Source organism: Nocardia higoensis, assembly GCF_015477835.1.
Lineage (GTDB): Bacteria > Actinomycetota > Actinomycetes > Mycobacteriales > Mycobacteriaceae > Nocardia > Nocardia higoensis_A.
Map to the genome: position 1 here is coordinate 57,672 of NZ_JADLQN010000001.1, position 230,686 is coordinate 288,357.

At 68.9% G+C, this 230,686-nt stretch carries 198 protein-coding genes and 4 pseudogenes (2 of these 202 only partly in view); 110 read left to right on the forward strand and 92 right to left on the reverse strand.

What is annotated here, in order from left to right; all coding sequences use genetic code 11:
* Together IU449_RS00250 and IU449_RS00255 are read left to right on the forward strand one after the other, a co-directional pair.
* Positions 1-6,491: the 3' portion of a type I polyketide synthase gene (locus IU449_RS00250; RefSeq protein WP_194999962.1), read on the forward strand. It extends 3,781 nt beyond the left edge of the window; 6,491 of the gene's 10,272 nt are visible here — the last part of the coding sequence; the start codon falls outside the window, past its left edge; the stop codon is at positions 6,489-6,491.
* Positions 6,492-6,614: 123 nt separating this feature from the next.
* Complete coding sequence (locus IU449_RS00255) at positions 6,615-8,957, forward strand: type I polyketide synthase (RefSeq protein ID WP_194999963.1); 2,343 nt, start codon at positions 6,615-6,617, stop codon at positions 8,955-8,957.
* Here the strand turns inward: IU449_RS00255 and IU449_RS00260 are convergent.
* From IU449_RS00260 to IU449_RS00280, 5 genes are read right to left on the reverse strand one after another with little or no spacing between them, the layout of a single operon-like run.
* A complete protein-coding gene (locus tag IU449_RS00260; protein WP_194999964.1) occupies positions 8,924-10,027 on the reverse strand; it encodes an HAD-IIIC family phosphatase in 1,104 nt (367 codons plus the stop codon). The genes IU449_RS00255 and IU449_RS00260 overlap by 34 nt on opposite strands.
* On the reverse strand, positions 10,024-11,160 hold the full coding sequence (locus IU449_RS00265; protein WP_194999965.1) for an acyl-CoA dehydrogenase family protein: 1,137 nt from the start codon (positions 11,158-11,160) through the stop codon (positions 10,024-10,026). Before IU449_RS00265 ends, IU449_RS00260 begins: the two co-directional genes overlap by 4 nt.
* Positions 11,153-11,449 (reverse strand): acyl carrier protein, encoded by a 297-nt coding sequence (locus IU449_RS00270; RefSeq protein ID WP_194999966.1) that lies wholly within the window; start codon positions 11,447-11,449, stop codon positions 11,153-11,155. Before IU449_RS00270 ends, IU449_RS00265 begins: the two co-directional genes overlap by 8 nt.
* On the reverse strand, positions 11,446-12,297 hold the full coding sequence (locus IU449_RS00275) for a 3-hydroxyacyl-CoA dehydrogenase family protein (protein ID WP_194999967.1): 852 nt from the start codon (positions 12,295-12,297) through the stop codon (positions 11,446-11,448). The genes IU449_RS00270 and IU449_RS00275 overlap by 4 nt, the downstream gene beginning before the upstream one ends.
* Positions 12,298-12,314: 17 nt before the next feature.
* Positions 12,315-13,001: an O-methyltransferase gene (locus IU449_RS00280; RefSeq protein WP_228803588.1), complete on the reverse strand. Its 687-nt coding sequence runs from the start codon at positions 12,999-13,001 to the stop codon at positions 12,315-12,317.
* Positions 13,002-13,194: 193 nt separating this feature from the next.
* Here IU449_RS00280 and IU449_RS28760 point away from each other — a divergent pair, with 193 nt between their 5' ends.
* Genes IU449_RS28760 through IU449_RS00330 form a run of 10 tightly spaced genes read left to right on the forward strand, consistent with a single transcriptional unit; the run spans position 13,195 to position 32,700 of the window.
* Positions 13,195-13,662 carry an acyl carrier protein gene (locus IU449_RS28760; protein ID WP_228803590.1) on the forward strand — a complete coding sequence of 156 codons (468 nt, stop codon included), beginning with the start codon at positions 13,195-13,197 and terminating at the stop codon, positions 13,660-13,662.
* A complete protein-coding gene (locus IU449_RS00290) occupies positions 13,649-14,629 on the forward strand; it encodes an acyl-CoA desaturase (protein WP_194999968.1) in 981 nt (326 codons plus the stop codon). Before IU449_RS28760 ends, IU449_RS00290 begins: the two co-directional genes overlap by 14 nt.
* Positions 14,619-16,292, forward strand: a complete 1,674-nt coding sequence (locus tag IU449_RS00295; RefSeq protein ID WP_194999969.1) for an AMP-binding protein — start codon at positions 14,619-14,621, stop codon at positions 16,290-16,292. Before IU449_RS00290 ends, IU449_RS00295 begins: the two co-directional genes overlap by 11 nt.
* 4 nt (positions 16,293-16,296) lie before the next feature.
* Complete coding sequence (locus IU449_RS00300; RefSeq protein WP_194999970.1) at positions 16,297-17,319, forward strand: SDR family oxidoreductase; 1,023 nt, start codon at positions 16,297-16,299, stop codon at positions 17,317-17,319.
* Positions 17,316-18,248 (forward strand): SDR family NAD(P)-dependent oxidoreductase, encoded by a 933-nt coding sequence (locus IU449_RS00305; protein WP_194999971.1) that lies wholly within the window; start codon positions 17,316-17,318, stop codon positions 18,246-18,248. The genes IU449_RS00300 and IU449_RS00305 overlap by 4 nt, the downstream gene beginning before the upstream one ends.
* Complete coding sequence (locus IU449_RS00310; protein ID WP_194999972.1) at positions 18,245-19,132, forward strand: class I SAM-dependent methyltransferase; 888 nt, start codon at positions 18,245-18,247, stop codon at positions 19,130-19,132. The genes IU449_RS00305 and IU449_RS00310 overlap by 4 nt, the downstream gene beginning before the upstream one ends.
* 9 nt (positions 19,133-19,141) lie before the next feature.
* Complete coding sequence (locus tag IU449_RS00315) at positions 19,142-20,530, forward strand: NAD(P)/FAD-dependent oxidoreductase (RefSeq protein WP_194999973.1); 1,389 nt, start codon at positions 19,142-19,144, stop codon at positions 20,528-20,530.
* Between the two features lie 16 nt (positions 20,531-20,546).
* Complete coding sequence (locus IU449_RS00320; protein WP_194999974.1) at positions 20,547-26,276, forward strand: type I polyketide synthase; 5,730 nt, start codon at positions 20,547-20,549, stop codon at positions 26,274-26,276.
* Positions 26,277-26,289: 13 nt separating this feature from the next.
* Positions 26,290-31,851 (forward strand): type I polyketide synthase, encoded by a 5,562-nt coding sequence (locus IU449_RS00325; protein ID WP_228803593.1) that lies wholly within the window; start codon positions 26,290-26,292, stop codon positions 31,849-31,851.
* A gap of 3 nt (positions 31,852-31,854) precedes the next feature.
* Positions 31,855-32,700 (forward strand): alpha/beta fold hydrolase, encoded by an 846-nt coding sequence (locus tag IU449_RS00330; protein ID WP_194999975.1) that lies wholly within the window; start codon positions 31,855-31,857, stop codon positions 32,698-32,700.
* Positions 32,701-32,706: 6 nt separating this feature from the next.
* Here IU449_RS00330 and IU449_RS00335 read toward each other — a convergent pair whose 3' ends face one another.
* On the reverse strand, positions 32,707-33,699 hold the full coding sequence (locus IU449_RS00335; protein WP_194999976.1) for a 3-oxoacyl-ACP synthase III family protein: 993 nt from the start codon (positions 33,697-33,699) through the stop codon (positions 32,707-32,709).
* 3 nt (positions 33,700-33,702) lie between these two features.
* Between IU449_RS00335 and IU449_RS00340 the strand changes: the two genes are divergently transcribed.
* Positions 33,703-34,287, forward strand: coding sequence for an SRPBCC family protein (locus IU449_RS00340; RefSeq protein ID WP_194999977.1), 585 nt, complete (start codon positions 33,703-33,705; stop codon positions 34,285-34,287).
* Here the strand turns inward: IU449_RS00340 and IU449_RS00345 are convergent.
* The 8 genes from IU449_RS00345 to IU449_RS00380 all read right to left on the reverse strand — a co-directional run bounded on the left by IU449_RS00345 (position 34,275) and on the right by IU449_RS00380 (position 42,415).
* Positions 34,275-35,552 (reverse strand): NAD(P)/FAD-dependent oxidoreductase, encoded by a 1,278-nt coding sequence (locus IU449_RS00345; protein ID WP_194999978.1) that lies wholly within the window; start codon positions 35,550-35,552, stop codon positions 34,275-34,277. The two genes, IU449_RS00340 and IU449_RS00345, sit on opposite strands and share 13 nt — an antisense overlap.
* Positions 35,553-35,662: 110 nt before the next feature.
* Positions 35,663-36,136: an SRPBCC family protein gene (locus tag IU449_RS00350; protein ID WP_194999979.1), complete on the reverse strand. Its 474-nt coding sequence runs from the start codon at positions 36,134-36,136 to the stop codon at positions 35,663-35,665.
* Positions 36,137-36,248: 112 nt separating this feature from the next.
* Complete coding sequence (locus tag IU449_RS00355; protein WP_194999980.1) at positions 36,249-37,184, reverse strand: UbiA family prenyltransferase; 936 nt, start codon at positions 37,182-37,184, stop codon at positions 36,249-36,251.
* 62 nt (positions 37,185-37,246) lie between these two features.
* Positions 37,247-38,056 carry a TauD/TfdA dioxygenase family protein gene (locus IU449_RS00360; protein WP_194999981.1) on the reverse strand — a complete coding sequence of 270 codons (810 nt, stop codon included), beginning with the start codon at positions 38,054-38,056 and terminating at the stop codon, positions 37,247-37,249.
* A complete protein-coding gene (locus tag IU449_RS00365) occupies positions 38,053-39,039 on the reverse strand; it encodes an L-tyrosine/L-tryptophan isonitrile synthase family protein (RefSeq protein WP_194999982.1) in 987 nt (328 codons plus the stop codon). Before IU449_RS00365 ends, IU449_RS00360 begins: the two co-directional genes overlap by 4 nt.
* A 48-nt stretch (positions 39,040-39,087) precedes the next feature.
* On the reverse strand, positions 39,088-39,753 hold the full coding sequence (locus IU449_RS00370) for a DJ-1/PfpI family protein (RefSeq protein ID WP_194999983.1): 666 nt from the start codon (positions 39,751-39,753) through the stop codon (positions 39,088-39,090).
* Positions 39,754-39,803: 50 nt separating this feature from the next.
* Positions 39,804-40,991, reverse strand: coding sequence for a cytochrome P450 family protein (locus tag IU449_RS00375; RefSeq protein WP_194999984.1), 1,188 nt, complete (start codon positions 40,989-40,991; stop codon positions 39,804-39,806).
* A gap of 497 nt (positions 40,992-41,488) precedes the next feature.
* On the reverse strand, positions 41,489-42,415 hold the full coding sequence (locus tag IU449_RS00380; protein ID WP_194999985.1) for a winged helix-turn-helix transcriptional regulator: 927 nt from the start codon (positions 42,413-42,415) through the stop codon (positions 41,489-41,491).
* Positions 42,416-42,700: 285 nt separating this feature from the next.
* Between IU449_RS00380 and IU449_RS00385 the strand changes: the two genes are divergently transcribed.
* Complete coding sequence (locus IU449_RS00385) at positions 42,701-44,533, forward strand: acyl-CoA dehydrogenase (protein WP_194999986.1); 1,833 nt, start codon at positions 42,701-42,703, stop codon at positions 44,531-44,533.
* Positions 44,534-44,567: 34 nt separating this feature from the next.
* Here the strand turns inward: IU449_RS00385 and IU449_RS00390 are convergent, their stop codons facing one another.
* Genes IU449_RS00390 through IU449_RS00405 form a run of 4 tightly spaced genes read right to left on the reverse strand, consistent with a single transcriptional unit; the run spans position 44,568 to position 47,502 of the window.
* Positions 44,568-45,461: a TetR family transcriptional regulator gene (locus tag IU449_RS00390; RefSeq protein WP_194999987.1), complete on the reverse strand. Its 894-nt coding sequence runs from the start codon at positions 45,459-45,461 to the stop codon at positions 44,568-44,570.
* A 48-nt stretch (positions 45,462-45,509) separates the two neighbouring features.
* Positions 45,510-46,547: a phosphotransferase family protein gene (locus IU449_RS00395; protein ID WP_324188023.1), complete on the reverse strand. Its 1,038-nt coding sequence runs from the start codon at positions 46,545-46,547 to the stop codon at positions 45,510-45,512.
* Positions 46,544-47,320: an SDR family oxidoreductase gene (locus IU449_RS00400; protein ID WP_194999988.1), complete on the reverse strand. Its 777-nt coding sequence runs from the start codon at positions 47,318-47,320 to the stop codon at positions 46,544-46,546. The genes IU449_RS00395 and IU449_RS00400 overlap by 4 nt, the downstream gene beginning before the upstream one ends.
* Positions 47,317-47,502, reverse strand: a complete 186-nt coding sequence (locus IU449_RS00405; RefSeq protein ID WP_194999989.1) for a hypothetical protein — start codon at positions 47,500-47,502, stop codon at positions 47,317-47,319. The genes IU449_RS00400 and IU449_RS00405 overlap by 4 nt, the downstream gene beginning before the upstream one ends.
* A gap of 371 nt (positions 47,503-47,873) precedes the next feature.
* Between IU449_RS00405 and IU449_RS00410 the strand changes: the two genes are divergently transcribed.
* Positions 47,874-49,418: a class I adenylate-forming enzyme family protein gene (locus tag IU449_RS00410; RefSeq protein ID WP_194999990.1), complete on the forward strand. Its 1,545-nt coding sequence runs from the start codon at positions 47,874-47,876 to the stop codon at positions 49,416-49,418.
* On the opposite strand, the gene IU449_RS00415 is transcribed toward IU449_RS00410, so the two are convergent.
* The gene (locus IU449_RS00415) at positions 49,415-50,365 is read right to left on the reverse strand and encodes a winged helix-turn-helix transcriptional regulator (RefSeq protein ID WP_194999991.1); all 951 of its coding nucleotides are present in this window, start codon (positions 50,363-50,365) and stop codon (positions 49,415-49,417) included. The two genes, IU449_RS00410 and IU449_RS00415, sit on opposite strands and share 4 nt — an antisense overlap.
* 221 nt (positions 50,366-50,586) lie before the next feature.
* Here IU449_RS00415 and IU449_RS00420 point away from each other — a divergent pair, with 221 nt between their 5' ends.
* The 3 genes and pseudogenes from IU449_RS00420 (at position 50,587) to IU449_RS29750 (ending at position 51,959) form a co-directional block, all read left to right on the forward strand.
* Positions 50,587-51,414 (forward strand): DUF1295 domain-containing protein, encoded by an 828-nt coding sequence (locus IU449_RS00420; RefSeq protein ID WP_194999992.1) that lies wholly within the window; start codon positions 50,587-50,589, stop codon positions 51,412-51,414.
* 111 nt (positions 51,415-51,525) lie between these two features.
* Positions 51,526-51,657, forward strand: a pseudogene (locus IU449_RS29745) (enoyl-CoA hydratase-related protein); the annotation flags it as partial.
* The gene (locus tag IU449_RS29750; RefSeq protein ID WP_416382145.1) at positions 51,624-51,959 is read left to right on the forward strand and encodes an enoyl-CoA hydratase-related protein; all 336 of its coding nucleotides are present in this window, start codon (positions 51,624-51,626) and stop codon (positions 51,957-51,959) included. The pseudogene IU449_RS29745 and the gene IU449_RS29750, both read left to right, overlap by 34 nt.
* A 131-nt stretch (positions 51,960-52,090) precedes the next feature.
* On the opposite strand, the gene IU449_RS00430 is transcribed toward IU449_RS29750, so the two are convergent.
* The gene (locus IU449_RS00430) at positions 52,091-53,083 is read right to left on the reverse strand and encodes a helix-turn-helix domain-containing protein (protein WP_324188024.1); all 993 of its coding nucleotides are present in this window, start codon (positions 53,081-53,083) and stop codon (positions 52,091-52,093) included.
* Positions 53,084-53,396: 313 nt separating this feature from the next.
* Here IU449_RS00430 and IU449_RS00435 point away from each other — a divergent pair, with 313 nt between their 5' ends.
* The 5 genes and pseudogenes from IU449_RS00435 (at position 53,397) to IU449_RS00455 (ending at position 58,160) form a co-directional block, all read left to right on the forward strand.
* Entirely contained in the window at positions 53,397-54,155 is a 759-nt protein-coding gene (locus tag IU449_RS00435) for an ABC transporter ATP-binding protein (protein ID WP_194999994.1), read from the forward strand.
* A gap of 65 nt (positions 54,156-54,220) precedes the next feature.
* Positions 54,221-54,865, forward strand: a pseudogene (locus IU449_RS00440) (ABC transporter ATP-binding protein); the annotation flags it as partial.
* 12 nt (positions 54,866-54,877) lie between these two features.
* On the forward strand, positions 54,878-55,777 hold the full coding sequence (locus IU449_RS00445) for a branched-chain amino acid ABC transporter permease (protein ID WP_194999996.1): 900 nt from the start codon (positions 54,878-54,880) through the stop codon (positions 55,775-55,777).
* Positions 55,774-56,862 carry a branched-chain amino acid ABC transporter permease gene (locus tag IU449_RS00450; RefSeq protein WP_194999997.1) on the forward strand — a complete coding sequence of 363 codons (1,089 nt, stop codon included), beginning with the start codon at positions 55,774-55,776 and terminating at the stop codon, positions 56,860-56,862. The genes IU449_RS00445 and IU449_RS00450 overlap by 4 nt, the downstream gene beginning before the upstream one ends.
* Before the next feature lie 26 nt (positions 56,863-56,888).
* Positions 56,889-58,160: an ABC transporter substrate-binding protein gene (locus tag IU449_RS00455; RefSeq protein ID WP_194999998.1), complete on the forward strand. Its 1,272-nt coding sequence runs from the start codon at positions 56,889-56,891 to the stop codon at positions 58,158-58,160.
* Positions 58,161-58,369: 209 nt separating this feature from the next.
* Here the strand turns inward: IU449_RS00455 and IU449_RS00460 are convergent, their stop codons facing one another.
* Entirely contained in the window at positions 58,370-59,590 is a 1,221-nt protein-coding gene (locus IU449_RS00460; RefSeq protein WP_195002213.1) for an acetyl-CoA acetyltransferase, read from the reverse strand.
* A gap of 232 nt (positions 59,591-59,822) precedes the next feature.
* Here IU449_RS00460 and IU449_RS00465 point away from each other — a divergent pair, with 232 nt between their 5' ends.
* From IU449_RS00465 to IU449_RS00495, 7 genes are all read left to right on the forward strand, one after another.
* Complete coding sequence (locus IU449_RS00465) at positions 59,823-61,340, forward strand: carotenoid oxygenase family protein (RefSeq protein ID WP_194999999.1); 1,518 nt, start codon at positions 59,823-59,825, stop codon at positions 61,338-61,340.
* Positions 61,341-61,682: 342 nt separating this feature from the next.
* The gene (locus tag IU449_RS00470; RefSeq protein WP_195000000.1) at positions 61,683-63,407 is read left to right on the forward strand and encodes a class I adenylate-forming enzyme family protein; all 1,725 of its coding nucleotides are present in this window, start codon (positions 61,683-61,685) and stop codon (positions 63,405-63,407) included.
* A 19-nt stretch (positions 63,408-63,426) separates the two neighbouring features.
* Entirely contained in the window at positions 63,427-64,491 is a 1,065-nt protein-coding gene (locus tag IU449_RS00475; RefSeq protein WP_195000001.1) for a hypothetical protein, read from the forward strand.
* Positions 64,492-64,560: 69 nt separating this feature from the next.
* Positions 64,561-65,757 carry a thiolase family protein gene (locus tag IU449_RS00480; protein ID WP_195000002.1) on the forward strand — a complete coding sequence of 399 codons (1,197 nt, stop codon included), beginning with the start codon at positions 64,561-64,563 and terminating at the stop codon, positions 65,755-65,757.
* 26 nt (positions 65,758-65,783) lie between these two features.
* Positions 65,784-66,695, forward strand: a complete 912-nt coding sequence (locus tag IU449_RS00485) for an acyl-CoA thioesterase (RefSeq protein WP_195000003.1) — start codon at positions 65,784-65,786, stop codon at positions 66,693-66,695.
* Positions 66,696-66,697: 2 nt separating this feature from the next.
* Positions 66,698-67,090, forward strand: coding sequence for a nuclear transport factor 2 family protein (locus IU449_RS00490; protein ID WP_195000004.1), 393 nt, complete (start codon positions 66,698-66,700; stop codon positions 67,088-67,090).
* A gap of 388 nt (positions 67,091-67,478) precedes the next feature.
* Positions 67,479-68,183, forward strand: coding sequence for a hypothetical protein (locus IU449_RS00495; RefSeq protein WP_195000005.1), 705 nt, complete (start codon positions 67,479-67,481; stop codon positions 68,181-68,183).
* Positions 68,184-68,332: 149 nt separating this feature from the next.
* On the opposite strand, the gene IU449_RS00500 is transcribed toward IU449_RS00495, so the two are convergent.
* From IU449_RS00500 to IU449_RS00510, 3 genes are all read right to left on the reverse strand, one after another.
* On the reverse strand, positions 68,333-68,536 hold the full coding sequence (locus tag IU449_RS00500) for a hypothetical protein (protein WP_195000006.1): 204 nt from the start codon (positions 68,534-68,536) through the stop codon (positions 68,333-68,335).
* Positions 68,537-68,575: 39 nt separating this feature from the next.
* A complete protein-coding gene (locus IU449_RS00505; protein WP_195000007.1) occupies positions 68,576-69,466 on the reverse strand; it encodes an SDR family NAD(P)-dependent oxidoreductase in 891 nt (296 codons plus the stop codon).
* Positions 69,467-69,715: 249 nt separating this feature from the next.
* Positions 69,716-70,210, reverse strand: coding sequence for an SRPBCC family protein (locus tag IU449_RS00510; protein WP_195000008.1), 495 nt, complete (start codon positions 70,208-70,210; stop codon positions 69,716-69,718).
* Positions 70,211-70,282: 72 nt separating this feature from the next.
* Here IU449_RS00510 and IU449_RS00515 point away from each other — a divergent pair, with 72 nt between their 5' ends.
* The 13 genes from IU449_RS00515 (at position 70,283) to IU449_RS00575 (ending at position 84,765) form a co-directional block, all read left to right on the forward strand.
* On the forward strand, positions 70,283-70,687 hold the full coding sequence (locus tag IU449_RS00515; RefSeq protein WP_195000009.1) for a MerR family transcriptional regulator: 405 nt from the start codon (positions 70,283-70,285) through the stop codon (positions 70,685-70,687).
* 6 nt (positions 70,688-70,693) lie between these two features.
* On the forward strand, positions 70,694-71,032 hold the full coding sequence (locus IU449_RS00520) for a hypothetical protein (protein WP_195002573.1): 339 nt from the start codon (positions 70,694-70,696) through the stop codon (positions 71,030-71,032).
* A gap of 165 nt (positions 71,033-71,197) precedes the next feature.
* Positions 71,198-71,866 carry a class I SAM-dependent methyltransferase gene (locus tag IU449_RS00525; protein WP_324188025.1) on the forward strand — a complete coding sequence of 223 codons (669 nt, stop codon included), beginning with the start codon at positions 71,198-71,200 and terminating at the stop codon, positions 71,864-71,866.
* A 425-nt stretch (positions 71,867-72,291) separates the two neighbouring features.
* Positions 72,292-74,016 (forward strand): peroxidase family protein, encoded by a 1,725-nt coding sequence (locus IU449_RS00530; protein ID WP_228803988.1) that lies wholly within the window; start codon positions 72,292-72,294, stop codon positions 74,014-74,016.
* Complete coding sequence (locus IU449_RS00535; RefSeq protein ID WP_195000011.1) at positions 74,013-75,134, forward strand: catalase family protein; 1,122 nt, start codon at positions 74,013-74,015, stop codon at positions 75,132-75,134. The genes IU449_RS00530 and IU449_RS00535 overlap by 4 nt, the downstream gene beginning before the upstream one ends.
* Before the next feature lie 68 nt (positions 75,135-75,202).
* Entirely contained in the window at positions 75,203-77,803 is a 2,601-nt protein-coding gene (locus IU449_RS00540; protein ID WP_195000012.1) for a helix-turn-helix transcriptional regulator, read from the forward strand.
* Between the two features lie 147 nt (positions 77,804-77,950).
* Complete coding sequence (locus tag IU449_RS00545; RefSeq protein WP_195000013.1) at positions 77,951-79,939, forward strand: S1 family peptidase; 1,989 nt, start codon at positions 77,951-77,953, stop codon at positions 79,937-79,939.
* Positions 79,940-80,079: 140 nt separating this feature from the next.
* Complete coding sequence (locus IU449_RS00550) at positions 80,080-81,012, forward strand: trypsin-like serine peptidase (protein WP_195000014.1); 933 nt, start codon at positions 80,080-80,082, stop codon at positions 81,010-81,012.
* A complete protein-coding gene (locus IU449_RS00555) occupies positions 81,009-81,263 on the forward strand; it encodes a carboxypeptidase-like regulatory domain-containing protein (protein WP_195000015.1) in 255 nt (84 codons plus the stop codon). Before IU449_RS00550 ends, IU449_RS00555 begins: the two co-directional genes overlap by 4 nt.
* A 51-nt stretch (positions 81,264-81,314) precedes the next feature.
* On the forward strand, positions 81,315-82,448 hold the full coding sequence (locus IU449_RS00560) for a S8 family peptidase (protein ID WP_195000016.1): 1,134 nt from the start codon (positions 81,315-81,317) through the stop codon (positions 82,446-82,448).
* 131 nt (positions 82,449-82,579) lie between these two features.
* Positions 82,580-82,720, forward strand: a complete 141-nt coding sequence (locus IU449_RS00565) for a hypothetical protein (protein ID WP_195000017.1) — start codon at positions 82,580-82,582, stop codon at positions 82,718-82,720.
* Between the two features lie 121 nt (positions 82,721-82,841).
* The gene (locus IU449_RS00570) at positions 82,842-83,816 is read left to right on the forward strand and encodes a GlxA family transcriptional regulator (protein WP_195000018.1); all 975 of its coding nucleotides are present in this window, start codon (positions 82,842-82,844) and stop codon (positions 83,814-83,816) included.
* Between the two features lie 124 nt (positions 83,817-83,940).
* Positions 83,941-84,765: a dienelactone hydrolase family protein gene (locus tag IU449_RS00575; protein WP_195000019.1), complete on the forward strand. Its 825-nt coding sequence runs from the start codon at positions 83,941-83,943 to the stop codon at positions 84,763-84,765.
* Positions 84,766-84,984: 219 nt separating this feature from the next.
* Here the strand turns inward: IU449_RS00575 and IU449_RS00580 are convergent, their stop codons facing one another.
* Positions 84,985-85,410 (reverse strand): DoxX family protein, encoded by a 426-nt coding sequence (locus IU449_RS00580; protein ID WP_195000020.1) that lies wholly within the window; start codon positions 85,408-85,410, stop codon positions 84,985-84,987.
* A 196-nt stretch (positions 85,411-85,606) separates the two neighbouring features.
* Here IU449_RS00580 and IU449_RS00585 point away from each other — a divergent pair, with 196 nt between their 5' ends.
* The 7 genes from IU449_RS00585 to efeB all read left to right on the forward strand — a co-directional run bounded on the left by IU449_RS00585 (position 85,607) and on the right by efeB (position 93,424).
* On the forward strand, positions 85,607-86,455 hold the full coding sequence (locus IU449_RS00585; RefSeq protein ID WP_228803599.1) for a hypothetical protein: 849 nt from the start codon (positions 85,607-85,609) through the stop codon (positions 86,453-86,455).
* A gap of 103 nt (positions 86,456-86,558) precedes the next feature.
* Positions 86,559-87,947 carry an MFS transporter gene (locus IU449_RS00590; protein WP_228803601.1) on the forward strand — a complete coding sequence of 463 codons (1,389 nt, stop codon included), beginning with the start codon at positions 86,559-86,561 and terminating at the stop codon, positions 87,945-87,947.
* A 70-nt stretch (positions 87,948-88,017) separates the two neighbouring features.
* The gene (locus tag IU449_RS00595) at positions 88,018-88,176 is read left to right on the forward strand and encodes a hypothetical protein (protein WP_195000021.1); all 159 of its coding nucleotides are present in this window, start codon (positions 88,018-88,020) and stop codon (positions 88,174-88,176) included.
* A 181-nt stretch (positions 88,177-88,357) separates the two neighbouring features.
* The gene (locus IU449_RS00600; RefSeq protein WP_195000022.1) at positions 88,358-89,722 is read left to right on the forward strand and encodes a DUF1254 domain-containing protein; all 1,365 of its coding nucleotides are present in this window, start codon (positions 88,358-88,360) and stop codon (positions 89,720-89,722) included.
* A 355-nt stretch (positions 89,723-90,077) separates the two neighbouring features.
* Positions 90,078-90,980, forward strand: a complete 903-nt coding sequence (gene efeU, locus IU449_RS00605; protein ID WP_195000023.1) for an iron uptake transporter permease EfeU — start codon at positions 90,078-90,080, stop codon at positions 90,978-90,980.
* Between the two features lie 52 nt (positions 90,981-91,032).
* Complete coding sequence (efeO, locus tag IU449_RS00610; protein WP_324188026.1) at positions 91,033-92,160, forward strand: iron uptake system protein EfeO; 1,128 nt, start codon at positions 91,033-91,035, stop codon at positions 92,158-92,160.
* Positions 92,141-93,424, forward strand: a complete 1,284-nt coding sequence (gene efeB / locus IU449_RS00615; RefSeq protein ID WP_195000024.1) for an iron uptake transporter deferrochelatase/peroxidase subunit — start codon at positions 92,141-92,143, stop codon at positions 93,422-93,424. Before efeO ends, efeB begins: the two co-directional genes overlap by 20 nt.
* Before the next feature lie 124 nt (positions 93,425-93,548).
* Here efeB and mftD read toward each other — a convergent pair whose 3' ends face one another.
* From mftD to IU449_RS00640, 5 genes are all read right to left on the reverse strand, one after another.
* Positions 93,549-94,784, reverse strand: a complete 1,236-nt coding sequence (mftD, locus tag IU449_RS00620) for a pre-mycofactocin synthase MftD (RefSeq protein ID WP_195000025.1) — start codon at positions 94,782-94,784, stop codon at positions 93,549-93,551.
* Complete coding sequence (gene mftC / locus IU449_RS00625) at positions 94,784-96,067, reverse strand: mycofactocin radical SAM maturase (protein ID WP_195000026.1); 1,284 nt, start codon at positions 96,065-96,067, stop codon at positions 94,784-94,786. Before mftC ends, mftD begins: the two co-directional genes overlap by 1 nt.
* Positions 96,064-96,348: a mycofactocin biosynthesis chaperone MftB gene (gene mftB / locus IU449_RS00630; RefSeq protein WP_195000027.1), complete on the reverse strand. Its 285-nt coding sequence runs from the start codon at positions 96,346-96,348 to the stop codon at positions 96,064-96,066. Before mftB ends, mftC begins: the two co-directional genes overlap by 4 nt.
* On the reverse strand, positions 96,348-96,437 hold the full coding sequence (mftA, locus tag IU449_RS00635; RefSeq protein ID WP_195000028.1) for a mycofactocin precursor MftA: 90 nt from the start codon (positions 96,435-96,437) through the stop codon (positions 96,348-96,350). Before mftA ends, mftB begins: the two co-directional genes overlap by 1 nt.
* 526 nt (positions 96,438-96,963) lie before the next feature.
* Complete coding sequence (locus IU449_RS00640) at positions 96,964-97,845, reverse strand: hypothetical protein (RefSeq protein ID WP_195000029.1); 882 nt, start codon at positions 97,843-97,845, stop codon at positions 96,964-96,966.
* 36 nt (positions 97,846-97,881) lie between these two features.
* On the opposite strand from IU449_RS00640, the gene IU449_RS00645 reads away from it, so the two are divergent.
* Positions 97,882-98,070 carry a hypothetical protein gene (locus tag IU449_RS00645; protein ID WP_195000030.1) on the forward strand — a complete coding sequence of 63 codons (189 nt, stop codon included), beginning with the start codon at positions 97,882-97,884 and terminating at the stop codon, positions 98,068-98,070.
* 523 nt (positions 98,071-98,593) lie between these two features.
* On the opposite strand, the gene IU449_RS00650 is transcribed toward IU449_RS00645, so the two are convergent.
* Positions 98,594-99,508: a D-alanyl-D-alanine carboxypeptidase family protein gene (locus tag IU449_RS00650; protein WP_195000031.1), complete on the reverse strand. Its 915-nt coding sequence runs from the start codon at positions 99,506-99,508 to the stop codon at positions 98,594-98,596.
* Between the two features lie 69 nt (positions 99,509-99,577).
* Between IU449_RS00650 and hrpB the strand changes: the two genes are divergently transcribed.
* Positions 99,578-102,028, forward strand: coding sequence for an ATP-dependent helicase HrpB (gene hrpB, locus IU449_RS00655; RefSeq protein ID WP_195000032.1), 2,451 nt, complete (start codon positions 99,578-99,580; stop codon positions 102,026-102,028).
* Between the two features lie 72 nt (positions 102,029-102,100).
* Here hrpB and IU449_RS00660 read toward each other — a convergent pair whose 3' ends face one another.
* Entirely contained in the window at positions 102,101-102,376 is a 276-nt protein-coding gene (locus IU449_RS00660) for a hypothetical protein (protein WP_195000033.1), read from the reverse strand.
* A 354-nt stretch (positions 102,377-102,730) separates the two neighbouring features.
* Here IU449_RS00660 and IU449_RS00665 point away from each other — a divergent pair, with 354 nt between their 5' ends.
* Together IU449_RS00665 and IU449_RS00670 are read left to right on the forward strand one after the other, a co-directional pair.
* Entirely contained in the window at positions 102,731-103,504 is a 774-nt protein-coding gene (locus IU449_RS00665; protein ID WP_324188027.1) for a hypothetical protein, read from the forward strand.
* A 36-nt stretch (positions 103,505-103,540) separates the two neighbouring features.
* Positions 103,541-103,969, forward strand: a complete 429-nt coding sequence (locus IU449_RS00670) for a hypothetical protein (protein ID WP_195000034.1) — start codon at positions 103,541-103,543, stop codon at positions 103,967-103,969.
* Between the two features lie 73 nt (positions 103,970-104,042).
* On the opposite strand, the gene IU449_RS00675 is transcribed toward IU449_RS00670, so the two are convergent.
* Positions 104,043-105,533, reverse strand: coding sequence for an MFS transporter (locus IU449_RS00675; protein WP_195000035.1), 1,491 nt, complete (start codon positions 105,531-105,533; stop codon positions 104,043-104,045).
* A gap of 390 nt (positions 105,534-105,923) precedes the next feature.
* Here IU449_RS00675 and IU449_RS00680 point away from each other — a divergent pair, with 390 nt between their 5' ends.
* A complete protein-coding gene (locus tag IU449_RS00680; protein ID WP_195000036.1) occupies positions 105,924-106,715 on the forward strand; it encodes an SDR family NAD(P)-dependent oxidoreductase in 792 nt (263 codons plus the stop codon).
* Positions 106,716-106,745: 30 nt separating this feature from the next.
* On the opposite strand, the gene IU449_RS00685 is transcribed toward IU449_RS00680, so the two are convergent.
* Complete coding sequence (locus IU449_RS00685; RefSeq protein WP_195000037.1) at positions 106,746-107,117, reverse strand: nuclear transport factor 2 family protein; 372 nt, start codon at positions 107,115-107,117, stop codon at positions 106,746-106,748.
* 138 nt (positions 107,118-107,255) lie between these two features.
* On the opposite strand from IU449_RS00685, the gene IU449_RS00690 reads away from it, so the two are divergent.
* The 6 genes from IU449_RS00690 to IU449_RS00715 all read left to right on the forward strand — a co-directional run bounded on the left by IU449_RS00690 (position 107,256) and on the right by IU449_RS00715 (position 113,722).
* The gene (locus IU449_RS00690) at positions 107,256-108,731 is read left to right on the forward strand and encodes an FAD-binding protein (protein ID WP_195000038.1); all 1,476 of its coding nucleotides are present in this window, start codon (positions 107,256-107,258) and stop codon (positions 108,729-108,731) included.
* 217 nt (positions 108,732-108,948) lie between these two features.
* A complete protein-coding gene (locus IU449_RS00695) occupies positions 108,949-109,896 on the forward strand; it encodes an SMP-30/gluconolactonase/LRE family protein (RefSeq protein ID WP_195000039.1) in 948 nt (315 codons plus the stop codon).
* Between the two features lie 35 nt (positions 109,897-109,931).
* Entirely contained in the window at positions 109,932-110,837 is a 906-nt protein-coding gene (locus IU449_RS00700; RefSeq protein ID WP_195000040.1) for an SDR family NAD(P)-dependent oxidoreductase, read from the forward strand.
* Positions 110,838-110,872: 35 nt separating this feature from the next.
* Complete coding sequence (locus tag IU449_RS00705; protein WP_195000041.1) at positions 110,873-112,102, forward strand: cytochrome P450; 1,230 nt, start codon at positions 110,873-110,875, stop codon at positions 112,100-112,102.
* 8 nt (positions 112,103-112,110) lie between these two features.
* Complete coding sequence (locus IU449_RS00710) at positions 112,111-112,431, forward strand: 2Fe-2S iron-sulfur cluster-binding protein (RefSeq protein ID WP_195000042.1); 321 nt, start codon at positions 112,111-112,113, stop codon at positions 112,429-112,431.
* Positions 112,432-112,435: 4 nt separating this feature from the next.
* Positions 112,436-113,722, forward strand: coding sequence for an NAD(P)/FAD-dependent oxidoreductase (locus IU449_RS00715; RefSeq protein ID WP_195000043.1), 1,287 nt, complete (start codon positions 112,436-112,438; stop codon positions 113,720-113,722).
* Positions 113,723-113,791: 69 nt separating this feature from the next.
* Here IU449_RS00715 and IU449_RS00720 read toward each other — a convergent pair whose 3' ends face one another.
* From IU449_RS00720 to IU449_RS00745, 6 genes are read right to left on the reverse strand one after another with little or no spacing between them, the layout of a single operon-like run.
* Positions 113,792-114,763, reverse strand: coding sequence for an alpha/beta hydrolase (locus tag IU449_RS00720; protein ID WP_195000044.1), 972 nt, complete (start codon positions 114,761-114,763; stop codon positions 113,792-113,794).
* Between the two features lie 4 nt (positions 114,764-114,767).
* A complete protein-coding gene (locus IU449_RS00725; protein WP_416382091.1) occupies positions 114,768-115,496 on the reverse strand; it encodes a GntR family transcriptional regulator in 729 nt (242 codons plus the stop codon).
* Positions 115,493-116,770 (reverse strand): CaiB/BaiF CoA transferase family protein, encoded by a 1,278-nt coding sequence (locus tag IU449_RS00730; RefSeq protein ID WP_195000045.1) that lies wholly within the window; start codon positions 116,768-116,770, stop codon positions 115,493-115,495. Before IU449_RS00730 ends, IU449_RS00725 begins: the two co-directional genes overlap by 4 nt.
* Positions 116,770-117,855 carry an acyl-CoA dehydrogenase family protein gene (locus IU449_RS00735; protein WP_195000046.1) on the reverse strand — a complete coding sequence of 362 codons (1,086 nt, stop codon included), beginning with the start codon at positions 117,853-117,855 and terminating at the stop codon, positions 116,770-116,772. Before IU449_RS00735 ends, IU449_RS00730 begins: the two co-directional genes overlap by 1 nt.
* Positions 117,852-119,021, reverse strand: a complete 1,170-nt coding sequence (locus IU449_RS00740) for an acyl-CoA dehydrogenase family protein (RefSeq protein ID WP_195002219.1) — start codon at positions 119,019-119,021, stop codon at positions 117,852-117,854. The genes IU449_RS00735 and IU449_RS00740 overlap by 4 nt, the downstream gene beginning before the upstream one ends.
* Positions 119,018-119,818, reverse strand: coding sequence for an enoyl-CoA hydratase-related protein (locus tag IU449_RS00745; RefSeq protein ID WP_195000047.1), 801 nt, complete (start codon positions 119,816-119,818; stop codon positions 119,018-119,020). The genes IU449_RS00740 and IU449_RS00745 overlap by 4 nt, the downstream gene beginning before the upstream one ends.
* Before the next feature lie 135 nt (positions 119,819-119,953).
* Between IU449_RS00745 and IU449_RS00750 the strand changes: the two genes are divergently transcribed.
* From IU449_RS00750 to IU449_RS00760, 3 genes are all read left to right on the forward strand, one after another.
* Positions 119,954-120,712 (forward strand): SDR family NAD(P)-dependent oxidoreductase, encoded by a 759-nt coding sequence (locus tag IU449_RS00750; RefSeq protein WP_195000048.1) that lies wholly within the window; start codon positions 119,954-119,956, stop codon positions 120,710-120,712.
* Positions 120,713-120,717: 5 nt separating this feature from the next.
* On the forward strand, positions 120,718-121,122 hold the full coding sequence (locus IU449_RS00755; RefSeq protein ID WP_228803603.1) for a VOC family protein: 405 nt from the start codon (positions 120,718-120,720) through the stop codon (positions 121,120-121,122).
* An 86-nt stretch (positions 121,123-121,208) separates the two neighbouring features.
* Positions 121,209-122,774: an FAD-dependent oxidoreductase gene (locus IU449_RS00760; protein WP_195000050.1), complete on the forward strand. Its 1,566-nt coding sequence runs from the start codon at positions 121,209-121,211 to the stop codon at positions 122,772-122,774.
* A 103-nt stretch (positions 122,775-122,877) separates the two neighbouring features.
* Here the strand turns inward: IU449_RS00760 and IU449_RS00765 are convergent, their stop codons facing one another.
* Positions 122,878-123,549: a hemerythrin domain-containing protein gene (locus tag IU449_RS00765; protein WP_195000051.1), complete on the reverse strand. Its 672-nt coding sequence runs from the start codon at positions 123,547-123,549 to the stop codon at positions 122,878-122,880.
* Between the two features lie 101 nt (positions 123,550-123,650).
* Here IU449_RS00765 and IU449_RS00770 point away from each other — a divergent pair, with 101 nt between their 5' ends.
* Together IU449_RS00770 and IU449_RS00775 are read left to right on the forward strand one after the other, a co-directional pair.
* On the forward strand, positions 123,651-126,938 hold the full coding sequence (locus IU449_RS00770) for a BTAD domain-containing putative transcriptional regulator (RefSeq protein WP_195000052.1): 3,288 nt from the start codon (positions 123,651-123,653) through the stop codon (positions 126,936-126,938).
* A 72-nt stretch (positions 126,939-127,010) separates the two neighbouring features.
* Positions 127,011-127,475 (forward strand): nitroreductase/quinone reductase family protein, encoded by a 465-nt coding sequence (locus IU449_RS00775; RefSeq protein ID WP_324188028.1) that lies wholly within the window; start codon positions 127,011-127,013, stop codon positions 127,473-127,475.
* Positions 127,476-127,529: 54 nt separating this feature from the next.
* Here the strand turns inward: IU449_RS00775 and IU449_RS00780 are convergent, their stop codons facing one another.
* Entirely contained in the window at positions 127,530-128,330 is an 801-nt protein-coding gene (locus IU449_RS00780) for an IclR family transcriptional regulator (RefSeq protein WP_067855992.1), read from the reverse strand.
* A gap of 245 nt (positions 128,331-128,575) precedes the next feature.
* Here IU449_RS00780 and IU449_RS00785 point away from each other — a divergent pair, with 245 nt between their 5' ends.
* The 13 genes from IU449_RS00785 (at position 128,576) to IU449_RS00845 (ending at position 142,600) form a co-directional block, all read left to right on the forward strand.
* Entirely contained in the window at positions 128,576-129,661 is a 1,086-nt protein-coding gene (locus IU449_RS00785; RefSeq protein ID WP_195000053.1) for a ferredoxin--NADP reductase, read from the forward strand.
* A gap of 118 nt (positions 129,662-129,779) precedes the next feature.
* Positions 129,780-130,979: a Rieske 2Fe-2S domain-containing protein gene (locus IU449_RS00790; protein WP_195000054.1), complete on the forward strand. Its 1,200-nt coding sequence runs from the start codon at positions 129,780-129,782 to the stop codon at positions 130,977-130,979.
* 43 nt (positions 130,980-131,022) lie between these two features.
* Positions 131,023-132,207 carry an acyl-CoA dehydrogenase family protein gene (locus tag IU449_RS00795; RefSeq protein WP_195000055.1) on the forward strand — a complete coding sequence of 395 codons (1,185 nt, stop codon included), beginning with the start codon at positions 131,023-131,025 and terminating at the stop codon, positions 132,205-132,207.
* Between the two features lie 26 nt (positions 132,208-132,233).
* Positions 132,234-133,169: a VOC family protein gene (locus IU449_RS00800; protein ID WP_195000056.1), complete on the forward strand. Its 936-nt coding sequence runs from the start codon at positions 132,234-132,236 to the stop codon at positions 133,167-133,169.
* Positions 133,169-134,824 carry a flavin-containing monooxygenase gene (locus tag IU449_RS00805; protein ID WP_195000057.1) on the forward strand — a complete coding sequence of 552 codons (1,656 nt, stop codon included), beginning with the start codon at positions 133,169-133,171 and terminating at the stop codon, positions 134,822-134,824. Before IU449_RS00800 ends, IU449_RS00805 begins: the two co-directional genes overlap by 1 nt.
* Before the next feature lie 32 nt (positions 134,825-134,856).
* Entirely contained in the window at positions 134,857-135,801 is a 945-nt protein-coding gene (locus IU449_RS00810; protein WP_195000058.1) for an alpha/beta hydrolase, read from the forward strand.
* On the forward strand, positions 135,798-136,685 hold the full coding sequence (locus tag IU449_RS00815) for an SDR family NAD(P)-dependent oxidoreductase (protein WP_195000059.1): 888 nt from the start codon (positions 135,798-135,800) through the stop codon (positions 136,683-136,685). Before IU449_RS00810 ends, IU449_RS00815 begins: the two co-directional genes overlap by 4 nt.
* The gene (locus IU449_RS00820) at positions 136,685-137,569 is read left to right on the forward strand and encodes an SDR family NAD(P)-dependent oxidoreductase (protein ID WP_195000060.1); all 885 of its coding nucleotides are present in this window, start codon (positions 136,685-136,687) and stop codon (positions 137,567-137,569) included. Before IU449_RS00815 ends, IU449_RS00820 begins: the two co-directional genes overlap by 1 nt.
* On the forward strand, positions 137,566-139,518 hold the full coding sequence (locus IU449_RS00825; protein WP_195000061.1) for a flavin-containing monooxygenase: 1,953 nt from the start codon (positions 137,566-137,568) through the stop codon (positions 139,516-139,518). The genes IU449_RS00820 and IU449_RS00825 overlap by 4 nt, the downstream gene beginning before the upstream one ends.
* Before the next feature lie 11 nt (positions 139,519-139,529).
* Positions 139,530-140,795: an NADH:flavin oxidoreductase gene (locus IU449_RS00830; protein ID WP_195000062.1), complete on the forward strand. Its 1,266-nt coding sequence runs from the start codon at positions 139,530-139,532 to the stop codon at positions 140,793-140,795.
* Positions 140,796-140,847: 52 nt separating this feature from the next.
* A complete protein-coding gene (locus tag IU449_RS00835) occupies positions 140,848-141,396 on the forward strand; it encodes a flavin reductase family protein (RefSeq protein ID WP_195000063.1) in 549 nt (182 codons plus the stop codon).
* The gene (locus IU449_RS00840) at positions 141,393-141,653 is read left to right on the forward strand and encodes a hypothetical protein (protein ID WP_195000064.1); all 261 of its coding nucleotides are present in this window, start codon (positions 141,393-141,395) and stop codon (positions 141,651-141,653) included. The genes IU449_RS00835 and IU449_RS00840 overlap by 4 nt, the downstream gene beginning before the upstream one ends.
* An 83-nt stretch (positions 141,654-141,736) precedes the next feature.
* Positions 141,737-142,600 carry an alpha/beta fold hydrolase gene (locus IU449_RS00845; protein WP_195000065.1) on the forward strand — a complete coding sequence of 288 codons (864 nt, stop codon included), beginning with the start codon at positions 141,737-141,739 and terminating at the stop codon, positions 142,598-142,600.
* Between the two features lie 141 nt (positions 142,601-142,741).
* Here IU449_RS00845 and IU449_RS00850 read toward each other — a convergent pair whose 3' ends face one another.
* Both IU449_RS00850 and IU449_RS00855 read right to left on the reverse strand, forming a co-directional pair.
* Complete coding sequence (locus IU449_RS00850; protein WP_195000066.1) at positions 142,742-143,509, reverse strand: Dabb family protein; 768 nt, start codon at positions 143,507-143,509, stop codon at positions 142,742-142,744.
* Positions 143,502-143,849 (reverse strand): hypothetical protein, encoded by a 348-nt coding sequence (locus IU449_RS00855; RefSeq protein ID WP_067856233.1) that lies wholly within the window; start codon positions 143,847-143,849, stop codon positions 143,502-143,504. Before IU449_RS00855 ends, IU449_RS00850 begins: the two co-directional genes overlap by 8 nt.
* Positions 143,850-144,014: 165 nt before the next feature.
* On the opposite strand from IU449_RS00855, the gene IU449_RS00860 reads away from it, so the two are divergent.
* On the forward strand, positions 144,015-144,608 hold the full coding sequence (locus IU449_RS00860; RefSeq protein ID WP_195002221.1) for a PadR family transcriptional regulator: 594 nt from the start codon (positions 144,015-144,017) through the stop codon (positions 144,606-144,608).
* 30 nt (positions 144,609-144,638) lie between these two features.
* Here IU449_RS00860 and IU449_RS00865 read toward each other — a convergent pair whose 3' ends face one another.
* From IU449_RS00865 to IU449_RS00875, 3 genes are all read right to left on the reverse strand, one after another.
* Positions 144,639-145,415 (reverse strand): IclR family transcriptional regulator, encoded by a 777-nt coding sequence (locus tag IU449_RS00865; RefSeq protein ID WP_195000067.1) that lies wholly within the window; start codon positions 145,413-145,415, stop codon positions 144,639-144,641.
* A gap of 183 nt (positions 145,416-145,598) precedes the next feature.
* Complete coding sequence (locus tag IU449_RS00870) at positions 145,599-146,033, reverse strand: hypothetical protein (protein ID WP_324188030.1); 435 nt, start codon at positions 146,031-146,033, stop codon at positions 145,599-145,601.
* A 106-nt stretch (positions 146,034-146,139) separates the two neighbouring features.
* Complete coding sequence (locus IU449_RS00875; protein WP_195000068.1) at positions 146,140-146,814, reverse strand: TetR/AcrR family transcriptional regulator; 675 nt, start codon at positions 146,812-146,814, stop codon at positions 146,140-146,142.
* 141 nt (positions 146,815-146,955) lie between these two features.
* Here IU449_RS00875 and IU449_RS00880 point away from each other — a divergent pair, with 141 nt between their 5' ends.
* From IU449_RS00880 to IU449_RS00895, 4 genes are all read left to right on the forward strand, one after another.
* A complete protein-coding gene (locus IU449_RS00880; protein WP_195000069.1) occupies positions 146,956-147,807 on the forward strand; it encodes an SDR family oxidoreductase in 852 nt (283 codons plus the stop codon).
* A 256-nt stretch (positions 147,808-148,063) separates the two neighbouring features.
* Positions 148,064-149,311 (forward strand): ABC transporter substrate-binding protein, encoded by a 1,248-nt coding sequence (locus IU449_RS00885; protein ID WP_195000070.1) that lies wholly within the window; start codon positions 148,064-148,066, stop codon positions 149,309-149,311.
* Positions 149,312-149,348: 37 nt separating this feature from the next.
* Complete coding sequence (locus IU449_RS00890) at positions 149,349-152,144, forward strand: branched-chain amino acid ABC transporter permease/ATP-binding protein (RefSeq protein ID WP_195000071.1); 2,796 nt, start codon at positions 149,349-149,351, stop codon at positions 152,142-152,144.
* Positions 152,141-152,872: an ABC transporter ATP-binding protein gene (locus IU449_RS00895; protein WP_195000072.1), complete on the forward strand. Its 732-nt coding sequence runs from the start codon at positions 152,141-152,143 to the stop codon at positions 152,870-152,872. Before IU449_RS00890 ends, IU449_RS00895 begins: the two co-directional genes overlap by 4 nt.
* 108 nt (positions 152,873-152,980) lie before the next feature.
* Here IU449_RS00895 and IU449_RS00900 read toward each other — a convergent pair whose 3' ends face one another.
* A complete protein-coding gene (locus IU449_RS00900) occupies positions 152,981-153,496 on the reverse strand; it encodes a nuclear transport factor 2 family protein (RefSeq protein WP_195000073.1) in 516 nt (171 codons plus the stop codon).
* Positions 153,497-153,649: 153 nt separating this feature from the next.
* Between IU449_RS00900 and IU449_RS00905 the strand changes: the two genes are divergently transcribed.
* Positions 153,650-155,347 carry a 3-ketosteroid-delta-1-dehydrogenase gene (locus tag IU449_RS00905; protein WP_195000074.1) on the forward strand — a complete coding sequence of 566 codons (1,698 nt, stop codon included), beginning with the start codon at positions 153,650-153,652 and terminating at the stop codon, positions 155,345-155,347.
* A gap of 76 nt (positions 155,348-155,423) precedes the next feature.
* Here the strand turns inward: IU449_RS00905 and IU449_RS00910 are convergent, their stop codons facing one another.
* Genes IU449_RS00910 through IU449_RS00930 form a run of 5 tightly spaced genes read right to left on the reverse strand, consistent with a single transcriptional unit; the run spans position 155,424 to position 161,463 of the window.
* Positions 155,424-156,224, reverse strand: coding sequence for an ESX secretion-associated protein EspG (locus tag IU449_RS00910; RefSeq protein ID WP_195000075.1), 801 nt, complete (start codon positions 156,222-156,224; stop codon positions 155,424-155,426).
* Positions 156,221-158,818, reverse strand: coding sequence for a homeobox domain-containing protein (locus IU449_RS00915; protein WP_195000076.1), 2,598 nt, complete (start codon positions 158,816-158,818; stop codon positions 156,221-156,223). Before IU449_RS00915 ends, IU449_RS00910 begins: the two co-directional genes overlap by 4 nt.
* A 46-nt stretch (positions 158,819-158,864) precedes the next feature.
* The gene (locus tag IU449_RS00920) at positions 158,865-159,356 is read right to left on the reverse strand and encodes a YbaB/EbfC family nucleoid-associated protein (protein WP_195000077.1); all 492 of its coding nucleotides are present in this window, start codon (positions 159,354-159,356) and stop codon (positions 158,865-158,867) included.
* The gene (locus IU449_RS00925; protein ID WP_195000078.1) at positions 159,353-159,697 is read right to left on the reverse strand and encodes a hypothetical protein; all 345 of its coding nucleotides are present in this window, start codon (positions 159,695-159,697) and stop codon (positions 159,353-159,355) included. Before IU449_RS00925 ends, IU449_RS00920 begins: the two co-directional genes overlap by 4 nt.
* Before the next feature lie 23 nt (positions 159,698-159,720).
* Positions 159,721-161,463 (reverse strand): hypothetical protein, encoded by a 1,743-nt coding sequence (locus tag IU449_RS00930; protein WP_195000079.1) that lies wholly within the window; start codon positions 161,461-161,463, stop codon positions 159,721-159,723.
* A 189-nt stretch (positions 161,464-161,652) separates the two neighbouring features.
* Between IU449_RS00930 and IU449_RS00935 the strand changes: the two genes are divergently transcribed.
* Positions 161,653-162,774 carry a hypothetical protein gene (locus IU449_RS00935; RefSeq protein ID WP_195000080.1) on the forward strand — a complete coding sequence of 374 codons (1,122 nt, stop codon included), beginning with the start codon at positions 161,653-161,655 and terminating at the stop codon, positions 162,772-162,774.
* A 65-nt stretch (positions 162,775-162,839) separates the two neighbouring features.
* Here IU449_RS00935 and IU449_RS00940 read toward each other — a convergent pair whose 3' ends face one another.
* The 3 genes from IU449_RS00940 to IU449_RS00950 all read right to left on the reverse strand — a co-directional run bounded on the left by IU449_RS00940 (position 162,840) and on the right by IU449_RS00950 (position 166,972).
* Positions 162,840-165,617, reverse strand: a complete 2,778-nt coding sequence (locus IU449_RS00940) for a cation-translocating P-type ATPase (RefSeq protein ID WP_195000081.1) — start codon at positions 165,615-165,617, stop codon at positions 162,840-162,842.
* Positions 165,618-165,625: 8 nt separating this feature from the next.
* Entirely contained in the window at positions 165,626-166,291 is a 666-nt protein-coding gene (locus IU449_RS00945) for a DUF2267 domain-containing protein (RefSeq protein WP_195000082.1), read from the reverse strand.
* Between the two features lie 135 nt (positions 166,292-166,426).
* Positions 166,427-166,972, reverse strand: a complete 546-nt coding sequence (locus tag IU449_RS00950) for a DUF6764 family protein (protein WP_195000083.1) — start codon at positions 166,970-166,972, stop codon at positions 166,427-166,429.
* A gap of 265 nt (positions 166,973-167,237) precedes the next feature.
* Between IU449_RS00950 and IU449_RS00955 the strand changes: the two genes are divergently transcribed.
* Positions 167,238-168,065 carry an RNA polymerase sigma factor SigF gene (locus tag IU449_RS00955; protein WP_195000084.1) on the forward strand — a complete coding sequence of 276 codons (828 nt, stop codon included), beginning with the start codon at positions 167,238-167,240 and terminating at the stop codon, positions 168,063-168,065.
* 19 nt (positions 168,066-168,084) lie between these two features.
* On the opposite strand, the gene IU449_RS00960 is transcribed toward IU449_RS00955, so the two are convergent.
* Both IU449_RS00960 and IU449_RS00965 read right to left on the reverse strand, forming a co-directional pair.
* The gene (locus tag IU449_RS00960) at positions 168,085-169,239 is read right to left on the reverse strand and encodes a site-2 protease family protein (protein WP_195000085.1); all 1,155 of its coding nucleotides are present in this window, start codon (positions 169,237-169,239) and stop codon (positions 168,085-168,087) included.
* 351 nt (positions 169,240-169,590) lie between these two features.
* The gene (locus IU449_RS00965; RefSeq protein WP_195000086.1) at positions 169,591-171,945 is read right to left on the reverse strand and encodes an arylsulfatase; all 2,355 of its coding nucleotides are present in this window, start codon (positions 171,943-171,945) and stop codon (positions 169,591-169,593) included.
* Between the two features lie 347 nt (positions 171,946-172,292).
* Here IU449_RS00965 and IU449_RS00970 point away from each other — a divergent pair, with 347 nt between their 5' ends.
* From IU449_RS00970 to IU449_RS00995, 6 genes are all read left to right on the forward strand, one after another.
* Entirely contained in the window at positions 172,293-173,231 is a 939-nt protein-coding gene (locus IU449_RS00970; RefSeq protein WP_195002222.1) for a formylglycine-generating enzyme family protein, read from the forward strand.
* A gap of 163 nt (positions 173,232-173,394) precedes the next feature.
* Positions 173,395-173,973 (forward strand): nucleotidyltransferase family protein, encoded by a 579-nt coding sequence (locus IU449_RS00975; RefSeq protein ID WP_324188031.1) that lies wholly within the window; start codon positions 173,395-173,397, stop codon positions 173,971-173,973.
* A 4-nt stretch (positions 173,974-173,977) separates the two neighbouring features.
* Entirely contained in the window at positions 173,978-174,265 is a 288-nt protein-coding gene (locus IU449_RS00980; RefSeq protein WP_324188032.1) for a BON domain-containing protein, read from the forward strand.
* Between the two features lie 5 nt (positions 174,266-174,270).
* Complete coding sequence (locus tag IU449_RS00985) at positions 174,271-174,993, forward strand: metallophosphoesterase family protein (protein ID WP_195002224.1); 723 nt, start codon at positions 174,271-174,273, stop codon at positions 174,991-174,993.
* 232 nt (positions 174,994-175,225) lie between these two features.
* On the forward strand, positions 175,226-176,287 hold the full coding sequence (locus IU449_RS00990; protein WP_195002225.1) for an ArsO family NAD(P)H-dependent flavin-containing monooxygenase: 1,062 nt from the start codon (positions 175,226-175,228) through the stop codon (positions 176,285-176,287).
* 55 nt (positions 176,288-176,342) lie between these two features.
* Positions 176,343-176,507: a hypothetical protein gene (locus tag IU449_RS00995; RefSeq protein ID WP_195000088.1), complete on the forward strand. Its 165-nt coding sequence runs from the start codon at positions 176,343-176,345 to the stop codon at positions 176,505-176,507.
* On the opposite strand, the gene IU449_RS01000 is transcribed toward IU449_RS00995, so the two are convergent.
* From IU449_RS01000 to IU449_RS01015, 4 genes are all read right to left on the reverse strand, one after another.
* Positions 176,477-177,016 carry a DUF488 family protein gene (locus tag IU449_RS01000; protein WP_195000089.1) on the reverse strand — a complete coding sequence of 180 codons (540 nt, stop codon included), beginning with the start codon at positions 177,014-177,016 and terminating at the stop codon, positions 176,477-176,479. The two genes, IU449_RS00995 and IU449_RS01000, sit on opposite strands and share 31 nt — an antisense overlap.
* A 91-nt stretch (positions 177,017-177,107) precedes the next feature.
* Complete coding sequence (locus IU449_RS01005) at positions 177,108-177,296, reverse strand: CsbD family protein (RefSeq protein WP_195000090.1); 189 nt, start codon at positions 177,294-177,296, stop codon at positions 177,108-177,110.
* Positions 177,297-177,350: 54 nt separating this feature from the next.
* Complete coding sequence (locus IU449_RS01010) at positions 177,351-177,506, reverse strand: DUF6131 family protein (protein ID WP_169811613.1); 156 nt, start codon at positions 177,504-177,506, stop codon at positions 177,351-177,353.
* A gap of 43 nt (positions 177,507-177,549) precedes the next feature.
* A complete protein-coding gene (locus tag IU449_RS01015; RefSeq protein ID WP_195000091.1) occupies positions 177,550-177,825 on the reverse strand; it encodes a hypothetical protein in 276 nt (91 codons plus the stop codon).
* A 15-nt stretch (positions 177,826-177,840) separates the two neighbouring features.
* Between IU449_RS01015 and IU449_RS01020 the strand changes: the two genes are divergently transcribed.
* Positions 177,841-177,981, forward strand: coding sequence for a hypothetical protein (locus tag IU449_RS01020; protein ID WP_195000092.1), 141 nt, complete (start codon positions 177,841-177,843; stop codon positions 177,979-177,981).
* A 124-nt stretch (positions 177,982-178,105) separates the two neighbouring features.
* Here the strand turns inward: IU449_RS01020 and IU449_RS01025 are convergent, their stop codons facing one another.
* Both IU449_RS01025 and IU449_RS01030 read right to left on the reverse strand, forming a co-directional pair.
* On the reverse strand, positions 178,106-179,116 hold the full coding sequence (locus tag IU449_RS01025; RefSeq protein WP_195002226.1) for a nitronate monooxygenase: 1,011 nt from the start codon (positions 179,114-179,116) through the stop codon (positions 178,106-178,108).
* A 30-nt stretch (positions 179,117-179,146) separates the two neighbouring features.
* Positions 179,147-179,509 (reverse strand): DUF1330 domain-containing protein, encoded by a 363-nt coding sequence (locus IU449_RS01030; protein WP_195000093.1) that lies wholly within the window; start codon positions 179,507-179,509, stop codon positions 179,147-179,149.
* 83 nt (positions 179,510-179,592) lie between these two features.
* Here IU449_RS01030 and IU449_RS01035 point away from each other — a divergent pair, with 83 nt between their 5' ends.
* Positions 179,593-181,434: a thiamine pyrophosphate-requiring protein gene (locus IU449_RS01035; RefSeq protein ID WP_195000094.1), complete on the forward strand. Its 1,842-nt coding sequence runs from the start codon at positions 179,593-179,595 to the stop codon at positions 181,432-181,434.
* Here the strand turns inward: IU449_RS01035 and IU449_RS01040 are convergent.
* Together IU449_RS01040 and IU449_RS01045 are read right to left on the reverse strand one after the other, a co-directional pair.
* Positions 181,406-181,693 carry a hypothetical protein gene (locus IU449_RS01040; RefSeq protein ID WP_195000095.1) on the reverse strand — a complete coding sequence of 96 codons (288 nt, stop codon included), beginning with the start codon at positions 181,691-181,693 and terminating at the stop codon, positions 181,406-181,408. The two genes, IU449_RS01035 and IU449_RS01040, sit on opposite strands and share 29 nt — an antisense overlap.
* 196 nt (positions 181,694-181,889) lie before the next feature.
* Positions 181,890-183,305 carry a DUF1254 domain-containing protein gene (locus tag IU449_RS01045; RefSeq protein ID WP_195000096.1) on the reverse strand — a complete coding sequence of 472 codons (1,416 nt, stop codon included), beginning with the start codon at positions 183,303-183,305 and terminating at the stop codon, positions 181,890-181,892.
* 474 nt (positions 183,306-183,779) lie between these two features.
* On the opposite strand from IU449_RS01045, the gene IU449_RS29600 reads away from it, so the two are divergent.
* Together IU449_RS29600 and IU449_RS01055 are read left to right on the forward strand one after the other, a co-directional pair.
* On the forward strand, positions 183,780-184,163 hold the full coding sequence (locus tag IU449_RS29600) for a hypothetical protein (RefSeq protein WP_324188226.1): 384 nt from the start codon (positions 183,780-183,782) through the stop codon (positions 184,161-184,163).
* Positions 184,078-184,515: a hypothetical protein gene (locus IU449_RS01055; protein ID WP_195002574.1), complete on the forward strand. Its 438-nt coding sequence runs from the start codon at positions 184,078-184,080 to the stop codon at positions 184,513-184,515. The genes IU449_RS29600 and IU449_RS01055 overlap by 86 nt, the downstream gene beginning before the upstream one ends.
* Positions 184,516-184,523: 8 nt before the next feature.
* Here the strand turns inward: IU449_RS01055 and IU449_RS01060 are convergent, their stop codons facing one another.
* The 8 genes from IU449_RS01060 to IU449_RS01095 all read right to left on the reverse strand — a co-directional run bounded on the left by IU449_RS01060 (position 184,524) and on the right by IU449_RS01095 (position 195,289).
* Positions 184,524-186,188: an alkaline phosphatase D family protein gene (locus tag IU449_RS01060; protein WP_195000098.1), complete on the reverse strand. Its 1,665-nt coding sequence runs from the start codon at positions 186,186-186,188 to the stop codon at positions 184,524-184,526.
* A gap of 142 nt (positions 186,189-186,330) precedes the next feature.
* Entirely contained in the window at positions 186,331-187,806 is a 1,476-nt protein-coding gene (locus tag IU449_RS01065; RefSeq protein WP_195000099.1) for a carotenoid oxygenase family protein, read from the reverse strand.
* Positions 187,807-187,841: 35 nt separating this feature from the next.
* Complete coding sequence (locus IU449_RS01070) at positions 187,842-188,300, reverse strand: PaaI family thioesterase (protein WP_324188033.1); 459 nt, start codon at positions 188,298-188,300, stop codon at positions 187,842-187,844.
* Complete coding sequence (locus IU449_RS01075) at positions 188,297-190,042, reverse strand: class I adenylate-forming enzyme family protein (protein WP_228803610.1); 1,746 nt, start codon at positions 190,040-190,042, stop codon at positions 188,297-188,299. The genes IU449_RS01070 and IU449_RS01075 overlap by 4 nt, the downstream gene beginning before the upstream one ends.
* A gap of 33 nt (positions 190,043-190,075) precedes the next feature.
* Positions 190,076-191,272: a thiolase family protein gene (locus IU449_RS01080; RefSeq protein WP_195000101.1), complete on the reverse strand. Its 1,197-nt coding sequence runs from the start codon at positions 191,270-191,272 to the stop codon at positions 190,076-190,078.
* Positions 191,269-192,978 (reverse strand): aldehyde dehydrogenase family protein, encoded by a 1,710-nt coding sequence (locus IU449_RS01085; RefSeq protein ID WP_195000102.1) that lies wholly within the window; start codon positions 192,976-192,978, stop codon positions 191,269-191,271. Before IU449_RS01085 ends, IU449_RS01080 begins: the two co-directional genes overlap by 4 nt.
* Positions 192,979-193,144: 166 nt before the next feature.
* Positions 193,145-194,059, reverse strand: coding sequence for a winged helix-turn-helix transcriptional regulator (locus IU449_RS01090; RefSeq protein ID WP_195002228.1), 915 nt, complete (start codon positions 194,057-194,059; stop codon positions 193,145-193,147).
* Positions 194,060-194,101: 42 nt separating this feature from the next.
* On the reverse strand, positions 194,102-195,289 hold the full coding sequence (locus IU449_RS01095) for a thiolase family protein (RefSeq protein WP_195000103.1): 1,188 nt from the start codon (positions 195,287-195,289) through the stop codon (positions 194,102-194,104).
* A gap of 100 nt (positions 195,290-195,389) precedes the next feature.
* Between IU449_RS01095 and IU449_RS01100 the strand changes: the two genes are divergently transcribed.
* Positions 195,390-197,006 (forward strand): class I adenylate-forming enzyme family protein, encoded by a 1,617-nt coding sequence (locus tag IU449_RS01100; protein ID WP_195000104.1) that lies wholly within the window; start codon positions 195,390-195,392, stop codon positions 197,004-197,006.
* 54 nt (positions 197,007-197,060) lie between these two features.
* A complete protein-coding gene (locus IU449_RS01105; RefSeq protein ID WP_195000105.1) occupies positions 197,061-198,014 on the forward strand; it encodes an NAD(P)H-dependent flavin oxidoreductase in 954 nt (317 codons plus the stop codon).
* 18 nt (positions 198,015-198,032) lie between these two features.
* On the opposite strand, the gene IU449_RS01110 is transcribed toward IU449_RS01105, so the two are convergent.
* From IU449_RS01110 to IU449_RS01120, 3 genes are all read right to left on the reverse strand, one after another.
* Complete coding sequence (locus tag IU449_RS01110; RefSeq protein WP_195000106.1) at positions 198,033-199,430, reverse strand: amidase; 1,398 nt, start codon at positions 199,428-199,430, stop codon at positions 198,033-198,035.
* Positions 199,431-199,574: 144 nt separating this feature from the next.
* Positions 199,575-200,450: an NmrA/HSCARG family protein gene (locus IU449_RS01115; RefSeq protein ID WP_195000107.1), complete on the reverse strand. Its 876-nt coding sequence runs from the start codon at positions 200,448-200,450 to the stop codon at positions 199,575-199,577.
* Positions 200,447-201,397 carry an EamA family transporter gene (locus IU449_RS01120; RefSeq protein ID WP_195000108.1) on the reverse strand — a complete coding sequence of 317 codons (951 nt, stop codon included), beginning with the start codon at positions 201,395-201,397 and terminating at the stop codon, positions 200,447-200,449. The genes IU449_RS01115 and IU449_RS01120 overlap by 4 nt, the downstream gene beginning before the upstream one ends.
* 79 nt (positions 201,398-201,476) lie before the next feature.
* Between IU449_RS01120 and IU449_RS01125 the strand changes: the two genes are divergently transcribed.
* On the forward strand, positions 201,477-202,361 hold the full coding sequence (locus IU449_RS01125) for a LysR family transcriptional regulator (RefSeq protein WP_195000109.1): 885 nt from the start codon (positions 201,477-201,479) through the stop codon (positions 202,359-202,361).
* Here the strand turns inward: IU449_RS01125 and IU449_RS01130 are convergent.
* Positions 202,292-202,867: an STAS domain-containing protein gene (locus IU449_RS01130; protein ID WP_195000110.1), complete on the reverse strand. Its 576-nt coding sequence runs from the start codon at positions 202,865-202,867 to the stop codon at positions 202,292-202,294. The genes IU449_RS01125 and IU449_RS01130 overlap by 70 nt on opposite strands.
* 239 nt (positions 202,868-203,106) lie before the next feature.
* Here IU449_RS01130 and IU449_RS01135 point away from each other — a divergent pair, with 239 nt between their 5' ends.
* A complete protein-coding gene (locus IU449_RS01135) occupies positions 203,107-203,340 on the forward strand; it encodes a hypothetical protein (RefSeq protein WP_195000111.1) in 234 nt (77 codons plus the stop codon).
* Between the two features lie 75 nt (positions 203,341-203,415).
* Here IU449_RS01135 and IU449_RS01140 read toward each other — a convergent pair whose 3' ends face one another.
* From IU449_RS01140 to IU449_RS01150, 3 genes are all read right to left on the reverse strand, one after another.
* On the reverse strand, positions 203,416-205,005 hold the full coding sequence (locus IU449_RS01140; RefSeq protein ID WP_195000112.1) for an acyl-CoA synthetase: 1,590 nt from the start codon (positions 205,003-205,005) through the stop codon (positions 203,416-203,418).
* Between the two features lie 177 nt (positions 205,006-205,182).
* A complete protein-coding gene (locus IU449_RS01145; RefSeq protein ID WP_195000113.1) occupies positions 205,183-206,025 on the reverse strand; it encodes an SDR family NAD(P)-dependent oxidoreductase in 843 nt (280 codons plus the stop codon).
* 180 nt (positions 206,026-206,205) lie between these two features.
* Complete coding sequence (locus IU449_RS01150; RefSeq protein ID WP_195000114.1) at positions 206,206-206,727, reverse strand: hypothetical protein; 522 nt, start codon at positions 206,725-206,727, stop codon at positions 206,206-206,208.
* A 202-nt stretch (positions 206,728-206,929) separates the two neighbouring features.
* On the opposite strand from IU449_RS01150, the gene IU449_RS01155 reads away from it, so the two are divergent.
* The 3 genes from IU449_RS01155 to IU449_RS01165 all read left to right on the forward strand — a co-directional run bounded on the left by IU449_RS01155 (position 206,930) and on the right by IU449_RS01165 (position 210,461).
* Positions 206,930-207,874, forward strand: a complete 945-nt coding sequence (locus IU449_RS01155; RefSeq protein ID WP_195000115.1) for a GlxA family transcriptional regulator — start codon at positions 206,930-206,932, stop codon at positions 207,872-207,874.
* Positions 207,875-208,071: 197 nt separating this feature from the next.
* Positions 208,072-208,677 (forward strand): TetR/AcrR family transcriptional regulator, encoded by a 606-nt coding sequence (locus IU449_RS01160; RefSeq protein ID WP_228803611.1) that lies wholly within the window; start codon positions 208,072-208,074, stop codon positions 208,675-208,677.
* Entirely contained in the window at positions 208,674-210,461 is a 1,788-nt protein-coding gene (locus tag IU449_RS01165; RefSeq protein ID WP_195000116.1) for an alpha/beta fold hydrolase, read from the forward strand. Before IU449_RS01160 ends, IU449_RS01165 begins: the two co-directional genes overlap by 4 nt.
* 72 nt (positions 210,462-210,533) lie before the next feature.
* On the opposite strand, the gene IU449_RS01170 is transcribed toward IU449_RS01165, so the two are convergent.
* Together IU449_RS01170 and IU449_RS01175 are read right to left on the reverse strand one after the other, a co-directional pair.
* Positions 210,534-211,340, reverse strand: a complete 807-nt coding sequence (locus IU449_RS01170) for an SDR family NAD(P)-dependent oxidoreductase (protein WP_195000117.1) — start codon at positions 211,338-211,340, stop codon at positions 210,534-210,536.
* Between the two features lie 105 nt (positions 211,341-211,445).
* A complete protein-coding gene (locus IU449_RS01175) occupies positions 211,446-212,696 on the reverse strand; it encodes an MFS transporter (protein WP_195000118.1) in 1,251 nt (416 codons plus the stop codon).
* 70 nt (positions 212,697-212,766) lie between these two features.
* Here IU449_RS01175 and IU449_RS01180 point away from each other — a divergent pair, with 70 nt between their 5' ends.
* From IU449_RS01180 to IU449_RS01190, 3 genes and pseudogenes are all read left to right on the forward strand, one after another.
* Positions 212,767-213,153, forward strand: a complete 387-nt coding sequence (locus IU449_RS01180) for a MerR family transcriptional regulator (protein ID WP_195000119.1) — start codon at positions 212,767-212,769, stop codon at positions 213,151-213,153.
* A 100-nt stretch (positions 213,154-213,253) separates the two neighbouring features.
* A pseudogene (locus IU449_RS01185) lies at positions 213,254-213,573 on the forward strand (thiolase C-terminal domain-containing protein); the annotation flags it as partial.
* Positions 213,574-213,610: 37 nt separating this feature from the next.
* Entirely contained in the window at positions 213,611-214,705 is a 1,095-nt protein-coding gene (locus IU449_RS01190; protein ID WP_228803612.1) for a winged helix-turn-helix transcriptional regulator, read from the forward strand.
* A 704-nt stretch (positions 214,706-215,409) separates the two neighbouring features.
* On the opposite strand, the gene IU449_RS01195 is transcribed toward IU449_RS01190, so the two are convergent.
* On the reverse strand, positions 215,410-215,562 hold the full coding sequence (locus IU449_RS01195) for a hypothetical protein (RefSeq protein ID WP_195000120.1): 153 nt from the start codon (positions 215,560-215,562) through the stop codon (positions 215,410-215,412).
* A gap of 152 nt (positions 215,563-215,714) precedes the next feature.
* Positions 215,715-216,680, reverse strand: a complete 966-nt coding sequence (locus IU449_RS01200; RefSeq protein ID WP_228803614.1) for a linear amide C-N hydrolase — start codon at positions 216,678-216,680, stop codon at positions 215,715-215,717.
* Between the two features lie 322 nt (positions 216,681-217,002).
* On the opposite strand from IU449_RS01200, the gene IU449_RS01205 reads away from it, so the two are divergent.
* Positions 217,003-218,826, forward strand: coding sequence for an alkyl/aryl-sulfatase (locus tag IU449_RS01205; RefSeq protein ID WP_195000121.1), 1,824 nt, complete (start codon positions 217,003-217,005; stop codon positions 218,824-218,826).
* A 130-nt stretch (positions 218,827-218,956) separates the two neighbouring features.
* Here IU449_RS01205 and IU449_RS01210 read toward each other — a convergent pair whose 3' ends face one another.
* The 6 genes from IU449_RS01210 to IU449_RS01235 form a co-directional block, all read right to left on the reverse strand.
* A complete protein-coding gene (locus IU449_RS01210) occupies positions 218,957-220,180 on the reverse strand; it encodes an allantoate amidohydrolase (protein WP_195000122.1) in 1,224 nt (407 codons plus the stop codon).
* A 70-nt stretch (positions 220,181-220,250) separates the two neighbouring features.
* The gene (locus IU449_RS01215) at positions 220,251-221,585 is read right to left on the reverse strand and encodes an FMN-binding glutamate synthase family protein (RefSeq protein WP_195000123.1); all 1,335 of its coding nucleotides are present in this window, start codon (positions 221,583-221,585) and stop codon (positions 220,251-220,253) included.
* A gap of 31 nt (positions 221,586-221,616) precedes the next feature.
* On the reverse strand, positions 221,617-222,336 hold the full coding sequence (locus tag IU449_RS01220) for a protein glxC (protein WP_195000124.1): 720 nt from the start codon (positions 222,334-222,336) through the stop codon (positions 221,617-221,619).
* A complete protein-coding gene (locus IU449_RS01225) occupies positions 222,321-223,220 on the reverse strand; it encodes a class II glutamine amidotransferase (protein WP_195000125.1) in 900 nt (299 codons plus the stop codon). Before IU449_RS01225 ends, IU449_RS01220 begins: the two co-directional genes overlap by 16 nt.
* Positions 223,221-223,288: 68 nt before the next feature.
* On the reverse strand, positions 223,289-224,641 hold the full coding sequence (glnT, locus tag IU449_RS01230; protein ID WP_195000126.1) for a type III glutamate--ammonia ligase: 1,353 nt from the start codon (positions 224,639-224,641) through the stop codon (positions 223,289-223,291).
* Positions 224,642-224,763: 122 nt separating this feature from the next.
* Positions 224,764-225,954: an NAD(P)/FAD-dependent oxidoreductase gene (locus IU449_RS01235; RefSeq protein ID WP_195000127.1), complete on the reverse strand. Its 1,191-nt coding sequence runs from the start codon at positions 225,952-225,954 to the stop codon at positions 224,764-224,766.
* Between the two features lie 327 nt (positions 225,955-226,281).
* Between IU449_RS01235 and IU449_RS01240 the strand changes: the two are divergent.
* Positions 226,282-227,631, forward strand: a pseudogene (locus IU449_RS01240) (ammonium transporter); the annotation flags it as partial.
* A 287-nt stretch (positions 227,632-227,918) separates the two neighbouring features.
* The gene (locus IU449_RS01245; RefSeq protein WP_195000129.1) at positions 227,919-230,231 is read left to right on the forward strand and encodes an esterase-like activity of phytase family protein; all 2,313 of its coding nucleotides are present in this window, start codon (positions 227,919-227,921) and stop codon (positions 230,229-230,231) included.
* Positions 230,232-230,366: 135 nt separating this feature from the next.
* On the opposite strand, the gene IU449_RS01250 is transcribed toward IU449_RS01245, so the two are convergent.
* A protein-coding gene (locus tag IU449_RS01250) for a helix-turn-helix domain-containing protein (protein ID WP_195000130.1) crosses the window boundary here: on the reverse strand, positions 230,367-230,686 show its final stretch. Its footprint extends 364 nt past the window's final position; only the last 320 of its 684 coding nucleotides appear in the window; the start codon falls outside the window, past its right edge; the stop codon is at positions 230,367-230,369.

Here is a 230,686-nt window from a genome sequence, read left to right on the forward strand (position 1 = left end):
AGCCGCCGGTCGTCCTCGCCGATCCGGGCGACATCGATCCGGGCCACGCCGATCCGTCCGGCGCCCAGGTGCGGTGGTACCCCGACATCGCGTCGGTGGCCCGTGCGGAGTGCCCGCCGGAGAGCGTGGTGGCCGTACTGAGGTCACCGGCCGGTGTCTCGGTGCCCGAAGGCGTGCGGATCACGGTCCGCCGGGCGCTGAGGCTGGTGCAGCAGTGGCTCGGTACACCGGAGCTGTCCGCATCCCGGCTGGTGGTGGCGACCCGCGGTGCGGTGGCCGTGGAGTCCGGCGCGGCGCAATCGCCCGCGCTGGCTCCGGTGTGGGGGCTGGTGCGCAGCGCGCAGGCCGAGAACCCGGGCCGCTTCGTGCTCGCCGACATCGACGTGGATCCCGTCGACGAGCCCGAGGCCTGGCTGCGGGCCGTCCGGATCGCCGTCGGAGCGGGCGAGGAGCAGGTCGCGGTGCGGGACGGCGGAATTCACGTGCCGAAACTGCGGGTGGCTCCCCCGGCCTCGCGGACCGAGGACATGTTCGACAGCTCGTCCACGGTCCTGATCACCGGCGGCACGAGCGGATTGGGCGCAGTGCTCGCCCGGCACCTGGTGGTGGAGCGCGGCGTGCGGCATCTGGTGCTGGCGAGCCGTCGCGGCCCGGACAGCGACGGCATCGGCGCGCTCACCGACGAACTGACCGCGCTCGGCGCGCGTGTGCGGGTCGCCGCCTGCGATGTCGCGGACCGCGCCGCGATCACCGAACTCATCGATTCGATCGATGAGCGGGCCCCGCTGCGGGTCGTCGTCCATACCGCCGGTGTGCTGGCGGACGCGACGGTCGGATCGCTGACCGACGCGCATCTGGATCGGGTCATGGCGCCGAAGGTGGACGCCGCGTGGAATCTGCACGAGGCCACCGAGGGGCGCGATCTTGCGGGCTTCCTGCTCTACTCCTCGGTCTCCGGTCTCCTCGGCGGCCCCGGACAGGCGAACTACGCGGCCGCGAACGCCTTCCTGGACGCGCTGGCACAATCCCGCCGTGCCGCCGGATCGGTGGGCACCTCGATCGCCTGGGGGCATTGGGCGCTCGATACGGGTATGACGCGGGATCTTCGGGAGGTGGACGTGGTGCGGCTGGCCGCGCTCGGCGTACTCCCGCTCCCGGTCGAGGCCGGGCTGGCACTGTTCGACGCGGCGGCAGATTCGCCCGCCGCGGTCGTGAGCCCGGTCCGCCTCGACGTCGGGGCCCTCCGTGCGATGGGGCGCGCCGGGACATTGCCCGCCGTCCTCGACACCCTGATACCGGTCGCCGCCGCGGGGCGGGACCGGGCCGAGCCGGGGGCGAAGCTGCGTGCTCGCTTGGCGGACATGCCTGCGGCTGAACGCGAGCAGTACCTACAACAGGTCGTCACCGACGATATCGCCGCCGTGCTGCACCACCGCGATGCCGGGGCGATCGACCCCGAGCGCGCACTCAAGGAACTCGGATTCGACTCGCTCGGCGCGGTCCAGCTGCGCAATCGGCTCGGCGCCACGACCGGCCTGACCTTGCCTCCGACGCTCGTCTTCGACTACCCGAATGCCCGCGCCGTCACCACCCGCCTACTGGAATTGCTCGAGCCCGCCCGCATCGAGCGGCCGCAGCCGCCCGCCGCCCCCGCAACGGCCGCCGACGAGCCGATCGCGGTGGTGGGGATCTCGTGCCGGTACCCCGGCGGCGTGAGCTCCGGGCAAGCGCTGTGGGATCTGGTCGCCAACGGCAGCGATGCGGTCACCGAGTTCCCCGACGACCGCGGCTGGGACGTCGAACACCTCTACGACCCGGATCCCGACCATCCGGGCACCACCTATTCCCGATCCGGTGGATTCGTCTCCGGCGTCGCGGACTTCGATGCCGCCTTCTTCGGCATCGGCCGCCGTGAGGCGTTGGCGATGGATCCGCAGCAGCGGCTGTTGCTCGAGGGCGTGTGGGAGGCGTTCGAGGATGCGGGGATCGATCCGGCGTCGGTGCGCGGCGACGCCATCGGCGTCTTCGCCGGGGTGATGCACCAGGACTACGAGCTGTTGGCACGTACCCGCCCGGATCTCGGCGGATATTGGGGCGTGGGCTCGGCGGGCAGTGTGGTGTCGGGCCGGGTCGCGTACAGCTTCGGTCTGGTGGGCCCCGCGGTGACGGTGGATACCGCGTGTTCGTCGTCGCTGGTGGCGACGCATCTGGCGATGCAGTCGCTGCGCCGGGGTGAATGCACCATGGCCATCGCCTCCGGCGTCACGGTGAACTCCACTCCGACCGTCTTCGTCGAGTTCTCGCGCCAGCGGGCGATGTCGGCCGACGGCCGGTGCAAGTCGTTCGCGGAAGGCGCCGACGGGGCGGGCTGGTCGGAGGGGATGGGGGTGCTGGTGTTGGAGCGGCTTTCCGACGCCCGCCGCAACGGGCACCCCGTCGTCGCGGTGCTGCGCGGTTCCGCGGTGAACCAGGACGGTGCGTCCAATGGTCTGACGGCCCCCAACGGCCCGTCCCAGGAACGGGTGATCCGTGCCGCGCTGGCTGACGCGGGATTGGCGCCCGGGGATGTCGACGTCGTGGAGGCGCACGGGACCGGCACGGGTCTGGGCGATCCGATCGAGGCACAGGCGCTGATGTCGACCTACGGCGAGGGCCGCGCCGGGGCACCGCTGTGGCTGGGGTCGATCAAGTCGAACATCGGTCACAGTCAGGCGGCGGCGGGCGCGGCGGGGATGATCAAGATGATCATGGCCATGCGGCACGGGGTGCTCCCCAAGACGCTGCATGTGGACACCCCGACGAGCCAGGTCGACTGGCGGGGCTCGGGTGTCGAACTGCTCACCGAGGCGCGGGCCTGGCCCGACACGGGGCGCCCGCGGCGCGCGGCTGTCTCCGCTTTCGGCGTCTCCGGCACGAACGCACATGTGATCATCGAGCAAGCACCCGCGCGAGGCGCCGAGACCGAGGTCGAGTCACCGGCCGGGCCCGTGACCTCGCCACCGCCGGTATCCGGTCCTGTCGTGTGGGTGCTGTCGGGACGATCGGCCAGGGCGCTGACCGGGCAGGCGCGTCGGCTGCGTGACAGGATTCTCGGCGATCCCGCGCTGGACCCGGTGGATGTGGGTTACTCGCTGCTGACGACGCGCGCGATCCACCCGCACCGTGCGGTCGTGATCGGCAACGATCGAGCGGACCTGCTGGCCGGTGTGGACGCGGTGATCGAGGGACGCGCGGTGGCCGAGAACAGGCCGGGCGCCCGTGTGGTGTCGGGCCGCGCGATGCGCGCCGGTCGGGTGGGATTCGTCTTCCCCGGTCAGGGGGCGCAGTGGCCGGGTATGGCGGTGGAATTGCTGGATTCCTCGCCTGTCTTCGCGGCGCGGATGGCCGAGTGTGCGCAGGCGCTGGCGCCGTATGTCGAGTGGTCGTTGTCGGCGGTGCTGCGTGGTGAGCTCGGTGCGCCGTCGCTGGATCGGGTGGATGTGGTTCAGCCGGTGTTGTTTTCGGTGATGGTGTCGTTGGCGGCGTTGTGGGAGGCGTTGGGTGTGCGTCCGGATGGGGTGGTGGGGCATTCGCAGGGTGAGGTTGCGGCGGCGTGTGTGGCGGGGCGGATTTCGTTGGCCGATGGTGCTCGTGTGGTGGCGGTGCGTAGTCGTTTGGTGCGGGATCTGGTTGTCGCGGTGGGGGGTGGTGGGCGGATGATGTCGGTGGCCGAGCCGGTGGAGCGGGTGCGGGAGCGGCTGCGGCGGTGGCCGACCGGCATATCGATCGCCGCGGTGAACGGCCCGGGGACGGTGACACTGGCCGGGGACGGCGATCTTCTGGGCGAGGTGTACGACAGCTGTGTGGCCGACGGGGTGTGGGTGCGCTGGGTGCCGGTCGATTACGCCTCGCATTCCCCGGAGGTCGACGCGGTGCGCGAACCACTGCTCGCGGCCCTGGCCGACGTGACGTCGATCCCGGAGGGCGGCGCGCGCCTGCATTCCACGGTGGTCGCCGACGGGGCCGAGAACCCGCTGGACGCGGAGTACTGGTTCCGGAACCTGCGGGACCCGGTGCTCTTCGGCACGGCGGTGCGGAATATGGCCGAATCGGGATATCGGACCTTCATCGAGGCGAGCCCGCATGCGGTGCTGACACTTCCGGTGGAGCAGTCGGTCGAGTCGGCGGGGCTCGAGCCGGGGGAGGCGCGGGTGCTCGGATCGCTGCGGCACGACGACGGAGGGCCGGATCGTTTCCTGCAGTCGGTGGCGGAGGCGTTCGTCGCGGGCGTGGAGGTGGATTGGCAAGCGCTGTACGCCGACCGGGGCGCCCGGCGGGTGGCGCTGCCGACCTATGCCTTCGATCGGGAACGGTTCTGGATCGATGCCACCGTCGACACCGGCTTCGCGGCAGACGGTCCGGAGCGCGCGTTCTGGGAATCGGTGGATCGCGGCGATGTCGCCGCCCTCGCCCGGGTCCTGGACGCCGACACCGACGAGCACTCCGCGGCGCTCGGCACCGCCATGTCGTTGCTGTCGGAATGGCGCAGCGGCCATCGCGCCGGCGGGACCGAATCCTGGCGGTACCGGGTCGATTGGACCCCCGCCACATTCACCGGCCCGGACCTGCCGACCGGCGAATGGCTCGTTCTCGCGCCGGGCGGGCCCGTGGACGAGCGGGCGCAGGCCTGCGTGCGTGCGTTCGAGGACAGCGGTGTGCCCACGACCGTGGTGGAGATCGACGCGGCCGGCCTGGAGCGCGGGACTCTCACACGCGCGCTCGAGGCCGCCGATACCGGCCATGTCGTCGGTGTGGTCTCCCTGCTCGGCCTCGATGCGCGGCCCCATGGTGCATACCCCTGGCTCCCGACCGGCCTCGTGGCCACTGTCCTGCTCACCCAGGCCTTCGGTGATGCCGGTCCGGACGCGCCACTGTGGCTGCTGACCCGTGGCGCGACGGTCGTCACCCCCGACGACCCACCGGCCGATCCGGCACAGGCGGCGCTGTGGGGTTTCGGCCGCATCGCCTGCCTGGAACTTCCCGACCGATGGGGCGGGCTGCTCGACCTGCCGGAGACCTCGGACGCCTCGAGCGCCCGGGCAGTACTTTCCGCGCTCGGCAACCGCGACGGCGAGGACCAGATCGCGATACGCCCGGACGGTCCGCACGTCCGTCGCCTGCGTCGTGACCGATCGCACGGCCCCGGCACCGCCGGGTGGAAACCCCGCGGAACCGCACTGGTCACCGGTGGTACCGGCGCGCTCGGCGGGCATGTGGCCCGCTGGCTCGCCGCCGAGGGCGCCGAGCATCTCGTCCTCGTCAGCCGTGGCGGCATGACGCCCCAGGACGCCGCGGCGCTGTCCGCCGAGCTCGCCGGTACCGGCGCCACCCTGGCGGTCGAGACATGCGATGTCGTCGACTTCGATGCGATGACAGACCTTTTCGACCGGATTCGCGCCGAGGGCCGGACGGTGCGCACCGTCGTCCACTGCGCCGGGATCGCCTCGCCGGTGGCCGTCGACGCCATGACCCCGGCGACCTTGGCCCGAGACATGGCAGCCAAGGCGGTCGGCGCGGACAACCTCGCCCGGCTGGTCGACCCGGAGCAGCTGGACGCCTTGGTGTTGTTCAGCTCCGGCGCCGGGGTGTGGGGCAGCGGAATGCTCGCCGGATACGGCGCGGCCAACGCCTACCTCGACGCCTTCGCCGGCCTGCTGCGAGCACGCGGAATCCCGGCGACCGCGGTCGCGTGGGGTGCGTGGGCCGGTGCGGGCATGGGCGCTGACGACGTGGGCCGGGAACTGCGTCGTCGCGGCGTCGTGGGAATGGCTCCGGAGCGGGCCGTGCGCGAGCTCCACCGCGCCGTGGGCAATGCCGAGACCGCGCCGGTGATCGCGCATATCGACTGGCCCGCATTCGGTGAGGCGTTCACGGCTCGGCGGGCCAGCCGATTCCTCGACGAGATGACCGCCGCCTCGGCCGCGACCTCAGGGGTGCAGCCCGACGTCGAAGTGCTCGCCGGCCTCGTCGACATGCCGGCGCGTCAACGGCGGAAAGTGCTGCGCCGTACCGTCCTTCAGCACGCGGCTACGGCGCTGGGTTACGACGACCCGACGAAGCTGTCCGCCGACGCCACCTTCCAGGAACTCGGTATGGATTCGATCGCGCTGGTGCAGACGGTGCGCAGGCTCTCGGAGGCCACCGGCGTACGCCTGCCGACAACGGCGATCTTCGATCACCCGACTCCCCAGCGGCTCGCCGACCACCTCGATACCGAGATCGGCGCCCGCCGGTCGGACGCGGGCGATGTGGACCGCCTCGGAGATCTCGAACAGTGGTTCCGCGGCCTGGACCCCGGCAGTGCCGAATACGCCGCGGCACTGGAACGTTTGACCGGCCTCGTCGGCGGCATCGCCGGGCCGACCGAGCAGAACCTCACCGCTACGGATTTCGCCGACCTCTCCGACGACGAACTCTTCGACTATGTCGACGACGAACTCGGCCTGTCCTGACGCCTCGGCCGACCCGTTGCGCCCACCGCGCGCGCTGCGGGCAGTCGAGGGGGCAGCACAGGAATCGGTCGGGAACACCGGCGAGGTCCGGGGAGGACACACCGGATGAGAGATGAGGCTCGAGTGGACGAGAACACGCAGAAACTCCGGGAATACCTCCGGAAGGTCACCGCCGAACTGCAATCCTGCCGCGCCCAGCTACGCGAGGCCAGGGACACGATGCGCGAGCCGATAGCGGTGGTGGGTATCGGGTGCCGCTATCCGGGCGGCATCGAATCGCCGGAGGACCTCTGGCGCGTGGTGTCCAGCGGTGCGGACGTCATCTCGGAGCCGCCGCCGGACCGCGGCTGGTTCCCGGAACCCGCGGCCGCTGAGTTGTTGCGGCAGGCCGCGGGCGGATTCCTCTACAACGCCGGAGATTTCGACGCCGAGTTCTTCGGGATGACGCAGGCGGAGGCGCGCGCGACCGATCCGCAGCAGCGCGTGCTGCTGGAGACGGCCTGGGAGGCGATCGAACGGGCGGGCATCGATCCGCGGTCGCTGCGCGGAAGCCGTACCGGTGTCTATATCGGCGCGTTCTATCGCCTGTACGCTGCCACCGCGTCGGTCTTCGACGACCCGGATGATCACCTGGTCACCGGCGTCGCGGGCAGTGTCATGTCGGGCCGTGTCGGCTACGCGCTGGGACTGGAGGGCCCGGCTGTCACCGTGGACACCGCGTGTTCGGCCTCGCTGGTGGCCGTCCACCTGGCCTGCCAGTCGCTGCGGCTGGGCGAGAGCGAGCTCGCGCTGGCCGGCGGTGTCGCGGTGAATGCGACACCGCACATGTACACCGAGTTCGCCCGGTCGATAGGGCAGGCGCCGGACGGCCGGTGCCGCTCCTTCGCGGCGGGCGCCGAAGGCACCGGGTGGAGCGAGGGCGCCGGATTGCTGCTGCTGGAACGTGTTTCGCGCGCACGTGCGCACGGACACCCGATTCTCGCAGTGATCCGCGGCTCGGCGGTCAACCGTGTCGGGGCTTCCAACGGGCTGGCGGCGCCGAACGGGCAGACTCAGCAGCGGGTGATCCGGCAGGCGCTCGCGGATGCCGGTGTGGCGCCGGACGAGGTCGACGTCGTGGATGCGCACGGTTCGGGGACGCGGCTGGGCGATTCGATCGAGGCACACGCCCTGTTGGCCACCTACGGCCGCGACCGCCCGGCCGAGCGCCCGCTGCTGCTCGGCTCGGTCAAATCCAATATCGGTCACGCGCAGTCCTCGAGCGGTATCGCGAGCATCGTCAAGCTCATCGAGGCGATGCGGCACGGGATCGTGCCGAAGACACTGCACGTCGACGAGCCGTCGCCGGACATCGACTGGTCCAGTGGCGCACTGGAACTGGTGACCGAGAACATGCCGTGGCCGGCGCACGACCGTCCACGCCGGGCGGCGGTGTCGTCCTTCGGGATCTCGGGCACCAACGCCCACATCGTTCTGGAGTCCGCACCCGAGGCAGCGGTCGAATCAGCCGCGCTCGATTCGGACCGCGCGACACCGGGCCTCGTTCCCTGGCCGATCTCCGCAGCGAGCCCGAAGGCCCTGGCCGCGCAGGCCCGACGGCTGCTGGCGCATCTGCGGGCACACCCCGACTCGAATGTGCTCGACATCGGGTATTCGCTCGCGACCACCCGCGCGCATCTGCCGTGGCGGGCGGTGATTCTCGCCGTCGACCTGTCGCGATCGATCACCGATCTGGCCACGCTGTCCGAAGGCGGGGAAGCGGGACCGATGCGCGGTACTTCGGGCACGAAACAGGGCATGGCATCGTGGTTTCCGGAGCGGGCCGAGCCGGATGGGACCCTGCGTGCCTTTCCCCGCTACGCTCGGACCTTCGACAAGATCCGAGAACAGATCACACGACTGGCCGACGGTGTGGACGCGGAATGCCTGACCTTCGCCCACGAAGTGGCGGTGTCCGCGCTCTTCGACTCCTGGAACCTGCGTCCCGAGGTCGTGACGGGCCGGGGTGTCGGGGAGATCGCGGCAGCCTACGTCGCGGGGATTCTGTCCCTTCCCGATGCCTGCCGTCTGGTTGTGGCGCGCTCGGCGGACAGCCAGGAATTCGATGCTCTGGCGCACGCGGTGGATTTCGCTGAGCCGCACCTGCCGATGGTGGCGAGTGCCGCGGCGGACCCGGCCGAACTGCGCACGCCGGGCTACTGGACCCGGCAGCTCACGGGGCCGGAGCCGGTACACACCGCATCCGTCGCCGAGGCCATGCGAGTGGAGGGCGGGATCCACCCGATCGAGATGAGCGTCTCGGACATCCAGGCCGCTCTGGAGGGGGCGGCCCGGATGTACTGCGCGGGAGCGGACATCGATTGGCCCGCGGTTTTCGACGGATTCGGCGCGCGCCGGGTGGCGTTGCCGACGTATCCGTTCCAGCGCGCGAGCTACTGGTGGACGGCGCCGGTGGCGGCGCGCTGAGCAGTACCGAGGTCGGGGGAGATGAGCCGCAGTGTGTCCGGCGGCTGGTGTACAGCCGGAACCAGGTGCAGGCGGCTGAGCTCCTCCGGCGCGGGCGCCAGCTCGTCTCGGCACGCGCAGGGGTCGTCGGTGTAGCCGGCGAAGCGGTAGGTGACGTCCATGATCCGATTGCGTGCTGTCGCCCGGAAGTCGGCGATCAGATGGACCCCGCCGAGCGCGGCCTCGGTGGACAGCCAGTTGAGAATCGCCGAACCGGCGCCGAGGGAGACCACCCGGCACGAGGTAGCCAGCAGTTCCAGATGCCACACGGAGTCGAACTTCTCGAACAGCACGATACCGATCGCGCCGTACGGTCCGAACCGATCCGACATCGTCGCCACCAGCAGTTCGTGGCGCGGATCGTCGACGAGGGCGCGCAATGTGTCCTCCGGGTAGTAGACGCCGGTGGTGTTCATCTGTGTCGTGCGCACCGTGAGTTCTTCTACCCGGACGAGATCGGCGTCGGTGGCCCGGTCGATCCGCAGTTCCAACCCGAGGGTCTGCAGAAAGGCGTGGTCGGGACCCTCGAAGCCCTCTCGCTCGGCATCGCGTCGGAAGCTCGCCTGATACATCGCGCGGCGGCGCCGTGAATCGACGGTGACCGTGGCCGGGGTGAATTCCGTCAGGGTGCTCAGAGTGACGAGTTGTTCGGCGGCATAGCAGCGGACCTCGGGCAGATGGAATGCCACCTCGGCCCGCTCGGTGGGCTGGTCGTCGATGAACGCGATGGCCGAGGGCGCGAAGTTCAACTCCTTCGCGATCTGCTCGACCGCGCGCGATTTCGGACCCCATCCGATCCTCGGCAGCACGAAATACTCCGCGATGCCGAGTTCTTCGAGGCGCTGCCAGGCCAGGTCGTGATCGTTCTTGCTCGCGATCGAATGCAGAATGCCGCGCTGATCGAGGGTTTCGAGGATGTCACGCACGCTGTCGAACAGCTCATCGGCGCCGCCCTCGAGCAGCGTGCCCCGCCACAGCGTGTTGTCGAGATCCCAGACCAGGCATTTGATGGGGGAGGTTTCCGCGGTCATGAGGCCAGCCCTTCGGCGGTGTCGCTTCCAGATGTCGAAATCGCGTGTTCGGCGAGCATCAACTGACAGATTTCGTTACTGCCCTCGATGATCTCCATGAGTTTGGCGTCGCGGAAGGCACGCGCCACCACGCCGTGGTCGTCCGCACCCGCCGAGGCGAGCACCTGCATGGCGTTCGCCGCACCCGCCGCCGCGTGCCGCGCGCTGGTGTATTTGGCCAATACGGTAGCCGCGACAACCTCGGGAGAGTTCGCGTCCCAGCAGCGGCTGGCATGCTCGCAGGCACGCGTGGCGGCACGCTCGGACACGTAGAGTTCGGCGAGGTGCCGGGCCACGAGTTGATGGCGGTCGATCGTGACGCCGAACTGCTCGCGGCTACCGGCGTGCCCGGTCGCCGCGGACAGGCAGGCGCGCAGTATGCCGACGCACCCCCATGCGACCGAGAACCGCCCGTAGGCGAGGGCCGCTGTCACCAGAAATGACAGTGGGGCGCCACCGCCGCCGAGCACGTTCGCCGCGGGTACGCGCACGCCGTCGAGATCGATGTGCGCGTGCCCCGCCGCCCGGCAACCCACCGGGGACTCGACCGGACGCAGCCGGACTCCCGGGGTGTCGGTGGGTACCAGCACGGCTGCGCCGCCGTCACCGTATCGGCCGAAGACCACCAGCACATCGGAGGTCGTCGCGGCGGTTGTCCACCGCTTGCTGCCGTCGATCACCACAGTGTCGCCGTCCGGTCGGATCTCGGTCCGCATCGCCGTCAGATCGCTGCCCGCCGCCGGCTCGGACATGGCCACGGCGGCCAGCCGGCCGGAGACCAGCTCGGTCAGATGCTCGCGGCGCTGCTCGCGGTCGCCGAGTCGTCGGATGGACCAGGCGGCCATTCCCTGCGAGGTCATCACGCTGCGGGTCGAGCTGCACAGCGCGCCGGTGAAGGCGGTGAGTTCGCCGTTGTCGATACTTGTCGCGCCCAGGCCGCCGTACGCCGAATCAACCTGTGCGCACAGCACGCCCGCCTTACCCAGTCCGCGTAGAACCTCGACGGGTATGGCGCCTTCGGCATCCCAGGTACCGGGGTGATCGGCCACTGTCGCGCGCACCAGGGCGCGTTGTTCGGCCAGCCGATCAGGCATCGAGACTCTGCTCCTCGTCGGCGCGCAGGCGCAGAACCAGTTCCGACATCCGGCCCACCGAGCGGAAGTTCTCCAGTTTGAGGTCGAGGCCGACGATGGCGACATCGAAGCGGCCTTCCAGGAACACCACCAGTTCCATCGCCAGCATCGAGGAGGACAGACCGCTGTCGACGAGGTCCTGATCGACGGTGACGACGGTCTTGGTCTTCGCCTGCAGATAGTCGATCAGGGCCCGCTGCACATCGCCGGCGGTCGGTGAGGTGGAGGCGGTCGGTACATCGCTGGTCATGGTGCAATCCCGTCGTAGGTGTAGTAGCCGGCACCGGTCTTCTGGCCGAGTTCGCCCGCGCGCACCTTCTCCAGCAGCGCCTCGCAGGGGCGCAGACTGTCGTCGCCGAGCCGATCGGCCAGTACGTTGAGCGAATCGGCGAGGTTGTCCAGCCCGATCAGGTCGGCGGTGCGCAGGGGACCGGTCCGGTGGCCGAGGCAGCCCTGCATGAGCGCGTCGATGTCCGCCGCGGCGGCCACCCCCTCGCCCACCAGCCGCGCGGCGGTGTTGATCATCGGATGCAACAGCCGGCTGGTGACGAAGCCAGGTGAGTCGCGCACCACCACACTCCTTCGGCCGAGGCGGGCCAGCAGTGCGGTCACCGCGGTCATCGCGGCCTCGCCGGTGCGAGGCCCGCGGATCACCTCGAAGGTCTCGATCAGGTAGGGCGGATTCATGAAATGAATGCCGACGAGCTGTTCGGGCCGGGCCACGGCGGTCGCCAGCTCGTCGATGGGGATGCTGGAGGTGTTGGAGATGAGCAGGGTGTCCGCGGCGCAGACAGCCGAGACCTCCGCCAGCAGTTTGCGTTTCAGATCGGCGTCCTCGGTGATCGCCTCGACGGCCGCTGCCGAGGCGATCTGTCCTCCGGTGGACAGGGCGGTCGTCAGAGCGCCGAATTCCGCGTCGGCCGGCAGCGCGCCGAGCAGTTGCGCGTGCCGCAATTGCCTGTCGACCATCGTCACGGCACGCTTCAATGCGGCAGCGTCGATGTCGACCAGATGCACCGGGATGCCGTGCCCGACGGCCAGGGTGGTGATGCCGGATCCCATCACGCCCGCGCCGAATACCGTAATTCCCTCGGTCATCGAATCTCCATCTTTCGCTATCGCTTGCGCGCCAATGTGATGCCGTCCGCCATGACCAGCAATGCGATATCGACGCGGCTGTCGTCGGAAATCCGTTCGTTGAGCGCGCGGATCGCGGCGGACTCCGGGTCCGAAGCTTCCGGGTCGATGACGCGTCCGCGCAACAACGTATTGTCGATGACGATGAGGCCGCCGGGTCGCAGCAGGGTGAGTGCGGACTCGTAATAGTCCGGATAGCCGATCTTGTCGGCGTCGATGAAGATCAGATCGAACGAGTCCGGCCCGAATTCAGCGGCTAGCTCGCCCAGAGTTTTCGCCCCGTCGCCGATCCGCGCCTCGATCCGGTCGGCGACACCCGCGCGCTGCCAATACTGCTCGGCGATTCCGAGCCAGCGGGCGGAGTTGTCGCAGGTGATCAGCCGGCCACCGGGGCCGAGTGCCCTGGCCATGGCCAGGGCGCTGTAGCCGGTGAATGTGCCGAGGTCGATCACCCTCTCCGCGGCGCACAACTTGACGAAGAGCGCGAGGAGCTGTCCTTCCTCCGGCATCAGTTGCATTGCCGTCCCCAAGGGCAGCCCCGCTGTCGTCTCCCTGAGTTCGCGCAGCACCGGATCCTCGCGCAGGGAAACGTCGCGGACGTAAGTCAGCAACGCATCGGACACTTCTACCTGATCAGCCATGGATCCCCTTGGACGGGTGAGCATCAGTGACTCGCCGTCGCAGCAGCGCACGGACCAGCCGTGATTCGACGGTAGGTGGTGTCGGCGGCGGCCTTCAAATCTCCCGACGCCGGGAGACACGCGCGGCCGGCGGCCGATTCGAGGCTGTGCTGGAAGCCGTCGCCGGAAGTTTACGGAGCAGCGGAGGCGACGGTAGATTGCTCCTGTCGGGACGTGGATGTACGGCGAATTCCGAACGAGCTCGTCTCCGTCGCCGAACTCTCCTCTGTCGCCGAACTCGCCTTTGTCAATCGGATTCCGCAGTTGTTCGAGCTATTCGGCGATGACGATTCGTATCGGCTGGATGATGGTGCGGATGAGTAACGAGTCCCGATCAGGCGACTCGATTCAGGAGGTAATTGCATTGATCACCATCGGCGAAGTCGAAGCGCTCATCCGTCGACAGATGCGCGGCAAGCAATCCAAGGACATCGTCCTCGACGAGAACACCGAGCTCCGCGACATGGGGCTGTCCAGCCTGCAGATCGCGGAGGTGGTGTTCAGCCTGGAGGAGGAACACGAGGTCGAGTTCGATCCGGCGCGTTCGGCCGACGCGAAGACCTTGGGAGATCTGATCCGGGTGGGGAACGAGGCCATAGCGGGCCGCGGGGCCGTGACGGAGGGACAGGCCGGTGGATGGGCGTGACCATTACGGGTTCATCCTGGCCTCTTCGATACTTCCGCTCGTCGGCGTGGTCGTCGCGATCGTGCTGCTGTGGAACAAGTATGTGGGCCCGGCGGACCTGATCGCCCTGGCGATCATGTATTCGATCGCCATCCTCGGCATATCGGCCGGTTACCATCGGCTGCTGACTCATCGATCGTTCAAGACCTCGCGGCCGATGAAGATCTTCCTCGCGGTGGCGGGCACGATCGCCGGACAGGGCCCGGCGCTGATCTGGTGTTCGCATCACCGGCGCCACCACCGTGTGGCCGACAAACCCGGCGATCCACACAGCCCGTATCTGGACCATGTACCGGGCATTCGGGGTGTGCTGCAGGGGCTGTGGCACTCACACCTGGGCTGGTTGTTCGACAAGAACCTGACTTCGGACCCGATCCGATACTGCCCGGATCTGGCCCGAGACAAGGACATTCGGTTCATCTCTCTACATTTCGTGGAGATAGTCATCGCGGGGATCGTGGCGCCCGGCCTGATCGTGTTCGCCCTGACGCAATCCTGGCAGGGCTTTCTGACGGGCATGTTGTGGGGCGGTCTGGTCCGCATCTTCCTGGCCAATCACGTGACCTACGCGGTGAATTCGATCGGGCACTACTACGGTAGAAGGCGGTTCGACACTCCCGACGAGTCCCGCAACGTCGCCTGGCTGTCGATCCCGTCCTTCGGCGAGGCGTGGCACAACAACCACCACGCCTTTCCCAAGGCAGCCTCGCACGGAATGCGCTGGTGGGAAATCGATCTCACGGCGATCTTCATCCGTGTCCTCGAGATCACCGGGCTGGCCTGGGATGTCGTGCGCATTCCGGAGGAGCGGATCCGGGCCCGCGCCGCTGGGCTGGCCCGCACGGGCGGAGGCAGGCTCGCGCCGGCGTCGCCGGCGAAGCCGTTGGCCGAGCGGCCCAACCGCGACGGAGCCGCCGATGTCGAGTGAACGACGGTCCGGGCCGGGTCTGTGGGACCGCCTGACCGGCGAGGGCCGGTCGTTCCGGAACTCGCTGCACTGCTGGGTCGGCGACCGCTACCGGGAATCGAGCTGGGACGAGGTGATCCGCGACGCCGAGGCGACCACCGCTGGTCTGCGCAAGGCCGGCGTGCGCCCCGGCGCCCGGGTGGCGGCCGTGTTCACCAACAACCCGCACGTGGTGCGCGGGCTCCTCGGCGTGTGGTTCGCAGGCGGCTCGGTGGCCTCGTTGCCCGTGCCGGCCCGCGGCATGACCTTCGAGGAGTACGCCCAACAGCTGACGGTCATCGGAGACCAGCTGGAACCTGTGATCTTCTTGATCGAGGCCGATCTGCTCGCGCTGCTACCGGATTCGCTGACCGGGCGATTCCGATTCCGGACCTGGGAGTCGTTCGCCGACACCGGACGGGTGGCGGCGTCCCCGCCGGGTGATGACGAGCTGGCGTTCATCCAGTACTCGTCGGGCAGCACGAGTAGCCCGAAAGGGTGCGCGCTGACGCCGCGTGCCATCGCGGCACAGCTGGATATCATCGCCGATCTCATCGACGCGAGGCCACACCGCGATGTCTTCGTCTCCTGGTTGCCGTTGTCCCACGACATGGGCCTGTTCGGTGGATTGCTCTCGTCGTGGGCGAACGACTTCTCGCTGTATCTGTCGACACCCGAACGATTCACCTTCTCGCCGGGCACCTGGTTCTCGGACATGGCGCAGTTCGGCGGCCGGTCCAGCGCGGGCACCAACACCGCCCTGTACCTGGCGGCGCGGTCGGCCAAGCGTGGCAGGAACATGCCGGGCGGCGGCTTGAGTACCGTAGAGAGCTGCATCATCGGTGCCGAACGGGTGGAATGGGAGACCCTCCGCTTCGCCGCGGAGTCCCTGGCACCGTTCGGTCTGCGACCCGAGGGAATAGTGCCCGCCTACGGGCTCGCCGAGGCCACCCTCGCCGTCACCTCCATGCCCAAGGGCGAACAGCCGTGGCGGAGGGTGGTGGTGGATGCCACCGCCCTGGCCGATTCGGAACTGATCGAGGTCGAACCCGACCACCCGCTCGGCGCGGCCGTGGTCAGCGCGGGCACGCCCTGCCGGGATGTCGAGCTGATCGATGCGGGGACAGGGCGTCTGGAGGAGATCGTCGTGCGCTCGCCGAGTCTGGCCACCGGGTACTGGGCCGACGCGACGCGCACCGCGGAGACCTTTCGCGACGGCGCGCTGCACACCTCCGATCTGGGCTTCGTCAAGGACGGTCACCTGTACCCGGTCGGGCGTACCGACGACCTCATCTCGATCGCCGGCCGCAAGGTGTACGCGCGCGAGGTGGAGAGTGTCGTGGACGGCATCGACGGGGTGCGCAGGGGGTGCTCGACCCTGGTCGCGCACCGGTCCGGCTCGGCGCAGCGGCTGACGTTGTTCATCGAGGTGAGCGGCAAGGACACCGACTACCGCGATGTGGCCGCAGCCGCCGCCTCGGCCGCGATGTCCAAAGCCGCTGTGTCGCTGGACGAATGCGTCTTCCTCGGCCGCGACAGTCTGCCCAAGACCCCGACCGGCAAGATCCAGCGCCATCGGTGCCGAAACATGTTCGACGCAGGACGTTTCGACCCCTTGGCCGTGGTCGATCTGACAAGGATGTGACGCTATGACGCGCACCGCATTGCTCACGGGCGTCTCCGGAGTGGTCGGCCGGGCGGTCGCCGCGGAACTGCGCGGCTTCCACGTCGTCGGGCTCGCGCATTCCGACACCGATGTACCCGAAGCCGACGAGGTGTTGTGGGCCGATCTCCGGCAGCCGCTGCTCGGGCTGCCGCAGGCACAGTGGCACGAACTGGTCGAACGCGTCGACGTCGTGGTCCACTCCGGCGCGCTGACGAACTGGGGGCAGGCCAGGGAGATCTACCAGGGCATCAATATCGACGGGACGGCACGGATCATCGAGTTCGCGCGGGCCGCCGACGCGCCGATCCACCTGATCAGCTCGTGCTTCGTCCACGCACTCGAGCGAGGCCGGATCGACGATCTGCGGCCCGGCAACGTCGTGACCCCCTACATCTGGTCCAAGCTGGAATCGGAGCGGCTCGTCGCACGCAGTGGCCTGCCCTATTCGATTCATCGGCCCACCAACGTCATCGGGGATTCGGTGACCGGCGCCAGCAGCCGGCCGCAGATCGTCCAGCAGGTATCGGAGTGGTTCTGCCGAGGCAAGGCGCCCTACTTTCCGCTGCACCCGGGCAATCTGATGGATTTCGTGCCGCTGGACGTCACGGCGCACGCCATCGCGCGAGCGGTCGAGGCGGACGCACTGGGCAGAGTGCTGTGGCAGACCTACGGCGGCGAAGCCATGACGGCCGACGAAGCGCAGGAGATCATGGTCGAACACGCGGCCTCGCGAGGCCGATCGATCACGCCGGTGCCGGTGGTGGATCCGACGCTGCCGCTGCCTGTCCCGCTGGAGCGGATCGCGCCGATGTCGCGGACGTTCCTCCAAGTGCTCATCGATACGAGCGAGGTGACCAACGCCTGCGGCGGCGTGCTGCCGAGCTCGTTGCCCGAACTGCGTGCGGAGTTCGACGTGCCGGTCGTCAGCGACCGGGACGCGTACCGGCGCACCCTCGAGTACTGGGCTCGCCCGGTACTCGGCTCCGATCGGAAGGAATCAGCGTGACCGATGTCGAAAATGGCTGGCAGCCACCAGTGTTGAGTTCGAAGGTCGCGGTCGTGACCGGCGCGAGCCGAGGCGTCGGCCGCGGCATAGCTCTCGCGCTCGGCGAAGCGGGCGCGAAAGTGTATGTGACCGGGCGCAGCGTGCGCGGTGAGCCGACGACCGAGGGCCTGCCCGGCACCATCGACGACACCGCCGACGAAGTGACCGCTCGCGGTGGGCTCGGGGTGGCGGTGCGCTGCGATCACACCGACGACGCCGACACCGAGAGGCTGTTCGCGCAGATCGCCGAAACCGACGGCAGGGTCGACATTTTGGTGAACAACGCGTGGTCGGGCTATGAGCGGTGGCCCGAGGCGAAGTTCGACGCGCCGTTCTGGAAGCAACCCGCCTGGCGCTGGGAACTGTTCGCGGGTTCGCTGCGCGGTCAGTTCGTCGCCTCCAGACTCGCCGCGCCGCTGATGATCGCGGGCGGGAGCGGGCTTATCGTCAACGTGTCGTTCACCGACGGTGAGGTCTACCTCGGCCAGACCGCATACGACGTGTGCAAGACGGCGTCGGATCGGATGGTCGTCGGTATGGGATACGAGCTGCGCAAACACGGGGTGGGCGCTGTCGCGGTGCATCCGGGGTTCGTGCGAACCGAGCGGGTCGAGGCGGCGTGGGATCTGCTGGGGGAGGGGCCGGCCCAGGTCGTGCATTCGCCCGAATATGTCGGACGCGCGATCGCTCACCTGGCCGCGGACCCCGATGTCATCGAGTACTCGGGCAAGCGGCTCGCGGTCGGCGATCTCGCTGTCCAGTACGGCTTCGCCGATACCGACGGCCGGCAGCCCCCGCCGTTCCGCCTGGAGGGGCGGATCACCCTGGCGGCCCGGATGGAGCGGTTGAACCGCGTCGTCGCCGCCGGTCGTGAGGCGGCCGCGAAATGACGGCGGAGACGGATTACCTGGGCGCGTCGGCGAACGCCATTCGGAGCCACTACGACATCGGCAACGAATTCTACGCGCTGTGGCTGGATTCCTCGCTGACCTACTCGTGCGGACTGTGGCTGGACCCGCACGGCAGCGCGGCCGAGGACACCCTGGAGGCGGCTCAGGACCGCAAACACGACCTGCTGATCCGGGAATCCCACGCCGTCGGAGCCCGGCGGGTGCTCGATGTCGGCAGCGGCTGGGGAGCGCTGCTGCGACGGCTGGTGCAGACCCACGAGGTCGAACAGGTCGTCGGCCTGACCCTGAGCCAGGCCCAGGCGGATTCGGTCGCGGGCTGGGCGGACGAGCGCTACGACGTGCGGGTGGAGAACTGGGCCGATCATCAGCCCGGCGAGCAGTACGACGCCGTCATCTCGATCGGCGCCTTCGAGCATTTCGCCGACATGGGCCTGCGGCGCCCGCAACGAGTGGCGGCCTACCGCGACTTCTTCCTGCGCTGCCGTGACTGGTTGCCGCCGGGCGGACGCCTCGCCCTGCAGACCATGATCAAGGGGAACAACACCCGGATGGATCGGCAGACCGTCCGAGACCTGTTGTTCATGATCGACACGATCTTCCCGGAATCCGAACTGCCGTGGCTGTCGGAGATCTTCGAGGCCGCCGAACGGCTGATGGATGTGGTCTGGGTGCGCAACGACGCCGACCATTACGCGCGCACCTGCCGGGAATGGAACCGCCGCATGCTCGCCAACCGCGCCCTCGCCGAACGGATGGTCGGCGAGGAAGTGGTCGACAACTACGAGAGATACCTGAACGCGGCCGCCGATGCCTTCCAGAAGAGGCATTTCGGGCTCGGCCGCTTGATTTTCGAGCGTGTGTGAGGAGCAGCGATGGTGGGTACGCAGTCGATCGGGGCCGCGGCGGGCAGCACGCGGGGTGACGAGCCGATACATGAGATCTACTGGCGGGAGACCGAACCGGTCGTGCCCGGACCGCCGCTGAGCGGAGACGTCGACTGCGATCTGGTGATCGTCGGCGGCGGATACACCGCGATGTGGACGGCCTTCTTCCTCAAGCAGGCTGATCCGTCGATGGATATCCACATCCTCGAGGCCGAGTACGCCGGCGCGGGCGCCTCCGGGCACAACGACGGCTTCGTCACTCCGACGATCGGGCACAGTCTCGGCGCGCTGGTGCACCGCTTCGGCGCGCAGCGAGCCAAGCTCGCCTACGCGGTGGTCGGCAAGTCGATGCTCGAACTCGAGCGGTTCTGCCGCAAGTACTCCGTGGACGCGGAGTACGAGCGCAACGGTTACTACCAGGTGGCCACCAATGACGCCCAACGCAAGTTGCTCGAGCGCGATATCGAACTGAGCGGGGAGTTCGGCGGGCAGTCGTCGATAGAACTGCTCGACACGGCCGCGGCGCGCGAGCGTATCGGTTCGCCCGCGATCACGGCCGCGTTCAAGGTCGGCGGAGCGCTGATCAACCCACACAAGCTTTCGCGTGGGCTGTATCGAGTGGTGACCGAGATGGGCGTCCACATCCACGAGTCGACCAGGGTGACCAGCGTGACGCGCACCGCCCGCGGACATGTCGCCTCCACCCCGCGAGGGCGGGTGACCGCGCCCAACGTGCTGTACGCCACCAACGCCTACCAGTTCCAGTTCCCCCAGTTCAAACGCAAGGTCGCGCCGGTATGGAGCTATGCCGCGGTGACCGAGCCCCTGACCGACCGGCAGTTGGAGCAGGTGCACTGGCCCGAGCGCGAAGGATTCGTCGAGGCGGGCAACTTCATCGTGTTCGGTCGGCTGACCGCGGGCAACCGGCTGCTGTTCGGCGGCGGCAAGGTCGACTACCACTTCGGCCGGGACATGGACGAGAGCAAGTACATGGACAACCCGACAGCGACCGCGGCGCTGCGCGGGGTGCTCACACGATACTTTCCGCAGTGGCGGGATGTGCGGTTCAGTCACACCTACGGCGGCGCGGTGGCCATGACCCGCGAGATCGTTCCGCACGTCGGCACGCTGGGCGACGGGGTCTTCTACGGCCACGGGTATTGCGGGAACGGCATCGCGGTCACGCATTCGACCGGCAAGGTGTTGCGCGATCTCATTCTTCGCCGTGACACCACCTACACCAACCTGCTGTTCGTGAACGGCAAGGAGAAGCCGTATCCGCCGGAGCCGTTCTGCTATCTCGGTTCGAAGGGCCTGACGGCGCTGCTCGCCGCCCAGGATCGCTACCCACGCCTCGTGCCCGCACAACTGGTCTGAGAGATCGAGGATCGACATGTCCGATCACGCCGTGCCGGCGTCGCTGTTGTCCCGGCGTCTGGCGGGCGTGCCCGCCGGCGAACGCTACGCCGTCGTGCTGGAGGTCGTCCGTGGGGAGACCGCGGACCTGATCGGCAAGGGGATCGAAGCCGTCGATCCGGAACGGGCGTATCAGGACTACGGATACAACTCGCTCGCGGCGGTCGAGCTCACCAGGATGCTCTCGGAGGCGAGCGGTTTCGAGCTGCCGCTGACTCTCCTGTTCGACTATCCGACCCCCGCGGCGGTGGCCGGGCACCTGCTCGCGAGGTTCGATCCGTCGAGTGTGGCCGACGCCGCGGACGCGCCGCCGCGAGCGCGGGCCGAGCACGACGATCCGATCGTGGTAGTCGGGATGGCCTGCCGGTATCCGGGCGGCGCGCATTCGGCCGAGCAGCTGTGGCAGGTGGTGCACGCGGGCGTGGACGCGGTCACGGAGTTCCCGGCGGACCGCGGCTGGGATGTCGAGGCGACCTACCACCCGGATCCGGACCATCCCGGCACCTCGTACGCGCGCTCGGGCGGGTTCCTCTCGGGCGCGGCGGAATTCGATGCCGGGTTCTTCGGCATCGGTCCGCGCGAAGCCCTCGCCATGGACCCGCAGCAGCGGCAGTTGCTGGAAGGTGTGTGGGAGGCGTTCGAGGACGCGGGCATCGACCCGGTGTCGCTGCGCGGCAGCGACACCGGCGTCTTCGTAGGCGCGTGTGACTCCGACTACCGTCACCTCGCACGGTCCAGCCGAGACGAGCTGGAGGGCTATTGGGCCGTCGGTTCGGCGGGCAGTGTGCTCTCGGGGCGGGTGGCGTACACCTTCGGTCTCGTCGGTCCGGCGGTCACGGTGGATACGGCGTGCTCGTCGTCGCTGGTGGCGACTCATCTGGCGATGCAGTCGCTGCGGCGCGGGGAATCCTCGCTCGCCCTGGCGGCCGGCGTCACGGTGTACGCGACGCCCGCGCTGTTCGTCGAGTTCTCGCGGCAGCGGGCCATGTCGCCGGACGGCCGGTGCAGATCGTTCGCCGAGGATGCCGACGGTGCGGGGTGGTCCGAAGGCGTCGGAGTGCTCGTGCTGGAACGGTTGTCGGACGCCCGGCGCAACCACCATCGCGTCCTCGCCGTGTTGCGTGGTTCGGCGGTGAATCAGGACGGCGCGTCGAACGGCTTGACAGCGCCGAACGGGCCGTCCCAGGAGCGGGTGATCCGGGCGGCACTGGCGGATGCGGGTCTGTCGGGGAACGACGTGGACGCGGTGGAAGCGCACGGCACCGGGACCACCTTGGGTGATCCGATCGAGGCGCAGGCGTTGATGGCGACCTACGGCCGCGGCCGCGACGCAACGCCGTTGTGGCTGGGGTCGATCAAGTCGAACATCGGTCACAGTCAGGCGGCCGCCGGGGCCGCGGGCCTGATCAAGATGATCATGTCGATCCGACACGCGATCCTGCCCAGGACGCTGCACGCGGAAGCCCCCACGTCCACAGTGGCCTGGGCGGAGTCCGGAGTGCGGCTGCTCACCGAGGCGAGGGCCTGGCCCGACCACGGCAGGCCCCGCCGAGCCGGGGTGTCGGCTTTCGGCATCGGCGGCACCAATGCGCATGTCATCGTCGAGCAGGCACCCATGGACGACGATGCCGCAGAATCGGTGCCGGATCCGGCCGCGCCGTCGCTGTTCGTGTCCGGGCCGGTGGTGTGGGTGCTGTCGGCGAAGTCGCGCCCGGCGCTGGCCGGGCAGGCGCGGCGGCTGCGCGCATGGATACTCGCCGATCCCGAGCTGGATCCGGTGGATATCGCGTACTCCCTAATCGCTACACGGGCGCGGTGGGAACATCGGGCCGTCGTCGTCGGTCGAACTCGTGAGTCGCTGCTCGCCGGACTCGACGCCGTCATCGACGGAAGTCACGAGGACAGGGCCGATCTGCCGATCGCCTCCGGCCGCGCCGGACGCATCGAACGCGTCGCCTACGCGTTCCCCGGTCAGGGGGCGCAGTGGCCGGGTATGGCGGTGGAATTGCTGGATTCCTCGCCTGTCTTCGCGGCGCGGATGGCCGAGTGTGAGCAGGCCTTGGCGCCACACCTGGACTGGTCGCTGACCGACGTGCTGCGCGACATCGAGGGTGCGCCGTCGCTGGATCGGGTGGATGTGGTTCAGCCGGTGTTGTTTTCGGTGATGGTGTCGTTGGCGGCGTTGTGGGAGGCGTTGGGTGTGCGTCCGGATGGGGTGGTGGGGCATTCGCAGGGTGAGGTTGCGGCGGCGTGTGTGGCGGGGCGGATTTCGTTGGCCGATGGTGCTCGTGTGGTGGCGGTGCGTAGTCGTTTGGTGCGGGATCTGGTTGTCGCGGTGGGGGGTGGTGGGCGGATGATGTCGGTGGCCGAGCCGGTGGAGCGGGTGCGGGAGCGCCTGCGGCGGTGGCCGGGGCGGGTCTGGGTCGCGGCGGTGAACGGGCCGGCCATGGTCACCCTGTCCGGTGCCGGGCAGACGCTGGGCGAGGTGTACGACAGCTGTGTGGCCGACGGGGTGTGGGTGCGCTGGGTGCCGGTCGACTACGCCTCGCATTCCCCGGAGGTCGACGCGGTGCGCGAACCACTGCTCGCGGCGCTCGGCGAACTGCGCATCGAGGACGGACCGGTGCGTTTCCACTCCACCGTGCCGGGCGCGCCCACCGAATCGACGAGCGACTACTGGTTCCGGAACATGCGGGAGCCGGTGCTGTTCGATCCCGCGGTACGCGCCATGCTCGCCGAGGGGTACCGGGCCTTCGTGGAGGTGAGTCCACACACGGCGCTGACGGTCCCGCTGGAACAGTCCGTCGTGGCGACCGGTGTGGACCCCCGGGAGGTGTGCGTGGTGGGTTCGCTGCGCCACGACGACGGAAGTCCGGAGCGTTTTCTGCTGTCGGTGGCCGAGGCGTTCGTCGCGGGTGTGGACGTGGACTGGCGGGCGCTGTTCGCCGGCCGTGACGCGCGGCCTGTCGCGCTGCCTTCCTATGCTTTCGAACACGAGCGCTTCTGGGCTGTCGCCGAACGGCACGTCCGGTCGGCCGGGCTGTCCTCGGCGGAGCACCCCCTGCTCTCCGGCGTGGTCCACATGGCCGACGGATCCGGCTGGCTGTTCACCGGTAGCTGGTCGGTCGAGCGGCATCCGTGGTTGCTCGACCACCTCGTCTTCGGCCGGGTGGTGGTATCGGGCACCACGCTGGTGGAGGCGGTCGCCGCGGCAGGGGCACGCGCGGGCTGTCCCGTCGTCGCCGAACTCGTGCTGGAATCGCCGCTGATCGTGCCGGACGGCGCGGAGGCGGCGATCCAGGTGCGGGTCGGTGAGCCCGACGACGAGGGCAGATCTCGTTGCACCGTGTACTCCGACACCGCCGTCGACGCGGGCGGTGCCTGGGTATGCCACGCCTCGGGCGCTCTGGTCACCGAGAGCGACACAGCGGCACCGTATCCGGTGATTTCCCCGCCGGCGGATGCCCACGAGGTGGAGGTCGCCAACGCCTATGCGGCGCTGGAGGAGCGCGGCTTCGGCTACGGCCCGGCCTTCCGGGGGATGCGCGCGGTCCAGCGGCGCGGCGAGGAGATCTACGCCGAGGTCAGGATCCCGGAGTCCGGTTCGGGCTTCCTGCTCCATCCCGGCGTACTCGACGCAGCCTTCCACGCGGCACTGCTCGGCGACGGGGCATCCGCACCCGACGGTGTCGTCCTCCCGTTCGTGTGGTCGGGAGTCCGGTTCCTGCGGCGTCCCGGCTCCGGCGCGCTGCGGGTGCGCCTGACCCCGACGGGGCCGGACGCGGTGGGCATAGTGGCGATCGACGAGGCCGGAGACGTTGTCGTCTCGGTGGACTCGGTGGTCTCCCGGCCCGTCTCCTCGGACCACCTGGGTCCGTCCCGCTCCCGGACCGATGCGCTGTTCACACTGGGCTGGCCGGAGATCGCCCCGTCGCCGATGGGCACGCCGAGACGCCTAGCGCTCCTGGGGCCGGAGATCGAAGCGGATCCGCGAGCCCGGGATGTTCGGCGTTTCCAGGACGTGCCGGATCTGCTCGCCGCGCTCGACGGTGGGGAGGTGGCCCCCGATGTGGCCCTGGTGCGGATCACGGCACCGGAGGACACGGATGTTCCCGAGGCCGCGCACGCCACGACTCGACGGGCACTGGAACTGGTACAGCGGTGGTTGTCGGCGCCGGGACCGGCCACGACCCGGCTCGTGGTGGTGACCGAACACGCGGTGGCGGTGGATGCCGATGCCACCGTCGCGCTGCCGGTTGCCCCGGTCTGGGGACTGCTGCGCAGCGCACAGACCGAGCACCCCGACCGGATCGTGATCGCCGACCTGGACACCGAGCCCCGGGCCGACCCCCGCCGCTGGTGGCATGAGCTGGATCTCGCGATCGGCGCGGGCGAGCCGCAGATCGCGGTGCGCGCCGGGCGACTGCGTGTCCCCCGGCTCGAGCCGGTCCCGAGCACCGGCCGCTCGGCCGGACTCGATCTCCGGGCGGACTGCTTCGATTCCGAGTCGACCGTGCTCGTCACCGGCGGCACGAGCGGTCTCGGCGCGTTGACCGCCCGCCACCTGGTGACCGAGCACGGTGTCCGGCACCTGGTCCTGGCGAGCCGGAGCGGTCCGGCGGCGGAGGGCATCGACGAATTGGTGCGGGAGCTGGCGGAATCCGGTGCCGAAGTTCGTGTCATCGCGTGCGATGTCAGCGACCCGGCCGCGGTCGCCACCCTGATCGCGGGCATCGGGCCCGAACATCCGTTGCGTGTGGTCGTGCACAGCGCCGGCGTGCTCGCCGACGGAGTGATCGAGGCCATGCTGCCGGAGCAGCTGGACCGGGTGCTGGCGGCGAAGGTGGACGCGGCATGGAATCTGCACCGGGCCACCCGCCATCTCGAGCTGTCCGGATTCGTCCTGTTCTCGTCGGCTTCGGGCGTTCTCGGTGGCGCGGGCCAGGCGAACTACGCTGCCGCGAACGTCTTCCTGGATGCTCTCGCGCAGTTCCGTCGCGCCGCCGGACTGCCGGGCACCTCCCTGGCCTGGGGGTATTGGGCCCCCACCACCTCACTCACCCGGGAACTGCGGGAACTGGACGTCGCCCGGCTGGGAGAGTCCGGGGTGGTCGCGATGTCGGCAGAGGAGGGCCTGGCACTGTTCGATGCCGCGCTCGCCGGCCGGGATCCGGTGGTGTTCCCGGTTCGCCTCGACAGGGCGGCACTGCGCAGCCAGGCGCGGGCGGGACGCCTCGACCCGGTCCTGGACGGTCTCGTCACCTCCGGCCGGGATGCCGCGACCGCAGACCCCGCGGCGGAACTACGGGAGACACTGGCCGCACTCGGGGCGCAGGAGCGCGAGCATCACCTGCTGCAGGTGGTCCGGGAAGCGGTCGCGACCGTGCTGCATCACCGTACTCCGCAGGCCGTGGCCCCCGAGCGGGCCTTCAAAGAACTCGGCTTCGATTCGCTGGCCGCAGTACAACTTCGGAACCGTCTGAGCCGCACCACCGGCCTGACCCTGGCGCCCACCATCGTCTTCGACCATCCCACGCCCCATGCGATCACCGCCTGCCTGCTCGACCGCTTGTTCCCCGCGCGGGCCGAGTCCGGGCCCGTCGCCGCACCCGTGATGTCCGCCGAGCACGCCGAGGAACTGGCGGGTATCGACGGCATGGATGCCGAAGCCCTTGTCCAGCTCGCCCTGCGCGGGGATCGGCAGTAGGAGGACCGGCCCGATGTCGATGTCGATGAACGAGGTCGTCGAGGCGCTGCGCGCGTCGATCAAAGACAACGCGCGATTGCGCAGAGACCATCAGCGACTGCTCGAGGCGGCGCACGAGCCGATCGCGGTGGTCGGCATGGCCTGCCGGTATCCCGGAGGCGTGGGCTCACCGGCGCAACTGTGGCAGCTGGTGTCCGACGGCGTCGACGCGGTCGCGGACTTTCCCGCCGACCGGGACTGGAATGTCACGGCCCTCTATGATCCCGATCCAGGGCATCCGGGAACCACCTACTGTCGTTCGGGTGGATTCCTGTCCGGTGCCGGTGATTTCGATGCCGCCTTCTTCGGCATCGGCCGCCGTGAGGCGTTGGCGATGGATCCGCAGCAGCGGTTGTTGCTGGAGGGCGTGTGGGAGGCGTTCGAGGATGCGGGGATCGATCCGACCTCGGTCCGGGGCAGCGATACCGGCGTCTTCGCCGGTGCCATGTATCGCGACTACGAGCTCATCACCCGGACAGTCGATGAACTGAGTGGCTATTGGGGCGTCGGTTCGGCGGGCAGTGTGGTGTCGGGCCGGGTCGCGTACAGCTTCGGTCTGGTGGGCCCCGCGGTGACGGTGGATACCGCGTGTTCGTCGTCGCTGGTGGCGACGCATCTGGCGATGCAGTCGCTGCGGCGCGGCGAGTGCGCCATGGCCATCGCCGCGGGCGTGACGGTTCTCGCGACACCGGGCCTGTTCGTGGAGTTCTCGCAACAGCGGGTCATGTCGCCGGACGGCCGGTGCCGCGCGTTCTCACAGAGCGCCGACGGGTCGGGTTGGTCGGAGGGAATGGGAGTGCTGCTGCTGGAACGACTTTCCGACGCCATACGCAACGATCGCGATATCGTCGCCGTACTGCGCGGTTCGGCGGTGAATCAGGACGGGGCCTCGAACGGTTTGACCGCTCCGAACGGCCCGTCGCAGGAAAGGGTGATCCGCGCGGCACTGGCCGACGCCCGCCTGAGGGCGGACGAGGTGGACGCGGTGGAGGCGCACGGCACCGGAACCCCGCTGGGTGACCCGATCGAGGCACAGGCGCTGATGTCGACCTACGGCGAGGATCGCGCCGGTGCACCGCTGTGGCTGGGTTCGATCAAGTCGAACATCGGTCACAGCCAGGCGGCCGCCGGTGTGGCGGGGGTGATCAAGATGATCATGGCCATGCGGCACGGGGTGCTCCCCGAGACGCTGCACGCGCAGACGCCGACGGACAAGGTCGATTGGTCCGGCGGGGTGTCGTTGCTGACAGCGGCACGGCCGTGGCCGGAGAACGGGCATCCGCGGCGGGCGGGCGTGTCCTCGTTCGGGGTGTCCGGTACCAACGCGCACGTGATCGTGGAGCAGCCACCCGAGCCGACCGCCTGCGCCGACCCGGCGCCGGGAGTGGCGGCGTTCCGCGCGGGGCCCATCGTCTGGGTGCTCTCCGCGAAGTCGGCCACGGCGCTGCCGGAGCAGGCCGGGCGACTGCGCGAACGGGTGCTCGCCGATCCCGGCCTGGACCCGGTCGATATCGGATATTCGCTGGTGGCGACCCGGGCGCGGTTGGAACATCGCGCGGTCGTGGTCGGGATCACCCGGGCGGAACTGTTGGAAGGACTCGAGGCTGTCATCGACGGACGCACGGCTCCCGGCGTCGTCGTCGGACGGGCGGATCGGTCCGGTCGGGTGGGCTTCGTCTTCCCCGGGCAGGGCGGGCAATGGGCTCAGATGGCAGTCGAACTCCTCGACACCGCGCCGGTATTCGCCGAGCGAATCGCCGAATGCGCGGCCGCGCTCGACCCCCATGTCGAGTGGTCGCTGATCGACGTGCTGCGCGGTCGTCCGGACGCGCCCGCCCTGGATCGGGTCGATGTCGTGCAGCCGGTGCTGTTCTCGGTCATGGTGTCGCTGGCGGCGCTGTGGGAATCCTTCGGGGTGCGGCCACACGCGGTGATCGGCCACTCCCAGGGGGAAATCGCCGCGGCGCAGGTGGCCGGTGCGCTCGAGCTCGCGGATGCGGTGCGGCTGGTCGCAGTGCGCAGCAGGCTGATCGGCGAACTCGGGACCACAGGGGGTGCGCTGCTGTCGATCGTGGACTCGGCGGACTCCGTCCGTGCGCTGCTGAGTGAATTCGACGATCTCACGATCTCCGCGGTCAACGGACCGCGAGCGGTCGTCGTCGCCGGGCCCCGCGAATCGCTGGCGCGATTGGAACGCGTGCTGGCGCGTGCCGGAACGATGCGCTGGCTGGTGGACGGCGTCGATTTCGTCGCGCATTCCGCGGCGATGGACGGATTGCGCGAGCCGTTGGCGCCCGCGCTCGCGGCGCTACACCCGGTCGCCGCCCGCGTGCCCTTCTACTCCACGGTGACCGGAAGAGTCCTCCCGACAACCGAACTCGACGGCTCCTACTGGTATCGCAACCTTCGCGAGCCGGTTCTCTTCGAGCCCGCACTGCGTGAACTGCTGGCGGCGGGCAACGACGTGGTGATCGAGGTGGGCCCGCATCCGCTGCTGACCCTCGGTTCCGAGGAGACGGTTTCCGACAGCGGAATTCGCGCCGCCGTCGTAGGCACGCTGCGGCGCGGTGACGGTGGGCCTCGGCGCATGCTGCACGCGCTGGCCGAGGCGTTCGTCGCCGGTGCCGACATCGACTGGCGGGCCGTGTTCGCCGGTCGCGACGCCCGTCGCGTCGCCCTGCCGACCTACGCCTTCGACCACGAGCGATTCTGGGCCGTCGCCGAAACCCTGGGCGACGCGGCGGAACTCGGTCTGGCCCCCAGCGTCCACCCGCTGCTCGCCGGCGCCGTCCGCCCGGGCGGGGGCCCGGGATGGCTGTGGACCGGTGGCTGGTCGTCGGCCCGCCATCCGTGGCTGGCCGACCACGCCGTCTTCGGTGAGGTGGTCGTCTCGGGTACCACGATGCTGGAATTGGCGGCGGCGGCCGGAACCCGGGCCGGGTGCCCGGTGGTCGCCGAGTTGATGCTCGAGGCCCCGCTGATCATTCCGGCGGACACCACCGTCGGCGTCCAGCTGACCGTGGGCGACCCGGACGAGCACGGCAGGCGCGAATTCGCCTTCCACACCACCCTCGACCACAGCGAATGGACCCGGCACGCCGCCGGCGTCCTGAGCCCGGAGGTCGCCTCACCACGGGACGAACACTGGGACACCTGGCCGCCGCCCGGCGCGACCACGATCCCCACCGAGCGATGGTATGAATCGCTCGCCTCCCGCGGCTTCGGTTACGGCCCGGCCTTCCGTGGCCTCCGGGCGGTGTGGCGGCACGGCCGCGACATCTACGCCGAAGTCGTCTCCCCGACGCCGGGCCGAGGCTATGCGATCCACCCGGCCCTGCTCGATGCGGCCTTCCACGCGGCCCTGTGTGTTTCCGAGCCCGACGGCACGGTCGGCGGTCCGGCGGCCGAGGACGGTGTCGTGCTGCCGTTCGTGTGGTCGCAGGTCTGGTTGCGGGCCGACTCCGGTGCCCCGCAGGCATTGCGGGTGCGGCTGCGTCCGACCGGGGTGGATTCGGTGTCGATGGTCGGTGTGGACAGCGCCGGTCGCGTGGTGGTTTCGGTGGGGGAGGTGGTCTCGCGGCCATTGTCGGTGGCGCAGCTGGCCGCGGGCCGGCGCTCGGCGCAGGGGGCGCTGTATGAGGTGCGGTGGGAGACCGCGACGGCGGCGGAGCGTACGGCTCCCGAGTTCGCGGTGGTGGAGACGGGATTCGACCCCGGCGGCCTGACCGGGCTGCCGCGGTATCCGGATCTGGCGGCGCTCGAGGCCGAGGCAGAAGCGGGTGCGCCGCTGCCGGAGGCGGTGGTGGTGGCGATTCCGCCGGTGCGGGGACCGGTGCCGGACGCGGCACGGCAGTCGGTCCTCGACACTCTCGCGATGGTCCACAGATGGCTGGCCTCGCCGTGGTTCTCGAAATCCAGGCTGGTCGTGGTCACCTCAGGTGCGATCGCCGTCGCGAAGGACGAAACGCCGGAACTGTCGACCGCGCCGGTATGGGGTCTGCTGCGCAGCGCCCGGGCCGAACACCCGAACCGTTTCGTACTCGTCGACACCGACACCGACACCGACACCGCCGACACCGACACCGGCACCCGTTCGAAGGGTGAGGTGGGATGGTCGGGCGTGGCGGCGGCGCTGGCGATCGGCGAGCCGCAGGTCGCGATCCGCTCGGGCCGCGTTCACGTTCCGCGGCTGACCAGATGCACCACACCGGCTCCCGCCACCACCGTCTTCGACGCCGAGTCGACGGTGTTGATCACCGGCGGTGCGAGCGGTTTGGCGGCGCTGCTGGCCCGCCACCTGGTGGTCGCGCACGGCGTGCGTTTTCTCGTGCTGGCGAGCCGCAGCGGCGCGGCGGGGGCGGGGGCCGACGTCCTGGCGGCGGAACTGACCGAGCTCGGCGCGCGGGTACGGATCGAGGCTTGTGACGTGGCCGATCCGGCCGCGGTGACGGATCTGATCGCCTCGATCGACCCGACCCATCCGTTGCGTGTCGTCGTTCACGCGGCGGGCGTACTGGCCGATGCCACAATCGAATCGATGACCCCCGACCATGTCGATCGGGTACTGGCGGCCAAGGTGTCCGGCGCGTGGAATCTGCACCGGGCCACCCGAGATCTCGACTTGTCCGGCTTCGTGCTGTTCTCCTCCGCCTCGGGCCTGCTGGGTGGCCCGGGCCAGGCGAACTACGCCGCCGCCAACGTGTTTCTCGACGCGCTGGCCCACTGGCGACGAGGCCGCGATCTACCTGCGGTCTCGATGGCCTGGGGCCTGTGGGCGCAATCGACGTCGATGACCGGCGAGCTCACCGATCTGGACGTCTCCCGGCTGGCCGGAACGGGTCTCGCCGCCATGCCTGCCGATGTGGGCACGGCATTGTTCGACGCGGCACTGTCGTCGCCGAACCCCGTCGTCTCGCCGATGCGGCTGGACATCGCCGCACTGCGGGCGCGCGGCCGGACCGCGGAGCTGCCCGCTCTGCTGCGCGGCCTGGTGCCCGCCACGGCCGGGAAGCCGGACACCGGGGCAGCGGAGGTCCTGCGGAACCGGCTGGCGTCGCTGACGCCCCAGGAACGCGAACGCCACCTGTTGCGGCTGGTGTCGACCGAGGCCGCGGAGGTTCTGCACGCCGATGTGGCGACGATCGACCCGGAAAAGGCCTTCAAGGATGTCGGATTCGACTCCTTGGCCGCCGTGGAACTGCGCAACCGCCTCGCCCACGCCACGGGGCTCACCCTGCAGGCCACCCTGGTCTTCGACCATCCGACTCCGAGCGCCGTGACCAGGCGCCTGCTCCAGCAGCTCACACCCGGCGCAGCGTCCGGATCGACCGCGCATCCCCTCGACCTCGCACTGGACCGGCTGGCGGAGCTGATCCGCTCGGCCACCACCGAGGATCGCGCGCGTGTGGCCGAACGCCTGCGCGCGACCCAGCGCATGCTCGAGGACGAGGCGCGCGAGGAGGGGACCGAGCGCATCAGGTCGGCAACGGCCTCGGAGATCTTCGATCTGATCGACAACGATCTGGGGGTGCGCTGAGCCATGTCCACCGACGCCTCGTCCGACCCGCTGCTCGCCGGAAGACCGGCGGGTGCGGCGAGTTTGACGGCCGTGCTGCGTCGGGCGCACGAGGCGGGCGCCCTAGCGGAGGCGATCCCGGTGCTGCGGGCGGCGGCGGCCACGCGCAGCACCTTCACCTCGGCGGCCGATCTCCCCCGCCCGTCGAAGCCTCTGCTGGTCAGCGAAGGCGCGCTTCCGGTCCTCGTCTGCGTGCCGTCGTTCCTCGCCGGGTCGGGCCCGCACCAGTTCGCGCGGCTGGCCGCCTCGTTCGAGCGGCGCTCGCGCGCGAAGGCGCTCGTCCTTCCCGGATTCGAGCGGGCCGGTGCGGTTCCCGCGGACTGGTTCGCGGCGATCGACGCCCTGACGAGTGCTGCCCGGTCCGCCGCGGACGGTGAACCCCCGGTTCTGGTCGGCTACTCGATCGGTGGAGTGGTCGCACACGCGATGGCGCAGCGCTTGGAAGAGATGGGACGGCCGGTGGCAGGCATCGTCATGATCGACACGGTCGATCCCGGAGCCGAGGCACGTGCGGCGACTTTCACCTGGGCGCTGGGCAGCGTCCTCGATCGGGATGCCGACGGCCGGTTGGTCACCGACGACAATCTCACCGCCATGGGCGCCTACCTCGGAATACTGCAGCAGTGGCACCCCGGTCCGGTCGCCACCCCTGTGCTGATGCTGCGCGCACAGCGCCGCCCCGGCGGTGCGGATCGGCCGATCTGGGACCTCGCGGCGACCACCGTCTCGGTACCCGCCGACCATTTCTCCATCATGGAAGAGGACGCCGTGCACACCGCGCGCGCCATCGAAGGATGGCTACATCGGTAGCGCACCTCAGTTGTGCCACCGCATCGCCGCCGCGGCGGCGAAATCACCGGCGTGCGCGAATCCCGCCATCACCACCAGCGAACCGTCGGCGATCCTGCCCTCTCGGATCGCGATGTCGAGCGTCACCGGAACCGCCGCGCCGTAGAGGTTTCCGCAGCGGTCGAAGGTGTCGAGATGCTGCTCGGGTTCCAGCCCCAATGCCCGGCGCCAATTGCGCAGGAACAGCCGATTGGGTTGATTCGTGACCAGATAGTCGACGGCGCCGAGATCGATGTCGATCTGTTTGCACAGCTCGCCGACCACCTCCGGGACCAGTCTGTTCCCCCGATCGATGATCTCCTTGGACTTCAGTTGATCGAACACGATCTCCAGCTCGCCGCTGCCCGCTGCCCAGTACTTGCGGCCGTCGCCCGTCGCGGGCGACATATCCGGGGCGAAGGCGGGCGTATTCCGGACGTGGACGCCCAGCACGGGGGAACGGCCGTGCGCGGTGACATAGGCGACGCCACAACCGTCTCCGGCTATGGCCGCGCTCTGCTTCCCACTCAGCTCCGGCTGGGCGAACAGCTGGCCCGCCGTGTTCTGAACATTCGCCAGCAGAACGGTTTTCGCCTCGCCACTGCTGATCATCGCGCGAGCGATCTTGAGCATGTACGGAAAGGCGCCGCACCCGCCGTTGTGCAGATCCAGCACCAGCGCCGGATCGCACCCCAGCCGGTAGGCGGCCTCCGCTCCGCATCCGGTGATGCATTCGTCGGGTAGCAGGGTGTTGGTGATCAGCAGGTCGACATTGCCCGCCGGCTCGAGGCCGAGACGTTCGAACATCGGCCGCGCAGCTTCGACGACCATGTCCGCCGCCCGCTGTGTGGGCGCGATCCGGTGCCGCTGGTCGGGCAGCCGGAACAGCGGGCTCTGGGCCATCGGATCGGCCGCCGCGACCGCCGGGTCGACTGTGAGCACCTCCGGCGGGAGGTAGCTGCCGAATGCCGCGATACTCATCGGATGCACGTGGACTTCCTCTCCTACCCGGATTCCCGTATTCGACTATCCCTCAATACCTTCGACTCGCACCAGTTTGCCTGTGTCGCGCGCGCGACCGTATCTTTCCGGAGTATGGATGTGGTCGTGCGACAGCTGATGAAATGTTCCCCCGACGAATATCTCGATTTCGTCATGGACGTCGAGCGCTATGCCGAGGTCGACGACAAGATCACGTCGATTTCCTGGATACGGCGCGAAGGCGATGTCGTTCGCTTCCGATTCCGGCCCGCGCTTCCCGGATTACCGCGGCCGATGCCGAGAATGGTGCTTCAGCTGACGCTGGTGGCCGGGGAGCGCATCGATCTCCGATTGGCGCCGTTACCGATGAACAAGTTCGGCAACCGTGTCATGACCTATACGGGCAGTTTCGTCTGCACGCCCGCCGACGGCGGCACCCTCGTCACGAGCTCGACGACGCTGGAGGTGATTCCCGTCCTGCGATGGCTGATCGAACCGATCCTGCGACGCACTCTGCCCGCGAACTTCCAGGCGGAAATCGAACACGCCAAGTCCTATATCGAAGCCCGTAGCGCCTACAACAGCTGAGCCGCGACGGGGGTCGCGCCACTCCCGCGAGAGGTCAGGCGCCTGCGCAGGGCGGCGAACAGTGCGCGGGCCACGAACACCGGATGCAGGGCGGTGAACATGGAGGCGTTGCGGGTCACCGCTTTGGTCACGCGTGCTCCCACCCACGAGTCCTGCACCGCGGCGGACAGCAGCACTCGCATCAGTATCGACAACTCGGGACGCTTGCTCAGATCGACGATCTGCAGCTGATGCGGCCACAACCGGAAGCGGTGTGTGCGTTGGTACTTCCGCGCCGCCGCGTCGATTCCGCCGACGGTGCCCTCGAGCAGTGGCCGCGTGACCGCGTCGCTGAGCCACTCGGCTGTCTGGAGCGCCCAGCCCAGACCGGCGCCCTCCGCCGGATCGGCCGACATCGCGGCATCGCCGATCAGCGCGACACCGGGCGCGGTGATCCGCGGGCGCGTGATACTCGGGTAGTCGCGGTATCCGATGACCTCGGAAACACGTTCGGCGTTGCTGAGATCCGGGGCATCGGGCAGTCCCGAGTACGCGGCCAGCAGCGCTGCCTCCTTGTCCGCCGCGGCGGCGTACTGCTTCTTGTCGAGCAGACCGGCGAGCACGACCTGCCCGTCGTCCATGGCGCCGATCGAGACGATCTCGGGCATCTTCAGCCAGATGCTCAGCGTCCGGTCCTCGGGGACCTCCACATTGCGGTAGTAGGCGAAGACACAGGAGCGGCAGTTCGCGGATCGATGAGCCCGCAGCCCGGCGAACTCGGCGACCTTCGAATGGCGCCCGTCCGCGCCGATCACCAGCCTCGCGCGCAGTCGCCGATCCGTGCCGTGCACGGACGCCTCGACACCGTCGACGCGTCCGCGTGCGTCCCTGGTCAGGTTGCGTACCCTGGCGCCCAGCAGCAGATCGACCTGCGGCACCTCGGCGGCGGCGTTGCGGGCCAGCGGATCCAGGGTCTCACGGCGGATGTTGTAGCCGTGTGGCGGACGGTCGTTCGTGCGGGGTGCGCGCAGCCAACCCCAGGGGGTCAGATAGGCGTCGTGAGAGGGGACTCCGCCGGCATCCTCGATGAGTTTGTCCAGTCCTGCGCGCCGCATGGTCGGCAACGCGCTCGATCGGATGGACGAGGTGCACAGCCGCTTGTAGGTTTCCGGATTCCGGTGCGCCTCCAGCAGCGCGATCCGCAAGCCCGCGCGGCCCAGCAGAATCGCCGCGGTACATCCTGCGAGACCGGCGCCCACGATTACCACGTCATAGTCGTCGTTCATAGGAACTCTCCCCGAGTGTGGTGGACGGAATGCCGTGTACGGCAGCTGATCCCATCCTCGCATCAGGGAGAGTTCGGCGACAAAGTTCACCGGCCGGGCGAGCAGGCGGATCAATTCCGGCTGCTGTGCCTTTCGATATATGCCTTGGCCTGCCGGATCTCGGTCTCGATATTGCCCGGGAGATTGCGGCGAAGGATGGGATCGATCAGCCAGCGGAGCGCCGGGGTGATTTCGGCCGCCATCGTCCTGGTGACCAGGGTGCCGTTCTCGCCGGGTTCGCAGACGAAACTCGCATTGAACTTCATCAGCCGATGCCACAGCTTGCTGTCCGGCAGCGGCGCGAGTCCGACATCGACTCGTTTGCCCGGTGTGAGGATTCCCTGCGCGATCATCTTCGGCGCCGGGCCGGGAAGTCCGGGCATCGCCGGGCGGAATTTGAATTCGACGCGATTCCCATCACGGCGAACCCAATCGAAGCGTCCGATCTTGTCGTCCACTTCGGCATATCGTTCGACATCCATCGCGAATTCGAGGAATTCTTCGGGAGAGCAAGCCATGGTCTGTTGTGCCCGTGCTTCCACCATGGTGGCGAGTCTAACGCGGATCTTTCCGCGGTCCTACTACTTCGACGGTGATTCACCGCCGGTTCCCGGTACCGAACCCGCGCGGGAACGGCCCGGCCCGTGGGTGGGCGAATCAGCCTGAGACCACCAGATTTCCGACGGCCATCACCGTCGCCCCCGCCCAGGCCAGACGGCGACCGAGCAATCGGCCCAGCAGGGGGTCGCGCTCGAGTGCGCCGAGACGGAACTGGGCCAGCCGGGCGGCGAACACCGGGCACAGTAGCGCTGCGAGCAGCGCCGGCAGCATCCCCGTCACCACGAGTACTCCCACCACGAGGATGTCCGCGACGGCGAGTGCGCCGAGCAGCCTGATGTAGGTGCGCTCCCCGGCGATGGTCGCGATGTTGAGCCTGCCCGCTCCGCGGTCGGTCTCCAGGTCACGCAGGTTGGAGTACATCGACACCATCATCAGCCAGAACGCGAACAGCGCGCCCTCGATCAGGATGCGCCCGGTGATCCCGCCGGTCAGCGCCCAGTACGGAATCAGTACCAGCTCCAGCGTCCACAGCAGGAGCACCATTTCCTGGAAGCCGATGTGGCTGAACTTGATTCCGTAGGAATACTGCAGCGAGACGCATACGCCGGCGACGGCGAGTGCGATCAGCGCGGGGGAGTGATGCGGTGTCATGAACAGACCTGTCAACAGCAGCAGCAGACCGACGGCCACGCACGTCCACGCGAACCGTACCGCCTGTCCGAGCCGAAGCTCCCCGGTGACCAGCGGTTTCCACTTGGCGCGCCGCAGCGCGCTGGGATTGTCCTGGTAGTTCTTCGCGTCGGTGCCGTCCCGGTAGCCGGTGATGTCGTCGAAGGCGATCACCGCGCTGTGCAGCAGGAAGTACCCGACGATGATCAGGGCAAGAGCCGCCCAGGTGCTCGCCTCGCGCGCGGCAGCCGCGGGCAGCAGCGTCGCCACCAACAGATAGCCCAGGTTGTAATCGAGAAAATAGACGTTGGCGAGGTGTCCGTAGGCGCGCACGGACCTCGTCGCCGGGGTCAGCAGATCCACCAAAGCAGCATTCCAATCGTGTCGCCCGTCATCCGCTGTCGCGGTGGGCACCGGCCGTCGGGTCAGATGATCTGGATGCGCTGCATGTGCCGCTCGGTGGAGCCGGTGAAGCGGTTGCGCCCGTGCAGCAGGGCATGGTTCTCCGCGACGACGATGTCACCGGTTCGCCAGGCGTGCTCATAGCAGTAGCGGGGGTCGTGCAGGCGCGAACCGAGCTCCCCCAGCAGGTGGCCCACCATCTCCGAGGAATGCCCTTCGACGCTGAGGAACAACGGGTTTCGGTACCGCGCCGGGTCCAGTGGCTCGGCGTACCGGATCGTTGTCTCGCCCGTCGTGGGATGGGTGGCCAGGACCGGATGGGTCATCGTGCCGCCGTAGTGCGCCAGCCGATCGGTGCGGTAGGTGACCGACGTGCGGGCCCACAGGTCGCGCAGCTCCTCGGGCGCGTCTCGGTACACCCTGGTCGCATCCGAGAACACTGTCTCGCCACCGGCGCCCGGCGCGCACCCACGCACGCACTGGAACAGGAAGTACCGGGGCGCCCGATCCTGCCACGCCCCGTCCCAGTGGAACGGCACGTCCCCGGAGTCGAACAGGTAGTTCTTCGGATCCTCCTGTACGACCAGGTCCAGAATCGTGCCGAACTCCCACTGCACGAGTTGGCCCGCGGCCCGGCAGTATTCCTCGAGCTCGGGCGCGTCGAGCAATTCGTAGCCCCGCAGGACCAGTACCTTGGCCGACAGAGTCGTGGCCAGCAGGCGATCGATGGGCACATCGGCGAGGGTCTGCCCGGCGGCGGGCGCAGTCACAAGCCGCCCGAACGGCGCCAGATCGGCGCCCTCGAGCAGGAGTGGCTGCCGTTGATCGGTCACGAGTGTCCTTTCGACGTGGCGGGCGCGGGGGCGATCGGACTCGACCCGATCGGCTCCGCGAGAACGAAATGGCTGGGCCGGTTGTTGCGCCACACCAGGCGGGCGCCGAGCTTCTCGGCCTGTGCGCGCTTGACCAGCACGTGGCGCAGTCCGTCGTCGAGCACCACGCCGTGCCACGGGGTGAGCCAGCTGTCGGTGGTGCCCAGCAGGTGAAATCCGATCTTGGTGTCGTGGTTGGCCTGGGGGTGGATGGACAGCCGCACCGCGTCGGGGAAGGCTCCCGCGACGACCCGGCTCCACGCCTGGCTGCGTTGGACCACGTAGTAGGCGGTCAGCTTCGCGTCGTTACGGATCTGGGTGGCACTGAGCTCGGGCATCAGCGCCGCATTGTCCTCGGTGACGAACCGGTGGATGCCGTTGAACATCCGACGGGCCGCAGGCGTGGAACGCACCGCGTCGCGGATCTTCTCGACCGGATCGGCGTGCTCGTCGAGCAGCCGGCCGCGACGCTGCTCCCAGCTCAGTCCGGGCATGACATCGGCCAGCGCGTACAGCCCGATCGCGCCGCCGCCGATCGAGCGGATGATCCTGTGCAGTTCGGCGCCGTAGTCGTCGACGTGCTCGTCGCGGATGCCCAGGACGTCACTGAACACGTGCCCGTCCGAGCAGACGGTGACTACCGCGCCCGGTGCGTACACCGCCGAGATCCGCTCGCAGAAGGCCTGGATCGACTCGAGGGCCAGCCGCTCACCCAGGTCCGGCAACCGCCCGAGGGTCTTACGCCGGTTACGCGACTTCGCCGGGAACGCCGGGATGACGAAGTGCACCGGCTCACCGGCCGCGACGTACCGGCAGACCCTGTCGAGGTGGGGAGCGAAGCACTCCGGACACGGCTCGGCCGAGCACGGATCCGACGGTTGGGTGGTGCGGCGACGCCGGAACACGATGCGCAGAATCGCCTCGGCCGGTCGGACATACTCCATAGCATCCTCGCATCGTGATTCGACGACTCGAGTCGCCGCTGGGACGACTCAGTTCCGGATTGCTCGTTGGATGTACTGCTTTTCGAATTCGCCCATCATCATCGAGACGAGCTCGACGATCGGCCGGGGCGCTGTGCTCGGAGTGCCCGACTCGAACGGTGGCCGGGGATCGTATTCGAGGGCGAGTTGAATGCATTGTGCGAGTTCGGGAGCCGCGACATCGGCCACCAGGGTCAGCGCCAGATCGATGCCCGCCGAGGAACCCGCGCCGGTGGCGATGCGGTCGCCCATGACGATGCGCTGGTCTGTGGGGTGCGCGCCGTACTCGGCGAGTTCGTCGTAGAAGTTCCAGTGCGTGGCGGCCGGCTGATCGTCCAGCACGCCCGCGGCGGCGAGGATGTGCGCTCCGGTGCACACCGAGGTGGTCCACCTGGTGTGTGGATGCGCCCCGCGCACCCAGTCGACGATCGGCCCGTTTTCCCTGGCGATGGTGAGCGAGCCCGCGCCGCCGGGGATCAGGAGGATGTCGGGGCGCGGGAGGTCTGCGAAAGTGGTGTCGATCGGCAGCTGCAGCAGACCATGATCGTCGGCGACCGTGCCCTTCTCCGCGGCGCACAGCACCACGTCGGCGTTCGGCACGGTCGTGAAGACCTGATACGGGCCGATGGCGTCCAATGCGGTGAAACCCGGATACAGACCGAGGGCGATGATCACGAAATCCTCCTGATGAGACGACCGCGACAGCGATGATGGATGCCGCGGCTTCAGCGGTGGAGCACGAGGGGAAGGGCGCTCGGCCCGCGAAGCACGAGTGACGGCTTGTAGTGGACCTCCTCGCGCGGCATGCCCAATGACAGCTGGGCGTAGCGCGACAGCAGATGTTCGAGCAGGATCCGGCTCTCCAGCCGGGCGAGCGCGGCGCCGAGACAGCGATGCAGTCCGTGCCCGAACGCCAAGTGCCGCTTGTCCGCCCGGCCGAGATCGAAGATGTCCGGATGCGGGTACTGCCGTTCGTCGCGATGGGCGGCACCGACCAGCAGCAGCACCGGCTCGTGCGCCGGGATCCCGGTGCCTGCGATGTTCAGATCCTCGGTCGCGAATCGCCACAGGGAACTGGGTTGGGGGCCGTCGTAGCGCAGTGTTTCCTCGATCGCGTCCGCCACGGTGAATCTGCCGTCGCGCACCCCGGTCAGCTGGTCGGGGTGGTCGAGCAGCGCGAGCAGCACGTCGCCGATCAGCCGGATGGAGCTCTCGTAGCCGGCCACCACCAGCCCCACGGCAGTGGCGGTGAGCTCGTCCGAACTGAGGACGCCGGAGTCGTCGCCTGCCGCGATCAACTCCGACAGCAGGTCGTCGCCGGGATGCGTGCGTTTGTGCGCCACGAGCTCCTCGGCGTACTTCATCAGGCCGGCGGTGGCCTCGGGGACCTGCGCCAGCTCCGCGGGATCCGCGGTGAACACCAGATCACCCCATCGTCGCAGGTCGGCCTCGTCGCCCGGCTCCGCGCCGATGACCGCGCAGATCGCCCGGACCGACAGCGGCGCCGCGATCCGCGCTATCACATCGACCGGTTCGCCCATCGGTAGCGGGTCGAGCAGGGCGTCGACCTTCTCGCGAATGGTTTGTTCCCACTGCGCGATTCGCTCTGCTGTGAAGGTGCCCGCAGCCAGGCGACGGATGCGCGTGTGGTCCGGTGGATCGAGGTTGACCATCGTGCGCTCGGCGACCGTGCCCGCCCCGAAGGCCAGGCCCGCCGCGTGGAAATCCGGTGACGCGGAACGGTAGTCGCTGCTCAGTCGCCGGTCGGCGAAGCCTTGCCGGACGTCGGCGAACCGGCTGACCAGCCACACCCTGATATCGACGAACGGGATGGTGACCGGATATACGGGCGCGTTGTCCCGTAGCCACGCGTAGAAAGGATAGGGATTCTGGAAGAACTCCGGTGTGAACATCGCCGGAACGGCTGGGTCGGGTATCGCCGGAACGGCTGGGTCGGGTACCGCCGGAACGGCTGGAGTCGGTGGGACGTCATCGGGCATCTGACGAACTCCCCTCGCTGAGTACGAAGCTGCGCAACGGTAACCAGGCCCGAAATCCACCGTCAAAGGACGTCTCGGCAGGCTTCGCCACGGCTACGCGGGGGGGGGCGTCCGAGCCGGAGCGTTCGCCCGGCACTCGGTCGGCCGGTCTGCGCAACGATCGTGATCGGGGATCTACCGGCGTCGGGAGATCCGCAGGTGCTCCACGACACGCGCAGCCCGCGGCGACATGCGCAGCCCGCGACTTGGAATCGCCGATATTCGAGCCGTCGGTTGATCCGATGCTCGGATCGACCGGTCGCCGGTATGTGCCGGTGGCCGGATCTCGGGGTCTATTCACGCCGGTGCGGTGTCGCCGGATGCCGCGCGCGCCCGGCGACACCGCACTTCGGGCTCACGGTCGATGGGGGCTACGGCGCCTCGTCGGCGAGTTCGAAGCAAATGTCTCTGCCTTCTATACCTTCGCCGCAGCCTCGGCAATACAGCCGTGGCGCGAACGGCTGTCCGCAGTGTCCGTGCACGATCGTGAGATCCGTTCCCGGGGGACCGGAATACCAGTGCTGGGCCCAGTCGACGAGAAAGGCGAAGGCGCCGAAGAATGCCTGGCCCTTGGGGGTGAGCGAGTAACCGCGCCGCGCGGTTCCCGGCACCGGAATCGGGGCGAGCACGTCGAGTTCGGTGAACCGTTGGAGCCGGTTCGACAGCAGTGAAGGCGAGATTCCCAGGGCCGATCGGAAATCGGCGAAGCGTTGGATGCCGAGGAAGGCTGCTGCGAGGACGACGGTGCTCCAGCGGTCGGCCAGGATCTCCATCGTCTCGGGGAAGTAGGAGGCTGGATCGGCGCGTGTGTTGGTGCGGACGGTTCGACGGTGCAGGCGGGGTGCGGTGACCTGCGCGAAGGTAGCGTCCCCGGAGCGAATGCGGGTTTCCCCGAAAGTGACCGGGTGTGCGCGGCATCGCGCGCATCCGAGATCCACCTCGGTATGTCGGCCGCAGACCTTGTGCACCAATTCCGGCAGGGGTGTGCGGTGGGCGACCCAGGTGCGTTCCCAGGACCAGATGGCGACCAGCATCGGCCAGAGTTCGACCGCGCGAGCGGTGGCCAGGTATTCGGTGCGGGTGCGACCGCCGTCGCGGTACGGGTGGGGACGCAGCAGATCGCCGGCGACCATCTCCTTGATCCGTTGTGTCAGAACGGATTCCGACACACCGATACCGTCGCGCCATTCCGCGAAACGTCGGATGCGTTTGAGCAGCGCGCGCTGGATTATCAGCAGAGTCCACTGGTCGCCGATCGCAAGCAGTCCCTGGCCCACCGCGCTGGGCTGATCATCCATCGCGGTGATACCTCCGTCGGCGGCTGCGAATGTCGGTGGCCCCGGCCAATGATAGGGGCCGGTGGCTCGGTCGCTCGTGCGGCCAGGGGGGACCCGCGGGCGATAAGGTGCGCCGTCGGGTGGGAGGGTCCTTCGCTCGCGTCCCCTTGTCCAGCTGACTCTTTCTATAGTAGTGTCTCCGCGGGCGGTCGGGCTGTGGCCGGGCCCGTTGTGTTCTTCACCCTCCTCCGTACTCGTACCCCACCGGGTCCGCGTGGGGATGCGAGCGGTCGACGAGGAGATGAGATGACGCACTACCGCGCCGATGTCCGTGACATCGAGTTCAATCTGTTCGAGGTACTGGGCCTGGACAAGTTGTTGGACAACGGGGCCTACGGTGACCTCGATGCCCAGACGGCCAAGACCATCCTGGCCGAGGTCGCGAGACTGGCCGAGGGGCCCGTGGCGGCGTCGTTCGTGGCCGCGGACCGCGATCCGGTTCGTTTCCTTCCTGACCAGCACACGATCGAGGTGCCGCAGGCGCTGCGTCGGACCGTCGAGGCCGTGCACGAAGCGGGCTGGTCGGCCTTGGGTGTTCCCTCGGATATCGGTGGCATCACCGCACCGGCGGCGTTGATGTGGGCGACCCAGGAGATGATCGCCACGGCGAATCCGGCGGCGATGTTCTTCCACATGGGTCCGCCGATGCACGCGGTGCTGTCCACCGAGGGGACACCGGAACAGAAGCGCTGGGCTGAATACGCCTTCGCGAACCGCTGGGGCGGGACGATGGTTCTCACCGAACCGGAGGCCGGGTCCGACGTGGGATCGGGCTCGACCAAGGCGATTCAGCAGCCGGACGGCACCTGGCACCTCGAAGGAGTCAAACGCTTCATCTCCGGTGGCGATGTGGGCGACACCGCCGAGAACATCCTGCACCTGGTGTTGGCCCGCCCTGAGGGCGCGGCGCCGGGAACGAAGGGATTGTCACTGTTCGTGGTTCCCCGGGTCCTGTTCGACAGTGATACCTTCGAACTCGGCGAACGCAACGGTGTGTATGTCACCGGTGTCGAGCACAAGATGGGACTGAAGTCGTCGCCGACCTGTGAGCTGTCCTTCGGTCTCGGGGATCGCCCGGCGGTCGGCTATCTGGTGGGTGGGGTCCACAACGGCATCGCTCAGATGTTCAAGATCATCGAGAACGCGCGCATGATGGTGGGCACCAAGTCCGCGGGTGCGCTGTCGGCCGGATACAAGGTCGCGCTCGACTATGCGAAGAACCGGGTCCAGGGCGCCGATATGACACGACTGGCCGACAAGAGCGCACCTCGCGTCACCATCATCCACCACCCCGATGTCCGACGTGGCCTGATGCGGCAGAAGGCGTACGCGGAAGGCATGCGGGCGCTGTATCTGTACGCAGCGGCTTTCCTCGACAGCGAGGTGGCCGCGCACTCGTTCGGAATCGACGCCGCTCTCGCCGCGCGCGTCAACGATCTGCTGCTGCCGATCGTGAAGGCGACCTGCTCCGAACGCGCTTACGAGGTGCTCACCGAATCGCTGCAGACTCTCGGTGGTTCCGGCTACCTCCAGGACTACCCGGTCGAGCAGTACATTCGTGATGTCAAGATCGACTCGCTCTACGAGGGCACGACCGCGATCCAGGCCCAGGATTTCCTGTTCCGCAAGATCATTCGTGACGGCGGTGTCGCCTTCGGCTATGTGACCGACCGGATTCGTGATTTTGTCGCCGCGAGCAGTGACACGCGACTGAGCGCTGAGTACCGCAGACTCGATCAGGCTCTCGCTGATGTCGACGCCATGTCGACGGCTCTGACCGCGCATGTCACCGCCGCGATGTCGGCTCCGGAGAGCATCTACACCGTGGGTCTCGGCTCGGTCCGATTCCTGCTCGCGGTCGGCGACCTCGTCATCGGCTGGCGGTTGCTCGAGAATGCGCAACTGGCTCTGCGTGCGCTGGATACCGGAGCCTCCGCCTCGGACGGTGACTTCTACGAAGGTAAGGTCGCCGCGGCGCGGTTCTTCGCCGCGAACGCGCTGCCGCTGCTGTCCGGGGTGCGCATCGTGCTGGACGGCCTGGACCCGGCGATCATGAGCCTGCCCGAAAGCGTGTTCTGAACCGCTCTAGATCCAGTGGGGCCCGCGCGCGTCGTCACGCGGGGCCCACCGGGACAGGGTGGCCGCGCACCATGTCGATCGCGAATTCGGCGTAACGTCGGGCAATCTCGTTCGGAGTGATCGGCCCGTCGGGTTGAAACCATTGTGGCAGTGACGTGCACATCGTGGCGATCGCGCGGGCGGCCTCCCGCGGATGGGGTGTCGCGAACTCCGCGGCGGCGATGCCCGCAGCGATGGCGTCGTCGAGGATGTGCTGAACCTCGTCGCGGCGCAGTGTGATTCGGGTCCGATCCGGTTCGTCGAGGCTGCGCATCTCGGTGGCGCCGATGAAGGCGAGGTCGGACCGGAAGGTGTGGAACAGGGCGAGCACTTCGACGACATTGGCGAACTTCTCGCTCGCGCGTACTCCGGCCGCTCGTGCCGCCGGGATACGCCACAGCAGCTCCGCCATGGCCAGGTCGAGGACGGCGACCAGGAGATGCTGCTTGCTGGGGTAGTAGTGGTAGATCCCGGCCACGCTCATGTCGGCCTTGGCTGCGATCATGCGCATGGTCGCGCCGTGGTATCCCATCGTGACGAAGGTGTCGATCGCGGCCTGCACCGGTGGATCGAGGACCAGTGGTTCGAACGCCCGCCAGCTTCCACCGCCGGGAGAATCGGCGATGGCGGCTCCGACGTTACCGGCGGCCTCGGCATGCGGTGTTCGCAAGATCTCGAGTGTCGTGGTGCCGAGTTCGGCGGCGATGCGGTCGAGCCGGTCCAGGGTGACCGGCGTCTTGCCGTTCTCGATGGCGCTGAGAGTGCCCGCGCTGACCCCGATGCGCCCGGCGAGGCCGCGCAGTGACATACCGGCTCTGAGACGGCTTAGGCGGACCAGCGCGCCCGCCCTACCGAGGCCGGGTGCGGTGGCCCCCGCCTGATCTGTCATGCGAATATCCTAGTCAGTCCGCCGGATGCCGGTCGGCGGGCGTCTCCGCTACAACCCGACCTCGTTCGCGGCGGCCGTGGCCGAGCTGAGCAGTGACAGGACATCGGCTTCTTCGGGCCGTCGCACGCTCGACCGGTTGCCGGGATTGTCCTTGGTGCGGCGCATGATCCCGGCGTAGATCGCCGCGATCTTCCACAGGCCGAGCACGTACCAGAACCACAGTGCGTCGCTGCCGCGACCACTGGCTTCGGCGTATGCCCGCCCCATCTCCTCGAGTCCGGGGATTCCTGCCAGGGCGGGCATGCCGTGGCCGAAGGCCGGTTCGCCCGGTTTCGGCCAGTAGGCCAGGGTCGAGCCCATGTCGGCCATTGGATCGCCGAGAGTGGACAATTCCCAGTCCAGAACGGCGGCGACAGCCCCGGTGGAGCGGGAGGTGATGACATTGCGCAGATGGAAATCGCCGTGGACCAAACGGATTTCCTGCCTGACGGGAATCGCGTCGGTCAGTCGTGCGGTGAGGGCGTCGAACTCGCGATTGTCGCCTTGCCAGCTCGCGTACCATTGCCGGGTCCAACGCTGGAGCTGCCGCTGCGCGTAGGGTGCGTGGCTGGCCAGCGTGTCCAGGCCCGTCCGCTCCAGGTCGACAGCATGGACACGAGCCAGCGTCTCCACCATCGACAACGCGGTCGCGCGGCGCTGGTGCGGGGTGAGCGAGGCGAGGGCCTCCGCGGTGTCGTTGACATGCCCGTCGACGAATTCCATGAGCACCGCGGGTGCGTCGCCGGCGACACCGGCCTCGGCGACGCCGAAGATCCGCGGCGTCGGTACATCTGTCGCGTCGAGCGCGCGCAGGATGCGTGCCTCGCGCACGACATCGTGGGCCGAGGCGAGGGTATGCCCGAGCGGCGGCCTGCGCAGAACCCAGCGGCGTCCGACCTGGTCGCGCACCCAGTAGGTGAGATTGGACTGACCGAGGCCGATGCGGCCGAATCGCAGCGCACCGGAATGGGAGACGCCGATCGAGTCGAACCACGCCCGCAGTCCGGCCGAGTCCACACCCGGTATCGTCGTGAGATCAGTGGTCACGAGCGCACCTCGGATCGGGGTTCGGCCGTGTAGGTGAGCAGCTGGCCGCCGTCGACGACCAGTGTTTCCCCGGTGATCCACGCCGCGGCATCGGAGACCAGAAAAGCGATCGCCTCGCCGATGTCCTCGGGTTCGCCGATACGTCCCAGCGGAGTGCCGACCGCGACGTGGGTTTCGTCGTCCTTCCACAGCGCCTCGGCCAGCTTGGTACGCACCACACCGGGGGCGACGGCATTGACGCGGATGCGAGGGGACAGTTCCATCGCCAGTTGCTTGGTGAGGTGGATCAGTGCCGCCTTGGACACGTTGTACAGGCCCAGGTCGGTACTGACCGACATTCCGTTGATGGAGGCGGTGTTGACGATGACACCGCCGTTGTCACCCATCCACGCCTCGGCGGCCAGCTTGGTCCACAGGATCGGCGCCCACAGATTGACGTCGAACAATTTCGCGAAGCGGTGGTGCTCCTGGGCGATGATCGGACCGAACGCCGGATTGGTTCCGGCGTTGTTGACCAGGATATCGAGGCGGCCGAAGCGCCGGACGACGGCATCGACACATGCACGCGCACTGGCTTCGTCGGCGGCGTGTGCCGCGAAACCGATAGCGGTGCCGCCGATCTCGTCGGCCGCGGCGTTCGCCGAAGCCGACGATCGGGCGGTGACCACGACGTCGGCCCCGTCGGCCGCCAGCGCCTTCGCCGCGGCCAGCCCGATGCCGCGCGAGGCGCCGGTGACGATCGCGACCCGGCCCGCGAACCGTTGCCGGCTCACCGCGAGGCCCCGGCCGGCGCGATGTCGGCGCCACGATCCGGCGTCGAGTAGTTGCGCTGGTGCGGATCACCGGACTCGGCGATCTGGCGTTCGTAGACCGGTTCGGCCGGATAGACGAACTCCTCCATGAACTCGAGCAGCTCCGCGCGGTACCGCTGAGAGCGCTCGGACATTGCGAACATGGTGTCTCCTGGAGTGGACGTCGCGAGGGCCGCGCGGTGTCGCGCGCTGCGGCGCTCCGACAGGCCGACGGAAGGTTGAGCCGACCGTTCGTTCGGTAGATTGTGTTCAGGGGCACGGTAGCAAAGCGGGTAATAGCTGTCCAGAGTGCCTATCATGCCGGTGATTCGCGCGCAGCTGTGAGTCGATTGTGTTCAGAATTGCTGAACATAATCGCTATGTCGTGGGCGGGCGCAGGTGTGGACCCATCGGAGCGGGCGTGTCTCGAATCTCGCGAATGGTCGCGCCTCGGGGGGTAGCGCGGGCGGCTCGACGTGAAGTAGGTTACTTCAACTATACGAGTGACTAGCTCCACTGATATAGGCAGGAACCGATGGAAACAACCACCTCGCGCCCCGCGCGCCATGTCGACGGCACCTGGGTGGAGAATCTGGCCGACATTCTGCGCAAACAGGCGATCGCCACACCCGATGGTGTCGCTGTCGTCGAGAACGGGAATTCCACTACCTACGCGGAGTTGAACGCGCGGGCCGACCGGCTGGCACAGGCGCTCGTCGCCGATGGCGTAGCTCCCGGTGACCGGGTGGGGCTGGTTGTTCCCAACTCGGTGCAGTACTTCGAGGTGCTGTTCGGAGTCGCCAAGGCCGGGGCGATCGCCGCCGTTGTCAGCGACCGCCTTTCGGCGCCGGAAGTCGCCGCGATCCTGGCCGATGTGTCACCCAGGGTGGTGATCGGGCGGCACGACGGTCTGCGCGAGCCGGTGAACGGGGCACGGCGTGTGCTCGCTTCGGACGAGGACTACCAGGCGTGGCTCGACGCCGCCGAACCCGGCGACCCGGCGATTCCGGTCGCCCCCTCGGCTCCGGTGGTCATGCAGTTCTCCTCGGGCACCACCGGCAAACCGAAGGGCATCCTGCTCACCGGTCGCGGACTCGGTTTCGCCCTCGCCGAACTCCAGAAGCTGCTCGACATCGATGCTACCTCGGTGGCTCTCGCGCCCGTCCCCTTCTCGCACGTGACGGGTCTGGGGTTGGCGCTCGTGTCGACACTCGGCGGGGCCACCTTGGTGCTGGACATCGCGACCGACCCCGCGGCCTTCGTAGCGCAACTGATCGGCGAACGCGTATCGCACGCGGTCATGGTTCCCACGCTGGTGCAGCGACTGGTGCAATCACCTCAGGTGGCATCCCTGGATTGGTCGGCGTTGCGCTACATCGTCTACGGTGGCGCGCCGATGCCGCTGGCCACGATCGAAAAGGCCACCCAGGTGCTGGGATGCAAGTTCATCCAGAGCTACGGATTGACCGAGTCGACCGGTGCGGTCACCGTCCTCGGTCCGGAGGATCACCTGTCGGCGGGGGCGGCCGAGCATCGGTTGCGCTCGGTTGGCAGGCCGAATTCCGCGTCCCCGATCCGCGTGGTCGATCCCGAAACCCTCGAAGACGTCGAGGTCGGCCGAGTGGGCGAGATTCTCATCGGTGGACCGCAGATCATGGCCGGCTACTACGGCGACGAAGCCGCCACCGCACAGGCTGTCGTCGACGGATGGTTGCGCACCGGTGACGGCGGCAGCTTCGACAGCGACGGCTATCTGTATCTGCATGACCGGCTCAAAGACATGATCATCAGCGGCGGCGAGAACGTCTATCCCGCCGAAGTGGAAAGTGTGCTCAGCGGTCTGGACGGTGTCGCCGAGGCGGCGGTGGTGGGGATCGCGTCGGAGAAGTGGGGTGAGTCGCCGTACGCGGTGGTCGTGCTGCTGCCCGGGGCAGCCCTCACCGAAGCGGATGTCATCGCCTATGCCCGTGCCCGATTGGCACACTACAAGTGCCCGGTGGGGGTGTCTTTCGTGGACAGCCTGCCGCGCAACGCCTCCGGCAAGCTGCTCAAGCGTGTGATCAGAGAGCAGGTGGGCTAGACCGCGGCATCGGCGGTCTCGATGAGCACCTGGTCGCCGTGTAGTTCGCGAGCGCAGTGCCCACATGCCAGGCGGGGGATCAGCGCCGCACCGCAGCTTCGATGGGTGAACACCATGGCCGGCCCCTCCGGTGCGCGAAACCAGTGCTGTCCCCAGAGGATCATGAGCGTGATCACCGGAAAGAAGGCCTCGCCCTTCGGGGTCAGGCTGTAGGTGACCCAATCCGGCCGCACCGGATTGGGTTCGGTGGTGACCACTTCCAGATCCTGGAATCGGCGCAGCCGATCGGCGACCATCGCCGGGGGTGCGCTGGTCATGTCGTGCAATGCGCCGAAGCGACGCGCCCCCATGAACAGTGCGCCGAGCATGGCGGCCGACCATCGGTTGCCGAGCAGTTCCATGGTGTGCGGCAAGATCTCGGAGGGGCGGTTCGCCGTTGTCGAGCGGCGTCGAGCGATCGAGGTGGGCACGCTTCGCGACCAGGCCCCGCTGGGACCGAGCGAGGCCGCCACGTCATGCCGGGTGGCGGCCTGGCCGCAGTGTGCGCAAGTCAGTGCGGGGGTGAAGGTGGCGCCGCAGAGGGTATGGCGCATCCGGGGCAGCGGCGTCGGCGACGCGGGAGCCCATTGCTGCTCCCAGGCCCACATCATCAGCAGGATCGGCCAGACGCCGCGGCCGCGTTCGGTGAGCGCGTATTCGTAGCGCACGGGCCGCTGCGAATACTGGATCCGGTCGAAGAGATTCAGTTCGGTGAGCTGGTTCAGTCGTGTGGCGAGGACGGAATTGGAGATCCGGCCGCGGGCGATCCAATCGCCGTAACGCCGGCAGCCTTGAATGGCGAAACGCAGGATCCAGAGGTTCCACTCGTCGCCGAGCGCTCCCAGGGTCACCGCGATCGCGTTGTCGCCGCCCGCGGGCAGTTCGGTGTGCGTATGCTGCGTTACCACACCTGTCAACTCTAGTGCCACCGTGCGGTGGTGCCGGGGACCGCGTTCGGTCTCACTGTGGTCGCCCGCGCCGCACGCCCGGCCATCACGCTGCGCGGGAACTGTTATGGTCGATCAGGCGCGGTTACTCTGATAGTTGTAGTAGCTTCGGTGTGAGTGGCAAGTATGCACCCCGGCTTTTTCGCCGTCGAGCCGAATCGGACGCGAGAATCAGGATTGACATGTTCGAATTCCCTTGGGGCGCTTTAGCGCTCAACTTCGTCGTGAGCACAGTCGCGGTCGTGGTGTTCATCGCGGCGATCATGATGACCGCCATCCGTATCCGCAATCAATCGATCATCGATATCTTCTGGGGTCCTGGATTCGTCGTGGTCGCCGTCGTCTCCTACCTGATGTCGGCCTCGAGTGAGGGCAACGACGTACGGCGGCTTGTCGTCCTCGCGCTGACCGCCCTCTGGGGCCTGCGTCTGGGCCTCTACATCGGCAACCGTAACCGCGGACACGGCGAGGATCCTCGCTATACCGCGCTGATGAAGCATCGGACCGGGTCTCTGGTCGGATTCCTCGTGCGCAAGATCTACGGGCTGCAGGGATTGCTCATCCTGGTCGTGTCGTTGCCGGTGCAGTTCGCTATGTACCAGAGCGCCTCGCTCGGAATTCTCGGTGCGCTCGGTGTGGCGGTCTGGGTGATCGGCTTCTTGTTCGAAGCCGTCGGTGACTGGCAGCTGTCGAGGTTCAAAGCGGATCCGGCCAATGCCGGACGGATCATGGATCGGGGTCTCTGGGCGTGGACACGCCATCCCAATTATTTCGGTGACGCCTGTGTCTGGGTGGGACTGTTCCTGCTGGCGCTGGGCAGCCCATTCGGTCTCATCGCCATCGTGTCGCCGGTGGTGATGACCCGGCTGCTGGTGAGCTACAGCGGCAAGGCGCTGCTGGAGAAGCGGATGCGCCGCAAGCGTGGCGAGGAGTTCGAGCGTTACGTGGCGCGCACGAGCGGATTCTTCCCGCGTCCTCCGCGCCGGGTGGACATCGACGGCGACAACTGATCGCGCCAGGTACGGACGCGCCCGGTCGTTTCGGGCGGCCGGGCACCCTCGAGCCGAAACGCCGCGGCGGCCTCCGCTGGTCGATCGCCCCGCCAAAACGCAACGCGTTCGATTACGCGATGTACGACGCGCTTCCGCGACGGGGTGGCGCGGGCCGACGCCGATCCGGCGGTGCGGGCGATCATTCTCACCGGCACGCCCGAACACTTCTGCGCGGGCACGGATCTGAGCGAACTGCGCGAGGTCGCACCGGGTACGCGTGCGCAGGACCGCCCCGGCCACACCGAGGCGGTCACTGGTTCCTATGGGAGGCTGTCAAGCCGGTCATCGCCGCGATCGACGGCCCCGCCGCCGGCCTCGGCGTCGAACTCGCCGCCCAGGCGGATCTGCGGATCGCTAGTTCACGGGCCCGCCTTTCCTGGATCTTCGTCCAGCGTGGTCTGATCTCCGACATCGGTGCGGGCACCTGGTTGCTGCCCGCCCAGGTGGGATCGCAGATGGCCGAACGTCTCGTACGCTGGCGATCGCCCATGCCAAGCAGTTGATCAACGGTGCGGGTTCGCGTGATCGCGACAGTCATCTCGAGGCGCGTATCGTCGCGCTCACCGAATGTCGGCTCTCGGCGGATCACCGAGAAGGGGGGTGGGGGCGTTCTTCGAGCGTCGCTCCCCGCGATTCACGGGGCATCGATCCTGCCCTGGAACCGGACTGTGTCGCGTTCGAGGACGGCATTGCAGGCGTTGCAGGTGAACTGTGGCTGCAGGTCCCGCCCGCACGGAATATGGATCAGATTCAGGCCGGAATGACCGTCCTCGGACAGCCATCGGCACGCCCATCCGTTGATCGTGGTCGTGACATCGAAGAAGTCCAGTGCCTTCGGCGTCAGCCGGTACTCTTGGCGTTTGCCGCCGCTGAGATTCTCCCGGGTCATCAGACCCGCCTCGACGAAGACATTCAGCCGCTGGGTGAGCGTGACGGGGGAGATATTGAGCCGGGCCTGGAAATCGTTGAAGCGGTGCGTCCCGGTGAACGCGTCCGAGAGCAGGAACAGCGACCATCGATCGCCGAGCAGTGCCGTGCCATCGGACGGGGCGGCCACGGCGGGGGACCGGCGGGATCTGCGATAGGCCGCGTCGTGCAGCAGGTCCTCGTCGATGCGGCCGCTGACATCGTGGATGGTGATACCGATCGCGCCGCAGCGACCGCATCCGAAGACCGGGCGCGCGTAGTGTCCGCACGTGAGATGGACCATGCGGGTGGTGGCGTCGCGGTGCTGATGGCCTGCCCAGCGCCGGTCCCACACCCAGAGGGCGGCGAGGACCTGCCAGAGGTCGAGCCCGGCCGGGGTCAGCAGGTACTCGTGACGCGGTGGATTCCGCTGATACTCGCGGGTGTAGAGAATTCCCTCGTCGACCAGTGAGGCCAGGCGCCGGGACAGTACGGGGTCGGAGATGCTCAGGCCCTCGCGAAGCTCCTGGAAGCGCTTCCTGCCGACGAAGATCAGCATCACGATCCGTAGCGTCCACATATCGCCCAGCAGGTTGAGCGCATGCCCGAGAGGTGAGGCGGCGTCACTTTTCGCAGATGTAGTTTCTTCGCTTGCGTTCCTCAGCTGCTCGACTGTCTCCGACAGTGCTTTCCTCGGACTCTGCGGACTCATGCTGCACATAGTAGTGGTTTCGCCGGGGTTGTCGGGGTGGTGCCGTTGCCGTGCTTCCACTGTCGTAAATGAAGTGTTGATCGGCCCCTGGGGACCGGCGGTGCGTGTGCGCGGTCGCCGGAGATGTCGGCCTCGCGTCCGTGCGCCCGCCCCTGATAGGCGTGAAGCATCAATTAAGAAAGTCACTCTTTTTGTTGATGAACTGTTGACGCTGGGCGTGACCTAGCTTATAAATAGCTGAATCTCCTGTTGGTGATCCGGATCACCACTCATGTCTGCCGAGTCGATCGCGCAATGACTTCTACATAAAAAGGCTCCAACCATGCTTCAGATCTCCGATGTCGTCGTGAAGTTCGGCGGCATCACCGCGCTCGATCATGTGGGGTTCACGGTGGGTTCCGGAGAAATCTGCGGACTCATCGGTCCCAACGGTGCGGGCAAGACCTCGCTGTTCAACTGCATCACCCGGGTGTACCGGCCCGATGGGGGGACCATCCGATACGGCGAGGTCGATGTGCTGGGCCTGCGCCGCTATCAGGTGGTGAAGGCCGGAATCGCCCGCACCTTCCAGAATCTGGCGTTGTGGCCGTCGTTGTCGGTCTTGCAGAACATCATGGTCGGCGCGCACGGACGGGCGACACCGCGACTGCTGCCGTCACTGTTCGGCTGGCCGGGCTCGCTCGAGGCCACCCGCGGGGTCGAGCGGGACGCCTGGGCGCTCATCGATCGCCTGGGCCTCGACGATGTCGCCCATCACCCCGCGGCGGGCCTGCCGTTCGGCACCCTCAAACGGGTCGAACTCGCCCGTGCGCTGATCAGCCGGCCGACGCTGCTGCTGCTCGACGAACCCGCCGGCGGCCTGACCCACTCCGAAGTCGATGAACTGGGTGGGCTGATCCGGGAGTTGCGTACCGAATACGGCTTCAGCGCACTGCTGGTCGAACACCACATGGGCCTGGTCATGAGTCTGAGCGACCACGTCGTCGCCATGAATTTCGGCCGCACCATCGCCGACGGGGCGCCCGAAGATGTCCAGCGCGATTCCGCCGTGGTCGCCGCCTACCTGGGCAGGGCCGCATGAGTACGTTGCTACGCGCGGACAATATCGACGCCGGCTACGGCAGCGCACCCGTACTGCACGGGGTGTCGATCACCGTCGATGCCGAGGAGATCGTGGTGGTGCTCGGCGCCAATGGCGCGGGCAAATCCACCCTGCTCAAAGTGCTTTCGGGTCAGCTCCCCTTCACCGGAGAGTTGAGCATCGACGGCAGACGGCTCACCAACCCACATCCGGCGGCGCTGCTGCACCGCGGAGTCAGCCTGGTGCCGCAGGGACGCGGCACCCTCACTGCGATGTCGGTGCTGGACAATCTGCGCGTCGGCGCGGTCACCCGCCGCGACAAACACGGGGTCGCCGAGGACATCGAACGCTGGCTGAGCGTCTTCCCGCGGCTGCGCGAGCGCTCGGATCAGATCGCGGGCACCCTGTCCGGCGGTGAGCAGCAGATGCTCGCCATCGCACGGGCGATGATGAGCCGCCCGGCGCTGTTGTTGTGCGACGAGATCAGTCTCGGTCTGGCGCCGAAGGTCGTGCAGGACCTGTTCGCGACGATGGCCGAGATCAATCGGGAATCCGGCACCGCGATGCTGTTCGTCGAACAGAACGCGCAGTTGGCCCTGGAGATCGCGGCGCGGGTCTACCTACTCGAGGTCGGCTCGGTGACCGCCACCGGAACCGCCGAGGAGTTCCGTGACGACAACAGCATTCGCGCCGCCTATCTCGGCTATTGATCCGGAGTCACCATGGACATACTCTTATCCCGCGTTTTCGCCGGCGGCACCGTCGGCGCCATCTATGTGCTCGTGGCGCTGTGCCTGGTCATCGTCTTCCGCAGCTCGTCCACGATCAATTTCGCGCAGGGTGAGTTCGCCCTGTTCACGACCTACATCAGCTGGTGGCTGGCCTCGCACGGCATCGATATCTACCTCGCGATCGTGCCGGCGATCCTCATCGGTTTCGTCATGGGAGCCCTGGCCGAGCGCTGGCTCATCCGTCCGGTGCGCCGCCGTGACGAGACCGCGGTGCTGATCGTCGCGCTGGCGTTGTTCACCGGGCTCAACGGTCTCAGTGGCTGGATATGGGGCTCCGACGACCGGGCCTATCCGCGTATGTTGCCGCACGGAGAAGGCAGCTACATCGGTCTGTTCGGCGCGCGTCTGCACTACGACACCCTCGTGATGCTGGCTCTCATGGCAGCGGTCGTCGTCGCGCTGACCTTGTTCTTCAATCGCACGAGCGTCGGTCTGCAAATGCGGGCGGTTGCGACCGATCCGGTGTCGGCCTCGCTGTGCGGTGTGCGCGTCGGGCGCGTACTGACACTGTCCTGGGGGATGGCCGGCGCCCTGGGCGCACTGGCCGGCGCACTGCTCATCCCCCTGGTTCCGCCCGGCCAGCTCGGCCTGTCGGGCATGTTCAACGTCCTGATCTTCGCGACGGCGGCCGCACTGCTCGGCGGATTGGACAGCGTCAAGGGCGCGGTCGTCGGTGGATTGGCACTGGGTATCGGCCTGGCCCTGGTCAACGGGTACGCCGGATTCCTCGGTGGATCGTTGTCACTGACCACGGCACTGGTCGTCATCGTCGCCGTCCTGTTGGTCCGTCCCACCGGCTTGTTCGGTGCCCGTCGTCTGGAGCGAGTATGAAGCGTCCACTGGTCGTCGAACGCGGCTCGGCGCGATACCGAGCCCTGATGGCGGGCGGTCTGTTCCTGCTCGTCGCCCTGATCCTGTGGGGGAGTGGGCTGGCGCCGTTCGAGCTGGGGCAGGTCACCCGGGTCATGATCTTCGCTATCGCCATCACAGGACTCAATCTCGCGACCGGATATGTCGGCATGCTCTCGGTGGGGCACTCGGCGTTCTTCGGTCTGGGCGCCTACACCACAGGCATCCTCGTGGTGTCCTACGACTGGCAGGCCTTCGCGGCGATTCCGGTGGCCTTCGTGGTGTGCCTGGTGGCTGGTCTGCTGGTCGGCCTGCCCGCCTTGCGGATTCGGGGCCTCTACCTCGCGATGGTGACCTTGGCCTTCGCTGTCGCCTTCCCGGAACTGGTCGCGCACTTCTCCGATCTGACCGGCGGCTCCAGCGGTCTGATGATTCGCCGCGCCGATCTCACGCCACCGGCGTGGTCCGGCTTCACACTCGGACAGAAGGACCTGTGGCTGTATTGGCTGACCGTCGCCCTACTGATCGCGACCGTCGCCCTCATCGCGGCGTTGGTGCGCAGCCGCTACGGGATGGCCTTGGCCGCGGTGCGCGAGAACGAGATCGCCGCCTCGGCCTCCGGGGTGAACATCGCGGTCGTCAAGACCACGATGTTCGGCCTGTCCGGTGCGGTCACCGGGGTGGCGGGTGCCCTGTTCGCCATGTATATGGGCAGCCTGTTCGCGGAGGGGTCGTTCACCCTGCTCGCCGGTATCACTCTGTTGATCGGCCTGGTCATCGGGGGTGAGCGCACGATCGCCGGCCCTGTGGTGGGTGCCGTCGTGGTCGTCTACGTCCCGTACCTCACCGCGGAGGTGGGAGCGGGGCAGGCCGCCTCGGTGCTGTTCGCGATCAGCTTGCTCGCGGTGATCTTCCTCGCCCCTTCCGGCGCCGTCGGCGGAATGACGACGCTGACCCGCAAATTCGTGGTGCTCGCCCCGCGCGGACGTCCGAAGCCGCCCGCGCCGCCCGCACCCGATGCTCTCCCCGCTCGGTCCGATGCCACAGACGCGGCCCTGAGCTCTTGATCCCCTGGAAAGAAGGACGAAATTCCATGACCAACACCGTGCATCGCGCCGGTCGGGCTGCCCTGCTCGCCGGACTCGCCGCCTGTCTCGCCCTGACGGCCTGCAATTCCACGGGCAACTCGGCGGACAACGCCGGATCCGGTGGATTCGTCGTCAACGCCGAGGACTGCCAGGATCCCGAAGCCGCCGCGGCGCCCATCGAAGGCGCGATCACCGTGGGGTTCAGCGCCCCGCTGTCGGGCCCGGTCGCCGGGCCCGCCGAGCTGGCCGGCGGCGGCTACAAGGCACGGATCGCCGCGCAGAACGCCCGCGGCGGCATCGATGGCCATCAGATCGAGGTCGTCTACCGTGACGATTCGTTCCAGCCGGACAAGGCCAAGGCCAACGCCACCGAGTTCCTGCAGCGCACCAAGGTAGACATTCTGAACACCTTCGGCGCGGGCGCGCTCGGCGCGATGGCCGATGATCAGAATGCCGCGTGCGTCCCGCTGCTGTACCCGAGCTCGAGCGCACCGCAGTTCCAGGACATGCAGACCTACCCGTGGACGGTGCAGTTCCTGCCGTCCGCGGCCAAGGAGACCAGGTTCCTGGTCCAGTACATCCAACAGAAGGTGCCGGGAGCGCGCGTCGGTATCGCCGAGAACTCCACGGCCAGCGGCGTTCAGCAGTCGGCGGCGTTCCAGGCCTCGGCGAAGGAGGCCGGCCTCGATATCGTGCTTGTCACGCCGGACACGGACCCGAACGCCGCGGCGACCGCGCTGAAGGAGGCGGGGGCCGATGTCGTCTACCACGCTGGCGTGGTCGGATCCTGCGGTGTGTTCGACACGGCCAGGGACCGGATCGGGTACAAGCCCGAACTGGTCGTCAAGGCCAGTAACTGTGTCAACACCCCCGAATACCTGACCGCGGGAGCTGCCGCCGATGGTGTCGTCATTCCGCGCTACCTCAAGGACCCGGGCGATCCGGCGATGGTCGCCGACCCTGGCGTGCAGACCTACCTCGCGGATATGACCGGTGTGGCGGACCCGAACAACGCCGTCACGATCAGTGGCTGGCTGCAAGCGGACCTGATGATCAACACCCTGCAACAGGCCGCGACATCGGAGCAGGGTCTGACTCGGATCAGCATCATCGAGGCCGCGCGGAACCAGACCTACTCCTCGCCGATGCTCACCGACGGCATCGAGTGGGTCAGCACCCCGGACCATCCGGCCGGTGTGAACGGATTCGAACCGATCGCGTGGAGCGCGGCCGAGCGGCGATTCCTGCCCGCCGGGCCGGTCGTCGCGATTCAGTGAGAGCGACCCGAGGCCGGTGAGGTCTGCGGGAACCATCCGGTTCCTCGGGTGACCCCGCCGGATGCCGTACCCACGGCGTCCGGCGGGTTTCTCGTATGCGAAGGGTGGCGGACACCGCACGGGCTCGGCGCCGAGCAGGCCGAAGGCGGCGGCAATGTCCTTGCCGCCGCCCAGGGGTGAATCCGGTCCGAGGGTCCGCTCGTGGCTGGTCAGCCCACGACGAAGCTGACAACGGTGGTGGTGCTGCCACCGAAGTTCAGCGTCGCCGCCCGGCGCGCGCCGGCCACTTGGTAGGCGCCGGCTGTTCCGGTGATCTGTTTGTGGCAGTCGAGCAGCATGCGGATACCGGTCGCCCCGACGGGATGGCCGCCACCGAGCAGGCCGCCACTGGGATTCATCGGCAGCCGCCCGCCGATCTCCAGATCTCCGGCTTCGACGGCGCGCCAGCTCTGACCAGGCTCGGTCAATCCGAAGTGATCGATGGCCATGTACTCGCTGGCGGTGAAGCAGTCGTGGGTCTCGATGAGATCGAGGTCGTCGACGGCTTCGATGCCCGCGCGGGCGAATCCGTCCTGGATCGCCGCCGCGACGTGCGGGAACATCAGGGGCTGGTCCGCGCTGCGGCGCAGCTTCTCTTCGATGAGCAGGCCGGCGGTGCGGTGCCCCCAGCCCAGGATTCGCGACAGGGATTCGGGCCGCAGCCGCGGGTGGGTGGCCAGGTAGCGATCCGACACCAGCACGACACCGGCGCCGCCGTCGGTCAGCGGGCCGCAGTCGACCTTGTGCAGCCGCCCTTCGACCACAGGGTTGGCTTCGGGGTCGTCGGTGAAAGAGGTGGGGCCGTACTCCCAGCCGCGGGTTTGCGCGTTGGGGTTGTTCCTGGCGTTGCGGGCGTTGAGTTCGGCGATGCGCCACAGATGGGCCGGCTCCAGACCGTAACGCTTGTCGTATTCCTCGGCGACGCGACTGAACATGTAGGGCCACATGTATTTGGCGTCTCGGCCTTCGCGGCCGATCCACGCCGCCCCCGCCATGTGCTGGGCGCCGATGTCGCCGGGGACGTTCTTCTCGAGTTCCACCCCGACCACCAGCGCGCAGTCGTAGCGGCCGGATTCGAGATCGGCCATCGCGGCCAGGATCGCCAGTGAGCCCGAGGCACACGCCCCCTCGTGACGGGTGGCGGGCACGCCCCAGAGCTCGGACTCGACCGACGCGGGCATCGCGCCGAGATGCCCCTGGCCGGTGTAGACCTGGCCGAACGCGTTGGCGACGTGGATGACCTCCACATCACCCACGGGGATGCCCGCGGTATCGAGTGTCCCGTTCACGATCTCCGCGGTCAGGTCGCTGAGGTCCAGACCTTCCTTGGTGAAATTCCGGGAGAAATCGGACTGATATCCGCCTGTGATCCATACGGATTCGGGGGCCATAGCGTCACCGCTTTCGAGGTTTTCGAGTTCTTTGTACTTCAACTATAAGAGTGTATGGCGCCGGAGGGAACCCTGGTGTGGCTGCCCGATCCGGCGCCGGAGAGCCCGCGATGACGGTACGGGCGTGGCTTGACAAGCGGGCTCTGGCTAGTCACTCTTTTAGTTGTAGAAGAAACCAGGTTCTCCGTCCCACTGCGCGGTGGCACCTGATACACGAAAGGTGAACGAGGTCATGGACGTTGACGTTGTGGGGCGACTGCTGTCGACCCTGCCCGAGGATGACGATCACCCTTACCGCACGGGCCCCTGGCGTCCGCAGACCACGGAGTGGAAGGCCGACGACCTGACTGTCGTCGAGGGGGTGATCCCGGCCGATCTGGACGGGGTCTATCTGCGCAACACCGAGAATCCGCTGCACCCCGCGACGCGTAACTACCACCCCTTCGACGGGGACGGCATGATCCACGCGGTCGGCTTCCGTGATGGAAAAGCCTTCTACCGCAACCGATTCGTGCGCACCGATGGGCTGCTCGCCGAGAACGAGGCGGGGCGCGCGCTGTGGGCGGGCGCCTCGGAAATGCCGGCGTGGGCCGAGCGCGAGGACGGCTGGGGTGCGCGGCGCCGGATGAAGGACGCCTCGAGCACCGACGTCGTGGTGCACCGGGGGAGGGCGCTGACCAGTTTCTGGCAGTGTGGTGATCTCTACCGGCTCGATCCCTACTCGGCGCGCACTCTCGGCAAAGAGGACTGGAACGGCAAGTTCCCCTACCATTGGGGTGTCTCCGCGCATCCGAAGGTCGACGACGCCACCGGTGAACTGCTGTTCTTCAACTACAGCAAGGAAGCGCCGTACATGAACTACGGCGTGGTGGACCAGAACAATGATCTGGTGCACTATGTGGACGTCCCGCTGCCGGGCCCGCGGCTGCCGCATGACATGGCGTTCACCGAGAACTACGCGATCCTCAACGACCTGCCGATGTTCTGGGATCTCGAGAAGCTCGAGCACGGCGTCCATCAGCCGCGCTTCCATCGTGACATGCCGTCGAGGTTCGCGGTGATCCCACGTCGTGGCCAGAGTTCGGACATCAAGTGGTTCGAGGCCGCGCCGACCTACGTCCTGCATTTCGCCAATGCCTACGAAGATGGCGACGAGATCGTCCTCGACGGCTTCTATCAGGGCCAACCGGAGCCGTCCACCGCGGGGATCGAGGGGAAGTGGCAGCGCGCCTTCCGCTTCCTCGCCCTGGACTACATGCAGACCCGGCTGCATCGCTGGCGTTTCAACCTCGTGACGGGGCAGGTCAAGGAGGAGCCGCTCAGTGAACAGATCACCGAATTCGGCATGATCAACGGCGCGCACGGCGGCCGCGAACACCGCTACGTCTATGCCGCCACCGGGAAGCCGGGGTGGTTCCTGTTCAACGGTCTGGTCAAGCATGATGTGAAAACCGGTGCGGAGGAGCGCATCTCCTTCGGGGAGGGGGTGTACGGCAGTGAGACCTCGATGGCTCCCCGGGTGGGCAGCACCTCCGAGGACGACGGCTACCTCGTCACACTGACGACGGATATGAACGCCGACGCCTCCTATTGTCTGGTGTTCGACGCGGCCCGGATCGGTGACGGACCCGTCTGCAAACTCGCCCTGCCTGAGCGGATCTCGAGCGGCACCCATTCGACCTGGGCGGCCGGTTCGGAGTTGCGCCGTTGGCGGACCACGGACTCGGCCGCGGAAGCGATCGGACTGTAGTTCGCAGCAGGGCCGCGGGGGTTCTCGTCGATGCGTACGCGCAACGGCGGGAACCCTTCGTCGTGTGCCGGAAAGGTGACTGTTCATCATGTATTGATCCGTATGCGTTCGATGTCTTTTAGGCATTGGTGCTCTATGTCCATAGGGCGGGCGATCTCGTTGTCGCTCCCGTGATACCGGATATCGCAGGCCGTTGTTACGAAGATGTGGCGAATTCGTTGTGCGACTCTCTCTAATGTAGTAGTGTGAGTCACACCGCTAATTGAAGCGATAACTGTCGGGTGTGGTGAGCCGAATCGTCGACCCCCGCCAGTGAGATCGTCATGTCAGGAAGGTGAACCCATGGTCCAGGCCAAGCGCGGACTGCATCCGAAAGCCCGCGTCGAGGACTTCCTCGCTCGTGGATGGTGGACGAACGAGACTCTGGATCACGCGTTCCGTGCCCAGGTCGATCTCCGCGGCGAGGCCACCGCGATGGTGGATCCCGCGAACCGGCGTGATCTGGTCGGCTCGGATCCGCGCCGCGTCACCTGGAACGAGCTCGAGTCCGAGGTCACCCACCTCGCTGCCCGTCTGATCGAACGCGGCATCGGCCGTGGTGATGTGATCGGCGTGCAGTTGCCCAACTCCATCGAACTGGCGGAGGTCTATCTGGCCGCGTGGACGATCGGTGCGGTGGTCTCGCCGCTGGCCATGCAGTATCGCGAACACGAGATCGTCACGATGGCCAATCGCGCTCGGTTCCTCACCCTGATCACCACCAGCCGGTTCGGTGATCGGAGCCCGGCGGCCGACGTGATCGCCGCCGCCGACCGGATCCCGTCGCTACGTTCGGTACTGACCATCGGCGCCGCCGACGAGGCCACCGACGCCTCGGACGCGCACCTCGTGCCAGGGCCGGCCTCGGCGCAGGACCGGGCACTGCTCGAGGCTCGGCGCGTCGAGGACCCGAACGAGCCCAACGACTGTGTGACCATCTGCTGGACCTCGGGCACCGAGGGAGAGCCCAAGGGCGTGCCCCGCACCCATTACGACTGGATCGCCTTCTCGGTAGCGACAATCGACGCACCCCGCGTGCAGGCCGAGGATGTGCTGCTCAACCCGTTCCCGATGATCAACATGGCCGGCATCAACGGGATGTTCCTGCCCTGGCTGTTCACCGGTGCCACGCTGGTACAGCATCATCCGTTCGACGCCCCCACCTTCTTCGCCCAGATCGCCGCCGAACGCGTCACCTATACCCTCGCACCGCCCGCCCTGCTGTGGATGCTGCTGCACAACGAGGCGTTGCTGTCGAAGATCGACCTGTCCAGCCTCACCCGGATCGGCTCCGGGTCCGCCCCGCTGCAGCCGCCGATGGTCCGTGGCTGGCAGGAGCGATTCGGCTTGAGTGTCATCAACTTCTTCGGCTCCAACGAGGGGGTGGCCCTGCTCTCGAGTGCCGAGGACTTCCCCGATCCCGACGACCGGGCTCGCTACTTCCCCCGCTACGGTGCCCCGGGAACGAACTGGTCCTCGCGCATCGCCGACCGGGTCAGCGTGAAGCTCGTCGACACCGAGACCGGTGAACTGATCACCGTGGCGGGCAGGCCGGGTGAGCTGCGGATCGCCGGGCCGACGATCTTCCCCGGTTACGTCGACGGCGAGACCCTGGCGAGTCCGTTCGACGAGGAGGGGTACCTCAGGACCGGTGACATCTTCGAGATCGCGGGTGAGAGCGATCAATACCTGCGCTATGTGGACCGGAGCAAGGACCTGATCATCCGCGGCGGCATGAACATCGCACCGGTCGAGCTCGAGGCGATGATCGCCGAGCATCCGGCGGTCGCCGAGGTCGCCGTTGTCGGTGATCCCGACGACGTTCTCGGCGAGCGGGTCGCCGCCGTGGTCGTGCTGCGTCCGGACGCCGAACTCACGCTCGAGGAGGTGGTCGAGTTCCTGCGCGAGCGCAAACTGGCTTCCTTCAAGCTGCCGGAACGCCTGGAGATCCGAGAGATCTTGCCGCGCAACGCTGTGGGCAAGCTGCTCAAGCGCGATCTGCGCAAGCAATCGCTGCTCGCGGACTGAACGATCAGAAAGGTCATCCATGGTTTACCGTGTCGTCCAGTGGGCCACCGGCGCGATGGGCACGGCGATACTGCGCGCGCTGATCGATCACCCCGCCACAGAATTGGCCGGTGTCTTCGTCTACGGCGCGGACAAGGAAGGACTCGATGCGGGCGTCATCGCCCGCCGCCCCGACACCGGCGTCCGGGCGACCCGGTCGGTCGAGGACATCCTGGCCCTGGACGCCGATGTGGTGATCCACGCGGCGCGGCTGGGTCCCTACGGCAGCCATGACGACGAAATCATCGCGCTGCTCGAATCCGGCAAGAACGTCATCACGATCAACGGGTACAGCCATCCCGAGTACTGGGCGGGGCCGCGCGCCGACGCGCTGGCCGCGGCCTGCGCGAAGGGCGGCTCCAGCCTGGTCTCGGCCGGGCTGAATCCGGGCTTCATCGGTGAACAACTGGCTGTGGTGGTCTCGGGTCTGACCCAGTCCCTGGACCGCCTCCTGATCGTGGAGAACGTCGACAGCAGTGCTGTGCGGCAACCGGAGTACCTGTTCGGCATGCTGGGCTTCGGCGCAGATCCGGCCACCATCGATCCCGATGATGTGAACTGGGGGCCGGTGTCCGCGCTGAACGGCATGTACGAGGAGTCGGTCGCCGCCGTCGCGTCGCGGCTCGGTCTGGTCTTGGAACGGGTGCAGACCGAGCACCAGGTGTACTCGGTCGACCACGACATCGAGATCCGCGCAGGCGTGGTGAAGGCAGGCACCGTCACCCACACCAACTGGCGGTGGCACGGGATCGTCGGCGGGAGGCCCACCATCACCATCTCGATCAACTGGTTCATCGACGCCACCCATCTCGAGCGCACGGATCCGCCGCTGTGGCAGGTCGAATTGACCGGCCATCCGGGCGCGACGATCACCATCGATCTGCACAAGCATCCCGACGACACCACCCGGATGACCGCCGAGCAGTACGCGGTGGCGGCCTCGGTGGTCAACACGGTCCCGTTCGTGTGCGACGCATCGCCCGGCCTGCTCACCCGGCCCAGTGTCACACCGTTCCGTGGTGACCTGCGCCCCGTCACCGTGTGAGCACGCGGCCACACGTCGTCCATGCCAGCCCGCCGATGCCGGACATCGGCGGCACCCGATTGGAAACCCATGTCTCAGTTCAGCTCCGATGTTTTCGTCTACGACGCGGTGCGCACGCCGAAGGGCCGTGTCAAGCGCAACGGCGGGACACTGGCCGAGGTACCGGCCTACGAGTTGCTCGCCACCGTGCTACGAGCTCTGCGCGCCCGTGGCCTGAATCCGGATCTCGTCGATGATGTCGTCATCGGTACCAGTACCGCGGCGGGGGAGCAGGGCGGTGATATCGCGCGGGCGGCCACCCTGTGGGCGGGCTGGCCCGACGGGGTGCCCGGCGGTGTGGTGTCCCGGCTGTGCTGCTCCGGCCTGGACGCGATCGCCACCGGTGCCGCCAAGATCGCCTCCGGACTCGACCGGATCGTGATCGCGGGCGGTGTCGAATCCATGTCGCGAGTGCCGATGCTGCTCGACAAGCCGGCCTTCGCGTTCGAAGGAGAACTTCAGGACCGCACCGGCTACGTCACCATCGGGGTCGCGGCGGATCTGACCGCCGCCGACTTCGGTTTCGGCAGAGCAGATCTCGACGCGTACGCGGTGCGTTCCCACCGGCGCTCGGCCGCCGCGCCGGTCTCGGATTCGATCGTTCCGGTCCTGTCGGGCGACACCGTGATCCTCGACCGCGACGAAGGCGCTCGACCGGATGCCGAGATCGCCGGCTTCGCCGGACTTCCCACGCTCTTCGGCGACGATCCCTCCTGGGAGCGGGTGGCCACGCAACTGCCTGATTCCATACGTCCGGTCGGTGGGCTGCACACCGTCGGCACGGCACCACAGCTGTCCGACGGCGCCTCGGCGATACTGCTCGGATCGGAGCAGGCGCAGTCGGCGATCGGTACCGCGCCGATCGCGCGGATCGCCGGTGTCGCCCAGCGCGCCGTGCGTTCCCCTCGGCTCACCGCCGGAGTCGAGGCCGCGCGCGAGGCCATGAAGCGCGCCGGCATCACCGCCGGGCAACTCGATGTGGTCGAGGCCAACGAATCCTTCTCGGTGTCGCCGCTGTTGATGATCCAGCAGCTCGGTTTGGATCCGGAGCGAGTGAATCCGCACGGCGGCGCGGTCGCCACCGGGCATCCGCTGGGAGCAAGTGGCGGCGTGCTGCTGGTGAACGCGCTCGACCAGCTCATCCGGACCGATGGCGAATTCGCGTTGCTGACCATCCCCGGTGGCCTGGGACTGGGTTCGGCCGTCGTCGTGCAGCGAATCAGGTGAACGATGTTCGAGAAGCAGGACCTCCCATGACCACGATCAACGGGTTCGTCTCCGAGACGACCGGCTCCGGCGCCGCGGCACGCGTGGTCGATCTGTCCGACGCTCTCGCCGCGCTGGACCTGACCCGGGTGGACGCCGACCGTTTCCGGGCTACCAGCCTGGATCTCGGATTTCCCCGCCTGTTCGGCGGCCAGCTGCTCGCGCAGGCGCTGGTCGCCGCGACGCATACGGTCGACAGCGACATGCGGCCGCATTCCCTGCACGCCTCGTTTCTTTCCGGGGGCGATGCCGACAAGCCCCTCGACCTCGTGGTGACACGGCTGCGCGACGGCAGACGGATGGCACGCAGGCAGGTGGTCGTCGAACAGGGTGGGCGCGGCCTGATGACCGCGATCGTCTCGGCCGCGACCGATGTCCCCGGACTGGAACACCAGGACCGCATGCCCGACGTGCCCGCGCCGCCGCAGTGCCCCACGATCGAGGAATGGACGGCGCCCTGGGGAGGTCTCACCGAGACCTGGGTGACGACCGGTCTGGTGGAGCTGCGCATCGTGCCCGAGCCCATCCCCGACCGGACGATGGTGTGGTTGCGCGCCGAGGCGGCGATGCCCGACGACCAGCTGCTGCATCAGGCGATGACACTGCTGATGTCCGACATCACGGCGTTGTCGGCCGGACTGGCCCCGCACGGTGTGCCCGTCGGTGGAGAACACCTGGGCGAGCAGCCGTGGGACGGCGTGTCGATCGACCACGCCATGTGGTTCCACCGGCCCGCCCGAGCTGATGGCTGGCTGCTGTACGTGCAACGTTCACCGTCGGCGTTCGCCGGTCGCGGGCTGATCGTCGGCGAGGTGTTCGACGAGAGTGGCCGGTGCGTCGGCTCATTCACCCAAGAAGGCTTGTACTTCCCCGATATTCCCGAACAACGATCGGAGTAGCGATGGACGCCGACGAGAAGCTGGCGCTCGCGCGGAAGATGTTCCACGCCTGGGACACCCTCGACTGGGACGGCGTGGTCGCGCTGTTCGCCGAGGACGGTGTGCTGCACAGCGTCATGCAGGAACCGGTGGTCGGCAGGACCGCCATCGCCGAACGCATCGGACTGCTCGGCAGCAAGACCGAGCGGTGCAAGTTGCACATCAAGGCGCTCGGCATCATCGACGGCCGGGTATTCGTGGAGCGGGTCGACGACTTCGTCTTCGACGGCAATCACGGTGAGGTGCCGGTGGTCGGAATCCTGCGAATGGCCGACGGCATGATCACCGAATGGCTCGAGTACTACGACCGGCCGACTCTGCTGGCCGGTCTGGGCTGGAGCTCCGAGCCGCACTGACGGGTCACCTTCCGGCGTCCCGCTTGCCCTGACGCCGATGCTGCGGCCGTCCGTCGGCCGCGCCGTCGTCAAGCGATCCGGCAGCGGTGCCCGCGCTCGATCCCACCGACGCCGAGGGCATCGCTCGCGGATTCTTCGCGGGTCGTCATCGGCAGTGACTGTGGCGCCGACCTTCGGCGTCGAGACCTGTGCGTCGGCGGTGGTCAGTGGATGACCGGGGTCGTCGAACAGATCGAGCTGACCCCGCACCGGCGGCCCTTGGTCGCCGCTCTTCTTTCGCACGGCCCGGCCCCCCGCACCCGGGCCGTGCGAATTCGCCGGGACGCACTCCCGCGTTTCGGCATCGGCGGTTCGCGCCGCCATCAGGTAAGTCGAAGGGAAACAGCAGATGAGGAAATTGGTAGCGATGGCTGCGGGTGTCGCCGCGGTGTGTGGAATCACCGCGGGTGCGGCCGGCGCCGCGCCGAGCGGGGACGGAATCGTCGACTTCACGGCCTACGCCACGGACTCCCAGAGCGTCATCAGCATCGATGAGGGCGCACTGGTCGTCGAGGAGTCCACCCTGAAGGTGAAGGCCGCCGACGGTCGCCTGCTCGCCGGAATGCCGCTGAACTTCCGGATCGATGACTTCGAGTTCCCGATCGCGGCCGAGATCTCCGGTCGCACCGCGACGCTCACGCCGCAGTTCGACCGGGAACACGCGGTGTTCAAGCCGGTGGCGCTGCCCTACGAGGACAAGGCGCCGTGGAAGAACGAGTACGACCGTGAGGTCTCCGCCTGGGCCCGCCTCACCAGCACCATCGCCATGGGCGCCGCCATCGGCACCACTGTCGGCGGTATCGGCGGCGCGGCCGTCGGTTGTGTGCTCGGTGGTATCGCGGGCGCGACGGTCGCCTCGGCCACCATCATCGGGCTGTTCGGTCCGTTCATCCCCGCGGCTGCCATCGGCTGCCTCGGCGGTGTGATCGCGATCGGCGCGCTCGGTACGGTCGCCGGTCAGCTGCTGATCACCGGTCCGGTGGCGATCGCGGCGGTGATCCAGTACTTCACCACGATCAACTCCCCGGCGCCCAACCCGGCTCCGGTGAAGTAGAACCGACAGAGCCGAACATCCTCGTTCGGACCGAAGTCTCCATCCGGATTCGTTGCCGGGTGGAGCCTTCGGTGTTCGACGGGTCAGAGTTCGATGTGGTGCGACCTCAGCGAGGCCGCGGTCATCGGCGGCGCCCACAGCAGCGTCGACTACGTCGGCAGCCAGCGGCGCGAGGGCAGTGGGGGAACGATCCAGAACACCTCCCCGGCGACCGAAGCCGGGGAGGGGAGTTCGATCCGATCTCCGGCGTCGAGCAGCTGACCACCGCGCGATTCGACATCCGTGCCGCCCACGACCGCGTCGGTCTCGGTGATGAACACCTGCCGCTCATCCGGGATTGCGATGTGTTGCATCAAAGTCCTGCTGTCGGAGCGGTGGCGTGCGGCCGCGGCTCAGGCGGTCGCCTCGGCGGCGAAATGCTGGAACGCCGCTTGGGCCTCGGGGAATGTATGCCGCGCGCCGTTGCGGCTGGTGGCGAGCAAGTCGGCGAGATCGCTGGGGTCGGCGGAGGCGGGCAATGTGACAGTCGCGCCTTCGACGGCGTCGGCCGTGCGCAGTGCGCCGGCGGCCGCCACGATCACCTCCCCGTTGATCGTCGATCGCGGATCGAGAAGGGCGCGCACGAGCGGGGCGACAGCCTCGGCCTGCATTTTCGCGGCATGGCGAGGATCGATGTTCGCTTCGGTCATCTGGGTGGTGGCGTAGGGCAGCACCGTGTTGGTGTAGACACCGCGACGCGCGCCCTCCACCGCCGCGGTGCGCCCGAAAGCGATCACCGCACCCTTGCTCGCGGCGTAGGCGGAGACTGTCGGCTCGCCGTGCAGACCCGCGGTCGAGGCGACGAGCACGATCCGTCCGTACCCGGCCTCGCGCATGACCCGCGAGGCTGCCGCGGCCGGCAGGATCGTCCCGGTCACGTTGACCGCCAGCACATCGGTGAGATTCTCCGCGGTGGTCTTGTGGATCATCTGCGGCCGGCTGATCGCGGCATTGGTGACCAGCGCGTCCAGCCGACCCCACCGATCGAGGGCCGTCTGCACCAGCCGTTCGGCTGTGCCGGGATCCTCGACGGCGCAATAGTCGGCGACAGCGTCTCCGCCCATCGCCAGTATCTCGCGCACGACGTGGTCGGCAGGTCCGAGCCCCCGGTCGTCGACGACTCGATTGCGATTGTTGACAACGACGCGTGCGCCGTGGGCGGCGAGGTCGAGTGCGAAGGCACGGCCGAGGCCCTTGCCCGCACCGGTGATGACGACGACGTGATCAGTCAGTGATGGTCGCATGCGCTGTCCTTTACTCGTGTGCGCTTCCTGGGGTGAGCTGCGGATCACCTTTGTTCGCGAATGAGGTCCAGCGCACTTCAGTGGGGAGTTCTACTCTGTTAGTTGTAGCTTGGCCTGGCGGCTTTGCCAACCCACCTTCTCCGAATTGCCCGCTTCGCCCTGTTCGGGGGGCGCGGCGAGTTCTACACGGCGATCGCATGCCACGATCGGGCCCGAGTTCTCGACGATCGGGATGACACGGGAAGCCGGCTACACCTTCGGCGCGCTCGGATTCATCGGTTCCGATATTCCGCTGCTGGTGTCGAGATGCCGTGCGAGGTTGCGCAGGCCGACTCGTGCGCGGCGACGCATGACGGCGGCGGCCAGGGGCAACAGAGTCCATCGCAGTACGCGGGCATCGGCGCGACTGTACATCCGCCACCGGATCGCGCAGTGTTCCGCATCGATGGCGTGGATGTCGATCTCCATGCGGGGGCGAAGTATCGGGAGGTTTCCTTCGGTGACCAGCCGCGCCGGTGGGCAGGCTTCGCGCACGTGCAACGAGATCGTCGCCGTACCTCGGAAGGGCACCGTGATGTTCTCGGCGTATCGCTTGCCCGGCGTCTCGGGCGCCAGGTCGTCGGCGGCGGTGACCGACTCGACGCCGGGGAACCAGTGGGGGAAATTCTCCAGGTCGGCGGTGAAGGCGAACGCATCCGCGTCGGAACAGGAGGCGGTGACTCGGGTGTCGGCCAGCAGGTACATCTCAACTCCTTCGGGTGGGTGATCGAGGCGAGGCTAAGGTGTGGACCGAGGTCTACAGTCAAGGAGAGAACCGTGCTGATCGGTGAGCTGGAAACACGCACGGGCGTCGGCAGGCATGCGTTGCGCTATTACGAGCGCCGCGGACTGCTCGGTGAGATCGGTCGCACCGCGGGCAATTACCGCGACTACCCCGAGGGGCTGGTCGAGCAGATCCGGCTGTTGCGCAGTATGCAGTCGCTGGGGTTCTCCCTGTCGGAGATCGGACAGGTTATGAACGGTGTGCGCGCTCGCGACATCGACTGCGCCGACGGCGCCGCCTTGCTCGCGGCCAAGCGCAGCCGCGTGGATGAACAGATCGTCGCCCTGCGAGCGCTCAGCGAACAACTCGCCCGCGAACAACGACACCTCGAGAAGAGAGCGCGTCGCCATGGCAAGGTGCCCGGCCGACCCCGCCCCCACTCGGGGAGGATGGGCTGAACCGGTGTGGACGACTCGCCGACCTCACCGCGCCGGTGCGCCGCGGGCCTGCCGCCTGTGACACCGGCTCGCGGCAGGCCGCTGTCGGCCGAGCCGGTATCCGCTACCGGACGCGGCGCGGGCTGTCGAACGAGCCGTCCTGTCCCGCCACGCGAGTCCGTCGGCAGCGGCGCTGCGCTCGAGGAACGACTTTCCGCCTCGCCGTTCTGGCGCGCCGAATGGTGGGCTTTCGGAGAGGGCCGGGGCGGGTTCCGCTACTGGCCGCTCTCCCACATCGGACAGTGGATCTTCACCCTTTCCGGCCCGGCCTACGTTTCGGGATTCCTCGCGGTCGTGCTCACTTGAAATTCGCCCTGTATGTGGGGTGACACGAGCAGGCGATCGTGCTGGGGCGGCGCGCAACTGCCGAGGGAGATGCTCGGCCGGTGGGCGATCAGCACAGTTGTCCGGCCGGTAGCCGGGGTCGATCGGGGATCGCGCGATGATGCTCGTAGGCGTACCGTCGAGAGGGTGAGCAGTGGCGCCGTTCCAGCGGTAACGGTCGAGGGCTCGAGCTTGTGGGCCCGGGTGTTCGCCGCGCTCTACGACCCCCTGCTGTGGATGGGGGAGCGGGCGGGGATGGGCGCTCGCCGACAGGATCTGCTCGGTCGTGCGCAGGGGCGGACGGTCGAACTCGGCAGCGGTACCGGTCTCAACCTGGGCTACTACCCCGACGGTCTCGACGAGCTGATCTTGACCGAACCGGAGGCCGCGATGCGTGTGCGGCTGGCGCGGAGGCTGGACCGCAATCGACGTCGGGCGCGTGTGCTCGACGCCTCGGCCGAACGGCTGCCGTTCGAGGACGCGACCGTCGATACGGTCGTGTCGACGCTCGTGCTGTGCACCGTCGACGACCCCGATCCGGTGTTGCGGGAGATCGAGCGCGTGTTGCGCCCCGGCGGTCGGCTGTTGTTCCTCGAGCACGTGCGTTCCCGGTCGCCGCGACTCGCTCATTGGCAGGATCGCCTCGCCGAGCCGTGGCGTCGGTTCGCGGAGGGCTGCCACTGCAATCGTGACACCCTCGCACTGATCCGGGCGTCCGGGCTGGAACTCACGGACGTGCGGGAAGCGACGTGGCGGGGCATGCTCCCGATCGTTCGTCCGCTGATCACGGGTGTGGCCACCAAGGGCGATCACTGACCGGAGCCGGCACCTCGGCTCCAGCCTCCATTTCGCTCAGCGGGGGTCGAGACTGCTACCCGAACAGGTGACGGTTGTGACCGCCCCATCCTCTCGGCCCCGTCCCGGGTGGCTGACCGGGCGCCGACCGATGTCCCGATGCCGCCGAGGACAGGGGCGACGAGGCACTGGGGTAGCCGACTACTCATGACAGCGGCTGCGCCCCGGTCGAAGACTGGAAGGCGATTCGATCTCGGCGCGAGCCGGAGTTCGCGCCGGCCACCTGGAGGTCCCTCATGGTCAGCACAGCATCGATCGATCACTCCGCGACATCGACCACGCGGAAATCCCGGCCCTCACCTCGCCCGGCGCTCGCCGTCCGGTTGTCGAGGGTGGCCGCCGAGGCGCTCGACCGCCGCGTCGGCTGGTTCCGGTTGCCCACGCCGATGGGATTGGCCGTCCTCGTCGGACTCCGGAGCCGGCTGCGCGCGGACAATCTCTTCGATACCGGCCCACACCCGGACGGCCCGCTACCCGCCGATGAGCGCCCCGCGGACGAGCAGCTGCGCGCCCGCACCATCGACGGGAGCTACAACGACCTCGCCGATCCGCGCGCGGGCTCGGTCGGCTGCCGGTTCGGACGCAACGTGCCGCTCGAGTCCACCCGTCCGGAAGGTCCCGAGCGGATCATGGAACCCAATCCCCGCGTCGTCAGCCGTGAGCTACTGACCCGCGAGCGGTTCCAGCCGGCGACCACCCTGAACTTGCTGGCGGCGGCCTGGATCCAGTTCGAGGTCCACGATTGGGTCAGCCACGCTGACACCGAGACCGAACACTGGACGGTGCCGCTGCCGGATCGTGACCCGTGGCCGGAGCCGTCGATGACGATCCGCCGGACCCCCACGGTTGCGGCCCCCGATCCCGGCGGACCCCCCACGTACACCACCCGGGAATCGCACTGGTGGGATGCCTCCCAGATCTACGGCAGCACAGTGAAGTTCGCGGAGGCGCTGCGCACGGGGGAGAAGGGGCGGCTCCGGATCGACGAGCTTGGGCTGCCGCCGCTGGACGTGGAGAATCTGCTGGACCTGTCCGGTCCGGCGGCCAACGCGTGGGTCGGCCTGGCGCTGCTGCACTCGTTGTTCATGCGCGAGCACAACGCGATCTGCGAGCGTCTGGCGCGGCGCTACCCCGAGATGAGCGACGAGCAGCTCTACGACACGGCCCGTCTGGTGAATGCGGCACTGCTCGCGAAGATCCACACCGTCGACTGGACACCGGCTGTCATCTCCCACCCCACCACCGTCGCCGCCATGCGCGCCAACTGGTTCGGCATCCTCGGGGAGCGGATCGCCCGCCGGTTCGGCCGGGTCAGCGGCAGCGAAGTGCTCAGCGGCATACCGGGATCGACCGTCGAGGATCACGGTGTCCCGTATTCGCTGACCGAGGAATTCGTCGCCATGTACCGGATGCATCCCCTCATCCCCGACGAGTTCACCGTCCGCAGCCTGACCGACGACCGGGTCCTCGCCGAGCACATCCTGCCCGATCTGGGTATCGACCACATTCGCGAACGCATGACCGAGCACCCGGTGGACACCCTGCTCTACTCGTTCGGCCGCGCCCATCCCGGCGCGTTGACCCTGCACAACTATCCGATCCACCTGCAGGAACTGCGGCGCCCGGGCCACCCGGTGATGGATCTGGCGACGGTGGACATCCTGCGGACGCGTGAGCGGGGAGTGCCGCGCTACAACGAGTTCCGCCGTCTGATGCGGCTGCGGCCCGCGTCCTCGTTCCAGGAACTGACCGACGATCCGGTGTGCGCGGCCGAACTCGAACGGATCTATGGCGACGTGGAGGACGTCGATCTGATGGTCGGGCTCTACGCCGAGCCGAAGCCGCCCGGCTTCGGGTTCAGCGACACCGCGTTCCGGGTGTTCGTGCTCATGGCCTCGCGGCGGCTGTCGGCCGACCGGTTCTTCACCACCGACTTCCGCTCGGAGGTCTACACCGAGGCGGGTATGGCCTGGGTGCGCGACAACACCATGCGCAGCGTGCTGCTGCGCCATTTCCCCACCCTGGCGCCCGCGCTGGCGGGCGTCGCCAATCCGTTCGCTCCGTGGCGCAGCGTCGATCCGCGCGAGCGGGAAAGGACCCGACCGCGATGACCGACCTGGGCGCACCGCACACCACCGGCACCTACCTGCGTTACCGCGACGACCTCGAACAACCGCGTCCCGATGAGGAACGCGACATCGACAGGATCATCACGGTGTTGCGTTCCAACCTCGAAAGGGCTTACCGCACATACAAACACGGTGTACGCGACGCACACGCCAAGAGTCACGGCATTCTGCGCGGCGAACTCACCGTCCACTCCGGTCTCCCCACCGAACTGGCCCAGGGCCTGTTCGCCACCCCGGCCACCTATCCGGTGATCGCCCGGCTCTCCAGCACCTCGGGGGTGATCCGCAGCGACCAGTTGCGCGGGGTGCGCGGGCTCGGCATCAAGGTCCTCGGTGTGACCGGGCCCCGCATCCTGCCCGGTGATCAGGCGGACACGCAGGACTTCATCATGGTCACCCACCGGGAATTCCTGTTCGCCGATGCCCACACCTACCTCACCCGCGGGATGCCCACGGCGTGGGTGCTGGCGCGGTTGCCCGACGCCGTCCTGAACACCGGCGCCACCCTGGCCTCCGCGTTCGACAGACAGGTGTTGCGGCGTCTCGGACGCCGGGTGCCGCCGAACACGGCCGTGTTCATCAGGCCCAACACCCACATCCTCGGCGAGACCTTCTACACCTCGGCACCCCTGCGCTACGGCGATCACATCGCCAAGATGCTCTACATCCCTGTCTCACCCGAGGTCCGCGCACTGCGCGAGCAGCCGGTGGACCGCAGAGCGGGAATCAATGCCCACCAGGACGCGGTCGTGGACTTCTTCGCCGACCACAGCGCCGACTACGAACTGCGCGTGCAGCTGTGCACCGACCCGGTGATCATGCCCATCGAGGACGCCACCGTCGCCTGGCCGGAGGAACGATCACCGCATCGGGCGGTCGCGACCATCCACTTCGACCGCCAGGACCCCTACACCCCGCAACGCCGGGCGTTCGGTGACGATGTGCTCTCCTTCAACTCCTGGCGCGGACTCGCCGCCCACCGTCCGCTCGGCTCGATCAACCGGCTCAAACGGCGCGTCTACGAGGCATCGAGCAACTACCGCCACCACGTCGACAACGCCCCACGGCTCGAACCCACCGCCGATCAGCTCCCACGATGACCACCCAGGGGCGCCTACCTGCGAGAATGCTTTTCCCCGCGGACCTGGGAGAACTAGAATGGTCTCTTGTGGGAGATCGTTGGCAGCTCCTCGATCGCCCCGCCGAGTACGAAGCCGTTCGCACGGCGTTGACGAGCGGCGACATCGGTGGTGTGGTGCTCGTGGGCGCCGCAGGGGTCGGTAAGACCACCCTCGCCCGGCTCGTCACCTCCGGGCTGGGCGTTCCCGTGCAATGGGCTGCCTGCACCGAGTCGTCGCAGGCTATTCCCCTCGGCGCCTTCGCCCCGTGGATCGACGCGACCTCGACCCGCGATCCCATCGCGCTGCTCGGCTCGGCGCGGGAGAACCTGCTCACCGAACACGCCACTGTGATCGGTGTCGACGACGCGTACCTGCTCGACAGACTCTCCGCGACCCTGCTGCATCAGATCGCCGTCGACCGCGCCGCTCCGATCGTGGCCACCGTCCGCAGCGGCGAAACGGCTCCCGACGCGGTCACCTCCTTGTGGAAGGACGGATACCTCGAACGGGTCGAACTGCCTCCGCTGACCGAACAGCAGTGCGTCGCCCTGGTCGAAAACGTCCTGGGCGGCACTCTGGAAGGTCTCAGCGCCGATGTCATGTGGGAGACCTCGGGGGGAAACCCGCTTTTCCTGCGCAATCTCGTCGAGGGCGCGCTCGAGGCGGGCACCCTGACCGAGGTCGACGGGGTCTGGCAACTGCGCGGTCCGACGGCGCTGCCCTCGGGCCTGGTGGCCCTGCTGGACCGCAGGCTCTCCCGGGTGGACGAGCCGGTCCTGGAGACCCTGAAGATGCTGTCCCTCTACGAACCGCTCGATATCGACGTCCTGGTAAATCTGGTCGGCGAGCACGCCGTCGACGCCGCCGAGGTATCGGGCCTGATCCGCACCAGCCGTGACGGCCGCGCGGTCGGCGTCCGCTTCAGCCACCCGCTGCTCGGTGAGGTGGTGCGCCGCCGGATCGGCACGGCCGCCGCGCGTGCCCGCCGGGGCCGCATCATCGACATGCTGCGTGATCAGGCTCCGAGCACCGCCGCCCACCGCATCAGACTGGCCCAGCTCTGTGTCGAGGATGCCAGGCCGATCGACAGCGGCCTGTTGATCACCGCGGCCAAAGACGCTGTCGCGCTGTCCAATCTGCCGTTGGGTGAACGCCTCGCGCGCGCCGCTTTCGAACGCGGCGGCGGGCTGCCCGCGGCCGAGGTACTCGGCCGCGCCATGCTGTGGCAGGGACGTCCGAAGGAAGCCGCCCATCTCCTCGCCGACTTCGAGCCCGATCAGCTCGACGAACTCCAGCTCGTCCAGTGGGGAATTCCGTATGCCGGGGTGCTGTTCTGGGCCATGGGCGAGGTCTCCCGAGGCCACGAGACCATGGATCTGCTGAGTGAGCGTGTCGATCATCCCGCGCTGCGCCTCGTCGTCGACGCCGCGAACGCGGCGATGGCGGTGCACGAGAACCGGATCGCGGTCGGCATCGATGCCGCCGAACGGGTCCTCGCCGACCCGAACTCTCCGAAACAAGCCGTCGACTGGGCGGCCTTCGCCCTCGGGCTCGCGATGCCGGTGGCCGGTCGGGGCGTCGATTTCGCGCCGATCGCCGCGCGCAGCCGGGCTCAGCAGAAGACCACCGACGGGATGATCCGGGTCATGGTGTGCTATGGCGACGTCCTCGCGCTGACCCTGCTCGGCGAACTCGACCTCGCCGAGCGGCGGGCCGCCGAGTATTGCCAATTCCATTCTTCCGCACAGTTCCTCGGCTGGGCGATCGCCAAGGTCGGCTGCGCCACGGTGTCCACTTACCGTGGCCGTTTCCGCGCCGCGATCACCCTGTACGAGCAGGCCCTGGCCGCACTGAACGCCGAGTCCCCGCTGCCGTGGAAACTGCCCGCACAACTGATCCTGGCCCGCGCCTACGCGGCTGTGGGCGATGCCAGACAGGCCGAACGGGTGCTGGCCGACGCCGAAGAACACACCGGCCCGCACATGGCACTGCACGAACCGCAACGCGTGATCGCCCGCGCATGGCTGGCGGCATGCGCGGGCAGCAGGCATTCCGCGGTCGAACTCGCTCGCAAGGCCGCCGACATCGCCCACAGCGCGGGCCAATACGCGTTGGAAGCGGAGGCACTGCACCATGCCACCCGCTTCGGGGACCGGACCCTGGCCCGACGTCTGGCCGCTCTCGTCGGCCGGGTGCAAGGGCGCGTCGTGGCGATCTACGCGCGTCACGCCGCCGCCTTCGAACGCTCCGACACGCGCGCGCTGGACGCGGTGAGCGTCGAGTTCGAACAGGCCGGTCTGCTGTTGTCGGCTGCCGACGCCGCGGCGCAGGCAGTGCCGCTGCACGACCACGCGGGCAACCGGCGACTCAGCGCGCAGGCCGCGGCGCGTGCCCTCGATCTGGCGGGGCGGTGCGACGGCGCGGTCACCCCGGCCCTGCTCGCCGCCGCCCATCCCCTGCCGATCACCGATCGCGAACGGGAGATCACGGCGCTCGTCGCGCGTGGGCTGTCGAACCGCCAGATCGCGGAACGACTGTGCGTCTCGGTGCGCACCGTCGAAGGGCACATCTACCGCGCCTGCATCAAACTCGACGTCGCCGACCGCGACCAGCTCGCCGCCTTGATCTGGGGCGACGGCACACGCTGAGGCACGCTCCCGCACGTACGGATTCGCCTTGTCCGGTCCATCGCCTCCGCCCGAAGGAATTCGAGTGGTTCGTTACTCGCGATCGGCTGCTCTGCCGCGGCCACGCTGGAGTACACCATCCACATTTCTTTCGGGCGAGGTGAACCCATGGACATCGAGAGCGGAATTCCGGCCACCGCACGGTGCGAACAGGTGGACGCCGCGGCGCGGCGTTTCGCCGACAGCGCCACCCGCCGTGCGGACGTGGTCCGTCGACGACAAGCCGCGGATTCGGCCGTCGTGGACACCGCCGAAGAGATCATCGCGCGTGCCGATCGCTTGCTCGGCAGCGGCGAGGTGCCCGCGCGGGCGGTGATCGAACTGGGCGGTCAGGACGCGGTGGGCACTATTCGCTCGCTGGAGCGCGTCATCGGTTTCGCCAACGAACTGCAGGCCGTCAATTTCCTGGCGCGCGGCACCCGCGCGGCGGCCGCGGTCGCGCGGATCTCCCGCTGCGACAGGGGACGCGAGATCCCGGTGGGCACCGGCTCGTTGGTGTCGCCGCAACTGTTGCTCACCAACAATCACGTGCTGCCGACGCCCGCGGCCGCCGCGTCGGTGGTGGTGGAGTTCCGCGCGGAATCGGGCATCGACAACGTGCCCGACCCGACCGCGCGCTACCGGCTCGTACCCGAGGATTTCTTCGTCACCGACGAACACCTCGACTACACGCTGGTGCGCGTGGCGCCGGGCCCCGACGGCGTGGCCGCGGGCGTGACGTTCGGCTGGAATCCGTTGATCGCCGAACCGGGCAAGATCGTGGTCGGTGAGGCGATGAACATCGTCGGCCATCCCATGGGACGGCTCAAGGAGATCTCGATCCGGAACAATCGGCTCGATCTGCAACTGGACGAATTCCTGCACTACAGCTCCGATACCGAGCCGGGGAATTCGGGCTCGCCGGTGTTCAACGATCAGTGGGAGATCGTCGCCCTGCACCACTCCGGCGTCCCGAAGAAGGACGACGGCGGCCGGATCCTGCGCAAGGACGGCACGCCGTGGCGCCCCGGTGACGGCGAGGACACCATCGACTGGATCGCCAACGAAGGGGTCCGGGTGAGCGTGCTGCTGCGACATCTGGGAGCCGGGCACTACGACGCGGCTCGCCGCGCACTGCTCGACGAACTCGGCCCCGCGGCGCACCTGCCGGGCGAGGCCGCCCTCGAGGAGGCGGCGACCGTCGCACCCGTCGCGCCGCGACTCGTGCCGACGGTCGAGGGAGTCGTGCGCGGGACCCGGGGCCGCTCCACCGCGTTCGGCGGGCGCCGCAGCCTGCTGTTCCTGCACGGCCGCGGGCAGCAGGGCCGTGACCCGGTCGATCTGCGTCGCACCTGGACGGCCGGACTGAACAAGGGGCTGACACTGGCCGACCGCCCGCCGATCGATCCCGCCGACGTGTATTTCCCCTTTTACGGCGACCAGTTGGTCGCGGGCCCGGCCGCGTCCGAATCGGCCGCGGAGACCGGTTCGGCGCTCTACGAACGCCTGGTCGCGGAGGCCGCCGACCGTGCCGGGTTGCCCAGCGCCGAGGACATTCCCGCGATGGCCGAGGAGGGGCTCGGCACGGTCGTGCTGAGCCGGGTACGTGACCGGCTCGCCTGGATCGCCGCGCGCAGCCAACTCGACTCGGCGCTGATCGGGGCGCTGTTCGGGGACGTCGCCGCCTACCTCGACGACGAACAGGTGCGCAAGAGCGTGCTGGCCACCGTCCTCGCCGACGTGCCCGCCGACGGGGAACTGATTCTGGTCAGCCACAGTCTCGGCACAGTCGTCGCGATGGATCTCCTCACCCAGTTGCCGCGCGAACTCGACGTCCGTCTGCTGGTCACCGCGGGCAGTCCGCTCGGTCTGGACGCGGTCCACCGCAAACTCCTCGCCGGTGGCCCCGCCTGGCCCGATCGCGTCGGGGAGTGGCTCAACACCTGGTATGCCGGTGACCCGATCGCCATCGGTTGCCCACTCCGACCGACCTGGGGCGCGGACCTGCGCGACCTGCCCGTCGAGAACCCGGCGGAGCGGGCGCACGATATCGCCGAATATCTCGCTCATCCCGAGGTGGCCACGGTCATCGGCGGCCGACTGGCCGATGTCGAGTAGTGCGTTACCCGCGATGCGGACGTGTGTCGGCGATGAGAGTGGACCGCGCACCGTCCGAGCGGGTGCAGACCGTCGCCGACAGTCGAGACCGGCCGAAATGCCGTCGGCCCGTTCGGTAATCGAAGGATCGGGAGAAGACCATGAACAACGACCTGAAACTCCAGGGCCACACCCCGTTGTCGAGTGCGGGGACCCTCGTGGAGAACGCCGAGCAGCCACCGGACACCGGCTCGGGCCCCGGAGCCGTCACGGCTGCGGGCGATATCGAAGACATCGGCGGCTACGTACTGTCCGGCACCGCGGCGGAGAGCGGGTTCGCCGACACCACAGAGCTTTCCGGGCTCCCCGATATCGCCTGGGCCTCCTACGGCGCACCGTCGGTGCCGGTGGACGAGCGCATCATCGGCGCCGACGATCGCGTCCAGGTGACCGACACCACGAGCTATCCGTGGCGGGCCCACGCCTCGCTGCTGATCACCGCGGCCGACGGTTCCCAGTGGGTCGGCACCGGATGGTTCCTCGGCCCGCACACTCTCGGCACCGCGGGGCACGTGGTCTTCATCAACAACAGCGGCGTTCCCGGTCGTGACGGGTGGGTGCAGTCGATCCGGGTGATCCCCGGTCGCAACGGCGCCCAGCAGCCCTTCGGCTCGGTCGTCGCCTCGGGGGGTGCGTTCCGTTCGGTGACCGGCTGGACGCTCAACGGCGATCAGAATTTCGACTACGGCGCCATCGTGCTCGCGACCGACCTCGGCAATCAGACAGGATGGCTCGGATTCGGTGTGTACAACGACGCGACCCTGCGGGCCGCGACGGCGAATGTCGCCGGATATCCGGCGGACAAACCCGCGGGTACCCAGTGGTATCACGCCTCCCGGGTCTCGGCGGTCAACGAACAGAAGGTGTTCTACGAGACGGACACGGTGGGTGGGCAGAGCGGCAGCGCGGTGTACCGGCTCGTCGACGGAGACCGGCAGGCCTTCGCCATCCACGCCTACGGCGGCTCCACGGCCAACTCGGGCACGCGGATCAACACCTCGGTGTTCAACAACCTGCTCGCCTGGCGGGCATGACCGGCCCGCTCATCCGGGGCAGCGTCGACTCACCGGAGGGGCCGGTCGCGTTCGCGGCGGTCTACCTCGAATCGGCGCCCGCGCCCACACCGGATGTGGCCGTGATGACCGGTGCGGACGGCGGTTTCGTCCTCGCCGGAGTCGGCCCGGGCCACTACCGCCTCGGCGTGCACGCCCCCGGTCACGACCCACGGCACGTCGATCTCGACGTCGGCGACGAGGACGTCGTCGTCCACGTCCGAATCCCGTGAAACCGAAACGATCTCGTACACAAACGATCTCGTACACAGAGGAATACGACGATGAACAACACCGGTGACACCGTCGCCGTCGATCGGGTGAGTCCGGTCGAGGCGCCGCTGCAACGAGAAACCAGCACTGCCGAACTGATCCAGGTCGACGCGCTCATCCGCGCGAGCGACGCCCGCCTCGCCTTCGGCGTCGACGGGCAGCGCACCACGGTCGCGGTGCTCGACACCGGACTGCGCACCACCCACCGCGACTTCGCGGGTCGGGTGCGCGCGAGCCGGAACTTCACCCGCGACAACGGTGGTGACCCTCGGGACGCCACCGACGGACAGGGCCACGGCACCAATGTGGCGGGCATCATCTGCGCGGGCGACCTGCACATCGGCATCGCCCCTCGTGCGGGAGTCGTCCCGGTCAAGGTGCTCGACAACACGGGCAACGGGTCCTTCCTCGCCATTCGCGACGCCCTGCGGTGGGTGTTCGCCCAGCGCGCCGCACTCGGCATCACCGCGGTGTGCATGTCGCTGGGCGCGTCCGACAACAGGACCACCGACAGTGATCTCGCGGCCGATGCGATCGGGCGGGCGATCGCCGACCTCACCGCGGCGGGCGTCGCCTGCTGCGTGGCCGCGGGCAACGACTTCTTCGCCCACGACAGCGCCCAGGGCATGAGCTACCCCGCGATCTTCCGGCAGACCATCAGTGTCGGCTCCGTGTACGACTCCGATGTCGGGCCGTTCAGCTACCTGTCCGGCGCACAGGTCACCCGGACCGGCCCCGACCGGATCACGCCGTTCTCACAGCGGCTGCACGAGAGTGTCGGGGGCGCGTGTGCGACCGACCTGTTCGCCCCGGGCGCGCCGACCACTTCGTCGGGGATCGCCGGGGACACAGGCGAATCCGTGCAGCACGGCACCAGTCAGGCCACACCGGTGGTCGCCGGCGTGGTGCTGCTGCTCCAGGATCTGTGCCTGAAGAGCACCGGAACGCTGCCGACCGTGGCGGATGTGCGCCGCTGGTTGCTCGAGGGCGCGGTGTCCATCAACGACGGTGACGACGAACGCGACAACGTCCGCAATACCGGCCTGGACTTCGCCCGCGTCAGCGCGCCGGGTGCGCTGCGGGCCTGCGCCCGTGACATCGGTGCCCAGGTCGGCGGCGCGGCGGTCACCGTCCCGACGAACTAGTGCGTTTCGAAGGGGGCGGGCTGGTAGCCCGCCCTCCGTTTCGTACACGGGCCGCCACCGTCCGTAGCGGTCGGCTGGTCGCGTTGAGGCCCGGCGATTGCACGGCGTCCGCGAGCGTCTCCGTTGCGGAGGTGGGCAGGCTTCTGCGGCGCGAGCACACGCTGCCCGCGGCAGCACTGGTGGACCTACGGCGGCCGATCCCGCTGATCCGCTGGGACTTCGAGGACCCGACGATCCGGATGAATCGCGTACCGAGTTCGCGGATCAGGTGAAACGAGGATCGGCTGGCTCGAGATCGAGCTGATCAACAGGCGCGGTGCGTTGCGCACGCTCGTCGCGGTCGAGTACGGGCTCCTGGGATGATGCGACTGGTATATCTCGGAAGTGGGTGCTGTGCGGATCGGAATCCTGGCGTACGAAGGCTGTTTCGCCTCCGAGGTGTTCGCTGTCTCCGATTTTCTCCGCATCGCCGATCATGTCGCCCGCGACAACGGCGCCCCCGGCGCCGAGGTGTTCCGGACCTCGGTGGTGGCCGCGTCGCTCGAGCCGGTGACGGCTGCGGGCGGGTTCACGATCGGGGCGCGTCGATGGCATCACGGCTTCGATCTGCTCGTCGTCCCGGGATTCGAACTCTCGCCCGCCACCGACCTGGATGTCCGGCTCGGCCACCACAGCCGCGAAATCGACTTCCTGAGCACTGCGGCCCGCCGGGGCATCCGGATCGCATCGGTGTGTGTCGGGGCCTTTCTCCTGGGTGAGGCAGGCCTGCTGAACGAACGACGGTGCACCACTTCGTGGCTGTTCGCATCAAGACTGGCCAGGCGGTATCCGCAGTCGACGGTGTGTGCGGAATCCCTGATCGTCACCGACGAGCAGATCATCACCACCGCGGCGTTCACCGCGTCCCTCGACCTCGCGACCGCCATCGTTCGAGACCACCTCGGCGCCGACGTCGCGCGGGCCACCGCACGTATCACCCTGGTATCGGAGAACCGGACCAGCCAGGCGCCGTATGTGGTCGAGTCCATGGTGGAGACGAGCACGGGGCCATTCGCGATCGCGGTCCAGCAGTGGCTGGTCGATCACCTGACCGAGCCCTACAGCCTCTCCCGGCTGGCGGACGCCTTTCATGTCAGCACCAGGACGATGCTGCGGCGCTATGCCGAGGAGGCAGGTTGCGCACCGCTGACCTTCCTGCAGGAGGCTCGGATCGGCGCCGCCAAACGATTCCTGACCGACACCGAGGTGCCGATCGGCGAGATCCCTCGACGCGTCGGGTATCAGGACCCGAGCACCTTGCGCCGACTCTTCCTCGATCGTGTCGGCATGGGACTCGGCGACTACCGCCGCCAGTTCCGCGCACGCTGAGGCCGGGTGGCGCGTGGCCGGATCCACACGAAAGGTGGCGATCGCGCCCCTCCCTCACGATGCGCCGGCCCACGAGGATCGAGCCTGTTCACCTCGAACCGCACGACGAACAGGGATACCCACGATGACAACTCGCGAGATGACCGAGGACGACCCACTCGACGATTTCGAGCGTCGCCACCTCACCTTCGACTCGGTGACGAAGGTCGTGCTCGTATCCGGCTCGGGTCCGGCCGTCGTCGTGATGCCGGAGATGCCCGGCATCAGCCCTCACCTCGCCCGTTTCGCGCGGTGGGTTCGCGACGCCGGGTTCACCGTGTACCTGCCGTCCCTGTTCGGTCGCGACGGTGCGGTACCCACCGCGGCCGACGGCGCCGCGGTGATGCGGCGAGCGTGCGTCAGCGCCGAGTTCCGGGCGTTCGGCGCCAACCGGACCAGCCCCGTCACGCGATGGCTGCGTGCTCTGGCCGCCGCCGCGCACGAGGAGTGCGGCGGCCCCGGGGTCGGGGCCGTCGGCATGTGCTTCACCGGCAACTTCGCTCTGACCATGACGCTCGAGGCGTCAGTTCTCGCGCCGGTGCTCTGCCAACCTTCCCTTCCGCTCGACGACCCCGCCGGGCTGGAAATCGCACCGGAGGACCTCGAGGCGGTGCGAGAGCGACTCGACCGCGACGACCTGACTGTGCTCTCGTTTCGGTTCGCCGGCGACAAGTGGTGTCGCGCGGAGCGTTTCGCCGCCTATGAGTCCGCACTCGGCGACCGATTCGTCGGCACGGTGCTCCCGGACAGCGCGGCCGACTCCACGCCCCCACCGTTTTTCGCGGATGTGGTGGCAAGTCCGCACAGTGTCGTGACGGCGCATTTGATCGACGCCGCGGGCGAGCCCACTCTCGCCGCCCGCGACGAAATTCTGACGTTCCTCGCCGCACGGCTGATCCCCGGACGCTGACCAGGGTGCTGCCCGGCAACATCCCGATCCGCCCAAGGATGGCACGCCTCCGTGAAGCGGTACATGTCCGAACATGGCGCGGGCCATCCGGCGCGGCGCCGGGCCGGGGCGTAACGGATGGCCACTGGATCGAGCACCGCCGACCCGACGGTCGATCGATCCGGAACGCACGATCGGCGATCGGTGGTGAGCCACCGATCGCCGATCGTCATGGAAGCGTCACCGCGAGAACGAATTACGCAGATCGGCGAGGGTGGCGCGGCGTTCGTAGGCGATCCAGGCGAAGATCGCGGCGAGCACCAGCGGGAAGATCGCCATCGCGGGCTTGCCGACGATGAAAGCCTGCGTCGCGGCGGCGAGCACGGTGAGAACGGACAGGCCCGCGGCGGCGAGAGCGCTGAGCCGGGGCACCATCAGCCCGATCCCACCCGCGACCTCGGCGACTCCGATGAAGATCAGCAGTCCGAGGGGGATGGTCAGATTCTCGGGGGCGTTCTCGGCCAGCGCGTTCGGCATGAGGAGCTTCGGCCCGCCGGAGGCGATGATGAAGAACAGGCCGAGCAGGATCTGCAGGGTCCACAGGACACGGTTGCGGATCGCGCCGGGACGGTGGGTGGCGGCGGTGGAGAAAGCGGCAGTGGTCATGTCCGGTCCTTCTGTGTCGGTCGCGCCGGGTCGGTAGCGCGTTCACCTGATACGACGGAGCGCCATCCGAGGAGTCATCGCTGTCGGGCGAGGAATTATTCGGAACCGCTGCTGTAGGGCTCGCCAGGTTGCGCATACCCCCGGGGGGTATTACATTCTCGGTATTCGCCACAACAGGATCGAAAGGGCAATGACGATGACCACTCGGATTCACAGCCATCACCATGGCGAGCAGCTCGCTCATGCCGGTCACACCCAGCACGGCCATCACGCCGGGCATGCGGCTCCGGCCGCCCCCACAGGGCACGGCGATCACGGCGGTGGAGCGCCGGGTGGGCTCCAGATCACCCAGGACGGGTACACCTTGGAGTTGGCCGACCCCATCGTCACCGAGCCGGGTGAGGTCGATTTCCGGTTCCGGATCCTGGGTTCGGACGGGAAGCCGGTCACCGAGTACACCGCCATCCACGACCGCCCCCTGCACCTCATCGTGGTGCGGCGCGAACTGACCGGGTTCTGGCACGTCCACCCGGAACTGGGCGCCGATGGCACCTGGGCGGTGCGGCTGAACCTTCCGGAAGCGGGCGCATACCGCGTATTCACCGACGTCGCCCCGCGCGCGCTCGGAAAGACCATCACCCTCGGCGCGGATCTCGCGGTGGCGGGTCCGTACCGGCCGCAACCCATTCCGGAGCCCGCACGCACCGCGGTCGTGGACGGATACGAGGTGAGCCTCGGCGGGGATCTCCTGCCCGGTGCGGGAGGCCTGATCACGCTGACCGTCCGCAAGGACGGCACACCGGTCACCGATCTGCAGCCCTACCTGGCTGCCTACGGGCATCTGGTGATCCTGCGGGCGGGTGATCTGGCGTACATCCACGTGCATCCGAACGGCGAACCCGGTGACGGTGTGACCGCGCCCGGCCCGGATGTCACCTTCCACACCGTCGTCCCCGGCCCCGGCACCTACCGCGTGTTCCTGGATTTCCAGCACGGCGAGGTCGTGCGCACCGCCGCCTTCACCCTGCCGGCCGCCCCCCGGTGATCACCGCTGCTCACCGCTACCGGCACAAGGAGCCCGACATGTGCGAGTGCTGTTGTCGAAGCACCCGTGACCCACCCCCGACTCGTCCGAGGAAGAATTCGCGATGCGCTCCACGCCCATGACCCGCTCACCGTTCCACAACCATGACTACCTGCGCCTGTTCGCAGCCCAGGTGACCGGCCTGTTCGGCACCGGACTGACCACCGTCGCTGTGGGATTGCTCGCCTACGACCTCGCCGGGGCCGCCGCGGGCGCGGTCCTCGGCACCGCCCTGACCATCAAGATGCTCGTCTACGTCACGGTCGCGCCGATCGCGGGCGCCTATGCCGATCGCTTCCCCCGCCGCCTGTTCCTGGTGTCCCTGCATCTGGTCCGCGCCGCCGTCGTGCTCGTATTGCCGTTCATCGACCAGATATGGCACGTCTACGTGGTGATCGCCGTACTGCAAACCGCTTCGGCTGCCTACACTCCGACCTATCAGGCCGTCATTCCCGACATCCTGCCCGATGAGCGCGAATATACCCGGGCCCTGTCGGCGGCCCAGCTGGCTGCCACCATGGAGACCCTGCTCAGCCCCGTGCTCGCCGCGGTCGCGCTGACCGTGATGAGCTTTCACTGGCTGTTCGTCGGCACCGCGATCGGATTCGCCATCTCGGCAGCGCTGGTGATCACCACCCGCATCCCGAACGTGACCGCCGCGGCCGAGGGTTCCTTCCGTGATCGGATCGCCGTCGGGCTGCGCATCTTCGCGGGCACACCGCGACTGCGTGGACTGCTCGGGTTGAATCTCGTCGTCGCCGCCGCCGGAGCGGTGGTGATGGTCAACACGGTCAACTACGTCCGCGACACCCTCGGCGGCACCCAGTCCGGCGTAGCGATGCTGTTGGCCGCCAACGGTTTCGGTACCATGCTGGTCGCCTTGTCCCTGCCCCGCGTCATCGATCGCCGCGGCGCCCGACCGGTCATGCTGACCGGCGCGGTCACCCTGCTCGCCGCACTCGGATCCGCCATCGCCCTGTCGTTCGCCGCTGCCGGTGATTGGCGCTGGGCCGCCGCGATCACGGTGTGGGTCACCGTCGGTGCGGGCACCGCGGCGATACTGACTCCCACGGGACAGGTGCTGCGCCGCTCATCCCGGCCCGCTGACCGTCCCGCGCTCTTCGCGGCCCAGTTCTCGCTGTCGCACCTGGCGTGGCTGCTCACCTACCCGATCGCCGGATGGCTGACCACCGCTGCGGGCTTCACCACGACCTGGATGGTGCTCGCCGTGCTCGCAGTCGCGGGAATCGCTGTGGCGCTGCGGATGTGGCCACGCCACGATCCGGAGGTCCTGACACATCTGCACGAGGTCGGCACCATCGACCCGGCTCGGCTGATCGACGCCGTACGCGTGGGCGACCGCTTCTACCTGCACACCCACGCCTTCGTCATCGACGCCGACCATCCACATCGGCCGACAACACGGCGGCGGCCGGTCGACACCGCAGCCTGAGCGACCCCCCCGAGCCACCGAGGCAGCCGCCGAGATCTGGTGAGGCGACGTCTTCTCGGATGGCGGACCGGTGACGGTGCAGTTCGCCGCGCCCGCCGCGCAGTCGACCGGCGGTGGCCTGATCGGACGACGAGAAGGTATCGACGCCGGGGGCGTGGTCATGCAGGGCTCGGCAAACGCCGACCGGCATGGCGCCGGGTTCCTGGTTGCCAGCTCTTGCCAGTGGTGATCTACTCGAAGAAGAGGTCCACCTGTATGGAGCAACCCGCTAGTTGTCCGATCAAACGTGGCGCATGGTCCCCTCATCGACCTGTGGGAGCCCGGGGACGCATCTCCGACGGTGTGCGCGGGTGCCACTGGTCCAGGCGTCGTCGAGAGGACGCGCTGCTCGACCCGAATGGAGCGCGGTGATGACCTTCGCAGGCACGAGTGGCAGCCGAACCCGACAGCGGCGCCAGGACTGGCGCCGCGAATACGCCTACACGCTGGGGGAGCAGGCCTACGTCTATGGCTTCCCCTACGTCTACAACGCCCAACTCCGCCATGGGTGGGTGTCCCGGGACGGCGACACGGAGATGGCGATGCACTCCGCCGTCGATCACTTCTGGCACGGCCGCACGCTCTTCGATGCCTCCGACCGGGAAGGCCTGGCCCCGAACAACGACACGCTCTACTCGGGAGCCTGGGTGGACCTGAGCGAGGGGCCCGTCATCCTCTCGCACCCGGAGATGGGCGATCGCTACTTCACCTTCGAACTGGTCGCCATCACCTCCGACAACTACGACTACGTCGGGCGGCGCGCCACCGGATCCCAGGCCGGCGACTTCGCTCTGGTCGGCCCGGGATGGGAGGGGGAACTCCCGGCGGGAGTACGCCGCACGGCGACCGCACCCAGCTCCTGGATCCTGGTCGCCGGTCGCACCCTCGTCGAGGGCGAGCACGACCTGCCCGCCGTGCACGCGCTGCAGGACCAGTACCGGCTGACTCCACTGCATCTGTTCGGTGTGGAGGGCGCCACCGTGCCGGAACGCCGCGACGTGCTCGAACCTGTCGATCCGGAGCAGGATCCGCTCGGATGGTGGAAGACGCTGAATGCGATGCTGGCCGAGAATCCACCGCCGAAGCACCACGAGATCCTGCTCCGGCAGTTCGCGGAGATCGGTGTGGGACCGGGCCTCGATGTCGAGACGCAACCCGAGTCGGTCAAGCAGGGCTTGATCGACGCATCCACCGCGGGCCTGCCCATGCTCGAACAGCAGCTGCTCAGCGGCGATTGGGCGACGATGATCAACGGCTGGCGCTACCCGCCCCCGCAGATGGGGCACTTCGGGGACGACTTCGTCAAACGAGCAGCTGAGCAGGCCTTGTTCGGTGTCTGCGCGAACGATCTCGAGGAGGCGATGTACCTGGTCGCCTTCCACGACGCCGAGGGCGAGAAACTGTCGACCGGCCGCTACGAGATCCGCTTCGACGCGGGGCAGCTTCCCCCTGTGCACGCGTTCTGGTCCCTCACCGCTTATGACGAGGACAGGAACCTGATCGCCAACCCGATCGACCGCTACTCGATCGGCGACCGCACCCGGGGACTGGTGACCGATCCCGACGGGGGGCTGACCCTCCACCTCCAGCCCGACTCGCCCGGGCCCGACCGGGAGAGCAACTGGCTGCCCACGCCGGGCCAGGGCATCTGGTTCGTCATTCTGCGCATGTACCAACCACTGCCCGAGGCCATGGACGCGCGCTGGCAGTGTCCGTCGATCGATCGCGTGCGCTGAGACACCCGGCGCGCCATCCGATACTTCGCGACAGCGCGCCGATACCGGCAAGTCCTACGCCAGAGACGACACGAACGACAAGGTGTTCCCCGCGGGCGCGCATGCGGCCGCGGGGCCTACTCATGGCTCCGGTCCGACGAGTACCGGCATGAGTGCGTCGTCGTGTCCGAGGTGGTGACCTTCGAGCGCGGCGGCGGGTTGCGTCGGCTGCCCTTGTACCGGAAAGCACATCGGCAGGGCATCCGAAAGAGGAAATCGGACGTTTTACCCGCGACCGAATCCGCGTGCGCGGTGTGCGACACTGGGACGGCTCCCTGGATTTTGGTGAGGCTAAGTTTACTCGGACGGAGGATCTGTGACTGTGCAGTTCGCCGCGTCCACCGCGCCGTCGATCGCCGCGCAGTTGACCGGCAGTGGCCTGATCGGACTGCGAGAAGGCCTCGAGGCCGGGATCGTCGTCATGATCCTGGTGGCCTTCCTGGTCAAGTCCGGCCGCCGGGACGCGCTCAGATGGGTCGGCGCCGGGGTCGGCGCCGCCGTCGCGATGGTGGTGGTCATCTTCGCCGCCATCCACTACGGCACCTCGACGGTGACCGGCCTGGCCGCGGAGTTGATCGCCGGCCTCGCCTCGCTGGCAGCGGTGGTGATCGTGACTTGGATGGTGTTGTGGATGCGCACCGCCGCCCGATCGATTTCCGGGGAGCTGCGCGCGAATATGGCACGCGCGTTGACCCTCGGCCCGACCGCGGTGCTGACCCTGTCGTTCCTGGCGGTGGGGCGCGAAGGTGTGGAAACCGCGCTGCTGATGGTCGGCTACGCCGAGAACACCTCCGGCAGTCAGTGGCCGCTGGTCGGGTTGCTGGCGGGGCTGGCCGTCGCGGTCGTGATGACGGTCGCGCTGTACTTCGGCGCGGTGCGGATCAACTTCTCCGCGTTCTTCCGATACACCGGAGTGCTGCTGATCGTCGTCGCGGCGGGAATTCTCGCCTACGGCATCCGGGCGCTGCAGACCGCCGGGTGGCTGCCCGGCCTGGATGCTCGCGCCTTCGACATCTCGTCGTGGTTCTCGATGTCGAGCTGGTACGGCACGGTGGCGCAAGGGGTGTTCAACTTCCGCGCAGATCCGACCGTGCTGCAGGTCGTGGCGTGGGTGGGCTACGTCATTGTCGTGCTGACACTGTTCCTTCGTCCCCAGCGACGCGGGGAAACCCCGAGTGGGGACCGGTCGCAGCCCGCCGAACCGGTGGTTGCGCAGTAGATCAGCTCACCCCGCGCGGTAGCTGTGTGTTCGAGTGAAAGGTCCTCATCCTGTGCGATCGAAGCAAGTGCTGTTCGCCCTCGCCCTGTCGGTACCCGTGGTGCTCTCGGGGTGCGCGAGCAAATCCGATGGCGCCGATGCCATCGCCGTCACCACCGACGACTCCTCATGCGTGGTGGCCGTGAACTCGGCATCCACCGGCACGGTGACCTTCGAGATCACCAACAACGGCACGAAGGCCAGTGAGTTCTACGTCTACGGCGCGGGCGACCGGGTGATCGGCGAGGTGGAGAACATCGGACCCGGCCTGACGCGTCAACTGATCGTGCCGCTCAACGAGCCGGGCACGTACCAGACCGCCTGCAAGCCGGGCATGGTCGGCGACGGCATCCGCAACGACTTCAGCGTCACCGGCGAAGCGAAGACCGGTGGCCAATCGGGCAAACTCGCCGAAGCCGCGGCGGGGTACAAGCGCTACATCAACAGTCAGGCCGCCGCTCTGCAGGAGACCACGAAGTCGTTCGTGGCGGCGATCGCGGCCGGCGACGTCGAATCGGCCAAGCGGCAGTATCCGGTCACCCGGACCTACTACGAGCGCATCGAGCCGGTCGCCGAGAGCTTCCCCAACGACCTGGATCCGCGCATCGACCTGCGCGAGGCCGATCTCGCCGACGGTGACCAGTGGACCGGATTCCACCGGCTGGAGAAGGACCTGTGGACGCAGGGCCTCCAGCCCGACACCCAGCGGATCGCCGATCAACTGCTGGCCGACATCAGCGAACTGGTCGCCGGTGTCAGTGCCGACAGCTACCAGGTCGATCCGCTGACCGTGGCCGGCGGCGCCCAGACCCTGCTCGACGAGATCGCCCGGACCAAGATCACCGGCGAGGAGGACATCTTCTCGCACACCGATCTGTACGACTTCCAGGCCAACGTCGACGGTTCCCAGGCCGCGGTGGCCAGCGTCCGGCCGATCCTCGACGAGAAGAACGCCGATCTCGGCGCCCAGATCGATCGCCGTTTCGCCGAACTGGATGCCGAGCTGGCCAAGTATCGGTCCGGCGACGGATTCATCAGCTATGACAAGGTGACCGAAGAGCAGCGGGTGGCGCTGGCGCGCCTCATCGATGCGCTCTCGGCTGTGGTGAGTCAGGTGCAGGGTGTCGTCGCGAATTCCTGAGAACGCCGGTCGCGCCGGGATCTCCCGCCGCGGCCTGCTCGGCACCGCCGGGATCGGTGTCGCGGCGGCAGGCGCCGGGGTCCTCACCGGCCGTCTGACAAGTGATTCCGCGAATGACGCCACCGGCTCGACCGTAGCCTTTCGCGGACCCCATCAGGCCGGCGTCGTCACACCGGCACAGGACCGACTGCACTTCGCGGCCTTCGATGTCCAGACCAGCTCCCGGGCCGAACTCGTGGAGCTGCTGAAGACCTGGACCGACATGGCCGAGCGGATGACCGCAGGCGAGGAGGCCGTCCCCGGCGGGGCCGTCGGTGGCGCCGCCTACAGTCCGCCGTCCGACACCGGCGAGGCACTGGATCTGCACGCCTCCCGGTTGACCCTGACGATCGGATTCGGCCCGTCACTGTTCACCACGGCCGACGGCGAGGATCGCTTCGGGCTGGCCGCGCGGAAACCGGCGGCACTGCAGAACCTGCCGAAATTCACCGGCGACGCGCTCGATCCGGCCCGCAGCGGCGGCGACATCGCCATTCAGGCCTGCGCCGACGATCCGCAGGTCGCGGTGCACGCCATCCGCAATCTGGCTCGCGTCGGGTTCGGCGTGGTCTCGGTGCGCTGGTCGCAGCTGGGGTTCGGCCGCACCTCGTCGACCTCGACGAGCCAGGCCACGCCGCGCAACCTCTTCGGCTTCAAGGACGGCACCCGCAACATCAAAGCCGAGGACACCGCCACGGTCGACGAATTCGTGTGGGTCGACCAGGCCGACGACCAGGCCTGGATGGCCGGCGGATCGTATCTGGTCACCCGCCGGATCAGGATGCTGATCGAACCGTGGGACCGGACCACGCTGCGCGAGCAGGAGCGGGTCTTCGGCCGGACGAAGGGCTCCGGCGCTCCGATGGGCGGCCGCGACGAGTTCGACGAGCTCGATTTGCAGTCGGCGGGGCCCGACGGTCCCTTGGTCGACCCGGCCGCGCACGTGCGGCTCGCCTCCGCCGAGGAACTCGGCGGAATCCAGATCCTGCGCCGTGGGTACAACTTCACCGACGGTTCGGATGGTTTCGGGCACCTCGACGCGGGACTGTTCTTCATCGCCTACTGCCGCAACCCGATGACCCAGTTCGTGCCGATGCAGGAGAACCTGGCTCGAAACGACGCGCTCAACGAATACATCCAGCATGTCGGTTCAGCGGTGTTCGCGGTGCCTCCCGGGGTGTCGGAAGGCCAGGAGTACTGGGGTTCGGGATTGTTCGAGGGCTGAGATCGCTGCGGCCGGAACGCCTCCCTCGACAGGTCGGGGGAGGCGTTCCGGTGGCGTTCGACGTGCTGGGAAGGCGCTCACCAGGGAGTCGCGCCGGAGGGCATCCGCTGATGCCCTCCCGCTGTTACGAGGTCGCCGTCACCACAGTGAGCGGCGGCACACCGAGTGCTCGGTCGAAGTCCGCCGGGATGATCATGTGGTCCGGATCCAGTTCGGTGACGGAGGCGACACCGAGTCCGCGCATGGCGGAGTCGATTCCGTTGGAGAAGATGTCGAGGACGTTCTCCACCCCGGCCTGACCGTTCGCCGCCAGGCCCCACAGGTAGGCGCGGCCGATCAGCACGGCCTTGGCACCGAGGGCGAGCGCCTTGACAACATCGGATCCGCGGCGGACGCCGCCGTCCATGACGACATCGACCTGGTGGCCGACACGCTCGGCGATGGGCCGCACCATGCGGATCGCGGCGGGCGTTCCGTCGATGTTGTTGCCGCCGTGGTTGGACACCGAGATGCCGTCCACACCGGCATCGACCGCGCGCAGCGCGTCGTCGACGCGACACACGCCCTTGAGGATGAACGGTGTGCCGCTGATCTGCTCCCACATTCCGCGCATCCACGCCACGTCCGTCCAACTGGGCGGGGGTGTGGTCATCCATTCGTAATAGGCGCCGAAGAATGTCGGCGCCTGCCCGCCAGGCGCTTTGAGGTTCGGCGCGGTCAGGTCCGGAATGGTGCCGGTCTTGCCGAACCGCCACAGCCAGCCCGGCTTGGTCACCACCGCGGGCGCCATCCGGACCATGGTCTTGACATCGACTTTCTCCGGGATCTCCGGGCTACCCCAATCCCGGCCCATCGAGAAGGACCAGTCCAGGGTGACGATGAGACCTTTCGAACCGGCGTCGTGGGCACGCCGCATCCGTTGGATCATGGTGTCGCGATCGCCGGTCCAATACATCTGGAAGAACGTCGTAGCGCCGGTCGCGACAACGTCTTCCACCGACTTGGACGCGAAATTCGACAGACCCATGATCGTGCCGCGGGCAGCGGCGGCACGCGCCACCGCCACCTCGCCGTCGGGGTGCACGGCTTGCACGCCGGTCGGGCTGATGATCACCGGCGAGGCGATCTCCTGACCGAAAACCGTGGTCGCCTGGCTGCGCTCGGCCTGCTGACCGACCACGTGCGGAGCGAAACCGATCTCGGCGAAAGCGGCCTGATTGTCGGTCATGCTCTGCCCCCGCTCGGATCCGGCGACCAGGGCGCCGTAGACCGGCTTCGGCAGTCGCTTGCGGGCACGCTCCTGGGCGACGGCGACGGATTCGAACCAGGGGTTCTGCTTCCAGGGGTTCTCGAGTTTCATCAGTGGCAAGCCTTTCCGGCGGCCTCGCCCGCGCACGAACACGCGGTGCCGCACGCCGAGGTGGGGGTGGAGTCGGGATCGAATCCGGCCAGTGGGTTCTCGGCGCAGGCCGAGACCGGCGGGCGGGTGCGCAACTGCAGCAGCAGCGGCTGGTTGCGGGTGGGAACGGTCTTGGAATGGTCCTGGCCGACGGCCGGGACGGTGCGCTCGGCGGCCAGCGCTTGCTCGCTGTGCCCCTGCACGCATTCGGGGTCGGGGCCGTCCAGCGGCAGACCGGTGAAGAATTTCGCCGCCATGCAGCCGCCTCGACAGGCATCGAAGAACGAGCACGAGGAACACGCGCCGCCGGTCTGCGGCGACCGCAGGTCCCGGAACAGGGCGGAGGTGCGCCAGACCGCGCCGAAGCCGCCGTCTGTCAGCAGATTCCCGGCCAGGAAGTTGTCGTGGATGGCGAACGGGCAGGCGTAGACGTCGCCGACCGGATCGATCAGACACACCACACGACCGGCGCCACACAGGTTCAGCCCCGGCAGCGACTCGCCGAACGCGGCGAGATGGAAGAACGAATCGCCGGTGAGCACGTTCTCCCCGTGCGCCATCAGCCAGTCGTACAACTGACGCTGCTGCTCGGGCAGCGGATGCAGTTCGTCCCACACGTCCGCACCGCGTCCGGAGGGGCGCAGCCGGGTCAGCCGCAACGTCGCGCCGAACCTGTCGGCCAGCGCCTTGAACTCGTCGAGCTGGCCGATGTTCTGCCGGGTGCAGACAACGCTGATCTTGGCGTCGGAGAAGCCGGCATCCTGCAAGTTCTGCAGGGCGCGCAGCGCGGTGTCGAAAGATCCCGGGCCGCGGACATAGTCGTTGACCTCGGCGGTCGCGCCGTCCAGCGAGATCTGGACGTCGACGTAGTCGGTCGAGGCGAGGAATCGCGCGCGCTCGGGGGTGATGCGTATTCCGTTGGTGGAGAACTTGACCCCGACATCATGGGCGACCGCGTACTCCAGCAACTCCCAGAAGTCCGGGCGGATGGTCGGCTCCCCGCCGCCGATGTTCACGTAGAAGACCTGCATGCGCTGCAGTTCGTCGATGACCGCCTTGCACTGCTCGGTGGTCAGCTCCCTCGGGTCGCGCCGCCCGCTCGAGGACAGGCAGTGCGCGCATTCGAGGTTGCACGCGTAGGTGAGTTCCCAGGTGAGACAGATCGGTGCGTCCAATCCGTACTCGAACTGCTGGACGAGGCTGCCGCCGACGGGCCGCCGGGATTCTTCGCTGATAACGGTCATTGCGCTGCCTGCTCTCGACGCGGACGGATCATGTCACCGGCAGCGAGGGTGCGAAGCGCTGCCGCGAACGCGGCGTGCTGGGAGGGCGGGACCCCCGCGTTGTCGAGGGCTGTCCGGACATCGGGGGCATCGCCGAGCCCTCGCACGACCGCCACCAGTTCCGGCCGCTTCAGAAAGGTCAGTTTCCGATTCCCGAAGTGATACAGCAGCGCCCCGAACGGCTCCGGCCGCAACGCCACCGACGGCGAGAGGGTCCACGGCTCTCCCAGCAAGGCGTCCATCAGTAGACGCCGCACATACCGTCGATCGAAACCTCCTCGATCAGGTTCTCCTCCACCAGGTCGTCATGGCCGGTCGCTTCGTGATTCATCTCTTTCCCTTCTGGACGCATCCCCGTGAGCCGGGGGAGGGCAACTGATCTCAGCGGCGTTCGACCGCGGAGCCGGCATCCGGGTCACGGAGCCGGCGCGTCCGCGGGTCGAGGTGAGCGTCCTCTCGGACGTCGAGCCGCTGAGGAAGCAGTGGTCGAGGCCGCTTCCGTCGACAAGCATGCCATAGGTCACAGGGTTCCGTCACTAGCTGACAAAAACATTCTTCCGGAGGTTCGTGCGACCGTTCGGCGTCGTGAGGGGCCTGCCCATCGGCTCGGAGCCGGTGTGCTGAACCCGGCGCCGGACGCGTCGATCGATGACAGAGTTCCGTGCGTACTCGCCCACCTGCCGCGACACCGACTTCCGCCGGCGCGGTGACACCACCATCAACGAGATCACCTGGCAGGACTCGACCCGGTCCGTCCTGCTGGAGTTTCGACAGCGGCCAGCGTCGGTTCGGCACAGGCGGTGGGGCGGGTGCGCGGGGACGGCTTGCACCCGGGGCAACTGTGGATGTGCTCGATCTCAGGGATTGCGGGCGATGTCGATGCGAATGGTGTCATCCTGCGAAACGACAACGACTCGATCGCGGCCGGCCTTCCACTGCTGGGGTAGGAGGTAGTAGTAGTCATCGGTGCGTGCGAGAAGCCACAATCCGCTGTAGGCGTACCGATACTTCTCGCCGAGAGCGGTGATCTCGCCCCTGGAGGTGCCGCTTCCTTCCACGGCGAGTCTGTCGACGCTGAACACGACGACGGCGGGTCTGTCCACGAAGGAAGCCCGCTCCTGGCGTATGGCTTCAGTGGTGCCTCGCCGTTCGGCGAAATCGGCGACAGCCCAGAGGTAGCCGATCGCGGTGATCGCGATGAGCGCCAGGACACGGATCTGCATCACCGTGCGGGGCGGGCGCTTGGTGCCGAGAATCGACGGGTAGCGCCAGCGCAGCCAGTGGGCACATCCCAAGGAGGCGGCTGCGGTCATCAACAGGAGTGGTGCGACCACGTCGAGCGTCGCGGCCAGTGTCGTCGGCACGTAGATCAGGACCGCGACGGTCGCGACCAGCAGGATGCCCGCGACGATGAGACACCCCACCCACCGACGCAGAATGGTGCGTGGCCGGCCACTGCTCATCGCATGCTGAGCCGGAATCCTGCGGACCGCCAGAACTGCCAGGATCGTGACGAGCGTCGCGATCAGCGGCTGGAACATCGCGTTCACGCTGAACAGGACGTAGTCGGCGGTGGCATACCCGAGTGCGTGGGCCTCGACCCCGAAATGTCCGTAGAAGGCACGGCTGTAGGCCCAACCGAAGTAGTAGAGCACAGCGGTGACGAACGCTGCCTGGGAAGCGAGCGCGCCGATGACCGGAAGCAAGGACAATCGCTGGGCCGGGCTCGCGGTGCTCATGGGTTCGGGTCGGCCGCAGGTTCGGAAGGTACCTCGGTGGGCGCGATCGTCGGCTCGTCCGTCGGAGCCACCGTCGTCATGCTCGGAGGGCCGACAGTACTCGATGTGGATGTCGAGCGGGAGATCGGTGAAGCGGTCGGCGGAAGGATGTTCGGGGCAACGGTGTCGGCTGGATTCATCGTGATCGGCGGTGCCTCGACCGTAATGGTGGCTATCGTGGCCTGACCGGGCTCGATGGTGGTGTCGCGCACGGTGTCGTCTTCGTCGGCGCACGCACCGGCGAAGAGAGCGAGCGCGGCAGTCATCGCGATGTGGCAACCGATGCGGATCGCTGCTGTGGGACGGGCTGGAACGAGATGACGCGCTCGGGTGTGGTGGGGAAGGGGTTGTGGTCTCGGGTTCATCGGTCGGCTTTCAACGGACGGCGTCTTCGTGTGGCGGGCGAGCCCTCTCGAAGCCGGCGGAGCGCTATCGGTCAGAAGGTTCTCGCCGCGCTCCACCATCGCGCACAGTTGCTGTCTCGTCGCGAGTAGCCGTCTACTCGTTACCGGGAGGGGATCTCCACCCGATGTCTGACTGTCGGCTGGGCCGAGGGCGCACTCGAGGTGACCCTTGCCCGCGGCGTCTGCGCCGGAGGATCTCGACCTCGCGCCGCGCATCCTGCACAGCTGAATGCACGGGATGTTTGCCTCCCACCCCACGATATGACGCCCCGGGACAGCCCGTTCACCGGACCCGGCCCGTCGGCTCAGCCGATCGGCAGGGTACTGAGGATCGGGATGAAACCCCAGTTCATGAGGCGTTCGGCATCGGCGGTCGCGGCGGCCATGTCGTGAGGTGAGCTGTTGAGGACCACCCCGATCAGCCGCTGCCCGCCCCGGGAGGCTTCGAACAGCAGGCAGGTTCCGGCGGCGTCGGTGTTGCCGGTCTTGATTCCGGCGATGCCCGGATACCTGCCGAGCAGGTCGTTGGTGTTCTCCCAGACGTGGGGGCCGTTCGCGGGGCCGGCGGGCTGATGGTGGACCGGTGATCCGACGATCTGGCGGAAGACGGGGTTCGACATGGCGTGGCGGCCGAGGCGCACCAGGTCCGCGGCGGTGGAGTAGGTGGAGTAGTCGTCGGGGACGGGCAGGCCGCTGGGGTCGGCGAAGTGGGTGTCGGTCATGCCGAGTCTTCGCGCGGTGGCGTTCATTTTCGTGAGGAAGGCATCCTGGCCGGGACCGTAGGCCTCGGCCAGCGCGTAGGCGGCATCGCAGCCGGAGGGCAGCAGCATCGCGTACAGCAGCTGGCGGGCGGTGAGGACTTCGCCGGGGGCGAGGTCCGCGGTGCTCCCGCCCTCGGCTTCGGCGTAGTCGAGAGCAGTCTGCGACACCGTGACCGGGCGGTCGAGATCGCCGGATTCGAGCACGACGATCGCCGTCATGACCTTGGTGATACTGGCGATCGGGACGCGGTCGTGGGGTTGGCGTGACCAGAGGAGCAGTCCGGTGTTGGCCTCGGCCAGTACCGCCGACGCGGCCTGCACACCGTCGGGTTGCATGGCCAGTGGGAAGGGATGTTGCGGTTGCGAACTGCCCGGGACCGGGGCTGCCGCGACGGTGGGGGCGAAGACGACGAGTATTCCGGCGAGCACCGCCGGCAGTACACGAGTGGGAGTTCGCATCGCCACATTCTGTCGCCCGCTCTGCCGGAACTGTGGCATTTGCGAGTCGAGGCTTCAGACTGGTCGGTTATGGACCTGCCCGAACTTCCCGATCTGCCGATCCGTGGCGTTCTCGACCGTGTGGTCGCGACCGTGGCCGAGCACGGGACGGCTGTGCTGGTCGCTCCGCCGGGAACCGGGAAGACGACCCTGGTGCCGTTGGCGCTGTCCGCGGCTGTCGCGGGGCGGGTGGTGGTGGCCGAGCCACGACGGTTGGCGGCCCGGGCGGCGGCCGGGCGGATGGCGGCGCTGCTGGGGGAGCAGGTGGGAGAAACCGTCGGCTATTCGGTGCGGGGGGATCGCCGGGTGGGGCGGGGAACTCGGATCGAGGTCGTGACCTCCGGGTTGCTGGTGCGACGGTTGCAGGATGACCCCGAACTGGCGGGGGTTGACGTCGTGCTGCTCGACGAATGCCATGAGCGGCATCTGGACGCGGATCTGCTGTTGGCATTGCTGTTGGATGCCAGGGCCGGCTTGCGTCCGGATCTGCGAGTGCTGGCCACCTCTGCAACCGTTGCGTCAGAACGTCTTTCGGTGTTGCTGGGCGGAGATCGTCCGGCGCCGGTGCTGCAGGCGCACGGTCGGACCCATCCCGTTCGGACGGCCTATGTCGCTCCGTTGCCACGGGAGCGGATCGAGGCGCAGGTCGCGCGCGTCACCCGGATCGCGCTCGCCGACGCCGAGGGCGACGTGCTGGTCTTCCTGCCCGGGGCAGCCGAGATCCGCCGCACCGAGGCACTGCTGGCCGACCTGCCCGGCGTGGATGTCGTTGCGCTGCACGGACGTTTGTCCGCGGTCGGGCAGGATGCGGCATTACGGCCGGGAAGTCGGCAGCGGGTGGTGTTGTCCACGGCGGTGGCGGAGTCGAGTCTGACGGTGCCGGGGGTGCGGGCGGTGGTGGATTCCGGGCTGGCCCGGGTGCCGCGAATCGATCGGGCCCGTGGACTGTCCGGCCTCGCGACGGTCCGGGTGTCGGCGGCGGTGGCCGAACAGCGGGCCGGGCGGGCCGGGCGAGAAGGGCCGGGCTGGGTGTGGCGGTGCTGGCCGGAGTACGAGCATGCGACGCTGCCCGCCTATCCGGAGCCGGAGATCCGGACGGCGGATCTCACCCGATTGACCTTGGAGCTGGCCTGTTGGGGCACCGTCGACGGCCACGGCCTGAGCTGGTGGGATGCGCCGCCGCCGGGCGGGCTGAACGCCGGGCGGGAGGTGTTGCGCGCTCTGGGCGCGGTCGACAGTGCCGGGGCGGTGACCGATCGAGGTCGGCGGATCGCGCGGATCGGGCTGCATCCTCGGTTGGCGCGCGCCCTGCTCGACGGGGCGGAGGTGGTGGGCGCGCGGGCGGCCGCGGAGGTGGTGACTGTTCTCGACGACGACAGCTATGTCTCCGGTGTCGATCTCGTTGCCGGGCTGCGGGTGTTGCGGCGGGAGCGTCCCGCGCGCTGGCGGCGTGAGGTCGATCGGCTGGGCCGGGTGGTCGAAGGACCGGACGGGAAAGACGATCCGGCGTATGTGGTCGCGCTGGCGTATCCGGAGCGGCTGGCACGGCGGCGGGCTCCGGGGTCTGCGAGCTATCTCATGGCGGGCGGCACCGCGGTGACCGTACCGCCCGGCGCCGGCGTCGGTGACGCGGAGTGGTTGGCCGTCGGTGTCGCGACCCGGGATCCGGGGCGGTCGGAGGGGGTGGTGCGGTTGGCCGCGGTGGCCGACGAGCCGCTGGCTCGGCGCGCGGCCTCGAGCCTGCTGAGCAGTGTCGAGGAAATCGATTGGGTCGACGGTGATGTGGTGGCCCGGCGGGTGGAACGACTGGGTGCGATTGTCCTGTCCCGGAAACCGCTGCCCGATCCGGATCGCCGGATGCTCGGCGTGGCGGTTCTGCGCGGGCTGCGTACTTCCGGTCTCGGCCTGCTGTCCTGGAGTCCGGGGGCCATCGCGCTACGGCAACGCCTCGATTTCCTGCATCGAACGCTCGGGGCCCCCTGGCCGCCCGTCGACGACGAGTCGTTGCTGGCTGTCGCCGAGGTCTGGCTCGGTCCGGAATTGGCCACCGCCCGTCGCCGCGCCGATCTCGAACGTATCGATGCCGGGCAGGCGCTGCGCCGTCTCCTGCCCTGGCCCGAGGCCGCCCGGCTGGACGAACTGGCGCCCGAACGTCTCGAGGTCCCCTCTGGCAGCCGCCCACTCCTGGACTATTCGGCCGATCCGCCGGTGCTGGCGGTGAAGGTGCAGGAGGTCTTCGGTTGGGCGGAGGCGCCGCGGCTGGGTGACGGCCGCGTCCCGGTCGTGCTGCATCTGCTCTCCCCGGCGCAGCGCCCGGTGGCGGTGACCGCGGATCTGGCATCGTTCTGGCGTTCGGGCTGGTCTCAGGTCCGCGCGGACCTGCGCGGGCGCTATCCCAAACACGCATGGCCGGAGGACCCGGCGACCGTACCCGCCCATCGAGGCACCGCGCGTCGTGCCGGCCGCGATCGGAGCGGCTGAGCAGTTGCCAGTTGCCGGACTGTGCGGCGATTACCGCGGCGCTCTCGAATGGTGACCGTTTTCCGTGCCGGGCTAGAAGCTGCCGAAGGAGCCGAACGGCAGCAGCTTCTTCCACTGCCCCGGAGGAATTCCCCAGCCTGGAGGGAAGAATGCCGAGCCCGGAGGGAAGAGTTTATCGATGCCCCAGTCGTTGTCGACGAGGGTGACGGTGTTGTCGACAGGAGTGGTGACGGTGTAGGTGTTGACCACATCGGCCTGGGCCGGCGGGGTCACAACAGTCACCGGAGCCACTGCGATTACGCCGGCAAGGACGGCCCGAGCCGCCGTTTGCCTGGTGATTGCGAACACTGCTGATCCTTCCGATGATCCTTTCCGTTGCGCTGCACCGGGAATATTCCGGATGCAATGCGCGTAAAATGCTACGCCGTCGAATACCGTAGAACCAGTAGCGAAATTCGGGCCGGTACATTCGCGACTCGGTGGACAACGCAAACCATGCCACAAATCGATATGTGCGAATTTCCGTGCCACAGAGATTCCCACGCTGGTTCGGCGACGAGTACATGGTGTGAGCAGAGTCGTTCTGCCACGGTATCGGCTTCGATGATCATTATTTCCCGATCAGCGAGATGCGGCCCGGGCCGACCGGTGATTCCTGCCTAGGGTTGCCCGCACGAATCCCGCTCTTCTGGAGGTTGCCGCGTGCGTCACCCGATGGTCTTCTTCTCTTTCGTCGCGCTGCCCGACGCCAAGCCGGAGGAGCACCGTGCCTACAACCTCTGGCATCAGCTCGATCACCGTCCGGAGAACCTGGCTCTGCCCGGCGTCGCGTGGGGTGACCGGTGGGCGCGCCCGCAGGATCTGCGTACCGGACCGGCATCCGAGGAGTACGCCGACACCGACTACGTGGCGATGTACTGGTTCACCGATCCCGTTGAGCAATCGGTGCGTCGATGGAACGAACTCGGCGCCGACTCCTACGAATGGGGTCGCGGTCCTCTCATCCCCGGTGTGCAACGCCGGCTTCTCGGTTTCTTCCGTCCGATCAAGGGCTACGCCGCCGTGTCCGCGCGGGTCTCGGCCGATGTGCTGCCCTACCGCCCGAACCGGGGTCTGCACTTGACGCTGACCCGCTACGCCGAGGCCCGTTCGGACGTTACCCATGCGCACCACGCCTGGGAGGACAGAGTCCTGATCCCGGATCTACTCGACCTCGACGGTGTCGCGGGTGCCTGGACCTTCTCCTTCAGCCACCACCAGTCGGTGACCATGCGGCCGAGGAATTCTCCGGACGACGCCCCTGGCGTGATGCGGATCAGGCTGCTCTATCTCGACGGCGACCTGCTTCCGACTGTCGAACGGATCGGTGAAATCGCGGCCGCGGCACACCAGCGACTGCCCGGCGCCTCGGCGGCGGGTGCGCGATGCCTGATGAGCACCACGCTGCGGACCATCGTGCCTTTCCAGGACTGGTGAGTGGAACATCGACGATTTTCGCGAAGGACTGCGCCCATGACCTCCGACCAGATCGGCGGCGGCATCGCAACGCTGCGTAGCTTCGGTTGGCCGATGGTGGATATCGACGGGCGGGAGGCGCTGCTGATGACTCAGGGTATCTGCGGTGTCAGCCTTCCCCAGCCGCTCGGTGAACGCGTTCGAGAGCGGCTGGCGACCGTCGACAGCTGCGGGCCGATCGTCGGCCACCATCGCCCACTGCCCCGCTACGTCGTCCTCGCCGAGTCCGACAGCTTCGTCGCCGCCGCCGAATTCGCTCGGCGGGGGGCCGTGCTGTTACCGACATCGACTCGAATCCCGCTGCCGCGCACGGACAATGGTGATCAGTCGCTCTACTGGGTCGTGGCCCCGAGCCCGACGAGACGGTGGCTGCCGAATCTGTCGACCGTGCTCTGGGCATTGCTGCACCAGCCGGTTCGCTGCTGACGTGCGGTTGAACGGGACGACGTCGGCGGGGGTGGAGACATGGAACTCTGCAACGCGTCGGCTGCGATACAGTTCACCGCTTGTCGACGGGGCGCAGCGGTGGTGTGCGGGCGGCCGACGCGACGCCGGTCGCTCGGCGGCCGCGCACGACGAGCGCCGATGCCAGGGCGGCGGCGGTCAGTGTGGTGCCCGCCGAGATCCAGAACATGGCGGTGAATGCCGTGAGCGCGGGATAGGTGTGGGCCTCGATGGTCACCGTCCAGGTCGTCGCGGTGGCTGCCATGGTCGCGCTGGCGGTGGAGGTTCCTACCGATTGCAGTAGCGCGCCGATGGTGGTCGCCGATGCCGACTCGGTGATCGGCACCATGGCCATGATCGACGTCGGTATCGCGGCGATGGTGAGGGAGAGACCGGCGCCGACAACGACGGCGCCGGCCAGCAGCTGCCAGGGTTCGCGGCTGAGCGGAACACGGATGGCGAACGCCAGTGCCAGTTCGGCGGCCGCTAGCAGTAGCACCCACTGAGCGCCGAAGCGCGCTATGGCGCGTCCGGCGATCGGCGCGACGAGGATGCCGACAAGGGCGATGGGCATCAGGCACCACCCGGCTCGAAACACGGTCATGCCCGCCCCGAAGCCGGTCGAGGTGGGCAGTTGCAGCATCTGGGTGGTGATCAGGATATTGCTGAACAGGGCGAACCCGATCAGCAGCGCGCACGCATCGACCAGCAGCACCGGCGGCCGCGCGTGGACCCGTAGGTTCACCAGTGGTGCGGCGCTGCGCAACTGCAGCGGAACCCACAGGGCGAGCAGGAGTATCCCCGTGCCGGCCGAGGACAGGGTCTCGGCGCTGGTCCACCCCCACTGGCTGCCCTTCGACATGGACAGCAGCAGCGCGGCGACAACGGCGGCGAGCATCAGGGCGCCCAGGTAGTCGAACCCACCCTTGGTGCCGGAAGCAGGCGCGGAGGCGGGAACGACTGTGGCGACCGCGATCGCCAGCACCGAACCGCTGAGCGCCACCACCCAGAAGATCCAGTGCCAGTCCAGGAACGTGACGATCACTCCGGACAGGGGCAACCCGGTGGCAGCGCCGATCGCCAGGGACGCGCTCATGGTCGCCACCGCGCCGGGAACGCGGTGCGCTGGCAGCACGTCACGCATGGTCGCCATCGCGACCGGGATCAGCGACAGCCCGCACCCTTGCAGCGCGCGGGCGAACACCAGCGGAATCAGCGACTCACCGACGGCACCCAGCAGCGACGCGGCCACCACGACCACCAGCGTCACCAGGATCAGGCGCTTCTTGCCGTACATGTCGGCCAGCCGCCCGATCAACGGGGTGACGACTGCGCCGGTGACAAGAGTGGCGGTCACCAGCCAGGACGCGGTGCCTGCCGAAGTGTTCAACAGGACGGGTAGAGCGGGCAGCAACGGCAGCATCATGGTCTGCTGCAACGCCATCAGAATCCCGCATGCGGCGAGTACGCAGACGATTCCGGCACCCGACCCGCCGCTGTACTGCCGCGCGTCGGTACGCAGGACCGGCGCCTCGGCGCCTAGCATCGTAGCGCGCTGAAGTAAGAGGTCCGACGATCGATCATGCGCACAGCATCTGGCCCGCACCGGCCGCGTGGCGATCCGGTTGCCACTCAGTGGACAGTCGCGGGATCGCGACGGTCACGCACCGGGTGCCGCGACCGCACACGGACCAGCCGCGCGGGCGAACGCGTGACCGGAGCCGGGGCGGGTCCCGCTCGATGGGAAGGGTGGCGTGCGCACCCGATGTGCGGATCTACCGTGTGCAGCGCGAACCCGGCTGGTGCGCCGTCGGTCGTGCCCGTCATGGGCGCAGCCGACGCAGGCAGGAAAGGCCATCGGCGACATCGATCCGGGCAGGGCACGCCCATGCGGCAACGAGCATCGAACAGCTCGATCGAGCGAAGGGACGAACAGATGCAACTGGAGGACAAGGTCGTCGCCGTGACCGGCGCCGGGAACGGCATCGGGCGGCAGACGGCGCTGCGCCTGCTCGATCGCGGGGCGCGGGTCGCGCTGATCGACCTGAAGGAGGACTGGCTCGAGGAGACCCGGGCGCTCGCCGGTACGCGGCAGGACCGGGTGTCGCTGCACGTCGCCGACGTGACGGAGGTGGCGACGGTCGCCGCGTTGCCCGCGGCGATCCTCGCCGAGCACGGGCAGATCGACGGGCTGATCAACGTCGCCGGGATCATCCACCGGTTCGCTCCCGTCGCTGAACTCGAACGCGACGAGATCGAGCGGGTCGTCCGGGTCAACTTCTGGGGCACCGTGAACATGTGCCTGGCCTTCCTGCCGGAACTGCGGCAGCGGCCCGAAGCGGGGCTGGTGAATGTCTCCAGCCTGTCCGGGCTGATCCCGTTCGCGGGGCAGACGATCTACAGCGCGACCAAGGGGGCGGTCAAGCAGTTCAGCGAGGGCCTGTATCAGGAACTGATGGACACGAACGTCGCTGTGACAACGGTCTTTCCGGGCAATATCAGCACGAACCTGAGCGGCAACTCCGGAGTGAGGATGATCGACGCCGGAGGCCGCAAGGTGCGGGCCACCACCCCCGAGCGCACCGCGGAACTCATCGTCGAGGGGGTGGAGAAGGGGAAGTTCCGGGTGCTCGTCGGGCAGGACGCCACCGCGCTCGACAAGCTCGTCCGGCTCGCCCCGCGCTGGGCGACACGCATGATCGCGAAACAGATGAAGAGCGTGCTCTGACCGGTGGCGTCGCGGTCACCCGGACGAGGGTCAGCCGGTGACCATGTCCGTCCTGTTCCAGATGGCGCGCATGCTGGTGATCCGTCCCTGCTCGTCGAAGGTCATGACGTCGATCGGCTCCACGGTGATCGGGCCGCTCGGCAACGTCGAGGTGACCCGGAAGTGGAAGGCCGCCGTGTCGCCGGAGACCCGCAGCGTCAGCAGTTCCATCGTGGTGTCCACGCCGTCGAGGCCGCTGTAGAAGGCAGCGATGGCGTCGCGGCCCACGCGTACCTCGGTGCCGACCGGGTCCTCGAGGGTGGCGTCCTCGGCGTAGAGCGCGGCGATCTCCGCGGCGGTGCCGGTGCTGACGCGGTGAGCGTATTCGGTGACAGTGGAGGTGATCTGCTCGACGGAGGGCATCGCAGTTCCTTTCTCGACGGCGCGCGTCGCCGTCGCACCAGCCTAGGGAAGCAGACGGCTACCCCGCAGAGCGCGCTTCGTTCCGTTGTGCGGGATGCGGCCTGGCCGCATCGGTGTGTGCCAGATCACCGTGTTCGCATGACAGCGGATATTCCTGATGTGGTGGCGGCCGATGCGGTGACCGACTGGTCGGACGAGGTCGACGTGGTCGTGATCGGCGCGGGCATCGCCGGGTGCTGCGCCGCGGCGGAGGCGGCGGCGCAGGGCGCGCGGGTGCTGGTCCTGGAGCGCGCGGCGGTGGCGGGCGGCACGTCGGCGATGGCGGGCGGGCACTTCTATCTCGGTGGCGGCACCCCGGTACAGACCGCCACCGGGCACACCGACTCGGCCGAAGAGATGGCGAAGTATCTGACCGCGGTGTCGCCGCACCCCGATGCGGAGAAGATCCGGGACTACTGCGCCGACAGCGTCGAGCACTTCCACTGGCTGGAAGGGCTGGGTTTCGAGTTCGAGCGCAGCTTCTATCCGGAGAAGGCGGTGATCCAGCCGGGCACCGAGGGCCTGATGTTCACCGGCAACGAGAACGTCTGGCCGTTCCGGGAGCTGGCGGTGCCCGCACCGCGCGGACACAAGGTCCCGGTCGCCGGTGACACCGGCGGTGCGGCGCTGGTCACGAACCTGCTCGTGCAGCGGCTCGACCGGCTCGGTGCCGAGATCCGGTATGAGACCGGCGCCACGCAGTTGGTGTGCGACGAGACCGGCGTTGTGGTGGGGGTCCGCTGGAAGCGGCCACCGGAGCAGGGCGCGATCCGCGCGGGCGCGGTCGTCGTCGCGGCGGGCGGTTTCGTGATGAATCCGGAGATGGTGCGGACGTTCGTGCCCGCGCTGGCCGAGAAGCCCTACACGCTGGGCTCGAGCTACGACGACGGGCTCGGCATCCGGCTCGGCATGTCGGCGGGCGGGGAGGTCGAGCACATGGATCAGTGCTTCGTCACCGCACCGATCTATCCGCCGTCGCGGCACCTGACCGGAATCGTGGTCAACGCGCTCGGGCGGCGGTTCGTCGCCGAGGATTCCTACCACGCTCGCACCGCGGGATTCGTGCTCGAGCAGCCCGGCGCGCGCGCCTACCTGATCCTGGACGAGGCACACCTGGAGAAGCGCGACTTCCAGCTGGTGCCGTTCATCGACGGCTGGGAGACCGTGACCGAGATGGAGGAAGCGCTGGCCATGCCGCCCGGCAGCCTGCAGGAGACGCTGGCACGGTACAACGCGCACGCGGCGGACAGGCTGGACCCGGACTTCCGCAAGCAGCCGCAGTATCTGGAGCCGCAGGACCGGGGGCCGTGGGCGGCGTTCGACCTCTCGCTGGGCGCGGCGTCCTATGCCGGGTTCACGCTGGGGGGACTGCGCACCACCGTCGACGGTCAGGTGATCCGCGCCGACGGGTCGGTCGTGGCCGGGCTCTACGCGGCCGGGGCGTGCGCACCGAGCCTGGCCCAGGACGGCAAGGGATACGCCAGCGGGACTCAACTCGGCTCCGGCTCCTACTTCGGCCGTCGGGCCGGGCGACACGCGGGCGTGCGAACCCGAACCTCTGCCGAGACACAGTGAAATGCGTTCCACCTGCCGGGCGGGCAACCGGCCCACCCCGGCGGGGGCTCCCGCTGAATGGGAGAGCACCGTCCGGCGAGTGAGCCGGGCCCTATCGTCCTCACATGCCAAGTCCCTGTGACCCAGTTCACGCGTGAGTATTCGCCCCACGCGAACCCGCCTCCGCGGCAAGCGGAGCCGGGCGACATCGGTCACCGTTTCCCGGAAGGTCCACACCATGACCAATCCCGTCGACACCGTCGCTGCCGCCGTCACCGCCGCCGGCGCCACGACTTTCGAGGCCCGCAAGGTCTCGAGCGGCTACTCCTGGCCGGAGTGCCCGCGGTGGCACGAGGGCGCCTTCTGGTTCTCGGACATGTACACCGGAACCCTGAAGAAGCTCGACGCGGACGGCAACGCCGCCGTCGTCGTCGACGCGACCGGCCGTGGCGCGGACACCGATGTCCCGATCGTGCTCGGTGGGTTCGGCTGGCTGCCCGACGGCCGCCTGATCGTGGTGTCCATGCACGAGAAGCTGGTCCTCGTGCACGGTGGCGGCGCGCCCGACGACCTGTCGGTGTACGCGGACATCTCGCAGTACTGTTCGGCCGCCGCCAACGACATGGTGGTCGACGCCGACGGCCGCGCCTACATCACCCAGCTCGGCTTCGACCTGTTCAAGGGCGAGGAGCCGATCCCGTCGCCGCTGATCGTGGTCGAGCCGGACGGCGCCGTCGGTACCCCGGAGAAGGTCGGTCCACTGATGTGCGCCAACGGGATCGCGATCAGCGCCGACGGGACCAAGGTCTACACCGCCGAGGTCATGGCCTTCAAGATCACCGTGATCGACCGCGCTCCCGACGGCACCCTGTCGAACCCCCGCGAATTCGCCACCTGCCCCTTCATGCCCGACGGCATCGGCCTCGACGCCGACGGCGGCGTCTGGGCGGCGATGCCCGGCGGCGGCTACGTCGCGCGCTTCACCGAACAGGGCATCACCGATGCCGTGGCGTTGCCGCTGGAGAACGGCATCGCCTCGGCCTGCATGCTCGGCGGCCCGGACCGCAGCACCCTCTACATGACCGTCGGGTTCGAGGTCTTCGACTTCGAGAAGTCGGCCCGCGAGGCGCTGGGCGGCATCTGGGTGGCCGACGTGGCGCACCGCGGCGGCGACACCCGCCCCTGACCGGTCCGAGACGACAGAAATTCGAGGAAAAGACGATGGCAACAATGGATTTCAGCGATCGCGTCGTGATCGTCACCGGCGCGGGCCGGGGCATCGGACGGGCGCACGCCCTGCTGCTGGCCTCGCGCGGCGCCTCCGTCGTGGTGGGCGATCTCGGATCGAGCATCGACGGCTCCGGCGTGGAGGGTGATGATCCGGCCGCCGACGTGGTCGCCGAGATCACCGCCGCGGGCGGAAAGGCTGTGGCCTGCGACGGCGATGTGTCGACCGAGGAGGGTGCCCGCGCCCTGGTCGACGCGGCCGTCTCCGCCTTCGGCGGACTCACCGGTGTGCTGAACAACGCGGGCATCGTCCGCGCGGCCCCGTTCGACCAAGTGCCCGACGAGGAGTATCAGCGTCATCTCGACGTCCACTACTTCGGCACGCTTCGGGTGTGCCGGGCGGCGTGGCCGCATCTGCTGAAGGCGCAGGCTCCGCGCGTCGTGAACACGATTTCCCAGGCGATGCTGGGTAATCCGGGGATGTCGCACTACGGCGGCTCCAAGGGCGCGGTGTTCGGCCTGACCCGCAACCTCGCCCTCGAGGGTCTGGCGGCAGGGGTCAAGGTGAACGCGATCGCGCCCGGCGCGGGCACCCGCATGGCCGAGGCCGCGGCCGACACGCTCTCGCCCGAGATCATGGAGTACATGCGCACGGCGCTGCTGCCCGAGCACGTCGCCCCGGTGGCGGCCTATCTGCTGCATCCTTCCTGCGAGGTCACCGGTGAGGTGTTCAACGTGGCGGGCGGCATCGTCAACCGGCTGGCGCTGGTCAACACCGTCGGCATCCACGATCCCGGCCTGACCGTCGAGACCGTCGCCGAACAGTTCGAGCAGATCATGGCGATCACCCCCGAGGCCCTCCCACAGCTGGTCGCTCCGGCCCAGATGCCGGTCTCCTGAATTCATTGTCGAACAGTCACGACTGGAGTCTGTCCATGAGCACAACCGAGACGGCCGTCCCCACCGACTACCCGTTCGCGCCGGTGCCCCCGGCCGACGCGGTGGCCCGCTACCGCGCGATCGCCGCCGAGCGGCCGATGACGAAGATGACGATGCCCTTCGGCGGGGACGTCTGGGTCATCCACCGCAACGCGGCGGCGCGAGAGATGCTGAGCGACGGCCGATTCGTCCGCGAGCCGTTCCGCACCGGCGAGCGGGTGGTCCCCTACTTCGTCGAGTTCCCGGACTTCCTGAAGAGCACGCTGCAGTTCGAGGATCCGCCGCATCACACGAAGTTGCGCAAGCTGGTGCAGCGCTCGATCTCGCCGAAGCGGGTCAAGGCGATGCGCGATTCGGCGGTGGAGTTCGCCAATCATCTGATCGACGAGATGATCGCCAAGGGTGCGCCGACGAACCTGGTGCACGACTACGCGGTCGCGCTGCCGATCCAGATGCTGGCCAACCTGCTCGGCGTGCCGCCGCAGGACCGGCCCAAGTTCCAGAAGTGGAGCTCTTCCACACTGGCGGTGGCCAACATGCCCGAGGAAGAAGTCGTCGCGAACATGACCGAGTTGGTCGTGTACATGATGGCCCTCATCGAGGAGCGGCGGAAGAACCCGCGCGAGGACCTGCTCAGCGACCTGGCCAATGCCCGCGACAAGGACGACAGCCTCACCGACGGCGAGATCCTCCCGATCGCGCTGGTGCTGATCATCGGCGGATTCGACAACACCGCGAACTTCCTCTGCGCCGGTGTGCTCTCGCTGCTGCGCAATCCCGATCAGCTCGAGCTCTTCCTGCAGGACCCGGACGCGCTGGCGCCGACCGCGGTGGAGGAGATTCTGCGGCACGGGCGAATGGCGTTGGGGGACAAGATCGCCGGCGGCGGCGGGCTCGTTCCCTTCGTGGCCACCGAGGACGTGGAACTGGACGGCCGGCTGGTCGCCCGCGGCGAGGCCGTGCTCGTCGACCCCGCCGCGGTCAACCACGACGGAGTGGCCGTGGAGCACGACGAGGTCTTCGACATCCGGCGCAGCAACAATCCGCACCTCACCTTGAGCTACGGCCTGCACCACTGCCTGGGCGCGCCGCTGGCCCGCATGGAGATGCAGGTGGGCCTGGCCGAGCTGTTCAAGCGGCTGCCGGGGCTGAAGCTCGACGGGGAAGCCGTCGTGGACATGGACAACCTCACCCAGCCGATCGTCGATCTGCCGGTCGGTTGGTAGGAGCAGCGATGCCGAAAGTGTTCTACACCCAGCCAGATGGTGTGGTGAAGGTCGTCGACGGCGCCGTCGGTGATTCGGTCATGTCGACCGCTGTGAAGAACGGCGTGAACGGCATCGTGGGCCAGTGCGGTGGCACGCTGTCGTGCGCGACCTGTCACGTCTACCTCGACCACAAAGAGCTGGCACTCTTCCCGGAGCCCAGCGAGGACGAGGACGACATGCTGGACTGCACCGCGTCGGACAGGGAGGACAACTCACGCCTGTCCTGCCAACTCACCCTGTCGGACGGGACCGACCTGCACGTCACCATCCCCGACGAGCAGGTCTGAGGCGATGGTGTTCTCGGAGAACAACTCCGGCGCCGAGGCGCCACCACCGCGCAGCATCGCGGTGGTCGGCGCCTCGCACGCCGCCGTGCATCTCGCCGACCGACTCCGGTCCGAGGGGTACCGGGGCGAGATCACGCTGATCTCGCAGGAACCGCACCTGCCGTATCAGCGGCCGCCGCTGTCGAAGGCCTGGTTGAAGGGCGCCGCGACCGAGGAATCGGTACTGCTGCGCGAGCCCGCCTACTATGCCGACCAGCGGATCGAACTGCTCACCGGAACCAGGGTCGAGCACGTCGAGCGCACCGACGACGGTGTCGTGGTGCGGTTCTCAGGCGAGGACGGTGCGTCGTCGCGGCGGTTCGACCGGCTGGTGCTGGCGACCGGAGCGCGGGCCCGCCGCCCGGCACTGCCCGGCTCCGAGCACCCCGACGTGCTCGTGCTGCGTGATCTCGACCATGCCCGGTCACTGGCCGAGCGGGTGCAGGCCGGGCCGATCGTGGTGATCGGCGGCGGCTTCATCGGTCTGGAGGTGGCTGCGACGGCCAGGGCGCTCGGTGCGCAGGTGACTGTCGTCGAGGCAGGCGAGCGGCTGCTCGGCCGCGCGGTCGGGGAGCCGACGGCGCACACCCTGCTCACCGCGCATCGGGCGATGGCTACCGACGTCGTGCTGGGCGCGATGCCCACCGAGATCGTGCACGACGAGACCGGCGTACGCGGGGTCCGGCTCGCCGACGGACGCGAAATCCCCGCCGCCACCGTCCTTTTGGGCGTCGGCGCCGAGCCGCGAACCGAACTGGCCGAGCAACTCGGCGTGGAGTGCGACGGCGGCGTCGTCGTCGACGAGCGCTGCCTGGCCTCCGACAGCTGGACCCTCGCCATCGGCGACTGCACGGTGCACGTCTCCTCCGCGGGCGGACGGTACCGGTTGGAGTCGGTGGACAATGCCGTCGAACAGGCGAATGCGGCGGCGGCTGTCCTGCTGGGCAAGCCTCTGCCGCAACGTCCCACCCCATGGTTCTGGTCGGATCAAGGCGACCAGAAGTTGCAGATCGTGGGATTGATGGGCGGGCACACCTCGGTGCTGCTGCGGATCGATCCGGACAAGCCGCGGCGGCGAGTGGCGTTGTACTTCGCCGACGATGTGCTGATCGCCGCCGAATGCCTCAACTCGCCGGCCGATTTCCTCGCTCTGCGTACGGCCTTCGGCCGGGGCAGGCGCCCGGGGCCCGACGAGCTGTCCGATGTCACGGTCCCGCTGAAGAAGCTGCTGCTGACATCGGTGGCGAGCTGACCCTCACAGCACGCGCCGCGGCCCCCGGAGCAGATGCTCCGGGGGCCGCACCGCGTTTCGGGCGGGGTATCAGGCGTGGAGCCGGAAGCGCGCCGCCACCAGGGCGCCGACCTCGGCCATCGCGGCACGGGCGCGGGCGAGCGCGGCGGTCTGCATGAGGAAGCCGTGGCCCACGCCCGGATAGCGCAGCTGCGCGGTGGGGACACCCGCGTCCCGGAGACGGTCGCCGTAGGCCTCGACGGCGTCGCGCAGCGGGTCGCCGTAGCCGACGGCGAGGATCGCCGGGGGCAGGTCCGCGAGCGAATCCGCACGTGCCGGAACGCCGTAGGCGTCGTCGGTGGTCGGGTCCTCACCGAGGTAGAGACTCTTCATCCAGTCGATGTCCGCGGCGGTGAGGAAGGGGGAGTCGCCGAACTCGCGCATGGAGGGTCGGTCGGTGCGCCGTTCGATGCCGGGGTAGAACAGCACCTGCTGGGCGATGGCGGGCCCGCCCAGATCGCGGCTGCGCAGGGCGGTCGCGGTCGCCAGGCCGCCGCCGGCGCTGTCGCCGCCGACGCCGATACGGGTAGTGCCGACGCCCCACTCGGCGGCGTTCTCATGCACCCAGCACAGTGCCGCGTACGCCTCGTCGTTGGCGACGGGATAGCGGTGCTCGGGGGCGAGCCGGTACTCGATGTTGAACACCACGGCCCCGGTGGCCTCGGCGATGTCGCGGGCGAGCCGGTCGAAGGAGGCCAGCGAGCCCATGATCATGCCCCCACCGTGGAACCACACCAGGGCGGGAGCGTCGGTCTCCGGAGCGGCGTGCGGGCGGTAGACGCGCAGCGGGATCGGGCCGTGCGGACCGTCGATCGTCGCGTCACGCACCGCCGCCATCGCCGGGCCAGGTGGGCGAACGACCGATTCGAGCGCGCGGCGGGCCGCCTCGACCCCGACGGTGCGGGCGGGGGCGGTCCCGTTGCTCTCGATCCGCGCGATGAGCGCGGTGACGTCGGGGTCCCAGGCGAAGCGGTACGGGGGATGCCTGGTCGGAACGGTCAATGGTCTACTCCTCGGGTACGGCGGGATCCCCCGGGCGGGCGGCGCCCGTGCGCGTGCCGCGCAGCATGATCCCGGTGCTTGTCTCCCCGCCTCGGCGGTGCTCGTCCATCAACGCGACGAGCCGCTCGTTGTCGTGACGGGCGAGCGCTTCGATCATCTGGTCGTGTTCGGACACCACGCGCTCGCGGGCGGCCGGGTCGTAGAGGTAGGCGGCGTGATACGGCATGGCCAGCGTCCACAGCCGCCTGACCTCGGCGACCACCAGGTTCAGCGGCGATCGCTCGAAGATCGCGAAATGGAAGGCGTTGTTGTGCAATCGCATGGCGAGCACGTCGCCCTCCTCGGCCGCGCGGGCCACCCGGTCGCCGAGGGCACTCACCTCGGCGAGAGCCGCCTCGGAGAACGTCGGCAGCGACCGGAGCAGCTCCGGTTCGAGCGCGGCGCGCATGAGGTAGATCTGGTCGAAATCGCTCTGCTGCAGGCGGGCCACGGTGTAGCCGACATTGTGCTCGTGCTGGACCAGGCCCTCGGCGGTGAGGTGGCGCAACGCTTCCCGGATCGGCAGCCGGCTGACGCCGAGCCGCTCGGCCATCAGCACCTGCCGGATCGGCTGGCCGGGCAGCAGCTCGCCGCTGACGATCAGCCGCTCGAGTTCCGCCACGACCCGGCCGGTGGCCCGGCCGACGTCGCGGGCACTGTCGGCGGGCACGGGGCTTCCGGTTCGTTCGCTCACGGATTTCCGAAGATACCAGCCGCGCGCAGGTCGGCGATCCGCTCGGCGCTGTATCCCATCGCGGTCAGCACGGCGGTGGTGTCGGCGCCGTGCGGCACCGCCGGGCGCGGCGTGCGGTGCGGCGAGCGGCTCAGCGCGATCGGGACGCCGACGCCGCGATAGGCCTCGGTCTCGAGGAACAGCCCGCGATGGCGCGTCTGCGCGGACTGCAGCGCCTCGTCGACGGTGTTCACCGGGCTGGCGGGCACTCCGGCGCGCTCGAGGCGCAGCGCCAGGTCCGCGCGGGACCAGCAGGCGATCCGCTCGCCCAGAATCGCGACGAGTTCCTCGCGGTGGGCGTGGCGATCTCCGTTGCTGCGGAAGCGGGGGTCGTCGGCGAGTTCGGGCACCCCGAGCGTCGTGGTCAGGGCCAGGAACTGCCGGTTGTTGGCCGCGCTGACGAAGAAGTCGCCGTCGGCGGCCCGGAAGACCTGGTACGGCACCACGGTCGGATGGAAGTCGCCGGTGCGGCGGGGAACCTCGCCACCGACGATCCAGTTGGCCGCGTGCGGATGCAGCAGCGAGATGACCGCGTCGAGCAGCGCCATGTCGACCAGTTGGCCCCGTCCACTGCGCTCACGGTCCAGCAGCGCCAGCAGGATGCCGTTGACCGCGAGATTCGCGGTGACGATGTCGACGATCGGCACCCCGACCCGCAGCGGATTGCCGTCGGGATAGCCGTTGACGCTCATCAGCCCGCCGAAGGATTGCAGGACCGCGTCGTAGCCGGGCAGCCCGCCCATCGGGCCGTCCACGCCGAACCCGGTGATCCGGCAGTAGATCAAGCGCGGATGCCGCTGCGAGAGCACGGTGTCGAAGTCGAAACCCCAGCGCGCCATCGTGCCCGCCTTGAAGTTCTCGATGACGACATCGGCTCCGGCGATCAGCTGCCCGAGGATCTCGCGGCCCTCGTCGGTGCGCAAGTCGAGGGCGATGTTGTCCTTGCTGTGGTTGAGACTGGCGTAATAGGCGCTGCTGGCGCCCTCGTCCACGAACGGCGGGCCCCAGCCACGGGTCTCGTCACCGCCGGGCCCTTCCACCTTGACGACCTCCGCGCCCTGGTCGGCCAGCATCTGGGCAGTATAGGGGCCGGCCAGTACGCGGCTGAGGTCCAGCACCCGCAGTCCGGTCAGCACGCCGTTGCCGGTCGCGGTGTCGGCGGCGCGCCAGGCGGCGCGGCCGTCGATCCCCGTCGCGTCGGCTGTCTCGGCGGCGGATGGTGTGGTGACGCTCATCAGGAATTCCCTTCTGCGGCAACGGGCGCATCGACTCCGGTGACGAGATCCCAGACGTCGGCGCCCTCATCCAGGATCTGCCCGGCCAGTGCCCGCGACCAGAACCGCTCCGAGCCCCAGCGGTCCCGCCAGCTCCACAGCGCCGCGGTGGAGCGCCCGAGGCTGTGCTCGGAGGTGAACCCGATCGCGCCGTGGATCTGGTGGCCCGCGGCGGCCACTTCACGCGCCGACGCGGAGGTCACCACCTTCGCGGCGGCGATCGCGGTGCGCCGGGCTCTCGACCGGTCGTCCGCGTCCTGGATCGCGGCTTCGGTGGCCGTCTCCATCACGGCGGTGCGGGCGGCGATCCCGGCGAGCCGCTGCTGAACGGCCTGGAACTTGGCGAGCGGACGCCCGAACTGGACCCGCTCGGCGGCGTAGCGCAGCGTCCGATCGCGGACCGCGCCCGCCGCGGCGGTCAGGGCCACGGCGTAGGCCAGCGCGCCGCGCTCCGCGAGTTCGGTTGTGGTGACAGGTGATTCGTATACCCGGACCGGGGTGGCGTCGAAATGGTAGTCGTCCAGCGCGGCGCCGAGCAGGTCGGCGCCGCGCTGCACGGTGATTCCGGGCGCGTCGGTCGCGACGATCCCGATCGAGGGCCGTTCGTCCGCTCCGGATACGGGCAGCACGACCACCAGAAATTCGGCGTCGGCCCCGTGCACGACGCCGGTGACTGTGCCGTCGACCACCGTGCCGTCACCGGTGTCGCGGACGGTGCACCCGGCACCGGCGACGACCAGGGTGGCGGGCCCGCTCGCCGGGCTGCCGGTGCACTCGGCAACGAGGCGGCCGGCCAGCACCGTGTGTTCGAGCAGCATCGTGACGGCGGCCTGCCCGGTGACGGCGTGCAGCACCGACAGCGCGTCGGCCGTGCTGCCGCCGCTGCCGCCATGCTCCTCCGGGATCCCGATCTCGGTGAAGCCGGCCTCGGTGAGCGCCGACCAGAGCGCGGCGTCGGGCCCGGCGGCGGGGGTGGTGGTGTCGATCCCGACGCGCTCGGCCATCGCGGCGACCGCGTCGAGCAGTTCGGTGTTCCAGTTCGTCATCGCAAACCCATTCCGCGCGCGACGATTCCGCGCAAGATCTCGTTCGTGCCGCCGCGCAGGGTGAACGCCGGGGTGTGCAGCACACCGGTCGCGAGCAGCCGGGCGAACGGGTCGCCGCCCGCGCGGCGCGGCTCGATCTCCGTGCAGGCGCGAATGGCCTCGACCACATCGCCCTCGAAGGTGGAGCCGAGGTCTTTCACCATTGCCGCGAGCACGTCGGGCTTGCGGCCCGCGGCGAGCTCGGTGGTGACCGCCAGCGACATCCGGCGCAGCGCCCACGCGTGCGCGGTCAGCGAGCCGAGGGTGGCTCGCTGTTCGGGGGTGGCGCCGGTGCGGCGAAGCTGCTCGGCCCAGGCGCGAAGCAGCGGCATGGTCGACAGGTAGCGCTCGGGGCCCGAGCGCTCGAAGGCCAGCTCGTTCATCACCTGAGCCCAGCCCTCGCCGCGCCGGCCGAGCAGGGCGTCGGCGCCGACGTGCGCGTCGTGGAAGACCACCTCGTTGAAGTGTGTACCGCCGTCGATGCTGCGCAGTGGGCGCACCTCGATATCCGGGTGGGACAGGTCGACCACGAACTGTGACAGCCCGGTGTGCCGGTCGCCAGGGCCGCCATCGGTGCGGGCCAGCAGGACCATGGCGTGCGCCACGTGCGCGCCGGTGGTCCACACCTTGGTGCCGGTGATCGTCCACGAACCGTCGTCGCGCGCCGCGGCTTTGGTGCGTACTGCGGCGAGGTCGGAGCCCGCGTCGGGTTCGCTCATCCCGATCGCGAAGAACAGCTCGCCCGCCGCGATGCCGGGCAGGTAGCGCTGCTTCTGCTCCTCGCTGCCGTTGGCGAGGATGCCCGGCGCCATCTGGCGGTCGGCCACCCAGTGCGCGGCCACCGGCGCGCCGTGGGCGAGCAGTTCCTCGGACACCACGAAGCGTTCGAGCAGGGAGCGCTCGTGCCCGCCGTAGCGTTTCGGCATCGTCATGCCGAGCCAGCCGCGTGCGCCCAGGCGCGCGCTGAACGCGGGGTCGAATCCGCTCATCCAGTTGTCCGGCGCGGGGGAGAAGGAACCGGCGTCGAGTTCGGAGCGCAGGAAGGCGCGCACCTCCTCGCGGAGCTGTCCGAGCCCGGCCTCATCTGTCACGGGAACGCTCCGGGGCACGGTGGTGCGGGCGGTCATCGCCCCGGCCCCCGCGACGACCACGAACCCTCGCCCTTGCGCGACATCGACCACATCTGCACCCCGCGTTCGATCTCCAGGGCCGAGGACCAGCTCACCGCGGGCGGGCCGAGTTCGAGCCGGGCACTGTTCATCAGCCGCCGGGTGAGTTCGGGATCGGCGGCCGCCGGTGCGGTGAGCTCGGCGATGCGCGCGTCGAGCTCGGGCTCGGCGACGGCGAGGTGCGCCAGACCCCGGGTGACGGCCTCGGCGCCGTTCAGCGACAGGCCGCAGGCGGCCAACGCGATGGTGTTCGACCAGCCGACCGCGCGGCCGAGCAGCGCCAGGTGACCGCCGCCGGGATGGATACCGCGCGCGAGGAATCCGCTCTCGAGCCGCGTCTCGGGGGTGACAACCATCAGGTCGGTGGCAAGGGCGAGGTTGAGCCCCGCGCCCACCGCGCCGCCGACCACCCGGGAGATGGTCGGGACCGGCAGCGTGCCCACCCGGACGAAAGCGCCGTAGACCGCGGAGGTGCGGCGCACCGCTTCGGGGGAGGCGGGGTCGGCCGAGGAACTCGCCAGGTCCCTGGTGTCGGCGCCGCTGCAGAAATACGAGCCGGCCGCGCGCACCACAACGGCGCCGATGCCGGGGTCGGTCTCCACCCACTCGCAGAAATCGCCGATGAGGGCGGCCATCTCCAGGGTGATCGCGTTCTTGCGGCGCGGATTGTTCAGTGTCAACTGCGCGACACCGTCGGTGAAGTCGGTCAGGACCGGCGTCTCGGACGGGGCGCCGACCGTGTTGTCAGGCGTCATGGCGCCACCGTAGCAGATTGGATCCAAAATAAAATCCAATGATGATTGACAATCCGACCCTGTACCTCGGAGAGTGTGCGGAGGCAGGACGCCACCCCTGCTCTTCGGTGGCGGAATCGACGAAAGGCGGAACTCGTGTTCGAGTTGGACGGACGGATCGCGCTGGTCACCGGTGCGGGCCAGAGCGTGGGGGAGGGCATCGCGACGGTGCTCGCGCGTCAGGGGGCGACGGTCGTGGTGAACGATCTGTTCGCCGACCGCGCGCAACGGGTGGCCGCCGACATCGTCGCCGAGGGCAACAAAGCCATCGCCCAGGCGTTCGACGTCACGGATTACCAGGCGACGGTCGCCGCGATCCGGTCCGCCGAGGCGGAACTGGGCGGCCACGTGGACATCCTGGTGAACAACGCGGGGGTCGCCGAGGACAGGGTCAGCAAGCCGTTCCGGGAACTGGAACCCGAGCAGTGGCCGCCGTCGATCGATCTCAACATCTACGGCGCGCTGAACTGCATCAAGGCCGTCATCGACGGCATGTGCGACAACGGTTGGGGCCGCGTCGTGCAGATCTCCTCGGGCTCCGCGCGCACCGGCCAGAACATCAATGTCTCGATGTACGCGACCGGCAAGAGCGGCGTCGAGGGATTCATCCGGCACCTCGCCGCGGAGACCGGGCAGTACGGCGTCACCGCGAACATCGTCGCGCTCGGCCTGCAGGCCAACCTGGTGCACAAGATGCCGCCGGAGCAGATCGAACGGCTCGTCGCGGGCATCCCGATCGGCCGGCTCGGCGATCCGATCGAGGTCGGCGCGTTCTGCGCGTACCTGGCCTCGAACGAGGCGGGCGGGATGACGGGGCAGACGCTCGACTTCAACGGCGGGTCCCAGACTCGATGAGCGGCATGCCGACGGCGCCGGTCACCCTCTCGCTCACCGCCATCCGGGTGACCGACCTGGCTCGGTCCGCCGAGTTCTACATCGCCGGATGTGGTTTCGCGAAGGAGCGGGAATTCTCCACCGACGCCTTCGACGCGGTGATCCTGCGGGCGGGGACCGCCGGGGTGGAGCTCATCGCCCCGCACGGCGACACCGCGCCGCCCGACCACGGGACCATGCTCGTGAAGCTGATCCTCAACACCGAGGACGTCGCCGGGCTGCTGGCCGACGCGTGCGCGCGCGGCGGCGTCGAGGAGATGCCCGCCACCGCGCTGCCCGCGTTCGGCCACCGCGTCATCGGCAAGGTTCGCGATCCCGACGGTTATCTGCTCGAGGTCGTCGGCCCCGTCCCGCCGGTCCGCGACCACTGAGCGGGACGGTCGGGGATGACGGCGTCCGATGGCGTTTACCGTGACGCCGTTCACACCCGGACCGGAGAGATGGAGTGCAGTCGACAATGAGCTGGGACAGTACCTGTGACGTTGTAGTGGTGGGCTCGGGCGGCGCCGCGCTGGCGGGAGCTCTCGCGGCGGTGCACCGCGGTCTGACGGTCTGCGTGCTCGAGAAGACCGACCGCTTCGGCGGCACATCGGCGTATTCCGGTGGCAGCGTGTGGCTTCCGGGCAATCACGTGCTGGCCAGGCAGGGCGTCGACGATTCCGTGGAGAAGGGACTCACCTACTTCTCCGCGCTCGTGGGCGAGCGCACCCGGTCCGAGGTGCAGCGCGCCTACCTGGAGACCGGCCCGGTCGTGGCCGATTTCCTGGAGAACGCGATCGGGATTCCGCTCGAGCACCGCCCGTTCCCGGACTACTTCGACGCGCCGGGCCGCAGCGCCGGCGGGCGCAGTATCTTCGCCCGTGCGATCTCGGCGGAGGAGGTCGGTGACCGACTGGGCGACATCCGGCCGATGGTGCCCGCCGACCAGTTCGGCGTGGAGATGGACCGGTCGGTGCTCGACGGCGGGCAGGCGTGGATCGCCCGGATGATCCTCGCCCTCGACGCCGCCGATCGCGCCGAGCTGAAGCTGTCCACGCCGGTCACCGGCCTGGTGCAGGACGAGCAGGGACAGGTTATCGGCGTCGTCGTCACCGAACCCGACGGCATCAGGACACGCATCCGGGCGCGCGCCGGAGTACTGCTGGCCGCGGGCGGCTTCGAGCGGTCGCCGGAGCTGCGCGCGAAGTGGCAGGACATGCCCAGCGCCGATTGGACCTCCTCACACCCCGACACCGGCTCCGGCGACGCGCTCGCACTGGCCGAATCCGTGGGCGCGGCAACGGATCTGCTTGATCAGTCGTGGTGGTGCCCGGCCACCCTGTTCCCCAACGGACACGCCGCGTTCACCCTCGGTGTGCGGGCCGGGATCATCGTCGACGGCACCGGGCAGCGCTTCGCCGACGAGATGCTGCCCTACGACCGGATGGGCCGGGCGATGCGCGAACGGATGCGGCTCGGCCACGGCGAGGCGTTCTGGTTCGTCTTCGACGACCGCTCCGGCGACGACATGCCCGCCATCTGCGTCCCGCCGCCCAGCCGGGCGGAGCTGTCGGCGGCCGGGCTGTGGCACACCGCGGACGACCTTGTCGATCTCGCCGCCGCGATCGGCGTGGATGCCGAGCAGCTCACCGCGACGGTGCACCGGTTCAACGGGTTCTCCGAGCAGGGCAGGGACGAGGATTTCCACCGGGGCGAGGATCCTTTCGGCCGCTTTTTCGTGGGTGCGGCCTCGGCGCAGCCGTGCTTGCTGCCGCTGAACGGAGCCCGCTTCCACGCGGTCCGCTTGGTCCTCGGCGACCTGGGCACCAAGGGCGGCGCGGTGATCGGCCGCGAGGGTGCGGTCGAGCGCGCCGATGGTTCGGTGATTCCCGGCCTCTACGCCGCGGGCAACGCCGCGGCCTCGGTGGCCGGTCCGGTGTATCCCGGCCCTGGTGTGCCGCTGGGCTCCGGCATGGTCATGGCCTACCGTGCAGTCGCCGACATGGCCGACCGGCTCGGCATCGCGGACGCCACCGCCTCCTGACGCCGATGTGGACCGGCGGGCTTCTCGCGCGTCGCGGACGACGGCGATCCGTTTGCCGGTGTCTGTTGCAGGTCGTTCCATGCCTACCCGGGATCCGTCCCGGCTACTCGGGGTCCGTGCCGTAGATCTCCCGGTACTCCTTGGCGAAGGCGCGACGGCCCAGCAGACGCCAGGCCAGGCGCGCCGGAAGCGGCATCTCGGCCAGGAACTTGCGGCGGTCGGCGTCGGACGCGCCCTGCAGGAGGAAGCCGAAGAAGACCAGCTGGCGGTCCTTGGGCATGTGCTCGCGGCCGCGTTCGCCGAGTGCCTGCCATTCCGGGACGGTCAGGACGTTCTCGACCACGGGCAGGACCTGCCGTTCCTCTTCGGTCATGTGCTCGTCGACAGCGGTGGCGAGCGCGCGCAGCGTGACGGCGAGCCGGTCGCGGACCGAAGAGTCAGCGGCCGATGCGAATTCGGCTGATTCGCGGCGGGCGCGCTCGGTCAGTTCGGCGATCCGCTCGTGCTGTTCCTCCATGCGCAGCACCAGGGCCGCGTCGGTGGAGGCGCGCTCGAGCAACAGCGGCCACAGGAGCTCGTCCTCGCCGGTGTGATGTTCGTGCAGGCCGGTGCCCAGCTCGTCCAGGAATGCGACGAGGCGCCGGGCTCGCTGGAGGTCACCGGCCGCGACGCCGGTGACGAGGTCGGGCAGCGCCCGGAAGTGCCTGCGGAAGGAGTTGTGCACGACGACCATGTCGTAGGTGTCGGGGCGGGCGGGTGCGGTGGTGGCGTTCATGCTGCTCCTGTCGGTGTTCGGATATGCGGTGAGCATGCGGCCGGGCGCTTGTAGCCCGCTCGAGACGCACTTGCGAGCTGCCCTCCTAGACTTGGCGGGTCATGGTTCGGATCCAGGTACTCGGTGCGCTGACCGCGGTGGATGAGCGCGGTGAACTCGACCTGGGCGGTCCGCGGCAACGCGGCGTGCTGGCACGGCTGCTGGTCGCGCGGGGCGAGGTGGTCTCGGTCGATCGGCTCATCGACGACCTGTGGCGGGGTGAGCCGCCGCCGCGGGCACTGGGCGCGCTGCAGGCCTACGTCTCCAATCTGCGGCGGCTGCTGGAGCCGCAGCGGCCGCCGCGCGCTCCCGCGACGGTGTTGATCAGCCGCGCTCCCGGGTACGCGGTGCGTCTGAGCGCCGAGGCGGTGGACGCGTGGGCGTTCGGCGCGGACGCGCATGCCGCGGCCGGGCAGCTCGATCCGCGCGAGCGACGGGGCGCCCTGGAGCGGGCGCTGAGCCGCTGGCAGGGACCGGCCTACGCCGCCTACGCGGAGGAGTCGTGGGCGAGCGTCGAGGCGGCGCGGCTCGAGGAGTTGCGGGTGAGCGCGCGGGAACAGCTCGCTGCCGCCCTGCTCGAGTTGGACGAGCCGGCGCAGGCCGCGGCCCAGGCAGAGGTGCTGAGCCGGGAGTATCCGCTGCGGGAGGAAGCGTGGCGGCTCCTGGCGCTGGCGCGGTACCAGGCGGGGCGGCAGGCGGAGGCACTCGCCGCGCTTCGGCAGGCGCGCGAGGTACTCGCCGAGCAACTCGGCATCGATCCCGGACCGGCGCTGGCCCGGTTGGAAGCCGGCATCCTCGCCCAGCGGATTCCGCTGCCCGAGAAGGCCGCCCTTGCCCCGCTGCCGGTGGGCGACCCGTCTCCGAGGGCGCTCCGCGTCGAGCCGGGCACCGAGTTGTTCGGCCGGGACGCGGAACTCACCGCGCTGCTCGGTGTGGCCCAGGGCGGCGGACCGCGGACCGCGACCCTGGTCGGTGAGGCGGGCAGCGGGAAATCGACTGTGCTGCAGTCTGTTCGCGACGCCTTGACGAGGTCCGGGTACCGCGTGGTGCTCGGCCGCTGTCCTGAGGACGACACCGCGCCCTCCGCGTGGCCCTGGGTCGAGATGGTGCGAGCCCTGGCCGGTGAGCACGAACCCGGTGGCTTCGCGACCGCGCTCGCCCCGCTGCTCGCCGACGGCGCGGACGTCCCGCAGGCCGACCGCGCGCACGGCCGTTTCCTGCTGCACCGAGCGGTGTGCGGCTATCTGACCGCGCTCGCCGCCGACCGCCCGCTGGCGATACTGCTCGACGACGCGCACCGCGGCGACGTCGAGACCGCGGCGCTGCTCGCCGCGGTCGCCACCAGCGTGCCCGCGCTGGTCGTGATCGGCTACCGCCCGGACGAGGTGCCGCCCGCGCTGGCCGATGCCCTCACGACCTTGGCGACCACCGTCCGCGCACGGGTTCGGCTGCAGGGGCTCGGCATCGAGGACAGCCGGCGTCTCATCACCGCGCTGACCGGGAGCACACCGGCGACCTCCGTGGTCGAGACGTTGCATGAGCGCACTGGCGGCAATCCCTTCTACCTCATCGAGATCGCGCGCCTGTTGCGAAGCGAGGGCGAGCTGGTCGCCGCCTCCGAAGTCCCGGAGGGTGTGCGGGACGTGCTGCGCCGCAGGCTGTCCCGGCTGCCGGAAACGGCGGTGGCGCTGCTTCGCCTTGCCGCGGTGATCGGCCGGGAGTTCGATCTCGGGGTGCTGGTGCGGGCCGCCGAGATGGGTGAGGACGACGTGCTGGACGCGGTGGAGGCGGGCGTCTTGGCCGGGTTGCTGGACGAGCCCGGCACCGGTCGTGGCCGTTTCACCCACATCCTCGTGCGCGACACACTGCTCGGGGACCTGTCACGGGTCCGCCGTGATCGATGGCATCGGCGCGTGGCCGCCGCGATCGAGGAGATCGATCCGGGCGATCTCGCAGCCCTCGCGCACCACTACGTCGAATCGATGACTCCCTCGACGGCGCGGCGTGCCGCCGAGTACGCGGTGGCCGCCGCCGAACGGGCCGAGCGGCGCTACGCCCACGACGTCGCCGCCCTCGGATACGAACGCGCGGCCGCCGCTTTCGAGCGAGTTCTCGGCGAGGACACCGTCGCGGAGCAGGTGGCGACGTTGTGCCGGGCCGGTCGCAGTCACCTCGCCGGCGGTGCCGGCCTCGCCGCGCGCGCCGCCCGCGATCGCGCCGCGGCACTGGCGGAGGAAGCCGGCCGGACCGACCTGCTGGTGCGAGCATTCACCGCCTGGGACACTCCGACACCGTGGTTGAACCGCTCCTACGGTGTGGTGGAGCACCAAGCGGTCGCTCGGCTGGAGGAGGCGCTGCGATTCCCCGCCCTCACCGCCGCGGACCGATGCCGGTTGCTGGTCACCCTGGTCGACGAGGTCGGCGGCGAGACCGGCGAGCGGGCCGGCCGCGCCGCCGCCGAGGCCGAGGCGATCGCCCGCGAACTCGGGGACGACACCCTGCTCGCTCCGGCGTTGCAGGCCCGGGCCTCGCTCTACGACACACCTGAGCGGAGCCCGCTCGGGGCGGAGCTGATCGAACTCGGGCGACGCAACGACCAGTGCGCCCATGTGCTTCTGGGCCATACCGTCTCGATCCAGGCCGCCGCCTTCGCGGCTGACCTCCCCGCGGCCCGCGAGCATCTCGAAGCGGCCACCGTGCTGGCCGACCGCTACCAGTGGCGGCAAGCGCAGGTGGCCAACGCCATGGCGCGCGGGCTGCTGGCGCTGGCGGCCGGGGATCCGGATGCGGCCGAGCAGCATTATCTCCGTGCTCACGAATCACTGAGGCTCGCAGGGATTTTCAACCCGGACGGCATCCTGGCCATCGCGTTGTTCACGGTGCGGCTGTATCAGGGCCGGGCCGGGGAGTTGGTCGAGATGATCGGTGGACTCGCCGAGAGCGCCACCCAGGCGACCGTGGACGCCGTCGTGGACTTCCAGGTGCTCGCCCTCCTCGCCGGCGGCGACCACGCGGCGGCCGCGCGGGTCCGGCGCCGCGCGCGACCCGTCCGCGACGATCTGTTCCGCTCGCTGTTCCTCACCTTGCGCGGCATGGTGGTCACGGCACTGGGCACACCGGAGGAGGCCGCCGCGCTCTACCAGGATCTGCTTCCCTACCGCGATCGGCTCGGCGGCGCCGACACCGGCTCCTACGCCGTGGGCCCGGTCGACACCGTGCTGGGTGACCTCGCGGCGTTGCGCGGGAAGCCGGACCTGGCCGGCGAGCACTATCAGGCCGCACTGCGCCTCGCGCACCGCTGCGGCAACCCGGTCTGGCTCGCCGCCGCAGGCGCACGGCTCGACCGCTGATCGGTCACTGGTCGCTCACAAGCCGGATCCGGACCGTTGTCCTCGACCGACTCGACCGACCGAGGAGCACCCGTGCCCGACATCCGCCGCACCGCTACCGACCTGTACCTGAAGACCGCGACCACCCTGCATCGCACGCTGCTCGACGTCACCGGCGGCCGGGTGGGCACTCGCTTCAAGCGCATGCCCACCCTGACCCTCACCACCACCGGCAGGCGCAGCGGGCTGCCGCGCACCGTCGTCCTGACCGTCCCGGTCGTGCAGGGCGACAGCTATCTGATCGTGGCGTCCAGGGGTGGGGACGACATCTCCCCCGATTGGTTCCGCAACCTGTGCGCCCATCCCGAGGTCGCGGTGTCGTTTCAGCACGGGCCGATCCAGCCGATGACGGCTCATGTCCTCAGCGCAGCCGAGCGCGAGCGGTGGTGGCCGGAGGTCGTCGCGGCGTACCCCGGCTACGAGACCTACCAGAAGCGAACGACTCGACGGATACCCCTCGTGGTGCTGACCCCGCTCGGCGGTGGTCGCCTCTGGTGAGCGACCGGCGACGGGGCCGCGCCCGCGACACTCGCCACACTGGGGTGCGGACTTTCAGTGGCCGGCCAGGTCGGCGGCCGTGCAGCGGTCCCAGATCTCGCGGGCGGCTATCCGGACCGGGCCGACCAGCTTGCGATAGTCCAGCGCGGTGACCGGCGCACAGACCGAGATGCCCGCCAGGTTGCCGTAGATGTGGTCGGGCGGGCCGATGGAGACGCCGACACAGCCGATACCGGAGAAGGCCTCGCCCCGATCGAAGGCGGCGCCCCGATCCCGGATCGTGGCCAACTCCTCTTCCAGCTGGGCGTCGGAACCGATGCTCTGCGCGGTGCGCCTGACCAGCTCCTTCTCGCCGGTGTGCTCGAGCTTGTCGACCACATGCGGATCTTTGGTCGACTCGGTGACGGCCAGCTGCGCCTTGCCCACGGCGGTCAGGTGGGCGGGCACCCGCTGTCCGACGGCGGTCGGCGTCGGACCGGACGCGCGGCCGTTGATCTTGGCCAGGTAGACGGTGTCGCCGCGGTCGACCACGGCGAGCTGGATGGTGAGTCCGGTCTGATGGGTGAACGCCTGCATGACCGGGCGCGCCCCTTGCAGCAACCGGTTCTGGTTGAGCGCGGCCTGGCCCATTTCGTAGGCCTTGACGCCGAGCTCGTAGGTTTGCTCGGGTGAACGCGCCAGCCAGCCGGCAGCGGCCAGCTGCTCCAGCAGGCGATGCACCGATGAGCGCGGAAGACCGGTTCGTGAGGTCACCTGAGCCAGGGTCAGCGGACCCACACCGTTGAAGGTTTCCAGCACCAGCGAAATCCGCTCGACGACCGAGACCGGCACGCCGGCTGGGCTTGATGTTCTCACTCGACCTCCCAACCGCCCATCACATCACTGTGACAGGAGTCACGGTACTACCAGGTGCAGGTGCCCTTCAAACGGCTCGCGCCCGGCGTGACCACGAGGATCACATGAGGCAGCGGTCACAGCCGAACGTGGTTCCCGATCAGCGAGACGTTTCGATCCACCGCCGGTGCGGCGGGCCTAGCCTTCCGGGGGCTCCTATCCGGCACGGACGGGGCGGGCACGATCGACCACGACCAGGAGGGCGGATGTCCACGGATACGAGTGCCGATCGAGTGGTCCTCGCGGACTCGGCGACGGCGACGGCGAACTCGCCCGGGCGCCGTGTCCGGGTGACCGAGGTGATCGAGGAAACGGCCGACGCGCGGTCCTTCGTCGTCGAACCGCTCGGCGACGAGTTCGGCGCGGGCTACCGGGCGGGGCAATTCCTCACCGTCCGGGTACCCGACATCGGCACCGGCGCCGCGCGCTGCTATTCACTGTCGAGTTCGCCACACGCCGATCCGTCGATGAAGTTCACTGTCAAGCGAGTGGCGGACGGCCGCGGGTCCAACTGGCTGTGCGACAGTGTCGCCGCGGGAGACGAGCTGGAGGTGCTGCCCCCAGCGGGCACCTTCACCCCCGCGTCGCTGGACGAGTCGGTGGTGCTGGTGGCGGGCGGCAGCGGCATCACCCCGGTCATCTCGATCGCGAAGTCCATCCTGTTCGCGGGCAGCGGCGACGTCGTGCTGATCTATGCCAACCGGGATCAGGACTCGGTGATTTTCGCCGAGGAGCTGCGCGCGCTGGAAAGCCGTTTCGCCGAGCGATTGTCGGTTCTCCACGTGCTGGAATCGGTGCAGGGCTATCCGACGCGGCGCACGCTGTCGCTGCTCGTTCGGCCCTTCCTGGACCGGACGGTGTACATCTGCGGCCCGACGCCGCTGATGGATCTGACCGCCGCGGTGTGCGAGGCCGAGGGCTTGCCGGCCTCGCGGGTGCACTCGGAGCGGTTCCTTTCCCTGCAACGCGACCCGTTCGCACCGGAGGCCACCGAGCCGAGCGCCGACGAGGCGGGCGAGATGGTGTGCCAGGTCGAGGTGAGCATCGACGGCGCCGAACACCAGGTGCCGTGGACAGCGGGGCGCACGCTGCTCGACGCGTTGCTCGCCGCCGGTGTGGAGGCGCCGTACTCCTGCCGGGAGGGCGCCTGCAGCGCCTGCGTCTGCGCACTGACCAAGGGACGAGTGCGCTTGGCGCGCAACGAGATTCTGACCGAGGACGACCTCGCCGACGGTTACATCCTGGCCTGTCAGGCCGAGCCGGTCAGCGACGAGATCGCGATCGAATACTGAGGCGCCGGATCGGTGTCCCACTCAGTAGGAGACGCGGGTCACACCGCCGATCGGGCTGCCAAGCTGATCACAGTGCGCCGAGATTCGCGGTCGCAGCCCATCTGACCAGGAGGTATTCGTGACTTCCACGCCTGAAACCGGAGACCGGGTCCGTGTCATCGACACCGGCCGACCGCCCGAGCGGTACGCCCGCGGGTGGCACTGCCTGGGTCTGGCCCGCGACTTCGCCGACGGGCAGCCGCACCAGGTCTCCGCGTTCGGCACCGAACTGGTCGTGTTCGCCGGGGAAGACGGAAAGCTGAACGTGCTCAACGCCTTCTGCCCCCATATGGGCGGAAATCTGGCGCACGGCACGGTGAAGGACAACACGATCGCTTGCCCGTTCCACGACTGGCGCTGGCGCGGCGACGGCAAGTGCGCCGGGATTCCCTATGCCCGTCGGGTGCCGCCGCTGGCGCGCACCAAGTCGTGGCCGACGATGGTGGTCAGCGGGCAGTTGTTCGTCTGGCACGACCCGCAGGGCCGCAAGCCTCCGGCCGAGCTGGCCATCCCGGAGATTCCCACTTACGGGGACCCGGGCTGGACGGACTGGGTGTGGAACTCGATCCTCGTGGAGGACTCACACTGCCGCGAGATCGTCGACAACATCGTGGACATGGCGCACTTCTTCTATGTGCACTACGGCATGCCGACCTTCTTTCGCAATATCTTCGAGGGCCACACCGCCACGCAGCTCATGCGTTCGCGACCCCGGCCGGACGCGGTGGGGGTCAGCCAGAACACCACCGATCTGAGCGTCGAGAGTCGTTCCGACGCCGCCTATTACGGCCCGTCCTACATGGTGGACAAGCTGTGGAGCGCCCAGTACTCCGACCGTGACGAGCCGAACATCTACCTGATCAACTGCCACTACCCGATCACCCCGACCTCGTTCCGGCTGCATTACGGCGTGATCGTGGAGAAGCCGGCGGGCATGGACGACGAGACCGCGAACGCGATGGCCGCCGCCGTGGGCCGGGGCATCGCGATCGGCTTCGAGCAGGATGTCGAGATCTGGAAGAACAAGGCGCGCATCGACAATCCGCTGCTGTGCGAGGAGGACGGCCCGGTCTACCAGCTGCGCCGCTGGTACGAGCAGTTCTATGTCGATGTCGAGGACATCGCGCCGGAGATGGTCAACCGATTCGAGTTCGAGATCGACACCGAGCGCGCCCTGCAGAACTGGCAGGCCGAGGTGGACGCCAACCTGGCCGCCGGGCGCAGCGCCATCGCCCCGAACCTCGCCGCCCGTCACCAGGCCGCCCCCGCCGGTTCCTGACGATCAGCCCTTCCCTTTCCCGCTTCACGGACCAGGAGTTCCGATGTCCCACACCGTCCTCGACAATATCGTCGCCCTCGCCGACGAGCTGCGTGCCGGCGCGGAGGAATCCGATGCGCTCGGCCGCCTGACCGACGGCATGGCCGGGCAGCTCAAGGAGGCCGGCATCATCCGGCTGCTGCAGCGCAAGAAGTACAACGGCTTCGAGGCACATCCGCGCGAGTTCGCCGAGACCGTCATGACGACCGCCAGTATCTACGGCTCCGCGGGCTGGATCGGCGGCATCGTCGGCGTGCACCCCTGGCAGCTCGCCTTCGCCGACCCGAAGGTGCAGGACGAGGTGCTCGGCACCGACAGCGACACCTGGCAGGCCTCGCCCTACATGCCGGGCGGGGTCGCGGTGCCCACCGACGGCGGCTACATCATGAACGGGCGCTGGCAGTTCTCCTCCGGCACCGATCACTGCGACTGGATCTTCCTCGGCGCCATGGTCGGCGGCCCGGACGGCAAGCCGCTGATGCCGCCGCATGGCCTGCACGTGATCCTGCCCCGCGCGGACTACGAGATCGTGGCGGACTCCTGGGACGTGGTCGGTCTGCGCGGCACAGGCAGCAAGGACATCGTCGTCAAGGACGCCTTCATCCCGAGTTACCGGGTGATGGATTCGGCGAAGGTGATGGACGGGCGCGCGGCGCAGGAGTACGGCGTCACCGAGACGCTGTACAAGATGCCGTGGTCCACCATGTTCCCGCTGGGCATCACCTCGGCGACCATCGGCATCTGTGAGGGCGTGCTCGCCGCCGGTATCGCCTACCAGCGCAACCGCGTCGGCGCCACCGGCGCCGTCGTCAAGGACGACCCGTATGTGCTGCACGCGCTGGGCGAGTCCGCCTCGGAGATCGACGCCGCCCGTCAGCAGTTGCTGGCCAACGTCGACCGTGTCTACGACATGGTCGACCGGGGCGAGACGATCGACTTCGAGACCAGGGCCCGGGTGCGCCGCGATCAGGCGCGGGTCGCTTGGCGCGCGGTCCGTGCCGCCGACGAAGTCTTCGACCGGGCGGGAGGCAACGCGTTGCGCATGGACAACCCGCTGCAGCGGTTCTGGCGCGATGCCCATGCCGGCCTGCACCACGCCATTCACGTCACGAGCACCACATATCACGCCGCCGCGCTGGCCTCGCTGGGCGTGGAGGTCCCGCCGGGACCGCTGCGCGTGATGATCTGACCGGTTCGAGAGGAACGTGAGCAACGATGACCGAAATCAAGGGGCTCGGCTACGTCCGTGTTCTCGCCACCGACATGGAGCGTTGGCGCACACTCGGTTTCGACGTCCTGGGATTCGCGCCGGGCGTCGGCGCGGAATCCGACGCACTGCACTTCCGGATGGACGAGCGACCGGCCCGCATCACCGTCGAGCACGGGGACGTCGACCGGGTGACCGCCGTCGGCTGGGAAGTCCGGGACGGACTCGCGCTGCGCCGGCTTGCCGAGCACCTGCGCAGTGCCGGATTCGAGATCACCCCGATGCCGCAAGAGCTGGCCGACCGCCGCAAGGTGGAGGCCGGGTTCAGCATGAAAGACCCCGGCGGCACTCCGCTCGAGTTCTTCCACGGCCCGGTGCTCGAGCACAGTCCGGTGGTGACCAAGTATGGTCAGCGTTTCGTCACGGGACAGCAGGGCATGGGCCACGTGGTCATGCCGACGACCAACTTCGACGAGTCCTTCGCCTTCTACAACGAGACGCTGGGCTTCTTGTCCCGCGGTGCCTTCCGGATGCCCGCTCCGCCGGGAACCCCGCCGAAGCGGATCCGGTTCCTGGGGGTCAACCAGCGCCACCACAGCCTGGCGATCATGCCGAGCCTGGAGGGCAGGGATCCGGGGCTGATCCATGTGATGGTCGAGGTCGACGAGCTCGACGCTGTCGGGCGGGCCTACGACCAGGTCATGGCACGCGACTTCCCGGTGTCCTCGACCTTGGGCAGGCACACCAACGACAAGATGATCTCCTTCTACGTCCGGGTGCCGGGCGGCTGGGACATCGAGTACGGCTACGGCGGCAAGCTCGTCGACGAAACCTACTACACCGCAGAAGAAATCACCGCGGACAGCTACTGGGGCCACGAGTGGATGTGGATGCGGGAGATGAGACAAGCCCAGCAGGCTCAGACGGCCCGGACCGCTCAGTGATGACGACCTCATCGAGGGAAGTGAATCTTGTGACAACTCAGGACAGCGATTTCGACGCCGTCGTCGTCGGAGCGGGAATCTCCGGCCTGTACGCGGTGTACAAACTGCGCGGCCGAGGAATGCGCGTGCACGGTTTCGAATCCGCCGAAGACGTGGGCGGCACGTGGTACCACAACCGGTATCCGGGCGCCCGCTGCGACGTCGAAAGCGTCGACTACTCCTACTCTTTCGACGAGGAGTTGCAGCAGGAGTGGACCTGGTCGGAGCGGTTCGCGACGCAGGAGGAGATCCTGCGCTACCTCGAGCACGTCGCCGATCGGCACGATCTGCGCTCGGCCTACGACTTCCTGACCCGGGTGAGCGCCGCTTCCTACGACGAGCGGACCCGGCTGTGGACGGTCTCCACCGATACCGGCAAGACCGTCACGGCGCGCTTCTGCATCCTGGCGACAGGCGTGCTGTCGGCGACCAACACCCCCGACATCCCGGGCCGCGACACCTTCGGCGGCGAGATCTACCACACCGGCGAATGGCCGCACGAGCCGATCGATTTCACCGGGAAGCGGATCGGCGTCATCGGCACCGGCTCCTCCGCCATCCAGGCCATCCCGGTGATCGCCGAGCAGGCCGAACACCTCTATGTCTTCCAGCGCACGCCGAACTACTCGATCCCGGCGGGCAACCGCCCGCTCGATCCCGGCTACCTGGCCGAAGTGAAAGCGAACTACGCCGAACGCCGCAGGTTGTCGCGGGTCAGTGGCGGCGGCACCCCGAACAGCCCGTACCCCAAGGGCGCGCTCGAGATCGATGCCGCCGAGCGGACCCGGATCTACGACGAGTGGTGGCAGCGTGGCGGTTACCTGTTCGCGAAGGCTTTCCCGGATCAGACGACCAACCTGGCCGCCAACGACACCGCGCGCGAGTACGTCGAGGCCAAGATCCGCGAGATGGTGCGCGACCAGGAGCTCGCCGACCAGCTGATCCCGAACGATCACCCGATCGGTACCAAGCGCATCGTCACCGACAGCGGCTACTTCCAGACCTACAACCGCGACAACGTCACCCTGGTGAACCTGCGCCGCACCCCGATCGAGCGGATCACCGAGACCGGCGTGCGGACCTCGGAGGCTTCCTACGACCTGGACGTGCTGATCTTCGCCACCGGCTTCGACGCCATGACGGGCTCGATGTCGAGGATCGACATCCGCGGCCGCGACGGACGGGAACTGCGCGAGGAGTGGGCGGCCGGCCCGCGGACCTACCTCGGCCTCGCGGTCGCGGGCTTCCCCAACATGTTCATCCTCACCGGGGCGGGCAGCCCCAGCGTGCTGGCCAACATGGTGCTGATGGCCGAGCAGCACGTGGACTGGATCGCGGGCTGCCTGGACCACCTCGACGAGCACGGGTTCACCACCGTCGAGGCGACCGAGGAAGCGGTCGACGAGTGGGTGACCGAGTGCAACGAGAAGGCGGCGGCCACCCTGTTCCCCTCCGCGAATTCCTGGTACATGGGCGCGAACATCCCCGGCAAGCCGCGCGTATTCATGCCCTATATCGGCGGATTCGGCAACTACAACGCGGTCTGTGCCGAGGTTGCCGCCGCTGGTTACAAGGGCTTCGAGCTGGGCGGCGCCCCGGCCCCGGCAGCGGGCTGACCGGTATCAACGACGAGAAGGACGTGGTCGAGATGGGCGGACAGCGACGGTCCGACCTGCATCCGGAGGTCGAGGCGATGCTCTCGGCGCTGGAATCGTTCCCCGACGTGACTCGGCACGAGGCGGCCGAGTTGCGGGAGATCATCGTGTCCCGGCGCGCGCCGCTGACCCGGCAGCCGCAGATGCGGCGGGCCGAGGACAAGGTCATCGAGGGGCCCGGCGGTGATCTGACGCTGCGGGTGTATGTGCCCGAGGTACAGCGAGACGCGCCGCTGCCGGTGGTGGTCTTCGCGCACGGCGGCGGATTCGTCTTCTGCGATCTGGACAGCCACGACGAGTTCTGCCGGTCGATGGCCGCTGCGGTCGGGGTCGTGGTGGTCTCGGTCGACTACCGGCGCGCTCCTGAACATCCTGGGCCCGCGGCGATGGAGGACGTGTACGCGGCCCTGGTGTGGGCGAACGCGCACGCCGCCGAGTTCGGCGGCGACCCGGAGCGGATCGCGGTGGCAGGCGACAGCGCGGGCGGCAATCTGGCGGCTACGGCGAGCCTGGCCGCCCGCGACCGCGGCGGCCCGCGCATCACCGCCCAGATCATGCTCTACCCGGTGATCGACGACGACTTCACCACCGAGTCCTACCGGCGCTACGGCGAGGGCTACTACAACACCACCACGGCCATGCGCTGGTACTGGCAGCAGTACGCTCCGCACGGCACCGACAGCCCGTATCTGGTTCCGAGCAAGGCCGATTCGCTGGCCGGTCTGCCGCCCGCGGTGGTGGCGACCGCGGAGCTCGACCCGCCGTGCTCGGCCGGGGAGGATTACGCCCGCAGGCTCGTCGAGGCCGGGGTGCCGGTCACCGCGCACCGCTTCGACGGGCTCTTCCACGGATTCCTGACCTTCCCGAGCCTCGCACTGACCGGCCCGGCGCGTGAACAGGTCTGGACGATGATGCGCGACGTGCTGGAGGCGTCATGACACAGCGACTCACCGGCAAGCGAGCCCTGGTCACCGGCAGCAGCCGGGGGATAGGGCGGGCCGTCGCGCAGCGGCTGGCCGCCGAAGGCGCGACCGTGGCCGTCACGGCCCGCTCGCAGGATCCGAGCCCGTCGATCCGGGACGGACAGACCCAGGTGCTCTCCGGCACCCTGGCCGAGACGGTGCGCCTGATCGAGGCCGCGGGCGGCCGGGCGATCGCGATCCCGGCCGACCTCGAGGACGCCGAGCAGCGCGCCGGCTTGGTCGACCGCGCCGCCGAGGAACTCGGCGGCCTCGACATCCTGGTCAACAACGCCGGATTCGCCGACTACAGCGCCATCGAGAAGATGAGCGACGCGACGTTCCACCGGACGGTCCAGCACTACCTCGAGGTGCCGTTCGTGCTCAGCCGCGCGGCGATCCCGCACCTGCGCGCGCAGGGCGCGGGCTGGATCGTCAACATCGGATCGTCGACCGGGCTCAGCCCCATCCGGCCGTTCCGCGAGTACAACAAGACCTCCGGCGACGTCGTCTACGCCTCGGTCAAGGCCGCGCTGCATCGCTTCACCCAGGGGCTGGCCGCCGAATTGCTGGACGAGAACATCGCGGTCAACGCGGTGGGGCCGTCGACGGCGATCATGACCCCCGGCGCGGCGGCGCTGCTGCCGCAGGGCTACGACACCGAGCCGGTCGAATACCTCGCGCAGACGGTGCTCGAGATGTGCACCGCACCGGCCGCCGATCGGACCGGGCTGGTCGCTTTCAGCCTGCATTACCCGTACGCGACGGGCACCCCGGTGCGCTCGCTGGACGGCCGCACCGAACTGCCGCGCCGGGAACCCCCGGCGTGGGCGAACCCGAATATCCTGCCGGAGGGCGTGTGATGGGCAGCTGTGCGCAGGAACGCTTCTCGCGCGGCACCGCCGTGGTCACCGGCGCTGCCGCCGGTATCGGCCGCGGCCTGGCCGACCATCTCGGCGCGCTGGGCATGACGGTGGTCGTCGCCGATATCGACGAGCGCCGCGCCGCGGAGGCCGCCGCCGAGATCGTCGCCCGCGGCGGCGCGGCCGAGGGGCACGGCGTCGACGTGGCTGACGAGCAGCAGGTCGAGGCCTTGGCGGCGGCGGTCTTCGCTCGACACGGCAGTGTCGAACTGCTGATCAACAACGCGGGCATCGAGTCGGCGGGGCTGCTGTGGGAGATCGATTCCACCCGGTGGCGCCGGCTGATGCAGATCAACGTCGACGGCGTCTTCTACTGCGTGAAATCGTTCGTGCCGCGCATGATCGCGGCGGGGACGTCGGCCTGCGTGGCCAACCTCTCCTCGGTCGGCGGCCTCAACACCGTCGCCGTCCAATCGCCTTACATCGTCAGCAAGTTCGCGGTGCAGGCGATGACCGAATGCCTGCATCAGGATCTGTCGATCATCGGCGCCCCGATCCAGGTCAGCGCCGTGGTGCCGCATTCGATCCGCAGCGAGATCTTCCTCGCCGCCCAGCGCGAAGCGCCCACCACGAACCCGACCGCCAATGCCGTGTTCGCCGCGATGCAGCGCGACAACGTCGAGAAGGGGCTCGACCCGCTCGACGCCGCCGAGCACATGATCGAGCAGATCGCGCGCGGCGACTTCTGGGTCTTCTCCGACGACGCGATGTGCGCTGCGTCGGCGACCCGGCGCGGCGAACAGTTGCGCACCCTCAGCCCACCCGCGAACCCACGAGACATGCTCGCCCGGATGGGCGTTCCACTTCCGGAAGGTAGCTCATGACCGACACCGTCGTCGCCGGCGTCTCCGCCGCGTCCGAAGCCGCACTGCACCAGGCCATCGCGGAATGTGAACCGGCCCCGCTGCTCATGTCGATGGTGCACGTGACCGGCGATCCAGGGCTGCTCGACGAGTTCGGCGCGGACCTGACCATCGAGGAACCCGGCAATCACTACCGCACCGGTGTCGCGCCGACCGTGCCGCCGGGCACCTACCCCGAGGCCGTCGCCGAGGCGATCCGCGCCCGAGCCCGCGAGGTGTTGACCCCGGACGCGGTCGCCACCCTCGATGTACCCGACGAGGAGCTGTTCCGGCGGATGGCCACCATCTGCACCTCCCAGCGTGTGGACGCCGAATTCGTCCCGCTGCTGCTCGAGCAGTCCGGTTTCCGGCAGGATCCGCGCCGTGTCCCGGTGACGGTGATCCCGCCCGCCGATTTCGACGTGATCGTGATCGGCGCGGGCATCGTCGGCATCAACGCCGGAATCAAGCTGGGTGAAGCGGGATTCGGCTACACCATCTTCGAGGAACGCGACGATATCGGCGGCACCTGGCACCGCAACACGTATCCCGGCGCGGCGGTGGACACCCCGAGCCACTACTACTCCTACTCGTTCGAACTGAACCCGAACTGGTCACGCTACTACCCGACCGGCCCCGAGTATCAGAACTACCTGCTCGATGTGGTGGCGAAGTACCGCCTGCGCGAGCACATCCGGTTCGGTACGCGGGTGCGTTCGGCGACCTGGCTCGAGGACGACAAGCGCTGGGAGGTCGTCACCGAGGACCGTGCGGGTGTGCGCACCCGGCACCGGGCCCGTGCGGTGGTCACCGCGCTCGGCATGCTCAACGAGCCCAACATCCCGGACGTGCCGGGGATGGACACCTTCGCGGGCACGATCGTGCACACCGCGAACTGGGACACGAGTCTGGATCTACGCGGTAAGCGGGTGGTGGTGCTCGGCACCGGTTGCACCTCGGTGCAGGTCGTGGCCGACATCGTCGACGAGGTGGAAACCCTGGATGTCGTCGTGCGCAGCCCGCACTGGCTGGTGCCGGAGAAGACCGTCGGCGGCGACGTGCCCGACGGCGAGAAGTGGGCGATGGCCCATCTGCCGTTCTACGACAAGTGGTTCCGGTTGCGCACGTACTGGTTCGCCTCCGACAACCTCTACCCGCTGCCGCGTATCGACAAGGAATGGGCGGCTACCCATCTGTCGGCCTCGCCCGCCAATGACATGGTGCTGCGCACGGCGCTGGGATACCTGCAGAAGAGCTTCCCGGACCGGCCCGACCTGATCGAGAAACTGACCCCCGACTTCCGGCCGTACGCCAAGCGGATCGTCAAGGATCCCGGATTCTTCGCGGCGCTGAAGCGCGAGCACGTGAGGTTGCACCGCGCCTCGTTCCGGGCGATCACCCCGGACGGTGTGCACACCACCGACGGCGAATTCGTCCCCGCCGATGTGATCATCCTGGCGACCGGATTCCAGCTGCAGTTCACCACCACCATCGACATCACCGGACGCGACGGCCGCACGCTGGCGCAGGAGTGGAAGGGCGGCGAGGACCCGCGCGCCTACCTCGGGGTCCAGGTGGCCGGATTCCCCAACCTCTTCGTCACCGCCGGCCCCAACTCCGCACCCAATCACGGTGCGGGACACAACATCACCGGCGAAGAGCAGGTCCACTACCTCATCGAGTGCCTGCAGTACCTGCTGGAGAACGACCTTGCCGCCATGGACGTCACCCAGGAGGCACTCGACGAGTACAACCGCCGCGTCGACGAAGCGCTCGACGAGACGGTGTGGGTGCACCCGGGTGCGGAGGTCAACGGCTACTACCGCAACAGCGCGGGCCGGGCGGTGGTGCCGTGCCCGTGGCGCCTCGTCGACTACTGGACGATGCTGCGCGGGCCGCATCCCGAGGACCTCACGTTCATCTCGCACTGAAAGGCACCGTCGTGACCACAGTCCCTGTCCCCGATGTGCTCGCCCCGGCTCGGCTCGGTCCGGTGAGCCTGCGCAATCGCATCATCAAATCCGCCACCTTCGAACACATGACGCCCGGCGCGCTGGTCAGCGACCAGCTCGTCGAATTCCACCGGCAGGTCGCCGCGGGTGGCGTCGGCATGACGACGGTGGCCTACTGCGCGGTGTCCCCGGAAGGCCGCACCGAGGCCGATCAGATCTGGATGCGGGAGGAGGCGGTGCCCGGCCTGCGCGAACTCACCGACGCGGTACACGCCGAAGGCGCGGCGATCTCGGCGCAGATCGGCCACGCAGGCCCGGTCGCGAGCGCCAAGTCCAACGGGCTGCCCGCCCTGTCCGCCTCCCGACGGATCAGCCCGATGGGCCCGCAGATCACCCATGCCGCCACCCTGGCCGACATCGCCCGCATCCGCACCGCACACGGCACCGCCACCCGGCTGGCCGTCGAGTCCGGATTCGACGCCGTCGAGATCCACTTCGGGCACAACTACTTCGCCAGCTCGTTCCTGAGCCCTGTTCTCAACAAGCGCAAGGACGCCTACGGCGGATCGCTGCGCAACCGGGCCCGGCTGCTGCGCGAGGTCGCCGCCGAGGTGCGTGAAGCCTCCGACGGCCGGATCGCGGTGCTGGCCAAGCTGAACATGGACGACGGTGTGCCCGGCGGCTTCTGGCTCGACGAAGCGGTGCAGGTGGCGCAGTGGCTCGAGGAGGACGGCAGCCTCGACGCCATCGAGCTGACCATCGGCAGTTCGCTGCTGAATCCGATGTACCTGTTCAAGGGTGACGCGCCGCTGACCGAATTCGCGGCCGTGATGTCGCCGCTGATGAAGTTCGGCGTCAAGCTGGCGGGCAAGTTCTTCCTGCACAACTACCCCTACCAGGACCTGTTCATGCTGGAGGCGGCCCGCCAGATCCGGGCGAATGTCTCGATACCGCTGGTGCTGCTGGGCGGAATCACCGACAAGGCGTCGATGGACGTCGCGATGGCCGAGGGCTTCGAGTTCGTGGCGATGGCGCGGGCGCTGCTGCGCGAGCCCGACCTGATCACCAAGATCCAGGCCGATCACGAGGCGAGGTCGCTGTGCATCCACTGCAACAAGTGCATGCCGACCATCTTCTACGGAACCCACTGTGTGCTGGCGACACCGCGCACCTCGGTGCCGCTGGGCGCACCCGCGATGCCCGCCGCCGGTACGGTGGCTGTCCCGGCCGACGGGAAAGACCCGGCCGGGGCGTGAGCGGGACCGATACCGTCACCGCGTGTGTTCGTCGATCCATGAGGAGCAGGGGATGACCTCCATCAGCAGCGAATTCGGCACCACCCCGACCGGGGCGGCCGGGGACCTCCCGGAACTGGATCCGGCTCTGATGCGCACCGTGCTGGGGCATTTCGCCACCGGCGTCGTCGCGATCACCGGCATCGATCCGCAGACCTCGGCCCCGACCGGCCTGGCCGCCAACTCGTTCACCTCGGTGTCGCTCGACCCGCCGCTGATCGCCTTCTGTGTGGCCGCGACCAGCACGTCCTGGCCCAGGGTCCGCGCGGCGGGCCACTACACGGTGAACATCCTGTCCGCGGCGCAGGAGCCGGTGTGCCGTCAGCTGGCGGCCAAAGGTGTCGAGAAGTTCCGCGGCATCGAATGGCAGCCCTCGCCGGCCGGGGCGCCGATCCTCACCGATTCCCTGGCCTGGATCGAGGCCGAGCTGGAGGCCGAGCATCCGGCGGGTGACCACACCATCGTGGTCTCCCGGGTGCGTCATCTGTACGCCACGGACCTGGCGCCGCTGATCTTCTTCCGCGGTCGCTACGGCGGCGTCGGTCCGGCGGAGTCGCGATGACCATGCGTCCGCTCGACTGCGAGCGCTGCGGTCAGCGCGTGCTGATCGAGAAGTTCAGTCCCGCGCACACTTCGGTCCAGTGGGTCGGCGACGCGAGCCGGTGCCCGGTCATCGCGGCCCAGAACCGTGGTGTCGGACACCAGGAACGCGGATGCGAGGCGTTGCATCGCACCATCGACCGCGCGGTGCGCGAGCACGCGCTGCCCGAGTCGCGTATCGAACTGCCGGTAGGCGACGCCATTCCGCGCCTGCACTGAGCCGCGCGGCGGGCGCCGGAACGGCGTGCCGCTCACCGGGAATTCGCTCGAGGAGGCGGCCGCCGAGGTGGCAGGCTCGGGGCATGAGTACAACGGTCGAATCCAGTGTCGTTCCCGAGCTGCGGGAGCTGTCCACCGAGCACGGCGTGCTGCGCTACCGCGAAACCGGCGACGGCCCGCCCCTGCTCCTGCTGCACGGCTCCGGCCCCGGCGTCACGGGGTGGCGCAACTTCGGCGCCAACGTCCCGGTCTTCGCCGAGCACTACCGCACCCTCGTCCTGGAATTCCCCGGCTTCGGGGTCAGCGACGACTTCGGCGCCCCGCACCCGATGATGTCGGCTCAGCGGGCCGTCGGTGCCTTCCTGGACGGGCTGGGGCTGGACCGGGTGCGGATCATCGGCAACTCCATGGGCGGCTTCGTCGCCACCGACTTCGCCCTGGCCGACCCGGAGCGGGTGGACCGGCTGGTCACCATCGGCGGGATCGGGACGCCGCTGTTCAGCTCCGCCCCCGGCGAGGGAATCATCCGGCTCGGCGAGTTCGTCGAGAACCCGACCCGCGAAGCCCTCATCGCCTGGCTGCACTCCATGGTCTACGACCCGGCCCTGGTCACCGAGGAACTGATCGAGCAGCGCTGGGAGCAGGCCACCGATCCGGCGACGCTGGAGAACTCCCGCCGCATGTACGGCCGGGCCGCGCTGGCGCGGATGGCAGAGGCGGCCCGCGCCGCCGAGACACCGGGCTGGGCGAAGCTGGGCCGGATCACCGTGCCGGTGCTGGTCACCTGGGGCCGCGACGACCGGGTGAGCCCGGTCGACATGGCGCTGCTGCCGATGCGCACCCTGCGCAACGGCGAGGTGCACATCTTCCCCAACTGCGGGCACTGGGTGATGATCGAGCAGAAGCAGGCGTGGGAAGCCGTCGTGCTGGCCTTTCTTGCTCGCTGACACGCAGCCCGCCGACGCCGGCCCCCGCCGATACTCGGTCGGTTGGCCGGCCGGCCAGCCGGCCAACCGGTCCGCTGCCGCTTTGCTCGCCCGCGCTCGGCCCGCCGAGGCTCTGCCGGCAGACATCGGCCCCTCGGTGCCTCAGCCTCTTCGGGCGGCGAGGGGAAACTCCGACGTCGCGCCGGCAACAGGCGTCGCGTCGGCAACTGAGGCCGCGTCGGCAACGGGCGCTGCGTCGACGACCGGAATTGCGTCGATAACAGGCGCAGGGATCGCGCAGAAGCTGTGGCAGACCCGGTCCTTGACGATCTGCTCGGGGCATTCCGGGTCGAACCATCGGTCCACGTGACCCCAGTGGATCGGGTGGTGCATATACGGCCCGAGCAGCTCGTCCACATCGGCGAACTCCTGCTCCCACACGTGCGTCCACCGCGCGGCGCCGGTGGCGTGCCGGACCGGGCTCAGCTGCCAGGCCAGGATGGCCGGGATGTGCTCGGGCATCTGCAGGGTGCCGTGCTCGAATCGGCGCACCTGGGCCGTGTCGGCCGCGTCGTCCACGCGCAGCAGCAGTGTCCGGTAGATCCGGGACGGGCCCGCGTCCTGGCGGCGCCCGGCGTGTGCGTCGCTCGCAGGCCCGCTCTCGTACTCCACCGCGTCGACGTGCCCGATCGCGGACCCGGAGGTCGCCTCGTCGATCGCGGCGCGGTGTCGCGCCCACTCCGCCGCGGAGCCGAACTGTAGGTGCGCCAGCACATCCCCGCCGTTGCGCACGCCGGGCAGGGTGCGCGCCACCAGCGTGTGTCGCGCGTCGGCGGACTTCGCCGCCGAGGTCAGGCGCTCGATGGTCGTCGCGACGGCCGTCTCGTCGCCGGGATCGGCCAGGTGCAGCAAGCGGGTCACCTTATACATCGCACAGTCCTTCCACGTCCTCGGCGCGGCTCGCCATCGAGCGGGAGCGCTCGACGATCATCGGAGCCATCGATTCCCACCACCGTGCGGGCGCGGTGTCGTGCCTGCCCGCGACCGCGGCGGCCCACCACGCCGCCGTGCCGGACACTGTCCAGGTGGCGGTGACGGTGTTCGTCTCGTCTTCGATCCAGGCAGGCGGGCTCACCAGGATGCGTTCCAGCTCCAGCCCCCTGTCCCTGGCGCCCGGCGCGTATTCGGTCAGGTAGGCGTCGATGAACGCCCGTGCCGTGCCGGGTCTGAGTACGACTCGGTCGATGATGTACAGGATGGGCTCGTCCATGGATCGAACGTAAGCGCCGGGCCGGGTGCCGGACTTCCGCTGTCCCGGTGGCCGGGAGTCGGTGGCTCCGAGTACCCTTGCCGCCCTTGTAGGCTGCCGAGCGTGACCGGCGAAGACGACGATTCCTACCCCGGACTACCCGCGACGAGCTGGGCGGTGCTGGGCATGCTGTCCTTCGGCGAGGAGCTGACCGGCAACGACCTGAAGAAATGGGCGGACTGGAGCATCGGCTTCTTCTACTGGAGCCCGTCGGTGAGCCAGGTCTACGCGGAGCTGAAGAAGCTCGAGGAGCTCGCCCTGGTGCGTTCCCACATGGTCGCCGACGAAGGGGTGCGCGGCCGGCGGCTGTACGGCATCACCGATGTCGGGTTGCGGGCGCTGCGGAACTGGTCGCGAGACGCCGAGGTGGACATGCCGGTGCTCAAACACGGTGTCATGCTGCGGCTGTGGATGGGGCATCTGCACGATCCGGACCATCTGAAGCGGATCGTGCACACGCACATCGACAATCTGCGCGAACAGGCGCGCCGGGCCGCGCGGCACGCCGATCGCTCCGAGCCGGAGCCGGGCTGGGCGTTCACCCAGATGAGCCTGCGGTGGTCGCAGCGCTACTTCGAGGCCGAGATCGCGCTGGCCGAGCAGTTGCTCGACGACATCGACGAGGCGGCCGCGCGCTACCGCGAGTCGGCGGTGCGCGACGACAACGATCTGCCGGTGCCCCGGCATCCGGGGATCTGGCGCACGGTAGGGGAGGACTGACCCCACAGCGGCGGCTCAGCCGGTGGCGGCTCAGCCCTCGGCGAGCACGCTCGGAGCGGTTGGCAGGGAACGCAGGATATTGCGACGTTGGAGGGTCGGGGTGACCCGCACGCCGGAGTTCATGCTGCGCCAGATGGCGTGCGCGGTCAGTTGCACCGGCGTGGTCATCCTGCTGTCGAAGGGCATCCGGCTCAGCGGGCCGCAGATCGACACCGCGCTGGTCGCCTCGCCGGCCGGGCCGATCGGGGCGGCGATACAGCCGAAGCCCTGCAGTGCGCCGTTGCGCTCGACGGCGTAGCCGAGGTCGCGGATCATCGCGTCGCCCGGCTCGTTGCGCCCGCTCGCGGCGAGCAGCGCCTTGCCCAGCGCCGACTTCGCGGCGGGCAGCCTGCCGCCGACCCGGGTCGGCACGTGCGCGGCGAGGCGGCCGCCGATCTTGTCCAGATAGACGACGTCCGTGCCGTCGAGAACCGCCAGGTGCACCACCATGCCGGTGGTGCGGTAGAGGTGCTGCAGGTGCTCGACGGAGGCAGCGTGCACCCGATCCTGGTGCACCGCCAGCGAGCCCAGCTCGACCAGCCGGATGCCGAGACTGTAGTTGCGGCCCTCCCGGCGCAGCCACCGGAGCTGGACCAGCCGGTCCAGCATCCGGTGGGCCGAGGAGCGCGGCAGGCCGGTCCGCGCCACGACTTCGGCCAATCCCAAACTCTCCCGCCCGTCGAAGGCGTCGAGGACGAGTGACAGCCGGTCGAGAAGGGCGCTGGGGGTGTTGGCCTCGTCGGGTCGCATGTCCTGCACGATCGTCATGCGCTGACTCCTTTGTCACACGTGCCACTGCTCGGACACTTCCTGCTCCGCCACGGCGCTGCTCGCGCAGGCACTGCTCTCACAATTCAACGCTCTCACACCCCAGTGCTCTCACGCTTCAATGCTCTGACATGGCTATTTCTATTAGGAATATGCCACATCTCCGGCGGTCTGTGAAGCAGGTCACGAGGAAACGGCGGTCAGCGGCAGATCTACCGCGGTCTTCGGCGCTCCCGGGCTCGCCAGCGGGCACCGGGTCCCGGTGAAGATGCTGGCCGCGCACAGGTTGCAGTGGATGCACAGCGATTCCTTCGCCGACTCCGCCTGGATGCGGTTGATCAGGTCCGGCTCGCGCAGCAGGGCGCGGGCCATCGCCACGAACTCGAATCCGTCCGCCATCGCGGCATTCATGCCCGCCAGGTCGGTGACCCCGCCGAGCAACACCAGCGGCATGGTCAGCGTGTCGCGGAACTGGCGGGCGTAGTCGCGGAAGTACAGCGGTTCGTAGCGGTATCGCTTGAACACGAAGCGGCCGAACATCTGCATGCCGAGCTTGACGATGCCGCGCTGGGTCTCGGCCATCTCGCGCACCGGCACGTCGCCGCGGAACAGGTACATCGGGTCCCTTCGAAGGTCGCCGACTTGATGATCCGGTTGCGCAATCGGATCGGGCCGAGGGTCGCGGGCGCGAGCGGGTCCGGGCGTTCGGATGTGGGGGAGGTGGTCATTGTGCATGTCCTTGTCCGGGAGGGGGAGTGGGGGGCTGGGAAGCTACGGCGGCATGGCGGTCGTGCAGGGTGGCGACGGGGGTGTGGATATCCATCCAGCGCAACATCTCGTCGACCGAGTCGGCGCACTCGCCGTGGGCGCCTGCCTCGGCCCACTCGACCAGCGCGGCGAAGGTCGCCGCCTGGTAGGCGGTCGCCAGCGCGCGGCAGATGGCCAGGGGCGCGTCGGGGAGCCGACGACAGATGTAGGTCGCGAGTGTGTCGATCCACGGGCGGTAGGCGAGTGGGGCGGTGGCGGCGAGTTCGGGCTCGGAGGAGATCAGGCGCAGCCAATCGGGGGCGGCGCGACGGATCTGCGGGTCGTGGGAGACCGACTCCACGATCGCCGAGCGGATGACCACCGAGGGGTCGCCGTCGTCGCCCGCGGCGTCGAGAGCGCGGCTGAGGCGCTCGGTGGCCGGTGCCACGCCGAGCCAGGCGACATCGGCTCGGGACGAGAAGTGGCGGAGCAGCGTCCTGGTGCTGATTCCCGTCGCCTCGGCCAGATCGCTCCAGCTCGTTGTCGTGAAGCCGCGCTCGGACCACAGGCGCAGAGCGCCTGCGGCGATGGCTTGGGAGTCGAGAACGGAAGGTCGCCCGCGTCGGCGAGGAACGGAATCGCTTCGGGTCACATGAAGAGCTGACCATTATTGGCGAAGTGTGTCAATATTGCGTTCGTATTCGCGGTGCACCGGTATCCGACGGGCGCCGGTATCCGAGACGCGCTGTATTCGACGGCGCAAAGCCGACGACCAGCAGAAAGCAGGTATTCGATGGGTGTCTATGTCGTGACCGGGGCTGCCTCCGGAATGGGGCGAGCGGTGGCGGACAAGCTGCGCGAGGCCGGGCACACGGTGATCGGCGTCGATCTGCGCGACGTGGAGATCGTCGCCGATCTGTCTACCCCACAGGGGCGGCGCGCGGCGATCGACGGCGTGCTCGCCGCCGTGGACGGGCGCCTCGACGGCGCCGTGCTCGCGGCTGGGGTCGGGCCCGCTCCCGGCGCGGAACGTCCGCGGATGATCTACGAGGTGAACTACCGGGGCGCGGTGGAGCTGCTCGAGGGCTGGCGCGTGGCGCTGGCCGAGACCACCGACGCGAAGGTCGTCGTCTTCGGCAGCAACGCCACGACCACCACTCCGGCCGTCCCGGGCCGGGCGGTCCGCGCGCTGCTGGCCGGCGACGTGGACAAGGCGCTACGGGCCGTGCGGATCTTCGGTCGCAACGCACCCGCCATGGCCTACGGCGCGTCCAAGATCGCGGTCACGCGCTGGGCCCGCAGGCACGCGGTGACCGACGCCTGGGCCGGAGCCGGGATCCGGCTCAATGTGCTGGCCCCCGGCGCGGTGTTGACTCCGCTGCTGGAGAAGCAGCTGGAGACCCCGGCCGAGGCCGCGGCGATCCGCCGTTTCCCGGTGCCGATCGGCGGCTTCGGCGATCCCGGCGACCTCGCGGACTGGGCGGTGTTCATGCTGTCCGATTCCGCTCGATTCCTGTGCGGCAGCGTGATTTTCGTCGACGGCGGCAGCGATGCCCACTTCCGGGCCGACGACTGGCCGCGCGCCGTCCCGCTGCGCAAGCTGCCCGGCTACCTGCGGCGTTTCCGCGCGTCCGGCAACCGCTGAGCCGAACCCCGCGCTGCTCCGGCCCGTCGTGAGTCTCCACGGTGGGCCGGAGTCGTCTTCTTTCGTCCGAACTTCGTCCGAACATCGGGCCGTGGTCGCGTTTGTCCCGGTGACCGGGAAGTGCGCTGCGGGACCGGCTCCGCGATGGACACATAATCCCTGCGCCGCATCGATCGGTGATGTGGATCACGCGAGGACTTTCGTTGTGTCGGGGACCACCCGGTGCGGCCTCGCCTTCGGAGAGGAGAACCAGATCATGAGACTTGGTGGTCTGAGTCGTCAGCGGCGCGCTGTCGCCGTGATCGGCGCCGCCGCACTGTGCACCGCGCTCGCGGCGACAGGGTGCGCGAGCGACGACGAGTCGAACAACAACAGCGCGGTAGCGGGCGCGGCCACCACCTCGCTCCCGGACGACCCGGCGACCGGCGCGCCCGTGCGCATCGGCTTCGTGTCGACCGAGGGCGGCGCGGTCATTTCGCTGCCGGAGATGCGCGAGGGCGCCGAGGCGGCCGCCGAGTACATCAACAAGAACGCGGGCGGCATCGCGGGCAGGCCGATCGAACTGGTGGTCTGCAAGCAGCAGGAGGAGCCGACCTCGGCGACCAAGTGCGCCAACGAGTTCGTCGAGCAGAAGGTGGCCGCGGTGCTCTCGCCCGGCACCTCCCAGGGCGGCACGATCATGCCGATCGTCGCGGGCGCGGGTATCCCCTACGTCACGCTCAACGGCGTCTCGGCGCAGGAACTGACCTCGCCCGACTCCGCGGCACTGTCGGCGGGTCTGCCCGGCACCATCACGGCGATGGCGACCGCGGCCAAGGACAAAGGCATGAAGACCTTCACCCTGTTCGCCAGTGACGGCGGCGGCATGGGCGCCATGGTGGACGCGATGGGCACGCCGATCTTCCAGGGTTCGGGCGTGGCGTTGAAGGTGGTGCCGATCCCGCTCGGCGTGCCGGATCCGACGCCGCTGGTGACCTCGGGCCTGTCCGGCAAGCCGGAGGGTGTCAGCGTGATCGCCGACGCCGCGACGTGCGCCTCTGTCTACAAGGCGATCCAGACCACCGACCCGGGTGTGCAGAAGGTCTTCATCCCGGTCTGCCTCGATCCGAACGTCACGGGCATCATCGGCATGGACTCGGTGACCGGCAGCACCGGCATCACCGCCACCGATTACCTGTCGGATCGTCCCGATTCGGTGCTCTACCGCTCGGTCCTGCAGGCCTACGCGCCCGGGGCGACGGTGACCGGGGCGGCCTCCTCCGGTTACCAGGTCGTCATGGCGCTGGCCCTGGCCACCGACGGCATCCAGGGCGAGGTGAACGCGGCGAGCATCCGCGAGGCGCTGCGGACCTCGAAGGGCGTCGAGATGCCCGCGGGCGGCGGCGTCACCTTCAGCTGCGACGGCACCGCCGTGCCGATGATGCCCTCCATCTGCTCGCGCCAGATGCTGATCGGCGAGATCAACGACCAGGGTGTGCCGGTGAACCTGAAGGTGACCGGATAGCCGACCCGGCAACCGTATTCGGCCAGGGAGATCTGCCATGACAGACCATCTTTCGTATCTCGTGCTCGGCCTCGGCAACGGGGCGGTGTACGCCGCGCTCGGGCTCGCGCTCGTGATGACCTTCAAGAGCTCCGGGGTGGTGAACTTCGCGACCGGCGCGGTCGCGCTCTACGCCGCCTACACCTACGCCCTGCTGCGCAAGGGTGAGCTGTTGGTCCCGATACCCGGGCTACCCGAGACGATCGATCTCGGCGGGCCGCTCGGGGTGGGTCCCGCCATGGCGATCTCCCTGGTCGCCGCCGCTGTGCTCGGACTGCTGTGTTACGCACTGGTCTTCCGTCCCATGCGCACGGCGTCGGTGATCGCCAAAGCTGTCGCCTCGATCGGTCTGATGATCGTGATCCAGGCAGTCATCGCGCAGCGCGCGGGAACCGGGCTGATCGCGGTGCAGCCGATCTTCGCGCTGGACACGTTTGCCTTGGGAGAGCGCACCGTGCCCGCCGACCGGGTCTGGCTGGCGGTGGCGGTGCTGGCGCTGGCCGCGGTGGCGGCGCTGGTCTTCCGTTTCACCCGCTTCGGCGTGGCGACCGAGGCAGCAGCGGAGTCGGAGAAGGGTGCCTATCTGACCGGCCTGTCGCCGGACCGGATCGCGTTCGCCAACTGGGCGTTGTCCTCGGTGGTCGCCGGTCTCGGTGGCATCCTCATCGCCCCGCTGGTGGCGCTGAACCCGGTGGCGTACTCGCTGTTCATCGTGCCCGCGCTGGCGGCCACCCTGGTCGGCAACTTCGGCTCCATCTGGCTCACCGTCGCCGCGGGCATCACCATCGGCGCGCTGCAGGCCGAGGCCACCAACCTGCAGGGGCTCTACGACTGGTGGCCGAGAGCCGGTACGGCCGAAGCGATCTCGCTGCTGTTGATCCTGGGCTTCCTGGTGGTGAAGGGGCGTCCGCTGCCCGACCGCGGCTCGGTGATCCGCCAGACCCTCGGCCGGGCCCCGCGACCGGATCACATCCTGGCCCCGATGCTGGTGGCGCTCGCCGTCGCGGTCGTCGCGCTGCTGGCCACATCGGGCAGCTATCGCGCCGCGATCGTCAGCAGCATCGTCTTCGCGGTTCTCGGACTCTCGCAGGTGATCGTCACCGGCTACGCCGGGCAGGTGTCGCTCGCCCAGCTCACCCTCGCAGGTGTCTCGGCCTACGCACTCAGCGTGCTCGAGCAGCACCTGGGCATCCCGTTCCCGTTCGCGCCCATCGTGGCCGCGTTGTTCGCCACCGTCGTCGGCGTCGTGGTCGGACTGCCCGCGCTGCGGGTGCGCGGCTTGCCGCTGACCGTGGTGACTCTCGCGCTGGCGGTGTTCGTGGAGGCCTTCTGGTTCCGCAACCCCTCGCTCAACGGCGGGGTGCAAGGTGCGCCCATCGACACTCCGCGGCTGTTCGGCATCGATCTCGGTATCGGCGCGGGCGAGGCATACCCGCGACTGGCCTTCGGCCTGCTGTGCCTGGCGGTGTTGACCGCGGTCGGGCTCGGGGTGGCGTGGCTGCGCCGCAGCAGCCTCGGTACCGACATGCTGGCGGTACGCGCCAACGAGCGCTCCGCGGCGGCGGCGGGCATCGACGTCTCCCGCACCAAGCTCGTCACCTTCGCCCTGGGCGCCTTCGTCGCCGGCCTCGGCGGTGCGCTGCTCGGATACCAGCAGACCCTGGCCACCCCCGAGCCGTTCACGGTGTTCCTCGGCATCTCGTTGTTCGCGGTGGTCTACGTCGCGGGCATCACCTCCATCACCGGCGGCATCCTGGCCGGCGTGATGGCGCCCGGCGGCATCGTCTATCTACTGGTCGACCGGTTCCTGCACGTCGGGGACTACTACGCGGTGATCAGCGGCATCCTGCTGGTCGTCACGGTCATGGCCAACCCGGACGGGATCGCGAGCAAGCTGCCGCGGATCCCGTGGCCGGTGATCCGGCGTCGCGCCCACGCCGACGACCTCGTCCCCGACTCTGCGGCAGCCGCCCGGGCGACGGCCGACCAGGTAGCGCCCGACCGGGGTGAGCCGATCCTCGCGGTGCGCGAGGTCAGTGTCACCTACGGTGCGGTCAAGGCGGCCACCGGCGTCACCTTCGATGTGCGTCCCGGTGAGATCGTCGGGCTCATCGGACCCAACGGCGCGGGCAAGACGACCGTCATCGACGCGGTCACCGGCTTCGCCGCCGCCACCGGCTCGGTGAGCCTGGCAGGCGAGGCGCTGGCCGGGCGGCCGCCGCACGCGCGCAGCCGGGCCGGTCTCGGTCGCAGCTTCCAGAATGTGGAGCTGTACGACGATCTGACGGTCGCCGAGAACGTTCGGGTAGGCGCGGCGCGTTCGCGGTCCGATCAGCCTGTGGCGGAGCGTGTTTCCCGCACACTGGCGGTGCTCGGGATCGGTGACCTCGCCGACCGCGAAGCGGGCCTGCTCTCCCAGGGACAGCGCCAGCTCGTGTCGATGGCACGGGTGCTCGCCGCCGAACCCGCGGTCGCGCTGCTGGACGAGCCTGCCGCCGGCCTCGACAGTGCCGAGAGCCGGTTGCTCGGCGAGAAGTTGCGCGCCGTCGCCGACGACGGCACCGCGATGCTGCTGGTCGACCACGACATGGAGTTGGTGCTCACGGTGTGCGACCGGGTCGTCGTGCTCGACCTGGGTACGGTCATCGCTTCCGGCACCCCCGAGGAGGTGCGCGCCCATCCCGACGTGCTCCGCGCCTACCTCGGCGTGCCCGCCGACACCGTCGACCTCGACGAGGAAGCCGTCCCGGAACTGCACACCCGCCCGCTCGCCACACAGGAGGCCCCGCTGTGACCACGCTGAAATGCCACGGTGTGACCGCCGGTTATCTGAAGGAGCGCCCGTGTGTGCGGGAGGTCGACCTGACCCTCGAGCAGGGTGAGATCACCTGTCTGCTCGGCCCGAACGGCGCGGGCAAGACCACCTTGCTGGACACTCTGGCCGGCCTGCTCCCGCGTACCGGCGGCGAGGTGCTGGTCGACGGCAAGGACGTACGCAGCGGCCGCCCGCGCGACGCCGTGCGCGCCGGGATGGTGCTCGTGCCCGACGACCGGGCCTTGTTCCGGCAGTTGAGTACCCGGCAGAATCTGATGCTCGCGATCACCGAGCGCTCGCGGCGGCGCACCGGATTGGGGCAGGTACTGGAGTACTTCCCCGCACTGGAGAAGCGGCTGTCGGTCGACGCGGGCCGTCTCTCCGGTGGCGAGCAGCAGATGCTGGCCATCGGACGGGCGATCCTGCAGCGGCCAACCGTGCTGCTCATCGACGAGCTGAGCATGGGCTTGGCGCCGGTCATCGTCACCGAGATCCTGGATGTGCTGAAGCGCCTCGCCGCTGCGGAGGGCACCAGCGTCCTGTTGGTGGAGCAGCACGTGCAGCTGGCGCTCGGCGTCGCCGACAAGGCCGCCGTGCTGGTGCACGGGCGGATCGCCGATCACGGCGCAGCGGCGGAACTGCGCGAGGATCCCGGCCGGATCGAGCGCGCCTACCTCGGCGTGGAGTCGGCCACGGCCGCGCACTGAATCAGCCGACAACGACAGCGAGACTCCGAGGTGGCTCGCTGTCGTTGCCTGCTGTGCGCCGGTGTGAGCTTCGGCCGCAGCGAAGGCCGCGTTGTGGCAGAACAGAATTCAGGAGGAAGCGGCCGCTGCGGCCTGCTGCTTGCACCACTCCAGTTCGTCCGTGCTCAGGGTGCCCAGCTCCATGGCGCGCTGGATCCACTTCGGGACCAGCGCGACGAACTCGGCCGGATCGTAGATGTCCTCCTCCTTGGAGAACTTGCCGTTGCCCGCGTAGGTGAGAATGCTGATGTTGTCCGCGCCCATGGCCGATCCGTCGCCGGGATCGCGCATCAGGTTGTTCAGCTTGACGACGATCACACCGTTGAGGTCGTCGATCAGGTGCCAGTAGTCGGGGAACGAGGTCATCGCCGCGCCGGGGAATCGCGCCAGCGTCGGTTCGACCCATGCCCAGATGGCGTCGTGTCCTTTCAGTACGCCGACCATCTGCTCGTGGTATTCGGCGTCGGGGGTGAACAGTTCGACGAATTCGCGCCAGCTGCCCTCCCCGGAGGCCGCGCGGGCGACCGTCGAATGCCACGACTGGTACGCCTCTTCCAGTTCTTGCCTGTTCCAGGTATTGCTCATGCCCGGACGGTAGCCACGCGGTGACCACCGGATCAGCCGTCGTTTCCGCTCAGTGGGACCTCCCGCTGAATGGAAGGTCGAGCCGATCGTCCGGCCGGTCGACCCTACGGTGGGATACCCCGGCCCGACCTTGTGAAAGTGGAGTTCCGAACCATGGCGAACAAGCCGATGCCCCCGCTGGCGACCGCCCGCGACACGACCGTCGATCTCCTCGTGGTGGGGTCGGGCACCGGCATGGCCGCCGCGCTCGCCGCGCACGAACTGGGGTTGTCCTGCCTGGTCGTGGAGAAGACCGCCTATGTCGGCGGCTCGACCGCACGCTCCGGCGGCGCGTTCTGGATTCCGGGCAGCTCCATCCTGCCCGACAGCGGCGCGACCGCGATCGCCGAAGCCCAGACCTATATCGCTGCGGTAGTGGAGGATTCGGCCCCGGCCGAGCGCGGGCGGGCATTCCTCGAGGCCGGCCCGGCCACCGTCGACATGCTGAAGAGGACTACGCCGATGCGGTTCTTCTGGGCGCGGGGCTACTCCGACTACCACCCGGAGGAGCCGGGCGGCCGAGCCGAGGGCCGCACCTGCGAGTGCCGCCCGTTCGACGCCTCGGTCCTCGGCGCCGAGCGGCCACGGTTGCGTCCCGGCGTGATGGAGGCCCCGGTCCCGATGCCGGTGACCGGCGCGGACTACAAATGGATGAACCTGATCGCGCGCAAGCCGGCCAAAGCGCTGTCGCGCATCCTGCGCCGGGCCGCGCTGGGCATCGGCGGAATGCTGATCGGACGCGAATACCTGGCGGGCGGACAGGCGCTGGCGGCAGGCTTGTTCGCCGGAGTGCTGCGCGCGGGTATCCCGGTGTGGACCCAGACCAGCCTGGTCCGTCTCGTCCAGGACGGCGACCGGGTCACCGGCGCGGTGCTGAGCCAGGCGGGCGAGGAGATCACCGTGACCGCGCGCCGGGGCGTGGTGCTCGCCGCGGGCGGTTTCGACCACGACATGACCACCCGGCACAAGTTCCAGTCGCCCTCGCTGCCCGAGGGCGCCAGCCTGGGCTCCGAGGCCAACACCGGCGACGCCATCGCCGCCGCTCAGGAACTCGGCGCGGGTGTCGCGCTGATGGATCAGGCGTGGTGGTTCCCCGCGTACGCGCCGCTGCCCGGCGCCGCGCCGCAGGTGATGCTCGCCGAACGCTCCCTGCCCGGCTCGTTCGTGGTCGACCAGACCGGTCGTCGCTTCATCAACGAGGCCACCGACTACATGTCCTTCGGTCAGGCGCTGCTCGAGCGGGAGCGCCGGGGCGACCCGGCCGAGCAGATGTGGCTGGTGTTCGACCAGCGCTACCGCGACAGCTACATCATGGCCGGGTCGGTGTTTCCCCGCCAGCGGCTGCCGCGCGCCTGGTTCGACGCCGGAATCGCCCACCGTGCCGACGATCCCGCCGCACTGGCCCGCGCGATGGGCGTGCCCGAGGACGCGCTGGCCGAGACCTTCCACGGCATCGCGCGGTATGCCGACAGCGGCGTCGACCCGGACTTCGCTCGCGGCGCGAGCGCCTACGACCGCTACTACGGCGATCCCACGGTGGCCCCGAATCCGAACCTGGCGTCGCTGTCCAAGGCGCCGTTCTACGCGGTGAAGATGATCCTCAGCGACCTGGGCACCTGCGGCGGGGTAGTCGCCGACCGGCAAGCGCGGGTGCTGCGCGAGGACGGCAGCGTGATCGCGGGCTTGTACGCCATCGGCAACACCGCCGCCAACGCCTTCGGCGCCACCTATCCCGGCGCGGGCGCCACCATCGGTCAGGGCCTCGTCTACGGCTACATCGCGGCCACACACGCGGCGGCCACCGGGGCCTGATCGGCGGTCGGCGTCGAGGCCCCGCGCCACGTGCCCGGGTTCCCGGTGATGCGCCAGATGGTTCCGGCCGCCGGTTTCAGTCTTCGGTCTCCCTGTGCGATTCCATCCGTGCCAGCGTGTGGTCGATCTGCTCACGCACCCATTCGGTGAGCCGGGCGCTGCTCATGGCGGTGGCGACCGGGGCCGGGTGGTCCAAGGGTATGACGTAGCGGCCGTCGTCGGGAAGGTCGCGCCAGAGCATGCCTGCTTCGACCCGCCCGCGCGGGCCGTACTTGGAGCGACCTTGCAGGACCTTGACGATGCCGGTGCTCACCGCGGGGGTCGCGAAGAAGGCGTCGCTGCCGAGCGTACCGTCGTCGGTGTCGTCGTTGTCGGCGATCCCGGACGAGGGGCCGGGGTCGACGGTCACGGGCCGCGAGGTCGGCAGCACAAGGGGGATGTCGCTCAGCCGACCGGCTCGGCAGGTGGGCAGCAGGGCGAGCACGGTGTCGGCCAGCGCGTGTGGATCACACTCGGCCACGTCGAAGCCGTCGGCGTGCATCAGGGTTTCGCCGGGGCGCTGGGTGATGACGTATCCGCGGGCACGGTGCCGCACGGCATGCACGCGAGTGCGCGCTTCCGGATTGTCGAAATCCTGGTCGTTCCAGGCGTGTGCCACGACGAAGACATCCGGCCGGGCGATGGCGGCGGCCATGGCGTCGAGTTCGTGATCGAACCGCGTGCGCAATTCCCGGTGGACTTCGAACTTCTCCCGCTCGTAGTCGTCCGCCAGCCGGGTTCGGCTGGTGAACACGAAGGGGGCGGGCAATTCGCCCTGCCGCACCTCCTCGCACAGGAGGTTGAATTCCAGGTCGGTGAACTCCCAGGTGCGGCTCACGAGTCGATCACCGGCTTCACCCGATCCGGGACCGCGCCGATGGCGTCGTCGAGGTGGGCCGTGGACTGCAGGTACCTGGCCGGCTTGTGCGAGGTGTTGCCCTGCGCCCCACCACCGCCTGCCCCGGCTCCGGCCGGGCCCATCATCGGGGGACCGCCCATCCCGTTCGCGCCTGGACCCGCGGCGGCCGCTGCCGGGTACATCGGCTGCTCCGCACCGGCCAGCGACGCGCGCGGGAACATCTGCGAGGTACGGGCCTGATGGGTCGGGTGCTCGGACAGGGTGCCCGCGCCGCCCACCTCGCCGCCTCCGGCTCCACCGACCGAACCGCCGCCACCCGCGCCTGCCGCAGGATCGACCGGCAGGTCACCGGCGGCGGCGCCGATGGCATCCGGATCGAACCTGCGCAGCATCTCGTGCAACTGATCAGCCCCGGCCGAGACGGCGCCGAGGTCGCCGAGCGACCCCATCCCCTGCGTGAGCGCCTTGCCGATCTGTCCCAGGAAGTCCTTACCTGCCTCGGCGAACGACGCCGGGCCGCCGTCGGTGCCCGCCGGCTGGCTTGGCAGCCCGGCACGTGAGGTCGAAGAATCGCCGGTGCCGGTCGCGGAGGCCAGGGCCTTCTCGTCCAACGCGTTGGGCAGGTTGTCGAGCACCGACCGCACCTGTGCCGGGTCGAGTCCGGTGAGCGTCGCCAGTTCGGCGATGTCGGCGACATCCGGGATGTTCTCCAGCACCGAGCGCACCTGTTCCGGCGAGAGGCCGCTGGTCCGGGACAGGGCATCCTCGTTCAGCAGTTCGGGTAGCGCGTCGAGCATCGACCGCACCTGGGCAGGGTCGGCGTCGAAAGCGGTGGCGAGCGCGTCTTCGAGCCCACCGGCACCGGATCCGCCCGGACCCGAACCCGACGATCTGCTTCCCGATCCACCGCCACCGAAGGATCCGCCTGTGGCGCCGTTGGGCAGCGGAGCCGATCCGAGCGACGAATAGCCGGGCACGTCGGCCTCACCGGACCCCGAGTCGGAACCGCTCGACTCGCCGGGAAGGCTGCTGCGCGGAAAGGGATTTCCCGACCCCGACTGCTGCGACCGAGTCGCCCCCTCGCCCGCGGAGCCACCGCCGGACGAGCCGACCGGCGTCGACGCACCGCCGGCTCGGGCCGCGGCGGACTCGGCGTCCTGGCGAGCGGCTTCGTAGCCGGGCGGAAGCTGACCCTGCGTCCCGGAACTCCCGCCGCCGCTCGCGCCGTTGGGAAGAGGCGTGCTTCCTCCTGCCCCGGAACCACCGGATCGATCGCCGCGTGCCCCGGAGCCGTCCGCGTCTCCATCGGATCGCGTTGTCCCGTCACCATATTCGAGCGATGGATCGGCCTGACCGTAGCCGCTCGGGTATCGAGGGTCCTGCTGCCGGCTGCCGTAGCCGTACGGGTCGTCCCAGTCCCGGCCGCCGCCGTTGCCGTACCGACCGTTGCCGTACTCACCGTTGCCGTACTGATTGTTGCCGTATTGGCCGTTGCCGTATCGGCCGTCGCCCGGAGGGTTGTTCCCGGGCTGGTTTCGGTTCGGATCCCCCTGCGGCGCCGGCTGGGCGATCGGGCCGTGCACCACCGGCATCACCGACACGGTGTTCTTCATGCCCTCGCCGTAGTGCTTCTGCCACTCTTCGCGGTACCGGCGGGTCACCTTGCCCGGGCAGCAGTCACCGGGATCGGGGCTCGAGGGCATGCTGAGCTTGGTCAAGTACAGCCACTGCGCGCTGTAGTCCAAGTTCTGGCTCATCGCGATCATGGAGGTGACCAGCGGCTGCACCCCCTCGGAGTAGTTCTCGACCGCCGCGGCCGCCGCCGTCGCACCCTGCCCCTCCCATGCCTCGGTGCCGGTGTCGATCGCGGTCACGAAGGTGTTCAGCTTGCCGAGCAGGTCGTTGGCCATGCTGTGCCAGGTGCCTGCCGCGGCCAGCACCGGCGCCGCATCGAGATCGCGCCCCAGTTCATACAATTCACGGAAGGCGAGACTGTCCTTGTTCTCGATGTTGGCGGTGACGCCCGGATCCTTCTCGCCCTGGTAGTCCTTCAGCGAGGAGGGGAAACTCTCCGCCTTCGCATCGTGGACGTGCAGCTTGCCGTCGTTGTCCTTCCAGCCGAATCCGCCCTGTGGTCTGCCGAATTCGGCATCCGGCCCGCCCGCCTTCCGTGCGCCGGGCGTGTACCCGCCTGCCTCGGTGGGCATCGCCAGTTTCTCGAGTGCCCGGAAGTCGTTCCCGGCATCACCCTCGGCGTTCGCGTAGGCCTTGCCCGCCGCGATGTAGGTCTCGCCCATGTCTTTGACGATGTCTGCGTGGTCCTTCAGGATGGTGCGCAGCCGACTTCCCTTGGCCGTGAACGCCGCCGCCAATTGCGCGCCGGAGGTGAGATTGCCGATCGGCGCGACATTGTCCAGGCGCAGATTCGTCACGGCGGCGGCCATGCCGAGCAGGTCGTCCACCAGGTCGGCGCAGGCGCGAGCGGCGGCCAGCGCGTCGGCCGTGTCGAACTTCAGATACCCGGCTTTCGCCTGGTTCTTCAGGTTCGACCAGGTGCCGGGTTCGAGAGCCATTCCCGTTCAGCCCTTCCTGTCGTGCGGGTGCATCGCGTGCGCCGCGTCAGTCGTCGTTGTCGGCTACCACGGACCGGCGTGCGTGGGCGTCGGGATCGTCGTTCCCGGGCCAGCGGTTCGGATCCGGCGGCGTCAGAGGCGGTGCTGGGGCGGTAGGCAGCAGTGACCCGAGATCCGGTGCCCCTTCGATGATGTCGGAAAGCTTCGGCAGGGCGTTCTTGCGCTCCAGCAGTGGCTGCATGAGTTCCCTGCTGCGCGCGGCCACCTTCGCGGCCGCGGCCTGCGCCGCCGCGGTGACACCCGCCGCGATCTCCTCGAGGGTCAGGTCCAGGACGTCGTCGGCGAGCTTGGTGGCGATCAGGATCCCGTCGGCGTTCACCGTGACCTCGATGCGTTGCTCGCACGCGGTCACCGTCTCGGTGAGCTGCGCGCGCCGCTGCTGCAGTTCGGCGATGCCGCGGAACTGTTCGCCGAGACCCTCCACCAGCGCCGCCATGTCGGCGCGCAGGCGCTCGTTGACAGTGGGCTGCCCGGTCACGGCTTCGGCTTCCCGAATCCGTCGGCGTTGCCGGAGTCGGCGCCGGACAAGATGTCGGCGGCGTCCCGCTGCCCGGTCGCCATATCGCCCAGCATGGTCGCGGCGCCGAGGGCGCCTTCGACCAGGTTGTCGCGCGCGGCCTTGTACCCCTTGTCGCCGTCGAAGAACTTGTGTCCGCGCTTGTCGTCACCCCACGGCATCACGGTGCTGTCGGACTCTACGCCGCTCAGGGCGCTGCGCAGCTTGTCGGCGACCCCCTTGGCGTCGTTGGACAACTCCCTGGTCAGGTCCGAGGCGTGACGCAGCTTCTGGGGATCGACATCCAATCGCTCCGCGGTCATGGCACTCCTTCCGTGTCGTCGAACTACAGGCTGAACGGGACGTCGACCTGCCGGCCGGGTTCGGCGGACACCACACCGGCCGCGGGGGCGGTGCCGGGCGGCACCAGCCACTGCTCACCGGAGGAACCGCTCGACGACGGCGGGCTGTAGGGGCCGGGCAGCGGTTCCACCCACGGCCACTGTTTCGGCCGTGGCTTGCCGCGCACGTCCTTGCCCTCGCCCAGGAACGGTTCATGGTGGTTGGCGATCGGGTTCCCGTTGGTGCCGGCGCTGCTTCCGCCGGAGCCGCCGCTGTGCCCGCTGCTCGACGAGGAGGGCGGTGGGATCGGGGGACCGCCGAGCGACGACCCCGGCCGGGACGGCGGTGGTGGAGTCCAACCGCCGTCGACCGAGGACGACCACGAGGTAGGTGGCTGATCGGTACGCGATTCGTAGAAGACCGTGCTGCCCGAGCCACTGCTCGAACCGCTGCGCATGCTCGAACCGCTCCCGCCGCTCTGAATCGAACTCACGGCGTCGTAGAAGACGGTGCTGCCCGAGTCGCTGTCGCTGCTGCGCCACGACCCAGACCGGCTCGATGAGCCCGCGACGGTGGAATGCACCGGCCGAACCGAAAGCGACCCAGGCGCATCCGAACCGATGATCGACCGATCGGACGATCGGGAGCTCGAGCCGCTACTCGACCCGTCGCTGCCCGGCGGCGGTGGGGCCGCATCGCCGGGTTTCGGTTTGGACATCCAAACGTAGGAGCGGATGTCGCCGTGTCCCGGTGGAATCGGCTTGCCGAGGGCGAATCCGCCGCGCGCGCCGCCCACCATCGCCCCCCGGCTGATGCCGCCGACCCAGCCCGCGCCCGAACTGAACGACGAGAAATCCCCGGTCGCCGCGCCCACGGCCAGGTTGCCGAAGGCGGTGCCGACCGCGCCTGACGCCCCACCGATCACGATGCCACGGCCGACCCGGCCCGCGACGTTGTCCAACTGCTTTCCGGCGACCTTGTCGATGCCCTTCCCGAGATAGCGCCCGAATTCGCGCCCGGGTATGACGCCCGCGACGCCGGCGAGGACGGAGAGCCCGAATTCCTTACCGTTGAAATGGCGTCGTTTACCCGCCGCGAGCTGGCCGACCTGCACCGAGCCGTTGATCGTTCCGACGATGGCGGTCGCCTCGACGGCACGCACACCGTAGACTCCCCAGCCCTTCGCGGTGGGGAAGACAGGCCGCAGCCGCGCGGCCTGGGTCCAGAAGTGACGCTTTGCGGTCGAAGCGCCCAGACGCGCCGCGAGATTGGTGATCGCCTTTTGCACGAAGTCCTCGAAGACCTTGAGGAACGAGCGCGTGGTGGTGATCGCGGCCGCCTCCACCGCAGGCGCGGTCGGCGGAAAGAGCCAGGCCCACAGGATTTCTATCGCGAGCCAGGCCAGCGTCACGATGACGGTGATCTTGGTGGCCTGGATCTCGGTGCCCATGTCGAAAGTGCTGTCGCCGACGGTGCCCATGAACTTCGCCAGTGCCTCGATGGACTGGTCACCGGAGCGCAGTGAGTCGTAGCGGGCGCCCATGGCTGCGCCGCCCTCTCCGTGCGGGTAGGCGTCGATGGTGGCTTGCTTCGCCGCGTCGATATCGGCGAGCAGTGCTTCGAGTTCCCTGCTCGCTGTCGTCCACGCCTCCGACACCGCCCACGTGAGGTCCTCGTCGCCCTCCGGCCAGGTGGTTCCGGCCACCCAGGCCAGCCATCGCAGACCCTCGGGCATGTCTATGGTCATCGCAGCACCGCGGCGGCCCCGCACCGGCCCGTCGGATCGATCACCGCAGCTCTCCTCTGCTCGGTCATGGTTCGTGGGATTAGAACGCAGCCAACTGAATTCGTGATGACGGGCAAACGAATTCGCCGGGCCCGCGCTGTTCGCTCCCGGGTGGTAGCGTGCGGGCCCGATCGAGGAGGTACCGGTTTCGTGACCGCAGAAGATTCGTTCCCCGTCGACTCCGTGCCGTCGCTCGCCGCCGCGTCGGACCCGGTGGGCCGCCGGATCGCCGAGGAACTGATCGCGCTCGCCCCGCCCGGCTGGTACGAAATGCAGGCGGTGTTCGCGTCGACCGCTGTATCGGAGTTGGCGTCGGTGTTCTTCGCCGACGAGCAGGGCCACCCGGTCCAGGTCTTGCCGTCCGAGGAGGTGCTCGCGCTGGTCCGGCGGCATCGCGAGGCGTCGGCCGCCCTGCCCGGTGGCCCTTGGTGGCGACTGCTGGTTTCGGCTTCGGCCTCCGGCGAGATCGTCGCCGAACCCGACTTCGGCGACGAGCCCTTCCCCGAGGACCATCTTTTCCCGCCGGAGGCGTATCGAGCCGACCTGGAGACGTTTCCGCGGACCCGGCTGCCGGTCTGGCTGGCCGCCTACGTCGGGCACGACGACCGGCAGTCCCGACCCCCCGAACAGGCAGCGGAACGGGCCCGAGCCGCCACACGCACTCCTGACATCGAGACGACCTTGCCCACGCTCCCATTGCTGGTCATGCGCTGGGCAGCGCTCGCCGCGGGGTTCGTGGCAGCCGGATCGCCGTGGGGTCCGCGGGTTCTGCCTGCGCTGAGCCTGTTCGAAGGCGCCGGACGCAGCGGTTCCTCGCTGTGGCTGGTCCCCGGGGATCGAGCAGTGCTCTCCGGCGGAGTATGGAACGACCCGGTGCTGGACGCCGTCTACAACACCGGCGCGCCCATGCCGGACCTCTATGCGGGCGCGCCGGAGTGGGTGTCGAACCAGTTGCTCAATCCGCGCGCCGGGTCCGGGCTGCTCTCCTTCTGCTACTGGTGGGAGGGCGGCCGCTGGTATCGCGGCGCCGCACCGCCCGCCGGTGAGGTCGCCGCCGCGATACCGGCGGTCTGGACCGGAGAGAGTGCCGCCGACATCGTCGCCTCACTGGCCGAGGAATCGGGAACCGGCGCGCGGGACGCGGCCATGGAACTGGTGCTGGCCGCCGAGCACGGCATGGCCGAACGCTCGATGCTCGTGCGGCTCTTCGGCGAACGGGGGGATGTGGACGCTGCCTTGCATCAGCTGCTGATGGCGGGGGCGGCGGGCTGAGCGGCCGCGAGCATAGGGGGCGGTGCGCGTCGTGATGTGCCGCGCATTCGGCTTGCGATCGAATCTCACAGTCCTGCGGTAGCTTTCGACGATTCGGCGCTGCGGTGGTCGCGCGGCGGGGACGAACGGCCGGATCGAGCTCGATCCGATGACCGCCGCCGCCGGCTACCGCGCCACGCTTTGTACGCCGTGTCGGCCATCAGCATGGCCGGGATGGCGGCGGCGGCCGCGGCCCAGCCCACCGAGTCGGGCGGGGTTCCGCCGAGCAGGCCGGGCAGTGGCGGCACCCAGAGGAAGACCACGAGCAGAGCGAGTTCGATCGCGATGGCGACCAGTAGCAGCGGGTTGCCGCGCCAGCCGGTCACGCCGAACCACCGGGTCTCGCTGCGGCACAGAAACGCGTTGGTCAACTGCCCCAGGACCACGGCCGTGAACAGCGTGCCCGAAGCGGTGGCCAGCAGCGCCGCGTCCGGGGTGGTGCCCAGCGTCCACCCGCCCGCCCCGAGGACGAGCAGGAAGGCGATCATGCCGACACCTGCTTCCACCGGACCGAGCACGCCGAACGCGCGCCGCAGCAACCGGCCGTCCACCAGCGAGCCGGTCCGCGCCGGTCCCGACATGGTGCGTGGATTCGGCGGCTCGGCGCCCAGGGCCAGCGCGGGCAACATGTCGGTGCCGATGTCGAGGGCCAGGACCTGCAGCACCGTGAAGCCGAGCGGGATCGAACCGCCGGAGGCCGCCCACACCGCGAACGGCGTGAGCTCGGCGACGTTGTCGGTCAAGTGGTAGGTCAGAAAGCGCCGGATATTGGCGAAGGTAGCCCGGCCGAGCTCGACGGCGGCGACGATGGTGCCGAAATGATCGTCGAGCAGGACTAGATCGGCGGCTTCTCTGGCGACATCGGTGCCGGACGCGCCCATGGCGACCCCGATGTCGGCGGTGCGCAGGGCCGGTCCGTCGTTCACGCCGTCACCGGTCATCGCCACCACATGTCCGCGCTTCTGCAGGGCGAGGGTTATACGCAGTTTCTCCTCGGGAGCCACCCTGGCCACGACCACGCCGTCGCGTTCGAGCAGGTCGGCCAGCGCGTCGTCATCGGCGGGAAGGTCCTTTCCCTCCACCACGATGCTGTGGTCGGGTCCGAAGAATCCGATGTCGGTGGCGATCGCGGTGGCGGTACCGGGATGATCTCCGGTGACCATGGCGATCTTGATGCCCGCTGTCCGGCATGCGGTGATCGCGGCGGCGACATCGGGGCGCGGCGGGTCCGCGAAGGCGAGCAGTGCGAGCACCCGCGGCGCAGCTGCCGGATCGGATGTATGAGCGACCGCGATGACCCGCAGTCCGCGCGCGGTCATCTCCTCGAGTTGCGTTGCGGCCGTGTCGATCTCGGCGTCCGCTGTATCGATGGCGGTGTCCGCCGTGTCGACGGCGGCGGTCGGTGTGGTGAGCCGAGCGGTCACCAGGTCGGTGTCGGTGCTGATCGTGCCGGTGCCGGTGTCGGCGTTCGCCGGGCGGTCGCGGCGGCAGGCGGCGAATACAGCCTCGGGAGCGCCGATGAGGTGGAGACCGTCGCGGTCGGTGACCGTCGCAAGGCGGATCCGATTGTCGAACGGCTCCCGGTGCAGCGGAGGAGGGGCGGCCTGGACGCCCAACTTCCCGGCGAGCACATGCACCGCCACCTCGAGCGGGTCGCCGACCGGCAGCCAGCGGCCGCGATCTTCGCGCACATGCGCGTCGGGAGAGCAACGGGCCGCGGAATCGGCGGCGGCACGGGTCGCCGCGACCGCGTCCGGGCCGCCGCGTGCCTCGCCCTCGGGGCGATAGCCCTCGCCTTCCACGATCACGGTGCCCGCCGCCGTCCACACCTCGACGACCTGCATCTCGTTACGGGTGAGCGTCCCGGTCTTGTCGGTGCACACGAACGTGGTGGCCCCGAGTGTCTCGACCGCCTCCAGCCTGCGGACCAGGGCGTTCGCGGCGGCCATCCGCTGGCCCGCCCGTGCCAGCGACAGCGTCACGGTCGGGAGCAGTCCCTCCGGCACCAATGCGACGGTGACGCCTATGGAGAACAGCACGCTCTGTGTGGTGTCGCGCCCGAGTACGGCGAACACGGCGAAGGACAGCACGCCGACCCCGATCGCGATGAGCGCCACCATTCGCACGACGCGGTGCAACTGGCGCGACAGGGGACTCCGAGGCCGGGTCGCGTGCTCGGTGACCGCCGCGAGCCCCGCGAGCCGAGTGCGCGGGCCGACGGCGGTGACCCGTGCTTCGCCCTGTCCGCTGACCACATACGTCCCGGCGAACAACCGCGCGCCGGGCTCGGTGTGCACCGCCCTGCTTTCCCCGGTGAGCATCGACTCGTCGACCTCGAGATGCTTCGCGTGGATATCGAGCACCTCGGCGTCGGCGCAGATCCGGTCACCTGCCCGCAGCACCACCAGATCGTCGAGCACCAGGGCGGTGGAATCGACCACCGTCAGCCGACCGCCACGGCGCACCCGCGCCCGGACCGGGAGCAGGTCACGCAGGCGTTCGGCGGCGCGGTCGGCCCGATACTCCTGGGCGAAGGCGAACGCGCCGTTGAGGACGACGACCACCGCGATGGCCACCGCCAGTGCGGGCATCCCCGCGATCAGCGCCAGCCCCGCGGCCACCCACAGCATCACCGCGAAGAAGTGCGTGAGCTGCGCGGCCAGCAGCGCCAGCGGGTTGGGGCGCTTCGGCGCGGGCAGCGCGTTCGGCCCGTCGCGCCGAAGTCGTTCGGCTGCTTCGGCGTCGGTCAGGCCACCGGCCGCCAACAGCTCGCGAGAGTCGGTGAGGTCGGGCGGCCCGGTCACGTGTGGTGTCAGCGCTTTCGGACGGTGGGGACGAAGCCCTCGGCCAACAGGATCCGATGCGCCTCCTGCGCCGCGGAGGACGTGCGGTCCTCGTCGGCACTGCTGATCGGGAGCTGCTCCAACCCGCGGGCGAGCGCGGCGACGGCATCACCGAGCGCGCGGACCTGCTCGCGCAGCGGCATCGGGTGATCGGCGGCCGATCGCCCGTGCCGGCGCTCGGACACGGCGGCCTGGGCCCCTTCTTCCTCGACCTCGATCCCGCAGAGCACGGTGTACAGGTGACCAGGCAACACCGCGAACACGCGATCGACCTGCCCGGGGGAGAACAGCTCGGACAACGCGGCGGTCACCGCCCCCGCCACCTCGCCGACCTCGTCGCGGCCGATGCCCGCGACCCTGGCGAATTGCTCGGTGAAGGCCGCCTGGCCGTGGTGCACCGGCACGTGCGCGGGCACCCAGCCCTCGTAGTAGATCCCGCGCAGCAGTTCGGGCAGCTGGGCGGTCAGATGCGCGGAGTTCGCCACGCCGATGCGATCGCGCACCGTGTGCATCCATGCCCGCAGGGCGCGATGGGCGAATATCAGATCGTCGGTGCCGAGAGCGTCGGCGACGGCACGCAACCAGTCGTGCGCCGTCTGCACAGCGGGCGCGAACGGATCATCGGAATGTGACACAGCAGCCTCCTCGGTGTTCACCCGGTGCGAATCGGGACGGCGCATCCTTCAGCCTTCAGCGTGCGCCGATAGGTCACCGATCCCAAGGGACCAAAGTTGCCGAACGGCGGGGGCGATGGTCCCGCGCTGCCCGGCTCACCGCAGGCGCCCCGAGGGGCTCTCACCCGACAACTTCCAGACCCCGAAAGGCGTCGCCAGGCACGCGGCCCCGCTGCGCTCGTCCCAGGCGACCGCGCCCGCCCCCAAGCACACCACTGAACCGCCGAATCCGCCGACGACCTCCGCGCGGGAGCCGGCGAAAGCGATCGCCACCGTCGTCGACGGCGCCTTGTCCGGTTCGCGGTCGGCGCCGATGTTCGACGCGAGGGCGTCCGGACCGAACCCCGCGGCCAGCGCCATGCCCTCGACACCGTCGCTTGCTCCCACGCCCCCGGCCACACCGACACCGATCGCTTGCGAGCCGAACGCCGCCCCCGCATAGCCGACGCCGTCGAGCCCGGCCGAATGCGCCCGGCCACCCACGGAACCCACTGCCCGGCAACCGGTTTCGCCATCGATGGCCATGGCGTCGATGCCGGAGTCGGCGGCACAGTGCACGGCCGACGCCGATGCCGCGGCCGGGAAGACACTCGCGGCTCCCACCGCCGCGGTAGCGCAGACGATCGCATCGACGAACTTCATGGGCAGGCTCCCTCTTTCGCGGCAGTCGGTCAGGATCGGCTGTTCGACTGTGGATCGTGTCCCTCGGCGAGCGCCTACCCGGATAACAATGCGGAAAACGGGGAGAACTCGGTCGGAAATGAGTCGCCGCCTGGGAAATCCGTCATCCTCGGAGGCTGAAGTGACGACCGCCACGAAAACAGCGGAGAAGAGCCTTGTTTGACTCTCGCTCCAGGAGGGTTACCTAGCCCCACCAACGTTCTACCCAGGATCGAGAGGCATTCGCATGAGCGCAACACCGAATACGAACTCGAGCTCGTCACGTCACGACGGTGACTCCTACGACAACCTCGAGCCGTGGTTCGACAAGCTCGCCGCCCTCGACCCCGCCGACCCTCAGCGCGCGGAGATGCGTGAGCAGATCATCACCCGGTGCCTGCCGTTGGCCGAGCACATCGCCGCGCGCTTCCGCGGCCGCGGCATCGAGCACGAGGATTTGCAGCAGGTCGCCTACGTCGGCATGCTCGGCGCGATCGACCGCTACGACCCGGCCCGCGGCTCCAGTTTCCTCGGCTTCGCCGTGCCGACGATCATGGGCGAGGTCCGCCGCCACTTCCGCGACCACGCCTGGAGCATGCGCGTCCCGCGCGGCACCAAGGAGTTGCAGGGAAAGATCGCGCCGGCGGTGGAGAAGTTGTCGCAGGAACTCGGTCGGTCGCCGCGCCCGAGCGAGATCGCCGCCGAACTCGGAGTCGAGCGCACCGAGATCACGCAGGCCATGATCGCCGCCAACTGCTACAACACCGACTCTCTCGACGCGACCCACCATGACGAGGACGGCGCGGGGACGACCATCGCCGCGCGCCTGGGTGCCGAGGAACCCTGCTACCGGCTGCTCGAAGACGCCATGGCGGTCCGGCCGTTGCTGGCCGCCCTGCCGCGGCGTGAGCGGGACGTGCTGGTGATGCGATTCTTCGACAACCTCACCCAAGCCGAGATCGCCGAGCGGATCGGGGTCTCCCAGATGCAGGTGTCCCGAATCCTGACCCGCACTCTCGCCCGGCTGCGCGATCAGGCACTGGCCGAACCATCGGCCCGATACGCCGCCGCCTGACCGGTCGACTGCCGGCGGGTCACCTCGGCTGTTCTCCTCGCCGGTCCTGGATCGGCAGCCCCAGCGCGCTGCGCTGGCACGCGGTGGTCAGGTCCGTCGCCGTCAGGATGCCGATCAGCCGGCCCCCGTCGTCCACCACGGTGACCGCGTCGAGATCCGGCCGGAGCAGCGTGCGGGTCGCGACAGCGGCGAGCGATTCGTCCGGATGGGCGCGGGCGGAGGCGGGAAGCGGCCTCGCGACGCTGCCCAGTCGGGACGTCGGGCGGTGTTGTGCGGGGATCGGCAACAGATCACGCAGGGACAGCACGCCCACGGGCACGCCGTCGGCACTCACCACCGGAAAGACCTGATGACCGCTGCGCGGCGCGTCCGAGCACAGCAGTTCGGTCACCGTCCAGGTCTGCGGTAGCGCGATCGGGCGTTCGGTCATCACCTGCCGGACCGTGGTATCCGCCAGTTGATGTCGCAGGCCCGCGGCGCTCAGTTCCACGCGTGCCGCTGTGGTCAGGAACCAGCCCAGCATCATCAACCACAAGCCGCTCAGGTCGCCGAGCAGCACGATCTCCAGCCCGCCGAGGCCGATCAGGACGAAGCCGATGACGCGGCCGGTCCGCGCGGCTGTGACCGCTGCCCGGAACTGGTCGCCGCCGCGCCGCCACAGCACCGCCCGCAGGACGCGTCCGCCGTCGAGCGGCGCGCCCGGCAGCAGGTTGAACGCCGCCAGCAGGAAATTCATCACCGCCAGCCACACCAGCACATCGAGCACAGGCGCGGCGACGAGGCCGTCGAGCAGCGAGCCGGTGAGCAGGAAACCCGCGCCGAGCGCGGCGCTGGTGAAGGGCCCGGCCAGCGCGATACGCAGGTCGGCGGTCGGGTCCGGCGGTTCTTCTCGCAGTTCCGAGAGCCCGCCGAGCAGCCACAGGACCACTCGCTCGACGTGCACACCGTGTCGCCGAGCGACGATCGTGTGCGCGAGTTCGTGCGCGAGCAGCGCCGCCGACAACCCCACCGCGCCCGCTGCCGCGCTGAGCCAGACTCCCGGCGAGCCACCGTGCACAGAGGCGAGCCACCGGCCCAGCACCACGGTGAAGAGAGCGACGGTGGCCAGCGCCGACCAGTGCACGTCGACTCGCACGCCGGTGATCCGTCCCAGCGGTACGCTGCCGCGCAGCACGTCAGCGCTCCCCTGCGACGGCTCCCGAGGCCGAGGCGCCGACTTGCCTCGGCACCGGAACCCGGTGGTGTGGCGGCAGGATGGATCGGTCGGGAGAAGGACCGATACCGGGGCGAGCGGTCATCGCGGGGGCACGATCATGACCGCGCACCTCGCCGCGCTGCGCCATTGTCACCGTTGTCGATCTTCACCGTTGTCGATCTTCTTCCTCTGGTGCGGAGAGCCCTGATTGTGAGTGTGCGAGCCGTCGCGGCACCAGGCGAGAGACGCACTGCCCTTTTCGCAGGGACCAAAGTGTGCTCCGGTCGCGGTCGGCGCGCAGGACGGCCCGCACCGGCGATCGATCGCCGATCAGTCGATCATGAACCAGCCCCGCACTTGCGCCTCGTGGTCGATGTATCGTTCACCGGACACATCGATGACGACCCTGTCGATTGTGCCGCCGGTGAAGGCGAATGGTGAGGTGTAGTCCGGTGTGACCGGTGACGCGCTGTCGCGTCCGACGCAGATGCCGTCGCCGACGAGGCAGAAGACGCCTGGTTGGGTGACGATCTCCCCGGCGGCCACTTTCCGGTCATCGACATAGAGAGTGGCGGTTCCCTTGAAGCCCGGCATGGCCGGATCGGTGTTCTTGCCCTGCAGCACGAATTCGGCGGTGCAGACATGCGGACCCGGGGTCATGTCGCGGTCGGCGACGATGTTCTGCATACGGGTTCCGATCCAGTTGAATGCGTAGCGCAAACGCCGGTCTTTGACGTACAGGCTGTGTCCGCCGGTGATACCACCGTGCGCGTAGAGAACTCCCTCGGCGTCGGCGGTGTCCACGCGGACCCCGGCCGCGATGGTGTACGAGCGACCGATGATCGAGACCCCAGCGGATTCGGGAACATCGGCGCAGTCCGGGAAGTACACGTATCGGTTTCGGTTCTTGCCGGGGTGCGGGCGCTCGGCGACGGTTTGCTCGACGACGGTGCGGTCGTCGAGGGGAAGTCCGTTGTAGAGGCCGGCGTAGTAGAACCACAGATCCTTCAGCGACGCCAGACGTTCGGGCTCCTCGTTCGCGAGGTTCACGGCCTGGGCTCGGTCCGATTCGAGGTGGTAGAGCTCCCACACATCCCGTTCGTAGTTGCCCCACCCGGACAGGGGTGGATGCACAGAACAGGCGAGCCATCCTCGGTGGTAGAGCGACCGTTGGCCGAGCATCGTGTAGAACTGCGTCTGCTTCCCCGGCGCCTCGGGGTCGGTCAGCGCGGCCGCGAAGCTCTCTCCCTCGATGGGGCTCTGCGGGTAGCCCTTCAGCATTTCCGGTGGCTCGATTCCCACCAGTTCGTAGATCGTCGGAACAACGTCGACGGCATGGATGTACTGATGCACAGGTTCGTTCCGGGGCTCGAGTTTCCCTGGCCAGGCGATCAGGCACATGTCGGCGATGCCACCCTCGTAGCCGGCCCACCGCTTCCAATACGGAAACGGCGTATCGAAGGCCCACGCCCATCCGGTGTTGTAGTGGTTGTACGACTTCGGACCGCCGAGCTCTTCGAGATGCGGAAGTGTCTCCTCGGTCGTATCGGCCACCCCGTTGAAGAAGCGCCACTCGTTGAACGAGCCGTTCGGACCGCCCTCGCCACTGGCGCCGTTGTCGGAGATCACGATGATGAGCGTGTTGTCGAGCTGTCCCGCGTCGGCCAGGAAGTCGATTACCCGCCCGAGCTGATCGTCGGCATAGGAGACGTAGCCGGCGAATACCTCGGCCATACGTGCGAAAAGGCGTTTCTCCTCGGCGGAGAGCGAATCCCATGGCCGGACGGTGTCGAGTTGTGGCCATGGTTGTCCGTCCGGTCCGGTGGTCGCCGGCTCCCCGTGCGGGTTGATGGGGGAGAGTTCGGTGTCCTCGGGCAGTATTCCGAGTTCCTTCTGCCGTCGGAGAATTCCGGCGCGGATGGCCTCGTAGCCCTCGTCGAATCTGCCCTTGTACCGGTCGGCCCACTCCGTGAAGACGTGGTGCGGTGCGTGCGCTGCCTGCGGCGCGAGATACATGAAGAACGGCTTGTCGGGGTCGACCGATTTCGCGTCTCGGATGAACTCGATCGACTTGTCGGCCAGATCCTTCGACAGGTGGTATCCGTCCTCGGGGACGCCGGGAGCGTCGATCGGATGATTGTCGTAGACCAGGTCGGGGTACCAGCTGTTCGTCTCGCCGCCGAGAAAGCCGTAGAAACGCTCGAACCCTCGTCCCAGCGGCCATCGGCTCTTGACCGCCGACATATCGGTTTCATCGCCCGGGGTCAGATGCCACTTTCCGACGCAGTAGGTATTCCAGCCCCGCTCGGCCAGGACCTCGGAGACGAACCCGTTCTCGAAGGGAATACGGGTCGAGATTCCAGGGAATCCGGAGCTCAATTCGGCGATGGTCGCCATGCCGTTGCTTGTGGCGTTGCGACCGGTCAACAGCGATGCCCGGGTCGGTGAACACAGTGCCGTGGTATGGAAGTTCGAACAGCGCATCCCCATGTCCGCGATGCGTCTCATGGTCGGGGTCTCGACAGGGCCGCCGAAGACGTCTGTGGTGCCGTACCCCACATCGTCCCATGCGATGAGCAGGATGTTCGGAGCGTCTTCGGGGGCCTGTGCGGGCAGATATGGTGTCCAGTCGGGGACCGAGTCACGAATGTCGACCGCGATCTTTCCCTGGTGCTTTCCGGCCATGGTGTCGCTCCATCCGATCCTGCCGGGCGATCGCCGTTCGGCCCGTGATCCCTCTGTGCGCCATGTCCAACGGGCTGCTGCGATCGTCGTGTGGTGTGTCCGGTTATTGCGCTTCCGGGCGGCTCATTGCGATATCGAAGAACATGGGGGCACCAAGAGCCTCACCCGACAATGGGGTGAGCAGAAACTCGCCGCGCGCCGATCTGGTGCGGGATCGTATTGTCACGCTCGTCCTCACCCCATGCTCCGCCCCCCGGCCTGCAGGTGTCAATGGTCCTGAAATCATTGTGACGGCTACGGCCCTGATAACCCTTGCGCCTGCGTACACCGGTGGCAGGCTGACGTCCATGACACGTACTACTCCGAAGAACATGGAGTGGATACCCGGCGGGACCTTCTGGATGGGATCTCGAGACTTCTATCCGGAAGAACGGCCCGTGCACCAAGTCTCCGTGGACGGCTTCTGGATGGATATCCATCCGGTGACGGTGGCCGAGTTCCTTCGATTCGTGAAAGACACCGGACACCGAACCACCGCCGAAACGCCCCCGGACCCGGCGCAGTACCCAGCAGCGGACCCGTCGTTGCTGGTCCCGGGTTCCCTGGTGTTCACCCCCACCCGCGGCCCGGTGCCGCTCGACGACTACCGGCGCTGGTGGTCTTTCGTGCCGGGTGCGGATTGGCGCCACCCACGCGGGCCTGGAAGCAATCTCGATGGACGGCAACGTCATCCGGTCACCCACGTCTCCTGGTTCGACGCCATGGCCTACGCGCAGTGGGCAGGGAAGGAGTTGCCGACCGAATCGGAGTGGGAATTCGCCGCGCGGGGTGGCCTGGATCGCCAGCCGTTCGTGTGGGGTGCCACGCACGAACCGCACGGCAGGCGTGCCGCCAACGTCTGGCAAGGCCGGTTTCCCTGGGAGAACCTGAACAATGACGGCGTAGCGGATACATCGCCGGTGGGCCGGTTCCCGCCGAACGGCTACCGGCTCAGCGACATGGCGGGCAATGTGTGGGAGTGGACGGCGGATCATTACACCGCCGATCACTCCGGGGCGGGCACGATGGCATCGTCGGGAAAATCCTGCTGCATTCCCGCCGATCCGCGCATCACTGTCGCACCCGCGTCCGAACCCGGCGAGCCCTACGCGCGCCGGGTGATCAAAGGCGGCTCGCACCTGTGTGCGCCGAACTACTGCCTGCGATACCGGCCCGCGGCACGGCAGGGTGAGACCGAGGATACCTCGACATGTCACATCGGCTTCCGATGCATTATCAGACCGTGACGGTCTGTCCGGACAGCAGCTCGGCGTCAGAGATTCGGCCGCGCCGAATCGGGTAGCCACAGAGGGCGTAGACCACGAGTGCCGAGTTCGCGGGCACGCGCAGATGGCAGGCTCATTCGAGCGAGGAGTGACATGGTCACGAGCTGGCGGGTAGGCGGTCCCCGTGTCTGTGGGCATCGATGAACTGCTGCATGCACTGACCCGAGCGGTGAACGCGCTCGCGGCAGCCGGAATCCCGTTCGCCGTCGGCGGCGGTTGCGCGGTGTACGCGCGCGGCGGGCCCGCGTCCCAGCACGATGTGGACATCCTGGTCAAACCGCGAGATTGCGACCGGGCGGTGCGGGCCCTCGCACGGGCCGGAATGCGGGTCTGTGATCCGCCGGAGGATTGGCTGCGCAAGGTGTACGCCGACGGGGTCCTGATCGATGTGATTCATCGCCCGAACGATCGCCCGGTCACCGACGAACTGCTGAATCGGGCCACGACCATGCGCATCGGACCGGCCAAGGCGCCCGTCGCCAGTTGCACCGACCTCATGGTGGACAAGATGTTGGTCTTCGACGCGCATCGACTCGACTTCGCGCCCCTGCTCCAGGTCGCGCGCGATCTGCGCGAACAAGTGGACTGGGCGGACGTCGACAGACAGACGCGCACGTCACCGTATGCGCGCGCGTTCTTCGGGTTGCTCGTCGATCTCGCGATCATCGCCCGGCCCGACCATGCCGGTTCGGAAAGGGGATGAAGCAGTGGGATCGCCGGAACCGCCGCAATACGCCGTCGCGCACCTGAGGAAGGCTTTGGCCGAGGACGAGCGCACCTGCGAGCTCGGAATCCACATCACCATCCGCGGGGAGACGATCGTGCTCGACGGCGAGGTCGAATCCGATGAACGCAGACAATTGATCGAGACCGTGGTGCGCGAGACGCTGCCCCAGCTCGCGGTGCACAACGATGTGCGCGTCGCACACATCACCGCACCGGATCAGCACGAAACGCTCAGCGTGACTCGTCGGTCGCGTCGCGAAAGGAGTTGAGAGAATTGCGCATCGCGGCGGTGGGGGACATCCATCTGGGCGAGGATTCCCGTGGTCGCTGGCGAGAAGCCCTCGCCGAGCTCTCCGCGCGAGCCGATGTGCTGCTGTTGGCCGGTGACCTCACGCGACACGGCACCATCGGCGAAGCCGCCGTGGTGGCCTCCGAGTTCGGCGACTGCGGCGTGCCGGTGGTGGCGGTGCTGGGAAATCACGACTATCACAACGACCTTCAGGCAGAGATCACCGACCTTCTGACCGCCGCGGGCATCATCGTCCTGGAAGGAACGTCGGTACAGCTGGACATCGGTGGTGCGACGCTGGGCATCGCGGGAACCAAAGGCTTCGGCGGCGGCTTCGCGGGCAAGTGCGCGAGCGCGTTCGGCGAGCCGCAGATGCGGATGTTCGCCCGCCACACCGAGGAACTCGCCGCCGCGCTCGGTCGAGCCATGGCAGCCCTGGACACGGACTTCACTGTGGTGCTGACGCACTACTCACCGGTCAGCGACACCTTGCACGGCGAACCCGACGAGATCTATCCGTTCCTCGGGTCCTATCTGCTGGGGGAAGCCATCGACACGCACGGCGCCGATCTCGCGGTGCACGGACACGCCCACGCCGGCACGGAGCACGGCACCACGCCCGGTGGCATCCGCGTGCGCAATGTCGCCCAGCCGGTTCTGCGTGCGGCATACGCGATCTACGACCTCACCTCGGCTGCCATCGTGTGACCGTGAGCCCACCGGCGGCTGCTACGGCCCGGGCGGGTGCGCCGGATAGACCAGCCGCTCCTCACGGATACGCGCGTGCGCGTTCAGGGCTGCGGGTCTGATCGAGTTGGGCGAGAGGATGATCGCCGCCTGACCGGTCGATCGCCCGCGGCTGCTGCGATCGTCGGAGGACGTCGCGGCGGCGGAGGCCGGTGCAGTCGATCGCCTAGGATCGGGTTGTGTGGCCACTTCGCTGAGTACGATCGACGTCGATGTGGTGGTGATCGGCGGCGGGCAGGCCGGGCTGGCAGCCGGGTACTACCTGCGCCGGGCCGGACACGACTTCGTCATCCTCGATGACCAGCCGGCTCCGGGCGGTGCGTGGCCCCACACCTGGCCGTCGCTGCGACTGTTCTCTCCGGCGGAGTACGCGTCCTTGCCGGGCCGTCCGATGCCACCGTGGAAGGACGGGTTTCCGCCCGCGCGGCACGTCATCGAGTACCTCTCCGATTACGAGCGGCGCTACGAGTTGCCGATCCGGCGACCGGTGCGCGTGCGGGCGGTGACCCGTGCCGACGACGGGCAGCGGCTGCGGGTCGACACCACTGCCGGAGTGTGGCGGGCCCGGCGGGTACTCAGCGCGACCGGCACCTGGCAGCAGCCGTTCTGGCCGATCTACCCCGGCGCCCGCACCTTCGCCGGCAGGCAACTGCACACCGTGCACTACCGCACGTCGGAGGAATTCGCCGGCCGGTCGGTCGTCGTGGTCGGCGGCGGCAATTCCGGTGCGCAACTGGTCGCCGAGATCTCCGGGATCACCGACACCGCATGGGTGACCACGCGGCCACCGCGGTTTCTGCCGGACGATGTGGACGGACGTGTGCTGTTCGAAATGGCCTCGCGGCGCGCCATGGCATTGGCGGCCGGACGCCCGGACCCAGGCGGCATCAGCAGCCTCGGGGACGTTGTGATGGTGCCGGAAGTCCGTGCCGCCAGGGATCGCGGCGCGCTGGAGACGCTGCCGATGTTCGACAGGATGACCAGCGAAGGCATCCACTGGGATGAGACCGGGCGGAGCTTGCGCGCCGAAGTCATCGTGTGGGCCACCGGGTTTCGCCCGGCTCTCGCGCATCTGCGGCCGTTGCGGTTGCGGGAGTCCGACGGCACGGTAGCGGTGTCGGGCACCCGTGCGGTGAAGGAATCGCGACTGCATCTGCTCGGGTACGGAGACTGGACCGGCCCGGGGTCGGCCACGCTGATCGGGGTGGGGCGCACCGCCAAAGCGGCCGTGGCGCAGCTCGAACTCGACGACTGATCCGCCCTGTCGCAGCGAGCCACTCCGGGGCCGAGATCGAGAAGGAGACAGTTTCATGAGTGAACTGTCGAAGAACAAATTCCGCACCGTCACCGAATCACTCACCGGGACAGACGCACTCGGTGCCGAAGCCAAGCTGGAGTTTCCCCGCGGCGCGGGACGGGGCGGAGGCGATCTCGCGGCCGATGCTCAGGTCTGCCTCGGCGGGGGCGCCGGATAGAGCAGCTGACCGTCACGAATCTGCGCGTGCGGATTCAGGACCGCGCGCTTGGCCGAGTTGGGTGAGAGGATGTCCACCACCTCTACGTTCCTGATGATCAGCGCGTCGGTGATCAGCCTGCGGTGACAACGCCACGGCACCGCCTCGCTGCACATGATCGCCGGACGGTTGTCCTCGGCGAGTCCGAGCAATTCACTCAATCCCTCGCCGAATTCGTCGGTGGCCATGTAATCGGCATAGGCGCGGAATGCCGCGACTCGCCAGGCATCGTTGACACTCGTGATGCCCTGCCGCGTGTGGCGACGACCGCCTAGTTTCTGAATCCAGCGGTAGCTGATGTCCGCGGGAAGCGCCTCGCGGATCGCCTCATGATTCCACTGCGGGAACTTTCTGGACGCGGGAAAGGCGCGCACGTCGACCAGGCAGGTGATGTCGTTGCTCCGCAGCATCCTGAGCACTTCGTCGAATTCCCGTGTCGAATGTCCGATCGTGCAGATCCGGTTCGTCATGCCCGGGCACCGCCTCGCCGCCGATTGACGAACCAGAGGGCCCCGCCCGGCTGAAGCCGGGTGGGGCCCTCTGCTGTGCCGAGCCGATCCGTCAACGCTTGAAGGCGTCTCGCACCTTGCTCGCGGCCTGTTTGATATTGCCGCGGAACTGATCTCGGCGACCTCGTGCTTCGAGCCGGGGATCATCGGTCGCCCTGCCCATGAACTTCTTCACGCTGCCGCGCGCGGCCTGCACTCGATGTTCGAGCCGGCTTTCACGGCGTGGTGGATTCCGGTCCATCGCGTACCTCCCGCGTCAGTAGTTCGGCCGATAGTTGTCGTCGGCCGACCGGTGTCAGTAGTAGTGCCTGCGGCCGCCGACCGGGCGGCCCACCGAGCCCGCGATCCACAGTGCAGCGCCGACCAGCAGCACCACGATGCCCGCGGTGACCAGCAGGTTGATGCCGAGCAACCAGCCGACGATCAGCAGAATCAATCCGAGTACGATCACGGTCTTTCCCTTTCCTCCACAGTCGTGTTCCGACTGAATGTGTTCACGCCTTGGCCGGTTCGGAGTTGTCGCCCGCTGGGCGTTTCAGAAACCGGTTCGCACTCCAGACGGGTCCGCTGCGGGGTGCCGCGGTGTCCTGAGTGGCCTGAGGTGCGGGAGTGGCGCGACGGGCTGCCGCGACCTCCCGGCGTGAACGTCGTAGCTCCCGGCGCGCTTCACTGCCGCGGCGGGCGGTACGCCACACACCGAACAGCAGGAGCAGCAGACCGAGCATGCCCACGGCACCGATACCGATGCCCGAGCTGAAAACCTCTCCCACGGATGGACTGAAAGAATGCCCGAATACTTCGAAATCGCCCGCGGCAACGCGCATCTGGTCGATGTCGGCCGCGACCACCGCGAACCCGACTGCAACCGCGGCGAGCAGAACCGCGAGCCCGATGACAATGAACATGAGTTTCCCGCTTCACGCTGAAATGTTGTGACACGACGGCTATTCCCGGTATCGGGGTGTCCAAACAGCGCGGGCGAAAATGGCAACACCCCTGAACGTGGGAGTGAGTGCAGGGGCTGGAGAGCACGTAGTGGTCAGTGCGTTGCTATGGGGTCGAATACTCCAGGATCGCCCTGGCAGGACCGGGCCGGACGGAGTGGAATTCCGTGCCTGCCCACAGACTGGTGCCGTGCGCGTCGCCCGCCCGGACCGCGGCCGCGCGCAACGGCCCGGTGATCTGGTTGACCTCCGGATAGCCCGACGGAGCGTGCGGGTCGTGGCGGCGCATGAAGTCGTTGACCAGACCTCGCGCATAGCGCCCGGAAAATGCCCTGGTCAGGTCGGTTCTGGTGAACTCGGCGGACCGCAGCGCGGCTCGATGCACGGCGTTCGTCCCCGCTTCCTCGGCGAGCAGCAGAGCGGTCCCGATCTGCGCCGCGACAGCCCCGAGCTGCTGGACTTCGGCGACGGTTTCGGGAGTGGACAACCCGCCTGCCGCGACCGTCGGAACCTCGCGCCCGACGTGGGCGAGCAGTTCGGCCAGGGACATGGTCCCTGGGGTAGCCGCGGGATCGAACGTCCCCCGGTGTCCGCCTGCTGCGGGGCCCTGCACAACGAGCGCCCCGGCGCCGTCGGCGACGGCCATGTCGGCTTCTGCGGGAGTGGTGACCGTGACGAGGGTCAAAATTCCGGCTCGCGCGAACGCGGCCATCCACTCACGGCCGGGAGAGCCGAAGGTGAACGACACCGCGGCAGGCCGGGATGCCTCGACGAGCTCGAGCTTGGCCTGCCAGCCGTCGTCGTCCGGATGTGGCAGTCCGGGCTCGGCGCCGTAACGCTCGGCCTCGGCGGCCAGCCTCGCGCGGTATCGGTCGAGCTCTTCCGCCCGCGCGACGCTGGGCTGTGGCACGAACAGGTTCACACCGAACGGCCGCGTGGTGAGCGCCCGGGTCTGCTCGATCTGCTCGGCTACCTGATCGGTGGTGCGGTAGCCGGCGGCGAGGAAACCGAGTCCGCCCGCCTCGCTCACAGCGGCGGCGAGCGCGGGCGTGGACGGGCCGCCTGCCATCGGGGCGCCGACGAGAGGCAACGTCAGGTCACGCAGATCGAGCACAATAATCCTTCCGTAGTGGTAGATCGTCGAGCTTCACCACGCCGACGTCGCCTGCAGGACGGCTTCCTCCAGCGCCTCGGTCCGCCACGCGGTCACCTTCTGATACTCGGGGTCGGAGACCATCTCGCAGAAGATCTGTCGCGACGGGTAGCGCACCAGGATCACCGCATCCCAGTCCTGGCCCTGCTCGGCCACCAGCGCCGTGGACCCGTCGCCGGCGTAGAGCACTTCGGCGCCGTAGCGCGGGGCGAACGTCTCCGTCACGGCGTCGGCGTAGCGGGCATACAGTTCGCGGCCCTCGGGGGCGAACCGCAGCAGGTTCAGCATCACCACCGGACCGCCGGGATCCTCGGCGAGGAACCGTTTCAGATCGATACCGCGTGGATCAACAGCCATAGCGGTCAGTATTCGCCCCGGGATTCGGGCGCGATCGTGCGGGTACGACCGCCGCAGAGACACTCGGCGGAGGAGAGACGGACATGGCTGATGAGGTCGGCGACTACGTGCTGCGGCGACTGCGCGAATGGGGGGTGCGACAGGTCTTCGGATATCCCGGCGACGGCATCAACGGATTGATCGCGGCTTTCGGGCGCGCCGGGAACAGTCCGGCATTCATCCAGTCCAGGCATGAGGAGATGTCGGCCTTCGAGGCGGTCGGCTATGCCAAGTTCAGCGGTGAGGTCGGTGTCTGCACGGCGACTTCGGGGCCCGGCGCGATCCACCTGCTCAACGGTCTCTACGACGCGAAACTCGACCACGTCCCCGTGGTCGCGATCGTCGGGCAGACCGCGCGCAGCGCGATGGGCGGGAGCTATCAGCAGGAAGTCGATCTGCAGAGCCTGTTCAAGGATGTCGCCTCGGACTACCTGGTCGAGGTCAATGTCGCCGAGCAATTGCCCAACGCGCTGGACCGAGCCTTCCGCACCGCCCGAAGCCGACGTGCGCCCACCGCCGTGATCATTCCGGCGGACCTGCAGGAAGAGCAGTATCAGCCACCTTCACACGCCTTCAAGGAAGTGCCCTCCAGCCCGCCGGATGTGCCCCGCACCACCACCACCGCCGACCGGGCCGACATCGTGCGCGCCGCCGACATCCTCAACGCCGGGTCGAGGGTGGCGATCCTGATCGGGCAGGGTGCCCGCGGCGCCGCCGAGCAGGTGAAGCAAGTCGCGGAGCTGACCGGCGCGGGCGTGGCCAAGGCGCTGCTCGGCAAGGATGTGCTGCCCGACGATCTGCTGTATGTCACCGGCTCGATCGGCCTGCTGGGCACCCGCCCCAGCTACGAGCTGATGCGGGACTGCGACACGCTGTTGATCGTCGGCTCGAACTTCCCCTACTCGCAGTTCCTGCCGGAGTTCGGCGCTGCCCGCGCGGTGCAGATAGACATCGACGGCACCATGATCGGGATGCGCTACCCGACCGAGGTCAATCTTGTCGGCGATGCGAAACAGACTCTGACCGACCTGATCGGACATCTCGAGCGCAAGTCCGACCGCGGCTGGCGCGAGAGCGTCGAAGCCGCTGTGTCGCGCTGGTGGGAGGCCCTCGAACGCCAATCGATGTTGGAAGCACGGCCGGTGAATCCGATGCGCGTGGTGTGGGAGTTGTCGCGACAGATCCCCGGCGATGCCATCGTCACTGCCGACTCGGGCTCATCCACCAACTGGTATGCCCGTTGCCTACGTTTGCGTGGGCAGATGCGCGGCTCGCTGTCGGGCACGCTGGCCACCATGGGCGCGGGCGTGCCGTACGCGATCGGCGCGAAGTTCGCCCACCCCGATCGGCCCGCGATCGCCCTCGTCGGCGACGGCGCCATGCAGATGAACGGTGCGGCCGAACTGCTGACCGTCCGGCGCTATTACGCCCAGTGGGATGATCCGCGCCTGGTGGTGTGCGTGTTCCACAACAACGACCTCAACCAGGTCACCTGGGAACTGCGCGCGATGGGGGGAGCGCCGAAATTCGAGGAGTCGCAACTGCTTCCGGACGTCAGTTACGCCGACCTCGCCCGCGCCTGCGGTCTGCACGCGATCGCCGTCGACGATCCCGACGACCTCGCGCCCGCATGGCGGGAAGCTCTCGCCGCCGACCTGCCCACGGTGCTCGACGTGCGCTCCGATCCCGAGGTGCCGCCCATCCCACCGCACGCCACCTGGGAGCAGATGAAGTCGACCGCCGAAGCGGTTCTGCACGGCGACCCCGAGGGCTGGCATCTGATGACCCAAGGCGTGAAATCCAAAGCGCAGGAGTTCATCGCCGGACATCGAGGGCGAGCATCCCGGCGCGCTCCGATCAGGGCACCGCGGTCAGCGTGGGAGTGACCGCGAAAATCGCGACCACGATCCGCCTGCCCGGAATCCCGAGTCCGACCGGGCCGGAACCCAATCGGTCGCCCGACGCGCGCATGCGCCGGAGGGCGAGTGCGTCGGCGTGGGTGCGTTCGAGCGCACTCATCACCCGTTTGCGGCGGGCGATGACACCCGAGGCGATCGGCGCGAACCCGAGGTCGGTCCGTGCGGTCAGGGCATGGATTCCCGGGAGACGGTGGCCGTGCGGCATCACCAGCGCTCGCAGGCGCACCGCATACACCCGCAATCGCGCTGCTGCGTCCTGAGGAGAGCCGACGGATGGTCGTGACGACGGAGCCGACGGAGGGGTCGCTGATGTCCACGAGTTCCGCGCGGGCAGCGAGGCGGTCGGCGTCGGCGCCATCGACACGCCGACCTGGCTGGGCTGCCGACGGCCTATGCGCCGAACAGGCCGTCGGCGGCGTGGCTCAGTCCGCCCGGGTGACCGCGGGCGGGTTCCAGGTGCTGTCGATGATGGCGTCATCGGGCCAGTACGCACGCAACAGCAGGTTGAACGGACCCGAGGCCGGGGCGGGCAGCCAGTTGGTCTCCCGCTCCATCCCGGGGCTCTCCCGCTGAATGTAGATGTCGATCGAGCCGTCCGGATTCTGGGTGAGTGTCTCCCCGCGCAGCGCGTAGCGGTCGACCGGGTTGGCGACGAGGAACCCGCGCTCGTCGTACATCGTCAACGACCAGAACGCCTCGACCGGGGGCGCTTGTCCCGCGGGGAAGCGCAGGACGTAATCGGTGTCGGACCGCAGTTGCACGCCTTCGACGTCGAGGCGGGTGGCCGGGTAGACCGCGTCCTCGGGCAGGTTCGCGCCGAGGCCGGCGTAGGCGACGACGGCGCGTGCGGCGTAGTCGTCGCCGTAGTCGCCGATACTGCCGCGGGCGGTCTGCCAGCCGTTGATCGGCTCCTCGCCCAGGTCGACTTCGATCTGCGACAGTGCCTTCGGCCACGCCTTCTCCCAGCGGGCGCGTTCTTCCTCGGGCAGGGCGGCGAGGTCGAGCGGACGGTCCGGTGACCAGCCGATCGCGGCGAGCTCGTCGAGCAGAGCCTCGTCCTCGGGTCGAATCTGGTCGTGCGAGAGGCTCGAGTAGTACAGATCCCAGTACTGTTGCGGAGTCAGATCGTGGATGTACTGCGCGACCTCCAGACCGCGAGGCCAGTCGGGATTCACCGCGGTGTTCTCCGGCGGGGTGTAGGGCTTCCCGTAGGCGCGCAGCGGCTTCGCGGTCATCTGGTTCTGGATGGCGACGACGTTCGCCACATCCTCGGCCCCGTTCACCTGGATGCGCCCGATCATCCAGCCGCCGTCGGTCGGCAGCCGATATTCGATCACCCCCTCGGGCAGTGTGCCCTGCCAGTCGGGGCCGACGATGGCGAACTCGTAGCCACCGCGGTCGCCGAGCGTGCGAGTGCCGGGTGAGGCGTCGACATTGGTCCACATGTCCAGCAGCGGGAACAGGTGGTAGCGGCCGCCCATGTCGGGCACGCTCACCACCAGCGGTTCCGCCGAGACGTCGAAGAACATCGAGACGTAGAGGGTGTCGATATTGGGGCGCACCACCCCGGTGAAGTCGGAGTTCGGCAGGAAGTTCAGCGGCGCGAGCTGATTCATCGGCGCCATGCCGATCGCCGGGTTCGCCGTGGGCAGATTCGTCGATTGCCGCCGCGTCACCTCCACCGCGACAAGCGGATAGGTGTAGGCGTATGCCTTCATGGCTGCTGCCTGCCGCTCCGCGTCGGTGGTCGGATCGGGCTCGGCGGAATCCGAGTCGCATGCCACCGCTGTCGCCGCGAACGCCATGGTGGCGGCCAGCGCCACCGCCGATCTGAGCATCGCTGTCGATCTGAGCCGTCGAGATGTGGAATTACCGTTCACCGGAACCTCCTGAGGGCGTGCACAACGCGCTGTGTGTTAGCTCTGAATTTGCCGACTTGCCGAGATTAGCCGATGCGGCGGCGCGGAGATCGGCAATCGACGGTGCGTCGGCTCGCATGCGTCCCGGCCGCTCGCCGAGGCCCCGAGCGGTTGCCGACTTCGGCCCGGGGACGTTGTGGTGCGTGCCGCGTACCCGGCGGCGCGGGCCGAGACCGCCGCGCCGGCATCGGAGGTCGCGCAGTACCGGGGATGACTGGAGCATGGCCTCCGCGTTGCGTCGCGTCGATCCGGACATGAGTGCGATTTGAGGGCGTGGGCAGGGCGTATCGTCGGCCGAAGCGGGGCATCGGGAGGAATGCGGTGGGGTCATTGCTGGTGCCGGGGCAGGCGTTCGCCGGATACAGGATCGAGCGTCTTCTCGGGGCGGGCGGGATGGGGGAGGTGTTCCTCGCCCGTGATCGCGGGCTGCCGCGCTGTGTCGCCCTGGAGGTGCTGCCGCGCGCGGTGGCCGGGGACGAGGACGTGCGGAGGCGTTTTCAGCGCGAGGCCGACATGGTCGCGCGGTTGTCGCATCCGAATATCGTCACGATCTACGCGCGCGGGGAAGAGGAGGGCAGGCTGTGGATCTCGATGGCCTATGTCGACGGGCCGAGGCGGTCGTCGCGGCCTCGAGCGGTCGCGGCATCGAGTCGGAGGATGATCCGGTCGCCGGATCACGGCGGCGGTCGTCGTGGGAGTCGTGCTGCTCGCGGTCATCGGACTGGCGATCCCGGTGCTGAGGTCCTTCGGCGGCGACGCACCGGCTGTCGCGGCTGATCAGCCGATCACGGGCGTGTGGCAAGGCATCGCGCAACAGGACGATCAAGGCGTCCTGTCGCAGTACCGGATGACCCTCACCCTGCGATCGGGTGCCGTCGGCACCGTCGTCGGCCACACGAACTACGAAGTGGCCGAGGGAACGTGCTCTGGCGAGCTGACCCTGCGGGAGCAGGAATCCGACGGCTCGTCCGCCGCGTTCTACGAGCGAATCCTCTCGGGGCCGTGCATTCCGAACGGCAATGTCACCGTCTCCGCCGGAGCCACCGGCCGGCTGGACTTCTTCGATACCGGCGTAGTACGCGAGGGATACCAGGAGACCGTGACGGCGACCCTCGACCGGGTCGGCTGAGCCGAGGGTCAGCGGTCCCCGTCCTCGGCCTGGGCGAGACCGTCGACTTCTCGGGCGGCCTCGACATCGGCCGCGGTGGGCCGGCCGGGCTGCCATGCCTCGAGAACTCCTGGCACACCGTCCTGCACGATGTAGGTGGCGTCGGTGCGCACGGACGCTCCTGGTCGCTGTACATAGGGCACCACGCGGAAGTCGTTGCGCCACAGCTGCCGATCGACCTCCACGCGGACGTATCCGCGTTGCGCGTTGTAGTACTTCAGATCGGGGTTGGCTGCCAGCAGGCGCCTGCCGTGTTCGTAGATGTCGACGCCGTCGCCGCCGCTGGTCACCGAGGTGCCGGTGAATTCGCTGCCGATGACGGGGGAGTCGGGGTCGGTGTAGTCGCGGCGCAGGTCCGCGGCGTAGTTCTCGTGCCGGTCGCCACTGATGACGACGAGGTTGCGGACCCCGCGATCGGTCGCGGCGGCGACGACGGTGTCGCGGTCGGCGACATAGCCGTCCCAGGCGTCGGTGGAGACTGCGGTGTCGGGGCCTGGATCGTGGTCGGTCTGTCCCATCACCACCTGGTTGCCGAGAATGTGCCAGCGCGCGTTCGACCGCGCGAAGCCCTCGACCAGCCAATCTCGTTGCTCGTCGCCGAGAATCGTGGCGGAACTGTCGGAACGTCCGGCGAGATGGGTGGTCATCTCGCCGTTGAGGACAGCGGGCTTGGTGCGGTACTGGCGGGTATCGAGCATGGTGATGTCGGCGAGGCCGCCGTAGTGGTAGCGGCGATGCAGGTGTGTCCGCGTCCCGGCGGGAAGCTGCGCGAGTCGTAGCGGCTGGTGCTCGTACATGGCCTGGAAGGCCGCGGCGCGACGTCGTCGGAACAGCGCCGGAATGTTGTCGATGTCGAGGTCGAGGCCCGATGATTCCGCGGCCCAGTTGTCGTCGATCTCGTGATCGTCCGTGGTCACCAGCCACGGGAAGTGAGAGTGCGCGCGCTGTAGCGGGCGCTCGACCTTCGAGAGCGCGTAGCGCAGGCGGTACCCCGCCAGATCCCGGGCTTCGGGCCGCATGTGGGACTCCACCGGCCTGCCCGTGCGGCGTCCGGTGAGCGCGTCTTCGTAGATGTAGTCGCCGAGGTGCACGACCAGGTCGAGATCCTCGTCGGCGATGTGGTCGTAGGCGGTGTAGTAGCCGTCGTTCCACGACTGACACGAGGCGAAGACGAACCGCAGCCGGGTGGGATGGCTGTCGGGGGCCGGTGCGGTGCGGGTCCGCCCGGATTGCGACACGGCCGAACCGGCCCGGAAACGGTAGTGGTACCAGCGATCCGGCGCGAGGCCGTGGATCTCGGGATGCACGCTGTGGGCCAGCTCCCTGCCGGCCACCGCCTCGCCGCGGCGTACCACCTCGGTGAACGCCTCGTCCTCGGCGACCTCGTACTCCACGGTCACCGGGCGCGGACCCATCCCACCGTGACCGTCCGGGGCGAACGCGTCCGGAGCGAGGCGAGTCCAGAGCACGAAGCCGTCCGGTGAGGGATCCCCTGAGGCGACTCCGAGGGTGAACGGATCCTCCGACCAGCGGGGCGCGCGAAAACGACCGCTGCTCACCATCGATGCCCCCGCCAGCAGCAGAGCGGACCCGGCGACGCCGTAGCGCAACAACTGCCGACGCGACACGCCCATGACAACGACGTTACCGTAAAGCGGAGGAACTATCTCCGAATGTGTGATGAACGCTCGGCTTCGGGTTTGTCACCACCGGGTGTCGGATCCGCCCGCGGCCCGCCGTGGACCGAGGGCTGGGGGCGGATCGACGCCGCGTGCCTCAGTCCGCGTCAGTCAGCTGGTCCCCGCGCACCCACGTGGCGTGGAAGCCGGACGGGACACGTTGCGGCAGTAGCACTCTCGCCAGCGGCCCAGCCGCGATATCGGCGGCATCGAAGATGTCGATCTCGCCCCGGTCCTCGGCCTCGTCGTTGACGAAGCAGACCAGGTAGCCGTCGGTCTCGCCGGTCGATCCGTCGCGGGGCGCGAAGGGGGCTTCCGATCCCCAGCGACCGGGGCCGAACTTGTGCTCCTCCTTGGCGCCGGTCGCGGAGTCGAAACGCACCAGGCCGTCGAACAGCAGGGTGGGCTCGTGGGCGAGGCTCATATTGTAGGAGTAGCGGTGCGGCCGGCCCATGATGCGCGAGTCGACGCTGGGGAACTCGATGTTGGCGTCGTCGAGGGCGTGCTCGCTGGTGGCGCCGGTGCGCAGGTCGAAGCGGTAGCGGTAGAGCTGGGCGTCCAGACGCATGTAGGCGAGCATGCTGGCCAGCGGGTGGTCGAAGGTGCTCTGGTGCTGCGGGTTCTTGACCCGGCACACGTCCATGACGATCTCCTCGCCCTCCTCCCAGGAGTTGACGACGTGGTAGATGTAGCAGGGCTTGGCCTCGAACCAGCGCACCTGGTCGCCGCTGCCGTGGCGCGGAACGACGGCGAATCGGGACACGAGTTCACGGTCGTAGTAGATGCGGTACTTGCCCGCCTTGCGTGCCTCGTGGTCCTGCACGAGCGGCAGATCCATGAGGATCGAGTAGTTGGGTGTGATCGCCATGTCGTGCGGCAGGCGCGGACCGGGCAGATCGATGTGGGCGAGATGGGTCTGGGTGCCGTCGGCGCCGATGATGCCGTAGCGCAGGTAGTCCATGTCCGGGCCGTAGTCGAACCAGAGCAGTTCGCCGGTGGCCTCGTCGACCTTGGGGTGGGCCATCATGTCCCCGGCGAAGGTGCCCAGGAAGTCCTGCGCGCCGATGGTTTCCAGCGAGAGCGGGTCGACGCCGTAGGGGGTGCCGCACAGATACCAGGTGGCCAGCACCTGGCCGCGGTGGTAGATGACGTCGGTGTTGGCGGCGTCTTTGATGCCGAGGCCGTGGCCGTTGCCCCACGGGTTGTCCTTCGGGTTCTCCATGAGGCCGGTCCACAGCGCGCGGCCCGCCTCGGACTCCTGGGTGAAGGCGCGGGTGCGGACGTAGCGGTTGCGGTACCTGACCTTGCCGTTCTCGAAGTGCGCGGCATGGATCATGCCGTCGCCGTCGAACATGTGGTACCGGCCCGGGGCGTCGAACTGACGGTTCGGGCCGTTGCGCAGGTAGACGCCGTTGAGGTCGGCCGGGATCTCGCCGATCACCGGCAGGTCGTCGAGGGTCAACTCCTCGCGGACGGGTGCGAACACGCCGAGCAGATAGGGGTTCTCCACGGCCGGGTCGGCGGTGCGGGCGACGGCGATCGGGTTGCCGCCCGGGAGGTTCGGTGTGGTCATGTGTAATCCTTTTCGATTCGTGTGCGTGGCGCGCGCTACGGCTGGAACACCAGTTGGGTGCAGCGGAACACCGCGATCGGTCGGTCGCGGTCGTCGCTGACGGTGGCGTCCCATACCTGGGTGCGTCTGCCGGTGTGGACGGGGGTGACGGTGGCGGTGACCACGCCCGCGCGAGCGGTGCCGAGATAGTTGGTCTTGAGTTCGACCGTGGTGAAGGCCGCGTCGTCGGGAATCGACAGCCGGGTGCCGATGCCGCACATGGTGTCGGCCAGGGCGACGACAGCCGCGGCGTGCAGGTAGCCGTTGGGTGCGAGAAGTCCCTCGTGCACGGTGAATTCGCCGACGACCCGGTCGGGTTGTGCGGAGATCACCCGCATGCCGAGGTTGCCGGGCAGGCGGTCGTCGAGCATGCGGGTCAGGGCCTGCGCCAGTTCCGGGCCGGAGCCCTTCGGCGTCGGCCGCGGCGCGGGGTGGGGGAGCGGTCCGCCGCTCACGACTGTTCGTCGCCTGCGACGAGGCCGCGCAGTTCACGGCGCTGGAGTTTGCCGATGGGGTTGCGCGGCAGCGTCTCGACGGTCAGCAGCTTCTCGGGAAGCTTGAACGAGGCGACGTCCTTCTCGCGCAGGAAGGACACCAGGGTGTCGAGGGTGAGTTCCTGACCGGGTGCGGGAACGGCGACGGCGCAGCACTTCTCGCCGAGCACCGCGTCGGGGTAGCCGACGACGGCGACATCGGCGACCGCGGGATGGGCGATCAGCAGACCCTCGATCTCGGCGGGCGCGATGTTCATCCCGCCGCGAATGATGATCTCCTTGCTGCGATCGACGAACTTCAGGTATTCGCCGTGCTCGCCGCACAATTCGAAGACATCACCGGTGCGCAGGTAGCCCTCGTCGTCGAACGGGCTGCTCTCGGCGGTGCCGGGCAGATATCCGGCGAAGACGGTGGGGCCCTTCAGCCGCAGCTCCCCCCGGCCGCCGGGCGTGGTGATCTCCGTCCCGCGGTCGAGGTCGACCAGCCGCACCGAGGTGCGTTCGGCCACGGATGTCGACCACTTCTTGGCCGGGGAGCTGTAGTTCGGCAGGTACTCGGCGCGGATCATCGGGTCGGGTGTGTCGGCGGGCACCCCGAGCAGGCAGATGCCCTCGTTCGAGCCGAAGAAATTGAGCACGTCGATGCCGAGGTCGACCTGCCAGTCGCGCACCACGCTGGGCGGCAGCGGGGCGCCGCCGGAGCCGACCGTGCGCAGCGAGGACAGATCGAACTGCGCCCGCAGGGCGGCGTTCTGCAACAACAGGGCGAGGATGGCCGGCGGCATGCTGGTGTGGGTCGCCCGGTGGGTCTGGATCTGGGACAGGTAGACGCCGAGATCGAGGGGATGGTGCTGCACCAGATGGCTGCCGCCGAAGAGCCAGGGCAGCAGGGAGGTCGCGAAGCCGGCCATGTTCACCATCGGGAAGGGGCCCACGATCACCGAATCCGCCGCCGCCAGCAGGCCGTCCTGGGCCGCCTGACCGATGGCGAGCCAGTCGGCGTGGCAGCGGGGAATGCCCTTGGGGGCGGCTTCGGTGCCGCTGGTCCAGCAGATGGTGAGGCAGTCGTTGACCGTGCGGGGGAGTTGGGCGATGTAGTGCCGGACCTCGCGGACCGTCGCCTCCGACGGAGATGCGTCGTCGAGCGCCGTGGACGGTGTGCCGCTCGCCGGACCGAAGGTGAAAACAGTCCGCAGGGAGGAGGTTTCGCCGACCAGCGACAGCGCCTCCTCGTGCGGGGTGCGATCGCCGAGCGCGGTGACCGTGATGACCGCGACGGCCGCGCAGGAGGCGACGATCCGGCTCAGTTCGTGGCGGCGGTAGGAGGCGGGCATGGGTGCGGCGATCGCGCCGAGCCGCCACAGCGCGAAGTAGGTGGCGGTGAGCGCGACGGAGTTGGGCATCAACACCGCCACCACATCGCCCGCGCGGATACCGGCGGCGTGCAGGCGGGCGGCGAGTTCGTCGATCTCGGTGTCGAGTTCGCGCCAGGTCAGCGATCGCGGCGCGAGGCCGCACAGTTCGGTGAGATTGGGGGCGTCGGTGATCGCGGCCTGGTCCCCGCGCGCGGCGACGTGACCGTCGAACAGGTCGAGCAGGGTCTCGGGCCGCCACCAGCCGCGATCGAGGAAGTCCCGCACGCGGTCTTCGGAGTGGCAGGCGCGAAGGCGCTGAGCGGGAGAGTGTTCCGCCGTGGAGGTCATGAGGGCCATCTCCTTCGATGGGTGGGGCGGGGGTCAGCGCAGGCGTCGAACGACGAGCGCGGCGCCGAGGCCGAGGGCAGCGGGGATGGTGATCAGGGCGTGCTCGCCGTCGATGCGGCGCAACTGGTCGAGGGCGTCGACCAACAGCACGCCGCCCGCCGCGCCGAGCGGGTGTCCGGTGGCCATGGACCCGCCGTTCGGATTGACCTTCGCCGGGTCGAGTTCGAGTTCGCGGATCACGGCCAGCGTCGACGCGGCGAAGGACTCGTTCGCCTCGACGACGTCGAGCCGGCCGGGCGAGATGCCCGCGCTGTCGAGTGCCTTCCTCGCCGCCACGACCGACGCGGTGAGCAGCGGGGAGCGGACCGCCGCGTGCGCGATGCCGACGATCTCCGCGAGCGGCGGTCGATCGAACAGCGCAGCGGCGGAACGCTTGCCGAGCACCGCCACGGCGGCGGCGTCGGCGGGCTGGGGCGCCGTCGCCGCGGTGTGCAGGCCGGTGGCCGGACGGGTGACGCCGGGCAGTCGCGCCTCGACGCGCTCCCAGGACGGGTCCGCACCGAACAGCGGCCGCAAGCCGGCCAGGCCCTCGAGCGTGGTGTCGGGCCGCGGGCCCTCGTCGACGCTCAGCAGAGGGCCGTCGGATCCCCACACGGGCACGATCGAGTCCGAGGCAGTCGCGGCCGCGGCGCGGCGGTGCGAGACGACCGCGCTCGCGTCGAGATCTTCCCGGCTGAAGCCGTACTGCATCGCGGTGAGGTCGGCCGAGACGCCGATGGTGACGTATCCGGTCCGGTCGCCCAGCGCGGTGCTGGTGACGAAGGCGGGGTCGTCGGACATCATCGGCACCCGGGACATGGATTCCACGCCGCCCACGACCGCCAGATCCGCGCTGCGCGCGGCGATCTTCGCGGCGCCGGTCTCGACGGCGTCCAGTCCCGAACAGCACAACCGAGACACCACGCCCGCGGGGATCTCGTCGGGCCAGCCCGCCCACAGCAGGGCCGCGCGGGCGACATCTCCACCCTGATCACCGAACGCGGTGCTGGTGCCGATCACCATGTCGTCGATGCGATCGGCCGGGGTGCCGCGCCGGGTCAGCTCGCGCAGCACCTGGGCCAGCAGCTCGTAGGCGGGCACCTCGGCGAAGGTTCCGCCGTCGCGGCGGACACGGGCTTTCGGGGTGCGGATCGCGTCGTAGACGAAGACGCCGGGTTCGAACTGCGTCATCGGCCCGCCACCTGGCTGTGTGATCGGCCTGCCACTTGGCTGTGTGATCGATCCGCCACCTGGCGGCGGTCTTGCACGAGCCGGAACCGTCCGGCCACGAAGGACTCGTCGGTCAGGGTGGCGTTGCCCGCCGGATTCAAGCCGGTGACGTGGTAGTCGCTGTAGGCGGCCGCGTACTGCATCGGCATGGAGGACACCAGGTTCACCGACAGCGAGGCACCCGCGTCGGCGTAGGCATCGGCGATCTCGTCGACGGTCTCGTCGTCGGTGCAGTACAGGTAGGAGCTGATCGCGCCGTGCGCGCGGACACTGTCGGTGGCGTGGGCGACCGCGGCCGCGGTGTCGGCGCAGTCGACGAGGAAGGCCACCGGGCCGAACTGTTCACCCGCGGGCAGGGTGTCGCCTCGGCGGGGGTCGAGGCGGATGAGCATCGGCGTCGTGACCCGCGCGCCCGGGTGGTCCGGGTGATCGTAGGCGGTGGGTGGGCGGACGAGGGTTCCGTCGCGTTCGGCCTCCTCGGCGAGGCCGCGCAGCGAACGCAGCGTGGAGTCCGACTGCAGCGCCCCGCACACAGCAGCGGCCCGCCGCGGCGCCGCGGCGAGTTCGTCCAGTGCGTCGCGGAGTGCCTCGACGACCTCCGCGCGTGCCACCGTGCCCGCATCGGTGCGCACCCCCGCGTCGGGGATGTAGATGTTCTGCGGCGTCGTGCACATCTGGCCGCTGAACAGCGAAAGACCGCTCGCCAGTGTACGAATCGTGGCGGGCAGGTCGTGGACGGAATCGAGCACGACCGTGTTCACGCCCGCCGTCTCGGTGAAGACGAGCGCGTGGCGGCAGTTCTGCTCGAGCCAGTTCCCGAAGGCCGGGCTGCCCGTGAAATCGATGATGCGGGTGGCCGGGTCGGTGGCCAGACGCCCGGCGATCGGCTCGTCGACGGTGTCGACCACCAATTGCACGGCATCGGCGGGTAGACCGGCCTCGCGCAGGACGTCGCGGAGTACCTCCACGGCCAGGGCGGTGGCCAGGACCGAACGCGGATGAGGTTTGACCAGGACCGGATTGCCGGTGGCGAGGTTGACCAGGATGGCGGGGTAGGCGTTCCACGCGGGGAACGACGCGCACGCGACGACCAGCGCGGTGCCGAGCGGGCGGGGACGGAAACGCTTGCGCAGCGTCACCGGGGTCTTGCCGAACGTCGCCTGCCAGGTGACCGACTCGGGAATCCGCTGCAGGGCGGCCCAGGCCATGGCGAGGCCTTCCAGCCCGCGGTCCAGCGCGTTGGTGCCGCTGCCGCTGCACGCCATGCCCAGGCTCTGCCCGGTGGTGTGCGCGGTGGCCGCGGCGAATTCCGCGCCGCGCGCGTGGATGCGCGACAGCGCTTCCAGGCACACGCCGACCCGCTGCTCGGCGGAGGCCTCGCGCAGCGCGGACGCGGCCGTGGCCGCCGCTTGCAGGGCTTCTTCCGGCGAGGGCGCACTGTAGGAGACGTTCAGCGCCTTGCCGGTGTAGGGGGAGATCTCCTCGGCGGTGAGAGTCCTGGCGGTCCGCGTCGACACCTCGAGCGTGCGGCCGTCGTAGGCACCGACGAGGTCGGCGGCCTCGGCCGACTCGGGCGGGGTGATCGGCGCGAAGCCGGTCCACGCGGTGCGGGTCCGATTGGCCTCCACGGCTGCGGCGAGCAGGTCGGAGTGCTTTTCGAAGAACATGAACAGTGGGTTCCTGTCGAAGACTGGTGCGAGGTGAGCATCGGTGCCGGGACTCGGGGAACGGAGAGGCCCGCGATGCCCGGAAATTTACTACGATTACTGAAGTGAAACAAGCCACAGCATGGTTTGTCAACGTGTCATCGAGAGCCGTGGCGCCGATGCGCGATCAGGAGTGGAAGAGCACCGATGTGCGGGTGAGCACGGCCTCGCATCCGCGGCAGCGCAGCCCGGGATCGAACCACTTTCCGCACGCGTCGTGATGCAGGCGCGGGCCCAGCTGCTCGACCGGGACATCGGGGTGCGCCCGCTGTGCCCAGGCCACCTGGAAAGCGAAGATGGGGAACAGCGCCCGGCCGCGGGGTGTCATCAGGTACTCACGGCCACCGTCGTCGCGCGTGATCATCTGCGCTTCCGACAGTCGCGTCAGCCGCTCGGTCAGCGTGGACGGGGAGATCTTCAGGATCGATTGGAACTCGCCGAATCGGCGCACGCCCGACAGCGCCAGTCCCGTCACCAAGGCGCTCCAGCGATCGCCGATCGCCTCCATGACCTCGGTGAACTGCAGATCGACGCGGCTGAGCGCAGGTGTGCTGCGGGTGGATCTGCGCCAGCCCTTGCCCGCCAGCACCAGCGAGTCGGGGTCCATCTCCACATGGACGTCGCGCGCCTTCACGAGCCCTCCGCAGTGCCGGCAGATCAGTTCCGGTGGGCCACGATGTCCGCACGGCACATGCACCAGTTCCGGCTGCAGCAGTCCGTCGGCCGACCACTCCCGTTGCCAGGACCAGATGGCGACCAGCAGCTCCCACGTCGCCAGCCCCAGGTCGGTGAGCAGATAGTCGTGCCGGTCGTAGCCGCCGGACTGCGGGGTCCGGCACATCAGCCCGGCCTCGACCAGGGCGTTGAGACGGGAGGTCAGGATCGCCGGCGGCGCGCCGGTCCGGTCGAGCCACTCGCCGAAACGCCGGACGTGATCGACGAAGGCGTCACGCAGGATCGCCACCGTCACCCGATCGCCGAGCAGGTCGATGGTCTGGGCGACCGGACTGGCGGTCGCGGTGGGACCGGGGTTCTCGGCCATTGCCACCCTGCCTCCCCGTACCTGCAGTCTCGACGCTCTCGCTCAGGCCTCCAACACAATAGCGATGCCCTGCCCGACGCCGATGCATGCCGCCGCGACGCCGATTCCGCCGCCGAGGCGTCGGAGGTGACGCAGGCAGTCGATGACGATCCGGGCCGCCGACGCGCCGAGCGGGTGACCCATCGCGATCGCGCCGCCGAACGGGTTCACCCGCTCGGCGGAGATCTCCGGCAGTTCCCGCAGACATGCCAGCACCACCGCGGCGAACGCCTCGTTCAGTTCCAGCACGCGCACGTCGGCCGGAGTGCGCCCGGCGCGCTCGAGCGCCTTGGTGATCGCCGGGACCGGAGCCACGGCGAACTGGTCCGGTTCCACGCCGACGACAGCCGAGGACAGCACCCTGCCCAGCGGTCGCGCGCCGAGCTCGGACACCACGGCACCACCGGCCACCAGCGCCGCCACGGCGCCGTCGTTCATCGGCGAGGAGTTGCCCGCGGTGACGGTGCCCTCCGGGGAGAACGCGGGCCGCAACCCGGCCAGCGTCGCGGCGCTGGTGTCACGGATGGACTCGTCGCGCGCGAGATCGTCCCGTGGCAGGACGAATTCCGCGTGCATGCCGTCCGACCAGGCTTTTCTCGCGAGCTCATGGGAGCGCAGCGCCCACTCGTCCTGTTCGAGCCGCCCGATGCCCCTGTGCTCGGCCACCAGTTCCGCCGACCGGCCGAGCGACTCGACCCAGGCGGCGGGGAAGCGGGGATTGACCATGCGCCAGCCGACCGTCGTCGGGGTCAGTTCCAGCTGCCGGGGAAAGGCGGAATCGATCGGCGGCAGCACATAGGGCGCCCGGCTCATGCTCTCCGAGCCGCCGGTCAGCACCACGTCGGCGTCACCCGCGGCGATCCGGCGCGTCGCCGAGAGCAACGCCTCCGCGCCGGATCCGCACAGCCGGTTGACGGTGACGCCCGGAATCGTGTGCGGGAGTCCCGCCAGCAGCAGGGCCATCCGCGCGACATTGCGGTTGTCCTCGCCCGCGCCGTTGGCGTTGCCCCACACCACGTCGTCGATGCGCGCCGGATCGAGGTTCGGATGCCGCGCCAGCAGATCGGCGATCGGCAGGGCGGCGAGGTCGTCGGCGCGGATGTGGGACAGCGCGCCCCTGGCGGCGCCGAACGGCGTGCGGACCGCGTCGACGATCCAGGGGGTGCGTGGGTCGGTGTTCGGGCGGGTCATCGGTGTCGGCTCCTCTGCCTCGGGGCCGGAGTGGTTGCGCGATCCGGCACGGCCGTAGTTTACTTCAATAACTGTAGTGAAGTGGAGAGGCCGAGTATCCATGTCGATCGCGAATATCGTCCGCACCGCCGCCGAGACGTACGGCACGGACATCGCGGTAGCGGATCGCGCGCGGAGCCTGAGCTTCGCCGAACTGTCCGATCGGGTGCACCGTCTGGCCGCGGGATTCGCGGCGCGGGGGGTCGAAGCGGGCGGTGCGGTGCTGGTATTGCTGCCGAACTCGGTGGCCGCGATCGAGGTCGATCTGGCGCTCACAATCGGCGGGTACGTGCGCGTCGCGCTCAATCCGCGGGTGGGTCCGCGAGATTGGGCTCGCGTCATGGACGACTGCCGACCGTGCGCGCTCGTCTACGATCCAGGCGTCGACGGAGCGCGGGAATTCGCCGCCGCGGCCCCGGTACCGGTCCTGGTCGCCGCGGTGGACGACGCCGCCACCACCGAGACCCTCGACGGTCTCGCCGCCGCGGCGCCTGCTCGTCCGCGCTTACCCGAACTCGCGCCGGATTCGCTGTGCGCCCTGCACTATTCCTCGGGCACCACCGGTGTACCCAAGGGTGCCCGGCGCACCCACGCCAACCGGCTCGCGTCGCTGCGCGCGATGCGCGACCACGTCCTCGCCGCAACCCTGGACGGACCGGAGCCGCCGGTCTTCGTGCATGCCGGGCCCGTCATCCACACCAGCGGGCTGTTCGTCCTGCCCTTCCTCGCCGTGGGAGGGAGACAGGTGCTGCTCGACCACGCGCGGCCGGCCGATCTCCTCGCCGCGGTCGCCGCCGAAGGCGGCACCCACACCGCGCTCGTCCCCACCGTGATCGCCAGGCTGCTGGAATTGGACGATGCCGCACTCGCCCCGCTGCGCCGCCTGCGCATGCTGGCCTACGCGGGCGCGCCTATGCCCGTCGAGCACATCCGGCAGGCTTACCACCGCATCACGCCGAATCTCGTGCAGTACTACGGCATGGTCGAGGCCGTCCCGCCGCTGACGGTGCTCGGCATCGCCGATCATCGCCGGGGGATGGAGGAGGACGGCGAGATCCTCGCCTCGGTCGGTAAGCCGTGCGCCGACGTGGACATCGACTTCCGTGACGGCGATATCGCGGTATCCGAGGGGCAGGTAGGTGAACTGGTGGTCGCCGGACCCGCCGTGAGCCCTGGCTACCACAATGCCGATACCAGGACCGATCTCGGCAAGAGTCATCGCGACGGCCGTCTGTACTCCGGTGACCTGGGCTTCCGGGCCGCCGAGGGGTACGTGCATCTCACCGGCCGTGGCAAGGACATGATCATCACCGGCGGGTACAACGTGTATCCGCGCGAGGTGGAGCAGGCGCTGCTGACCGTCGCCGGGGTGACCGACGCGGTGGTGGTGGGGCTGGCCGATCCCGTGTGGGGCCAGCGCATCGTGGCGGCCTACACCGCCGGTCCCCGGACCGGCCGCACCGACACCGACACCGACCGCGGCGGTAGCCACCTCGCCGACACCGAACTCGCCGACACCGAACTCACCGACGCGGAGGTCCTGCGCCGGTGTCGCGAGGTGCTGCCCGACTACAAGCGCCCCAAGTCCGTCCACCGCCTGCCTGCCCTTCCGCTGACCGCACTGGGCAAGGTCGATCGCGCCGCGGTCGCCCGCTTGCTCGCCCCGCTGACCAGTTGACCCGTCGTCGACGCGCGATCCCGCGTGTGACGATCCCGTCCCGAGGAAGAATTCATGACCGCCGCCCTGCTCTCCGCCCTCCGCCTGCCCGTCGTCGCCGCGCCGATGTTCCTCGTCTCCGGACCGGATCTGGTGATCGCCGCCTGCCGCTCGGGCATCATCGGCTCCTTTCCCACCCAGAACTGCCGCACCGTCGAGGAACTCGACACCTGGATGGGCACCATCACCGATCAGGCCCGCTCCGGCGACGGCACGGCCGCGCCGTGGGCGGCCAACCTCATCACCCACAGCACCAACGCCCGGCTCGCCGACGACCTGCGTCTGATCGCCGAGTACCGGCCCCCGGTGGTCATCACCGCGCTCGGCTCGCCACGTCCGGTGATGGACGTCGTCAAGGGATACGGCGGCCTGGTCATCGCCGACGTGGTGAACATGCGGCTCGCGCGCAAGGCCGCCGAAGCCGGTGTCGACGGCATGGCCTGCGTCTCCGCCGGGGCGGGCGGGCACACCGGCCACCTCTCGCCGTTCGCCTTCACCTCGGCGATCCGCGACTTCTTCGAGGGCCTGGTCATCATCGGCGGCGGCATCAGCGACGGTCACGGCGTCGCCGGAGCCGTCACCGCCGGAGCCGATCTGGTCTACATGGGCACCCGCTTCCTCGCCAGCCGGGAGAGCCTGGCCGAGACCGCCTACAAGCAGATGGTCGTCGCCGCCGGGCCCGACGACCTGATCGTCAGCGACGCCATCACCGGCACCCCGGCCTCCTGGCTCAAGGACAGCATCCGCGCCCAGGGGCTGGACCCCGACAATCTCGCGCCCGCCACCGGCGCGAAGAACTACACCGCGGGCGGCACCTCGATCAAACGCTGGAAGGACGTCTGGGCCGCGGGTCAGGGCTTGCAGAACATCCGCGCGATCGAGCCGGTAGCGGAGATCGTCGACCGGATCGGCGAAGAATACGCCGCCGCGCTGCGCCGGGTGACCGAGCGGTCCGCCCCCGCGCTGTGAACCGCGTGGGCACGAACCTCACTCGGTGATACGCGGGAAAGGCGCGACGGCCTCGAGTTCGTAGGCGAGCTGGAGAAGAGTTCGCTCGCCGCCGTGGGGCGCGAAGATCTGGACCGAGCCGGGCAGGCCGTGGGTGTGGCGGCCGTGCGGCAGGGAGATGGCCGGGCCGCCGCCGACATTGGCCAGCGGGGTGAAACCGACGTAGTCGATGAGCTTGGCGAACAACTCGTCGGCGGGCTGGCCGGGGTGGTGCTCGCCGATGCGGGGTGCGGGATGGGCCAGCGTCGGGGTGAGCAGGACGTCGACATCGGCGAAGTGGCGGGCGTAGAGTTCCGGCCCGCCGCGCAGCCTGCGGATCGCGCCGGGAAGCCGGTGCGGATTGCGGGCGACCTTGCGGGCGAGACCCCTGGTGAACGGGTCGAGCTTGCGCGGATCGAAACGGCGGCCGTGATTCACCAGGAATCCGGCGGACATCAGGACCGCGAACAGCGACCAGTACAGCGTGAAGTCCTCGACGAACTGTACGTCGACCAGCAGGCGCCGCTCGGTGAGTTCGTGTCCCCGATCGGCGAACATCTCGGCCGCCGAGGACAGGATCCGGTCGGTCTCGGGGTGGACGGGACGACCGAGGACGTCGTAGCGGATCACGCCGATGCGCAGCCTGCGGTCGGCGGGGCCTTCGACGAGACCGACCGGCGCCAGCCCCGGCTCGGGCCGGTGTCGTTCGGCGGCGGCGAGATAGTGGGCGGTGTCGCGGACCGTCCTGGTGAGCACCCCTTCGCAGACCAGATTGACCGGCAACTGTCTGGCACCGGGCTGGTCGAGCAGGCGGTTGCGGGTCGGTTTGAGCCCGACGAGCCCGGTCACCGCCGCGGGAATGCGAATGGACCCACCCCCGTCGTTGGCGTGCGCGATCGGCACCGCCCCGGAGGCGACCAGCGCGGCGGATCCGCCGGAGGAGGCGCCGACGGAGTAGTCGGTGTTCCAGGGGTTCCTGGTGGGCGGGCGATCGACGTACTCGGTGCTCGCGGTCAGCCCGAACTCACACAACGTCGACTTGCCCAGCACGGTGAAACCCTGGGCCAGGAACTGATGCGCGGGCGCGCTGTCCGCCGTGGCGGGATACGGGGTGAACGCCGCCGAGCCGTGGCAGGTGGGCACACCGGCGACATCGGCGTTGTCCTTGACGAACGTCGGCACTCCGGCGAACGGCCCCGACGTGGGCGGCTGGTTGCGCGCCCGGTCGAAGCACTCGACCTGCACGGCGTTCAGGTGCGGCTGTACCTTGCCGACGCGGGTGATGGCGGCCTCGAGCACCTCTTCCCGGCTCACCTCGCCGCCGCGGATCCGGGCGGCGACCCCGAGGGCGTCGAGATCGCCGAGGGCGTCGTCGGTGAAGGCGTGCACTGTGCTCATCGGATCCGTTGCTTTCGTCGCTACTCGTCGAGCGCGGGCCGCACCGTTTCCCGGTGCTGTCCCGCCCTGCCGACAGTAATAGCCATCGGGAGCGCATGGTGTGGCAGCGCCGAGGCGCCGAGCGGACCGGGCATCACTCAGCGGCTACCTCCCGCGCGACCCGGTTCGCAGCCAGTCCTCGAAGGTCAGCAGTTCGGGGAAGCGTGCGCGCAGCGCGGCGATGTCGGCTCGATGGCCGTGCTCGTCGAGCCAGTCGTACATCTTCGCCAGTTCCTGCGCGTGCGTCCGCAGCTGATCGGCCGGCTGTCGCTCGAAGCGCGTCGGGATGCCGTCGACCCGGGTGAAGGCCTCGGCGATCTGCCGCACGGTCAGCTCGTCGCCGGCGATCTCGATCGTCTCGCCGATGAACTCGCCGCGGTGTGCGAACGCTTCCGCGGCGATCCTGCCGATGTCGGCCACGGCGATCATCTGTAGCGGGGTGTCGGCATCGAGGGCGATGGCGCCGATCCGTTCGCTGTTCGCCGGTTCCGGCACGGTGTGCCGCCAGTTCTCCATGAAGTAGACCGGCCGCAGGACCGTCGCGGGCACCCCGATCGACCTGATGTATGCCTCGATCTCGGCTTTGGTCTCGAAGTGCAGGACCCCCGAGCCGCGCGGGGCCGCGCCTACCGAGCTGTAGACCAGGTGGCCGACGCCTGCCACCGCCGCCGCGTCCGCGACGTTGCGCCCCTGCCGCACTTCGGTTTCCGGGTCGGGGGCGGTCATGTCGCTGGGCTGCACACTGAACACCGCGTCGGTGTCGCGGGCGGCGGCGCGCAGGGAATCGGGGTCGTCGAGGTCACCGGCGACCAGTTGCGCGCCGAGCGCTTCCAGTGCCCGGGCGGCGGGCTTGGCGCGGTCGCGCACGAGCGCCCGCACGGCCCAGCCGCGGTCGAGCAGTGCGCGGACGACGGCTCCGCCTTGGGCTCCGGTCGCGCCGGTGACCAGGGCGATCTCATGGTGTGCGGCAGAGCGATTCATCGAGCTGATTCCTTCTGGTCGGGCCTGGTGCGGCGCGGGGACGTGGGTACCGGAAGTTGGCCCGCGACGATCGCGAGCAGGGACAGACCGAATCCGGCGAGTTGGATCGGGCCGAGGGCGCGGCCGAGCAGCGCAGCGTCGAGGCCCGCCGCGACCAGCGGTGAGAGCAGGACGAGCACCGCGACGGAGGTGACCGGCAAGGTGCCGATTCCGCGGAACCACAGCGCGTAGGCGATCAGACCGCCGACCAGTCCCAGCCAGAGGTAGCCGAGAGCGGCGGTGGCGTCGATCGCCGGTGGCGGTCCTTCGACGACCAGCGTGACCGCCAGGAGAAACAGACCTCCCGCCGCCAGTTGCCAGCCCGCGAAAGCGGTCGGACCGGCTCCGGCGGGCCGTCCCCAGCGTTTGGTGAGGGTCAGCCCCAGTGCCATGGACGCGGCGCTGACCAGCCCCGCCACGATCCCGGTCGCGTCGAGCGCGGCTTCGGGGCCGATCACCACCAGCCCGACACCGGCCACGCCGGTCACCCCCCAGGCGATCCGCCAGGCGGAGGGCTGTTCGCGCAGGATGACCACCGCCAGCACCGCGACGACCAGCGGCTGCGCCGCCGCCAACGTCGCGGCGACACCGCCGGGCAGGCGTTCGGCAGCGATGAACAGCAGCGCGGTGAACACGCCGATATTGAGCACCCCGAGCACCGCGGCCTTCCACCACCAATCGCCGCGCGGCAGCACACGGGTGAGCGCGAGTGCGATCAGTCCCGCGGGCAGCGCCCGCATGACCCCTGCGAACAGGGGATGTCCGGGCGGAAGGAGTTCGGTGATGGCGATGTAGGTGGTGCCCCAGGACAGTGGGGCGATGGCCGTCAGGGCGGCGCGCGGCAGATCTCCGGTGGAGGAGCTGCTGCCGGCTCCGGCGGATACCGGTGGTGCTGGTGGGCTGTTCACCCTTCCGATTCCAGCGGCCGAGGATCAATGAGTCCAACACATGTTTGTCACAGGATCGATCGTGATTCACGATTGATCCATGGAACTTCAGCAGATGCGCTACGTTCTCGCGGTCGCCGAGACGAACAGTTTCACCAGGGCGGCCGAACGCTGTCTTGTCGTCCAGTCGGCGCTCAGTCACCAGATAGCGCGACTGGAGAAGGAACTCGGCGCGCGATTGTTCGAGCGCACCAGCAGACGGGTGTGGCTGACCCCGGCAGGTGCGGCGTTCCTGCCCGCGGCCCGGGAGTGCCTCGATGCCGCGGAGCGGGCGGCGGCCGAGGTGGCCGCCGCGATCGGGGAGGTCAGGGGGCGGCTCGCGGTCGGCCTCATCCCCACGGTGGCCGCGGCCGACATCCCCGGCGCGCTGCGCGCCTTTCGCCGGCGATATCCGACAGTGCGGGTGAGCCTGCGCGTCGGCGCCAGTGAGGAGCTCGTCGAGCAGGTCGAGCGGGGCGCGATCGACGTGGCCTTTCTCGGCCTGCCGCCGACGATGCGACCACGCAACGTCGCCGGTCGCGAGCTCGCTCGCGACCGGCTGGTCGCTGTCGTCGCGCCTGACCACCCGTTCGCGGTCGAATCGGTGGTCGACCTCCGCAGGCTGTCCGAAGAGGTCTTCGTCGACCTACCGGCGGGGACCGCCGGGCGTATTCAATCCGATCTGGCCTTCGAGGCGGCGGGCCTCGATCGTGACGTCGCCTACGAGGTGTCCAGCGCCGACTACATGGTCCGGCTCGTCGCGGAGAATCTCTGCGTGGCGATGATGGCCGCCGCCTATGTCCCTCAGCTCACCGACGTCGTGACCGTGGAGGTGGCCGACGCGCCCACTCGCGTGGAGTACGTGGTCTGGAGCCGTTACCGGCGCACGCCCGCGGCGACCGCCTTCCTCGCCGAAATGGGGATCACGGCCGACGACGGGCCGTGACGCCGCCGTCTCGTGGACAGCGCGCCGCCACTCGCCTCGGCGGTGTCGTCCGGTGCGACCGTGGGCGGGGCGGAGCGCATCGGCGCTTCGAGAGCCGTGTGGGCGCTGACCACCGTCGAGCGGACCGTCAGCAGCGCGGTGCGCGGGTCTTCGGCGAGCAGGCGGGCGATGCGCAGATCGGTGGTGACCAGGCAAGTCCGGACGCCGTCGCGGAGGAATCGGGCCGCGTCCTCGACGAGGGCGCCGAGGGTGCGCAGCGAGAGGAAGTCGAGCCTTCCCGCATCGACGATGAGCGCGCCGCCCGACTTCGCCGCCGTATCCGCGGCCTCGCGCACCGTCTGCCGCCACAGCGACAAGGTGAACGCATCGGCTTGACCATGGACCGACAGGATGACGACGCCGTCCCGGTGGCGGGTACGGAATGTCAGTCGGTGATCCGGCAACGTGGCAGACGCGGCGGCGGAGTCGACCGACAGCAAGGAAGAGGAGCTGGATTTCGAGTTCATGACACTACCCAAATCGGCTCGAGATGCACGAGGCATCGCGGCTCCGCCTGACCCCGGTGGTTTCGAGGTGGACACGTGAGCCGAACACAGATTAGCCCACGCGACGCCCAGACGGAAGTTACCTCCGAATGGAAGTGATTTTTTCCTGTTTGCTCGGGAACCCGCAGGGTAGATCGACCGCGGTTGGCGGCGCGTGCCGCCGACTCGCACCCGACAACAGTCTGGAGGGTTGAACCGCCATGGCAACCTGCGATACCTGCGGCAACGACTACGACAAAGCGTTCACCGTCAACCGCGACGGTCAGAGCTGGACGTTCGACAGTCTCGAGTGCGCCGCGAACGAGCTCGCCCCCGTCTGCGCGCACTGCCGCTGCCGCGTACTGGGTCACGGCGTGGAGGCCGCCGACCAGATCTTCTGCTGCGCGCACTGCGCGAGCCAGTCCGGCTTCGCGGCACTGGTCGACCGGGCCTGACGCGGCGGTCGCGTACCCCGCGAGAAAGGTGGGACCCATGGCCGCTCGCCGAGAGGCGAGCGGCCCGGTCGGCTGTCAGCCGACGGAATCCGAGAAACGCTGCCGCAGTTCGCGTTTGAGAATCTTTCCGCTGGGGTTCTTCGGCAGCTCCTCGACGAAGACGATCCGCTTGGGCAGTTTGAAACCGGCCAGCCGGGGCCGCAGCCCGTCGATGATGTGCTGCTCGGTGAGATCGTGGCCGTCCTGTGCGACGACCACCGCCGTGACCGCCTCGATCCAGGTCGGATGGGGCGTGCCGAACACGGCCGCCTCCGCGACGCCCGCGACGGTGTAGAGCGCCTCCTCGACCTCACGGCTGGCGACGTTCTCGCCGCCGGTCTTGATCATGTCCTTCTTGCGGTCGACGACGCTGAGATAGCCGTCCTCGGACATGATGCCCAGGTCGCCGGAATGGAACCAGCCGTTGCGGAAGGCTTCTGCGGTCTTGGCCTCGTCGTCGAGGTAGCCGAGGGTGGCGTGCGGGCTGCGGTGCACGATCTCGCCGAGTTCACCGGGCGGCAGCGGATTGTCGTCGTCGTCGACGATGAGCGTCTCCACGTGCAGGGCCGCCCGGCCCGCCGAACCGGCGCGGTCGAACTGCTCGTGCGGTCGCAGGATCGTGGCGACCGGCGACATCTCGGTCTGGCCGTAGAAGTTCCACAGCGAGAGCGCGGGCAGCGCCGTGCGGATCTGCTCCAGCACGGCCACCGGCATGGGGGAGGCGCCGTAGTAGCCCTTGGTCAGCGAGGACAGATCGGTGGAGGCGAACCGCGGCGACTGCAGCAGGGCGATCCACACCGTGGGCGGGGCGAAGAACTTCGTCGCACGTTCGCGTTCGATGGTGGCGAGCACGGTCGCCGGGTCGGGGCCGGGCAGGATGATGCTGGACGCGCCGAGATAGATGTCGGGCAGCAGGAAGCAGTCCATCTGCGCGCAGTGGTAGAGCGGCAGGGCGTGCACCTCGATGTCGTCGCCGGACATGCCGCCGTCGACCACCGCGCTCACGTACTGGCTGATCAGCGATTTGCTGGACAGCAGAACGCCTTTGGGTCTCGACTCGGTGCCGCTGGTGTACATCAGGCGGATCGGGTCGTCGTCGCCGACGAGGACCTCCGGTTCGGAGTCGTCGGCGTGGGCCTCCCACGTCTCGTAGGCGGTCCAGCGATCATCGGCGCCGTCCCCGCCGCCGATGCGGACCAGCAGTTCGGGCCGGTGCTCGCCGTTGTCGACGGCGGCGGTCGCGACCTCGAGCAGACCGTGTTCGACCACGAAGGCCCTGGCGCCGCAGTGGCGCAGGATGTAGGCGATCTCCTCGGCGCCGAGCATGAAATTGACCGGTACGAGCATCGCGCCGACCTTGGCCAGCGCCAGTGTGAGCACGGCGTACTGGCTGGAATTGCGCGAGAGCAGCGCGACCGCGGTGCCCTTGCCGATGCCCTGCTCGAGCAGGGCGTGACTCACCCGATTGACCACGGCGTCGAATTCGCGGTAGGTCAGCCGTCGTCCGCTGTCGGCGATCGCCGTCCGATCGGGATAACGCTGGGCGCTGCGACGCAGCAGGTCGCCCACGGTCTGGGAGCGCGCGGTCGCGATCGTGCGGGCGAGAGTGGGCTCGTGATCGGGCATTCGTGTTCCTTTCGGCCGAACTCGCCGACAGCGGGGGCATCGAGTTGCCGTGTCGGCCACTGGACAGTAGCCCGAGGTTTGCGAGGGGTGTCGACCCGGCCGTCCGATTCGCCGCGGGCGGCGGAGGGGGAGCGATCCTCCTCCGCCGGGCCCGGTGTCAGGACGACACCGTGTCGGTCAGAACGACATGGGCGGGGCCGGAGCGCGCCGCTCGCTCAGCGTCTCGGCACGGTGTCCCAGGGCGCCGAGACCGAAGGCCTTGTCGGTGAATCCCCAGAATTCGCCCGCGGCGATGTCGGCGAACATGTTCTCCGCCGCGTCGATCGGATCCATACCCGCCGTCTCGCCGAGAGTGTGCAGCACCTCGAACATCTGGTCGGCCGCGGCATTGCCGCTGGGTGCGGCGGCCTGGGCGTCGACGAAGATGCGGCTGCGCACCGAGTACGGCAGCAGCACCGTGACCTGGATGGGCGCGCCGGTCAGCGCGACCTCCTGGTGCAGACTCTCGGTCAGCGCGACCACCGCGTGCTTGCTGACGATGTAGGGCGTCTGCAGCGCCTGGGTGAGAACGCCGCCGACCGAGGACATATTCGCGACCGTCGCCGGAGTGCCCGCCGCGATCATCCTGGGCAGGAATGCCCGGATGCCGTGGAACACGCCGTCCACGTTCACGTTCATCACCTGACGCCACCGCTGCACCGGGATCTCCCAGAGCACGCCCGCGGTCTCGAGCCCCGCGTTGTTGATCAGCAACTCCACGCTGCCGTAGCGCTCGTAGACGTCGGTGGCGAGCTCGTCGAAGGCATCGGCGTCGGTGACATCCAATACCTGAGCCTCCGCCTGGAGGCCCTGCGCGAGGATGTCACCGGCGACGGTACGGGCACGATCGGCGTCGATGTCGGTGACCACGACCCGCATGCCGATGGAGGCCGCGTAACGCGCGAGCCCCTCCCCGATACCCGAACCCGCGCCGGTGACGACGGCTGTCCCGCCGGCGAGGCGTTCCCGCGCCGCGCTCATGCGATGCCCGCGCTGCGGCTGATCCCGACGATGGCCTGCGACAACATGATTCGTTCCTCTCGAACTGACGATCCGGTGTAGCGGTACGACTACCGGAAGATCATCTCGCCCCGCCCGCGTTCACGCAGCCCGGGCCGCCGGGAGCAGTGCGGTTGCGCGCCAACGGCTCTCAGCGCCCCGTCACAGGCCCGCCCCGGTCGTCGAGCCGGGGCGGTAGATCATGAGCACGACCACGATCACCCAGAGCAGGTTGAACATTCCGGTCGCCATTCCCAGCCGCGCGGTGAGCCGTTCCAGCGGCGACGAAGCCACACCGGCTGCTTCCGGTGCCCCCGCGGCGGGCACGCTCACCGGACGTGATGCGCCGATCGTGGCGAGCGCTGCCTCCTGGGCGGGCAGTATCACACCCATGAGCAGCACCGCGGCGACCGCCGTGAGGATCATGGACACCACGAGCCAGGCGTCGCCGAGCACCCCGAGACTCGCGCCGGTGGCGAAGCCGAACACCGGGACGAAGACGCCGACGACCGCGTAGACCCGGCTGATGCGATGCAGCACACCGACGATGGCGACCTTCCGCGCATCGTCCGGGTCGCGGTGCGCGGCCCGGACAGCGGGCGGGTACATGCTGGCCACGACGGCGACCGGGCCGATGCTCAGGATCGCGGCGAGGACGTGGACGGACAGCAGGAATCCGGTCATGCGCCGATCCGTTCGCCGGCGACCGTGAATCGTGCGGACTGCGCACGCTGTTGTGGCATGGAGATCCTTCCCGAGTGATGTGCTGCCATGTTCACCCGCGACCACTCGGTGACATCAGTGGCGATCAGGCCATAAAACACCTGAATCCGGCCACCGCCGTCGGGCGCTTCCCGCTCGCGCGTTCCGCCGCTACGGTCGGGGTATGTACACGGTGGTCGTCCTCATGCTCGACAATGCGATCGCCTTCGATCTGGCCACACCGATCGAAGTGTTCGGGCGGGTGAGGCTACCGGACGGCCGCGCCGGATACCGCGTCGTCGTCGCCGGGCCGCAGCGGCAGATCGCCGCGGGACCGCTGCGCATCACCGTCGAGGCGGGGCTCGAAGAAGCCGAACGCGCCGACCTGATCATCGTCCCGGGACTCGCGGAGCCGGACCACCCGAGTTCGCCCGCGGTACTCGACACGCTTCGCGCCGCCGTGCGCCGGGGCTCGCGCGTGGCCTCCATCTGCGTCGGCGCCTTCGTGCTCGCGGAGGCGGGCCTGCTCGACGGCCGGGTCGCCACCACGCACTGGCTGGCCACCGACGAGCTCGCCCGCCGCTATCCCGCCGCGCGCGTCGACCCGGATGTCCTCTATACCGACAACGGCCAGATCCTCACCTCCGCGGGCGCCGCCGCCGGACTGGATCTGTGCCTGCACATCGTCGGCAAGGACTACGGTGTCGCGGTCGCCGCCGACACCGCCCGGCTGGCGGTGACGCCGTTGCAGCGCACCGGCGGCCAGTCGCAGTACATCCTGCGCAACCGCCCGATCTTCCGCACCGCCACCCTCGAACGCGTGCTGGCCTGGATCGAGGACAACGCTCACCGCAATCTCACCCTCACCGACATCGCCGCCGCCGCGGAGATGAGCGTGCGCACCCTGACCCGCCGGTTCGCCGAGGAGACCGGCCAGAGCCCGATCCAATGGGTCACGGGTGTGCGCATCCGCCAAGCCCAGGAGCTGCTGGAGACCACCGACTACACCGTCGACCGGATCGCCGGTCAGGTCGGGTTCTCCACGCCGAGCAACTTCCGGGCTCAGTTCGTCCAGACCGTCGGTGTCACCCCGGGGATGTACCGAAAGACCTTCCGCCCCTTGCGTTGACGATCGCCGCTCCGACGCCGAGCGCTGCTGCGCGATGGTCTTCACCCCGCACGTGCCGCACGCAGCGTGGGCATGCGCTTCGAAGCGGGCGGCGTGCGCTCGGGAGAGGTCAACTCCGGGTGTTTCTCGGGGGGCAGCGGTCGATCGACGGGGAACGCGCACTGGACGACAAAAATAGACCGGTCTATTATGTAGTCATGACAGCGGTGCGAAAAGGCGAGGCGACCAGTGCCCGGATGGTCGAGGTGATGCTCGGGTTGATCCAGTCGCGGGGATACGCGGGGACCGGGATCAATACCGTGCTCGAACAGTCCGGGGTGCCCAAAGGGTCGATGTACTTCCACTTTCCGGAGGGGAAGGAGCAGTTGGCCGAACAGGCGATCGGCCGGGCGTCCGAGGAATTCCGGGCGCTGATCGCCGAGACGACGGCGAGCGAGCCGAGTCCGGGGCGGGTGATCTCCCGAGTGCTCGAGGTGTTGTCCGGCCTGCTGGTGGACGGCGGCTACGAGCTGGGTTGCCCGGTGTCGGTGGTGACCTTGGAGATGGGCGCGCACAGCGATCGGCTGCGCGCGGCGTGTGCGCTGGCCTACGAGTCGTGGATCGCGCCGGTCGCCGCTTATCTCGCGGACGCGGGGCTCGCGGCGCAGCGGGCGCGTGAGCTGGCCGAGACGGTGGTGAGCACCGTCGAGGGGGCGATGGTGGTCAGTCGCGCCATGCGCGACGTGCAGCCGATGCGCAGCGCCGCGCGAGTGCTCGCGGCATTGCTCGACGAGGCCGTCGGAGTCACCGGGGAGCGGTCGTGAACAGGCGAGCGCTGGTCTTCGGCGCCACCGGTTTCCTGGGGCGTCACCTCACCTCCGCCCTGCTGACCGAAGGGGTCTCGGTGATCGTCGCATGCCGGTCGGAAGGCTCCGCGCGGGCGCTGTCCGACTGGCTCGTGCGGCACGATCACGCGGAGCTTCCGGCATCGGTGCTGGTGGATTTCGACGCTCCCGGACTCGGGATCGAGCCGGTCGTGCACTCGGCCGGTGTCACGGAGATCTACAACTGCGCCGGGGCCTATCGGTTCGGGATGTCCGAGGACGAGGCGCGAAAAGCCAATGTGGACAGCGCCCGCGCGATCGTCGAGCTGGCCGCCGGGGTGCCGGAGCTGGAGCGGTTGGTGCACGTGTCGGGCTATCGCGTCGGTGAGCGCAATGCGGACGCCCGGTGGGGCCCGGAACACGCGCGCCGGATCTATCGGGAACTCGGGGCCTACGAGGCGTCCAAGGTGGAGGCCGACGCCGTGGTGCAGACGGAGGCGAACCGGCTCGGCGTGCCGTGGAGCATCGTCAATCCGTCAACGGTGAGCGGTATCGCGGCGACGGGTGAATCCGACCAGTACCTCGGTCTGGCAGACAGTTTCCGTCAGCTGTGGAACGGCGAGATGGCCGCGCGGCCCGGCGACGCGGACACCTTCGTTCCCGTGATCCCGGTCGACTACCTCGCACGTTTCATGGCTCTGTTGCCCACCGATCCCGCCACGGCCGGTCACTCCTACTGGGTTCTCGACGACCGGACCCCCACCCTGCCGGAACTGCTGCGCGTGGTCGGCGAGCACTATCGTGTGCGGGTACCGCGGGTCCGCGTCCCTGTCGCCGTCGTCAAGCGCTTGCCGACGGCGCTGACCAAGGCCGATCCGGAGACGATCGGCTTCATGTCCGCCGACCGCTATCCGACCGGCCCGGCCGAGGAGTTCGCGGCGCGGCACGGCCTGAGCACACCCGCCACGGTGCCCGCGATCCGGCGGTGGGCCGATCACCTGGCCGCACACCGTTTCGGCGCCGCCGAGGAGACGGACCTGCGACGCCGATTCACCGAGCACGCCGGGGTGCGCACTTTCACCCTCGGCCCCGAGAATGCCGGCGCCCTTGTGCTGCCCGGACTTCCGGTGAACGCCGACACCTGGGCGACCGTCGCCGCCACGAGGGCCGACACCCTGGTGGCCGACCTGCCCGGACTGGGCATGAGCGGCGGCGCGCCCGGCGACTGGCCGGACTGGCTCGATGCCCTGCTCATCGGCAGACGGCACCTGATCGGTCACTCGATCGGCGGGGCAGCCGCGATACAGGCGGCGAACCGGCATCCGGATCGGATCGAACGGCTGACCCTCGTCGCCCCGTTCTTCCTCCAAGCGCCCGGCGGCATCGGCACCCGGATCGGCCTGCTGACGAGCGCCTACCTGCGGCACGCGAGCCCCGAAGCGCTCTCGCGGCGACTCACCGGCACGCCCGACCACGCCCGTGAACTCGCCGCCGCTGCCGCGGATCTACGCCGCGCCGGGGTCGCCCGGCGGGTCGCCCGGCTGCTGAGCCGTGCCGCCGAGAAGCGTTGGCGCGCAGAGCTCGTGCGGCAATTCACCGCCTTCGGCGGGGCGATCCACATCATCGTCGGTTCCGAGGATCCGCTGAGCCCTTGGGCGGCGGACCTGGTCAGCGGACTCGGCCCCCGGGCGCGGATCAGCACCATCGACGGCGCCGGGCACCATCCGCAACTGACCCACCCGCAGAGGTTGGCGAAGCTGATCGGAGACGATGCGCTCGGCTGAAGCGCCTACGACCCCGGCGCAGCGGTTCCTGTCAGCCGACCGGCCCAAGCGAGCGTCGCCGAGGGCGTCGGCTCACATGTGCGAACCGCCGTCGACGCGCACTTCGGTGCCGGTGACGAAGAAGGCATCGGGCGAGCCGAGCATCGCCACCACCGCGGCCACCGCTTCCGGACCCGCGAAGATCGCGCCGCCGTCGAGCGGCAGCGCGGGCGCCGCCTTGCCGAACAACGAGTAATCCGCGTCGGCGGGCAGGCCGGGGCCCACACTCTGTCCGGACACACCGGAGCCGTCGGTCATGCCGGACGAGATCGAGCCCGGTTGCACCGCGGTGAAGCGAATGCCCTGCTTGGCGAACTCCGAGGCCAGCGCGTGGGTCATGGCCTGGACTCCGGCCTTGGAGGCGGCGTAGGCGGACATATAGGGATGGGCGAACGAGGCCGAGGTGGAGCTGAAATTGACCACCGCGGGCCCGGCGCCCTCGCGCAGCGCCGGGATCGACTCGCGGATCACCAGGAAGGTGCCCACCAGGTTCACCCGCAGCACATGCTCGAAATCGACCAGCGTCGTCTTCTCCAGATGCTGCGAGCGCAGGATGCCCGCCGCGTTGACCAGCGTGTCCATGCCCCCGAGCTGCCGCACGGCCTCGGCGACCCCGGCCCGCACCGATTCCTCGTCGGCGACGTTCATCGTGACGGTGCTCAGCCGGGCGGCGTCCGTCCCGGCCGCGGTCACGGTGTCCTGCAAACCCGCGTCGCTGATATCGGCGGCGGCGACCCGGCCGCCCTCGCGCAGGATGCGCAGCACCGTGGCCTGGCCGATGCCGGAGCCGCCGCCGGTGACGAGGACGCGACGGCCTTCATAGCGCTGGAGGGAGGGCATGCAGTACTCCTGTTCTCGCGGTTCCCGCGATGCCGGCCGACGATGGTGGCGTCGCGTGTGTCGAGACTGGCATGTCCACTATCGGTCCGGTCACCGATATCTCGATCAGCGGGAGCCTGATTCGACCGGCCTGTCCTCGATGACGTTGTCGGCGGGGGAGCGCGGCCCACCGTGAGCAGGGAATGCGTGTTCCTGACCGGCCACCACGATCGCGAGGCTCACCAGAACGAGCGCTGCGGCGGTCGCCGGGATCGCAGGCGTGCCGATGCCGACGAGGACGAGCCCGCCGAACAAGCCGCCCAGGGCCATGGCCGTGTTCCACAGCGTGACGAGAATGGCTTGCGCGGTATCGGCCGCCGCGAGGCTGTGCTTCGACGCGGCCTGACCGCCCGCGGTCTGCAACAGGGAAGGAACACCGCCCCAGCCGAGGCCCCAGATGCCCACGGCGAACCAGATCAGCAGCGCCGGTGGGGTTGTCGCCAGCACGACTCCGGCGACGACGAACAGAACAGCGGAGGCGAGTGTCAGCCTGCGCAGCATGCTGTCGACGTATCGCCCGGTGAGCCAGATCGCGGCCAGGCTCGCGGCCCCGAAGACGAGCAGCATCAGGTCGGTGGCCGAGCCCAGCCGGGCGCTGTCCAGGAAGGGCCCGATGTAGGAGTAGAGCATCGTGTGCCCGAGCACGAAGATCAGTACGACCGACATGACCGCGACGACACCGGGGACGGCGAGAGCCTCTCGTGTGGTGACCGATCGAGTCCCCTCCACGCTGGGTTCGGCGGTGACATCGGGAACGCCGCAGGCGATCCAGGCGATCACGCCCAGGGCTACGACGGTGACGGCCGCGAACGCGGCGCGCCAGCCGACGAGTTCACCGATGAACGTCCCGGCGGGCACGCCGAGCGAGAGCGCGACAGGAATGCCGGTCATGGCGATGGCGATGGCGCGGCCCTCGGACCCGGGCGGGGCGAGCCGACGGGCGTAGCCTGCGAGCACTGCCCACGCCAGTCCGCCCGCGACTCCGGCGACGACGCGAGCGGCGAGGGTCACCGAGTAGACCGGGACGGCGGCGGTCAGGGCGTTCGCAGCGGCGAAGATGGCCATGGCCCAGAGCAGCACGGTCTTGCGGCGCGCGCGTGCGGTGAGCCTGGCCAAGGGAATGGCGGTCAGCGCGGTGCCCGCGGCGTAGAGGGTGACCGTCTGGCCTGCCGCGGCGTCGGAGACATTCAAGGCTGTGGACATGCCGGTGAGCAGTCCGGCGGGCAGGGTTTCGGTGAGGGCGGTGATGAAAACCGCGGTGGCCAAGGCGAGCAACGGCAGCCAGGGCAGGCCGGAACGTGTGGTGGATCGAATCATGTGGCAAGAGTTGAACCTTCACATAGATGTGATGGTCAAGCGGATCGTCTCGTGAGTACAGTCACGATGCATGCGGATCGGTCAACTCGCCCAGCGCACAGGCACATCACGCAGACTGCTGAGGTACTACGAAGAGCAGGGGCTCATCGTCCCCGACCGGGCCGCGAACGGTTACCGGGACTACGATCCCCGCTACGTGGACAGGGTCCGTCAGATCCGCGGTCTGCTGGACGCCGGGCTGCCCACCAGGATCATCAAGCAGATCCTGCCGTGCCTGGACAAGCCGCGGTCCATCCACTTCAGTGATGCCACGCCGGAAATGCTTGCTCTGCTGCGCGCGGAACGCGACAAGCTCTCCGACCGCATCGCCGTGCTCATCCGAAATCGCGACGCCATGTCCGAGTATCTGGAAGAGGTCGAACGACACCGGGCTCCCGGAATCGCTGAGGCAGGCTGAATGTCGTGGCGGCGCCTCGATGTCAGCGCCGAATGCGCTGGGCGACGACCGCCGCACCGAGGCCGAGACCGCCCGGAATGGCCAGCAGCGCGAATTCGCCGTCGATACCCACGACTGCTTCACCGCCAGCGAGTACATGGCGATCGACCATTTCGGGCTCACCGAGCCGGGCCAGAGCTGGCGGGCGATCGAAGCGGGCGATCTGGAGATCGGCGGCAGAATGCCGATGAACCCGAGCGGCGGCCTGCTCGGCGGCGGCCATCCGGTCGGCGCGACGGGCGTGCGGATGCTGCTCGACTGTCACCGGCAGGTCAGGTCACCGGCGGTGCGGGCGACTACCAGGTCGCGGGCGCTCGCCGTGCGGCCACGCTCAATATCGGCGGAAGCACGACGACGACCGTCAGCTTCGTCGTCGGCTGAGGCCGGAGCCGCCGCACCCCGCCGATAGAGTGCCGATATGGCAGGAAACCACGCGCCCACCGAGTTGCGGGCAGGCGGCGACAACGCGATCGCCGTGACCCTGGGCGCGCTCGGTGACGAGTGGAACCTGTGGATCCTGCGTTTCGCCGTCGAGGGCTGCCGCCGCTACGGCGACTGGTTCGCCCGTGGAGCCATCTCGAATTCGGTTCTCACCGGCCGACTGGCGCAGCTCACCGAGCTCGGCCTGTTCGAGCGGGTCGAGTACTCGCCCCGGCCGGTGCGATACGAATACGTGCTGACCGCGCGTGGCCGCGGCGTATGGCCGATCCTGCTGGCCATGTGGGCGTGGGAGCAGGAGTGGGCGCCGGAGTCGGGCACCCCGCTGCCGATCATGTGGCACCGCACGTGCGGCGAACGGTTCGCCCCGCGGCTGACCTGCCGCGCCTGTGGTGCGGCGGCCGCCGGGCGCGAGGTGTCGGCCGCGCTCGGCCCGAGCGGCGAGTGGTCGCGCAGCGTGCCCGCCTCGATCGGCCGCCGTCGCTCCGCCACGCGCCCCTCGCAGGTGCTGCCGCACACCATGGAACTGCTCGGCAACCGCTGGTCCGCCGCCATGCTCGGCGCACTGTTCCTCGGCGCCCACCGATTCGGCGAGCTGTCGGAACGCACGAGCGCGCCTCCGGCGATGGTCGCCGATCGCCTGCGGCGCTTCGAGGATCTCGGGGTGGTCGAGACCAGTCCGAACCCGGTTCGGCCGGACTGGGTCACCTATGACCTCACCGCGAAAGGTGCCGCGTTCTTCCCGGTCATCGCCTTGATGATCGACTGGGGGCAGCGGTGGTTCCGAGCGCCCGAGGGACCGGCGATCGTCTTCACGCACACGGTGTGCGGCAACGATTTCCATCCGTGGCTGGCGTGCGGCCACTGCGCGCGGGAGTTGCGTGCCGGGCAGGTCGTGATCGAGGCGGCGGTGGGTCAGCGCACGCTGCCGCCGATCGTCGACCATCGGTTGAGTGAGACCCGCGGCGCGGCGCACTCGATGTCCACGACCGCCATCACCCGTTCCAGCGTCGATGCGTCGAGATGGCCTGTCGAGGGCAACAGCACCGCATCGGCGCCGGACGACACCGCCTGATCCAGCAGGCTCACCATCGACCCCTGATCTGCCCAGCGCAGCGAATATCCCAGCTGGCGAGCGAGACGACGTACTTGAGCCGAATCCCACTCGGCCGTCGGTGAGGACGGATCCAACCATCCGAGAGCGAACATCGCAGCCTCCGTTCGATCGCCGACAAAATCTCCACCCGCGATGCCGGCGCGACGATCACGCGCACCGGGCCGTCCATTCGGGCGGTAATGGTCAAGCCTCACAGCGAGGGCGAATACCCAGGAATATCGATTTGAACACATTTCGTGAGGATTCGTTTCCGGCTCGCCTGCTCGGCGCGACCAACGCTCGCGGGCAGCGGCTTTCGACGCCGCGGGATTCCTCGCTTTCGGGATCGACCCCGCGGGTGGGGTATTCGCGTCGGACACGTCGCTGCCGCACGGGCCGGACGTGATCACTCCACACGGCGCACCTCGGCATGGCCCACCCGGGCACGAGGTACCGGTACAGACCGGCTCCGAGCGGCTCGGGTCACCGCCCTCGCCGCCGAAGCATCCGGGTGCCCCGGGGAATGGCCGATGAGAACCACGCCGCGGGTGTTCCTCCGGCAGGAATCCGTCGGTGCCGTGACATCACTGTGATGCTGATCGGCGAAATTTACCTTCCCTTGTCTGGTGTCCGACCCGCTCCACGGCGAACACTGGGGGCGGAGAGTCAATGATTGTGATCCATCAGCTCCCGTCCACTGTGAAGGGTTCGAAGATGTCCAGATTCACGAAGTTGTTCGCCACCACGGCAGTGGCGTTGTCGCTCGGGTTGTTCGCCGCGCCTATGGCATCGGCCGCAAGCACTCCGTCGGCCGATCCGGTCCTCGGTTCTGTCATCCTTTGCGTACCCCTCGGTAGCGTGACATTCTGCATTTGATCTGAATGCGGGACGCGTCAGACGTGCGTCGGAGAACGCGCGTGTCATCAGCAGGTCGCCTCGGTGCGGCCTGCTCTTCTTTTCGGCGGTAGCGGGTCCTCGTCGGTGGAGTTCAGGACAACACGAACGGTGGCGGCTCGGCCGGGGTGAACGCGCTGCCGACGTCGCCGATGAGCCCGTTCGCGGCGGGGTCGAGTGTGTGGTGGGTGGTGAAGTCGAGATCGGCCAGTTCGGCCCAGATGATGTTGGGGCTGAACGACGATTCGTAGAGGTAACGCCGCCGGGTGAGGTCGCTGAGCGTGCGCCAGATGGTCGCGGAGATGTTGGGACGCTCCGGGTCCGGTTCGCCGAACGGCTGAGCGGCATTGCGCATGACGCTGAGCAACGCGGCGTACGCCCGCGGCACGGTCTCGGCAGGCGGCAGGCGATCGAGATAGTAGGAAGCGCGGACGAAGCGGTCGGCCGCCTCGGTGGTGCCGGGCAACGGGGTGGCGCCGCCGAAGCCGGCGAAGTTCTTCTTCAATTCGAGTTGCTGCTCGTAGGGCGGGGAATTCGTCATCACCGTATAGGCGCGGTCGTGGTGCAGACGCGCGACGCCGTCGATGTGCTCGATGATCAGCGAATCGCCGGTGGCGTCCTCGAGGGCCAGGTGCACGGTCGCCGGCCGCCCGCTGCGGGGCTCGATCATCGGCAGGACCTGAAAAGGCTCCTGCCGCACGAGTTCCACGCATTCCTCGATGGTCGCGCAGAGATCGAGGAACACCTGGGCCCACAGCGAGACCGCCACGGACGCCTTGGTGGAATCCCGCTCGCCGAAGTCGGCTTCGGCCAACCACAGCAGATGCGCGGCCAGGCCCCGTTCGTTGATGCCGTCGGAGGTGGCGTTGTCCCACACCATGGCCACCAGGCTGCCGTGGCGGGCGGTCCAGCGCATCGGCGACGCGTCGCGGTCGTGACCGACCCGTTCCACGCCCCGGGGCAGCACCCACAGCTTGGTGTCCATTTCTTCGCGCCAGTCCATGTTCCGGCCCACGAGCACGCCGTGCCCGCTGTCGGTCCACATTGCTCGGGTGCACATGACTTCCTCGATTCGCCGGCGGTTGTCGGAAAGAGTTCGGGAAATGAGTGAGTGTCGGGAACGGCTGGGTGGGGAAGAGTTCGGGAGCGGCACGGCTGATGTCCGGGTACGGCGCAACCGCACTACACAGCCGTGTAGCTTTGGATTTGCTGTCACCGGTGCGGTGGTCCGCAGTTTCACTCTACGACGGCCGGAGGTCGATGCGCGACAGCGCATCGATGGGAGGGTTTCACCCGCCACGGGTGAATACGGGGAGATTGCCCAGCATTAGCCTGCCGGTGACCGCTGCAGCGGAATCAGGCGACCCACGGATGAGGTGCCCATGAATCCCGGACCGGACTTCCACGACGAGACCGATTTCGACAACGCGGCCCGCGGACTCGTCGCCGAATTCGACCGACCGACCGTCACCGCGGCGGACGGGCGCGTGGTCTGGGACCTCGCCGCCTACGAGTTCCTGAACGGGGATTGCCCCGATACCGCGAACCCCAGTCTGTGGCGTCAGGGACGCCTGTGCTCCCGACAGGGGCTGTTCGAGGTGACCGAGGGCATCTACCAGGTGCGTAATCTCGATCTGTCGAACATGACCCTGGTCGAAGGGCGCGAGGGCATCGTGGTCATCGATCCGCTGCTGTCCGCGGAGACGGCGGCGGCCGCTCTGGACCTGTATCGCAGACACCGCGGCGACCGCCCGGTGAAGGGCATGATCTACACCCATTCCCATGTCGATCATTTCGGCGGCTCGCGCGCCGTGGTGCCCGACGGACACCAGGAGATTCCGATTCTGGCCCCAGCCGGCTTTCTCGAGCACGCTGTGAGCGAGAACGTCTACGCGGGCACCGCGATGGCTCGGCGCGCGGTGTTCATGTACGGAGCGGGTCTGGCCAAGGCCCCCGACGGGCAGATCGGCTGCGGTCTGGGCATGACCAATTCGCTCGGGCGGATCACCTTGATCCCGCCGACCGTCGACATCACCCACACCGGGCAGCGGGAGGAGATCGACGGCGTCCGGATGGTCTTCCAGCTGACGCCGGGCACCGAAGCGCCTGCGGAGATGAACTTCCTGTTCCCGGACTTCCGGGCGCTCTGCATGGCCGAGAATGCCACCCACAACATGCACAACATCGTGACCCTGCGGGGCGCGCTGGTCCGTGACGCCCGTGTCTGGGCCCGCTATCTCGACGAGGCGATCGGGCTGTTCGCCGATCATGCCGACGTCGCCTTCGCCTCACACCACTGGCCGACCTGGGGCAGAGACAACTGGACCGCGTGGCTGGCCGGACAGCGCGACATGTACGCCTATGTGCACGATCAGACCCTGCGGCTGGCCAACAAGGGCCTCACCGGCCCGGAGATCGCCGAGGAACTGACCTTCCCGCCCGCTCTGGACGCGCTCTGGGCCAACCGCGGCTACTACGGCTCGCTCAGTCACAACGTCAAAGCTGTCTATCAGCGCTATCTCGGCTGGTTCGACGGGAACCCCGCCCACCTCTGGGAGCATCCGCCGGTCGACACCGCCCGCCGCTACGTCGCCGACTACGGCGGGGTGGATGCGATCGTGGCGAAAGGCCGCGAGTACGCCGATCGGGACGATCTGCGGTTCGCCGCGACCCTGCTCAACCACGCGGTATTCGCCGAACCCGGCCACGACGGGGCGCGCGAGGCGTTGGCCGAGGTCTATCGCCGGCTCGGTCACGGCGCCGAGAACGGCGTCTGGCGCAACTTCTACCTCGTCGGCGCCCGAGAACTGCGCCACGGCGTCACCCCCGCGATTCTCGACAGCGCGGACCCGGAGATGCTGAGCTCCTTGACCGTGGACATGATCATCGACGCGCTGGCGGTCCGGATCGACGGCCACCGCGCGGCGGAGAGCCCCTTCGTCATGGACTGGAAGCTGACCGACGAGAACCGGGTCATCCGCTTGACCTCGTCCAACGGCGCGCTGACCCATCGGACGGCGACCCCGCAGGCGCCGCTGCGAGGGAGCGCGGACCTGACCCTCACCCTCGACAAACCGAAGCTGGTGGGCATCCTCACGGGCGCGGGAATCGAAGGCGTCGGCGTCGAAGGCGATCCGACCCTGCTGGCGACATTCACCTCCTGCCTGGACACCTCCGATCCGGCCTTCCCGATCGTGACGCCGTGACCACGATCGTGTCGTCAAGGCGCCGCCGAGATTCTCGCGACGGGCCAGGTCACACACTGTGCGGACCGGCACCCGGCGATCGCCGGACACGCCCTCGAGACAGCGCCCGCACGCAGACGAGAGCAGGGCGCTAGCCGCTCACCCATTCGGCCATCACGTCCGCGAGCGCCTCGGCGCCGAGTCGGCAGTCCTCCGGGGTGGCGTATTCGGCGGGGGAGTGGGAGACACCGGTCGGGTTGCGGACGAACAGCATGGCCGTGGGAACCACGGCGGAGAGGATGCCCGCGTCGTGGCCTGCCCGGGTGGGCAGGACGGGGACCTCACCGAGGCGGGCGAGTGCCCGGGCGACGCGGGCGCGCGGTCCGGGCGGGAATTCGACCACGGGCGTGCGGGATTCGGCTTCGATGTCCAGGCCGACGCCGTCCCGGACGGCGTGTTCCTTCGCTTCGGCGGAGATGCGGGCGACGAGGGCGTCGAGGGTCGGTTCGTCGGCGGCGCGGGCGTCGAGCCAGGCGAGGATCTCCGAGGGGATGGCGTTGGCGCCGTTGGGCAGGACGCGGAGTTTTCCGAAGGTGGCGACGGCTTCGTGGAGTTCGGCGGCCCGGCGGGCCGAGTGGACCGAGGAGGCGTAGGCGAGCATGGGGTCGCGGCGGTCGACGAGGCGGGTGGCGCCCGCGTGGTTGGCCTCGCCGGTGAAGCGGAACAGCCAGCGTCCGTGCGGCCAGATGGAGGAGGCGACGGCGATCGGGCGGTCCACGAGGTCGAGAGCCCGACCTTGTTCGACGTGGAGTTCGACGTAGACGCCGACGCGCTCGGTGAGCGTGGGGTCGAGACCGAGGTGGCCCGGGTGGCGTCCGGCTCCGGCGAGCGCTTCGGCGAGGGTGATGCCCTCGGCGTCGCGCAGGCGCAGGGCGCGTTCGGGAGCCAGTGCGCCGGTGCTCAATTGGGAGCCGACGCAGGCCACGCCGAAGCGGGCCCCTTCCTCGTCGGAGAAGGCGGTGACGGCGACAGGGCGGATAGGGGTGATGCCACGGGCACGGACGAGGTCCACGGCGGCGAAGGCGCACACCACGCCGAGCGGGCCGTCGTAGGCGCCGCCGTCGGGTACGGAGTCCAGGTGCGAGCCGGTGACGAAGGCGTCACGCGGCTCGCCCCGCCGGCCCTCGGGCAGCCACCACGCCCACAGGTTGGCGTTGCGGTCCTCCTCCACGTCCATGCCGCGTTCGGCCGCGCATCCGGTGAACCACTCCCGCAGGGTCATGTCGGCGTCGTTCCAGGCGAAGCGACGGTAGCCGCCGGTCCTCGCCTCGCGGCCGACGTCGAGGATCGACTCCCACATCGTGTCGAAGGTCATCGGTGAGGTGCTCCTGTTCGCGCGGATGCGCGGTCGTCGTGAACGGTGGAATCGCGTGTCCTGAACGGACTCAGAACCTTCCGGGGATCCAGTCGGTCCCGGCCAGCGGCACCCGCGCCATGGCGGAGGCCTCCACGGTGAGGGCGACCAGATCTTCGGGCTCCAGATTGCGCAGATGCGACTTGCCGCAGGCCCTGGCCAGGGTCTGCGCCTCCATCGTCAGTACGCGCAGGTAGTTGGCCAGGCGACGGCCCGCGGCGACCGGATCGAGATTGCGGGCCAGCTCCGGGTCCTGGGTGGTGATGCCCGCGGGGTCGCGACCGGCCTGGAAGTCGTCGTAGTAGCCGGGCGCGGACCCGAGCGCGGCGTACTGCTCGGCGAAGCGAGGGCTGTTGTCGCCCAGCGCGATCAGCGCGGCGGTGCCGATGGCGACCGCGTCCGCGCCCAGCGCCATCGCCTTGGCCACGTCGGCGCCGCTGCGGATGCCGCCGGAGACGATGAGCTGCACCTTGCGATGCACGTCCAGCTCCTGCAACGCCTGCACCGCCTGCGGAATGGCGGCCAGCGTGGGGATGCCGACGTGCTCGATGAACACGTCCTGGGTCGCGGCGGTGCCGCCCTGCATGCCGTCGACGACGATCACGTCCGCGCCCGCCTTCACCGCCAGCTTGACGTCGTAGTAGGTGCGGGTCGCCCCGACCTTGACGTAGACGGGCTTTTCCCAGTCGGTGATCTCGCGCAGTTCGATGATCTTGATCGCCAGATCGTCCGGGCCGGTCCAGTCCGGGTGACGGCAGGCCGAGCGCTGGTCGACGCCCTGGGGCAGGGTGCGCATCTTCGCGACGCGCTCGGTGATCTTCTGCCCCAGCAACATGCCGCCGCCGCCCGGCTTGGCGCCTTGGCCGAGCACGACCTCGATGGCGTCGGCCTTGCGCAGGTCGTCGGGGTTCATGCCGTAGCGCGAGGGCAGGTACTGGTAGACCAGGTTCTTCGACTGGCCGCGTTCCTCGGGGGTCATGCCGCCGTCGCCGGTGGTGGTGGAGGTGCCGACCTCGCTCGCGCCGCGGCCGAGCGCTTCCTTGGCCTGGCCCGACAGTGCGCCGAAGCTCATGCCCGCGATGGTGATCGGGATGTCCAGATGCAGAGGGTATTTCGCGTGCCGATCGCCGAGGACCACGTCGGTGTCGCAGCGTTCGCGGTAACCCTCGAGCGGGTAACGGGACATGGAGGCGCCGAGGAACAGCAGGTCGTCGAAGTGCGGCAGGGCGCGTTTGGCGCCCCAGCCGCGGATGTCGTAGATGCCGGTCTCGGCGGCGCGCTGGATCTCGGCGATCACCGGGCGCGGGAAGGTGGCGGACTCGCGGAGCGTGGGATCGTGCGTGGGAGTCGTGGGCGGTGTCGTCATCGAGGTCTCCTGTCGGCGATCGTCGGGCAGGTCAGTAGGCGCCGACGTTGTCGACGTGGAAGTTGTAGAGCGAACGGGCCGAGCCGTAGCGGGTGAAATCGGCCGGATCCGCGTCCATGCCCGCGGCTGCCAGCAGTTCGGCCAGCTCGGCGAGGTGGTCGGCGCGCATGGGCTTGGCGACGCAGTCCGCGCCCAGGGAGGCCACCGACCCGCGCACGTAGATGCGTGCCTCGTAGAGCGAATCACCCAGCGCCTCACCGGCATCGCCGAGCACGACCAGGCGGCCCGCCTGACCCATGAAGGCGCTCATATGCCCGATGTCGCCGCCGACCACGATGTCCACGCCCTTCATCGAGATGCCGCAACGCGCGGCGGCATTGCCCTCGACGACCAGCAGGCCGCCGTGCGCGGTGGCCCCCGCGGACTGCGAGGCGTCGCCGGTGACCCGGACGGTGCCCGACATCATGTTCTCGGCCACTCCGACGCCCGCATTGCCGCGCACGGTGATCGAGGCGTTCTGGTTCATGCCCGCGCAGTAGTAGCCGACATGGCCCTCGACGGTGACCTCGAGGTCGTCGGTGAGGCCGCAGGCCAGCGCGTGCGCGCCGCGTGGTTCGGTGAGGGTGACGTGCCGGGGCGCGTCGGGGCCGTGCAGCAGCGCGTTGACCTCGCGCACGGAGGTCTGCGCCAGATCCAGCCGGACCGTACCGGTCGGAGTCGCGATTGCCGTGGTGGTCACTGCCGGTGCCATAGGTAGACCTCTTCCGGTTCGGGTTCGAAGATGTGGGCGTCGGCGACGCCGGGCAGATCGGCCAGCGCGCGGTATTCGGAGGCCATCGCCACCCAGCGGTCGGTCTCGGCGACCACCGCGGGCTTGCAGGCGATGGGATCGCGCACGACGGCGAAGGACTCGGAATTGGCGACGAGCAGGGTGTAGAAGCCGTCGAAGCGCTCCATGAGCAGCCGCAGCGCCTTCTCCAGATCGACACCCTGCGCCAGTTGCGCGGCGAGGAACCGCGCCCCGACCTCGGTGTCGTTGTCGCTGTCGAACACCACGCCCGCGCGCCGCAATTCGTGCTGGACGCTGCGATGGTTGGAGAACGAGCCGTTGTGCACGAGGCACTGATCGGGACCCACCGAGAACGGGTGCGAGCCCGCCGCGGTGACCGCGGATTCGGTCGCCATCCTGGTGTGCGCGACACCCTGCCAGCCCGCGGCTCGCGGCAGGCCGAACCGGTGGGCCAGTTCGGTGGGGTCGCCGATGCCCTTGACCACGGTGAGATCGGCGCCGAAGCCGATCACGCGGGCGGCGGGGGCGATGCCGGGCACGGCGGCGGCCAGCTCGGAAGCGTCGATCGGGGCGTGCAGGACCGTGGTCGGCGCGAGGTCGAGGCCGGTCACGGTCACACCGAGCAGGTCGCCGAGTCCGGCGGCCAGTTCCGCCGCCGGTACGCCGGCATCGAGCAGCGAGACGGTCGATTCACCGAGCGGCGACCAGACAGGGTCGCCGTAGACGGCCATACCCGCCGAATCGGGCCCGCGGTCGCACATCTGGTCGAGCATGCCGGTCAGCAGTGCGCCGAGCCGCGGATACAGCGTTTCGTCGCGCAGGTGCAACCCGACTATTCCGCACATGGGGAACTCCTTGTCTGACGGGAGGAATCGTCTGGGTGGGAACTCTGGGAAGGTGCCTTCGAGTGCGCTCAGAAGGCGGTGAGATAGCGGTCGATCTCCCAGCTGGAGACCGTGTTGTGCCAGGCGAAGAACTCTTCGCGCTTGAGTCCGCTGAAGTAGGAGCTGACCCCGGGGCCCGAGCCGTCCAGGGCGGCGCTCACCACCGGGTCGGCGTCGAGGGCGTCCATGGCGTGCAGCAGGGTCATCGGCAGCATGCCGCCGTGCACGATGCCCGCGCCCGGCTCGCCCGGATCGAGCTCGCGCTCGATGCCGTCCAGGGCCGCGGCCACTGTCGCGGCGATGGCGAGGTACGGATTGGCCGAGCCGTCGCCGCCGCGCAGTTCGACTCGGTGGTGGTCGGGCACGCGCAGGTACTGGGTGCGATCGTTGCCGCCGTAGGTGGCGTAGCGCGGGGACCAGGTGGCGCCGCTGGAGGTGGAGGTCGCGCCGATGCGCTTGTAGGAGTTCACCGTCGGGGCCAGGACGGCCTGCAGTGCGCAGGCGTGTTCGAGAATGCCCGCGATGGTCGAGTACGCGGTGCGCGACAGGCCGAGCCCGCGCGGGTCGGCGGCGTCGGGGAACAGCGCGCCCGTGCCGTCCCACAGCGACAGGTGCAAATGCATTCCGGAGCCGGTGCGGTCGGTGAACGGTTTGGGCATGAACGTGGCTTTCATGCCACGTTTCTCGGCGATCACCGACAGCAGGTAGCGGGCGGTGATGACGCGGTCGGCGGTGGTCATGGCGTCGGCGTAGTCGAAATTCTGCTCGAACTGGCCGTTGGCGTCCTCGTGGTCGCTGGCGTAGTTGCCCCAGCCGAGGGTGTTCATGGCCGCCGCGACCTCGGTGAGGTGGTCGTACATGCGGGTGACATCGCGGGCGTCGTAGCAGGGCTGGCTGCTGGTATCGGCGCGGTCGGCGGTGTGCAGCGCGCCGCCGGAATCGCGGTCGACGAGAAAGTATTCGATCTCCGCGCCGACGTTCACGGTGAGGCCGCGCCTGGCCGCGCGGGCCAGGCTCGCGGCCAGCACATTGCGCGGCGCGAACGGCCACGGCTTGCCGTCGACGTGCGGATCGCAGTGCACGAGCGCGAGGCCGGGGCGGATGAACGGGATCGGGGTGAAGGTCGCGGGGTCGGGGATAGCCACCAGGTCGGGATCGCGCGGTTGCTGGCCCATGGTGCCCGCCGCGTAGCCCGCGAACCCGGCGCCGTCGACGGCGAGCCGGTCGGCGGCCTCCACGGGGACGAGCTTGGCGCAGGGCTTGCCCGAGAGCGTGACGAACAACGCCAGGATGTAGCGGGTTCCGGTGGCGCGGGCCAGTTCGGTCAGGGTGTCTGCGGTGTCGGTGGTGGGTGCCACGGCGAGGGCGGTGTCGGCGGACATCGGTGCTCCAGTGATCGGTACGGTTTCTCGGCGAAGTCGGGCGAGCGGGCCGCCGGCGCGATCTGCCGGGCGCTTCGGCGCGATCCGCCGGGGCGGGAAGATGGTGTGCGGCCAGGGGGAGTTCAGCGCATCTCGCCCGCTCCTCGGTAAGGGTTCGGGCTCACCAGCAGGTCGCCCTCGGCGAAGCGCTCGTAGCGGAAGTCGCGCGGGTCCACGTTCGGCAGGTCGGTGGTTCCCTCGGTGAGCAGGTCGGCGGCCAGACGGCCGACCGCGGGGGAGATCTTGAATCCGTGCCCGGAGAAGCCCGCGGCCAGGAACAGCCCGGCCACAGGGGCGGGGCCGATCACCGGGTTGTAGTCGGGCGTCACGTCGTAGGCGCCCACATAGGAGCCGGTGATCCGCGGGTCGGGCATGTCGGGCAGACGGTGGCCGAGCTGGGCGACGACCTTCTCGATGGTCGACTCGTCGGCGCGGTTCACGTAGTTGTCGGGGTCGAGGTATTGCGGCGCGCTGTGGTCGGAATTGCCCGCCAGGATCTCGCCGTTGGGTTCGCGGCACAGATAGGACAGCCCGGCCAGATCGGAGAGCACCGGAACCATCGGAGTCGGCTCGCCCTGGTCGATCATGACCAGTTGGGCGCGCTGGGCCTTGATGTCGATGTCCACCCCGGCGGTGGCGGCCAGGGCCGGGGTCCAGGGTCCGGCAGCGAGGACGACGGTGCCCGCGTGGATCTGCGTGCCGTCGGCCGTCGCGACGCCGTACACCTCGCCGCTGGGGCGCTGCAACAGCGTCGTGACCGGGGTGGACTGACGGATGCGCACCCCGAGCTTGCGCGCGGCGGCGGCGAATGCCATGCCGGCCAGGTAGGCGTCGCCGCGCCCGCCCAGCGGTTCGTAGGCGAAGGCCGCGAAATCGTCCAGATGTAGACCCGGCCACAGCGTGCGCATCTCGTCGTGGTCGATGAGATGGGTGTCGATGCCCAGGCTCCGCATCATCGCGATGTTCGCGCGCAGCGGCTCGACATTGCCCTCGCCGACACCGACGACGTAGCCGCACTGCTGGAAACCGAGATCGTCGTCGAGAAGTTCGGCGGCATGACCGAATACGTCCACGCCGTACCAGGACATGGCCGCCAGCGAGGGCGTGCCGTAGTGGCATCGCACCACGCCGCTGGACTTGCCGGTCATCCCCGAGCACAGGGTGCCGCGTTCGAGGACCAGCACATCGGTCTCGCCGCGCTCGGCGAGCGTCCAGGCGATGGCAAGTCCTTCCAGTCCGCCGCCGACGATGACGTAGCTGTGCGTTGCGGTCATCGCGCACCCCGGGTTCATGGCGTGATGTCGCATGCGGTGATGCTTCATGGAGTGTCCCCCGCTGTTTCATAGAGTGAACTTGTGTCGAACAACATGAAACGCCGCTGATATGTCGTCGGAGTTACGCGAACGTCAGTTCCGTGTGACCCGCGGACGCGAAACGGCGAGGACTTCGCGTGATGCGGAACAGTTCCGCTCGGTGGTGTTAACAGGAACGTCACTCCCGTGCTGTCGCCGGAAATCTGATCAGCCGTCTACTGGGAAACCGGGACTGTTCACCACTGAGAGACACCGAATCTCAACGGCTGACCTGGATGATGAGGGAAAATGACGGAAGCGATCGCTGCGGCTGATACCGCATGGATTCTGGCGGCCTGTGCCGCCGTGGGCATCATGGTGCCCGGTCTGGCCATGTTCTACGGCGGCATGGTCAGCATCAAGAACACGCTGAACATGGCGATGATGACCTTCGGCGCGTTCGCCGTGGTCGGCGTGCTGTGGATCATCTTCGGCTACTCGACCGTGCTGGGTAACTCGGCCGGTGGTCTCGGCCTGCTCGGCAACCCGTTCGAGTTCTTCGGCTCCGGCGGACTGCTGGAGGCGCCCGCCGAACCGGCGCTGCCGCCCGCGCTGGTCTCGGGTTTCCAGTTGCTGTTCGCGGCCATCACCGTCGCCCTGATCTCCGGCGCGGTGGCCGATCGGATGAAGTTCGGCGCGTGGATGCTGTTCGCCGGCGTGTGGGCCACGCTGGTGTACTTCCCGGTCGCGCACTGGGTGTTCGCCTTCGACAATGCCGACGGTTCGGTGCTCGGCGGCTGGATCGCCAACAAGCTGGGCGCGATCGACTTCGCCGGTGGTACCGCGGTGCACATCAACGCCGGCATCGCCGCGCTGGCGCTGGTGCTGATCCTCGGCAAGCGCACCTCGTTCCCGAATCCGCCGCGCCCGCACAGCCTTCCGCTGACCATGCTCGGCGCGGGCATCCTGTTCTTCGGCTGGTTCGGGTTCAACGGCGGCTCGGCGCTGGCGGCGAGCAACGGAGCGGGTGTCGTCGTGCTCAACACCATCGCGGCGGCCTGCGCGGGTGTGTGCGCCTGGCTGGCGGTGGAGAAGCTGCGGGAGGGTCGGTCGACCTCGCTCGGCGCGAGCTCCGGCCTGATCGCCGCCCTGGTCGGCATCACCCCGGCCTGTGGCGCGGTCTCGCCGATCGGCGCGCTGATCATCGGCGGCCTCTCCGGCGCGGTGTGCTGCCTCGCGGTTTCCCTGAAGTTCCGCTTCGGCGTGGACGATTCGCTCGACGTCGTCGGTATCCACCTGGTCGGCGGCATCCTGGGCACCGTGCTGATCGGCTTCCTCGCCGATCCCGCCGCACCCAACGGGGCGAAGGGCCTGTTCTACGGCGGCGGCGTCGACGTGCTGTGGCGCCAGGTGGTCGCGGTGGTCGCGGTGTTCGCCTACACCTTCGTGGTCACCCTGATCATCGCCAAGGTCGTCGACATGGTCATGGGCCTGCGTGTCTCGGCCGAGCACGAGCGCGACGGCCTGGACGCGGCGACCCACGGTGAAGCCGCCTACGTCATGGAAACCATCACCCTCACGACCGCGGTGGTCGAGGCCGCCGACACCGTGGCGGCGGCCGAAGCCATCACTGCCGAGGCCGTCGAGCCCGAAGCGGCAGGGGCGGCTTCCGGTGAAGCCGAATCCGCCGAGACGGATGCCACGAAGACCGATTCCACGAAAGCCGCGGCAGCCGCGGCAGCGGACTGAGGGCGCGGCTCACGAACGAACACGGCCGACCGGACGGGACACCACCCCGTCCGGTCGGCCGTGTTCTGCGGCTAGTCGCGCTCAATTCGGACATATCGACGCCTGCTCGTCGCCTGGCATTCATCCGGCAAACCCCAGCGGCTCATCTGCTCGCGTCACGCTGCCTCGACCATCGCCGAGATCGAAGTAGAGGACGAATGACGCCGTCGAATCCGAGTCGCGTGGCAATGCTGGCTGCTGCTGCCGTCCTGCTGGCAGGCGGATGCTCTACCGGCGGGGACACCGCACCGGCCACGTCGCCGATCGACTGGAACCTGCCGGACGCGGAGCGTTTCCACCGCACGGCCACCTACCCGGTGTACCTGAACCGGCCCGCCGGGGAGCCGATGGAGACAGAGACGGTCGCGGAGATCTCCACCGTCACGCCGGACGGCAACACCGTCGTCTACACCGATGCCGCCGCAAAGCGCATCGGGTTCCTCGATATCCGCGATCCCGCGAAACCGGCGGGCCTGGGCACACTCTCGCTGGCCGAGCTGGGTCATGCCGACGATCAGCCGACCTCGGTGGTCGCGCACGGACAGTTCGTTCTCGTGGTCGTGGATACGACCGGCGGCAACTTCTCCACACCGTCCGGTCGCGTGGATGTCGTGCGTGTCAGCGACCGCACCCGGGTGCACAGCATCGATCTCGGCGGCCAGCCGGACTCGATCGCCATCAGTCCCGACGGCGCGTTCGCCGCGATCGCGATCGAGAACCAGCGCGACGAGGAGTTCACCCCGAACGGCGGCGGCGAGGGCGATCTGCCCCAGCCGCCCACGGGATTCCTGCAGTTGGTCGACCTTGCCGGCGAACCGACCGCGTGGCGGACGCGCAAGGTCGACTTCGATGTCGAGGCGGCACGCACCGCGGGGCTGGACACCCCCGGCGATCTCGAGCCGGAATACGTCGCCGTCAACTCCCGCGGCCAGGTCGCGGTGACCTTGCAGGAGAACAACGGCATCGCGATCATCGACGGGAAAACCGGTGCGGTCACATCGATCTTCGGTGCCGGAGCGGTCTCGGTGGACGGCATCGACACCGCCGAGGACGGCGCGCTCGACCAGACCGGCTCGATCGCCGACACCGCCCGCGAACCCGACGCGATCGGCTGGATCGGTGACGATCACCTGGCCACCGCCAACGAGGGCGACTGGAAGGGCGGCACCCGCGGGTGGACCATCTTCGACGCCGCCACCGGCACGGTGGTATGGGACGCGGGCAACGCGTTCTCCCAGCTCGCGGTGCGCACCGGCTTGCACATCGAGGGCCGCGCCGAATCGAAGGGCCCGGAGCCGGAAGGGTTGGCGATCACCGAGATCGGTGGCCGTCCGATTGCGCTGGTCGCCTCGGAGCGCAGCAACTTCGTCGCGGTCTACGACGTCAGCGATGTCACCGCGCCGACGTTCGTCCAGATCCTGCCCACGACGCCGGGGCCGGAGGGCATCGTGCCGGTCCCGCAACGCGATCTGCTGATCATCGCCTCGGAGTCCGATGACGCCGAAGATCGTGTGCGTGCCTCGGTGAACGTCTACGGCCACGGCGCCGACTTCGCCGCTGTCGCGGGCAAGCCCGCCTTCCCCTCGATCGTCGGCGGTGACCGGGACGGCACGCCGATCGGCTGGGGCGCGCTCGGCGCGCTGGCCGCCGACCCGGCGAACGAGAACCGCCTCTACACCGCGACCGATATCGCCTACGGCCCGGCCCGCGTTCTCGGCGTGGACGTGTCGCGCACACCGGCGCTCATCGACTCCGAAATCGCGATCACCGAGAACGGCTCGCCCGTCACGCTCGACGTCGAGGGCCTGTCGGCGCGTTCAGGGGGCGGCTTCGTGCTGGCCGTCGAAGGAGCCGAGGGCGCGGGCAACGAGCTGGTCGTCACGGCCGCCGACGGTGTGATCGAGCAGCGCGTCGCGTTGCCCGCCGAGGTCGCCGCGGGCCTGGGCAAGCAGGGGCTGGAAGGCGTGGCCGTGGACGGCGAGGCGATCTGGGTGGTGGTGCAACGCGAGGTGAAGACCGACCCGAAGGGCGTCGCGCGCATCGGCCGCTACACGCCCGGCAGCGGTGCGTGGGAGTGGTTCGGCTATCAGCTGGAGGGCACCGACGCCGAAGGCGACTGGATCGGCCTGTCCGAGATCGCCGTCCACGACGGCGGACTGCTGATCCTCGAGCGCGACAAGCTCAACGGCCCCGACGCCCGGCTCAAGGCCGTCTACCGCGTCGAGATTCCGGCCGAGGCCGGTGTGCGCGCGGCGGGCGAAGCGCCGAAGGTGCTGCCCAAGAAGCTGGTTCGTGACCTGTTGCCCGACCTGCGTGCCACGAACGGGTTCGTGCAGGAGAAGGTGGAGGGCTTGACCGTCGGCGGGAACGGGAACCTGTATGTGGTCACCGACAACGACGGGCTCGACGACGCCAACGGGGAGACGGTGTTCCTGGATCTCGGTCCGGCCGAGAGCGCGCTGAACGGCTGATACCGCGGACATACCGAGCAGACCGGTCGGGTGGAGACGACTTCCGCGCGGCCGGTTTCGGCGTACTCGGCCCGGCAGCGAATACGCGTGCCGCAACAGGGCCGGGCCACCGCCCCCGGCCGAGGCGCTGGGCAGTCAGTCCTCTTCGTGGTTGTCCGGGTAGGCCGTGACAGCCAGGAAGCGGATCGGTAGTCGCACCAGTTCGTTCGGGCCGTGGATGCCCTCGCCGTCGAGCAACAGCGAATCACCGGGCCGCAGCGTGTATTCCGCGTCGCCGTGGCCGTAGACCATGACGCCCTCGAGCATGTAGAGCAGTTCGGTGCCCGCGTGCTGGAATCGGGGGAACACCTCGCTGGCGTCGGTCAAGGTCACCAGAACCGGTTCCAGACGCTTGTGCTGCCCACGCAGCGAACCCAGCAGTTCGTAGTGGTGGCCTATGCGGGTGCCGCGGCCGA

Coding starts and splice junctions, on each gene's coding strand:
- IU449_RS00260 (WP_194999964.1), bottom strand. CDS start 10,027: ATGACCGCGGAAACCTCCCCCATCAAATGCCTGGTCTGGGATCTCGAC.
- IU449_RS00265 (WP_194999965.1), bottom strand. CDS start 11,160: ATGCCTGATCGGCTGGCCGAACAACGCGCCCTGGTGCGCGCGACAGTG.
- IU449_RS00270 (WP_194999966.1), bottom strand. CDS start 11,449: ATGACCAGCGATGTACCGACCGCCTCCACCTCACCGACCGCCGGCGAT.
- IU449_RS00275 (WP_194999967.1), bottom strand. CDS start 12,297: ATGACCGAGGGAATTACGGTATTCGGCGCGGGCGTGATGGGATCCGGC.
- IU449_RS00280 (WP_228803588.1), bottom strand. CDS start 13,001: ATGCTCACCCGTCCAAGGGGATCCATGGCTGATCAGGTAGAAGTGTCC.
- IU449_RS28760 (WP_228803590.1), top strand. CDS start 13,195: ATGTACGGCGAATTCCGAACGAGCTCGTCTCCGTCGCCGAACTCTCCT.
- IU449_RS00295 (WP_194999969.1), top strand. CDS start 14,619: ATGTCGAGTGAACGACGGTCCGGGCCGGGTCTGTGGGACCGCCTGACC.
- IU449_RS00300 (WP_194999970.1), top strand. CDS start 16,297: ATGACGCGCACCGCATTGCTCACGGGCGTCTCCGGAGTGGTCGGCCGG.
- IU449_RS00310 (WP_194999972.1), top strand. CDS start 18,245: ATGACGGCGGAGACGGATTACCTGGGCGCGTCGGCGAACGCCATTCGG.
- IU449_RS00315 (WP_194999973.1), top strand. CDS start 19,142: ATGGTGGGTACGCAGTCGATCGGGGCCGCGGCGGGCAGCACGCGGGGT.
- IU449_RS00320 (WP_194999974.1), top strand. CDS start 20,547: ATGTCCGATCACGCCGTGCCGGCGTCGCTGTTGTCCCGGCGTCTGGCG.
- IU449_RS00325 (WP_228803593.1), top strand. CDS start 26,290: ATGTCGATGTCGATGAACGAGGTCGTCGAGGCGCTGCGCGCGTCGATC.
- IU449_RS00330 (WP_194999975.1), top strand. CDS start 31,855: ATGTCCACCGACGCCTCGTCCGACCCGCTGCTCGCCGGAAGACCGGCG.
- IU449_RS00335 (WP_194999976.1), bottom strand. CDS start 33,699: ATGAGTATCGCGGCATTCGGCAGCTACCTCCCGCCGGAGGTGCTCACA.
- IU449_RS00340 (WP_194999977.1), top strand. CDS start 33,703: ATGCACGTGGACTTCCTCTCCTACCCGGATTCCCGTATTCGACTATCC.
- IU449_RS00345 (WP_194999978.1), bottom strand. CDS start 35,552: ATGAACGACGACTATGACGTGGTAATCGTGGGCGCCGGTCTCGCAGGA.
- IU449_RS00350 (WP_194999979.1), bottom strand. CDS start 36,136: ATGGTGGAAGCACGGGCACAACAGACCATGGCTTGCTCTCCCGAAGAA.
- IU449_RS00365 (WP_194999982.1), bottom strand. CDS start 39,039: ATGGAGTATGTCCGACCGGCCGAGGCGATTCTGCGCATCGTGTTCCGG.
- IU449_RS00375 (WP_194999984.1), bottom strand. CDS start 40,991: ATGTTCACACCGGAGTTCTTCCAGAATCCCTATCCTTTCTACGCGTGG.
- IU449_RS00380 (WP_194999985.1), bottom strand. CDS start 42,415: ATGGATGATCAGCCCAGCGCGGTGGGCCAGGGACTGCTTGCGATCGGC.
- IU449_RS00385 (WP_194999986.1), top strand. CDS start 42,701: ATGACGCACTACCGCGCCGATGTCCGTGACATCGAGTTCAATCTGTTC.
- IU449_RS00390 (WP_194999987.1), bottom strand. CDS start 45,461: ATGACAGATCAGGCGGGGGCCACCGCACCCGGCCTCGGTAGGGCGGGC.
- IU449_RS00405 (WP_194999989.1), bottom strand. CDS start 47,502: ATGTTCGCAATGTCCGAGCGCTCTCAGCGGTACCGCGCGGAGCTGCTC.
- IU449_RS00410 (WP_194999990.1), top strand. CDS start 47,874: ATGGAAACAACCACCTCGCGCCCCGCGCGCCATGTCGACGGCACCTGG.
- IU449_RS00420 (WP_194999992.1), top strand. CDS start 50,587: ATGTTCGAATTCCCTTGGGGCGCTTTAGCGCTCAACTTCGTCGTGAGC.
- IU449_RS00430 (WP_324188024.1), bottom strand. CDS start 53,083: ATGTGCAGCATGAGTCCGCAGAGTCCGAGGAAAGCACTGTCGGAGACA.
- IU449_RS00435 (WP_194999994.1), top strand. CDS start 53,397: ATGCTTCAGATCTCCGATGTCGTCGTGAAGTTCGGCGGCATCACCGCG.
- IU449_RS00445 (WP_194999996.1), top strand. CDS start 54,878: ATGGACATACTCTTATCCCGCGTTTTCGCCGGCGGCACCGTCGGCGCC.
- IU449_RS00450 (WP_194999997.1), top strand. CDS start 55,774: ATGAAGCGTCCACTGGTCGTCGAACGCGGCTCGGCGCGATACCGAGCC.
- IU449_RS00455 (WP_194999998.1), top strand. CDS start 56,889: ATGACCAACACCGTGCATCGCGCCGGTCGGGCTGCCCTGCTCGCCGGA.
- IU449_RS00460 (WP_195002213.1), bottom strand. CDS start 59,590: ATGGCCCCCGAATCCGTATGGATCACAGGCGGATATCAGTCCGATTTC.
- IU449_RS00465 (WP_194999999.1), top strand. CDS start 59,823: ATGGACGTTGACGTTGTGGGGCGACTGCTGTCGACCCTGCCCGAGGAT.
- IU449_RS00470 (WP_195000000.1), top strand. CDS start 61,683: ATGGTCCAGGCCAAGCGCGGACTGCATCCGAAAGCCCGCGTCGAGGAC.
- IU449_RS00475 (WP_195000001.1), top strand. CDS start 63,427: ATGGTTTACCGTGTCGTCCAGTGGGCCACCGGCGCGATGGGCACGGCG.
- IU449_RS00480 (WP_195000002.1), top strand. CDS start 64,561: ATGTCTCAGTTCAGCTCCGATGTTTTCGTCTACGACGCGGTGCGCACG.
- IU449_RS00485 (WP_195000003.1), top strand. CDS start 65,784: ATGACCACGATCAACGGGTTCGTCTCCGAGACGACCGGCTCCGGCGCC.
- IU449_RS00490 (WP_195000004.1), top strand. CDS start 66,698: ATGGACGCCGACGAGAAGCTGGCGCTCGCGCGGAAGATGTTCCACGCC.
- IU449_RS00495 (WP_195000005.1), top strand. CDS start 67,479: ATGAGGAAATTGGTAGCGATGGCTGCGGGTGTCGCCGCGGTGTGTGGA.
- IU449_RS00500 (WP_195000006.1), bottom strand. CDS start 68,536: ATGCAACACATCGCAATCCCGGATGAGCGGCAGGTGTTCATCACCGAG.
- IU449_RS00505 (WP_195000007.1), bottom strand. CDS start 69,466: ATGCGACCATCACTGACTGATCACGTCGTCGTCATCACCGGTGCGGGC.
- IU449_RS00510 (WP_195000008.1), bottom strand. CDS start 70,210: ATGTACCTGCTGGCCGACACCCGAGTCACCGCCTCCTGTTCCGACGCG.
- IU449_RS00530 (WP_228803988.1), top strand. CDS start 72,292: ATGGGATTGGCCGTCCTCGTCGGACTCCGGAGCCGGCTGCGCGCGGAC.
- IU449_RS00535 (WP_195000011.1), top strand. CDS start 74,013: ATGACCGACCTGGGCGCACCGCACACCACCGGCACCTACCTGCGTTAC.
- IU449_RS00545 (WP_195000013.1), top strand. CDS start 77,951: ATGGACATCGAGAGCGGAATTCCGGCCACCGCACGGTGCGAACAGGTG.
- IU449_RS00550 (WP_195000014.1), top strand. CDS start 80,080: ATGAACAACGACCTGAAACTCCAGGGCCACACCCCGTTGTCGAGTGCG.
- IU449_RS00555 (WP_195000015.1), top strand. CDS start 81,009: ATGACCGGCCCGCTCATCCGGGGCAGCGTCGACTCACCGGAGGGGCCG.
- IU449_RS00560 (WP_195000016.1), top strand. CDS start 81,315: ATGAACAACACCGGTGACACCGTCGCCGTCGATCGGGTGAGTCCGGTC.
- IU449_RS00575 (WP_195000019.1), top strand. CDS start 83,941: ATGACAACTCGCGAGATGACCGAGGACGACCCACTCGACGATTTCGAG.
- IU449_RS00580 (WP_195000020.1), bottom strand. CDS start 85,410: ATGACCACTGCCGCTTTCTCCACCGCCGCCACCCACCGTCCCGGCGCG.
- IU449_RS00585 (WP_228803599.1), top strand. CDS start 85,607: ATGACCACTCGGATTCACAGCCATCACCATGGCGAGCAGCTCGCTCAT.
- IU449_RS00590 (WP_228803601.1), top strand. CDS start 86,559: ATGCGCTCCACGCCCATGACCCGCTCACCGTTCCACAACCATGACTAC.
- IU449_RS00600 (WP_195000022.1), top strand. CDS start 88,358: ATGACCTTCGCAGGCACGAGTGGCAGCCGAACCCGACAGCGGCGCCAG.
- mftD (WP_195000025.1), bottom strand. CDS start 94,784: ATGAAACTCGAGAACCCCTGGAAGCAGAACCCCTGGTTCGAATCCGTC.
- mftC (WP_195000026.1), bottom strand. CDS start 96,067: ATGACCGTTATCAGCGAAGAATCCCGGCGGCCCGTCGGCGGCAGCCTC.
- mftB (WP_195000027.1), bottom strand. CDS start 96,348: ATGGACGCCTTGCTGGGAGAGCCGTGGACCCTCTCGCCGTCGGTGGCG.
- mftA (WP_195000028.1), bottom strand. CDS start 96,437: ATGAATCACGAAGCGACCGGCCATGACGACCTGGTGGAGGAGAACCTG.
- IU449_RS00640 (WP_195000029.1), bottom strand. CDS start 97,845: ATGAGCACCGCGAGCCCGGCCCAGCGATTGTCCTTGCTTCCGGTCATC.
- IU449_RS00650 (WP_195000031.1), bottom strand. CDS start 99,508: ATGCGAACTCCCACTCGTGTACTGCCGGCGGTGCTCGCCGGAATACTC.
- hrpB (WP_195000032.1), top strand. CDS start 99,578: ATGGACCTGCCCGAACTTCCCGATCTGCCGATCCGTGGCGTTCTCGAC.
- IU449_RS00670 (WP_195000034.1), top strand. CDS start 103,541: ATGACCTCCGACCAGATCGGCGGCGGCATCGCAACGCTGCGTAGCTTC.
- IU449_RS00675 (WP_195000035.1), bottom strand. CDS start 105,533: ATGCTAGGCGCCGAGGCGCCGGTCCTGCGTACCGACGCGCGGCAGTAC.
- IU449_RS00680 (WP_195000036.1), top strand. CDS start 105,924: ATGCAACTGGAGGACAAGGTCGTCGCCGTGACCGGCGCCGGGAACGGC.
- IU449_RS00685 (WP_195000037.1), bottom strand. CDS start 107,117: ATGCCCTCCGTCGAGCAGATCACCTCCACTGTCACCGAATACGCTCAC.
- IU449_RS00690 (WP_195000038.1), top strand. CDS start 107,256: ATGACAGCGGATATTCCTGATGTGGTGGCGGCCGATGCGGTGACCGAC.
- IU449_RS00695 (WP_195000039.1), top strand. CDS start 108,949: ATGACCAATCCCGTCGACACCGTCGCTGCCGCCGTCACCGCCGCCGGC.
- IU449_RS00700 (WP_195000040.1), top strand. CDS start 109,932: ATGGCAACAATGGATTTCAGCGATCGCGTCGTGATCGTCACCGGCGCG.
- IU449_RS00705 (WP_195000041.1), top strand. CDS start 110,873: ATGAGCACAACCGAGACGGCCGTCCCCACCGACTACCCGTTCGCGCCG.
- IU449_RS00710 (WP_195000042.1), top strand. CDS start 112,111: ATGCCGAAAGTGTTCTACACCCAGCCAGATGGTGTGGTGAAGGTCGTC.
- IU449_RS00715 (WP_195000043.1), top strand. CDS start 112,436: ATGGTGTTCTCGGAGAACAACTCCGGCGCCGAGGCGCCACCACCGCGC.
- IU449_RS00730 (WP_195000045.1), bottom strand. CDS start 116,770: ATGAGCGTCACCACACCATCCGCCGCCGAGACAGCCGACGCGACGGGG.
- IU449_RS00735 (WP_195000046.1), bottom strand. CDS start 117,855: ATGACGAACTGGAACACCGAACTGCTCGACGCGGTCGCCGCGATGGCC.
- IU449_RS00740 (WP_195002219.1), bottom strand. CDS start 119,021: ATGACCGCCCGCACCACCGTGCCCCGGAGCGTTCCCGTGACAGATGAG.
- IU449_RS00745 (WP_195000047.1), bottom strand. CDS start 119,818: ATGACGCCTGACAACACGGTCGGCGCCCCGTCCGAGACGCCGGTCCTG.
- IU449_RS00755 (WP_228803603.1), top strand. CDS start 120,718: ATGCCGACGGCGCCGGTCACCCTCTCGCTCACCGCCATCCGGGTGACC.
- IU449_RS00760 (WP_195000050.1), top strand. CDS start 121,209: ATGAGCTGGGACAGTACCTGTGACGTTGTAGTGGTGGGCTCGGGCGGC.
- IU449_RS00765 (WP_195000051.1), bottom strand. CDS start 123,549: ATGAACGCCACCACCGCACCCGCCCGCCCCGACACCTACGACATGGTC.
- IU449_RS00770 (WP_195000052.1), top strand. CDS start 123,651: ATGGTTCGGATCCAGGTACTCGGTGCGCTGACCGCGGTGGATGAGCGC.
- IU449_RS00785 (WP_195000053.1), top strand. CDS start 128,576: ATGTCCACGGATACGAGTGCCGATCGAGTGGTCCTCGCGGACTCGGCG.
- IU449_RS00795 (WP_195000055.1), top strand. CDS start 131,023: ATGTCCCACACCGTCCTCGACAATATCGTCGCCCTCGCCGACGAGCTG.
- IU449_RS00800 (WP_195000056.1), top strand. CDS start 132,234: ATGACCGAAATCAAGGGGCTCGGCTACGTCCGTGTTCTCGCCACCGAC.
- IU449_RS00805 (WP_195000057.1), top strand. CDS start 133,169: ATGACGACCTCATCGAGGGAAGTGAATCTTGTGACAACTCAGGACAGC.
- IU449_RS00810 (WP_195000058.1), top strand. CDS start 134,857: ATGGGCGGACAGCGACGGTCCGACCTGCATCCGGAGGTCGAGGCGATG.
- IU449_RS00815 (WP_195000059.1), top strand. CDS start 135,798: ATGACACAGCGACTCACCGGCAAGCGAGCCCTGGTCACCGGCAGCAGC.
- IU449_RS00820 (WP_195000060.1), top strand. CDS start 136,685: ATGGGCAGCTGTGCGCAGGAACGCTTCTCGCGCGGCACCGCCGTGGTC.
- IU449_RS00825 (WP_195000061.1), top strand. CDS start 137,566: ATGACCGACACCGTCGTCGCCGGCGTCTCCGCCGCGTCCGAAGCCGCA.
- IU449_RS00835 (WP_195000063.1), top strand. CDS start 140,848: ATGACCTCCATCAGCAGCGAATTCGGCACCACCCCGACCGGGGCGGCC.
- IU449_RS00840 (WP_195000064.1), top strand. CDS start 141,393: ATGACCATGCGTCCGCTCGACTGCGAGCGCTGCGGTCAGCGCGTGCTG.
- IU449_RS00845 (WP_195000065.1), top strand. CDS start 141,737: ATGAGTACAACGGTCGAATCCAGTGTCGTTCCCGAGCTGCGGGAGCTG.
- IU449_RS00850 (WP_195000066.1), bottom strand. CDS start 143,509: ATGTATAAGGTGACCCGCTTGCTGCACCTGGCCGATCCCGGCGACGAG.
- IU449_RS00855 (WP_067856233.1), bottom strand. CDS start 143,849: ATGGACGAGCCCATCCTGTACATCATCGACCGAGTCGTACTCAGACCC.
- IU449_RS00860 (WP_195002221.1), top strand. CDS start 144,015: ATGCTGTCCTTCGGCGAGGAGCTGACCGGCAACGACCTGAAGAAATGG.
- IU449_RS00865 (WP_195000067.1), bottom strand. CDS start 145,415: ATGACGATCGTGCAGGACATGCGACCCGACGAGGCCAACACCCCCAGC.
- IU449_RS00870 (WP_324188030.1), bottom strand. CDS start 146,033: ATGTACCTGTTCCGCGGCGACGTGCCGGTGCGCGAGATGGCCGAGACC.
- IU449_RS00880 (WP_195000069.1), top strand. CDS start 146,956: ATGGGTGTCTATGTCGTGACCGGGGCTGCCTCCGGAATGGGGCGAGCG.
- IU449_RS00885 (WP_195000070.1), top strand. CDS start 148,064: ATGAGACTTGGTGGTCTGAGTCGTCAGCGGCGCGCTGTCGCCGTGATC.
- IU449_RS00890 (WP_195000071.1), top strand. CDS start 149,349: ATGACAGACCATCTTTCGTATCTCGTGCTCGGCCTCGGCAACGGGGCG.
- IU449_RS00900 (WP_195000073.1), bottom strand. CDS start 153,496: ATGAGCAATACCTGGAACAGGCAAGAACTGGAAGAGGCGTACCAGTCG.
- IU449_RS00905 (WP_195000074.1), top strand. CDS start 153,650: ATGGCGAACAAGCCGATGCCCCCGCTGGCGACCGCCCGCGACACGACC.
- IU449_RS00915 (WP_195000076.1), bottom strand. CDS start 158,818: ATGGCTCTCGAACCCGGCACCTGGTCGAACCTGAAGAACCAGGCGAAA.
- IU449_RS00925 (WP_195000078.1), bottom strand. CDS start 159,697: ATGACCGCGGAGCGATTGGATGTCGATCCCCAGAAGCTGCGTCACGCC.
- IU449_RS00930 (WP_195000079.1), bottom strand. CDS start 161,463: ATGACCATAGACATGCCCGAGGGTCTGCGATGGCTGGCCTGGGTGGCC.
- IU449_RS00950 (WP_195000083.1), bottom strand. CDS start 166,972: ATGAAGTTCGTCGATGCGATCGTCTGCGCTACCGCGGCGGTGGGAGCC.
- IU449_RS00955 (WP_195000084.1), top strand. CDS start 167,238: ATGAGCGCAACACCGAATACGAACTCGAGCTCGTCACGTCACGACGGT.
- IU449_RS00965 (WP_195000086.1), bottom strand. CDS start 171,945: ATGGCCGGAAAGCACCAGGGAAAGATCGCGGTCGACATTCGTGACTCG.
- IU449_RS00970 (WP_195002222.1), top strand. CDS start 172,293: ATGACACGTACTACTCCGAAGAACATGGAGTGGATACCCGGCGGGACC.
- IU449_RS00995 (WP_195000088.1), top strand. CDS start 176,343: ATGAGTGAACTGTCGAAGAACAAATTCCGCACCGTCACCGAATCACTC.
- IU449_RS01000 (WP_195000089.1), bottom strand. CDS start 177,016: ATGACGAACCGGATCTGCACGATCGGACATTCGACACGGGAATTCGAC.
- IU449_RS01005 (WP_195000090.1), bottom strand. CDS start 177,296: ATGGACCGGAATCCACCACGCCGTGAAAGCCGGCTCGAACATCGAGTG.
- IU449_RS01020 (WP_195000092.1), top strand. CDS start 177,841: ATGCCCGAATACTTCGAAATCGCCCGCGGCAACGCGCATCTGGTCGAT.
- IU449_RS01030 (WP_195000093.1), bottom strand. CDS start 179,509: ATGGCTGTTGATCCACGCGGTATCGATCTGAAACGGTTCCTCGCCGAG.
- IU449_RS01035 (WP_195000094.1), top strand. CDS start 179,593: ATGGCTGATGAGGTCGGCGACTACGTGCTGCGGCGACTGCGCGAATGG.
- IU449_RS01045 (WP_195000096.1), bottom strand. CDS start 183,305: ATGCTCAGATCGGCGGTGGCGCTGGCCGCCACCATGGCGTTCGCGGCG.
- IU449_RS29600 (WP_324188226.1), top strand. CDS start 183,780: ATGGGGGAGGTGTTCCTCGCCCGTGATCGCGGGCTGCCGCGCTGTGTC.
- IU449_RS01060 (WP_195000098.1), bottom strand. CDS start 186,188: ATGGGCGTGTCGCGTCGGCAGTTGTTGCGCTACGGCGTCGCCGGGTCC.
- IU449_RS01065 (WP_195000099.1), bottom strand. CDS start 187,806: ATGACCACACCGAACCTCCCGGGCGGCAACCCGATCGCCGTCGCCCGC.
- IU449_RS01075 (WP_228803610.1), bottom strand. CDS start 190,042: ATGACCTCCACGGCGGAACACTCTCCCGCTCAGCGCCTTCGCGCCTGC.
- IU449_RS01080 (WP_195000101.1), bottom strand. CDS start 191,272: ATGACGCAGTTCGAACCCGGCGTCTTCGTCTACGACGCGATCCGCACC.
- IU449_RS01085 (WP_195000102.1), bottom strand. CDS start 192,978: ATGTTCTTCGAAAAGCACTCCGACCTGCTCGCCGCAGCCGTGGAGGCC.
- IU449_RS01090 (WP_195002228.1), bottom strand. CDS start 194,059: ATGGCCGAGAACCCCGGTCCCACCGCGACCGCCAGTCCGGTCGCCCAG.
- IU449_RS01095 (WP_195000103.1), bottom strand. CDS start 195,289: ATGACCCGCCCGAACACCGACCCACGCACCCCCTGGATCGTCGACGCG.
- IU449_RS01100 (WP_195000104.1), top strand. CDS start 195,390: ATGTCGATCGCGAATATCGTCCGCACCGCCGCCGAGACGTACGGCACG.
- IU449_RS01105 (WP_195000105.1), top strand. CDS start 197,061: ATGACCGCCGCCCTGCTCTCCGCCCTCCGCCTGCCCGTCGTCGCCGCG.
- IU449_RS01110 (WP_195000106.1), bottom strand. CDS start 199,430: ATGAGCACAGTGCACGCCTTCACCGACGACGCCCTCGGCGATCTCGAC.
- IU449_RS01115 (WP_195000107.1), bottom strand. CDS start 200,450: ATGAATCGCTCTGCCGCACACCATGAGATCGCCCTGGTCACCGGCGCG.
- IU449_RS01125 (WP_195000109.1), top strand. CDS start 201,477: ATGGAACTTCAGCAGATGCGCTACGTTCTCGCGGTCGCCGAGACGAAC.
- IU449_RS01130 (WP_195000110.1), bottom strand. CDS start 202,867: ATGAACTCGAAATCCAGCTCCTCTTCCTTGCTGTCGGTCGACTCCGCC.
- IU449_RS01135 (WP_195000111.1), top strand. CDS start 203,107: ATGGCAACCTGCGATACCTGCGGCAACGACTACGACAAAGCGTTCACC.
- IU449_RS01140 (WP_195000112.1), bottom strand. CDS start 205,005: ATGCCCGATCACGAGCCCACTCTCGCCCGCACGATCGCGACCGCGCGC.
- IU449_RS01145 (WP_195000113.1), bottom strand. CDS start 206,025: ATGAGCGCGGCGCGGGAACGCCTCGCCGGCGGGACAGCCGTCGTCACC.
- IU449_RS01150 (WP_195000114.1), bottom strand. CDS start 206,727: ATGACCGGATTCCTGCTGTCCGTCCACGTCCTCGCCGCGATCCTGAGC.
- IU449_RS01155 (WP_195000115.1), top strand. CDS start 206,930: ATGTACACGGTGGTCGTCCTCATGCTCGACAATGCGATCGCCTTCGAT.
- IU449_RS01160 (WP_228803611.1), top strand. CDS start 208,072: ATGACAGCGGTGCGAAAAGGCGAGGCGACCAGTGCCCGGATGGTCGAG.
- IU449_RS01170 (WP_195000117.1), bottom strand. CDS start 211,340: ATGCCCTCCCTCCAGCGCTATGAAGGCCGTCGCGTCCTCGTCACCGGC.
- IU449_RS01175 (WP_195000118.1), bottom strand. CDS start 212,696: ATGATTCGATCCACCACACGTTCCGGCCTGCCCTGGCTGCCGTTGCTC.
- IU449_RS01180 (WP_195000119.1), top strand. CDS start 212,767: ATGCGGATCGGTCAACTCGCCCAGCGCACAGGCACATCACGCAGACTG.
- IU449_RS01190 (WP_228803612.1), top strand. CDS start 213,611: ATGGCAGGAAACCACGCGCCCACCGAGTTGCGGGCAGGCGGCGACAAC.
- IU449_RS01195 (WP_195000120.1), bottom strand. CDS start 215,562: ATGACAGAACCGAGGACCGGATCGGCCGACGGAGTGCTTGCGGCCGAT.
- IU449_RS01200 (WP_228803614.1), bottom strand. CDS start 216,680: ATGTGCACCCGAGCAATGTGGACCGACAGCGGGCACGGCGTGCTCGTG.
- IU449_RS01205 (WP_195000121.1), top strand. CDS start 217,003: ATGAATCCCGGACCGGACTTCCACGACGAGACCGATTTCGACAACGCG.
- IU449_RS01210 (WP_195000122.1), bottom strand. CDS start 220,180: ATGACCTTCGACACGATGTGGGAGTCGATCCTCGACGTCGGCCGCGAG.
- IU449_RS01215 (WP_195000123.1), bottom strand. CDS start 221,585: ATGACGACACCGCCCACGACTCCCACGCACGATCCCACGCTCCGCGAG.
- IU449_RS01220 (WP_195000124.1), bottom strand. CDS start 222,336: ATGGCACCGGCAGTGACCACCACGGCAATCGCGACTCCGACCGGTACG.
- IU449_RS01225 (WP_195000125.1), bottom strand. CDS start 223,220: ATGTGCGGAATAGTCGGGTTGCACCTGCGCGACGAAACGCTGTATCCG.
- glnT (WP_195000126.1), bottom strand. CDS start 224,641: ATGTCCGCCGACACCGCCCTCGCCGTGGCACCCACCACCGACACCGCA.
- IU449_RS01235 (WP_195000127.1), bottom strand. CDS start 225,954: ATGACCGCAACGCACAGCTACGTCATCGTCGGCGGCGGACTGGAAGGA.
- IU449_RS01245 (WP_195000129.1), top strand. CDS start 227,919: ATGACGCCGTCGAATCCGAGTCGCGTGGCAATGCTGGCTGCTGCTGCC.